Source organism: Alteromonas sp. LOR, assembly GCF_000753865.1.
Taxonomy (GTDB): domain Bacteria; phylum Pseudomonadota; class Gammaproteobacteria; order Enterobacterales; family Alteromonadaceae; genus Alteromonas.
The window spans coordinates 1-217,514 of the sequence record NZ_JQFW01000031.1; the positions used below are offsets into that span (position 1 = coordinate 1).

A 217,514-nucleotide genomic window follows, 5' to 3' on the forward strand; every position below is an offset into this window, starting at 1 on the left:
TGCTAAGAGCTGGGTAAGTCGTTTTGCTTTTCCCCCGAAGCGGATGCGCATTTTAGGGATCTGAGCGCTCACGTCAACAAGTATTTTAAAAAAACTGTCATATTTCGTCTGTTCGCTCAAATATCCCACACAACGCGCAATATTCGCTCTATTTTTACTGTTATTCTCTTATTGAGGTAAACCAATTAGCGTGCTGGGGGGAATATTTGTATAACGGCAATAAGACTTATAACGTATAAATGACGTGAGATAACTATTATTCTATATCTTTAGTTCGCATAATTTGTTTACTACTACCCCCTACGTTTTAAGAAAGGATAAGTATTGTGGCACTACGTACATATAAGTCAGTTGCGCCTAATATAGGAGAGCGCTGTTATATTGATGACTCTTCAGTATTGGTTGGTGATGTAACGCTTGGTGATGATAGCAGTATCTGGCCGCTAGTTGCCGCTAGAGGAGACGTAAACAAAATACAGATTGGCGAGAGAACTAATGTCCAAGATGGTTCGGTACTTCATGTTACTCGCCGAACGACGCAATTTCCTGAGGGGTTTCCCCTTATTATTGGAGATGACGTCACCGTGGGACATAAATGTATGCTGCATGGCTGTCAGTTGGGAAATCGAATTCTCGTTGGTATGGGTGCGATTATTATGGACGGAGCAATTGTCGAAGACGATGTGTTTATCGGCGCAGGGACTTTAGTGCCCCCTAATAAGCGATTAGAAAGTGGTTATCTTTATGTCGGCAACCCTATGCAAAAGAAACGCCCATTAAAAGACAGTGAGTCAGCCTTCCTAAAACAGTCTGCGATTAATTACGTTATGTTAAAAGACGAGTATATAGAGGATAGCCTCTAGGTAGTTACAGCACAGACAAGTATCTACCTTGTAAGCGAGATGCTTCTTAACAAGAGCCCGCAACAAAAATAAATAACAAGCATCTATATAGAGGGGCGTTCAGCAAACGCCCTTTTATAAATACACTTTGCAACGGTATTAGCTTAGAAAGAGTGAACCATATTAGTGAGTCGCTATTTTGTATCACAGCGTTTAAATTAAACGTTTAGTTGAAACGCGTTAGTAAAGCGATGTATAGAAACGTCGCATTAATGCTAGGTACTTCACTCCTTCAAGACTTTTTACGTATTCTCTATAAGTTCTCGCAACTTCTTCACCACAGTACTGGTGTCTGGTTGCTTTGAAGTCCAAATAGTAAAAGCAGCAGCTGCCTGCTCTACTAGCATACCTAACCCGTCTAAACTTTTTGGTACGCCATGAGACCTTGCCTCTTGCATGAACACTGTTGGAGAGTTCTTATAAACCATATCATAGACCACATCGCATTCTTCCAACAACGCCGCAGACATCGCACAAGGTAACTCGCCATCTAGACTAGCCGCAGTAGAGTTAATAATAATATGGGGTCTTACATTGTTAACATCTTCTAATGCGACTACCTCTATATTGGAGTGCCCGGTTTCATCTGCCACCTGCTGTGCTTTCTCCTTGGTTCTATTGGCAATAGTTAATTGCGCAATAGAGGCTTCTAACAAAGGTGATATCACGCCTCGCGCCGCACCACCGGCCCCAATTAACAGCACCCTTTTATTTTTAAGCTCGATGTGATTATTTAAAAGGTCGTTTACCAGCCCAATTCCATCGGTGTTAAAGCCTTTTATATTATTTTTTGCATTGGTCTCATTACTGCCATTAGACACCTTCATCAGTGTGTTTACTGCTTTGGCATCTTTCGCAGCCTGATCGTCGACCACCGCCATATTGAATGCATCTAGCTTAAACGGCATGGTGACATTACAACCTACTGCGTCTGGCTGTGACAAAAAAGACCTCGCCTTTGCGATAAAGCCACCCTCTGGTGCCAATATTTTTTCATATGAAATGGCTTCATCACATTGCTGAGCAAACATTTGATGAATGGTTGGTGATAAACTCTGCTCAATAGGGTTTCCAAATACGGCGAATTTTTTCATGGGAATACGTGACTTCTTTAATACAAAACGAAAAGGCGACAATAAGGTCAATGAGACTACACCATATTATCGCTTAGGTGGAGAAGATAAGGTTCGAGAATTAGCCAACCGGTTTTACGATATCATGGAGACCGATCCGATAGCATCAGAGTTATTGGCTATGCACCCCATGCCTTTAGATAAAATTAGGCATGTCTTCTTTCTTTATTTAAGTTTATGGATGGGAGGGCCTGATGATTATCAACAGCAATTCGGTCATCCTAGATTAAGAGCTCGCCACTTACCGTTTTCTGTCACGCCAAATTTAAAAGCACAGTGGATGTACTGTATGAGGAAGGCAATGTTTGCCACCACCGATGATATTTTGCTCGGCAATCAGCTGCTTCAGTCGCTAGACCAATTAGCAGAACATATGATCAATTCAAAATAAAAAAGCGCGTTATCGTTAGGCTGTGTTGACCTAATGATAACGCGCAAGTCTTCTTTTGACGATGAGGCTCTTATCGGCTTTGTCGTAGTGCAATACTTCGCTTTAAAAATCTGCGCTTTTACTTGGAATGCTACTGCAAGGTACGTTACTACAAGAGTTGCAATTACAAGCTAAGCTACCACTAGAGTTACTATTATATAAAACTACCTAAAAGGTATAGCCCACAGATATAGTGTAAACCCAAGGGTCAATTTCAATATCTTCAACCGCACCTCTTGCATCGCCCACGTTAAAAGTTGCTTCAGTATCAATATCAATAAAGCGCACCGATGCATTCACATGCCAACTGTCATCAACGATATAATCCATACCCACCTGTGCTGATAACCCAAAAGAATTATCAAGAGATAAGTCGTTCAATCCAGCTTCGCTATTAGCCGATGTAAATTCTTCATCAAAGATAAAGGTATAGTTGATTCCCGCTCCTACGTAGGGCTGAAACGCTGAGCTAGCATCATTGAAGTAATAGTTTGCGGTAAGAGTAGGAGGTAGGTGCGTGACTTCACCAAGTTGGTTACCTGTACCTAGTGGGTCTGCTACCGAAAATTCGACGTCGTGTTTAAAGGGCGTGGCCGCTAGTAATTCAATATTAATATTGTCAGTAATAAAATACGCGATATTGAGACCCAGCTGAGTATCGTTACCGATATTTAGGGCAACACCTAAGTCTGCGCCACCCGCTAAAATATTTGAAGTAGACTCGTCAGGTGCGACTGTCGTTAAACCACCGCGAACGAGTAAATCACCCTGCTGATGAGCATTAGCAAAAGGGGCAATAGCTGCCAGAGTAAGACAAAGTGCTGAAAGAGTATGTGTACGCATTGTGTGTCTCTTGTGTGTTTAAATAAGATGACGCCACTTTACCCACTTTGGTACACAAGGAATTGATCTAGCGCAATATACCTAGTTCGCTGGACGAACATAGCAGCGCAGGTTGATGTAGATCAAACACCGTCGATAGACTCTTTATTTGTACTGCCCCCAAGATAACCAATGACTCGGTTATTTTCACCTGTAACGCTTGTCGCATTGAGTGGGCTGCGCTATGTCGCATTTTAATTAGCCCTACACTCACCCCCCCATCAGCCCCGCACCCAGCCCTCCAACTAACCTCACGTCGTGGATGCTCACCAATTTGTTGGCTTTAACCAATCGGTAAGTTTTGATTCTGCGCTACCTGGTGACGGTGAATAACAGTATTCCCAGCGAGCTAATGGGGGCATCGACATCAAAATTGATTCAGTCCTTCCTCCTGTCTGCAAACCGAACAGCGTGCCACGGTCGAATACTAAGTTGAATTCAACGTAGCGCCCTCGTCGGTATAGCTGAAATTCACGCTCTCTTTCACTGTATGCAGTATTTTTACGTCGTTCAATAATGGGCACATACGCATCAATATAACCATTACCCACTGCTTGCATAAAGGCAAAAGACTGGTCAAAACCCCATGCATTAAGGTCATCGAAAAAGAGCCCGCCTACACCACGAGTCTCATTGCGATGCTTCAAATAAAAGTAATCATCGCACCACTCTTTGTACTTTGGATAGACGTCTTCACCAAAGGGTGCGCAGAGTTTTTTAGCAGTATCGTGCCAGTGTTGAACGTCTTCTTTAAACGGGTAAAAAGGCGTTAGGTCGAATCCACCACCAAACCACCATATTGGAGATTCACCCTCTTTCTCGGCTATAAAGAATCGTACATTGGCATGAGAAGTAGGGATGTAAGGGTTATGTGGATGAATGACAAGTGATACGCCCATTGCTTGAAAATTTCTGCCGGCTAGCTCTGGTCGATTAGCGGTTGCAGACGCAGGCATTTGACTACCAAAAACGTGTGAAAAATTCACACCGCCCTGCTCCACTACAGCCCCATTTTTCATCACGCGAGATCGGCCACCGCCGCCTTCTTCTCGCACCCAGCTATCTTCGGTAAATTGCCCTTTTCCATCGGCCAACTCTATGGTTTGGCAAATTGTGTCTTGAAGATTTAATAAATACGCTTTAACTGTTTCAATAACATCGGCTGCCTTTTTACCATCAAGTAATTGTGCTGGCTTCATGATCTTATTATTTCTCCCGTATCACCGTCTCTAATTGTACTTGGTTTTTTATTGCCACCAACTTCACCATTTACGTAAGTAACACTGTCTTCAAATACGCTTCTCGCCTCTTCAATAGAAAGTGTAGGTGATTGTCCTGCTAAGTTTGCACTTGTAGATACAATGGGCTTACCAATCTTGTTGCATAAGTCCGCAACCAATGGATGATTAGTCACACGCACTGCTATTTTATCGTGCGAGCCTGTAATCCAATACGGTGCTGTCTTCGACTTTGGCAGCAGCCACGTTATAGGACCTGGCCAACTTGAAAAGATGTCAGTACGCCTGTGCTGTAATACCGCTTCGTCATTTACGTAAGGCAGTAGCTGACTATAGTTGGCCGCTATAAGAATAACGCCTTTCTCAATAGAACGTTGCTTAGTTTGAAGCAGTAACTCCACAGCTTCTTTATTATCGGGGTCGCATCCAATGCCCATAACGGCTTCAGTTGGGTAAACCAATAACTTACCAGCGTGAAATGCTTCTACAACAGGATCAGCCGAGGTCTGCTCGACCTCAACTGGATTGTATATATCCACTTGCCCTTTTTGGGTATCAGACATTTATAGTTATCTCTAGGTGGTGATTATTGTTTAAAGCCGCACGATGGTTGAGGGCAAACATATTGACCTTTCTTATCAATCAATACGCCCCAACCACACTCTGGACATTGCTCATTGACTGGCTCGAAATTTAGCACATATCGGCATTTAGGATAATGATTGCACGCAAAAAATTGCTTTCCAAACTTGCTGGTGCGAGAAATTAGTTCGCCTGACTGACACTTAGGGCAGCGAACTTGGGTTTCTTCCTGCTGCTTCAACGGGGCGATAAAGTGACACGAAGGAAAGTTAGTGCAACCGATAAACATGCCATAGCGGCCTTTTTTGATCCCGAGTTCTGATTGACAGTCGGGACACGCTACGCCGTCTAACGTTTTAAGGAGAGCGGTTTGATTGTCATGTAACGGTTTACTGAAGTGACACTCAGGATATGCGGTACACCCTATGAAAGGGCCGGTTTTACTATTTTTTATATGAAGTGGCTTACCGCATTCAGGGCAGTCACCAAAGCTTTCTTCTAATGCGTGCTCATGAGCAGAAAATAACGAGTGGTCAATTTTAGACATGATGGTTTATAACACACACTTTGGAGCGTTCTCTTTGCTAAGCAGGCATTGTAAGCACAGTACCTGCAAAGAGAGCCCTAGGAATAATAAGGCATGTAGATTAATGTAAAACACCATCTGGCTCTTCGAAGAGTAAATCTTCCATTTGCGCATAAGCCTTTTCTTTACCCGGCACATTGAACAGAACCATCAATACTACCCACTTTAAGTCTTCTAAACAGAACTCGTTAGAATCTATTTCCATAACGCGGTCTATTACCATTTCACGGGTAGATGCATCGAGCACATTTACTTGCTCGAGAAACATCAGAAATCCTCTACATTCCACGTCCAAGCGCATTTGCTCTTCATGGGTATAGATTCGACTTAAGCTTGTATTAATCCCTTTGCAAAAGTAAGGCTTGATGTCTGTCTCTTGCAGGGCGGCTAACTTTTCTAGCCATGCAAGCGCTTTGTATATTTCATCGTGATGAAAACCTGCGCGCACGAGCTCGTCGGTCAATTCGTCTTGATCGACACGAATTTCAGTCTCACTATGGATGAAATTTTCAAACAGATACATGAGGATATCGAACATTTTATTTGCCCCTCAATTTAATGTAACCGCCAGGGACAGCAGTTACTAAACCGCACAACTCGTATTCTAATAATAATGCCATTGCCTGCTGTACAGGCATGGAGCCGCGCTGCGCTATAACATCTATTGCGGTAACGTCGTAATCCACACTAGCTAATAATTTGTCAGTTGCCAAGCTATTCACTTCACTTTTTTCATTCTCAACATTCAGGATATTCCTCGTACACAAGGGCTCTATAGCAAGTTCGTCAAAGATATCATCGACGTTAGTCACTAATTTAGCGCCCTGCTGGATTAACCAATGGCAACCCTCAGAATAAGAATGATATACGCTTCCGGGAATGGCAAAAACATCTCGCCCTAGATCTGCGGCCAAATTCGCCGTAATCAAGGTGCCACTTTTAATTTTTGCCTCAACCACCAGCGTTCCGAGCGATATTGCAGCAATTAATCTATTTCTTCTTGGGAAATGCCAGGCTTTAGCGGGTACACCGGGGAAGAACTCTGTGATAACAGCGCCTTCAGCATTAATTATATCAGCATGTAATGGCCTGTGTTTATAGGGGTAAATTGTATCTGGGCCTGTTCCCATTACGGCGATTGTTTTGCCTACCCCTTTAAGCGCACCTTTATGGGCTGCGGCATCAATTCCTAACGCCATGCCGCTGGTCACCGTTATTCCTGCATCAGCAAGTGCTGTTGCCATATCTTCAGCGATGCTTCTTCCCTGATGGCTAGCACGGCGGCTTCCCACCATTGCGACTTGAGGCTGTTGCAAAAGCAGCGGATTTCCAATGACAAAAAGAACAAGCGGAGGGCTATCTAACGTTTTGAGCATCTCTGGATACTCACAACACCCAAACGTTATTATATGTCGCTCTGTTTCTGCATCTAACCACATCAGTGCTTTTTTAACTGATTGTTCAGAAATTTTGTCAAATAAGAGGGTTGCAGTTTTTGGCGCGCTTTTTAGAAAAGAGGCTTTGCTTGTAGATGTAAGAAGCGCTTCTGGATTGCAGTTAAGCTCACTTAGTAATGTCAGCCATTTTTTTGTAGCAACGCTGTATGCCGAGGCCAGACGTATCCACGCCATTGATTGTGCTGTGATAGATGCAGAATTGTGATGCATTGCCGCTCCAAGTCGGTGCGGCAATGTTTACAGCATAACGTTAGGGGTGAGCAACAATAAAGCCGCGTTGAATTCCCGTGTTCGCCCGCGTGATCAAACCATAGCTTGCCGCATTAAAGGTTTTGTAAATGATGATCTCTCCCACCTTGAGTGCGGGTTGTTCAACGGTGTTAGCAAACCAGTCTCTACTTTTTTGCATGTCTGATTTGTTTGTATATTTTGGCAATTCATCGTTAATAATTGATGGCCCTTTCGCGTATACACCCATTACGGTGCCCGGCTCTACCTCAGTGTTACCTAAATCTAGAATAACCACGTCGTATTTACCGAGTAAATCATGGTCGTGCAGGTCGCCAACAACAAAGCCCCGTTGCGCTTTTGCGGGCTTAAGCACCAGGCTTTTCTCGTGAGAAAAGTCGCCGTCAAAAATCTTATCACCCAAGTTTGCCTCTTGTGTCGAGGCAGTTAACGACAACAGCATTGAGTCATCGCTTATCGATTCTTTAAACACTGACGCATCTGCAACGTGTGAGATTTGAACGCCCAGCTCGCGGCCATCGAGGTTTTTTATAATAGATTGCTTTCTTACGATACGTAACTGGTCTGGGGTATTGTATTGAGGCTCGCTGACCACGAGATTATTGGCGGCAAAACGAACATTTGCGTCCTTATTGCCAAGCACTCGCGGTAGAACCTCATAACTGTCTTTATCAACTATGGTGTGCTGATTTATAAATGGTGCTATCTCGCTCCAAGCCAATGTATTAATGGGCGAGGGTTTCACCCGTTTTTCTGTTTGAGGAGAAAGTGAAACTAAGGGTTTCTCTCTGGCGATGGAAAGCACTGGCTCCCCGTTTATCATACCTACCACAATGACATCACCAGGATAAATTAAGTGGGGATTATCGATTTGCGTATTGGTTCGCCATAGTTCAGGCCATAGCCAAGGCTCGTTAAGAAAGATGTTAGCGATATCCCACAGCGTGTCGCCGCGCTCTACGGTATAAGTTTGCGGTGCACTGTCTTTTAGCTGCAGCGCGAGTACAGGTAGCGCAAAAATTGCCAGAGCTGCAGCTAACATTACTCGCCCGTATTTGTATAATCGCTTTTTCAAATTAACCACCTGCAAAAGATTCACTGTCACTTATTGTTGCTTTTTAAGACAATACCACTATATCGACAGTTACACGTATTCTTAAAGGACTTGAGCAAAAAACTGCACCATAGTCTGTGTTATACGTTAGAATAGTTAGTAAATCTGCACTGTAAAGTGCATTGGTAAATAGATCGTATATGAATTTATACAGCGAAAAGGCAAAGTAAGCGACAAATGGCAATATTAGATGTATTAAGTTTTCCAGATGAGCGTCTTCGCACGGTAGCTAAGCCGGTAGATGACGTTAACGATGAAATTAAGCAACTCGTTGCTGATATGTTCGAAACGATGAAAGACGAAAAGGGTATTGGCCTTGCGGCTACTCAGGTCGACCGTCACGTTCGAGTAGTGGTTATGGATGTATCGGAAGAGCAAGATGAGCCACGAGTTTTCATTAACCCTGAAATTACACGCAAAGAAGGCGAAACCATAAGCGAAGAAGGCTGTCTTTCTGTGCCGGGCAACTATGCAAAAGTTGAACGTGCAGAAGCTATCACAGTGAAGGCGCTTGACGAAAATGGTGACGCATTTGAATTAGAGGCTGAGGGTCTGTTAGCAATTTGCATACAGCATGAACTCGATCACTTGAAAGGCACTCTTTTCATCGATTATCTCTCGCCGCTAAAGCGTCAGCGTATTCGCAAAAAGCTTGAAAAAGAAGCCAGATTAGCAGCGAAAGCTTAAGGAAAATCGTGACAGCGCCACTTAACGTTATTTTTGCCGGTACACCGGATTTTGCAGCTAAACACTTGTCGGCATTGATTGACAGTGAGCACAATATTATCGCCGCTTATACGCAACCAGACCGCCCTGCCGGTCGAGGAAAAAAACTTACTGCAAGCCCGGTAAAGCAATTAGCCCAAGAGCACAACATACCCGTTTACCAACCAGCCTCCTTAAAAGATGACGAAGCGCAGCAAACGCTTTGCGCACTTGATGCCGATATTATGGTGGTTGTCGCTTACGGACTATTGCTGCCAAAAGTAATCTTAGATGCGCCTAGGCAAGGTTGTATTAACGTTCACGGGTCTATCTTACCTAAATGGCGCGGTGCCGCACCAATCCAGCGGGCAATTTGGGCAGGCGACGCTGAAACAGGCGTTACCATTATGCAAATGGACGAAGGGTTAGATACCGGAGACATGCTGCATATAGCCACGTTACCCATTACACCGCTTGACACCAGCGCGACCATGTACGACAAACTTGCCGAACTTGGTCCTAAAGCCCTTGTTGATGTATTAGATCGCATTGAAACGCTAATTCCTCAAAAGCAAGATGATGCGCTTGCGACCCACGCGAAAAAGCTGTCTAAAGAAGGAGCCTTGATTAAATGGGAAGACAGCGCAGAGCAAATTGAAAGAAATATCCGAGCGTTTAATCCTTGGCCCGTGGCGTGGATGAAGGTAGAAGAACAAAATATTAAAGTGTGGGCGGCGCATGTCGAACCGCTTATCAATGACGCCCCTCCCGGCACTATTGTTAATTCCAGCAAAGAGGGAATAACCGTAGCGACAGGGAAAGACGCGCTCACAATTACGCTTCTGCAAATCCCAGGTAAAAAACCCTTGCCCGCGGCTGATGTCATTAACGCACGCAAAGCGTGGTTCGAAACAGGCCGCTCATTGCGTCAAGAGAGCGATAAGTGAAGCCCCTTCCGCTACCTAAACAAAAGAACCTGCGTGCAGATTGCGCATGGGTTATCTATCAAATACTAGAGCAAGGCAAGTCTTCTCGAGACTGCTTAGAGCGTGTGCAGCGGCGACATAACGCTAGAGACAATGCTTGGCTTCAAGAGATGTCACTGGGTGTAATGCGAAAACTTCCCGTACTGCAATACTGGCTAAGAACATTGCTCGACCGCCCTCTAAAGGGTAACAAAAAGGTGATAGAGCACCTTATTATGCTGGGGTTATACCAACTCGCCTTTTCAAGAGTCAGTAAGCATGCCGCTGTTGGGGAAACCGTCGCAGCAGCATCGTACTTGGGAGGCACTGGCTTAAAAGGGTTGGTAAACGCAGTATTACGAAACTTTCAACGTGAAGAACTCATCGATAAGGCTATCGACGATCCTATTATCAATAGCGGTATGCCTAAATGGCTTTATAAAGCCATAGAAAGCGCATACAAAGATGGTGCCGATACAATACGCCAGTCAACTAATGAAATGGCGCCTATATGGCTTAGGGTAAACACCCAGCAAATCGAACGTGATGAATTTGCAACGCTGTTAACTCAGGCCGGTATTGAGTTTTCGTTAAGTGAATCCCACCCTGATGGCGTTATACTGAAGTCTCGTGAAGATATAACTGCACTGCCTGGTTTCGACAAAGGTTTTTTTGCTGTTCAAGATGGCGCCGCACAGTTAGCCGCTCGCTATTTAGACCCGCAAAATGGGGAAAGAATTCTAGATTGTTGTGCCGCTCCAGGTGGAAAAACAGGTCATATAGCAGAACGAGCGCCGAAACTGTCCTACTGTTTAGCATTAGATGCTGATGAAAAGCGTTTGCAACGAGTGCATGAAAATATGACTCGTTTAAAACATACCGTTGACGTAAAGCAAGGTGACGCAACCAATCCTTCACAGTGGTGGGATGGAATACCGTTCGATCGTATTTTGTTAGATGCTCCCTGCTCTGCTACCGGCGTTATTCGTCGTCATCCTGATATTCGATGGCTTAGGAAGTCCAGTGACATAGACAACTTAGCGGCATTACAGCGAGAGATACTGGAAGCACTTTGGACAACATTAAAACCTGGTGGAACCATGCTTTATGCCACCTGCTCCATTTTGCCAAAAGAAAACAAAGATCAAATTAAACGCTTTGTTGCAGAAACAGATGACGCAACATTAGTGCCTCTTATTAAAACAGAAACCAGTGAAAATCCGGGTCGCCAAATTCTACCAGGCGAACAACAAATGGATGGTTTCTATTATGCGAGGCTGGTAAAGTCGTCTGGCGAATCGGTGTAATAAGGCAAAGTAATAACGATGAAAATCATCATTTTGGGTGCGGGTCAGGTCGGTGGAACACTAGCCGAAAATTTGGTGGGTGAAAATAACGAGATTACGGTTATTGACTCTGACCCCAGTATTCTTCGCTCGCTCCAAGATAGACTTGATTTGCAGGTAGTCACTGGCGTAGGCTCTCATCCAGACGTGTTGCGCAGTGCGGGTGCAGAAGATGCCGATATGCTCATTGCTGTAACGAACAGTGATGAAAGTAACATGCTAGCGTGTCAGGTTGCTTACAGCCTGTTTAAAACCCCCACAAAAATTGCTCGGGTACGCTCTGAGCAATACATCATTTATCAAGCACAACTTTACAAGCAACAAGACATTCCCGTTGATCACATCATTGCCCCCGAACAACTCGTCACCAAAGCCATTAAACGATTAATTGACTACCCTGGAGCGCTTCAGGTTGTAGAATTTGCTGAAGGCAAAGCAAGTCTTGTTGCAGTAAAAGCCTATTATGGCGGCTTGTTGGTGGGACATGCCCTGTCAGCCCTTAAAGACCACATGCCTAATGTGGAAACGAGAGTAGCGGCTATATACCGCCGTGGACGACCCATACGCCCATTAGGTACAACGGTAATAGAAGCAGATGATGAAGTATTCTTTATTGCTGCAACGAAGCACATACGCGCCGTAATGAGTGAACTGCAAAAGTTAGAGTCTAGCTACAAGCGCATCATGATTGCCGGTGGCGGGCTTATTGGCGCAGGGCTGGCGAAAAAGCTTGAGCATAACCACAACGTTAAGCTCATCGAATTTAGTCCAGAAAGAGCCAAATACCTCGCAGCGCACCTAGATAAAACCATCGTATTTAGCGGTGATGCATCAGATCCAGAGTTACTCGGCGAAGAGAACATTGAGCAGGTTGACGCCTTCATTGCCGTTACCAACGACGATGAAGCCAATATTATGTCAGCCATGCTCGCCAAGCGCATGGGTGCTAAAAAGGCAATGGTGCTGATACAGCGCGGCGCCTATGTAGATTTGGTACAAGGTGGTGAAATCGACATTGCCTTTTCTCCCCAGCAAGCCACGATTTCAGCTCTGCTTACCCACGTAAGGCGTGGCGACATAGTGAACGTTTACTCACTACGCAGAGGCGCTGCCGAAGCAATAGAGGCAATTGCCCATGGTGATGAAAATACGTCTAAGGTCGTAGGCAAGCAAATTGGTGATATTAAATTACCGCCAGGCACAACTATTGGTGCGGTAGTAAGAGACGAGCAAGTGATTATTGCCCACAGCGATACAAAAATTGAGGCTAACGATCACATCATTTTGTTCTTAGTTGATAAGAAGTATATCGGCGATGTGGAAAAGCTGTTTCAGCCCAGCGCGTTTTTCTTTGGCTAAGGCATATTAAACTTCTTATACAGACTTAGCTTCGCCAAAAGGTAGGTGAAAACAGTACAAGAAGCGAGAATACTTCTAAACGACCAAATACCATCGCCAACACAAGTAGCCACTTGCCGCCATCCGTCACATCTGCATAGTTTGCCGCAACGCTACCTAAGCCTGGTCCAAGGTTATTAAGCATTGCTGCTGTTGCTGTAAACGCACTTAAATTATCTAAGCCCGTGGCTATCAACCCTATCATGATAAGTACAAACACAATGGCATAGGCAGAGAAGAATCCCCACACCGCTTCCACTACCTTATCTGGCATGGCTCTGTCACCAAACTTAACTGCATACACTGCCTTGGGGTGGATAAGCCTGTCGACTTCACGCCTGCCTTGTAAGAACAGTAAACAAACACGTACTACTTTTAGTCCGCCACCGGTTGAGCTAGCGCAACCTCCTATAAAGCTTGAAAAAATCAGCATTATAGGTAGGAACGTAGGCCATACCGAGAAATCTGTGGTTGCGAAACCTGCTGTAGTACTGATTGAAACGGCCTGAATCATTGCCTGATCAAGGGCCGTTTCCGCCGAACTGTAATATCCAGAAAGCGTGAGAACTAAAAAGCAGATGGAGATAAGCGAAGCCTGTATGATAAAAAAGGCTTTGAACTCAGGGTCTTTGAAGTAGCCTCGCATGGAGCGAGAGCTTACCGCGGCGTAGTGAAGTGAAAAGTTAAGCGCTGCAATAAGTAGGAATACGGTACACACCACATTAACCATTGGGCTTGAAAAATAGCCTAAACTGGCATCGTGGTTTGAAAACCCGCCAATGGCGACCGTAGAAAACGCATGGCATATGGCATCAAACACATTCATTCCAGCAAGCCAATATGCACCGGCACACGCAATAGTAATTGATAGATAGATGTACCAAAGATGCTTTGCAGTATCAGCAATACGCGGGGTCATTTTGTTGTCTTTTACCGGACCAGGTGTTTCAGCACGGTATAGCTGCATGCCACCAACACCTAAAATAGGCAGTATCGCAACAGCCAGTACAATGATCCCCATCCCACCAAGCCATTGAAGCTGCTGACGATAGAACTGAACGGAATGCGGCAGAAAGTCTATACCCTCTATTACCGTAGCGCCCGTTGTGGTTAATCCAGAAAACGACTCGAAAAACGCGTCGGTCACCGTCATGCTCGGCTGTTCGAGCAATATTAGAGGTATAGCACCAACACTCGCCAGCACCGACCAAAACAGTGCCACAATCAAAAAGCCCTCTCTTGCTCGTAGGTCATTCTTCTGTTGTCTATTGGGGTACCAAAACGCCATACCACCCACTACGCATAGGATAAACGCAAGCGTAAATGGAAGCCCGCTGCCGTCTTGGTAAATAAGAGACACAATACCGGGGGGTATCATTGTGACGCTGAATAACGCAATGAGTAACCCTAAAATACGAACGATGGCACGGTAGTGCATTTTATTATGCCTTTCTTTTTATGATGGCTTACGATGTTAAGTCGCGAATAAATAACAGAAAACGAAATACGCTATATCGCCGATTATAGGGCTATATGACTTAGGGAGAAACGATTTGTTTTCTCCCTGTTTCTAATTTTTCTCGGTTACTTCATTCCAAGTACCGTTTTTACCATTTTTGAAATACTGCGGTGAGCTTGGGACACATTTTCTGCAAGCATGTAAGCTGGCGTAGTCACCAGTTTTACATCATTGTCGATTACAACGTCATCTACATCACAGTCAACGTGGGAAGCACCAAGTGCATTTAGCCCTTCTGCCGTTCCTTTGTCATTGCCGATAGTCAGTTTTACGCCGTTACCGTAGACTTTTGCAGCAAGTGCAGGTGCAATACATGCATATGCGGCTGGCTTTCTGGCTTTTGCAAATGCCTGACATACCGTCAACACATCTTCATTAAATGAACAATCGGCACCATCTACAGCAAACGTACATAGATTTTTTGCAGCACCAAACCCACCGGGTAAGACTAACACATCAAATTCATCAACATTGCATTCAGTTAACGGCTTTATGTCGCCCCGAGTAATGCGCGCGGACTCAATCAATACGTTTCGGGTCTCGCCCTCAACCACATCGCCGGTTAAGTGATTGATTACATGTAGCTGGTCTACATTCGGCGCAAAGCACTGATATGACGCTCCTTCTAATTCAATAGCAAGCAAAGTGAGGACGGCTTCTTGTAACTCTGCGCCGTCATAGACACCACTTCCACTTAGAATCACAGCAACTTGCTTCATATTTTTCCTCCAGACTAGGTCGTTCATGACTTATGCAATTTTTGGCTATAAAACAACCAAACTTTTTAAAAAAGTTCTTAACATTACGTATATGTTTTGTAAATTCTTATGCTACATTATTGCGCTGATTTGGTTAAACGAAATATCACGTACACCAAGTTATCCACATAAAATGGAATGTTCTGTAGCAGGTATGCTGTGTTCTCATCATTGCTTCATTCCCTTATTTTTCTTGCATTCAGCCTTGATCTTTTATTTTTATATGATCAATTGGATCAGTGTGTCTGAATATTTAGATCACAAAGTTATCCACAGCCCACTGTCCTAGTTATCTGTCAGCCCTATATGGCGATCTTTCCCTTCCTGTGGCATCCTTGCGATCATTATCTATGTTGGAAAGTTATCCTCTATGCCTGAATCTAAAAAGTCTCCTTTTATCCTCGTTGACGGTTCTTCTTATCTCTTTCGAGCCTTCCATGGGCTGCCGCCGCTAACAAACTCTAAAGGGCAAGATACCGGCGCCATTTACGGCGTGGTAAATATGCTCAAAAGCCTTATCAAACAATATAACCCAACCCATATGGCGGTAATATTTGATGCAAAGGGTAAAACATTTAGAGACGATATTTACGCTGAATATAAAGCTAATCGCCCTCCTATGCCAGACGAGCTAAGAAGTCAGATAGCACCTCTGCACACTATTATTAAAGCAATGGGGCTACCGGTAATTGTTGAATCGGGTGTTGAGGCCGATGACGTTATCGGCACTCTGGCTAAACACGCAACCGAGAAAGGCATAGATACGGTTATCAGTACTGGTGACAAAGACATGGCGCAGTTGGTCAATCAACATGTCACGCTTATTAATACCATGACAAATCAGGCAATGGATATTGAGGGCGTTAATACCAAGTTTGGTATTCCTCCCGAGCTGGTTATTGATTTCTTAGCATTGAAGGGCGACAAAGTAGATAATATTCCAGGCGTGCCGGGCGTTGGTGACAAAAGCGCTCAAGCGCTGCTTAACGGCATCGGTGGTATCGATGAGATATACAAGAACTTGGATAAGATTGCTGATCTGTCTTTTCGAGGCAGCAAAACCATGGCTGCTAAAATGTCGGAATATGAAGAGCAAGCTAGGCTGTCATATACGTTAGCAACTATCAGTATAGATTTAGACCTCGATTACGATGTAGAAGCGTTAATGCCAACGTCGGCAGATAATGAAACTCTGCGCGATCTATTTGCAGAATATGAATTTAAACGATGGCATTCAGAGGTTAGCGCGCTTCTAAGCACGGGCGATGCCAAGCCATCCGATGCATCTAAAAAGGACGCGTCTGACTCTTCTGTTGATGCATCAGAAAGCGCTTTCGCAGACGATGCGCAAATCGATCGCTCTCAATATGAGGTTGTTTTTAAAGAAGAACAATTTACCGCATGGGTGGAAAAGCTAAAACAAGCAAAGCTGTTTGCATTTGATACTGAAACCACGAGCCTCAGCTATATGGATGCTGAAATTGTTGGTGTTTCTTTTTGTATAGAGCCGGGCAAAGCTGCCTATGTGCCTGTGGCTCATGACTACCCAGATGCACCAGATCAGCTATCTAGAGATTATGTCCTTGAAACGCTCAAGCCTATCCTAGAGTCTCCATCTTCTATCAAAGTTGGCCAGCATATTAAATACGATAAGAATGTACTGGCCAATTATGACATTACGCTTAATGGAATTGGCTTTGACACCATGCTAGAAAGTTACATGCTCAATAGCACGGCGCAGCGACATGATATGGACTCGTTAGCACTCGCCTACTTAGGCCATAAAACGATTCATTTTGAAGACATTGCCGGTAAAGGTGCTAAGCAACTTACGTTCAATCAAATTAACTTAGACGAAGCTGGACCATACGCGGCAGAAGATGCCGATATTACCCTTCGTCTTCACCATGCAATTTGGGAAAAGCTTGAGCCAATTGATTCGTTAAAGCGTCTACTTATTGATGTTGAAGTGCCCTTAGCATGTGTACTTTCCCGCATGGAACAACAGGGCGTGTTAATTGATAGCCAACAGTTGAGTCAACAAAGCCAAGACCTGGCAACTCGCATTGCAGAATTAGAAAAAGAAGTTCACGAAGAAGCGGGCGAAACATTTAACTTGGGGTCTACAAAACAGCTGCAGCATATTCTTTTTGAGAAGATGTCGTTGCCTATTGTTAAGAAAACGCCAAAAGGTGCGCCTTCAACTTCTGAGGATGTGTTACAAGAACTAGCATTAGAATATCCCTTGCCTCAGAAAATTATGGAGTATAGAGGGTTAACTAAGCTCAAAAATACGTATACCGATAAGCTTCCGAAAATGATTAACCATCGTACTGGCAGAGTTCACACGTCGTATCATCAAGCAGTGACAGCGACAGGTCGCCTATCCTCTACCGATCCCAATTTACAAAATATTCCTATTCGAAATGAAGCCGGTCGCCGCGTTAGACAAGCCTTTGTGCCAAGAAAAGGCAACAAGATAGTCGCAGCCGATTACTCACAAATAGAGCTTCGTATTATGGCGCACCTGTCGAAAGACAAAGGCTTACTTGATGCGTTTGCGAATGGGAAGGATATACATAAAGCAACCGCTGCCGAAGTATTCGGCATTGCCCTTGACGATGTTACCATCGAGCAGCGTAGAAGCGCCAAAGCCATTAACTTTGGTTTGATTTACGGCATGAGCGCATTCGGGTTAGCCAAACAGCTTAATATTCCACGTAACGAAGCACAGAAATACATGGATCTGTATTTTGAACGCTACCCTGGTGTCCTCGATTATATGGACAGCACCCGAGAGAGCGCAAAAGACAAAGGTTACGTTGAAACTGTGTTTGGCCGACGTTTGTATCTACCAGATATTAAAGCAAGCAATGGAGCGCGAAGAAAAGGGGCTGAGAGAGCGGCTATCAATGCACCAATGCAAGGTACAGCGGCTGACGTCATAAAGATGGCCATGATAAAAGTGGACGATTGGATTGCGAAAAACGCCAGTGACGACGTTACTATGATGATGCAGGTGCACGATGAACTGGTATTTGAAATAAAAGAAGACAAAATTGATGATTATGTCAGCACCATAAAAACTCTTATGGAAAGTGCTGCCACGCTAAATGTGCCGCTGGATGTTGAGGTAGGTATTGGTGAAAACTGGGATGAAGCTCATTAATTGGGTATAGACGCTTTGATCAATTCAGTAATTTGATTACAGCTTAATTAATTAAGTCGTATGTAATTTATCCATATTTGGTAATTAAATTACAATTTATACTTGCCTTTTTGTGCTCTTGTTGTAACATTACCAATGTAGGGTACAGAGGTGAGAAAGCTGTTTTCAAACCTTTGCTTTAACCCCGGTCATTTACCGGGGTTTTTTTATGCCTGTTGAAAAGTGCCATAAATGAAAGGCGCCACTAATGAAAGGTGCCACAAAGAAATTCTGGTAGTAACGGAAGCGCAGACAGAATTAGCATTTTCATTTATTTTCTACTTATTTTGAACTTTTCGTTTTTCACCCACTCTATATCTTCGGTTTTTATGTGTTTTCTCTCATTCAATGCCTCGTTTTTTAGCGAGGCATTTTTTTTGCTTTTTATTCAGCAGCCAAAGCTTCATCATCGTCAGAAGTAGTGCGACCAAGCCACTTATCAAGCATCTGCTCAAGTTCAGGCAAACCGTGACGATTTAAGGAAGAAAACGTATTAACGGTAACATCGCCCATGAACGCTAATGCCGCCTCTTGTGCCATCAGTAACTGAGCCTTGCGCTTACCAGATTTAAGTTTGTCAGCCTTTGTCAGTAGCGCAAGCACTGGAATACCAGCGTCTACAGCCCAATGAATTAGGTCTTGGTCTAAATCTTTAAACGGATGACGAATATCCATTAAAACAACCAGTCCTTTCAATGATTTGCGTTTTTGCAAATATTCACCAAGTGACTTCTGCCACTTAAGCTTGGTCGCCATAGGTACTTTTGCAAAGCCATAGCCGGGCAAATCTACTAAACGTAAATTGTCATCCAACTCGAACACGTTGATTAACTGTGTTCTTCCTGGCGTTTTACTTGTTCTTGCCAAGTTTTTTTGGCGGGTTAACGTGTTTAGCGCGCTGGACTTACCGGCATTTGAGCGACCGGCAAATGCAACCTCTATCCCAGAATCATCTTTCAAATGACGAATGTCAGGTGCACTGGTAAAGAACTTTGCTTTGGTGTAATACGACATCTAGACTTACCTCCACATGCGTCATAACGTCTGGTTTACAGCTTTTTAATGTTAAAACAGACCAAAACCCTTAGATTTATCATGGAATAGGTTTTTCTGACGCGTTAAATGTGTAAAATACGGATTATATCACGTATCTAACGTGAGCCGTTGGAACCATTAAGAGATTATTTATGAAAAAACTGTGTTTGTTGGTTTGTATGTCACTGGGTCTTAGCGCTACAGCTGTAGCAAAAGGCGATGCGGAAGCGGGCAAAGCGAAGTCAGCGGTCTGTGCTGCCTGCCACGGCCCTGATGGCAATAGTATGATTGACATGAACCCTAAGCTAGCTGGGCAACATGAAAAATACCTCGTTAAACAACTTACCGAGTTTAAGCTTGCGTCCCAAACAGGTGGCGAAGAAGGCCGTAACAATGCGGTAATGAACGGTATGGCCGCTCCTCTTTCTACACAAGATATGGAAGACTTAGCTGCGTACTTCTCTAGTCAAGAAGCGACGCCAGGCGAAACGCCAGAGCAATACATCGAAGCTGGAAAAGCATTGTACCAAGGTGGTGACGAAGAACGTGGCATTACTGCCTGTATCGCGTGTCACGGACCGCAAGGTAATGGTTCATCACTATCAGGCTTCCCCGATATCAGTGGCCAACACGCAACCTATACCGCGTCTCAATTAAAATCATTTAGGTCAGGTCAGCGTCATAACAGTATGAATGGCATGATGCGCGACATCTCCATGAAATTAACTGATGAAGATATCGAGATATTGTCGAACTATATCTCTGGTTTACATTAAGTTTTTAAAAAACCTCTTTTGTTGTTAAAATTTTGTTACTTAAAAAGTTGTATTTTAGAATTATTAGTGTAATCTAACGGCGTAGTTTGTTGTTGCCCTTGTAGGCTTACAAACTAAATAACAAGAATAATAATAAAATACCCCATGGAAGATTGGATAAAGCGCCAAGAAGGCCAAAAACAAAAATAGCGCTCTGCTAAAAAAAATAATAAGGGGAGCACAGCTAGGGAAGCATAAAGCACAAAGATGTGTAAATAACGGGAGAGGTGTCATCTGACACTCATTCAAAATAAGGTGATGGTGCAAACCATCGCCTTTTTTTCTTTTTATTACCTGAGTTTTTATTTGGTAGTATCTCTTACAGCATTAATAACAGCGTTTCATCAACATCATATGCAATGTCCTCTGTGCTCTACTTCCGCCATAACTCCTTACTTTACAGACAAGAAAAGACCTTATCTGCAATGCAGTGAATGTGACCTTGTATTTGTACATCCCGACTTTCTACCTAGTGCACATAGCGAGAAAAGTGAATACGACAAACACGAAAACAGCTTTGACGATGAAGGTTATAAACAGTTTTTACGTAAACTTATAAATCCTCTTCTATCACTTATTAACACTGGCGAAAAAGCATTGGATTTTGGATGTGGGCCAGCTGCTGTTCTTGCGAAAATGTTAGAAGATGTAGGATTAGATGTCGACATCTACGATCCTTTCTATGCCCCTTTTGAGAAGGTGTTAAACCGCAAATTTGACGTCATTACATGTACCGAAGCAATAGAACACTTCCACCATCCCGCAAAAGAATGGGCCATATTAACGGGCATGCTAAATCCTAATGGTATTCTGGCCATAATGACAAAAAGAGTGATTGATAAAGAACGTTTTTCAACGTGGCACTATAAGAACGATCCAACGCATGTGAGCTTTTTCAGTGAACGTACCTTTTCTTATCTTGCTCGACGTGATGGTTTTGATATCAAATTCCCCGGTAGTGATGTCGTTTTGATGAGGAAGCTTTAAGCAATTCACGCTATAATGGAAAAGTCTTTTACACATTCTCTTATTTGGAATATATGTCACGTTCAAAAAAATCTCGCAAAGTTGGTCTTATCGGTGTTCGTAAGGATCCAGACTTTAAGCCTAGCGAAAATCGAAAATCTGAAACTCCACGTCCTAAAAAGCATAAAGGTAAGCCAGCTGGCAGTCGCCATAATGTAGAGCAAGGCAAAGCGGGTGGCGGAAAAAGTAGCGAAAAGAAAGATCCGCGTTTAGGCAGTAAAAAGCCTATTGCGTTAGTTAAGGCCAAAGGTGTTGCACCAACGCCTACTGAAAAGAAAAAGTATGCTACGCCTGCCCAAGAGCTTGCCGCCTTAGAAGCGGATCAACGTCTCGCCGATTTGTTAGATAACCTAGATGCAGATAAAAAGCTTACTAGAGAACAGCAGCGTTATGTTGATGAGAAGATGGCTCGACATCGCGTACTGTGCGACCTACTTGGTATTGTCGATGAAGACGATGAAGAAGAGAGCGATCCGTTTGATGAGTTAGACGCTATTAAGATTGACGACTTTAAGAACTAGAACGGGATATTTCAATGCTGTGGGTAGTACTAACTGGTGTAGCACTAGTAGTTATTTTGGGCCTTGGTGTTTACGCAGGTAAATTGCTATTTTTGCTTAAACAGCAAGGTATTCGACAGGATAAGGCCAAGAATTCACGTATAAGCAGCATAACTGAAAGCGTGATACTTATCGCAAAGGCGATGGAGCAGCAGCAGTGCGACTTATCTGAGGGCGTTATACGTATTGTTAACTTACTTAACGCGTTACCGCTCAACGAGCCGCCAGATTTTAAATCAACCTATCCACATACGTATGCTTTGTTTGTAGAGATAAGTGGTTTTGCCGTGTTAGAAGCTAGACAAAAGCTATCAAAACAAGAACGTAGAAAGCAAGACCAGGCGAGAGAGCAGATAGAATCTGAATACGAGTCGAAAGTGTTAGATGAGTTACCTAGACTCAAACAATACTGTGAGTCAATTGCATGAGTATTCTTTATATAGGCACTTAGTTATAGCTACTAAGTTATAGCTATTTAGCTATACAATTACCTAGCTGGCTGTTCACCAACTAACAAAAGCGCGACTTATAAAAAAGCAGTATTGGTTTACTGCTTTTTTTTGTGTCCGAGAATACATTTGTAGTTTTAGCGGCTTGCTTGAACTGCTCAACTAAAAAGCCTTTGTATCTATTACTTGATGGATATTCCTTACTGCAGCCCCCTTACTGTAGAAGCCTTACTTACGTCACACTCTTTATGGCAAGCTTTGTGGTTGCTTCATAGCAATGACAGCCTTTCTCATGATCGTTCACCATTCCAACTGCCTGCATAAATGCATAACAAATAGTTTCACCAACAAAGTTAAAGCCCACCTTTTTCAGTGCTTTTGACATTGCTTTAGACTCTTCTGTCGATGTTGGAATATCATCATGAGACTGCCAATTATTCACCAGTGTCTTTCCATCTGTAAATTGCCAAATATACTGATTAAAAGGCTTTGATTTTTCTATCTCCAAAAAGGCTTTTGCATTTCGAATGATAGACTTAATTTTTAGTCTGTTTCTCACAATACCGGTATCGTGCATTAACCTTTCTACGTCGTCTTCAGTCATTTGGGCAATAGCGCATGGCTCAAAATTATAAAAAGCGCGCTCGTAGTTTTTTTGCTTCTTGAGAATGGTAAGCCAAGATAAGCCCGCTTGCTGGCCGTCGAGGCACAATTTAGCAAATAACGCCTGACTATTGGTTTCTGGAACGCCCCATTCATTGTCGTGATATGCCTGGTAAATAGGATCATCACTCACCCACGCACACCGCTTTACTGCGTTACTTACCATTAAATATTAAATCCTTGTTGTAATACCGGCTTTCTAGGCTTTTTTTCACCCGTTACACCTACATACTCCGCGTCACAAATTGTATACTAAGCCATCTTTTTTTATGACAGCTAACTAATAAGCAGCGGATGTATGCAGAAATACGATATTAAAACCTTTCAAGGGTTAATTCTAGCGCTTCAAGACTACTGGGCGCGTCAAGGCTGCGTAATAATTCAGCCTTTAGATATGGAAGTGGGTGCCGGCACATTTCACCCTATGACCTTCCTACGATCGTTAGGCCCTGAGCCAATGAGCAGCGCTTATGTTCAGCCATGTCGCCGACCTACAGACGGTCGCTATGGTGAGAACCCGAATCGCCTACAGCATTACTATCAGTTCCAGGTAATGCTAAAGCCCTCACCTGATAATATTCAAGAATTGTATCTGGGCTCTTTGAAAGAATTAGGTTTCGATCCACTTGTACATGATATTCGTTTTGTTGAAGACAACTGGGAATCACCAACACTTGGCGCATGGGGCTTAGGCTGGGAAGTGTGGCTAAATGGTATGGAAGTCACTCAGTTTACCTACTTCCAACAAGTTGGCGGTATCGAGTGCAAGCCTGTTACCGGTGAGATCACCTACGGCTTAGAACGTTTAGCCATGTATGTGCAGGGCGTAGACAGTATTTACGACCTCGTATGGACAGATGGTCCTCTTGGTAAAGTTACCTACAGAGATGTGTTCCATCAAAACGAAGTTGAGCAATCAACGTATAATTTTGAACATGCCAATGTAGAAGCGTTGTTTAGAACGTTTGATGAATGTGAGGCGCAGAGCGAAATTTTGATTGAAAACAATCTTCCTCTTCCGGCTTACGAACAGGTTATGAAAGCGTCTCAAGCGTTTAATCTATTAGACGCTCGTCACGCTATATCGGTAACTGAAAGGCAGCGTTACATTTTACGAGTACGTGCGTTGGCTAAGGCGTGTGCAGAAAGTTATTACCAAGCTCGCGAAGCATTAGGCTTTCCGCTTTGCAACAAGGAGGCATAGGCGTGCGTACGGAAAATTGTTTAGTTGAATTAGGAACTGAAGAGCTACCACCAAAGGCACTTAAATCACTTGGTGAAGCATTTGCTCAACAGTTTGAATTAGCACTTACCAGTGCCAACCTTCCTTTTGGTTCAGTAAGCTGGTTCGCCGCGCCTAGGCGTTTAGCGGTTTATGTTTCTGACTTGGCAGAAGGTCAAGAAGATAAAGTCGTTGAAAAAAGAGGCCCTGCGGTAAGCGCTGCATTCGATGCAGATGGCAACCCCACTAAAGCGGCACAAGGCTGGGCACGTGGCAACGGAATTGACGTTGCTGATGCAGAGCGTCTAGTTACAGACAAAGGCGAATGGTTGCTGCATAAGGCACACGTTCCAGGTCAAGGTGTAAGCACCCTCCTTGAGGGCTTAGTCAATCAGGCGGTGAGCAAACTGCCTATTCCAAAGCCTATGCGCTGGGGTAGTCATAGCACGCAATTCATTCGCCCTGTCCATACGCTGTGCGTACTTTATGGCAGCGAAGTCATCAATATCAACACCCTTGGTTTAGCAAGCAGCAGAACGGTACAGGGCCACCGTTTCCACGGCGAAGCTCGATTTGAACTTGATCATGCTGATAATTATGCGACGGCACTTGAGTCGCAATATGTCATTGCAGACTTTGAAGCGCGTAAAGCGAAGACTCGTCAACAGTTAGAAGATGCTGCTGCAGCCTTATCCCTAAAGCCTGACTATGATGAAGCTTTATTAGAAGAGATTGCTTCACTTGTTGAATGGCCAGTGGTCATGCAGGCAGGATTTGATGAAGGCTTCCTTGCGGTACCAAAAGAAGCGCTCATCTATACGATGAAGGACGATCAGAAATATGTTCCTCTTCTTAACGCCAATGGCGACTTGGTGAATACCTTCCTATTTGTGAGTAATATTGAAAGTACCGATCCTATTCAGGTCATTTCAGGCAATGAAAAGGTTATCCGCCCTCGCCTTGCTGATGCTGAGTTCTTCTATAACAGCGATAGAAAAGTATCCTTAGAGAGCCGTCTCGATAGCCTAAGCACCGTGCTATTTCAAAAGCAGCTTGGCACGCTTAAAGAAAAATCAGAGCGCATCTCTGTGCTGTCTGGCTTTATTGCGGCACAAATAGATGCAGACGAAGCACATGCGACTCGAGCCGGACTGCTAGCTAAAGCCGACCTCATGTCTAACATGGTTATGGAATTTCCAGACGTACAAGGCGTAATGGGTAAATACTATGCCCTAAACGACAATGAGCACTCTGACGTTGCACAAGCCCTGTATGAACAGTATATGCCTCGTTTCGCCGGTGATACTCTTCCGAGTAACGGCGTGAGCGCGTCGGTAGCGCTTGCTGATAAGCTAGATACGCTAGTTGGTATATTTGGTATTGGTCAGCTACCTAAAGGTGACAAAGACCCATTTGCCCTTCGTCGCGCGGCCATTGGTGTACTGCGTATTATCACTGAATTATCACTTCCACTTGATTTAACTACCCTAGTAACAAAATCAATTGAAGTTTATGGCAAAAAACTTTCAAATGACAAAACACAATCACAGGTTGTAGATTTTGTTCTTGGACGTTTTACAGCGTTACTTCAGGATAAACAGATAGCGATTGATGTTATTCAGTCGGTCGCTGCAAGACGCCCTACTAAGCCAGCTGACTATCTTGCGCGAATTAATGCCGTGGCTCTATTTAAATCGTTAGATGAGTCTGAAGCTCTAGCGGCAGCAAATAAACGCGTAGCGAATATTCTAGCAAAGCAACATGTCGATATTGACGCTACAGTACAGATTAATGATGCCCTTCTTTCAGAAGCATCAGAAAAAGCGTTATTTGAAGCATTGACTGAGTCAGAAAAGAAAGTGAGTGAAGCGCTTGGTTCGCAAGATTACACGGCTATCCTTACAACTCTTGCAACGCTACGTGTCGCTATTGATGATTTCTTCGATAACGTTATGGTTATGGCAGAAGATGAAGCGGTTAAGAAAAACAGACTTGCGTTGTTGACGCTTTTAAGGCAACTTTTCCTTACTACCGCAGATATTTCTATACTTGCGAAGTCTTAGGCTAAATTTATGAGATAACAATATCTCGTAAAGTGAAATTAAAAGCCCGACTCTGTTGGGCTTTTTTATATCTGGAGTATTAGTGAAAAAGTTATTGTCAGTTTTATTGTGTTGTCTTTCACTCTCAGCGTGTTCAAGCAAAGGTGGATTTAGCATTCCAGAGCTCCCATCTTCATCACCTGCTATAGAGTTTGAGAATATGTATCTCAGAGGGGTTTTTAATTGGTGGGAAGCCGACCCTAGCTATAAATTTACCCGTAAAGGCGTTGAAAACAATGAAGCAGCATGGTCAGTTGATGTTGAGTTAATTGCAGATGGGCAACCTTACGACTTTAGATTGTCTGATGCTAACTGGACGCCTTCACAAAGCTGTGGAGGCAAGTACAAAGGTCAACCTGTTATGTTAGGCACAACAGTTTACTTAGCCTGTGAGCAAGGTTCAGAGAACCTTCAGTTCACTCCCTCATCTACCGGTATGTATCGCTTTGTTATTCGTCGCGCTGGCTCAAAAGAAGTGGCGCTTAAAGTGACTAAAATGTAGCATTAGCATTTCTTTTCACCGGCTTATCTATTTCTTTCTTCCACAAAAAAAGGCGATTTTTATAAATCGCCTTTTTCATTTTAACGCCATCTAAAGCTGAATTACTTTGCTTTAGCAAACAGCGTTACTTTTTGACTAGGGTTAATTCAACAGCCTATACGTCAAGGTTTGCAACTTTCAGTGCATTCGCTTCAATGAACTCTCTACGAGGTTCAACCTGGTCGCCCATTAGCGTTGTGAACAATTGATCACAGCTAATAGCATCCTCAATGGTAACTTGAAGCATGCGACGGCTGTCTGGGTCCATTGTAGTTTCCCATAATTGACTCGGATTCATTTCACCAAGACCTTTATAGCGCTGAATGTATTGACCGCGTTTTGCTTCATTCATCAACCAATCAAGGGCTGCTTTAAATGAGTCTACAGGTTGCTTACGCTCCCCACGCTGAATATAAGCCTCAGGTCCCATCATATCGTTGATAGCGAGGTTCAAGTCACGTAAACGTGCATACTCGTTAGAATCGATAAACTCTCTATCAATAATATACTCGTAGTCGATACCGTGCATACGCATGATAATAGTAATGTAATATTCGCTTAACTCTTGATCGCGTCTAATTTCATAACTGTACGTCGCACCATCATTCTCGCGTTCAGTAAGCTGTGCAACAAAATGCTTAGCGACATTTTCTAGCGCGTCCTCATTTTTCAAATCTTGGACGTCAAGTGTTGGCGTATATAGCATTCTATAAAGCATAGACTGTGGCATTAACCGCTTCATACGATTAATCATTTTTTCCACGGCTTGATATTGCTTAACAAGATTTTCAAGACCAACACCTGAAATGCCTGGGTCATCAGAACTAGTGTGTAATGAAGAACCATCTACCGCTATGGACGTTAGGTAATTCGTTAATGAATCATCATCTTTCAAATACTGTTCTTGCTTACCCTTTTTCACTTTATAAAGTGGTGGCTGAGCAATATACACGTACCCACGCTCAATAATTTCTGGCATTTGACGATAGAAGAAAGTCAGTAGCAATGTACGAATATGAGAACCGTCCACATCCGCATCCGTCATGATAATGATACTGTGGTAGCGCAACTTTTCAGGGTTGTATTCATCACGTCCGATGCCACAACCAAGGGCGGTAATCAGCGTTGCCACTTCTTGAGAAGATAGCATTTTATCAAAGCGCGCTTTTTCTACGTTTAGAATCTTACCTTTAAGCGGAAGAATAGCTTGGTTTTTTCTGTTTCTGCCCTGCTTGGCTGAACCGCCAGCAGAGTCACCTTCCACGATATAAAGCTCACTCAGTGCTGGGTCTTTTTCCTGGCAATCAGCAAGCTTACCTGGCAGACCTGCTAAATCTAGTGCGCCCTTTCGACGAGTCATATCACGGGCTTTTCGAGCGGCTTCACGAGCGCGAGCAGCATCGATTATCTTGTTCGCGATAATTTTACTTTCAGAAGGGTTTTCTAAAAGAAACTCTGCAAGCTTTTCATTCATTGCTGATTCAACCACAGGACGAACCTCTGAAGAAACCAGTTTGTCTTTTGTTTGCGAGCTAAACTTAGGATCAGGCACTTTTACAGAAATAACAGCGGTTAGGCCTTCACGAGCATCATCGCCACTGGCATTAGTCTTTGCTTTCTTGTTTAACCCTTCCTTTTCCATGTAGTTATTTAACGTACGTGTTAAGGCGCCACGAAAACCGGCTAAATGGCTTCCGCCATCGCGTTGAGGAATATTATTGGTGAAACAAAATACATTTTCTTGGAAGCTATCGTTCCACTGCATAGCAACTTCAACGCTAATACCGTCTTCTCGTTCAGCACTAAAATGGAACACTTTTTGGTGAATAGCTGTCTTTTTGTCATTGAGATATTCAACAAATGCTTTGATACCACCTTCGTATTTGAAGTGGTCCTCTTTACCGTCTCTTTCGTCTTTCAGCTTAATCGATACACCAGAATTCAAGAATGAAAGTTCGCGTAAACGTTTAGCAAGAATATCGTAATGATAAAGGGTATTTGTGAATGTTTCTTCGCTTGGCCAGAAGCGGATCATAGTTCCACTTTTATCTGTATCGCCAGTTACTGCTAATGGTTCTTGTGGAACACCATGCTTATATTCTTGCTCATGGGCTTTACCGCCGCGACGGATGCGTAACTTGAGTCGGCTTGAAAGTGCATTTACAACAGAAACACCAACACCGTGAAGGCCACCAGAAACTTTATAAGAGTTATCATCAAACTTACCGCCAGCATGCAGAACCGTCATGATAACTTCGGCTGCAGAAACACCCTCTTCTTCATGAAGCTCTGTTGGTATACCGCGACCATCATCAGATACGGAAACAGAACCGTCGCTATGGATGAGTACGACAATTTCAGAACAGTGACCAGCAAGTGCTTCGTCAATTGAATTGTCGACCACCTCAAAAACCATGTGATGCAAACCGGTGCCGTCATCGGTATCACCAATGTACATACCCGGACGTTTTCTTACAGCGTCTAATCCTTTAAGTACCTTAATACTGGACGAGTCGTAGTTGTTCTCTTCTGACATACTAGCTTTTACTCCTCTTTCACGTTTCCATGTTCCACGTGAAACATTTTCTTTTCGTTGTATTTTTGTATAAATTCGAGTTGAGTGGACTCAATAGCAGTAACGAAAACCTGCGTGTCCATCCTTAATAACCCGTCAATAAATTGTTCCCTTTTGTCGGCGTCCAATTCAGCACCGACGTCATCTAACAGAAAAATACTTTTTCTATTTGTAGTGGTATTAAATAATTCTGTTTGTGACATTTGTAACGCAGCGACAGCCATTCTAAGCTGACCTCGGGATAACAGCTCTTGGGCATTCACACCATTCACTTTAAGCTTAACATCAGCTTTGTGCGGCCCAGAAGAAGTATGTCCTATTTTACCATCATACTCTTTCTTTTTAACTAGGCTTTCTGATAAAGACGCATCTTTTTCCCATCCTTTATAGTAACTCAGTTTGACTTCAAAGGTTGGTAAGAATTCTTTGGCGTATTTTTCAAATATTGGTGTCAATGCCTGAAGGTACTCTTCTCTGATCTCAGTGAGTTTTTCACCTAACAACGCGAACTGACTTTCCCAATACTGGTTTTCTGGAGCAGATAGATTAGCCTGCTGTTTTAGCAAGGCATTCCTATGCTTCAAGAATTTGGCGTATTGATTCGCAACCGACTGAAACTCATGTTTCACGTGAAACAATCCCCAGTCACAAAACCGACGTCTTTCGGAAGGAGAACCTATAATGAGGTCTGTACTCTGCGGCGTGAATAATTGAATAGGAACCAAGCTAACTAAATCTGAAAGCTTTTTAGAATGTTCACCATCGATACTACAGGTAAACTGGTCTCCCCTAGTTCGCTGAAATCCTATCTTTTGCTTATCACCATTTTCGTTATGACACGATGCAAATACACTAAACTCATTCTTATCGTGTTGAATGACAGCACTGTGTTTGTTGGTGCGAAAAGAACGGCCAAACCCAAGATAATAAAGCGCCTCTATGAGAGACGATTTACCGCTACCGTTAATACCTTGGATAATAGTTAAAGAAGGAGACGGGGAGAAACTTATAGATGACAAATTACGGAAGTTCGCAATTTGGACCTGGTCCAATTTCATAATAGAACTCTAAAGGGAATAAAAGCGATACATTGATAAACAATGCACCGCTCTATCGATAGCAATTAAAATAATGCTGTAGGCCTTAAATTGATGTTTTTACTTTCTTCAGTGCTACAAACGCATAGGCATAATGACATAAAGCGCAGCATCATCAGCGTTATCTTCAATTAACGCACTCGCATTTGAATCAGACAGGCTAACCTTAACCATATCCGAATTTAACGAGTTCAATACATCAATGAGGTACGCAACGTTAAAGCCAATTTCAAGGTCATCGCCTTCGTACTGCACGTCTACGTTTTCCTCAGCCTCTTCTTGCTCTGGGTTGTTGGCCGTAATTTTAAGCTCGCCAGTAGCAAGATTTAAACGAACGCCTCTGAATTTTTCATTCGATAAAATCGCTGCACGTGAAAAAGCTTCTTTTAACACCGCTTTGCTAGCAAGAATTTCTTTATCGCCATTTTGAGGAAGTACCCTACGATAATCAGGGAAACGCCCGTCTACTAATTTTGACGTAAAGATAAAGTCATTTGAGAATATACGAAGATGATTGGCACCAATCTGCACCTTTAACGATTTATCATCGTCAGAGATTAACCGAGAAATTTCTAATACGCCCTTTCTAGGAATAATGACTTGGCGTGCCGGTAATGCAGTTTCATAGTTAAGACGACAAAGCGCTAATCTATGGCCATCTGTGGCCACTGTGCGAATAACATTTTCCTCGGTCTCTAGCGACATTCCATTCAAATAATAACGCACGTCTTGCTGCGCCATTGAAAAACTAGTGGAATCGATTAGACGTTTAAGGTCACTGCAAGACAGTTCGAACTCAACCTCACCTTCCCAGTCTTCCAAATTTGGATAATCACTGGCAGACAAAGTGGATAAAGTGTAACGACCGCGGCCAGCTCTAATGAGTGCTTTACTGCCATCGATGGAGAAGTGAATATCAGTACCTTCAGAAATGCCACGAATAATATCAAAAAGCTTTTTGGCAGGTACGGTAATTTCCCCTTCGGTAAATTCAGATTCAAGCTTAATGCTTGAAATAAGCTCAACCTCTAAATCTGTACCGGTTAACCACAATGCGCCTTCACTAACTTTAATGAGTACGTTAGATAAAATAGGCAACGTGTGTCTACGCTCAACAGCACCAGACACGAGTTGGAGGGGTTGTAAAAACTGTTCGCGGCTTATAGTAAATTTCATCGCAGTGCTATCTCGCCTCTAAGGTCGTATTATTTAGGAAGACAATGTCCTAATGAGGTTTTTATAGTCTTCTTTTATATCATGACTTTCTTCTCTTAGCTGCTCTATTTTTCTACACGCATGGAGTACCGTAGTATGGTCCCTTCCACCAAACGCATTACCGAGTTCTGGTAAGCTGTGGTTGGTTAACTCTTTGGCCAGCGCCATTGCAACTTGACGAGGACGAGCAACACTTCTACTTCTTCGCTTAGATAAAATATCAGCTACCTTTATCTTATAATAATCTGCCACGGTTTTCTGAATATTATCAACAGTTACAAGCTTTTCTTGTAAAGCGAGGAGATCGCGCAATGCCTCTCTAACAAAATCAATAGTAATGGGGCGTCCAGTAAAATTAGCATTGGCAATAACCCGATTTAATGCCCCTTCTAATTCCCTAACATTAGAGCGCAATCGTTTCGCAATAAAGAATGCCACTTCATTAGGAAGGTGGATGCGATTCTCTGCAGCTTTACGCATTAAGATCGCTACACGTGTTTCAAGCTCTGGCGGTTCGATCGCAATGGTCAATCCCCATCCAAACCGAGATTTTAAGCGATCCTCAACGCCATCGATCTCTTTTGGATAACGATCCGATGTCAAAATGATCTGCTGATTTCCTTCCAACAACGCATTAAAGGTATGAAAGAACTCTTCTTGCGATCGCTCTTTATTGGCAAAAAACTGAATGTCATCAATAAGCAGAGCATCAACAGAGCGGTAAAAACGCTTAAAATCTTCGATAGCGTTATTCTGCAATGCCTTCACCATGTCTTGCACGAATCGTTCAGAATGCATGTACACAATCTTTGCATCACCATTATTTGCAACAATACCGTTACCTACTGCATGCAATAAGTGAGTTTTACCTAAGCCGGTGCCACCATATATAAACAGTGGGTTATATGAACCACCAGGATTATTAGCAACTTGCGTAGCGGCCGCACGAGCAAGTTGGTTTGATTTACCCTCAACAAAATTATCAAATTGATAGGTTGGGTTGATATTGCTCTTATGCTTCATTGCCTCGGGAATAGGTACTACCCTGGGCGAGGGCTGAGTACGAGGCGCGGACGCTTGATTAGCTGCTCTGTTTTGCTCATGGTAACTACGGCTGCTGTTTGCATTTATACTGCTGTTCCTATCCCCAGAACTGCTACCTCCAGAGCTTCTATCACCAAAGCTTTGATCACCAAAGTTTTTATCACCAGCCTTATTATCGCCAAAATCATTGCCACTAGAGAAACCACTATTATTCTGCTGGGAATGATGTTGGTTAGTATTACTGTGATTATAAGAGTTATGACTAGACGGACTCTGATTAGCTGACGATTGCTGCGATTGCGACGCAGACTGAGAATGCCCTTGTTGTATAGAACCTGATTGATTAGAACCGGCATGAGATTGCGCGCTGTGCTGATAAGCGTTCTGACGTGGTGCAGACTGTGACATCCCTGATGAAGAAGCTTGTGAGGGTGCTGAATTTTGTTGCGACGAGTTATTAACTCGTTGTCGGTTCATTACTTCAAGGTGTAATTGTGGCGCACTTTCACCTGCAAACTCACGGAGAAGACCCATAATATTATCTAAATATTTATCTCTCACCCAATCTAAAACAAAGCGGTTAGGCGCAAAAAGAGCTACATATCCCTCTTGTTCTTCACAAACAAGCGGTCTAATCCACATACTGAATTGTTGCGTCGGTAGTTCTTGACGCAGGCGTTCAAGACATTGATTCCATAAGGACATGGTACGTTGTTAGCTCCCGTTGCTCGCGAAAAACCAAACAGAGTAGTATCGACATCGCGTAAGAGGAAGCCGTGAACGTTCTTAGAAGGTATGCTGAATAATCGCGAGAAAATAAATTATCGTTCTAGTCTGTGGATTATCTTATTTTATCAACAAAAAGTAAATCCCGATCTCAGCAGATCGCTACGATCAAAATGATAACTCATTGTAATTTATTGTCTTTTCTTTTAGATCAAAACAAACTTACTTTAGACTTTCTTACACCTAAAAATAAGGTAAAAGCCCTTGATCTGATCCCCATATTCATGATTGTACACACCCTATTGTGGATAACCTTTGCTAAAAAATTGGGTTATTCACAGCCTTAATGGATTTAAATAACTCATTACAATAAAAAATAGTAAAAATTGTTCAATTATTCTCCCCAAAAGCTACATTATGCATTGACACAAGCCCCCGAGATCTCTAGAATTCAGCGTCCTTTTTCGATGGGCTTTTCTGGTGAGAACTCCACATTGTTTTAATAATGAAATAATGTGTTACCAAAAAACGCCTATGTTTGTAACTAAATATAAGTGAGACTTTGGTCATGAAAAGAACATTTCAACCGAGCAATCTTAAGCGCAAGCGTTCTCACGGTTTTCGTGCTCGTATGGCGACTAAAAATGGTCGTAAAGTACTAGCAGCTCGCCGTGCAAAAGGCCGCGCTCGTCTTTCAGCTTAATTAGAAAGACGCCAAAAGTGGGCGAAAATAATTTTTCAAGGGAGTTGCGTCTGTTGACTCCCTCCCACTTTACTTATGTGTTTGATAACGCAACCCCAGCTGTATCTCCCTCTTTTACTATTCTAGCTAGAAAAAACTCTCATAATAATTCGCGACTCGGTATTACCATAGCGAAAAAACGCGTCCGTAAAGCCCATGATAGAAATAGGCTCAAACGACTTGTACGTGAAAGTTTTAGACACAAACAACATCACTTACCGAATGTAGATATTATCGTTATAGGTAAGTCAGGTGCCGATAATCTTAGCAACCAAGAAGTTTTTGCAACTTTAGAAAAGCTATGGAAAAAATTAAACAAGCGTTGCGGAAACTCTTAATTGCAGTTCCCCTAGCATTGATAAAATTTTATCAATGGTTTATTTCGCCTGTTTTAGGCCAACGATGTCGTTTCCATCCGTCCTGTTCTTGGTATGCTATAGACGCACTAAAAACACACGGATTAGTAAAAGGCGGTTGGTTATCGTTTAAACGCATATTAAAATGTCAGCCTTTGCATGCCGGGGGTTACGATCCGGTACCAGAAAAACAACAAGATAAACACTCAAAATAAAGAGACCTATATGGAATCGCAACGCAGTTTTCTGATAATTGGCCTAGCGCTAGTTACCTTTTTGCTATGGCAAGCTTGGCAAAAAGATTATGGGCCACAGCCTATAAATCCTGTTCAACAAGAACAGACGCAACAAGCAAATCAAGGTGTACCTTCTTTTGACGAAGCACAAAGCGAAGATGTTCCTACTAGTGATAGTGTACCTGCTGCACAAGCCATAGCTCAGACGCAAAACACAAATCGCATTATCGAGGTAAAAACCGACACGCTAGATGTGCGTATTGATTTATTAGGCGGCGATGTTATCTCTGCAAATCTAATAAAATTTCCCGTGACTCAAGGTTCTGATGAGCCTTACAGTTTATTGCGTTCGGGCATGGGGTTATACGTTGCGCAAAGTGGATTAATTGGAAAACAAGGCCCAGATGCTAGCGCAACTGGCAGACCCGTTTATACCGCACAGCAATCTGCTTATCAGCTTAATGGCGATACCTTAGTAGTGCCATTAACATGGAAGAATAGTCAGGGTCTTTCAATTACTAAAACCTTTACGTTTACCCAAGGCCACTACGATGTGAACGTAAGTTATGATGTACAAAACGCAACGAGCACCGCTGCAAACGTACAGCCTTATGCCCAGCTAAAGCAGGTTATGGACTTTGAAGACGACGGTAATATGTTTATGCCAACCTATCGCGGTGCGGCATTCTCAACAGAAGATGATAGATACGATAAGTATTCTTTTGATGAAATAGAGGACGAAAACCTTCGCAAAACCACTAAAGCTGGTTGGGTGGGCATGTTAGAGCACTACTTCGTGTCGGCATGGGTTCCTTCTCAAGAACAAACCAACACTCTTTATTCTCGCAATATTAATAATCAGTTTGCAGTTATTGGTGTGCTTTCACCTGCCGAGACCATCAACGCCGGTGAGTCTAAAACAATTGCCTCAACGCTCTATATGGGTCCTAAAGACCAAGATAGCCTTGCAAAAATAGCGCGAGGTCTAGACCTTACTGTTGATTACGGCATTCTATTTTGGATTTCTCAGCCGTTGTTTTCACTGCTTACCTTCTTACATAGCCTTGTGAATAACTGGGGTGTTGCAATCATCCTTATCACTATTGTAGTTAAAGGCGCTATGTACTGGCTAACTAAGAAACAATACGAGTCAATGGCCCGTATGCGTAACTTAGCCCCTAAGATGCAGCAGCTTAAAGACCGCTTTGGCGACGATAGACAAAAAATGTCTCAAGCGATGATGGAGTTGTACCGCAAAGAAAAAGTAAACCCTATGGGTGGCTGTCTGCCTTTGCTTTTACAAATGCCTATTTTCCTAGCCCTGTATTGGGTATTAATGGAAAGTGTTGAACTTCGCCATGCAGACTTTGTGCTATGGATAACCGATTTATCGACTAAAGACCCCTACTTTGTGTTGCCAGTATTAACTGGTGCAAGCATGTATTTACTACAAAAATTGCAACCCACTACCATTACCGACCCTATGCAGCAAAAAATAATGCAGTGGATGCCGGTGATGATGAGTGTGTTCTTCTTATGGTTCCCTGCAGGTCTGGTACTATACTGGTTGGTGAGTAATGTCATCACACTGGTTCAAGCCAAAATGATCTATGCTTCCATGGAGAAGCGGGGCATAAGCAATAAATAACATATTGTTTGTTTAATTATACAGCCCGCCTACGCGGGCTGTTTTGTCTAACGAGGAATTTACTGTGCCATCATTCGATATTGTTTCAGAAATAAATATGGAAGAAGTGCGAAACGCTACGGAAAACGCAAGCAGAGAGCTTTCTACGCGTTTCGATTTTCGCGGAATTGAAGCTAGCTTTGATTACAAAGAAAAAACCGTTGTTATGAAAGCAGAAGCTGAATTTCAACTTCAGCAAATGGAAAGCATGTTTAGAACGGCTTGTTCAAAACGAAATGTGGATACGTCTTCCATAGACGTAAAACCTTTTGATGCCCATGGCAAAACCTATCGCCAAACCATTGCGTTTAAAGAAGGTATTGAGCAGCCTATGGCGAAGAAAATCGTTAAGCTGATTAAAGATGCCAAAATGAAGGTTCAAACTGCGATTCAGGGTGAAGAGCTGCGCGTGACGGGTAAAAAACGTGACGACCTTCAACAAGTAATGGCATTGGTTAAATCGTCTGACCTAGGTCAACCGTTTCAATTTAAGAATTTTCGCGATTAATTATGGATTCACTCACCTTCTCAACGGACACTATTACTGCTCAGGCAACGGCTCCAGGACGAGGCGGTGTGGGAATTATTCGCGTGTCAGGCCCAAAGGCAAAGGAAGTCGCACAAGCGTTAGTGCCCTGTGAACTCACTCCTAGACAAGCTGCCTATACTTCGTTTATTGATAGTAAAAAAACCGTCATAGACCAAGGCATCGCGCTTTTCTTTAAGGGCCCTAACTCATTTACTGGTGAAGATGTACTTGAGCTTCAAGGGCACGGCGGTCAAGTTGTTATGGACATGCTTATTAACGCTGTACTCGCTACAGGCAGCGCTCGATTAGCCAATCCTGGCGAATTTAGCGAGCAAGCATTTCTCAATGATAAGCTCGATTTAGCTCAGGCAGAGGCCATTGCTGACTTAATAGACGCAAGTTCACAACAAGCGGCTCGCAGTGCGTTACGCTCCCTTCAAGGTGAGTTTTCAACACAAATCCAAACCCTATCCGACCAAATTATTCATCTTCGCATGTATGTTGAAGCAGCTATTGATTTTCCTGAAGAAGAAATAGACTTTCTTTCTGATGGCAAAGTGTCTGGGGACCTCTCAGCCATTGTTCAAAGCTTAGCTTCAGTGCGAGAGCAAGCAAAGCAAGGCTCTCTTTTACGCGAAGGTATGCAGGTGGTTATCGCCGGAAGACCCAATGCGGGTAAATCAAGCTTACTGAATGCACTGGCTGGTAGAGAAAGTGCCATAGTCACCGACATTGCCGGTACAACCCGAGATGTATTAAAAGAGCATATTCATATTGATGGTATGCCCGTTCACATAATCGATACCGCAGGTCTAAGAGAAAGCCCCGACAAGGTTGAGCAGATTGGTATTGAACGTGCCTGGCAAGCGATAAGCGATGCCGATCACGTTCTCTTTGTCGTGGATTCCACAGCCACATCTATCATCGACCCGTTCGAGATTTGGCCAGAATTTATGCAGCGTTTACCCCTTGGTATTCCGGTTACTGTAGTAAGAAATAAAGCCGATTTAAGCACTTTAGATGTAGGCCACAGTACCGTTGCCACTCAGCAAGGCGATATTTCTGTTATCAATTTGTCTGCGAAGCAAGGAGACGGCGTTGATACGTTAAAGTCTCATTTAGCAACCACCATGGGGTTCGATACGACGACAGAAGGTCAATTTATTGCTCGCCGTAGACACATTGACGCACTCGACCAAGCAAATAATCACGTGACAACGGGAGAGCAACAGCTGCATGATGCAATGGCGGGTGAACTTTTAGCTGAAGAATTGCGATTAGCTCATCAGGCACTTTGCGAAATCACGGGTGAATTTACCTCTGATGATCTTCTTGGAAAGATATTTTCTTCTTTTTGTATTGGTAAATAGTTAATGACTAAGCACTTTGAAATTATAGTTGGCACAATGTTAGGTGCTGCGGAATACGTTGCAGACGCTCTTGCAGAAACGTTAAAGCAAAAGGGTTTTACCTACACTATTCACCTTGAGCCTAACCTTGACAATATATCTACATCGGCGCACTGGTTAGTGTGCACCTCTACCCACGGCGCTGGCGAACTACCCGACAATATACAGCCCTTTGCAGGGCAGTTAAAAACTACTGACCTGTCCTCAGTCAGTGCCTATATTGTGGGATTAGGCGATACAAGCTATGACACATTCTGTTATGGCGCTAAAACCATGGAGTCACTCATCACAGAGCGTGGCGGTACCCTTAATACTCCAGCGCTTCATGTTGATGTGCTTGAGCATCCAATCCCAGAAGATATCGCCAGTGAATGGTTTGAAGGCGTACTAGAACCCGCATGAGTAAACCTCTTACCCAAGCTGAACTAACGGTTCTGCAGTCTCCCATTTCCAATGACTGTCGCGTGCTGTACATGCTGGGCCTGCGCACAAATGCCAACACCGCTACCACGTCTTCATCGGCTATTGATTATAAGTCATTGCTAGCACTACTTAACGGTGACAGCAAAGAGCCTCACTATTTACGAGGGAGACAAATCAATAGCCTGCTAAAACAGCTAGAACAAGTGGGCCTAATTACCCTCCCTCTTGATATCGACTTAGAGCGCAGTATTAACGGTAAAACATTACTGCTGCCGTTACTGAGTGAACCTGTTTCAGATTTTGATGTGCTGCACAAACAGCACACCGCTATGACCCAGGACTGGAAACCAAACAGCGCCCTGTTTAAAGAAATGGCGAACTTACTTGGCATTATTGACAAAACCTTTGACGATAATGATATCGGAGAATTCGTAGCGTACTGGTTAGGCCGGCCTAGTTCTATATTTAGTGAGTTTCAGTGGACGCAAAAATTTGCTAACAATATTAAGCGTAAGAGACTGGCATCAGGCTACTCTGCAACAAAAGTTGTGGGTAGTCAGCAAGTGAAAGTTGCAGCAGGCATAGAAGCGGATGATAATGCAAAGAAGTTGGTCGCCAAGTACGCCTCATCAAAAAAGAGTTAATTCAATATGGATCGCATTACAGATAAAATCGCAAATTTAGCCAAGGCGTTGAATAAGCCCGTCGATCCGGATAACGAATACATCGACTACAAAACGCTGCGTAAGCAATATGAAGCACAGGCTAATGAAGAGATATCGCAACTACAGCAGCGCAGCAAGAAAGCGCGTGTGGAGGCCATACACGGGCGTTCCGATCTCAATCCTAAGTGGACCTTCTCTAACCTCGTTGAAGATAGCGATGATGTAATAGAAGCGGTATCAATTGCTCAGTCATTTATCGCGGCACATGATGACCCTGCGTGGCGTCAAAGCGGCTCTCACATGATGATTTTCTACGGCGATTATGGGCGCGGTAAATCACATATTGCAGGTGCAATAGCCCATCAGCTTATCGACCAATACGAAATATCTGTGTTGTACAGGCAGCTTTCTACTATTTTGGAGATGCGAAATTTCTCTTTCGATTTTTCAGCCTCAGATAATGCAGGCCAACGATTTAGAGAGATACACCACGAACTACTTAACGTTGACTTGCTGATCCTAGATGAAGTATGCGTTAACGAAAGCATCTTAAAAAAGAACGCACAAAGCTGGTTTGGTAATCTTTTACGTCAAAGACTGGTGAATAAGAAAAACTGTATTCTTATTACCAACCATAACCTTGCAGAACTAGAGAATGCGCTAGGACGCTATTGCTACGAGTCTATACGAGAATACGATACCTACAAAGTGCGTTTTCAAGGTCCTAGCAGGCGCGATGAATTAACGGCTGATCATGAAGAAGAAAGCTCTTCAGCCACACCGAGGTACCAACCAAACCAGGTGCGTTAATCGTATTAAGGTAACGCCGTTACAATCAAAATACTTCAAATTAAAGACAACAGAGTGCTCATCTCTGTTGTCTTTTTTTTGTTTTTATCCCTTAAAATTATAAAAAAGGATAAATATTTTTTGAGGACGCAATTATTTTTATAATAATGGGATCAAGCGATCAGATGATCCACAAGGAAATTGTGGAAAGATCTCCTCCACAGGAAGATCCCTTTGAACACCTTGTATTTGCTCGATCCTGCGATCCCAATGTAGAATTCGCAAACATTTTATCCCCAGCTGGATCACATCTTGATCAGGCCTGTGGATAGGATCCTACAACGCCCTGTGTATAAGCTCTGATCGTAAAAAGAATAACTTTTTTGAAATTAGCTTGTGTGGATAAGTAGGCTGTTTATACACAAGATCAATAGGGGGTTATATGACTGTGTTTCCCAAAGTTATTGATCGCGTAAGACGATGATCTAAATGCGTTTTGATCGGTTACCCACAGATCTTGCCGATCCTAATAAAAGTAAATATAAAACATATCTAAAAGAGATCTTAAGATCACTAAAGCCGATCACACTTTTTCAAACCTCTAGTTTGAGGAAAATTTAATCATTTTCTTTAGGTAATAAGTCAGCTAAAATACGCGCCCTTTTTTCAGCAAATGCTGACTAAAAGATTTTGGTTTATCGATAGTTTTCAGTGAGGTTTACTCCATGTTTTATGCTCAAGCATTTGATGTCATCGTTGTAGGTGGTGGTCATGCAGGCACAGAAGCCGCTCTTGCCGCTGCACGCATGGGTGCAAATACACTTTTGCTTACTCACAATATCGAGACGATTGGCCAAATGTCGTGCAACCCTGCGATCGGTGGAATTGGTAAGGGTCACTTGGTTAAAGAGATCGACGCTTTAGGCGGTGCAATGGCACTGGCTACCGATCACGGTGGTATTCAATTTAGAACGTTGAACTCAAGCAAAGGTCCTGCCGTTCGAGCAACACGCGCTCAGGCGGATCGGACGCTTTACAAAAACGCGATCCGCAGCATTGTCGAAAATCAACCTAACCTCACGTTATTTCAGCAAAGCGTAGACGACTTGGTTGTCGAAAACGATCGCGTTTGCGGCGTTGTTACCCAAATGGGCTTAAAGTTCAAAGCGCAAACTGTTGTTCTAACGGTAGGTACGTTCTTAGGTGGTACTATCCACATTGGGTTAGAAAATTACCGCGGAGGCCGAGCAGGCGATCCCCCGTCTATCGCATTGGCTGACCGACTACGAGCACTGCCATTTCGCGTAGATCGCTTAAAGACAGGTACACCTGCAAGACTTGATGCACGCTCACTGGATTTTTCAGTTATGCAAGCTCAACCAGGCGACAACCCTACTCCGGTTGTTTCGTTTATGGGTAATCGTGATATGCATCCAACACAAATTCCGTGTTATATCACTCACACTAACGAAAAAACCCATGACATTATCCGCGGCGGATTAGACCGTTCTCCAATGTTCACTGGAAATATCGAGGGAATAGGTCCTCGCTACTGCCCTAGCATTGAAGATAAAATTACGCGATTTGCAGATAAAAACTCTCATCAGATTTTTGTTGAGCCTGAAGGACTGAACAGCATTGAAGTTTATCCAAACGGGATCTCAACCAGTTTACCTTTCGATATTCAAATGAACCTTGTTCGCTCCATCAAAGGTTTTGAAAATGCGCATATCGTTAGACCCGGTTACGCTATTGAATATGATTTCTTTGATCCGCGTGATCTCAAGCAAACGCTAGAAACCAAATTTATCGATGGACTATTTTTTGCCGGCCAAATCAATGGCACTACTGGCTACGAAGAAGCTGGGGCTCAAGGTCTAGTGGCTGGCGCTAACGCTGCGCTTCAAGTTCAGCAAAAAGACCCGCTCATTTTGCGTCGGGATCAGGCTTATATGGGTGTGCTTATCGATGATCTGGCTACGATGGGGACGAAAGAGCCTTATCGCATGTTTACCAGCCGTGCTGAATACAGACTATTACTGCGAGAAGACAATGCAGATAGTCGCCTGACGGCCCGTGGAAGAGAAATTGGTTTAGTTGATGATGCGCGTTGGGCTAAGTTTAACGAAAAGATGGAAGCCGTTGAAACTGAGACTCAGCGTATGCGCAGCCAGTGGATACACAAAGATCACGTTGCAACACCTCAACTTAACACCATGCTAAAAACACCGGTGAGTCGTGAACATTCTCTAGAGGAAATAATTCGTCGCCCAGAGATGACCTATGCTCAGTTAATGGAAATTGAAAGCGTTGGACCTGGACTCACCGATCCGATAGCCGCTGAGCAGGTAGAAATCCAAATTAAATACGCAGGTTATATTGCGCGTCAGATGGATGAAATAGCCAAAGCACAGCGCCACGAGAATACGTTGCTTCCACGTGATATGGATTTCAGTAAAATTTCTGGTCTTAGCAATGAAGTTGTTACTAAACTTACCGAGGCTCGACCTGAAACAATAGGCAAAGCGTCGCGAATATCAGGTATTACACCAGCGGCGATATCGCTGCTTCTGGTTTACCTAAAAAAACATGGCATGCTAAGAAAACACGAAAAAATCAGCGCCTAACCGCGCTCAATATCAAGACAGAATCCTTTTGATGACTACACAGCAAGACTTGCATTGTATATTGGCCTCTGGACTCGAGGCCCTTTCACTCAATTTAACCGAAAAGCAGCAACACCAACTTGTTGAATTTGTTTTACTTATTGATAAATGGAACAAAGCCTATAACCTCACTTCCGTGAGGTGCCCAAGGCAAATGATGGTGAAACACATTCTAGATTCACTCGCCATTGTGCCGCACTTGACCGGTGAGAATATTATTGATGTGGGAACCGGGCCCGGATTACCGGGAATGCCCTTGGCCATAGCGTTTCCAGATAAAACCTTTACGCTGTTAGATAGTTTGGGTAAACGGGTTCGCTTTATGACACAATGCGTGCATACGCTCAAACTCACCAATGTAACGCCCGTCAACAGCCGTGTAGAAAATCATGTCGGCGACAAGCCATACGATATTGTACTTAGTCGCGCTTTCGCATCGCTAAAAGATATGTTGCACTGGTGCGAACATCTGGTAGATTCAGATGGGCAGTTTTTAGCACTAAAAGGTCAATTTCCACAAAGCGAGATAGATGAAGTAAGTGATCACTTTCAAGTTGTGAACACTGAAAACATCACAGTACCGAATTTGGATGGAGAAAGACATTTAGTTTGGCTGAGAAAGACACAGCAACGTTAAAACAGGATTTAGTGTGGCAAAGGTAATCGCAATCGCGAATCAAAAAGGCGGTGTGGGTAAAACAACCACAGCGGTAAATGTTGCAGCTTCCATGGCGGCGACTAAGCGAAAAGTCTTGCTTATTGACCTTGATCCTCAAGGAAATGCGACAATGGGAAGCGGCGTTGACAAATATGAAGTCGATGCAACGGCATTCGAGCTACTTATCGAAGAGAAGCCCATTGATGAGGTCATCGTTAAGAATACGTCTGGTAAATACGATCTCATTGCAGCAAACGGCGACGTGACTGCTGCTGAAATTAAACTCATGGAAATGTTTGCCAGAGAAGTTCGCCTGCGCAACTCGCTAAAACCCGTTATCGATTATTACGACTTTATCTTTATCGATTGCCCGCCGTCGCTTAACCAACTCACTGTTAACGCATTAGCGGCATCAGATTCTGTGATGGTTCCTATGCAGTGCGAATATTATGCCCTTGAGGGATTAACTGCATTGATGGATACCATCCAAAAATTGGCATCTGTTGTGAATCCTGAATTGAAGATCGAAGGCGTTTTGCGTACTATGTACGACCCTCGAAATCGCCTTGCTAACGATGTTTCAGAGCAATTAAAGCGTCATTTTGGTGAGCAGGTATATCGCACGGTGATACCAAGAAACGTTCGTCTTGCTGAAGCCCCAAGTTTTGGAACGCCAGCAATGTACTACGATAAGTCGTCGACCGGTGCTAAAGCCTATTTAGCACTTGCTGGTGAAATTCTGCGACGCAGGGACAAAACTTCGCCTTCTCAGGCAAAAGCGAGTTAAACAAAAATAAGCTGCTACCTATCAGCACATGCCATAGAGGACACTATGTCAGCACGTAAAAGAGGCCTTGGCCGAGGGTTAGATGCGCTTCTTGCTACTAGCCAATCATCGTCTCAAAGAGAACAGGATGCCGCAGAGGTTGTATCAACGAACGGTGAGTTAAGTAAAATTCCCATCGAATTTTTGGTACCTGGAAAATATCAGCCTCGTAAAGACATGTCGCCAGATGCGCTAGAAGAATTAGCATCATCGATTCGTGCCCAGGGTATTATTCAACCTATCGTTGTGCGTAAAGTAGATGAAAATCGCTTTGAAATTATAGCCGGCGAACGTCGTTGGCGTGCATCCCAACTAGCGCAGCTTGATGAAGTACCATGCCTAATTAAAAATGTGCCTGATGAGGCAGCTGTTGCCATTGCGCTGATTGAAAATATTCAGCGTGAAGATTTAAACGCAATGGAAGAAGCGCAGGCGTTAGACCGTTTAATGAGTGAGTTTTCACTGACTCACCAAGAAGTGGCTGAAGCGGTTGGAAAATCTCGTACAACGGTATCTAACTTATTGCGTTTGAATAATCTTAACGACGATGTAAAAACATTGGTTGAGCACGGCGATATTGAAATGGGCCATGCACGGGCATTACTTGCCTTAGATGGCGACACTCAATCTGACACCGCACAAATTGTATCGGGCAAAGGACTAACGGTAAGAGACACTGAAAAGCTAGTGAAAAAGCTTTTAGAGCCCGCAAAACCCAAGCCGGAAAAGAAAATTGATCCCGATGTTCAAAACCTTATGACGCGACTTTCAGAAAATTTAGGCGCACAGGTGAATATAGACCACAATGCGAAGGGCAAAGGAAAACTGACAATTAGCTTTAGTGATTTAGAGCAATTAGATGGAATTATTTCTAAAATTCAATAGGTTATTGGGTCTTTGTATTATTGTTTACCGTGGCATTTTTGCCCTAGAGATAAGGTTTGTTAACAACAACGGACACTCTCCTTTCCGGTTATAGCAATAGGAAATTTTCAGAATAACTTTCAAAAAGCGTTGTACTGTTGAAAATTGTCGGTAAAACAGTATACTTCTGACGCTTTTTGTAAGACGTGAACAAGCAGCGAGATAGTGTGACAAACAAGTTAGCGAAACGCGGGTTGACCCTCGCCAAAAAAGGGCTACTTTTTCAAATTGTCACGGCCGCCGTAATGGTTGCATTAGCAGCGCTTGTTGGCGGATTAATAACGGCTAGTTCAGCCGCGACAGGTGCCTTAATCAGTATCTTGCCGAAAATAGTTTTTACTGCATTTGCGTTTCGTTACGCTGGCGCGAGTAAAAATGAACTTGTTGCACGCAGTTTTAGCCAAGGTTCAAAAATGAAATTGGCGCTGACAATTATTTTATTTGTAATTGCATTTAGATTTTTACACGTTGTGCCACTTGTTTTGTTTATGGCATTTGTGATTACAACCGTTAGCCACGCGCTAGCAATGTTTCATTACGGTTCGAAAGAATAACAACGACATTAGCGAAACCGTTAGAAACACGATAACCAGTTACTAAATTTTTACACTTTACAACTTGGGTTAAACAATGGCATCTGAATACACTACCTCAGAATACATCAAGCACCACTTGACCAATGCCACCATGTGCTCAACTGACAATGGAATCGCTTTTAACAAAGCGTGTTCTGATGCTGGTTTTTGGGCATGGCATGTCGATACACTGGCATGGTCAATTGGACTTGGTTTACTTTTTCTAATTATCTTTAGAAGTGTTGCGTCAAAAGCAACCACTGGCGTACCTGGCAAAATGCAGGCTTTCGTTGAGTTGGTTGTCGAGTTTGTTGATGACAACGTGAAAAGCACCTTCCATGGACGCAGTGCACTTATTGCACCCCTTGCGCTGACTATTTTCGTCTGGGTTTTATTGATGAACCTAATGGACTTAGTCCCTGTTGACCTTATCCCTTGGGTGTCTGGGTTAATTGGCCAAGCCGCATTTGGTATGGATCCGCACGACGTTTACAACAAAGCAGTACCAACCACTGACTTGAACCTAACCTTTGCCTTGGCAACAGGTGTATTCATTTTAATCTTGTTCTATTCAATCAAGATGAAAGGGATTGGCGGTTTCATGAAAGAGCTGACAATGCAGCCTTTCGGACACCCTGCGTTTATCCCGATAAACTTTATTCTTGAGACAGTAACACTGTTAGCGCGTCCGTTATCACTTGCGCTACGTTTGTTTGGTAACCTTTATGCCAGTGAGCTTATCTTTATTCTGATAGCCACTATCGGTTACTTCCAGCTTCCACTACATTTCATGTGGGCTGTGTTCCATATTTTGGTACTTCCACTTCAAGCGTTTATTTTCATGATGTTGACCATCGTGTACTTAAGCTTGGCGTGTGAAGAACATTAAGCATTAACGAGCGCTGATTAAACCTGGAAAATTGGCGCCGTTTTTACAGAGTTTTACTTTTAACTTTAAATTTAACTTAAAATCGGAGACGTAAATGTTATACATCGCTGCTGCACTACTGATTGGTCTTGGTGCCCTAGGTACCGCTATTGGTTTCGGTCTACTTGGTGGCAAATTCCTAGAATCTGCTGCTCGTCAACCTGAACTAGCACCTCAACTACAAGTTAAGATGTTCATCGTAGCGGGTCTTATCGATGCCATCGCAATGATCGGTGTTGGTATCGCTCTATACCTATTGTTCGCTGTTGGTGCCTAATTCTACTAACCACTTTTTTAGCGAACTTTAAGAGGAGGGGCGATTTTGAATTTTAACGCCACTTTTATAGGTCAATTAATCGCCTTCGCTGTGTTCGTGGTGTTCTGCATGAAATATGTGTGGCCACCGCTGATTGCAGCGATTGAAGAGCGTCAAAAGAAGATAGCCGATGGGCTTGAAGCTTCTGAACGCGCAGAGAAAGACTTAGAACTTGCTCAAGCGAAAGCCACTGAGCAAATGAAAGACGCGAAAGCGCAAGCAGCTGAAATTATCGAGCAGGCCAAAAAGCGCGCCAACCAATTGGTTGACGAAGAAACGCAGAAAGGTCATGCAGAACGCGAAAAAATTATCGCGTCTGGTTATGCCGAAGTTGAAGCTGAACGCAATCGTGCCAAAGAAGATTTGCGCAAGCAGGTATCTGCATTAGCAGTTGCTGGCGCGCAGCAAATCTTACAACGTGAAATCGATGCTAACGCACAAAACGACATTGTTGAAAAACTTGTCGCTGAGCTTTGAGAAGGAGATGAGCCATGTCTGAATTGACAACCGTTGCTCGTCCTTACGCTAAAGCCGCTTTCGATTTTGCCGTCGAGAAAAGTGCTGTTGCAAAATGGCAAGAAATGCTCACCTTCGCCGGTGCAGTTGCTGCTAACGATGAAATGCACGAGTTATTAACTGGTGCCGTTGCCGCTGACACGCTGTCGGACATTTTTGTGAATGTTTGTGGTGAGCAACTCGATGAATACGGTCAAAACCTGATGAAGGTGCTGGCCGAAAATAAACGTTTAGCCGCGTTGCCTGAAATATCTGCGTTATTTGATGCTTTTAAAGCAGATTATGACAAAGAAATAGAAGTTGACGTAACGTCAGCCTCAGCGCTGACTGACGCACAACAATCTGAACTGATTGCGTCGTTGGAAAAACGTTTGGCACGTAAAGTGAAGCTTAATTGTAACGTGGACCCTGCCCTGATCGCTGGAATGGTAATAAATGCCGGTGATACAGTAATTGATGGTTCCGTAAAGTCGAAATTGAACCGTCTAGCAGACGCGTTGCAAGCATAACGGGGATAAGAGCATGCAACTTAATTCCACTGAAATTGCTGAACTGATCAAGAAAAGAATTGAACAGTTCAATGTAAGCAGTGAAGCACGCAATGAAGGTACTATCGTCGCAGTAACCGACGGTATTATCCGTATTCATGGCCTTGCCGATGTAATGCAAGGTGAAATGATCGAGCTTCCAGGAAGCCGCTACGCAATGGCACTAAACCTTGAGCGTGACTCAGTAGGTGCTGTTGTTATGGGTCCATATGCGGACCTGAAAGAAGGCGATAAAGTACAATCTTCAGGTCGTATTCTTGAAGTTCCGGTAGGCTACGCTCTACTTGGTCGTGTTGTTAACACACTAGGTGAGCCAATCGATGGAAAAGGCGCAATTGAAGCTGCAGGTTTTGAACCTGTTGAAAAAATTGCACCAGGCGTAATTGAACGTCAGCCAGTCGACCAGCCAATCCAAACAGGTTATAAATCTGTTGATGCGATGGTGCCAGTAGGCCGTGGACAGCGTGAGCTGATCATCGGTGACCGTCAGTGCGGTAAAACTGCAATGGCGATTGACGCTATCATCAATCAAAAAGGTACAGGCGTTAAGTGCGTGTACGTGGCGATTGGTCAAAAAGCATCAACTATTGCAAACGTTGTACGTAAACTAGAAGAACACGGAGCGTTAGAGCACACAATTATTGTTGCTGCTTCTGCTTCTGAATCTGCTGCGCTTCAATACTTAGCGCCGTATTCTGGTTGTACAATGGGTGAGTTTTTCCGTGACCACGGTGAAGATGCATTAATCGTATATGATGATTTGTCTAAGCAAGCTGTTGCTTATCGTCAAATTTCATTGCTACTTAAGCGTCCACCAGGTCGTGAAGCCTATCCAGGTGATGTTTTCTATCTTCACTCGCGTCTACTAGAGCGCGCTGCACGTGTAAACGATCAATACGTTGAACGTTTCACCAAAGGCGAAGTGAAAGGTAAAACAGGTTCATTAACTGCGCTTCCAATTATCGAAACGCAAGCTGGTGACGTATCTGCATTCGTACCTACTAACGTAATCTCGATTACTGATGGTCAGATCTTCTTAGAAACTGACTTGTTCAACTCAGGTATCCGTCCAGCCGTGAACGCGGGTGTATCGGTATCTCGTGTTGGTGGTGCTGCACAGACTAAAATCATCAAGAAACTAGGTGGTGGTATTCGTTTAGCACTTGCACAGTATCGTGAACTTGCTGCGTTCTCGCAGTTTGCTTCAGACCTTGATGATGCGACTCGTGAGCAACTTGAGCACGGTGAGCGCGTTACAGAACTGATGAAGCAAAAGCAATATGCTCCACTTTCAATTGCTGATATGGGTGCATCCCTGTTCGCGGTAGAAAAAGGGTTTCTAAAGAGCGTCGAGCTGGACAAAATCCTAGATTTTGAAGCCTCTCTTCACTCGTATTTGAACAGCGAGCACGCTGACCTTATGAAGACTATCAACGAAACAGGTAACTACAACGACGAGATTGCCTCTAAGTTGAATGACGCATTAACTAGTTTTAAAGCGACACAAACTTGGTAATCAATGCAGCCGGTAATGTGTAATAGCATCGCCGGCAACACGTTGAGTAATCGGAGAGATAGTCATGGCCAGCGGTAAAGAGATAAAAGGTAAGATTGGGAGTATCAAAAATACTCAAAAAATTACCAGTGCAATGGAAATGGTTGCTGCGTCTAAAATGAAAAAGGCGCAGGAACGTATGGCCACCGGCCGTCCGTACGCACAAAACATGCTAAAAGTGATTGGTCACATTGCTAACGGTAACCTTGAGTATCGCCATCCTTACTTGGAAGAGCGTGAAGTCAAGCGTGTTGGTTATATTGTGGTTTCCACTGACCGAGGCTTATGTGGTGGTTTAAACACCAACGAATTTAAGCTTGTCGCTCAGAACGTTAAACAATGGCGTGATCAGGGTGTTGAAGTGGATTTCGCTGCATTAGGCGCGAAGGCTTGTGGTTTCTTCAATCGATTTGGCGGTAGCTTGCTAGCAGCCGAGTCAGGATTGGGTGACAAGCCATCAGTGAGTGATGTAGTGGGTGTTGTGCGCGTTATGCTTAAGGCGTACGACGAAGGCAAAATAGACCGAGTATTCTTGGTATTCAATGACTTCGTTAACACCATGACACAGAAACCTGTGAGCAATCAGTTATTGCCTTTGCCAAAGTCACAAGACGAAGAATATCAACATCGTTGGGATTACATATACGAGCCGGATCCAAAAGAAATTTTGGAATCACTAATGGTTCGGTACATTGAATCTCAGGTGTACCAGGGTGTTGTAGAAAACGCAGCGTCAGAACAAGCTGCGCGAATGGTTGCCATGAAGGCAGCAACCGACAATGCCGGCGATCTTATTGATGATCTGCAACTGGTATATAACAAAGCGCGTCAAGCAGCAATCACACAAGAAATTAGTGAGATTGTTAGCGGTGCCGCAGCGGTGTAGGCAAAGGTTTAAAAGAGATAACGAGGACAAATTATGAGTCAAGGTAAGGTCGTCCAAATCATTGGCGCCGTTGTGGACATTGAGTTTCCACAAGATGCGGTTCCAAGAGTTTATGACGCACTACGAGTTACCGAAGGTGACTTATCAGGTTTAACCCTGGAAGTGCAACAGCAGTTAGGTGGTGGTGTTGTTCGTACCATCGCACTAGGTACAACAGATGGACTACGTCGTGGTCTTTCAGTAGAAAACTCTGGTGGCCCAATTATGGTTCCAGTTGGTACGTCCACACTCGGTCGTATCATGGACGTATTGGGTAACCCAATCGACGAAGCAGGCCCAATTGGTGAAGAAGAGCGTATGTCTATTCACCGTGAAGCGCCTAGCTACGAAGATCAGTCTAGCTCAGTAGAAATACTAGAGACAGGTATTAAAGTAATCGACTTGGTTTGTCCATTCGCCAAGGGTGGTAAAGTTGGTTTGTTCGGTGGTGCCGGTGTTGGTAAAACCGTTAACATGATGGAGCTTATCCGTAACATCGCAATCGAGCACAGTGGTTTCTCTGTATTCGCCGGTGTTGGTGAGCGTACTCGTGAAGGTAACGATTTCTATCATGAAATGAACGACTCTAACGTACTTGATAAAGTATCGTTGGTGTACGGTCAGATGAACGAGCCTCCAGGTAACCGTCTTCGCGTAGCACTTACTGGTCTTACAATGGCCGAGAAGTTCCGTGACGAAGGTCGTGATGTACTATTCTTCGTAGATAACATCTATCGTTACACACTAGCAGGTACTGAAGTATCAGCACTTCTAGGTCGTATGCCTTCTGCGGTAGGTTATCAGCCTACGCTAGCGGAAGAGATGGGTGTACTTCAAGAACGTATTACGTCAACGAAGACTGGTTCAATCACTTCAATCCAAGCGGTATACGTACCTGCGGATGACTTGACGGATCCGTCACCTGCGACAACCTTTGCTCACTTAGACGCAACGGTAGTACTTTCACGTGACATTGCATCTTTAGGTATTTACCCAGCGGTAGACCCTCTAGATTCAACATCTCGTCAGCTTGACCCACTAGTAATCGGTCAAGAGCACTACGATATCGCACGTGGCGTACAGACGGTTCTTCAGCGCTATAAAGAGCTGAAAGACATCATCGCGATTCTAGGTATGGACGAACTGTCTGAAGAAGACAAGCAAGTGGTATCACGTGCTCGTAAAATTCAGCGTTTCCTATCTCAGCCTTTCTTCGTAGCAGAAGTATTTACAGGTTCTCCAGGTAAGTATGTATCTCTTAAAGACACAATCAGTGGCTTTAAAGGTATCCTGGAAGGTGAATACGACGATCTTCCAGAGCAAGCATTCTACATGGTTGGCTCTATCGAAGAAGCGCGAGAGAAAGCCAATAAAGCATAATTAGGTGGCTAGCTAACGCTAGCCCTTATAATGCTTACGTACCTAATCAGGAGGTTCACATGGCAATGACAGTACATTTGGACGTAGTAAGCGCAGAAAAACAAATTTTTTCTGGTCTTGTAGAAACGATTCAAGTGACAGGTAGCGAAGGTGAATTGGGTATACACCCAGGTCACGCGCCACTTATCTCTGCTATAAAACCTGGTATGGTGCGTTTGGTTAAACAGTTCGGTGAAGAAGAAGTAATTTATGTTGCTGGTGGTGTACTTGAAGTACAGCCTGGTAACGTTACCGTACTGGCTGATACCGCGGTTCGAGCTGAAGATCTTGACGAGCAGGCAGCAGAAGAAGCCAAACGACGTGCTGAAGAGCACATCGCCAACCCAGGCGCTGACTTCGATTATGCAGAGGCAGCTCACCAGCTAGCTGAAGCAATCGCGCAACTTCGTCTTATTCAGAAGTTACGCAAATAAGCGAGCAGTTATATGAAAAAACCCGCCGATAGGCGGGTTTTTTGTTTCTTGATGCGCAAAGTATTGATATAAAGGGTATTGATATATTGAGCATTTTTATAAAGAACAGTACGTTAATATACTACACTTATCATATTCGGGCATGTGTCTTAATACTTTGCACTTACCAATACAACTTATCAGCTTTTACTCTAAAGCTTTCAACTGATGCATATAAACACCATGAAGTTCGCCCTCTATTCAAATAAAGATAGCGGAACGCCAATAGGCTTGATGCCTTTGGTCACTACACTAATTCTGTTGTCTGTACACTTCATATCTGGGGCATTGGATTGGCCTGCAAGCGGAGACCTTCGTGCACAACGAGATTTTAACTCTGCAATTGGAATGTCAGTACTGACGGGCTACTTTTGGTTTGCACTGCGTCTTATGCATCAAAACGTTGCCAGCACAGTAATATCTCTACTGGTGAAGACCAATCAGTTAAGCCAATTTGGTGCCCATAGAAAGAGATTAGCGGTAACTTTTAACCATCACCTATTTAATGCAATGATTATCTCAATCATGATTACGGTTATCTACTGCGTAATGGAGGGGTTGATCGCGACTCAACAAGAAGTCCATGTGTTGTTACTTACCGCAACTGCAGTTCCATTTTGGTTTCTTGCACTGCTATTTCTGTTTCAGATATTTTCCAAAACCAGTTACCTCATCAACAATATCCTTTCAGAAACGATGAAAGACTATGACAGGTTAAATTCTATAATCACAATTTTGAAATTAAGTACAACCAACAGTATTTTCGCGATGGGAGCGTTAGCCATATTTCCAGTGTTTTGGCTTAATAAAGAAATACCCTCTCTTGATATAATGGGGGTCACCTTTTTTACTGGCTTTATAGCACTCTATTTGTTTTTGCCAGTGATTAAATTAAAAAAGAAGTTGACCCATGAGAAGCAAACAATTTTAAGTAACATTGAATCAGACATAAACGCACGTATTAAGTGTTACGCGGCTAACGACGATAAAAAAACGGGTGCGTCAATTGAAGTGTTAGAGAGCGAAAAAGAAAATATTGTAAAGTTAACTCGTTATGAGTTGTCACCAAAAGACAAATTTAGAGTGTTCGCTTGTATTGCTCTCATTCCAATATCATGGTGTATTTTACTCGTGACTGAATGGGTTATTAATATCTCTTAAAGCACGTTGTAGCCCTATAAAGCAACTTTATTGGCTTTTACATTCATAGACTATTCATTACCACGACGATGAGACTTCGGACCTTGCCAATGCTGCTGCATCGCTTGCTGTGCGTTATGTAGTGGTTCAACATCGGTGTTAAACGCATATGATAAGGTGTATGCCACGGCCTCTAGGGTTGATAACGCGTTACTCACGCGGGTATGTCGAATGGCGTAGTTAGTGTTAGGTGCTTCACTGAAATGATAGGCGGGTAATGTTTGAAGCCAACTATGATTTTGCATCATACCAAAAGCCTGTTTCCAGCTTCCATCTATAAAAATAAAGGTATCTGTATCCTTAAGTGGTGTTACTAAATCACTTTCTATCGCTATACTTTCTTCACTAGGGTAAATAACCGCCGAATTCGTTGCATTGCATTGTTCATGCAGCATATTAACGGCCTCAGAGTCCTCTGTACTGATAACTTTTGCTGTTGGTATACATAATGACACTAGACGTGCTGTATTCTTTGCGTGCTCTCGCTCTTTTGCATGCTGTAAAATGACCACATTCACAGGTACGCTAATGTTATCTATATCGCTACATACACAGGTGGTTTGCGGATAGTTGCATGAGGAGCAGTAGAGTCGAAGCGAGTTTTTTGACATGATATTGATAGGCAACTAAAAGATAGAAATATAAGCTTGTATAGTTTATCGGCAAATACAGCAGTTAGGAAGATTGTTTAATATACATGACAGAGATAAACGCGGTAAAATTACGAGTTGAAAAGACGCTGTCACTGGTCCCTACTGGAAACGTCGTTAGCTACGGTCAACTCGCTGATTTGTGCGGTTTACCAGGAAGAGCGAGACTCATGGGAAAGTGCTTGAGGTCATTAGATGGTCAACACAATTGGCATCGAGTGCTAAGAGCCGATGGTAAAATCGCGTTTCCTCAAGGTTCAGAGTTAGCGCAAGAGCAAAGTACACGTCTTTTAGATGAGGGAGTGTTGGTAAAAAATGGTCGAGTCAGTATGAAAGATTACGGCTGGCAACCAGACTTGTATACCGTACTTTCTAAATTAGAGTATTAGTTAGCTTAGCCACACCTTTGTAGTTATCGAGAGCGCAGTACAACGAATGCTAAAAAAAATCAGTATTGATGAATTAAAGCCGGGCATGTTTGTTCATAAGATTCTTGAGCAGAAGGGTTCGTTAGCGGTAAAAAACCAGGGCAAGGTGACTTCGCAAGACGTAATAAAGCTGCTTAAAAAGCAAGGCGTTAAATTACTGGCTATTGATACCGACAAAGCATTCACACCAATTTCAGAAAAAGGCGAACAGGAGGCTTCCTCTGTCGCACCTCGTTCGACAGAAAAAAGCGCGGCAAAGAAATCGAGTGTTTCATTAGAGAGTGAGCTTACTAGGGCAGAAAAGCTACATGCTCAAGGTAAAGCAATACAAAAGCTTTTACTCAATAATGTTAAAAAAGAAACTCCTTTCGATGCCAGTATCCCTAAGGCGTTTTCCAATAAACTCGTAGAGTCGGTAGATAGAAACCCCGATGCACTGCTGTGTTTGACAAAAATTCGCGAAAAAGACGACTACCTTCTCGAGCATTCATTAAACGTTGCTATTCTGCTCGCTAATTTCGCAACATTTATGGGGATGTCTGAAGAAGAAGTACAGGACCTATCTTACGCAGGCTTTCTTCATGACTTAGGAAAAATAAACATTCCCGACGAAATTCTACACAAGCCGGGAAGGCTTACCGATGCAGAAATGGACGTGATGAAAAGTCATGTGAATCACGGCGTTGATTACTTGCAGAATACTGATGTGGCAAAGCCCTTAATTCAAGCAATAAGCGAACACCACGAGCGTTTAGACGGACTCGGATACCCTGCAGGTAAGAAAGGTGACGAAATAAGTAAAGCGGGTCGGATGTTGGCGATTGCTGATATGTATGATGCCTTAACTGCTGATCGGGTCTATAAGAGTGGAATGTCCAGTCAGAAAGCGTTTTCTATATTGATGAACGATGCCCCAACAAGGCTAGATGTTGCGCTAGTACAGCAATTTATAAAATGCTTAGGTGTTTATCCCGTGGGAAGTCTGGTGTTGTTGTCAAACGACCGATTGGCTATGGTGCTAAAACAAAACGACTCTCCGCTTTCCCCTATTGTTAAAGTATTTTATTCAGTGAAAAGCAGTCATTATTTAACGCCCAAGGATATTGACCTCTCAAGCGATAACTCATTAAAGATTCAAAAAGCGGTTATTGCGTCAGACTACAAGATAGATGTGAATAGCTTCTTTGAGCGCTCAGTGTCTATCGGCTAAGCACGCTCTAATTCACTTCCCCCACTTTTTTACTTAACACGCCCTAGTAAGGTGTTGTTAATGAGCAACAGTTATTAGTGAGTATGTAGAGATTACAAACGGTTTAGCTGATTGTGCGTTGAAAATGCAGATATATTTACTTCTTACATAAATCCAGCAACACCTCCATATGACAATGCAGTGTTAATCGTGTGTTCAGTTTCATTCATTTAATCTAACCCTATAAGCCGTCAAGCCCTTAACTATAGAGGGACGGCGCAAACTTAGGGAAACCGATAAGCGCCAGGTATACGCCCGCAGTAATTGAAAGTGGATCAGTTATTGCTGCTAACTGTAAATAAGTAAGTTTATAAACAAGTCAATTTATTACCGTCGGACGTGAACAAAAAGTTTCATACAACGACTAATAGTGATGAATCAACATAACGCTGGGCAGGTAAATTTATCGTTATTTAAATAAACGATTACAGCGCCAAGCGAAAAAGAGGACGTTATGAAAAAAACATTAGCTGTAAGTTTGATTGCTGCTTCACTCACCGTTGCAGGCTGTGCAACCGATCCGAATAATACACAAAAAGGTGCCGCAATTGGCGCTGTGTTAGGCGCTGTGCTAGGTAAGGCAACGGGCGATAACGATAAAAGTCGATATGCGTGGGGCGCTGCGGTAGGCGCCATTGCAGGTGGTGCAATTGGTAACTACATGGATAAGCAGGAAGAAGAGCTGCGTAGCGAGCTATCTGACACAGGTGTTCAGGTTGTCCGAGAAGGTGACAATCTTCGCCTTATACTGCCTGGCGACATTACCTTCGCTACTGACAGCTCAAGTATTAGTACAAGCTTTAATCCGGTTTTACAAGACGTCGCAAAGGTAGTGAACAACTACGAAAAAACCGTGTTAATGATTAAAGGCCATACAGACGACGTTGGTGCTGAACAATACAATCAGTCTTTGTCTGAACGAAGAGCCGGTGCGGTGAAAAATCAGCTTATCAACTTTTCAGTGAATTCAACGCGTATTACGACAGTCGGTATGGGTGAGTATTCACCGAAAGTGCCAAACAACAGTGCGGCCAACCGTTCGATGAACCGTCGTGTTGAAATGGAAATTCAACCACTGACACAATCTAATACCTAATTACAGAGTATAATTGGCGAAAAATAGAGTCACATAGATGACTCTATTTTTTTGTCTGCTGTTTTATCCAGCGGGTTAATTTTTCTGCTTTTTAATCTGTAGTGCAACAGAAGAAGCCAGGCTATTGGGGATTGGTATAGCGAGGTGATATTGGCTTACCTTCCAGGTACCGTCGGTCTTTATCAACACGCCAGTGCCTCGTGTTTCGCCTAATTTTTTGTTATCCAGTAATTCATCAAACCACGCTACCTGAGCATCGGACGAAAAGTAAATATGCCTATCGCGAGGCAAATAGGTCCAGCCTGTTCCCTTATCAAAATGGGGTTTTGCGTAGGCTTTAAAATCATCAATACTCCACACCTCATGGGCATCGGTACCAATAAATACAGCATTGGTAGCATATAACGCAAAGTAACCTTCATAGTTAGCTACGGATGCTTTTTCATGCAGGGCATCAAGTACCCGTGAAACCTCGGTTTCATCAGATTTACTACTTTTATCATTTTCAATCCATTTTGCGCCAAATACCGCGGTGCTTACTAACAAAAGAAGTACAGCTAAAACTCTATTCATATTAATGCCCTTGTTTGAGAGTGTTATACACAGCATAACGCGTTACTTTGCGTAAATCTTTATCGCTTTGTTGCGAAACGATACAGGGGGCATTCAAAAAGTCCTTAGAGCACGCTTTAAGTGAAAGGCGCCGTGCTTCCATAGTCAAGAAAGATAGGCACTGTGGAAGTAGGTAGCAATGAGTGTGATGTGCTTTCATCTGTGGCTTGTTCGTAAAAGCTTGATAAGCAGTAGCTTGCAGCAACCTTAGCAATATCTAGTGTTGAATAAGCCACTGTTGATACACGGTATGTCAATGGGCTTCCCGCGGGTTTCAAAGGCGAATCTGGTGCTTGTGCTGCAATAATTGACAAATCATTTGGCAATTCCATACCTAGCTCTTTTGCACTGGTTACAATGAGCTTTACCAGCGCGTCGCTAGTACAAATAACCGCTGAAAAAGCGGTTTCTTTAGCAAGTAGTTCTAGCAAAGGATCGTCTGTATCTTCACTGCCCACATAAATGGAAAGCTCGGGCCGAAACGATGTGGAACCGGACACAGATAGGCGAGAAACAGCGGCGTTGAGTGCTACCGATATTTCATTAGTGTGACTTACTAATTCAGAATTATCGCTGATTAGCGCAATATCGTTATGACCCAAGTCTCTGAGTTGTTTAAACGCGTATGCTGCCACCTCAAAAATAGACGCAGAAAACCCCGTTACACCACCTTTGAGTTCGCTTTGACTTAGAGTGACAACACTTTGCTTTTTATCCTGCAGGTGTTTTGTAGTAGACGCAATGGGAGGCGAGGCAATGGTATTAACAAATACTCCATCGCACCCTTGGGATAACAAAAACTCAATTGCCTCATTTTCCGACTCAAGGGTATCGTGAGAGAACGCGACCACACAATGTTTTTGGTATTGTCGCAAAATATGTTCAAAAGAAAAAAGTAAGTGGGAAGAAAACAACATATGCTTGTTTGGCAATACAACACCTACCGCATGGCTATGTTTAGATGCCAGTGAACGGGCTTTCTGACTCGGTGTATAGTGTAATTCGCTTGCCGCCTGTTTTACCTTATCAGCCATCGCGGCATTCACCGACGCCTTACCATTTAATACGCGAGATACCGTTGATAAGGATACTCCAGCCCGCGCTGCTACCTCATAGATGGTTGTCATTTAGCTCTTTCTTTTCACTAAGATATCGATCGTTTTACTGTAAGTAAGCGTTCACTTAAGCCCAGCGCGGGTATACAGTTCTGGGCTTTTATTGCTTGAGACAACCACTATTCGATGTTTTGAATTTGCTCGCGCATTTGTTCAATCAGCACTTTTAGCTCTACGGCCGACTGCGTAATGTCGGTGCTTATTGATTTTGAGCCCAAGGTGTTTGATTCACGATTAAACTCTTGCATCATAAAATCCAAACGGCGACCTATGGCGCCCCCCTTTTTCATGATATTTCGCGTTTCGTTTACATGCGTATTCAAACGGTCAAGCTCTTCAGCTACATCTACTTTTTGGGCCAGCATGATCATTTCTTGTTCGAAGCGTCCGGCGTCTAGCTCTACTTTTGCTTCTTCAAAGCGTGCCTGCACTTTTTCTCGTTGCCATACCATAATTTCAGGCATGCGAGCGGCCACTTTTTCTACTTCGGCCTCTATAGCGTCTAAGCGCTGCGCTATCATGGCTTTAAGTGCATCGCCCTCTGAGGCACGTGCATCAATAAAATCTTTTAGGCCTTGGTCGAAAGCGGCCATAACGTCTGCGTGAATGCTGTCCATATCGGCTTCTTCTGCCGCAATTACTCCAGGCCAGCGCAATACGTCTAAGGGGTTCACACCTGATGACTGTCCGTGAGACTGCACCCAATCAGCGGCTTGCATAACCTGTTTAGCTAAGTCTTCGTTTAAGCTTAACGTTGTTGTAGCTGCATCGTTTGCCGTAAAGCGCAATGCGCATTCTACTTTGCCTCGAGCCAGCTTTTTACGAAAACGTTCGCGCAGCATGGGCTCAAGTGAGCGAAATTGTTCCGGCAAGCGAAAGTAGGTCTCTAAAAAACGCTGATTAACAGAGCGTATTTCCCATACTGCAGAGCCCCACTCTTTTTTCGTCTCTACGCGGGCGAATGCTGTCATGCTATAAATCATAATTTTCCTTGGAATTTTACTGAAAGCCTGCAAAAACAACGCGACCAACGTGTTGTATCGATAAATAAACGGGCAGTCTTTCTCGTTAGCTATATATTATATCAGTCCGCATAGATAATTACCCACTCAGCGAGACTTAAAATGTTCGTAATCGCGGCGTGTTACCGCATGTGCAGTGGCTCTACGTCAATGTGACACAGCAAAGAGTACGCACATTTAACCATTTCTATAAGGAATACAAGAATACGAGCAAAGTTCGTTTTCATAGGATGGGCCCATTGCGCTATACTTAGACTCATTCATATTTCCAGTGAATGTGGTTTTAGCGTTCAACCACGTTTGGCCTTAAAAACATAAGCTGGAAATGACATTTAAGCACTTACGTTGTGGAGAACTCTATGCGTCCAAGCGGCAGAACCGCCAGTCAAATTCGTCCAGTTACTATTACTCGTCAATACACCTGCCATGCTGAGGGCTCGGTATTAGTTGAGTTCGGCAATACAAAGGTGCTGTGTAACGCAACGGTAGAGGAAGGCGTGCCTCGCTTTATGAAAGGGCAAGGAAAAGGATGGATAACTGCTGAATACAGCATGTTACCGCGCGCAACGCATACCCGAAGTGGCCGAGAAGCGGCTCGCGGAAAGCAAGGTGGCCGCACGCTAGAAATTCAACGCTTAATTGCTCGCTCGCTTCGCGCCGCAGTAGATTTAAAACTACTTGGTGAAAACACCATTACTTTAGATTGCGATGTTATTCAAGCCGATGGCGGAACGCGCACAGCATCGATAACTGGCGCCTGTGTAGCACTTGTCGACGCATTAACCTATATGCGTGCTAAAGGTATTTTAAAGGCAAACCCGCTCAAGCACATGATAGCTGCGCTGTCGGTTGGTATTTTTGAAGGCACACCGATTGCTGACCTTGAATACACAGAAGATTCAGAAGCTGAGACTGACATGAACGTTGTTATGACAGAAACCGGTAAGCTAATTGAAGTACAGGGCACGGCAGAAGGCGAACCTTTCTCGTTTGAAGAGTTAGAAGAAATGCTGAAGATAGCGAAACACGGTCTTCGCGAATTGTTTGATATCCAAAAAGCGGCACTAGCGTAAGAGGTCTACATGAAAGCGTTTCAGCGTGATTTTATTGAGTTCGCCATTGCGCGTGGTGTACTAAAGTTTGGTGAATTTACGTTAAAGTCGGGCCGCACTAGTCCTTACTTTTTTAATGCTGGTTTGTTTAATCGCGGCGGTGACCTTGCAAAACTAGGTCGCTTTTATGCTGATGCATTAGTCGATGCAGGCGTGGAGTTTGACGTATTATTCGGGCCTGCCTACAAAGGTATTCCTATCGCTACCACCACTGCGGTAGCGTTAGCCGATAGCCATCAACGTGACGTGCCTTACTGCTTTAATCGCAAAGAGGCTAAAACTCACGGTGAAGGTGGAAACCTGGTAGGGAGTCCTCTAGATGGACGGGTGATGCTGGTGGACGATGTGATCACCGCTGGAACGGCTATTCGTGAGTCTATGGCGCTTATTGAGCAACAGCAGGCTAGTTTGTCTGGTGTTCTCATTGCCCTAGACAGACAAGAGCGAGGCAAAGGTGAATTGTCAGCGATTCAGGAAGTTGAGCGCGATTTTAATACCACAGTGATTTCCATCGTTGCTCTTGCTGATGTGGTTGCCTATTTGCAAGAAAAAGGCGGTCATAGCGCCGAGATTGATGCCATAAACACCTACCGTGAGAATTATGGCATCTGATTTTGATACTGCTTTTAATGAGGCAAACACCCATTTAGACGCGTTGGGGCTTCGCTGCCCTGAGCCGGTTATGATGGTGCGTTTAAACATTCGTAAATTAGCGGATGGGGAAACCTTGTCAGTGTCGGCAGACGACCCGTCAACAGCGAGGGATATCCCAAGCTTTTGTCGGTTTATGGGACACACGCTGGTAGCGTCTCAAACTGATACAATGCCATATCAATTTGTCATACAGAAAGGGTGCTTGTAAGCGCCCTTTTTATTCACCTTCGCTAAGCGCTTGCAAAAGCAGCTTTTGAACAGCTAATTTGCTTTTTTTGTTTGAGCAATGAATATCGCTCAAATGCAGGTTTTCTCCGCTCAACATTCTTTTCAGTACAGACGCTCTGACACTTAACGAGATATAGCCCTCATTGGCTGTACGCTGTTTGGCGTTCATCGTGTTTTCCTCATTAAATAAATCAGTGGACGAGAGAAAGGCGGTTATTGGCGCGATGGATACTTTTACTTACGGAGTGATTGTTAACAAAATGGCTGCCAACAGAATGACCGCCATCGGCATTGCTATTAGCTGCATCGTTATTAGCTAACGTGTTGTTAACTAACAGCAGACTGCTTTGTTCAAAAGCATGCATCGCAGTTTTGATTAACGCTAAGATAGTATGGTTGGTAGCATGAAGAGGCAGAACTGCAATTAGCTGCTGTTGGCACTGCTGCAATACATTATGAGCTTCTTGCGTATTGTCACTACAGTGCAAAAGAGAAGACAGATACATACCTGCGGCCGAGTAGGAAATTATATCCTCCCTTACGCCATTGTCTTTGTGATTTGAAACGTTTTGATTGGACACATTTTGTAATGCCGTGAGGACAAGCTTTGCAGTTTCTAGCGTCTGATACGCCAGCGTGCACGCTTTATCAAGTTGCCCCTGAAGGCGGGCCTTTTGCATGCTATCTTGCAAGAAATGCCGATGTTTACGCGCGTCAATTGGGTTTAATTGAAGCCACTTTGTATAAACGGGGCATAAATGTTGTGTATTCACTGTTGCACCTCTTAGATAGGACTCGTTATTACACTAATGTAAATAGGAATCATTATCAATAAAGAAGTTCAACAAGATTGGTAAAAGCTTTTACAAATGTTTTTTGCGCAGCGGTAAAATACCAAAAAGCCTTATTATAAGAGTGTGTTAGCGCCCCACCAGAGTAGAAGCACGATAAGTGTTGCGCCAATAATCGCCTTCATTTTATAGCGCCTAATTATTTGCTCTGCCTTGTCGCCAGCATAATACACGGCTGCCGCAAGGCCGAAATAGCGAAGTGAGCGCGCTATAATCGTGGCCAGTAAAAACAAGGGGAGCGAATATTTTGTGGCACCTGCTGCAAGCATAGCTACCTGAAAAGGAATAGGGGCAATGCCCAAGGTCATAACAAACCAAAAGCCCTGCTGCTGCATTTGGTCTTTTACATTTTCAAATTGGTCCTGACTGAAGAAAGTGGAAATTACCCACTCTCCAATCAAATCAAAAAGATAATACCCTAAGGCATAGCCGAAAATAGCCCCTATCACACAGCCAAGGGTTGCCATTGCAGCGATGTGCCACAGCGATTCTCTTCTTGCCTGCATCAATGGCAACATCACGGCTTCCAAAGGAATCGGCACTATGGTCGATTCTAAAAACGAAGAAAGCGTAATACCTTTCAACATATGTTTCGAATCGACCAATTGCTTGGTCTTTTGCGCCATCTTTTTACTGAGCTTTTTACCAGGTGTCATGAAATCCTTTCTCGTACTGCTTCTTTTTTACTGTTTGTGAACAACGCCGTCTTTCATTACAAACGACACATTTTCCATTATGGTTATATCGTCAAACGGGTTACCTTTTACCGCAACAATATCTGCTAATTTACTCGGCTCTAACGTACCTAGTATGTCGCTTACACCGAGTAAATCTGCGGCATTCACCGTGGCGCTTGTTAACGCGTCAGCAGGAGTCATTCCCGCTTCAACCATTAGGGCAAACTCTTGTGCATTATCGCCATGGGCTGATACGCCACTGTCAGTTCCAAAAGCAATTTTCACGCCCGCTTTATGAGCGGTAGCAAATGTTTGCTGAATTAGGGGGCCAATTGCCGCTGCTTTTGGGCGAACTAATTCTGGAAAGAAGCCATCGATTTTTGCTTTTTCTGCAACAAACTTGCCGGCAAGAATGGTGGGCACATAATACGTGCCGTTTGCTTTCATCAACTCGTGAATCTCTTCATCCATGTAGGTGCCGTGTTCTATTGAGTCCACACCTGCTGTAATAGCTCGCTTCATGCCTTCTTTTCCGTGTGCATGAACGGCTACGGTCATTTCGTAGTCTTTCGCCGTATCGACAATTGCTTCTAATTCATCGGTCATAAATTGTGGGTTTTGACCACTTTTAGCCACACTGAGTACACCGCCAGTGGCGGTAATCTTTATCAGGTTAGCGCCGTCTTGATAGCGCGTTCTTACTGCTTCTCGAGCTTGCGCTTCTCCATTGACTACGCCTTGCTCAGGACCTACATCCGGGCGAAGTAAATGAGACATACCATTAGATGGGTCGGCATGGCCGCCCGTGGTGGCAATAGATTTTCCTACGGTGTAAATGCGCGGGCCAACAGCATAGCCCTTATCGATAGCGGTTCTTAGGGCAATGGTTTCATTGTGCGAGTCACCGAGGTTTCGTACTGTTGTAAAGCCTGCGTCTAGGGTGATCTTTGCGTAATTTGCTGCACGCAATGCATAGTCTGCTTCATTAAGCGTGAATCGCTCTAGGTAGCTCTTTGGTCCGCCTTGTTGAGAGGACAGGTGTACATGCATATCCATCAAGCCAGGCATCACCGTGCTATCTTTTAAATCAATAACAGTATCGCCCTTCTCAGCGCTTAAATATCCTGATTTCACACTTTCGATTTTGTTATCTTCAATAACGATAGTCACCTTGTTGCGTAATTCGCTAGAGGTTCCGGTAAAGGCTTTGCCAGCATGAATGAGCGTGGCCGCTTGGGCGCTAAACGTAAGCGGTAAAAGTGAGCAAGATACAGCTAATGCGGTCAGTGTTTTTTTCATAATATAGTTCTTCTTTTGATGGATAATTACACAGTAATTTAATGTAAAGCACTCATTAAAGTAACGCAAAGTATTACGCTATTAGTGGCGGGTTTTACGGGTTTATATGAGGTATTTACGAAGCGTTATTTTATGGTGTACGAATTTTGGGCTAATTAAACGGGATGTATTGAAAGAAAGCGAAAGAGTAGAAAAGCAAGGAGCGGACGCAGATAGTGGAAAGCGATGAATCAAAAGGTAAGCGGAGATTAACCTACCTTTCCAATAACAAAGTCGATGTTAGCTGAGTGAACAACGAAGTGAGTTTCATCACCGCCTTTTATTTCTTTCGATTTTTCAAGTAGCTGGTAATACACATTTTGATGTAGGCGAGCCCAAAGGTTTCTGCGAACACATACATAGGGTATTGCGGTAGCCTCTTTATCTCGAATTGCTTTTGGTGGAACGCGTAGTTCCATTTGATCAACGCTATCTAAAACAACTTCATCGCCAGTCTGTGTAATCAGCACAAGCGCAGTGTTCTTGTCGCCGTTAGCGTCTGCTTCAATCTCTTTCCATTGAGTGATTAAAAAAGGCGTGTCTTCAACGGTAATCCCCACTTTTTCTACCGGCGTAACAAGAAAGTACTTATCGTCTTCTCGTTTAAGTACCGAAGAAAACAGTTTTACCAAGCTAGCGCGACCTACTGGGGTGCCTTCATAAAACCAGCGACCGTCTAGCGTCACTGTCATATTAATATCGCCGCAAAAATCGGGGTTCCATTTTTCGACAGGCGGAAGGGGGCGCGTCTTATCAGACGAGCCCTCTATTTGCTTTTGAAACTTAGTTAAGTCCATTTTGCTCAATCAACGCTTTGATTTCGCGAAGCTTCGCTTTAATACGGCGCATGTTGTCAGGCCCCGTTCTTAACAGTTGCTTTTGCGGCCCATCAAGGTTTTCTAAGCGTTCGTCTGTGTATTTGTACATCACAGAATCTGAATAGACTTCTACCGGCACCGGTACCTCTGGCGTATCAAGCAATTCGTCTATTGCGCTTAGCAACACACTATTAAAATCTTTGTCAGGGTCACCAATTTCAGCGTATTTAGCTTGAATTTCGTCTTTGTAAGACTGATAAACCGTTAACAGCGCCTCATTATCAAATGACTCTAAAACATTCACATATGGCGTGTAGCGCTTATAGCTAGCTGCATCAATCCACTGCTTATCAGCTTGAGAATACACTCTGAAATTCTGTTCTGGTGGAGTAAGCAATTGATGATTGGGCGCCATTTTGTTGCCCGCCAAATTTGTCACAGAAACCACAAAGCGTTGAAGTAGGCCTTCGTTAACCAGTAGTCTATTCACCGTGTCTTGATCGGCGGCTGCGCTATCTACTAGCGCTTCTTTCACTGCTGGATCGCTAACATCAAGTGGTTCGGGCTCACTTTCCTCAACTTCAGGGAGTGGTTCCACTTCGTCTTTCTCTTCAAGTTCAACAGGTGGTGGTGCAGGTTTTGTTTCAAATACTTCCGGTTCATCAGACTCGGTAAGTACGGGTTCATTAATTTCGGGCTTAGGTGCCTCTACTGGCTCAGGCGTTTCATCGCTTGGCCAAAAAACTATCGCAAGGATGACGACAAGGATTATTCCCGCTATCAGAAAGTGTGGGCCTAACGACTGTTTCTCTGTTGTTTCGCTCATAATGACTCCGCTGCTGAGATTTCCTTTAGGTAATACTACCAGACATAACACTCAATGTTAGAAAATCAAACAAGAGAAATGTTCCTTTTCTGCTTAAATTTTCAATCGTGATAGCCTTTTAACGTTGAAAACACCGATTTCGATTGGTCTTACCTACAACAAAATAAATGCTCTCTCCTAATGGTGCATGGGTTAATCAGTCTGTGTCGTTGTAAATAAGTGTCAATACTGCGATTCGATTACATGAATAGCGCGTGCTCGTAACGAATAGGCTATAACACGGAGTAAAATCACCCCTTGCTAGAAATATACACCGCTCAAATACCCATTATTACAAGTACACATTGTTACAAACACACGTCGTTACAAATACACGTGTCATTATTTGCGTCAATCATTGTAAATAACTTGGGTTATTTTAAACATTTGTTTAACATGTAGAGACTGTTATCTTGGTTGCTCACTATGACCGTTATATTATTTGCTATTCCTTTGTTTTTCCTACTTATTGGTATTGAGCTTTATGCCGATCGCAAAAGGAAAACGGGGTACTATCGAACTAATGACGCTATCACAAGCTTAAGTGCGGGTGTGCTTTCTCGCATTGTGGCAATTGGTCATCAACTTATCCCCTTTACTATTTATGTGCTTTTCTTTGATGCGGTCGCTATGTTTGAGCTACCGCAAGCGTGGTGGGTGTGGGTCATTGCATTTGTAGCTTATGACTTCTTTTACTACTGGAATCATCGGCTTGGACATGAAATGAGCATACTCTGGGCCGCCCATGTAGTGCATCATTCAAGTGAAGATTACAATCTGACTACGGCATTGAGGCAAACAAGTGGTGCTGTGTTTAGCTGGATTTTTTATCTGCCGCTGGCGTTGGTTGGCTTTACGCCACAGATGATAATAACGGTGGGAGCACTTAATTTGGTGTATCAGTTTTGGGTTCACACTCAACACATCACCACGTTGGGGTGGATGGAAAAGGTGTTTGTCACCCCTTCAAACCACCGGGTTCACCACGCCCAAAATCGCATCTATATCGATAAAAATTACGGAGGTGTTTTTATTCTTTGGGATCGGTTGTTTTCAACCTACATGCCCGAGAAAAAAGAAGAGCCCGTAGTTTTCGGTATTCGCGGTGCGCTCAAAAGCTTTAATCCGCTTTGGGCTAACTTACAAATTTACAGTCAACTCGCTAAGGATAGCTATTATACCCGTTCATGGACTGACAAATTTCGCGTCTGGTTTGGCCGTACGGGTTGGCGACCGGCCGACGTATCAGAGCGCTTTCCCAAGGAAAAACTACCTTTGAGTAATTTTAGAAAATACCATCCACATATCCATAAGTCAGTGACGCGCTATAGTCTTTTACAGCACGTAATTATGCTTGGCGCTGCGCTTTATTTTTTGCTCAATTTAGACACGCTCTCAGGTATGCAGCAAATGGCTATTGTTCTCACCGTTGTGGTTATGAGTATTCAAAATGGCTTTATTCTGTCTCAATCTAAGTTGGCGCTTGCGTTAGAGGGGCCGCGGTTACTCATGTTTCCACTACTGTGGATTGCTTCGGGGATTGGCATTGCGGCGTGGTGTTTCGCACTGTCTTCTGTCGTTGGCCTCGTTATGCTGTTATTTGCAGTGCGCTACAGTAATTATCGCCGCCCTATCGAAGAAGTCAGGCTATCAACTGAACCTGAAAACTTAGCGTAACGTAATAAAGACGTTTTGTTAGCGCCGGCGTTGTGTATAGCGTCAGCTGCTACCCGTATTAGGGCGTTTTTTGAGGTAGGTATGCATAAGTTTCTTTTTAGCGATTTAGAAGATACACCAACAGTAATAGACTACTTAGAAGTGCAGTCATATGAGATGAATGTGTATCTCGTTTATTTAATGGTTGGTGATAAAAGCGGGATGGTTTACGACAAAAAGGGTAAGCCAATGCGATTTTTTAGCACGGGTCATATTCGCGAATCATTTGCTCACTGCAGCGTCGAAAAGTCGGTGATGAAGCACGACACGCCTTATGACGAAATGATAGGTAATCCGCCTAAAAGTGCAGAGCAAATGGCGCTGCCTTTCAGTATGGATTTGCCTTACTAAACACATTTCAGCTTTATAGTTGTGTGTTCTGTTTGCGGAGCACGCAAACTAGGTGTTTTCTAGCCAGGGAGCCGCCAACGCTCGCATATTAACTTGCGCACCTAATCGCCTGGCCAATAAAAACAGTCCCCCTAGCTTTCTGTGAATAAATAACGCATCAGCCGGTGGCGTATGCCAGAAGTCATGTTCCGTCGTGAGCGTCATGCCCTTATCGTGCAGGCGCTGAATAAGGTCGCTAGTGCCAAAATCATAGGGCTCGTTATGTATAAGCGACTCGCACGCTTCCATGCCAATACCAATGACAGCATCAACCTGTTCGGGAGTGTGCGATTTATCTATTAGTCCGATATCAAGGGCTGCCTCTGCCATTAACTGCTCATCTTGCAAAGCGGCACTATTAAGCAGTGCTTTGTAGCCTATTGAAATACTTTCTGGGATCTCACGGGTTGCGCCAAAATCAAGAAGTACTATCTGCTTTGTCTCTTTATTAAACTTGTAATTGGCAAGGTTCGGATCGCTTTGTAGCAGCTTAAAGTTAAATACCTCATTGAAAAATAGTCCCATCAAGTCAGTCATAACAGCATTGCGTACTTCCTGTGATTCATCAAGCAGCGTATCTAGGTTCGAAGCCTCAATAAAGTCCATCGCGAGTACCGTTTCACTGGTAAGGGGCTTGTAAGTTTGAGGAATGATAAAGCGTTCTATCTCTGTAAGCTGCTGGCCATAACGAGTTAGCATAGCCGCTTCGCGGTTGTAGTCAGCCTCTTGATGAAGCTGTGTTTTTGCTTCACTAAGAAGAGGATTAATATCTAAAGATTTCGGTATCAGCCCCGTGAGCTTTATTAAGGTCGCGACATTATCCACATCGCTATCGATACTTTTTCTCACCCCAGGGTATTGCACCTTTATCGCCAGCATTTTTCCATCCATGGTGATGGCCTTATGCACCTGACCAATAGATGCCGCTGCCACTGGCGCAAAAGAAAAATACAGTAGGCTGTCCTGCCAATTCTCACCCCACGCCTTATTCAAGGTTTCGATAAGCTGCGATTTAGGCATTGGATCTGCGTCTTCTCTTAAACGAGATAAGATAGTAGCAAGCTCAGGGGGCAAAAAGTCTCCTGCATCCATAGAGATAAGCTGACCGAGTTTCATGGCCGCGCCGCGCATGCTAGCTAGCTGATTGGCCACATTCGTCATATTCTTTGGTGTTAATAGCAATGAGGCAAGGGCAGGTCTCTCGCCCTTCAACAGTTGTCCTGCGCCCTGAGTAACGACATTTCCGGCAATTTTACCCGCCAGTGCGCCCAGGCGACTTACCCGGGATAATCGAGAAGAGGGAATAGCTTTTGACTTTCTTTTAGGGGAGTCTTCGGACATGTCACCTACTCTATTTCGCTACGTTGGAAACGTAGCAGGGTCGCCTCAAAAAGAGGCTATTAAATAATATAGGTATGTACGAGATAGAGGTCGGTTTTGATTAACGAATACGTTTAAAAGCAACTTATTTAAAAGCAATTCGTTCGCCTATGCGCACTGGTATTAGATAATTTGCGACACCACCTGCAAAACAAAACCAACGACACTGCCAATGGCAAAACCTGTCCAGCCGTTTGCGCCGCGATAACGCCAAAGGGCCGCACCAAAGAAACCACACCACAACATGGATGAATAGGTGGCAATCATTCCATCACCCATACCGGTATTGGGCAAAAACAGCATGATGATAAACGTCATGGCCATTCCCCCACTTAAGAGCACCCACATGATGTTCTTTTTATCAGCAAAGGCACTGTTAGCAGCCGAGCCTTTTGGGCCTGTCGAGTCTTCAGAGTGCCCCAGCGCCGCGCGCTCTTCGAGATTGCCAGTGTCGGCTACTTCTTTTTTCTTTCTGTCTTTTCGAGCGTTGTGCGCAAATGCACTAGAAGCGCTGTTACTCATGATAATACCTTCATAGAATGACGTTCTCACGCAAACGTTAATGTATTGTTAAAAGAAACGCTATAAGACTTCGGTGGTAGATGTGCTCTGGTCAGTTTTTTTAAAGACATAAAAAAAGCCCGCGGATTTAATGCTAAATGAAGCATCCGCGGGCTTAGTATTGCAAACACTGGGTTTAGTGATGGTCGCTGTTAAAGCCCACCTCAAGCAGCGTTACATTGTCGGTGAAAGTAAGGGTTTTTAGTGGCCCGTTACCTTCAACGTTAATGGTGTTCACTTGGCTAGGCCATAAATCTCGAAGTGCATCGTGACGTATTTTCAAGCCCTCAAGTGCCGGTGGTTGAGCCGTTTCTTGGTAAACCCAAAAGTGCTTACCATCCACTTCAAAACCTACTTGGCCAAGCGCTAGCGAAGTATCTTCACTGTTTAACAACGCAAAGTGGTGACCAACATAATCAGCAAATGCTTGCTGCGTCTTTTCGTCATCCATAATGTCGGCGTTCTTATCAAACAGAACCTTTACCGCATGCTCAGCATCGTGCAAATTAAAACGATGCATTACTTCGATATTTTCGGTTCTTGGATTGAACAATACCGTGGTAATAGCCGCCTTAATTTGATGGGCCTTCACCGCAGTGCTGTATGCAAAGCTACCTGCTACCAATAACAGTGCAAGCAGGGCAACCGTGCCCTGCTTGATAGAAGACAATTTACTCGTCATCGTTGCCTTCATCATTCTCATCGTCTTCGTCATCAGTTTTTAACTCAGTTTTTGAGTCTTGCATAAGGTCGCGGTACTCGTATGAGTTGCGAGACTTACCTTTATACGCTTCGATACGCGACGGAATGATGCGACGTGGATAGTGGTTGTTTTCAACATTCACATCGGCTGTTTCCCAATGTGGGTCAACGGTAACACTCACTAACTCTTTGTCTTTTTCCGTTACGATTAGCTTGCTAACCGCTTTTGGCGTTCTGCGCCAAATTTCAGCAGGTATACGCATCTCTTCTGTCGAACCATCTTCATAAGCAAGTTCTAGAATGATAGGCATAACCAAGCCACCATGGTTACTGAAGTTAAGTACGTAATAGTTTTTATCTTCTCTTACTGCACGTTCAAATGCAGTGCGTTCCCAAGGCTCTAAACCTTTCAAGAATTTTTGATAGCTATTACGCTCTTTGTTAGTCACGGTATAGCGATCGTTTTCGTCGTAAAAATCGCTGATGTCATCGAAGCGATCAACCCACAACTCTTTACCTTCTTCTTTGTTGCGAATAACGGTAAGCGACTGTGGTTTTTCCATTTCTGTCTGGCGTTCGCGGCCAAAATCGATATCTGGATCTTCGGTGTTCAAGCGAAGCTTATAAACGCTGTCTAAGCTAATGTCTACGTGATCTGTTGAGTAGAACCAGCCACGCCAGAACCAATCTAAGTCAACACCTGATGCTTCTTCCATTGTACGGAAAAAATCAGACGGAGTCGGGCGTTTAAACATCCAACGCTGTGCATATTCTTTAAACGCAAAATCGAAAAGCTCGCGACCAAGAATAGTTTCACGCAAAATGTTAAGTGCTGCTGCAGGCTTAGTATACGCATTAGGACCTAAACGAAGTACCGAGTCTGACTGAGTCATAATAGGCACCTGAGTTTGAGACTTCATGTAGCCTGTAATATCACGTGGCTCAACACCCCATGGAATCGTTGGATCCCATTCACGACCTGCTACACCATCAAGAAAGCTGTTTAACCCTTCATCCATCCACGTCCATTGGCGCTCGTCAGAGTTTACCGTCATCGGGAAATAAATGTGCCCCACTTCGTGAATAACAACGCCGATAAGAAAGCGTTTTTCAGCAAGTGAATACGTGCGAGAACCGTCGTCTTGTAACTCGGTACGCGGGCCGTTAAACGTAATCATAGGGTATTCCATACCACCCACAGGGCCATTAACCGACTGGGCTACTGGGTATGGATAGTCGAAACTAAAGCGGCTGTACACGTCCATAGTGTGGATAATGGATTCAGTTGAATACTTCTGCCATAGCTCACCACCTTCTTTAGGATAAAACGACATCGCCATTACAAGAGGCTGTGTGTCGCCGCCTTGTTGGTAACCGCGCGCATCCCAGGCAAATTTCCGTGATGAAGCCCATGCAAAGTCACGTACATTCTCTGCTTTAAACGTCCACGTTTTTAGCTTTGATGTACCTTCTTTCTCATTCTCGATAGCTTCTTCAGGCGTTACAACAAAAACAATACGATCTGCCTTCTCTGCCTTTTTCAAACGATCGCGCTGAGTTTTGGTCAGCACATCTTTTGGGTTTTGAAGCTCACCTGTCGATGACACAATGTGGTCGGCAGGAACGGTAATGTCTACTTCGTAGTTACCAAACTCTAGTGTGAATTCGCCGCGGCCGATAAACTCTTTGTTAGTCCACGCTTCGTAATCTGTGTACGCGGCCAAACGAGGGAACCACTGGGCAAGCAAGAAGATGTCATTGCCGCCTTCACGTTCATCATCAGGGAAGTGCTCGTAACCTGCGCGAGCAGATACCGCATCTTCTTCTACAATGTTAAATGCAAAGTCGATATCGAAAGTGACTTTCTTACCCGGCTTCAATGGCGTTGCCAAATCCACACGCATTAATGTACCAACCGTAGTATGGCGAAGGTCATTACCTGATTTATCTTCAACGCGAGAAATGGTGTAGCCTAGCTCATTGTCTTCAACAAATTGCTGGCGACGAAGTGCGCCCATGCTCAGTTTTGCTGGCTTGCTACCGCTGGCTGCTTCTGTAGCCGGACCACGGTTTCCAATACCACCAAATGTGGTAGTAAGCGCTGACATAGAGTCATCGCGGAATTTGTTTTGGTCTAATTGAATCCACAGATACTTCAGCGTATCTGGTGAATTGTTGTGATAAGTAATGGTTTCTTTTGCTTCAATACGACGCTCGCCTTCAAGCAATTTCACGTCGATATCGTAGTCAACTTGTTGCTGCCAATACTGATGGCCAGGTTCGCCAGCAGCATTTCGATATACATTTGGAGTAGGTAAAACTTCGTCTAGCTGACGGAATTTATCTTCAAAGTCGCCCTTTGTTTGCTTTATTGAGGCGTGTGCACTGGGAAGAGAAATCAGCATTGACAATACTGGCGCTAGCCAGAAAAAATGTCGTTTTGCGGTGCTCATGGTGTTTCCTTGCAACGTGTTAAGTTGGAATTATTATATGTTATCGCCTTTAGTATATAAGTCTGGCTCTGCGAATCCTAGTTCCCGACCGTAAACTACCCTCGGTTTAACGCAAAGTTTATGTAACAGAACGTTTTGTGATACGACTTTAACTGTCGTATTCTTATCTCCTTGTCCTTTTTTCATTTCCTTCCTCTATGAATAGTTTTTCTTGGCAGCGAGCTGTCGTTAAAGTGGGTAGTGCCTTAATTGCACCTGATGGCAGAGAATGCAGCGGCCGATACTTATTAGCATTAGCTCGATTTATTACCGTTAGCCGTGAACAGGGTAAAGAAGTCATTTTAGTGTCTTCAGGCAGCGTCGCTGCGGGTCGCAATAAGGTCTCTTCTGGTGCTAATGGAGTTGTATTACGCAACACACCATCAATTGCTGAAAAGCAGGCTTTGGCTGCCATTGGGCAGAATTTAATGATGGCAAACTGGCAACGTTTTTTCGATTTCCCCTGCGCGCAAGTGCTGCTTACCGCTGACGACCTTCGCGATCGCACTCGCTATGTAAATATAAAAAATACGCTGCGAGAAATTCTCAATCACCATGCTTTGCCCATTATCAATGAAAATGACACGGTGGCAGTAAATGAACTTAAGGTGGGTGATAACGACAATCTCGGCGCTTACACCGCACTGGTTGCGCAAGCAGACACCCTTATTATTTGTTCTGATATTGATGGGCTTTATACCGGCGATCCGCGCAAAAACAAGTCTGCCACGCTCATTCCTTTTCTCGAGAATATTGATAATAGTATTTACGAATTAGCTGGCGGAGCCGGCACCGCTGTAGGAACCGGAGGTATGCGCACGAAAATAGAAGCGGCAGATAAGTGTATTAATAGCGGTATTCAAACATTGATTGTAAATGGCCGTAAGGGTGAGACATTTGACGCCCTGCTCGCCGGTAAGGTACCAGGTACCCTTTTTAAACCAACTCGCACACCTTCAAACGCCCGAAGACTTTGGCTTACTCATACACTCAAAACCGCTGGACGCATTGTTGTTGATAGTGGCGCAAAGTTAGCGCTCGTTGAAAATGGCGCTTCACTGTTACCGTCGGGTATTGTTGATGTTGACGGAGAATTTGCTCAGGGAGAAGCGGTTGAGGTTATCTGTGATGGTCGCGCCATAGCGAAAGGCTTAAGTGTGTATAACGCAAAAGACTTATTGCTCATAAAAGGGAAAAAGTCGAAAGATATTGCCAGTGTGCTAGGTTATGAAACAACAGATGTTGCCGTACACAGAGACGATATGGTGCTGCTGTAGCGGCACCGTTTTACTAATGCCGTTATATTAGCTTCGTAATACTAATATCATTTAAAAAGCCCCGTTATATTAGCCCTGTTCAATAAGTGCTTACAAGGCTAATGGCATTGTTCGGCGCAGCCAGCAGTGCTAATGCTCAATGAGAATAACTGACTAAACAGCAACAAAGAGGATGCCCATGACAGAAATAACACCAACGCTCTCGGACTACCCCTTTTCAGTCACAATTGCTACTCGGTGGCAAGACAATGATGCGTATGGGCACATCAACAATGTAATGTACTACAGCTTTTTTGATACAGCGGTTAATCGTTATTTGATTGAACGTGGTGGGTTAGATATTCACAACGGTAAAACCGTAGCATACGTGGTAAGCAGTCAATGTCAGTATGTCGCACCTGCGGCTTATCCAGAGGATATCTATGTGGGTGTGTGCGTGAATAAAGTGGGCAGAAGTTCAGTTACCTATGGTTTGTCTGTGTTTGCTGGGGAAAGTAAACGCCGGGTTGCTCACGGTCAGTTTGTTCACGTTTTTGTTGATAGAGCCTCGGATAAATCTATTCCCATTCCGGTAAATATTAAAGCAGCGCTTGAAGATATTTGCGACCCGTCATGAGTAGTGTTGATAGCGGTAGTTTAAAAAAATCTTTGCAAGGCGTTTTTCTGGATGCTGAAACGCTGGGCACAGGCCATTTAGATACCTCAACGCTTGATGCCTTACCGTGCAGGCTCACTCAATATGACAATTCCACAGGCGAAGAAATCGTCACGCGAATAAAATCGGCCCACGTGGTGCTTGTGAACAAAGTGGTACTGGATGCATCAGTATTACAGCAGGCTGAAAATTTACTCTACATTGGCGTAACCGCCACGGGTATGAACAATATCGACTTGGATTACTGTCAGTCTCACAACATCCGTGTTCAAAATGTAGAAGGGTATGGCACAGATAGCGTGGCGCAACACACCCTAACCTTATTGCTCAACTTAGCGACAAATTTTGCTCGCTACCAGCGAGATGTGGCAAACGGAGAATGGTCGGCGTCACCTCATTTTTGCCTCTCCACTTATCAGGTAACTGAATTGGCTGGAAAGCATGCGGTGATTGTCGGTCACGGAGCGTTAGGACAGCGGGTGGAGGCTTTACTTACGGCCTTAGGAATGAAGGTGTCTATAGCGGCTAGACCTGGTAAAAAGGATGATAGCCGCCCATCGCTGGTATCGCTTTTGCCAAGCGCGGATGTGGTGACCTTACATTGCCCGCTTACAGCTGAAAATGAGAAACTAATTAACGGGCACACGCTGTCGCTAATGAAACCCAGCTGCTTGTTAATTAATACCGCCCGTGGTGGTTTAATTGACGAAGAGGCTTTGTTAAAAGCGCTCAATAACAACCAAATTGGTGGTGCCGGGCTGGATGTTTTAAGTAAAGAACCTCCGCCTGAGGATCATCCACTGCTTAATGCCAATCATCCCAATTTATTAATAACGCCACATAATGCATGGATTGCCACTGCTTCACGGCAGCGGCTGCTTGATTTAACCGTTAATCATTTATCTCATTTTCTGCATGCGCATAGCGGCGTAAACACCTAGCGGCTTGCTTTTAATGTTCAATGCCTAATGAAACGCCTAATGAAGAACGTCTAGTTAAGAATACCAAATGAACAATATCCAATGACTAATACCTTATGACCATTAACAATGAATAACGCCACCCTATTTTCACTTTGCTGCTTAATATGGGGTTCTACGTGGATTGCTATAACCTATCAGGTGGGGCACACCTCAGAAACCTTCGCCGTAGCGTTACGCTATTTACTCGCCTCTGCTTGTTTGGGCTTATATTGTTTGTATCGAGGTTTGCCGTTTAAGCTGCCCCTACATATTCATGTGAAAATGGCCGCTGTGGGATTCTTCCTGTACAGCCTTAACTACACGCTGCTCTACATGGCCCAGGCGCATATTATTAGCGCACTTCTGGCGCTAATGAGCTCGTGTATTATCTACATTAACGTGGTACTGCGTCGCTGGTGGTTAAAAGAGCCCATTAGAAAAGAGGTTGTGATTGGTGCTACGTTCGGGCTTACAGGCATTGTGTGCTTATTTGTGCCCGAATTTTCAAAAGTGTCACTGGATCTTGCGTTGGCTACAGGCCTTGGTATCGCGTTTGTTAGCTTTCTTTGCGCGTCTATCGGCAATGTTATTTCAGAGCGTATACTCACCTCTGGCACTCCCGTCATTCAAATGAACTTCTACGCCATGAGTTATGCCATGGTATTGCTGTTTACTACTTCATTACTATTGCCTGAAAAACTTGTTATCCCCACGAGTAGCGAGTTCTATTTCTCGCTGTTATATCTGGCAATTTTTGGTTCGGTTTTCGCATTTGGTGCCTACATGAAATTACTGCAGCAGATGGGCGCTGATAAAGCCGCTTACGTGGTGCTGGTTTACCCTATGGTAGCACTCGTTATATCCACCTTTTTTGAGGGATATACGTGGAGCGCCCTATCCGTACTTGGCGTGTTTATAGTGTTAACGGGCAACGCTATAGCCATGGGAAAGGTACCGCAATTTATGCGCAGGCCTTCCACGCCAACGTAATTGCTTTTTAAAAAATTTGGCTGCCGCAGTTCTTGGTCTAAGCTGCCGCAGCTCTTGGTATAATTTACACCCTTTCGCTACAGCATCTGCAGCTATAGCGCATTAATTTTTTTATTTAGCTCGTAGGCGGGCTCTGTAACAATGGCTTCCAGAGTTTCAATACGCTGCTCGAGCATTTCAATGTGCTTATCTTTTTTCTGTATAGCTCTTTTGTGATGCTCTGCGTTGTTGGCGACAAATGGATTACTGCATTTACCGTTTATCCAATCGTTTAAACGCCACTGAAACCTTGCGTCTAAATAGCAAGCGCCCAAAGCAATCGTAGTTATACCGCTAAGTAGTAATAAAAGGCTTAATGTCGACATAGTGTTGTCCTCACAGTAATTAGTCATAGTTTACGAGGCAAATTAGGTAGCGCATCGCACGCTTTTGCCAGCGACTTACCCATGTAGTCTGCGAGTTGACAAATAAATTACACATTATTTTTAAAAGCGGTGTAATAAAAAAATAGTGATGTGGACTATACGAATAACAGCATGGGCTAACAAAACCGTATTTGTTGACAAAGCGGCATGCGCAAATAAAACGGCTGGACGTTTTTGATGGTTGAGGAATAGACACGTTGGGACAAGGATTTGAAGACGTCTTTGCGCAATACGGCGCATTGCTTGGCCGTGTAGCGAATAGCTACGAGGCAAATGATGCGTTGCAGCAAGAGCTGTTGCAAGACATTGCTATTGCAGTGTGGCAAGGGCTTGCTCGCTTTAAAGGCGATAGCAGCGTGAAAACGTACATTCTTAAAATTGCCCATAATCGCGCAGTAACCCACGTGGCAAGCCAAGTAAAGCGCATTGATACTCACCATTACGACCAAGACGATATTGGCTCAGATGGCTATGTTAGTCACGCACGCTCACCTGAAGTAGAAACCAGCCAGCACCAATCGCTAACCCGACTATTAAAAGCAGTAAGAGCTTTGCCGGTACAATCTCGACAAGTGCTTACATTGTCACTTGAGGGGTTGAGCTATGACGAAATAGCAGAAGTGTGCGGTATGACTAAAAACCATGTGGGCGTTGTATTAAAGCGGGCCAAACAAAGTATTAAGCAGGAGGAATCTCGTGCATAGCTATCAAGATAAAGAAAGCAATGAAAATACCGAAATCAGCGACCTATCGACTATGTGGCAAGCGCAGCCGGTAAACGAAATCGATATGTCGGCAATGAAAAAAAACCTATCAAGTGAACGCAAAAAGCAGCGTCTATTTATCATTATCGATTCTCTTGCCCTCTTTCCCGCTCTTTTCATGCTTTATTATTTTTGGGGTGAGTTGACGACGGCGGCGAAGATAATACACGTGGTGATGGTTGTGACTGCAGTGCCGCTACTGCTTTATCAACTTTGGCTAAGGCGTATTGCGGCATTTTATCGCGACAGTGACACCGCTGATCATCTACAAAAATTCACTAAGCAGGTGAAAAACAATATACGTATAGCGTTTATAACCAAACACTCTGCGTGGGTGGCTCTCGCTATTTTGCTGGCGTTTATCGCCGAGCGGCTACTATTTGGTGAGCTTTCACCGGAGAGGGTAACTCGGCTTTACGTTATTTTGGGGCCAACCAGTATTGTTATGACCTTATGGTATATCTGGGCGAACAAGCGTCAAAAGCGATTTGAAAAGCAGTTTACTGCCCTTACTAAAATGGCGGGGGACGCGTAATTTTGCGCGTCCGCCGTGCTCACCAAAGTCAGTTTATTCATTGTCTGAGTTATCACTAGCGCTTTCGTCACCAGTGCTTTCGTCGCTAGTGCTTTCGTCGCTAGCGGCATCGCTAACAGGCGCCTTCTCTTCAGAGCCGTCAGAGTCATCAGAGTCTGAACTGTTATCTTTCTGGCGATTTTCACCTAAGAAAAACTCATAGTAGAGGTCGAGAGCAAATTCAGACTGATCCTCTAACGTGGTTTGAATCGCTTCTAAATAGAGATTGGGTAGAAGCTGGTATTTTAACGCAAGATCTGGGGGAAGCTGTCTGCGTCGAAGCGTACTGTTTACGTCGTTATTTCCAAGACCAACATCGACATTATACTCAACCGATAGCCTATCGTTTATCTGCCCTGTGAGGGAAAGCTTGTCCTCATTGGTGCTCAAGCTAAAGTCATCTATGCCAAGGGCACTTCCCACCTGTCCGGTCAGCGTTTCTGTGTTAGATAGCCCGAAGCCGAGCAATAGCGCCGCATAGTTCGGGTCAGATGAACCTGAATTGGGCCCAGAACCGGTCAGTAAATAGGATAAAACGCCCTGCTGATCCATTGCCGGCTGAGAAAATAGATTAATACTTGGCGAGTCAGCAGACCCGTCTATTCTAATGCCAGCAATCACATCGTCATCGGTTTTCGCTGGGTTTCGAATTGCCTCCACTAATAATGACGGTTGGCCTATTGGGCCATTAAACTGTATTTCGCCCGTTTTGATAATAAGATTTTGACCGTACGCATTGTAGCGCCCGTTAAGTATTTGCAAGTCGCCAAAGCCCACCAGTGCTGGCTGAGTACTGATGCGTATTCCGCCATAAAGACTTGCCGTTAGGCCAAAAGCTTCAATTTTCACTTCTTCTTTTTTAGCTTGGTCGATATGCACCATGACATTAGCATGCACAATATCCAGCGGATCTTCGCTGCGAGGCTCTCCGCGCAAATGCACATCTTTTGACGGTGATACGGCGTTGTCAGGTAATGATGCAATTTCGATTCTGGCCCAAGGGATATTCACATCACCAGTGACATCAATTTTTTCTTTTGTAGCAGCAATATCAATGTTTGGTGATACCTTAAGTCGTGTATTGGGCTGTCTAATTTCAAAAGAATCTCCCTGCAGTGTAAAATTAGCACTGGGGGTAGACGACCAGTTTATATCGCCTTTTAGCGAGCCTTTGCCACCGCCCAGTATAAACGAGCCATCAAGATTAGCCTGTTGACCATCAAGTACAATTGACTGATTCCAATCAGACAGTGATACGGGGGTGTCTTGTATATCAATTGCCCCATTTTCAATGGTGAGTTCGCCGTTTAAAGCGGGGTCGTCAATATAGCCGCCTAAAGTGATTTTGCCGTTCAGTAAACCTGTCAGCGTGCGAATTGCCGGTGACAAGGGTTTAAGTGGCGACACATCTAGCCCCTCCATCAAAAGCGTGCCTTCAAGAGGCTTTTTATCATCTAAGGGGCGAGTATTAAGGGTAAGTGTTGCATTACCAATATCTTCACTTGAAATTAACGAGGTAGACGTTAATTTTCCTTGCTTAATTTTACCTGAGGTCTCCATTGAGTTTATGGTCAGCTCAATGGGCCTAGATTCGCCTAGCTGCCATTTGGCAGGACTTAACGAGGCTGTAAAGGTTGCGTCAATGGGGTCTGCCGCAGAGTAACTGCCCTGAGATTTCACTGTTAGTGCTGCGTCTGACGCCTTTGAAACAGTGAGCGGTGCGAGCTCGTGAGCCCATAAGCCAACAGGCAACGATGAGGCTGTTACATCCCAACTGGCCTTGTTTTCTAGATAGTTAACATTTTCAATGCACAGTTCTCCTTCACCTCTTGAGGACCAACAGTGGCTACTTATTTTTGCAGTAATGGGTGATGTTTGAGTGGGCATGCCAATATCGAGGTTAAACGGGGATGATAATAGCCAACGCATATTAGCAATTTCTAGCTTAGAGTCAGATATGGTGCCCTTCCAGTGCTGCGCTTTCCACGAGCCAGACATAGCAAGATCAACGGCATTGTTAGGCAAGCTTAACGCTATTTCGGCATTATGATTTTCATAGGTACCGGAGATAGACACGTCACCATTCAAAGCTCCTTGCTGCGCAGCCTGAGCGTTCAAACTTGGCGAAACGTTAATATTAGATAGGTTAATTTTGCTGGTTGTTGATGGGTTCTGCCAAGGACCATTAGCTTTAATCGCACCTTTTAATGAGCCCGACACATCGCCATACAGCATGCTAATCTCTGCAATATCCACATCAATATCGGCGTTTATGTAGCGTTTATTGAGCACTTGAGCCACCGCTTTTATGCGGTTTTCGTTTTGCTCAACGTTGAGGTTTGCCACTAATAAATCGCTAGGGCCGGCGTATACAGCTTCGCCTACTACTCGTATAGGTGAGCCTCGTAGATCGCCAGTAATATCCATATCACGTAAGCTCACATGCAAACCTCCAGTCTCGGAGTATTGCAATATGCTGTCGATATTTCCTTGCAGCTTCGCTGGGGCAAATTCACTAAACTGTTGAGCCGACACATTCGTCAGCGTTGTTTTGCCTTGCCATGCAATGGTGTCATTGAGGTATAAGGTACCCGTATTCTTAATACTGCCTTCTAAAGCCGATATATCAGCCTCATTCACATAAATATTGTTCTTTTTAAGTACTACATCTAATGCAACTGGAACGTCACCCATATCAGGTACATTCGCCGAGCCATTGCCTTTAAGTTTGTAGTCGCCCATGGTACCGCTAATGGTTAGCTGGCCCGCATCTAAGCTTGCGTTTTCAACGCTAGGAATAGGCTGAGCCTGCCAACTAGCGTCGAAATTTATTGGCAGCGACTCAGATAGAAAATTGGCAGACAAAGTGGTGTTGGCAGTAATCATTCCAGTGGCTGCAATCGTCACATCAATATCATCAAGGGCTCCTGATGCATCTAAAGTAATGTTTTGTCGCTGTCCGTCTATTGTTGCAAAGCCATCTAACTCAATATCAAGGGGATAAGTATCTCTAAGGTTAGCTTCTATAAACCCCGCTATCTGACCTTGTTCATGCTTAACGTTCACATTCTCTATGCGAACTGCAGAGCGTTGAAATGACATATCGGTTACTGATAGCAGCGATAATCGCTGGGTGCCTTCATTTTGAGAAGAGCCAGTACCCAGAGAAGCAATTTCACCTTGAGTGAAGCTAATATTTTCTATATTAAGCGCGCTAAATTTAATGGGAATGGGAGTGGCTATTACCGGCAATGATGGCACGTCGTAATTGAGCGAGTATGAAGTGGGTAGCGATGAACCGGATTTTGTATCTGGGCCAGAGCCTGGGCTGGAGCCAGAGCCTTGGCCTGATGGCTTGCTTGCCGGTGTAACTGCGCTGTTTGTACTCTTACTGCTATTTTGGTCTGTGCTATTACTATTAAGAGCAATAGCTAAGCCGCTTGCCTCTAAATTTTCAAACTCAATACGATTGGACCCAGAGAAATCCTCTAGCAATAAAGATTCAATTGCGATATTTGCATTGAGTAAGGCCACCGTCACATTCTTCAACGTAAGCTGCGCCACATCAACTGGAAGAGGGAGGGCAAAGGTGTCGCTCTGTTCACTTGCTGTATCGTTTTCTGCTGCAGCGGAAACTTGTTCAACCGTGGCGTTTTCCACCTCAAGATTGTTTATACAAACGCGAGGCTCAAAGGCGCAGCGCCAGGTTATATCTGCATAAACTCGGCCTACGTCAACCCGCCACTGTGGATTGGTGTATGTCAATTTATGTATTGTTAGGGGGCCAGCAAATCCACCTTCAATATTCTCAATCTCTAGTTTATCAACAAAGGTATTGGCCAGTATCTTTACCGTAGGTCCGCCAAGAGGGCTGATAAGCAAAGCATATACTGCAACAACAAAGAATACTGGTGATAGTAATAGAGCGGAAATAGTACGCTTTTTCATATTTCAGGCCCTATCAATAAGTGAAAATTCCATTTGGCTTCATCTGGAGCAAAACCTCGCGCAATATAAATTCTCACAGGGCCTATAGGAGAAAGCCAATGTAGCCCTGGACCTACACTATAGGTTAGCTCGGCATCGGTGGAATTTGACGCGGTTCCTGCATCAACGAAAGCGGCCACCCGCCAATTATCGGCAAAACGATAGGCATATTCCACGCTGCTTGTTAGTAGGTACTTACCACCAATGGACTCTATGTCAAAGTCGCCTTTACTAGGATTAAAGAGTTCAGCCTTTGGTGAAATGTCTCTAAAATCGAAACCTCTAATGCTTTGATCGCCGCCGGCATAAAAACGCAGCGAGGTAGGAACGTCGGAAAAACTACTTGCCTTAATGGCGCCTAACTCACCGCGAATGGTCAATCTGTGTACATCGTTAAAAGTGGTAATAAACATTCCCTCAACCACCGCTTTGGCAAAGTCGATATCTGACCCCGCATCTTCTCGGCCTACTTGACCAAGAACTTGAAAATACAGTCCGTTGTTAAAGTCTAACTCTCCATCTTTGTTGCGATAGGTAATAGAGTATCCCGGCAGAACTAGCGAGGTGGTATTGGTATCCAACGCACCTTGGTCGAAGGTTTCCCGCAAGTAGGTAATAGAGCCGTCTTGTTGCCAAGGAGAATTGTCCTCTTGCCAATAGCGATGTGCAGACAGCGATAGCGTCTCACTTTCAAAGGAAGTATTGCTGTATTCAATAAATTGATAACCCGTCTCAAAACTAATGTAGTCACGAGTAATGTTTTTCATGGGGATGCGGTAATCAGCAGAAACAGATTGTTCTGGCTTGGACACAAAAATATCCGCGTTTATTGAATGCCCGCGACTATTCACCCAGGGGCGTTCCCAGCCCAGGCTTATACGAGGGCCAGTATCGGTCGCGGCACCAAGCGCTACATTGAACGAGTCTGAGGGGCGATGCAGCAGCGATACTTCAATGGGAACTTGCAGTCCTTCGGCATCGCTCACTACCGGGCGCGCGATAACGCGGCTAAAATAGCCAGCCTGATTTAAACTGCGATTAAAATCGTTGAGGACAGAAGAAGAGTACGGGTCGCCTGGTTTAAACGGTCTGAGGCGAGAAATAATCGCTTCTGCCTTATCGTCACCAATAATTTTTAGTTCACCAAAATGATACTGAGGACCGCTTTGCGCTATCAATAGTATGTTGGCCTGCTTCTCTTCTCTTACTAAATCTAAACGTGTTGCCTGCCAAAAGAAATCAAAGTATCCATGAGAGAGCGCATAATTGAACATTGAAGATTTAAAGCTTTCGTAAACCGGTTGGTTTAACACGTCGCCCTGCTTTAATTTGAAGGCGTTAAAGCGTCTACGGAATTCTTCGTCAATTCGACCCGCTCCAATAATTTCACGAGTCACCTTATTTACAGTTAACGGTGCGTTCAGCAATACCGACACCTTAACGGCACTCTCACCATTAACCGTTATAGACGTTTCGCTGTTGTAATAACCAAAAGGTTGCACGGCTGTAGCTACTGTTTCTGAAACTTCGTCTTGCCAATAAGGATCGCTCAGTAAAGACTTTTCAACATCCAAATTGTTCAGGTGAATTCGGATATTTTCTTTTAGCTTACTGTTTTCGACTCCGGATATTGAATAGGATATGTCGCTTTCGGCGCTCACTGAAAAAGGTGAGATAACCAAAATCAGAGCTAAAAATGGGACAGCCACAAAAAATCCACGCAATATAGCCTGGCTGCGGCATAAATTCATGCGGCACCACGTTGTACAGGTGTGTGTAAGAAGCAGTAGAAGTTTATTTTCTACGGATATTGAGGGCATGTAAATGCAGGATCCTTTAAGCATTGATTCGGTGCACGAGTCACGAACACTCGTCGTAATATTATAACGTTTGGCGCTTGTGATTTCCTTGTATTTCTGTTGCTGTACCGGAATATATTGCCGCACCGGAAGAAGTGAGCAGCATACCACATTCACATTTTTACACTGAAAAGCGCGATGAGAGAGAAGAATTCTGCGTTAACTACACTGAAGCAGTAGGCTGTGCATTTATTTCCTTCTTATTTTGCTATTCAATACGAGCAGGGCAAACAAATAGAACGATTCACGTTGCGGTTTTTATTTAGCAGCGCCTTCACGTTCACAGCATTAACCGACTAAGCCGCCAGTAATTGCGATAGGTGCTATCAATGCTGGCGGCTTTTTAATCAGCTTTACGGTATAATTGCCCCACGCGCGCATCGGTGCGCTTTTTTCACTCCCCACTACTTTCATATAAGAGAAATTATGCCCCAAAATGCTCATGGCGCATCGCACGATGCAGCCGTTGTTCGAAAGCCTGTTCTAGGCATTGTTGAGTTTGTCGCATTAATGGCCACAATGACGTCCTTAGTTGCCCTTAGTATCGACGCAATGCTGCCAGCCTTATTGCAAATTGGAGAGTCCTTAAATGTAGAGCAAGCCCATCATACTCACCTGATTGTTACGGTTTTCTTTGTGGGCATGGCTTTTGGACAGATGTTTTTTGGCCCTTTTTCGGATAGCCGAGGACGCAGACTGACTATTCTTGTGGGCCTTTGTATATTCGCGCTTGGTACGTTTGTGTGTATGTCGGCCACCACACTTGAAACTATGCTGGTGGGAAGAGTTATTCAAGCGTTTGGGGTATCAGGGCCACGCATTGCTTCAATGGCAATTATCCGTGACCTATACGTGGGTGACTCGATGGCGCGGGTGATGTCTTTCATCATGATGGTGTTTATTCTTGTGCCCATGTTAGCGCCTATTATTGGCCAAACAGTGATGGATTTATTTTCTTGGTTCCATATTTTTACGCTATTTCTTGTTGTCGCTACGATGGCCGGTATTTGGTTTTTCTCTAGGCAAGGGGAAACCTTGCCGAGACATCGCCGGAAAGCGTTTTCTTGGAAGCAGCTCTTTGTATCTTCAAAATTAATTCTTACTAATCCATCGGTGATGGGATACACCTTTGCGATGGGCTGCATCTTTGGTTCTTTTCTTGCCTATTTAAGTGCTTCGCAAACTATTTTTCAGGTGTATTACAACGTGGGTGATATGTTTCCCTATATCTTCGCTACCCTTGCCTTTTCTATTGGTTTAGCAAGCTATTTTAACGGCAAAATGGTGATGCGGTTTGGCATGAGAAAGCTGTGCCGGTTTGCGCTTAAAGGTGCGAATGGTTTTGCCATCGTGTATCTAGCTTTGTTGATAGCCTACGATGGCCTGCCACCCTTAGCACTCACTGTATCGGTTATGTTTATTGGTTTTTTCTTTGTGGGTATTTTGTTTGGCAATCTAAATGCTATGGCCATGCAGCCATTAGGTGATGTGGCAGGGTTAGGAGCAGCTATTATTGGCTCGTTCTCTAGCCTCTTCTCAGTGCCAGTCGCCCTGTTTGTTGATAGCTTTTTAAACGGTAACCTTATGCCAATTGGCATCGGCTTTTTCGTGTTTTTTGCGTTGTCTTATGTGGCAGTGCGGTTTGCTGAACGCGTTAGAGAGTGCGGCGCGTAGGCATAAAAAAGCCCGACCAAAATGGTCGGGCAAAAGGGCTTATTAAAAGCACCTAACGACAGAAACTGTCCTAACCACTGTCTTACACTACTATGGCTTTCATATCAGTCATGTAGCCACGCAGGGTTGTTCCTACTGATTCCACACCGTGTGAGCGGATGGCATCGTTAACTTCAACAAGGCGTTTGTTCTCTACTTGATTAGAAGTAGCAGGCAAACCTTTACCTATCACTGAAGTATCGATAGTAGGCATAAAGCTTTCACGCAAAATTGGAATGGCTGCGTTTGCAAACAAGTAGTTTCCATATTCTGCAGTATCTGAGATAACCACGTTCATTTCGTACAAACGCTTACGTGCGATGGTATTTGAAATAAGTGGGGTTTCATGCAGTGATTCGTAATAAGCCGACTCAGGTAAAATGCCTGCTTCAACCATGACGTCGAAGGCAACTTCAACACCGCATTTGATCATCGCAACAAGTAGAATGCCGTGGTCGAAAAACTCTTGTTCACTAATTTTACCTTCGTAAGTTGGCGCGTTCTCAAAAGCCGTTTCACCGGTTTCTTCGCGCCACTTAAGTAGGTTTGCATCACCGTTTGCCCAATCTTCCATCATCGTGCGAGAGAATTCGCCGCTAATGATGTCGTCTTGGTGTTTTTCAAACAAAGGACGCAGTAATTCGGTTAGCTGGTCTGAAAGCTCTGCGGCTTTCAACTTCGCTGGGTTCGACAGACGGTCCATCATGTTAGTAACGCCGCCAATCTTCAGTGCTTCAGTAATGGCTTCTAGCCCATACTGAATAAGTGCACCGGCGTAGCCTGCATCAATACCGTCATCAACCATTTTCTCAAAAGCGAGTACTGCTGCAACTTGCTGCATACCGCACAAAATAGTTTGCTCACCCATCAGGTCAGACTTAACTTCAGCAACAAACGATGACTCTAATACACCTGCTCTGTCGCCGCCGGTGGCACTAGCCAGTGCCTTTGCAGTATCCCAACCTTTACCTTGCGGATCGTTTTCAGGGTGAACCGCAATGAGTGTTGGAACACCAAAGCCACGCTTATATTCTTCGCGTACTTCAGAGCCAGGGCTTTTCGGAGCGCACATGACAACAGTAATATCGTCACGAATTTGCTGGCCTTCTTCAACGATATTAAAACCGTGAGAATAGCTTAGTGTGGCGCCTTCTTTCATTAACGGCATGACCGCTTCTACAACGCTAGCATGCTGCTTATCAGGTGTTAGGTTATAAACTAAGTCGGCATCAGGAATTAAGTCTTGGTAAGTACCAACAGTGAAATCGTTACCCGATGCGCGTTTGTAAGAGTCACGCTGCTCATCGATGGCTGCTTGACGCAGTGCATAAGACACGTCTAAACCTGAATCACGCATGTTTAAGCCTTGGTTAAGACCTTGCGCACCGCAACCCACGATCACAATTTTCTTGCCTTTAAGGAACTGACAACCGTCAGCGAATTCATCGCGTGCCATGAAGCGACAGCGGCCAAGCTGATCTAACTGCTGGCGAAGTGATAGGGTATTGAAATAATTAGCCATAAAAATTTCCGAACAACATTCATTTTTGTCAATATCAAACACCACCTTGGTGCTGACAGACCTCGTCTATGACGACTTGCTGTGAAGACTAAAAGATTTCTTTTGTTTTGGAAAATGATATATTTGCAAGATAATATTGCAAATAATGAAACGTTATGGATTTTCGCAGTTTACAACTCTTTAATCATTTGGCCACCAGCTTACATTTTGGTGATACAGCCGAGGCTATGTATGTCTCTCCGTCTACGCTGAGTCGCGTTATTCAAAGGTTGGAAGACGACTTAGGCTGCACCTTGTTTAAGCGCGATAACAGAAAAGTAGCCCTAACCCACAGTGGCCACAAGTTGCTGTCATTTTCAAAACAAGCCTTAAAAGAATGGCAGCAGTTGAAGATAGATTTAAAGGCAGACAGCGACGCACTGCAGGGTGAGATAAGTGTTTTTTGCTCGGTAACCGCCAGTCAAAGCCACTTGCCAAGCATGTTACGGCAGTTTAGAGAGCAGCACCCAGGCGTTGATATTCGACTTATTACGGGCGACCCTGCATTGGCAATTGAGAAGGTAAAAAGCAAGCAGTGTGACCTGTCTATCGCTATTTATACGCCTGACATGCCTACCGACCTTCACTTTTCAGCCCTTGACGATGTTCCCCTGGTGCTCATTGCACCTCGTGAATGGCGATTAACCCAATTGAGCCAGTTAGATTGGACAAAGCATAAGGTGATCATGCCTGAAACCGGGCCTACCCGACGAACCGCGTATCACTGGTTTGCAGAGCATGGCATTCGCCCTAACGTTTACGCCTATGTAGGCGGTAATGAAGCCATTGTGAGTATGGTGGCATTGGAATGCGGAGTAGGCTTTGTGCCTAAAGTTGTGCTAGATCATTCCAGTATGGCCAGCGCAGTAACGCAAATTCAGGTAGATGATATAGAGCCTTACGCTCTTGGATTATGCTGTCTTCAAAATAAGCAGCATGAGCCATTAGTCGACGCTTTCTTAAAATTAGATGTGCGCAACTAATGCTTTAGTTAGTACCTACTTACTACCTATTGATGTGACAAAAAAAGAAGCTAACTTTCTAGCTTTTTAACAGCTACTTAGTTGTTTAATTAAGTTATCGAGGGCGCGATACCCTAAAGCTTCACTAATATGCGCCCGGCTTACGGCCTCTTCGCGGTGCAAATCAGCAATGGTTCTCGCTACTTTTAACGTGCGATGAAACACCCGCATCGATAAGTTGAGTTGTTTTGCTGCCGCCTTTAAAAAGCGGAGATCGCCCTCGCTTACCTTACATATAGCCGCTAACTCACCTGCGCTTAAGGCTGCGTTTGGCTTTCCCTGCCTAATTAGCTGAATATGGCGCGTGTCGGCGACTTCTTGTCTAATCCTGTGCATTGAATCGTCAGCGCTGGGCTTTGCGATAGGTAAGTCATAATCAGGAAGCCGGGGAACTTCAACTTGAATATCTATTCTATCGAGTAACGGGCCAGACAACCTGTTTAAGTAATTAAGCTGCTGCTGAGGAGAAAGGCGGTTGTCGTCGATATCCCCCGTTGGGCTGGGATTCATTGCGGCAATCAGCTGAAAGTTTGCTGGGTACGTAGCACTGCCAGACGCCCTAGAAATATGCACGTCGCCTGTTTCCAATGGTTCTCGCAATACGTCTAATGCTTTTCTGCCAAATTCAGGTAATTCATCCAAAAACAATATGCCGTTATGGGCTAGGGATATTTCCCCGGGTACCGGGTTTGAACCGCCCCCAGTAAGGGCAATGGCAGAGCTTGTGTGATGGGGTGAGCGTAAATGGCGATGCATAAATTTTTCAGCATTAAGCGTTTCGCCTTTTACCGAATAGACAGAGGCAACCTCTAAGGCCTCTTCTTCAGTGAGCGGAGGCAGCAGGGCAAGCATACGACTGGCCAGCAAGCTTTTTCCTGTACCCGGAGGCCCAACCATCAGTAAATTATGTGCGCCACTTGCCGCAATAATCAGTGCGCGTTTTGCCTGTTCTTGCCCAATGATATCGTCCCACCCTACGTCACTGTTACACGCAGAAGTAGGCGTGAATGGTTGGCCAGAGGAGAGCTTTTTATGGCCACTTAGGTGCTCAAAAACAGAGAGTAAGTCAAAAGCCGGCAGTCGAGCAGCGTGGGAGACCAGCGCCGCTTCAATATCATTATCGCCCGGGTAAATAAGCGGTATATCTTCGTTTGCGGCGGCTATAACCACGGGTATCAGGCCGCCAACAGGCTTTATGTCGCCATTAAGCGCAAGTTCGCCTACAAAGGCAATATTAAGTAAGCTCGTGTCAGGTAAGTAACCGGCTGCAACCAATATACCCATTGCAATGGGCAGGTCGAACCGCCCTCCAAACTTGGGAATGTCTGCGGGGGCTAAATTAACGGTGATCCGTTTAGCAGGAAAATCGAAGCCACTATTGATGAGCGCGCTTCTTACTCGCTCCCGTGCCTCTTTTACGCTTGTTTCTGCCATGCCTACCAGCTGAAAGGCAGGAAGGCCGTTTGCCAAGTGAACTTCAACGGAGATTTCAGGTGCAGAAAGCCCCTGTCCTGCGAAGGTTTTAACAACGGCCATACTCATATATTTACCCCAGCACTGTCTTACTGTCTCTTGCTGGGTAAACAATGTAAATGAGGGAGCAGCCTTACGTAACTGTACAAGGGGCGTGTTGATCTAGCTCTGTTCGCTGTAAAATACCGGCAACTGCCAATGCCACCGCAAGCTGCCTAGGCGCAATAGTACTGTGGTTATCAGTGCAGCAATACCGCACCACTGTGTTGCAAGGTCGAAATACAGACCAACCCCATAGGCAAAACCACCGGCAATACATGTCATCGCGTACAGTTCACCGTTTAACACTAGCGGTACTTCTCGGCAGATAACATCTCGCAGTAGGCCACCAAAAACACCGGTTATCGTTCCCATGGCAACGGCAACCGCAATGCCAGTATCATTTGCTAAGGCTTTCTCAATACCTACTACGTTAAATAGCGCCAAACCGAAGGCATCGGCAATTAATAGGTAATGAAAAGGAAATCGGGGGCTTATGCGCAGCCACAAAATGGGAATAAAAGCGGCAACAAGGGTGGTATATAGGTAATCTGTATCAGCAATCCAAAACACGGGCACGTCTAGCATCACATCGCGCAGTGTGCCGCCACCAATGGCTGTTGCGCTAGCCAACACGATGACGCCAAATCCATCCATGCGCTTTTGATAGGCCATTAAGGTACCAGAAATCGCACATACCGCTACACCAGCAAGGTTTAGCCAATGAAACCAATCAAACATCTATACCCGCCCTGTATCTGAAAGTTACTATTTGTGAAAATGACTATTAATAGCTGTTTAAACCGCAAAATACTTGATTCAATATTGGGTTTTATGATATTTCTTTGCGCACACTGTACGTACATAAATTCAGCGAGACAAAATCTCGATCTGCAGCGGCCACTGCGAGTGAATGTATAAAGCACGTTACAGTGTAGGACAAGGGTCGCCATAACCCTAACCGAACAACTTTTCATTTTGTGCGCGTGTCATGCAGACGCATTTACTTAGAAAGAGCACCTGCAGCTAGACACACAGCATGTCAATTATACCATTAAAAACAACACCACAATGGTAAGTTTTGAACAGCCTTTTCTGTCGCAACGGCGAAGAGTATTGCGCTACATTCATGCTGATTCAGCACATGATGTTTTAGCGCCACTGGATTCTTTCGCTAACTAATTTCTGATGTTGCTGGTATTTACGCATGGGTTGACTATGGTCGACTAGGTGTCCCTCAAAATGGGTGCCTTAGCCTAGATGCGAGACCAGCAACAGCAATAAAACACATTTAGCAGGTAACGGTATCTGCTAACTTTTATTTATTCGTTTGACTATATCAACGGGAGGGATTTATGCCCAAGTTACGTTCTGCAACCACCACGCAAGGCAGAAATATGGCTGGAGCTCGCGCGCTCTGGCGTGCCACAGGTATGAAAGACTCTGACTTTGGAAAGCCTATTGTTGCTATCGCCAACTCATTTACCCAATTTGTTCCAGGGCATGTACACCTTAAAGATATGGGGCAGTTGGTTGCTCGCAGTGTTGAGGCCGCAGGTGGTGTAGCCAAAGAATTTAACACCATCGCAGTAGATGACGGTATTGCCATGGGCCACAGCGGTATGCTTTACAGCCTTCCATCGCGAGAAATTATCGCCGACGGTGTGGAATACATGGTTAACGCACACTGTGCAGACGCTATTGTTTGTATCTCAAACTGCGACAAAATTACGCCGGGAATGCTAATGGCGTCAATGCGCCTAAATGTACCTGTTGTGTTTGTATCGGGCGGGCCTATGGAAGCCGGCAAAACCAAACTGTCTGATCAACTTATTAAACTTGATTTGGTCGATGCCATGGTGGCCGCCGCTGACGACAAAATAAGCGATGCGGACTCAGATGAAATAGAGCGTTCAGCATGCCCTACCTGTGGTTCTTGCTCGGGTATGTTTACGGCAAACTCAATGAACTGCCTAACGGAAGCGCTAGGACTGTCGTTGCCGGGTAATGGCTCTATGCTGGCAACCCATGCCGATCGTGAAGGGTTGTTTAAAAAAGCGGGTGAGCAAATAGTCGAGTTGTGTAAGCGTTACTACGGCGATAACGATGAGAGCGTATTGCCGCGTAATATTGCTAATTTCAGCGCCTTCGAAAATGCCATGAGTCTCGATATCGCCATGGGCGGTTCGACGAACACAATATTGCACCTTCTTGCGGCTGCAATGGAAGGCGAAGTGCCATTTACGATGGATGATATAGACAGGCTGTCTCGCAAAGTACCTCATTTATGCAAGGTAGCGCCTGCTACCCCGCAATATCATATGGAAGACGTGCACCGCGCTGGTGGTGTTATCGGCATTCTCAACGAATTAAATAAAGCCGGCTTACTGAACAAAGATACTAACCACGTTCTGGGTAAGCCGCTTACCGATGTTATTAGCGACTGGGATATTACTAACCCTGAGAATAAAAAAGCCATCGAGTTTTTCCGTGCCGGGCCGGCAGGTATTCGTACCACTAAAGCATTCAGTCAAAGCTGCCGCTGGGACGAAGCTGATGCAGACAGGGAAAATGGCTGCATTCGTTCAATTGAAAATGCGTTTAGCCAAGAGGGTGGCCTTGCGGTGCTTTACGGTAATGTGGCTGAAAACGGCTGTATTGTAAAAACCGCTGGCGTGGATGAATCTATACTGACGTTTGACGGCACTGCACGTATTTACGAAAGCCAAGATGACGCGGTTGCGGGCATTTTAGGCGATGAAGTCAAAGCGGGCGACGTGGTATTCATACGTTACGAAGGCCCTCGTGGCGGACCGGGTATGCAAGAAATGTTGTATCCAACGTCTTACCTCAAATCTAAAGGGCTTGGCAAGCAGTGCGCATTGGTTACCGACGGTCGATTCAGTGGCGGTACTAGCGGCTTGTCTATCGGTCACTGTTCGCCTGAAGCCGCTAGCGGTGGTGGTATTGCTTTGGTTGAGCATGGCGACAAAATCAAAATTGATATTCCTAATCGCACCATCAATATTGAGATAAGCGATGAAGCCTTAGCTGAGCGTCGCGCGAAAATGGAAGCAAGCGATAAACCGTGGCGTCCAAAAGATCGCGTTCGCGAAGTATCCACATCGCTTAAAACATTTGCGGCCCTTGCCACAAGCGCAGACAAAGGTGCTGTTCGAGACGTGACGAAATTGGAAGGGTTATGAGTGTAAGCGACCACGAGTATCTAAAGAAAATTCTGTTGGCGCCGGTGTATGATGTTGCCGTTGCCAGCGAGTTATCTTATATGTCTTTGCTATCGGCTGAGTTGGGCAACAACATCTTTTTAAAGCGCGAAGATCAGCAGCCAGTAAAAAGCTTCAAGCTTCGCGGTGCGTACAACCGAATTCACTCCCTTTCTCAAGCGCAGCTTGAGGCGGGCGTAATTGGCGCATCGGCGGGTAATCATGCGCAAGGCCTTGCATATAGCGCTAAAATGAAAGGTATCAAGGCCACTATCGTCATGCCTGAAACCACGCCTGACATTAAAATAGACGCTGTGCGTCGCTTTGGTAGTGAGAATGTAGAGGTTGTGCTGCACGGCACGAGTTTTGACCAAGCCAGTGGTCATGCAAAATCCCTATGTCAGGAGTTTGGCTATACATTTGTTCCTCCTTTTGACGATCCTGATGTAATTGCAGGTCAAGGCACGGTAGCTCGTGAATTACTAGAGCAAAACCCGAACCTCGATATCTTATTTGTAGCCGTTGGTGGCGGAGGGTTGGCCGCGGGTATTTCTGTGTATCTGAAGCAGCTTAAACCCAGCATTAAAATTGTTGCCGTAGAATCGGAAGAGTCAGCCTGCTTTATTAAAGCTAAAGCGGCGGGTGAGCCAACTGAACTGGATAGCGTAGGCATTTTTGCTGATGGTGTGGCGGTAAAAGTCATGGGTCAGGAGACCTTCAGACTGTGTAATCGCCTAATCGATGAAACTATTACGGTATCAAACGACGAAATATGCGGCGCTATTAAGGATATTTTTGACGATACCCGCGTTATTGCTGAACCAGCTGGAGCGTTATCGGTTGCTGCTATTCGAAAATATGCCAAAGAGCACAAGCTACAAGGAAAATCCTTAGGCGGCATTTTGTGTGGCGCTAACATCAATTTCCACACGTTGCGCTATGTGTCTGAACGCTGTGAATTAGGCGAGCAGAAAGAAGCCGTGTTTGCGGTAAAAATTCCAGAGACAAAAGGTGCGTTTAAGCAGTTCTGTGAGTGCGTTGGCGCTAAAGCGATAACCGAATTCAACTATCGCTATGCCAGTGAAAATGAAGCGCATATTTTTGTAGGCGTAAAGCTCAAGGGAGGACAGCAAGAATTTGCTGCGCTTCAATCGGACTTAGAAAATAGAGGTTACGATTGCTTTAACCTAACGGATAACGAGTTAGCGAAGCTGCATGTTCGTCATATGGTAGGGGGAAGACCGCCTAGCATACTTAACGAACAGGTATTTAGTTTTGAATTTCCAGAACGTCCCGGGGCCTTGTTAAACTTCCTAAACACACTAGGTGAGCAGTGGAACATTACCTTGTTCCACTACCGTAACCACGGGGCTGCTGAAGGGCTTGTGTTAGTTGGCTTTGACATATTGCCAGAAAGCCGTGAAGCCTTTAATCAACACGTGGTAGAGCTTGGTTATAAATTTGAAGAGGTCACGGACAACCCTGCATACCGGTTCTTTTTATCTCAACCTGCTCGCTAACGATTTGCACGCTAGCAATTATTAGCGATACCAGCCAGTTTTTCCTTATACTGCTTCTACGTAAGCTTTAGCTTACCTTGGAGCAGTATAAGGGCCCTCTTTTGTTTTTTATAAAACAGATTGCTGCAAGAATGTGTAGCAAAATCAACTCGCCCTAGTCTTTGTCTGAGTTAAGCGCAACATTTTCAAGGTGCTGCATCATCTCAGGCCAAATGAGCGCCATTACGTCTTCACGAAGGGCTTCGCATTCTTCAGAGTACTTCAAGCTGCCGTCTTTTTCTGAGTCTAACCAGTGGTTTTCTTTTAAGGCACTAATAAAGCTTGATAATACGTTCTTATCATAAAACTCTGGCGAGCTTAGGCCATAAAGAACAGAAAGACGTTCTGCTACTTTTTTACTTTCTCTCTCGAGTGCGCCTCTGCTGATAGACTTTTCTTTATCCAAAATGGTCAGCACAACAGCGTAGCGCTGCAGGGTTTCTTGCATACACCGGCTTAACAGCCATGCAGAATGGAATTGCTTACAGTGTGCGTCAGGAGGAAGTAATTCGTTATCAACCTCGCGCAACAGCCCGCTGCCAATCAATGTTGTGATAAGCGCGTCGGTATGAGCGAGGGCTTCATCTTGAGAAAGGTGAAGGAAAAGCTCTTTTTGCAGCAGTGGATAAAGTGACGCAATAAGCTCAAACACCTTATTCTTGCTGATCCCTTTTTTAGCAAAAACCGATGCCATTATTAGCCCAGGAATGGCAAACAAGTGCAAAATGTTATTGCGGTAGTAAGTTAAGTAAACAGCCGATTTAGGTTGCGGGCTTATTAGTCTGCCGTAATCGTCATCTTGTATGTCAAACCGGCCAAGTTTCAGCGTGTCTTTCAGCAGTTCGTCGGCAGACGCCTCGGGAATTGTTGCATCATTACTAAACGGGGCCTGTTTGAACAAGTCGATAAAGTCGCCCATCGCCTGCTTAAGTTCTGCTTCGCTCATGGTTTGCGTTTTTGAAGACAACAGGCACAGCGAGATAAGCGCCATACCGTTAAGCGCCGCTGCTCTATTAATGCGGGTCATCACATCGTTAGCCAGTTCGTTAACTGCCGGCGTTAACCATGCTGGCTTTTTCTCTGGCTCGGCGTCACGGCACTCTCGCCAATTTGGAACGTGAGACTCTAAAAACTGATTAAGTTGAATTGGCTCGCCAAAATTTACGTAGCCATGGCCATAATTTTTAAGCTTTTTGATGGCGGTAAAAACTTGAAGGTTCGATTCCTTTTTCTTTTTAGAGCCTTTGAGCTCATTCAAATAGCTTTTCACTTCCATCACGTTTTCGTAGCCAATGTAAACGGGTACAAGGCTAACCGGGCGGTTTACACCTTTCAGCATCGCCTGAATGGTCATTGCCAGCATGCCCGTTTTAGGTGGAATAAGCCTTCCCGTGCGGCTTCGGCCACCCTCAGGATAGTATTTCACCGAATAACCTTTATTAAACAATAGCTCTAAGTATTCTCTGAATACGGCAGTGTAAAGTTTATTTCCAGCAAAACTACGTCTTAAGAAAAACGCACCGCAGCGGCGAAATATTTTACCTACTGGCCAGAAGTTTAAGTTAATGCCGGCGGCGATATGCGGTGTCACCATGCCTTCGTGATAAATGACATAGGTAAGCAAAAGGTAGTCCATATGGCTTCGATGGCAGGGCACATAGATAATTTCGTGTCCATTAGCCGCAAGCTCGCGGATGCGCTCTGCGTGACCCACGCTGATGCCGTTATAAATCTTGTTCCAAATTCGGGTAAGGATTCTGTCACCAAAGCGAATTAAGCCTTCACGATAATCCGCAGCCACTTCGGTGATGTAAGACTGCGCCCGCTCTTTGGCTTTCTCGTGTGAGACCTTCTTCGCTCGAGACTCTTCAGCCATTGCACGACGCACGGCATCAGAGCCCAATACGCTATTGTTGAGCTCTTGTCGTTCTAGCAATGTGGGACCAGTCATACTTTGGCGTTTGCGGTGAAAGTGAGTGCTCGCTACTCTTACAAGTTTTTGCGCAATGCTTTGGTCACTACCGTGCTGATTGGCCATTGTGCGAGCCGAGACGGCTTTTGAATAATTGACAAAGTTATCGCGCCCTAAAAACAAGACAATGAATAACTTTTGGAGCCAGCTTGGTGCCGCTTTGTAAGTGATTAAGTCTCCTAAGCCTGGCTTGCCTTTACCCGGTGTTCTTCCCCAGGTGATAAATACGGGCACTACCTGAAGGTCTAGATTTTCGTGGTCGCGATGTAAATGAAATAAATCAGTAAAGACATCTTCAATGCCAGTACTGTCGCCACCTGAGCGAAAAAGCGGCTGAGTTTTTCTCAAGAATAAGGTGGAAGGGTATTCTCTGCCCGCAAGAGTCAGCGTGTCTGTAGGGCTAGGCAGCCCTAATGCTTGCGTTGACATTCTCAGCGCTAATTGGTCGGTGACCGAGTTAGTCGGTAATAAATAAACAATGGGCTTTTCTTTATCGATCCCTAGCTCGGAGTCGACGTTCACTGGAATACTGTGTGCTTTAACAAGCAACTTAACAGGATAATGAAATACCGATAAAAAGGCTTTTCGCATCCACGACATGAATTCTGTCATCCTATGAAATAAAAACGCAGTTAGTGTATCACAAAACCGGTAATGTCTTCTTTTATGCTGAATTTATGCAGGCGAATCAGAGCGACACTGCGCATTAACGTAAGTGACTGATTAGTAGCATAAGCGATGGTAGCCAATCCTATATAAAGGCTTAAACTTTCATAATGTGCGGTATTGCTCACTATCAAAACTATACACTGCACGCAGAAAAAACGTCCTGGTTAATAACGCTAAACGTCGCGTTATGTTTTAACGGGTATAACGCATGGCCACATTGCAGCGCTCGTAGGCACTTCCGTACTTATCCATTGTTTCTTTGCAGTGCTCAAATCCATTTTTTAAATAAAGGTGAATGGCCGCCTCGCAGCGCTTATTGGTGAGTAAAAATAGGGTGTTGTGAGCGATAGAGGGCGCTAAGGTTAATACATATTGCAATAGCTGCTCGCCTACTTTAAGGCCTCGAACAGTAGAAACTACTCCCATTTTAGTGAGCTCAAAAACGCCTTCCGATTTTTTTGCTAATGCGCAGGCTCCCACCACACCTAGGGTTGGGTGTTTGGCAAACCAGATGTGGCCGCCTTTATTAATAATAAACTCTCTTGGGCGAGAAATAACATCTTCATCAACGGGTTCAAGAACAAACATAGACTCTATCCATTCTCTATTTATCGAATCAAAATAAGGCGATAACTCATCGCTAAAAGGTAAAAATTCCAGAGGTAAAGATTGTTCCATCGGTAAAAATTAACTTAATTATGAATAACGCTATGCTAGATAAAAAACGCCATAATGAATAGCATTGTTAGCATCTTTATCACTAGGGCAATTTTTCATTAGGTCATTTTATGATTAGAGCCTTGTCATCAGGAAACGGGGACCTTTACAGTGCCGTCAAAGAGATAGGGTTTGAAAAAATAAGACTTTTGGCTAAAAAACTGTTTTGTAATCATTTTTAAGTTGGCGTTTCATGCATAACTTACTATTTTTATATTAGATTTTACCTACGAGCAAAACACCTTGGACAATAGGCTCTCAACAACCATCGACGCATCGATGCTCAATAGCGAACTTCCGCTCGATTTAGACGATTTAATGACATTATTGGCAGAAGCTTACGATGTGCCCATTGCGTTAATTGGTATTGTTGGTAAGCAAGACGAAGTGATAAAAGCGAGCCATGGCACTGATATCGAGTATATTCCTCGTGAGAATGCGTTTTGTAGTTATGTTGTGGAGTCCGGCGAGCCCCTACTTATTCCCGATGCTACGAAAGATGAGCGCTTTCAACATTCACAAAATGTAATCGACGACAACCATGTCGTATTTTACGCCGGGACACCTATTCATATTGAAGGCGAATCTGTTGGCGCAGTATGCCTTATTGACTCACAGCCAAGGAATATTGGCGAAAAGCACCTCACATTATTAAAGCGAATAGGCTTACTGGTGAGTAAGCATATTGGTCTTTCACGAGAGCATGAAATGCTCAAACGAGAGCACGGCCTAATCGAGAAGTCGCCTATCGTACTTGCGACATGGAATTTCGATACCTCCCTTAAATTAGCGTACATCTCCAAAAACGCACACACAGTCATTGGTGCTGATGCGGCAGATTTATTAGATGGCAAAATTGAGTTCACCGATTTGATGTGCGATGAGTCAGACGCTGACTTTACCTTTGCCATGCAGGCACACATGGAAGGGGTCGAAATCCATGTTTGTAGGCTAAAAATGTCTGTGCCTACTCGCACTATTTGGGTGAGCATGATTTCTACTGCTAGTTTCAACGACAGTGGAAGCCTTTTTTCGGTGCAGGCGTTCTTATTTGATACCAGCGATCAAAAATATGTGGAGGACAAACTCAACGAAACCAATCAGCGAATGCGTCTGCTCTTAGAGGCTTCAGAGCTAGGAACATGGGATTGGAATTTAAAAGCCGATGTGAACCAGGTAAACAGGCGATGGTGTGAAATTGTAGGTATTGATTATGAGTACTACGATACAAGCTATCGATATTCCAGACAGCTTATTCATCCAGCTGACCTCGTGCAATTTGAACAACACCTCGATGAACATTTGCGAGGTGAAACAAGCGTATTTAACACTACGTTTAGAATGAAGCACGCTAATGGTAACTGGGTGTGGGTTGAGTCTTACGGTAAAATTGTTGAAAATGACGTCATGGGAAAACCGCTAAGAGTCGCCGGTATTCACCGTGATATTACGGGAAGAATGGAGAGCGAAATCCATGAAAAGAAAAAAACGCAGCTGCTGCAGTTTATCAATAAAACGCGGGCATCTTATCTAGAAAGCAATGATCTTACACTGGCCTGTCAAACCGTACTCCCCGAGTTAATTGAGCTATCAGACAGTCAGTTTGCTTTTATTGCACAAATGCAGGATAAAGACAGTGAGCCAAAACTCTTTATTCATGCCATTTCAGACATTGTGTGGGACAGTTCTAGCTTTACGCAATACGCAGAGTATAAAAAGCGAAACCTGTACTTCACAAGTTTTGATAACTTGTTTGGCAAAGTTATTACAACCGGTGATGTGATTATTAGCAACACCCCCAAAACTCATCCCGCCTCAAGAGGCACCCCTAAAGGCCACCCTCGTATTAACCGCTTCCTTGGGCTTCCTATTAAGATAAAAGATGAAGTTGTGGGTATGATTGGCTTAGCTAACAAGTTTGAATTTTACAAAGCGTCAGATGCAGCGTTTTTCCAGCCGTTTTTAGATGCATTAGCAGGTTTATTTTATGCAGTTGATTTGGAAACCGCACGGGCAGAAGCTGAAGAAAAACTGCGTATGCTTGCGATGACCGACCCCCTCACCGGCTTGTTAAATAGACGAGCTTTCTTAGACGAATGTAATCTCATCTCCCAAACTCACCAGCAAGTCGCCATAGCTATTATCGACATAGATTACTTTAAGAGTGTCAACGATACCTACGGGCACGATGCTGGCGACTATGCATTAAAGGAGGTTGCATCACTCACTCGCTCTTTTTGCAGCGAGCACGGTGTTGTGGCTAGGTTAGGCGGTGAAGAATTCGCCATTGTGTTAGTGAACAAATCCCCTAATGAAGTAAACAGCACCTTTGAGAGTCTTCGGGAGGCTATAAACGCTGCGCAACTTGCTTACAAAGACGATCGAATCAATATTACTATCAGCACGGGGGTTAGCTATACGTCAGACTGCTTCGATATCGATTTTAGTACCTACTTGTCGGTGGCCGATCAGGCTCTGTACGAGGCTAAGTCAAGTGGTAGAAACCGCACCTGCTGGCAGCCTGGTATACTTTAACTTCATATTTGATAGCGATAGTCGCTTTTTTTGTTTGTGACAGCGTGTCTGCGCTTGTCATTTATGTTTAGGTGTATATACTTACAGGAACTGTATAGACAGACAGGTCTTTTATGCGCCCACTCACAGCTCGACAAACTGAAGTTTTAGAACTTATAAAATCAAACATGCAAGAAACGGGAATGCCACCTACGCGTGCAGAAATAGCCCGTCACCTAGGTTTTAGGTCTGCTAATGCTGCTGAAGAACATCTTAAGGCACTTGCGCGTAAAGGCGTTATTGAAATTTTGCCAGGAACGTCTCGCGGTATCAAACTGACTGTTCCTATTGAAGAAGAAGTGGTTGAAGAGGAAGGATTACCGTTAATTGGTAGAGTCGCCGCTGGTGAACCTATTCTTGCTCAAGAACACGTAGAGTCGCACTATAAAGTGGATCCTGCCCTATTCCAGCCTCACGCAGACTTTTTGCTTCGCGTAAACGGTATGAGTATGAAAGACATTGGTATACTCGATGGCGACTTACTAGCAGTACATCGCACTACCGATGTACATAACGGCCAAGTTGTAGTAGCAAGAGTTGACGAAGACGTGACGGTGAAGCGCTTAGAAAGACGCGGCAGAGAAGTATTACTTCATGCTGAAAACGATGAGTTTTCGCCTATTAAAGTCGACTTGGCAAACGAGCCGTTTGCCATTGAGGGTATTGCCGTTGGCGTTATTCGAAACGCCGACTGGATGTAGCCTTTTATGACGTTATTATGAAAGCGGCTCAATAGCCGCTTTTTTTTGCACTTAAGTTTGTTGATATGCTTAATAAAACCACTATTAGCTAAGACTTTCAGTGCTTATAAATATCATTAATACATTTCTATATCTGATAAAAATCCACGCACGTTTTCTATCTAATGTTAGTAAGACATTACATACTATATTGCCTTGGGTTTGTGTGAAATTTGTTCAATTTTTCGCGGTTAACGATTGATTTATAGAAACTAAATGTTGTTTTCCGTTACAAGAGAATCGGTGTAGTTTTCACTGCAAATAACCTGACTATCCCCTGATTTACCTCGCTTTACACTGCATCATAAAACCCACTGCTCAAACAGCGTTAGATTAAATTTTAACCGTCTCATTAAATTTTTAACAGAAAAGACTAGACGGAACGCCATTATTGCGCAATTCTTATACAAGCTTTAACAAAATAATAACAATGACTTTGAATTCAATTTACAAATCGATGTATTGAGTTAATCGTTCACAAACCACTTGGTAGAGACTGCGCATAACAACATTTGGCGTTAATGGTTCTACCATTACGGAGGTGCTGAGTGAAATCACTAAAGACCGCGACTGCAAAATGGTGTGCAAGTGTACCATTTTTGTTTTTTTCTCAATTCCTTTTTGCGCAAGAGGCGGCTGAAGAATTGTCTTCGCTTAACCTTAGACGGGGCGCTACCGATATAAGTGGCCAGGTGTACGACCTGCACATGCTTATGTTCTTTATTTGTGTAGCCATCGCTGTAGTTGTGTTTGGCGTCATGTTTGCCTCCATGTACCTGCACAGAAAATCCCGTGGCGCAAAGCCTGCGAATTTCCACGAAAATGTGAAAGTGGAAATTGCATGGACAGTGGTTCCTTTCCTCATCCTAATCTTTATGGCCGTGCCTGCAGCTAATACGCTTATTGCCATGGAAGATACATCTGAAGCTGACATGACCGTGCTAGTCACAGGGTCGCAGTGGAAATGGCACTACAAGTATATGGACAGCGACGTTGAGTATTACTCCTTACTTGCTACTCAGCGCGAACAAATTCAAAACAAATTCACAAAAACCGACAATTATTTATTAGAAGTCGATCGTCCTCTGGTTATACCCACAGGGCAGAAGGTGCGGTTTTTGATCACGTCAGATGATGTTATTCACTCGTGGTGGGTACCTGATTTTGCCGTTAAAAAAGATGCTAACCCTGGCTTCATCAACGAAGCATGGGCAAAGGTGAATGAGCCTGGCGTATATCGAGGCCAGTGTGCAGAGCTGTGCGGTAAAGATCATGGGTATATGCCAATAGTGGTTATTGCAAAAGAGCCAGCGGAATTTGACGCATGGATGGGCGGGCAAGAAGAGCGCGTCCGCCAAGCAAAAGAAGAAGAACAACGTCTATTATCAATGAATATGTCGATGGATGAACTGATGACAGAGGGCGAGCGTGTATACAACGCAACATGCGCGGCGTGTCATATGCCAAATGGCGAAGGTTTACCGGGCGTTTTCCCTGCGCTTAAAGGCAGTAAGATGGCATTGGAAGATCAGCAAGGGCACATTGAAATAGTGCTTCATGGTAAGGCCGGAACGGCGATGCAGTCGTTCAGCAAAATGCTAAGCCTAAAAGAAATTGCAGCGGTTGTTACTTATGAGCGAAATGCATGGGGTAATAACACCGGCGACATGGTTCAGGCTAAAGATGTCAACGCCGCAGCATCAGGAAACTAGGAGCGAGTTATGAGTAAAGCAACTGAAGTAATTTCGCCAGATACCTCTGTGCATCACGATGAGCATGAGCACCACGACCATATACCTAAGGGCATTACGCGGTGGCTGTTTACAACGAATCACAAAGATATAGGTACATTGTACCTATGGTTTGCCTTCATCATGTTTTTGGTGGGCGGCGCCATGGCAATGGTTATCCGTGCGGAGCTTTTCCAACCCGGACTGCAAATTGTCGAACCAAACTTCTTTAACCAGATGACCACGGTTCACGGACTAATCATGGTATTTGGTGCCGTAATGCCGGCGTTCACAGGTTTGGCTAACTGGCTAATACCAATGATGATAGGCGCGCCAGACATGGCGCTCCCCAGAATGAACAACTGGAGTTTTTGGATCCTGCCTGGGGCGTTCTTAATTCTACTTAGCTCGTTATTCATGGAAGGTGGCGGTCCGGCATTTGGTTGGACTTTCTATGCTCCGCTATCAACAACGTACAGTGGTGATTCTACCGCGCTGTTTGTGTTCTCTGTTCATATCATGGGTATCTCTTCAATAATGGGAGCGATAAACGTTATCGTCACCATATTTAATATGCGTGCCCCAGGTATGACGTGGATGAAAATGCCTTTGTTCGTATGGACATGGTTGATTACTGCGTTCTTGCTTATCGCCGTTATGCCTGTACTAGCCGGTGCGGTGACAATGGTTCTGACGGACAAGTTTTTTGGTACGAGCTTCTTCGATGCCGCCGGTGGCGGAGACCCGGTCATGTTCCAGCATATTTTCTGGTTCTTCGGTCATCCGGAAGTGTACATAATGATATTGCCCGCATTTGGTATTATTTCTCAAATTGTGCCAACGTTTTCTCGAAAACCGCTGTTTGGTTACGCCTCTATGGTATACGCAACGGCTTCGATTGCGCTACTGTCTTTCGTAGTGTGGGCTCACCATATGTTTACTACGGGTATGCCGGTGTACATGGAAATGTTCTTTATGTTCGCCACCATGCTTATCTCTGTGCCGACGGGGGTGAAAGTATTCAACTGGGTAGCTACGATGTGGCGAGGCTCGCTGACATTTGAAATGCCAATGATGTTCGCCATAGCGTTTATTGTGCTATTCACTATTGGCGGCTTATCGGGACTCATGCTGGCGATAACACCTGTTGATTTCCAATACCATGACACTTACTTCGTGGTTGCGCATTTCCATTATGTCTTGGTTACTGGCGCGGTCTTTTCCATTATGGCGGCGGTGTACTACTGGCTGCCGAAGTGGACGGGCAAGATGTACAACACCACGTTGGCGAAATGGCATTTCTGGTGCTCGTTAGTATCGGTAAATGTGCTGTTTTTCCCCATGCATTTTGTTGGATTGGCAGGTATGCCACGCCGAATCCCAGACTATGCACTTCAGTTTGCAGACTTTAATAAGTGGATCAGTCTAGGCGGTTTTGCCTTCGGTTTATCACAACTTATTTTCTTAGCACTATTGATTAAAGCATGTAAGAAGCAAGGTGAACCAGTATCGGCCCAGGTGTGGGACGGTGCAGAAGGACTCGAGTGGGAAATACCTTCTCCAGCCCCTTACCACACATTTGAAACACCCCCACTAGTGAAGTAAGTGAGTATTGGGCTTAGTGGTGCAAGGGGCGACATGTTTTACTCCCCTTGCCCACCAAGTGATTCAGGTCTCAAACGGAGGCAAAGTGTATGACGCAGGCAAGTGCAAACAATAAAATGGTCGTGAAATTAATCGCCATTGTTATTGGTATGTTTGGATTCGGCTTTGCTCTAGTACCACTTTACGATGTGTTTTGTGATATTGCAGGCATCAACGGGAAAACAGAGGGAACCGCGGCGGTTTATCAATCGGTAGAGATTGATGAAAGCAGAGAAATTACCGTTGAGTTTATCACTCGCACGAACACCGGAATGCCGTGGGAGTTTCGAGCAGAAACTAAGCGAATCAAAGTACACCCAGGCGAATTGAACACAGTGTCTTTTTACGTTCGCAATCCAGCGTCAAGCAATATCATTGCTCAGGCAATACCGTCGGTATCGCCTGGCACTGCCGCTATTTATCTTAACAAAACAGAATGCTTTTGCTTTAACCAACAGCCTTTGCAGGCTGGAGCAGAAGCCTATATGCCTATGCAGTTTTACGTAGATCCACAGCTTCCAGAAGAAATAACGTTTTTTACATTGCAGTACACACTCTATGACGTCACCGCGAGAGCAAGTGACCTAACAACTAAACCGAATCCTTTTATGGAACCGTCCGCACAAAGCGGCGAATAGCCCGTTAAGGATAAGGAGATAATGATGCAGCAAGAATATCAAAAATATTATGTACCCGCGCAAAGTCCGTGGCCCATTGTAGGAGCGATTGCACTGTTTTTAATTGCAGTCGGGGCCGGTAACTTTGTGGTTGAAGCAACGAAGGGCGAAAGCGGTTACGGCAGCTATATACTGCTTGCCGGTATTGTCGTTTTACTTGTCATGCTGGTGGGATGGTTTAAGAACCAAATTGACGAATCGATGGCGGGCTTGTACAGCGACCAGTTAGGTCGTTCATATCGACAGGGAATGAGTTGGTTCATCTTCTCTGAAGTGATGTTTTTTGGCGCATTTTTTGGTGCGTTGTATTACGCCCGATTTATTGCAGTACCTTGGCTTGGCGGTGATTCTAACAACGCCATGACCAATGAAGTACTGTGGCCTGGGTTTGAAGCTATGTGGCCATTGGTAAGCACACCTGGCGGCATATCTACCCAAGAAATGAGCCCAGGTGGCCTGCCTACCATTAATACCATTATTCTGCTTATCTCATCGGTAACGCTGCACTTTGCACACGTGGGGCTAGAGCAGAACAAGCGCAAGCAACTTACCGTTATGCTGGGTATTACCATTTTGCTTGGCTGCGGGTTCTTGTTTCTACAGGTTGAAGAATATATCCATGCCTACCGCGACCTAGGGTTAACCCTGCAATCGGGCATTTACGGCAACACCTTCTTTATGCTCACCGGGTTTCACGGCATGCACGTTACCCTTGGCACCATTATTCTTATTGTGATGTTTTTTAGAGTATTGAAAGGTCATTTTACGCCTAAAGAGCACTTTGCCTTCCAAGCGGGAAGTTGGTATTGGCACTTCGTTGATGTGGTGTGGGTAATGTTGTTCATTTTCGTTTACGTGCTGTAGGAGGGATTGAGCGCTGCAGCGCCTTAACGTGTATGCCTATGGAAATGGCAACGATAATGAAAACGAAAGAAAGCGCCAAACCTCAGTAAGGCCGGGGGTTTGGCGAAATGACTCCGGTACTAATGGCAATTAGTATTAGCACAACAATGATGACAGAGGTGAAAACCCGTCGACCTATATATTTGCTCATTGGCCCGTCTTTCGGATCGTTTTTCATCATCACGCGCATGGCCATGAAAAGATTAACAATCATAAACAGTACCAGAGCGACAAGAATTATTTTTATTAACATAACCATCTCTTCTTTTATTATTTGTTTTGGTTGGAGCTGTTAAACATGTCACAACGTTCACAGTTTTTAATTCCCTGGTTACTCACCGCACTTAGTGTTGCGGCGATGTGCGGCCTTGGATTTTGGCAACTGGAACGCATGGTGGAAAAACAGCAACGTTTAGCTAGCATAGCGCAAAAGCAAAGCAATGAAAGCCTCTCGTTAATTGATGCCCTATCACAAGAAGACCCTAGAGATATCTCCATTAACTTTGTGGGAACGCCAGACAGTACGCGCCCCCTATTGCTTGATAATCAAATTCACGAACAGCAGGTTGGCTTCGATGTATTCGCCCCTGTGTCAACGAATGCGGGTTGGATTTTGGTGAATTATGGTTGGGTAGCAGCCCCTGACCTTCAGCGCACTATTCCTGAAGTAAACTTGCCTAACGGTAACAAGGAATTTGAGGGGGTCATCACCGTACCCGGCAGTAACCCCCTTATCACAGAAACGAATGTTAATTTTTCTCAGTTTCCCGCACTTATTCAACAGGTAGCATTTGCGTCGTTAAGTCAGAGTTTAAACATCAAACTTCTTCCTTACGTTGTAGAGCTTACTTCACAAGACTCGGCTTTTGTTCGCGATTATAAGCCGGTAGTTATGCCTCCAGAAAAACACTTAGGGTATGCGGTGCAATGGTTCGGTTTAGCCATTGCAGCAGCTGCAATAGGTGGGTTTGCAATCAGTAAAAAAGGACGTATTCATGAGTAATACTACATCCAAAAAAACACTAATAATTATGGTCGCTGTATTTGTGCTCCCCGTGGTGTTAGCAAAGCTCGCCCTAGAAAACGATTGGTTTAACAAAGCCTCAACGAATAAGGGCGCACTTCTTGAACCCACTATCAATTTAACGACCTTGCTAGAAGACAGTTCACCCACGTGGCGTCTTTTGTACGTCATGCCCGCGCAGTGCGATTCGCGCTGTGAAAATGCACTTTTCAGTATTAATCAAGTGTGGCTAGCGCTCGGCAAAGAGTCTGACCGCGCCCAAGCATTAGTGTTGGCTACACCAACGAGTGACGCTAACGCACTGGCTTCTCTTGTGGATTATCCCAACGTTGCCACACTGTCGGTAGATGATACCGCGCAACTCGCGTCTCAAAGTGTGTACGTGGTAGATACGCTTAATAACGCCATGCTTTTTTATCAAATTAGCGACGACAAAGAAGAAGCGGTGATGGAAAGTCGCAATATGTTAGCCGATATCAAAAAACTGCTTAAATTGTCTCGCATAGGGTGATAGTTATGAAAAAGCTCACGTTATTCAGTCTCTTTTTAGCCGCAGTCGTCATTATTCTTGGGGCATACACTCGCCTTACCGACGCTGGTTTGGGCTGTCCAGATTGGCCCGGCTGTTACGGCAACCTAACGGTGCCCCTGAGTGATGATAAAGTGAATGCGGCGAATGCCGCTTACCCAGAAAGGCCGGTAGAAGCCTTCAAGGCATGGAACGAAATGATACACCGTTATTTTGCCGGCACCTTAGGTTTGTGCATTGCCGCCATTGCGTTTATCGCTTTTAGGCAGCGCAAGCAAGGCACCCCTTTTAAACTGCCTTTACTGCTGTTGGGGCTTGTTACCTTTCAAGCTGCACTCGGTATGTGGACAGTCACTCTTAATTTGTTGCCAGTGGTTGTTATGGGCCACTTATTAGGCGGTTTCAGCGTTCTTTCCTGTTTGTTTCTTTTGTATTTACGACTGCGAGAAGCCGACACTAGCACCAACTCAGTTTCACAAAACTCAGTTTCACAAAACTCAGTTTCACAAGAGCCAGTTTCTAAGGACTCAGCTGGGCCGGTCGCATCGCCTTCAGTGGCCGGTCTTTCACGGATGAAAACTTTCGCATTGTTTGGTGTGGGTGTGCTTGTGATTCAAATTGCACTTGGAGGTTGGACATCAGCGAACTACGCCGCGTTGGCGTGCACTGATATGCCTATTTGTGAAGAAGGCTGGCAAAGTCGACTTGATTTTGCAGGCGCATTTAGTGTTCCAGAAGCAGAGAACTATGAGTTTGGCGCACATGATTACGGTGAGCGAGCGACGATGCATATAGTGCATCGGGCCGGAGCACTGATTACCTTTTCATATCTACTGGCCTTAGGGCTCACACTCTTTTTCAAACAGGGTGCTTCTCTGCAGCTAAAGCGCGTTAGCGCGATAATGATTGGCTGCCTGTTTGCGCAAGTTGCTTTAGGGGTTAGCAATGTGGTGTTCGCTTTGCCATTAGCCGTGGCGGTATTACACAACGCGTTTGCCGCTATATTGCTTTTGTCCCTACTGTGGATAGTTTTTTCACTGATTAAACACACGTCAACTGCACCTACTTATGATTCGTCAGTGAATGCAGCTCGTCATACAACGTTATCGTCTCACGCTTTACCACAAGCCCTATCTAAGGCCACAGGAGGTCTTCATGGCTAAATCAGCCTCTCTTCAATCTCGAGTCACCCGCCCACACAATGCTGTATCGTGGAAAGATTATTATGAAATGACAAAACCGAATGTGGTGATGTTACTGCTACTTACTGCGCTAGTGGGAATGTGCTTAGCAACGCCTACGTGGGTAGATGCGCTTACCCTAGTCAGTGGTTTAGCCGGCATTGGAATGCTGTCTGCTTCGGCAGCGGTAATTAACCATGTCGTCGACCATAAAATAGATAGCGTAATGGCGCGCACCTTTAATCGGCCGGTGGCAAAAGGAAAGGTAAGTATCAACAATGCCCTGTGGTTTGCCGGTACGTTAGGGGCGGTAGGCTTTGTGGTATTGGCGGTTTTTGTCAACATGTTGACGGCGTGGCTAACCCTCGCCAGTTTAGTGGGTTATGCCTTCGTGTATACCATGTACTTAAAGCGGGCAACGCCGCAAAATATTGTTATTGGTGGGCTGGCTGGAGCTGCACCACCACTTCTTGGCTGGACCGCAGTAACGGGTGAAATTCATGCACACGCACTGCTCTTAGTGCTTATTATCTTCACATGGACACCGCCGCACTTTTGGGCGCTAGCTATTCATCGAGAAAAGGACTATGCCAAAGCAAAAGTGCCTATGCTACCCGTAACCCACGGTGTAGATTTCACTAAAACGTCAGTGTTGCTGTATACCGTTTTACTGGGATTGGTGTGCCTACTGCCCTACTTAACTGGCATGAGCGATATGATTTATCTTGTTGGTTCTAGTGCATTAAATCTAGGCTTTTTGCTTTACGCGATTAAGTTAAAGTTTGCCGCTGATGATCAAACGGCGATGAAAACTTTTAGGTTCTCAATCATTCATCTCATGGTATTGTTTGTGGTATTGCTACTTGACCATTACATACCAGTGAGTTTATGAATCAAAAGTTTATTGTTGGTGTTGTTGCATTTGTTGCTCTTATAGGTGGTGTTATTGGTGCGCTTTATATAGCACCGCCTAGTACTGACAATGGTGAAACACCGTCTTATTTCCAGGCATATCCGCAACCACGAGCGGTTGCACCCTTTACGCTTTTACATCACACCGGCGAGGCGTTCACTGAGCAATCATTAAAAGAGCAGTGGAGCTTAGTTTTTGTGGGCTATACCTTTTGCCCCGATATTTGCCCTACGACCATGGCTGAGCTAAACGGAATTTACTCGCAGCTGCAGCAGATAGAAAGCACCTATCCTGTGCGTGTGGTGTTTGTCTCAATTGACCCTAAAAGAGACTCTTTAGATAGACTTTCTGAGTATGTAGGCTATTTTAATAAAGAGTTCATTGCGGTTACAGGTGAGCATAAGTCGTTATTTCCGTTAGTCAGAAACCTTGGCATGATGTACGCCATTTCTGAAAGTACAGATAACCCCAATTACCTCGTAGACCACAGCGCTTCAATTGTACTTATCGATCCTAAAGGGCGTGCTGTAGGACGGTTTAAACCCACAAGAGAGCCGGGCAAACTATCGATAAGCGATCCTCAGCAAATTCTGGCTGATATGCCAATTATTATTGCGAAGTAGTCATATGGAAATCAATATAAGACCGGGCGTGGCATCTGACGCTCCATTTGCAACACCGTTAATTTTAAGTGCCGCGGAGTCACTGTTAAACGCTATTTTTGGACATGCTAAAAACAAAACGGCGTTGGGTTATTTAGCCCATGCATGGCAACTCGGTGGCGGGCAGTACGGATTTGAAAACCATTGGGTGGCAGAAAAAGGCAATCAAATTTTAGGCTTAGTCACGGCGTGGCATAGTAAGCTTGGCACTGCATTTGATAGAGCTACCCTAGACAGTATAACGTCGTACTTTACCCTAGATGAAGCGATTACCGTTGTAATGCGAAATCAAACAGTGGCAGTGAATCTAACCCCTCCTAGCAATACCGAATTAATGATTGGTCACTTGGCTGTGTCAGATGGCGGCAAGCGCCAAGGTATTGGCCGTTCATTAGTTAACGCTATGCAAGCAAAAGCAACTGAACTACAAAAACGTCACATTGTGTTAGACGTAGAAGTATCGAATATCGCTGCTATCCGGTTTTATCAATCTTTAGGCTTTAGTGAAGAAGCGATTAACAAAGGGTTCATTCGGTTTTATCGAAGCGTATAACACGCGCTTTTATAAGCGAGATATTAATTACACTAGTTGATGCAAAGAGAGCCTTTTTAAAGGCTCTCACTGTTTTAAGCAATTGCAATCCAGTGCGCTTTTTATCAGTGTGCTTATTAATCAGGGTAGCGGCCATTATCATCTGCCAAGAAAAACGGCATAGAATACCAATAGAAACGACCTGCCATGCTTTTCGACGGTGCGGTGCAGTTTACTCTTGAGCGGCCAACGGGCAGCGTGCTCTCTATGGCAAAGCTTACCTTTTCTCCATCCACATGCGTTTTTATATTCTTACCAGAGTAGAAGCAGTTCACTTGGTTTAGGCTAACATCTTCTTCATCTACGGTGAGTGTTATCGTGTCAGATAGGGTATTGCTGCGCACTCGTGGCTCAGCATGGGTAGTGTGTACCACCGGCATAGCAAGACTGTTTAACTTGGTTTTTAAGGTTTTGAGGTTAGCGTAAGGGCCCGCAGCTGGGAAGCGAGGTAAGGCAAGAAGATTACTGGTTTCACCTACGGCACCAGAGTGTTGGCCAAAGCCCACATAGCCGTTTTCTTCAAGCTTTGCTGCCAGCGCTAAATTATATTCTCCAAATGGATAGGCAAGGTATTTAAGGCTGACCCCCAGCTCACTGTCTATTTTCTTTTCTGCAGCTTCAACATTCTCAAACACACGCTCAAGCCAGTTCTCATCGGTAAACTCATAATTAAGCATGTGCAGGTGATCTAGGGTGTGATTTGCAAAAATAACGCCTTCATCCTGCATCCTCTTAACTTCTTCCCAAGTAAGCTGTTGCGGTGCTACGCCAATTTCATTTGGATTAATAAATACCGTGTAGGAGAAGCCTAATTTCTTCAGAATTGGGTGAGCATTTTCTAAAATATTGGCATAACCATCGTCAAAGGTAATAGCCACAGCATCTTTTGGCAGTGGCTTACCTTCTACAATGGCATTAACAATGTCGGTAAGGGGCAACACCGTGTGATTGTTGGCTATGTACTCCATGTGCGACGTGAAAGTATCCGGTGTCACACTGGTGCTCGAGGGCGTTTGTGTGGAAACATGATGATAGAGCAATATGGCCGCATTGGTCATTTGAGTTGACGAGGCTGCTTTCTCAGGCGTTTTGTCTTTTATGAAGCTGCCCTTTGAGAAACTGTCTTTTATAGCGCTAGTGCTTTGCTCTGTCTTAGTTTCAGATGCTGTAGAGTCAGTGGGTAAATGGGCAGATGCAAAGACGCAGTGAAATGACAGCAGCGTGAAAAGTGCAATGCAGGCACGCAGACCACCGAGTGCTGTGAATGAGGATTTACGCTCTCTGTTCAGCGTTATTAGCATGGTACACTTCTCCTTATTGAACCTAATTTCAGTCTATGTTTGAGAGCCTTGATGTCAATTGCCACCAAACAGCCAAAACCGTTATGGTTTGATCATACACGTTTGCTTGCGCTTGCGCTGCCCATGATCTTGGCCAATATTACCACACCGCTTCTTGGTTTAGTCGATACCGCGGTACTCGGTCATATGCAAATACCTGCAATGCTAGCAGGGGCATCTATCGGTGCACTTATTCTTACTCAAATTTACTGGGTTTGTGGCTTTTTACGTATGTCTTCCACAGGCTTAAGTGCACAAGCGAAAGGAAGCGAAGCCCCTAAAGTGGAGTCTGCCAAAGTACTGTGGCAGACCATTGCTTTTTCTTGCATCCTCGGTCTTATTATTTTGCTACTACAGCAGCCCATACTGCATGCTGGCTTAGCGTTAACTCAGCCAAATGACAGCGTGGCTAGCTACCTAAATGCGTATTTTAGTACTCGGGTTTGGGGCGCTCCTGCAGCCATGCTTAATTTAGTGTTAATAGGCTGGCTGGTGGGGCAGCAAAAAACCAAGCAGGTAATGATTATTCAAATAATCGGTAATTTGCTTAATGCTGGATTAGATATCGCTTTTGTTTACGGGCTTGGCTTTTCTGTGGCCGGTGTCGCCCTTGCAAGTGTCATTGCTGAGTACAGCATGATGGCGATGGCACTTTATCTTGCCCTTAATCAAGTGAAGGGCGTGCATATCGCGCGAGCGTGGTTCAACCGCGCGGCGCGCAGAGTGTTAATGAAGCTCAATGGGGATATGTTAATTCGCAATTTGGCATTACAAGGCTGCTTAGCATTTTTAACTATTCAAGGGGCGCGGTATGGCGAAACATCAGCCGCCGTTAACGCTATTTTAATGCAGTTCTTCGTACTGATTGCGTTAGGGCTAGATGGCATCGCCTACGGTGTTGAAGCTCTTATCGGCGAGGCAAAAGGGGCGAAAGACGCTGATGAAATTAAGCGAAGAACCTATCAAGGGCTATTTTGGTCTTCCTTGTTTGCCATTGCCTATAGCGTGGTTTTCTATGCTTTTGGCGACGGGATTATCCGTTTGCTGACGGAACATATCGACATCGTTGACGCTGCGCTACCCTACCTCCCTCTAATGGTGCTACTGCCCATATTGGCTCACTGGTGCTTTTTATTTGACGGCGTATTTGTGGGGCTAACAAGAGCATCGTCCATGCGCAATACTATGGTCATTAGTGCACTTGGCGTGTATTTTCCAATATGGTTTTTTACTCAGCAAGCGGGCAATACAAGTTTGTGGTACGCACTTATTGCCTTTCTGTTTGCAAGAGGCATAACGTTAGGGGCAAGCTTTTATCGATTAGCAGCTAACGACACATTGTGTGAAAGTAATTTACGCCCTAACAACAAATGAGATGTGCGCAGTAAGCGCATGCTCACTGCGCCTAAGTCATTAGCGCGCTACTTTTTAATGATATGGGTGGCGCAAAGTTTGTTACCCGTCGGATCACGCAAGTAAGCAAGATATAGCTGGCGGTCGTCATTACCACGTATGCCCGGTGGGTCTTCACACACCACGCCACCGTTTTCGCTACCTACCTTAAACCATTCATCAACTAATTCTGGCGAGCTCGCTGCTAAGCCTATTGTAGAGCCGTTGCCGTGAGTCGCTTCTTCGCCATTAATGGGCTTTGTCAGTGCTAATATCCCTTTTGGCGTGAAATAGAATAAGCGACCGTGCTCATCATAAACGCCGGCGTCATAACCAAAAACGGCTAACGTGGCATCGTAAAACTTTTTAGATGCGTCTAGGTCGTTTGCACCTATCATTAAATGGCTAAACATGGTGTATCCTTTTTTATTATCAAAAATTAAGCGATGAGCAGCTAAGCTATCTGAAAGCCGTTTATCGAAATAAATTTATCGAAACTAAGCTATCAGAAACCAAGCTATCAGAAACTAATCTATCAAAGCTAAGGCTGTTAAAACTAAAAGCCCCCAATAACAGGGTTATTACAGTATTATTCTAGAGCACGTCTATACATCAACGGCAAAGTCGACGGCTGCCTCAGCGTGTATTGCAGTTGTATCGTAAAGGCGAATTGCTGTGTGATTTTGTTGTACTAGCAATGCAATTTCAGTGCAGCCAAGAATTACGCCCTCTGCGCCTTCAGACGCAAGTCCGTCGATAATGTTAATATACGCTTTACGAGATTCAGTGCAAATCACGCCCTTGCATAATTGTGCATAAATGACGTTGTGAATAATGTCTCGCTCATGTGGCGGTGGAACAACCACATCAATACCAAAATTCGTTCTTAAGCGTTCGGTATAAAAAGTCTGTTCCATGGTGAATTTTGTGCCAAGCAAACCTACCTTTTTCACGCTATCGTTAACGAGCACTTCGCCAGTTGCGTCTACAATATGTAATAAAGGAATGGATAGGTTGCTTGCCACTTCATCAGCGACTTTGTGCATTGTATTGGTACAAATGACAATGGCGTCTGCGCCAGCAGTAGTTAGCGCCTTAGCTTCAGCGTGCAGCAATGTCGCCATTTCAGGCCATGCCTGAGCGCGTTGCAAACGCTCTATCTCAGCAAAGTCTACACTGCTAAGCAGAATTTTAGCACTGTGAAAGCCGCCTAGTTTTTCGTTTACAGCGCGGTTTATCATCTGATAATAGCTCACTGTCGATTCCCAGCTCATGCCGCCAATAAGGCCTAACTTTTTCATTGTTTAATATTTAAATGTGAACGGGTAGTTATTAAGTACATTGCAACGTACTGCAAAGCAATGCAAGTGCCAAGAATGCAAGCGCGAAGCCCCTATGATAAGGAAAGTAAGAGAGAAGAGGTAGACAAAGGAAATGAGAAAGATGAGGGGAAGTTCGATACTTAAGTCTGCAAAGCCCTAACCCTCAGGTGGCCGTTTTGCATTTTTTAAAGAAGCAAAGCGCTGCAAAAAAATGCCCATATAACCCCACATAGAATAAGCAAAGCCACATAGCAATACCACTAGAGAAACATAGTGAAGGACAATATGGATATCACTGATGGAAAAAAGAAGCACAACGCCAGCAACGAAAATAGCGAGACCTATTTTAAATCGCTGCCAGCTTGTGTGAATATCTGGTGTGGGTATCAAGTGTTACACCTGCGCCAGATTTAGTAGTAAGAGTGCTCGCCAGCTTCGTGCTCTGTGGCATCGCGTACGCCATTTAACTCACCAGCGAATTGTTCAAGCATTTGCTTTTCAATGCCGTCTTTCAACGTAACATCTACCATTGAGCAACCGTTGCATCCACCGCCAAATTGAAGAATAGCGAAGCCATCATCAGTAATTTCTGTCAGTACAACCTGTCCGCCGTGATTGGCTAACTGAGGATTGATTTCTGACTCAATCATGTAATTAATACGCTCAACAAGAGGCGCGTCATCGGCCACTTTTCTCGCCTTGGCGTTAGGTGCCTTCAACGTAAGCTGTGAGCCCATTTGATCGGTTACATAATCAATTTCAGCTTCTTCAAGATACGGCGCACTGTCTTCGTCAACAACGGCGTCAAAACCATTAAACTCTAGCTTAGTGTCAGTGTCCTCTACGGCATCTGGCGGGCAATAAGACACGCCACATTCAGCCGACGAGGTGCCTGGGTTTACGACGAATACACGAATATTCGTGCCAGACTCTTGTTTACTCAGCAGTTTTGCGAAGTGAGACTGGGCTTCTTCTGATATAGTTATCATCGGCAAGTCCTATAGTATTCAAAAAGTGTTCAAAATTTGGTGCATTGTACCAAATTTACCTGACTAAAACAGTCAAGTATTAATTAAAAATTTAGAACATGTTGATATTTAAAACCTTACTTTCAACATGCCATTATGAAACAACAAGACGGGGAAGCGCTATGCTAGCGAATCTGTATAACACCGCCAAAAAAACACACCTTCGACGGATAACCGCGCTATTGATAGGCTCGCTTGTGTGCATGTCTGCAAGCGCATCAACAATTACCATCGAGCCTGATAAAGGCGGAATGCCTGTACAGGCCTATTTACCTAAAACGGTAACTTACGACCCCGCCATTCCTACACCTGAGTCGGTTTTAGGGGCTCATCTTGGCGAGTGGCATGTACGTCATGATCAGTTGGTCAATTACATGTACATGCTGGCACAAAAATCTGACCGTATAACCATTGAGGAAACCGGACGTACCCACGAAAACCGCCCTCTTTTGCTTCTCACCATTACTGCGCCGTCAAATCGCGACAACCTTGATGCCATGCGAGATGCACACATCAAAGTGTTAGATAAAGGAAATTCTCCCTCAAGCGATGCCCCCCTTGTTTTCTACATGGGCTACAGCATTCATGGAAACGAGCCATCAGGTGCGAATGCATCTCTTGCCCTCGCTTATTATCTTGCAGCGGGTCAAGGTGAAGAAATCGACGAGTTGTTAAATAACAATATTGTGCTGCTCGACCCGTCTTTCAACCCCGACGGACTGTCTCGTTTTGCTCAGTGGGCAAATATGCATAAGGGCAAACAGCTAGTTGCCGACAGTAATCATAGAGAGCACGACGAGGGCTGGCCTTCAGGCAGGACAAATCACTATTGGTTCGACTTAAACCGCGATTGGTTACTTTTGGCGCATCCGGAATCTCAAGCGCGAATTAAGCAATTTCACAAGTGGCGTCCCCACGTATTAACCGACTTCCATGAAATGGGAACCGACAGTACCTATTTCTTCCAACCCGGTGTACGCTCGCGCAAAAATCCGCTTACTCCTGACGAAAACGTGACGCTTACTGAAGCCATTGCAGAACATCATGCGGCGGCATTTGATGCCAAAGGACAGCTTTATTTTACCGAAGAAGCATTCGATGATTTTTATGCGGGGAAAGGCTCTACGTACCCAGACTTACATGGCAGCATTGGGATCCTTTTTGAGCAAGCGAGTTCGCGCGGTCACCTGCAGTCTTCTATTAACGGCGATCTGGCCTTCAGCGATACTATCGAAAATCAAATTACTACGTCGCTAAGTACGTTTAGAGGCGCAATCGCCAATAAAGCGGCCATACTTGATTACCAAGCGGGCTTTGTAAATAGCACAAAGGCGTTGGCAAAAGATGATGACACTTTCGGTTTTGTTGTAAGTGCATCAAACGATAGTGCGCGCTTTTTAGCGTTTACTAACCTACTGAACCAGCACGGTATCACCTATGATGTGATGACCAAAAACGCCACTATTAACGATGTGAGTTATAAAGCCAACAACGCTATTTTCGTACCGACGGCGCAGTCTCAATACCGCTTAGTAAAATCGATTTTTTCAACACAAACATCCTTTGAGAACAATACGTTTTACGATGTGTCTACATGGAACTTAGCGCTTGCGTTTAACCTTGATTATTCCCCAGTAGGAAAGAGTGATATGCGCGGGACAAAGCGCACAACTGCTGCACAATACGACGGAAGCTTAGCGGCATTAGCGCTTCCTGAGATAAACGGCGACGCCTATGCTTACGCATTTTCATGGCAGCCGTATTTTTCCCCAGCGTTACTACAATCGCTTTTAGAAGCAGGCGTTCAGGTGAGAAGCTCGGAGAAGAGTTTTGCAGCCGTGAAGTTTGACAACAGCGTGGTAGAGTTTCCGGCGGGCAGTATTGTTGTACCTACAGGCCTTGAGCAGCCTGCCAATATCGCAGCGATTATCGAGAGAGTATCGCAGCAAATGCAGGTGCCGGTGCATAGCTTAAAAAGCGGTTTAACACCTACAGGTAGTGACTTAGGCAGCCGCAGTATGGCGCCCATTAAAGAGCCGCGGGTTATTATTGTGGGCGGTGAAGGCACTCGTGAATACGATGTGGGTGAAATTTGGCATTATTTCGACACCAAAATTGGACTGTCAGCGAGTATTGTAGAGCAACAAAACTTGCTAAACGCATTGCGCGATAACAGCGTTACCTATACGCACATTATCTTCCCTAACGGTCGCTACGACTTTTCTGAAACACAAGGTCTAGAATTGAAGCGTTGGGTAGAGGCCGGTGGTGTTGCCATAGGTCAAAAGTCTGCGTTACGTTACTTTGCTGATAACAACTGGTTAGATATTGACGTTGTAAACCGCGATGTTGTGGATAATGCATATGATGAAAGCAGCCTTGCATACGGTGATGGTTCGGCGCTTTATGCTAAAAAGCTGATTGCCGGCGCAATTTACGAGGCCGATATTGATACCACTCATCCACTGTTTTACGGATACAGCAACGACACGCTGCCGCTATTTAAAACGAGCAACATGATAGTGAAAAATGAGTATTCACCGTTTACCACTCCGGCGCGTTACACCAAAGGCCCGCTAATGGCAGGGTTCAGTGATACAGCCATGGTTGCGCTATTAGCCGAAACGCCAGCGGTTATTGCAGAGAAGCTAGGACGCGGTGTTGTCATAGGGTTTACCGATAACACTCAGTTTAGAGGCTATTGGTATGGCACTAACAAGATGTTAGCAAATGCCATTTATCAGTCTCACTTCATCCGCTAATAGCGCTTAAGTGAGCAGTTAAATAAGCCGTTAAAATAAGCGGTTAAAAGAGCAATTTAAGACGTGGCGGGGTTAGCTTTTGTTAACGCCGTCATGTCTTTACAAATACCAGTCCTATGCGAACTGGTATAAGGTGCTTTTGGGCGGAGGGGTAAATGTCATCGCCCACACCTGAATCTTTACGTCAGGGAAGCGCTGTAGCAATAATTTGCTAAGTACGTCTACCGTTACGCCGGTTGTTACCACATCATCTACTATCGCAACAACAAACTCACTACTTTTGCTTGGTACAAACGTATTAATAGCACGTTGCGTTAATGCAAAAGCGTGTTCAGCATTCTTTTTCCTTTGTAATTTTGATAGCTGGTGCTGAGTGCTTGAACCTGTTCTTATGGCCCACTGATGCAGGCACGGAATACCTAAGCCCTTACCTATAAAATCGGCCATAACGCCGGCTTGATTGTAATGACGCTTAGCCAGTCGCCAAGCACTTATAGGTACTGGAAGGAGCAAATCAGGCACTGAAAGTGTGCAGTGTTGCTTTTTATCGACAAACCACTGACTTAACATCTTGCCTGCGACGAGAGAATGCATAAACTTAAACTGGTGAATTAAGGATGACATAGGCCACGTGTAAAGACCGAGAATGGACAATGAATGGTAGTGTCTATGGGTTACGTGGCGTCCCACTGGGCCAAATTCTAAAAGGTTGTTTCCGTGTATTTCCTCGTTGAAAAAAAAGAGGTCAGATTCACACCATTGACACACTGGCGTAGGACTTGCCTGATAACATAGTAGGCATGAAAGGTTCATCGAAGACTCCGCCAGTTTTTAAACGTATTTTGTTCAATGTGCTTTTTACTAAAGCGCTATTTATTAAAGTGCTATTCACCGTAAAAGGTTGGCCTTTTTCTATATTGTCTTTTTTCGCTCACGACACGACTCACGAACAAGAGGTGTAAAATGGAAAGTTTGCAGACAAACGACGCGCTTGTCACCCGTACTCATGGTACTGATCTCAACGATTCGAGAGTGGACCTAGTACTTCTTCACGGCTGGGGAATGAACAGCGGTGCTTTTTCTTCCTTTATTCCTTATTTGCAAGATCACTTTCGTGTTACCACCATCGACTTACCTGGCTTTGGTGAAAATGCACATCATCTTCCTGAGCCTTACACCGTAGAGGCCTTGGCGAATATGATTAGCGCACAACTGCCTAAGCATTGCGTACTCGCAGGCTGGTCTTTAGGTGGCTTGGTCGCGCAAAAAATAGCCATTGATGCACCGCAAAAATTATCTGGTCTTATTACAATAGCGTCGACGCCCCGCTTCAGTGCCGGACCTTGTTGGCCAGGCATTGCAGAAGACTTACTCACCATGTTTGAAGCCCAATTGGAAAAGAACTACAGGAAAACGTTAGAGCGTTTTCTTGCTATTCAGGCGATGGGAAGTGCGACGGCTAAAAACGATATTAAGACAATAAGAGAGCATGTTACCGAGTATCCTGAGCCAGCAGAAGAAGCATTGAAGCGCGGGCTTGGCATTCTTGCAAAAGAGGATTTGCGACAGATTGTTGGTCGTATATCGGTTCCAACACTGCGATTATATGGCCGGTTAGATAGCCTTGTTCCCACTGCGGGAATAGACCGGATTTGTGAGCTGCACCCTCAGGCCGATACTGTGGTGTTGCCCCATGCCTCCCATGCGCCGTTTATCTCACATCCACAGCAAACTGCTGACATATTAACGAGCTTCGCGGCCAATTTACAGCAGCAGAGGGCGTCGTAGTCGTTATCAAATTCGCGCTTGAGCCGCTTTAGGTAAAAGCGGCCGTACAAAAATTTACTACAGGTACAGAGACTTAGTGCGAAAGCCCCCGTGAGTACTTTATCTTTTCCTCTTATTGGTTAATAATTGCGCATGAGAGGTTAGGAGAAGTATATGTCTGATGTAAGTGGCGTCACACTCAATTCTGCGTTTTTTGCAGGACAATCCGGTTTGCAGCGTGCCAGCGATGGTATGACTCAGGCTGCGTCCAATATCGCCCAACAGACTGCAGGTCGCCAGCAAGAAGTAGGCGGTACATCACAGAGCGGCTCTTTAGCGAATTCATCACAAAAAGCGCCCGCTAATATTACCTCCGACCTTATCTCGCTCAACGTCAACAGTCTCAATGCACAAGCATCGGCAAAAGTACTTGATGTGGCAAATGATACGCTTGGCACCATTATCGATACATTAGCGTAGGGACACACCAGTGAATTTTGTAGCGCCTATTCTTACCGCTATAGCGTATCCCACTGCGAATACGAACACTGAGTCTGCCCGTCGAGATAACGTTCAGCGCGAAACCATTCCAAAAACCGGCGATGCAGAGCAAGGTGCGTCGCAAAAAGGCTTGGGTTCAGAGGCTGATAAGGCACGTAGCCCAGGTTTACCTCAACCTCCTGTCACCTACGACCGTCCACAAATTCAGACAGACCTTCAAGCTGCGTTTCAAAATGTGTTTGGTCAAGAAAAAGACAACGCGCAAGATGAAAGTGCGGGCAAAGAAGGCGCTGAGCAAGAACAAAGAAACCAGCAACAATCTGCACAGCCTGTACTAACGGAAGAAGACAAGCAGGAAATTGAGGATCTCAAAGCCAGAGACCAAGAAGTGCGTACCCACGAGCAAGCGCACGCTGCTACTGGCGGACAATATGCGGGTTCACCTCAGTACGAATATACGACCGGCCCAGACAATAAGCGTTATGTTACCGGCGGAGAGGTATCAATAGATATCTCAGAAGAGCCATCTGCCGAACAAACGTTGCGTAAAATGCAGCAAGTACGAGCAGCAGCATTAGCGCCAGCACAGCCTTCTTCTCAAGACTTGAAAGTCGCGGCGGAAGCTGCGCAAAAAGCGTTTGATGCCCGCAACGACATAGCAAAAGAAAACCGAGACACGTTACAGTCTAGTGGCGACGTTAGCGCTGCAGAGGGTGTTAATTCTGTCACAGGTTTTAGTGCCAATGGCGGTGTGAGTGAATCAGAGCCTAGCTCTCAAGGTATTAGCGCTCAAGGTATTGGCGCGTTAAACCCTAGCGAAATCACTATTCCCGCTATAGATGTGGCTCCACCGAGTATTGACGAAATTACAGATAGCGCAGGGGTGGATACCCCTACCAGACGTTTAGATGAAGCTTATTTTGCGTCTCAAGCACAGGCGTCTCAAGCACAGGCGTCAGAAGTTAAGTCGTTAGAGTCAGAAGAGAGCAGCGCCATGCAGGCACGCATAGGTCGCATTCAAAATCTCTACACTCAAGCTTACACACCATCCCGTGAAGGTCTTTCACTGCAAGCTTAATAGTTATCATAAAAAAAAGGGGCTTAGCGTTTTCGCTAAGCCCCTTTTTTACGTTACAGAATGTGCTTACTTACTTTTTCGCTTTCGCAAGTGCATCAGCAAAGGCGTTGCCCATTGCACTATTTTGCTGAGGCTTAGCATTGCGGTTTTGTCCGCCTCGCTGATTGCCCTTATGCGCATTTTGATTTGAACGTGGCCCTTTATCCTGCTTTGAGCGGCTGTCTCTGGCGTTATTAGCATCGCCGCGAGACTGGTTGGGTGTATCTTCAAGACGCATGGTAAAGGAAATGCGTTTGCGCGCTACGTCCACTTCCATCACCTTCACTTTTACAATGTCACCTGCTTTAACCACCTCGCGAGGGTCTGAGATAAACTTGTTGGTCAGCGCCGAAATATGCACTAGACCATCTTGGTGAACACCCACATCCACAAAAGCGCCAAAATTGGCTACATTACTCACCACGCCTTCAAGGATCATTCCCGGCTCTAAGTCGGTAATTTTTTCTACGCCTTCTTTAAATGAAGCCGTTTTAAATTCTGGACGAGGGTCGCGGCCTGGTTTTTCAAGCTCTTTAAATATGTCTTTAACGGTAGGAATACCAAAATCGTCATTAGTGAACGTCTCGGGCGATAAGCTTTTCAGCAATTCAGTATTGCCAATAATATCGTTTACCGCCACTGCTGCCGTATCCACAATTTTGTCTACCACAGGATACGCTTCAGGGTGCACTGAAGAAGCATCTAGCGGGTTACTTCCGTTGACAATGCGCAAAAAACCAGCGGCTTGTTCATAGGCTTTAGGGCCTAGGCGTTCAACGTCTAACAAGGCTTTACGGTTTGAAAATGCGCCCTTGCTGTCCCTAAGCTTCACAATATTGTGAGCCAGTGTCTTATTTAACCCCGACACATAACTAAGCAAGGCGGGTGATGCTGTATTTAAATCAACACCAACTGCATTCACACAATCTTCTATAACACGGTCTAGTGACTTTCCAAGCTGACTTTGACTGACATCATGCTGGTATTGGCCTACACCAATCGCTTTAGGCTCAATTTTTACCAGCTCGGCTAACGGGTCTTGTAACCGGCGAGCAATAGAGACCGCACCGCGTATAGAAACATCGAGGGTGGGCAGTTCTTTTGAAGCCAGTTCTGATGCTGAGTACACAGATGCACCGGCTTCGCTAACCATGATTTTTTGTGCGCTAAGGTCTGGGTTGTTTTTTAACACCTCACCAACCAGCTTGTCTGTCTCTCGCGAACCGGTTCCGTTGCCAATACTGATCAAGTCCACTTTGTACTGTTTGCACAAGGTGGTTAGCGTGCGGCTTGATTTATCCCACTGATTTTGCGGCGCATGAGGGAATATCGTATTCGACGCTAATACTTTTCCGGTGCTATCTACAATAGCGACCTTTACCCCAGTGCGTAAGCCTGGATCTAACCCCATTGTGGTTTTAGCACCCGCAGGGGCAGCCATTAACAGGTCGTTGAGGTTTTTGGCAAATACATCAATCGCCTCTTTTTCAGCGCGCTCTCTAAGGGCACTGAAAAGTTCGGTTTCCATATGAAGACCAATCTTTATCTTCCACGTCCACTGCACCACTTGCGCAAGAAAATCGTCGGCGGAACGTCCGCGATGGGTAATGGCGTAGTGTGAAGCAATAATATGCTCGCAATGAGACGGCCCTTTTTCATCTTGCTGTGGGTCTGCATCTATCTGAATGTGCAGTAAGCCTTCGTTACGGCCCCTGAACATAGCAAGCGCACGGTGTGAGGGCACCCCTTTGTATTTTTCGCTATGAGAAAAATAATCTTTATATTTTGCGGCATCTTTTTCTTTACCCGGCGCAAGAGTGCTTTTAAGGTGCGCGTTTTCGGTTAGGTAAAGACGGATTTTGCCAAGTAGCGCGGCGTCTTCAGCAAAGCGCTCCATCAGGATAAAGCGAGCGCCTTCTAAAGCAGCTTTGGTGTCGGCAACGCCTTTTTCTCCATCCACATACTGGTTTGCTGCTTCTTCGATGTTGGTGTCGGGCTTGTTAAATAACAAATCAGCTAATGGCGATAAGCCTGCTTCAATCGCAATCTGTCCTTTGGTGCGACGGCGAGGTTTAAACGGCAGGTATAAGTCTTCAAGGGTGGTTTTGCTATCGGCATTGCCAATATTGGCTTTTAACTCGTCGGTAAGTTTACCTTGCTCATCTATCGAGCGAAGGATCACGTCGCGGCGCTCTTCAAGTTCGCGCAAATAGGTGAGTCGCTGTTCTAAATTTCTCAATTGCGTATCGTCGAGCCCTTCTGTGGCCTCTTTTCTGTAACGAGCAATAAAAGGAACAGTCGCTCCTCCATCGAGAAGTTTTACCGCTGCGTTGACTTGCGACGCTTGTACTGAAAGTTCTTCAGCAATTTTATTGATAATCATATATGGCCCAAAATACTATTGATGCGCTTTTGACAAAAGCGAGAAACCTGCACGAACCTGATGTTCGTGGTGCAGTGTTTGTACTGGAAATAATAACGGCGAGTATAGCATCGCCATTTGGCAAAAGTCGTCTGATCATCCGCTAGTTAACGGTGTGTGCTTGACGTAACACTATATTTTATCTGTGGGGTCGTACCAAATTCTGTTTATCCACCATTCCTTTATATCGGTTTCGGTTTTTACTACGAACTCATCGTCCTCTTCTTTTCCTACAAGTGCTCTTGCCATAGGGGAATCAATAGAAATGTAGTCTTTTCGACCGAAAATTTCGTCGTAACCAGCGAGTCTTAGCTCTAGTACTTCGCCGGCTTCGTTCTCTATCTCTACCCAGGCCCCAAAGAACACTTTACCTTCTTGCTGTGGGTCATAATCCACCACTTTTAGGTTTTCTAAGCATTTTCGTAAGTAACGAACACGGCGATCTATCTCGCGCAGCTTCTTCTTGTTGTACTGATAATCAGCATTTTCACTGCGATCGCCAAGGCTAGCCGCCCACGTGACTTTGCGGGTTATTTCAGGCCTTTCCTCACGCCATAAAACTTCAAGCTCGTTCCTGAGTTTTGTGTAGCCTTTTCGAGTGATAAGTGGAGTCTTCACAATATCCTATAAATGAATGGTCAGTGTTTCTTTACTGTATGTGGGTAATAACAAAAAACGCAATCCCTTATTTTTATGAAAGAGCCATAACAAATAAGCCGTAGCCAAAAAGCCATAGCAAAAGAGGTATTGCAAAAGTTGGCAGTAAAAATACAGCAATGGATACTCGGGCACGCTCTAGGTCAACACGCCTTCAACAGCGCTTAAAAAAAGGAGTAACGGATATAGAGAGGATAATTTACGGTGAAATAATGAACATAAACTTTTACCCGCGTGTCACAGTATAAATAGTGAACAATTTAAGGATGGTGTTATGCAAAACAAATTATCCGTATTTTATCGTCAAAAGACCCACAATGATTCGCTCAATGTGAGCGGTACCATTCTTGGCTTTATGGTGCTGCTAACTGGCGGGTTATTACTATTTTACGCTTTTTTAGATGTGGTTGTTCGTTTAGAGAGTATTCAAACCGTTCTCTTTATATTTGCAGGAATAACAATGTATAGAATAGGCCAGTCTCTGCTTAAGCACTTTGCTAGCTTTAAGCTGCACACCGAACGCCGCCGCAGCCCTGAGCGGTAAAACAGCCTTGAGCGATAAAAACAGCCCTGAGCGATAAAAACAGCCTTGAGCGGTAAAACAGCCCTGAGCGGTAAAACATCCCTGAGCCTTAAATCAAAACAGTCTAACCACGGCAATTTAAGTCGAAAATGTTACAAGAAAAGTCGGTTACAAAGGTGAAAAATCAACGCACTGTACTATAGTTATAGAGTGATTCGAGGCACCTAGCACATTGAAATATCCACTTTACTAATTGGATACAGACGTGGTTGAACACCACTCGCTCATAGGGAAAGGTAGGCATGGAATTAGCTGACTCACTAAAACAACAAAGCCGACGTAATTAGCGTCGGCTTTCTCTTTTCTGCACTCGTGCTATTTTGTGAGGCGAAGAAAACGCCACCATAAATAGCAGATGTTACTCAGTTGGTGCTTCTGTTGCTGGTGCTTTTACTTCAAGTAGCTCAACATCAAAAATAAGTGTTGAGTTTGGCGTAATCGCTCCAGTAGCACGCTCACCGTAGGCAAGTTCTGATGGGATGTGGAAGCGGTATTTAGCGCCTTCCTTCATTAATTGAACACCCTCAGTCCAGCCAGGAATAACGCGGTTTAGTGGAAATTCAGCTGGCTCGCCTCTGTCATATGATGAGTCGAAAACAGTGCCATCTAGCAAGGTGCCACGGTAATGTACTTTAACCATGTCAGTAGCATCAGGGCTGTTGCCTTCACCTTCTTCAAGCACTTCGTATTGTAGGCCTGATTCGGTCGTGGTTACGCCATCGCGCTCTGCATTTTCTGCAAGGTACGCAACACCGGCTTCAATATTCTTTTCTGCCGCTTGTGCCGCCATTTCTTGTTGCTTAGTACGCAACATTTCTTCGCCTTGTTGAGCAATTTGTTGGATCTGCTCTGGCGTAAATTTAAGCGTGTCGTTTAAACCGTCAGTAAAGCCTTGCTTAAGTGCGTCTTGATCAAGTGCTAAACCAAGTTGTTCTTGCTGCTCAGCTCGATTAGTCACAAATAAGCCCATGCTTGCACCCATTGCGTATGCCTGCTTTTGCGTATCTGTCATTTCTTCTGCTGCAACAGAAGATGCGTTGGCATTGTCTGCGCTGGTAGTTGTAGCCTCATCTGAAGTATTAGGCTGGCAAGCGAATAGTCCAAGCGCAGCTAGTGTTGATAAGGCAACGAGCGACTTCTGCATAAAAACGTCTCCATTAATTTTTATCATCATGCTTCAATGTCTATACTGCTGCATCTAAGGCAGTGCGCACGATAGTTAAAGATGCGATATCCGTGCTATGTTAAACGTAGCGTTTACAAAGCGAAACCCATTTGATTATGTTTAGGTCCAAAATGTTCCTGAGATTATTATTACTCATCACAGCTATTTGCGGATCCGTAGGGTGTACGGTTCCTGATACTACGCCATTAAAGCAGTGGCGTCATGTTGAAGAAGGTGCATATGCGGCAGACATTTCCGCAGACGGGACCATTGCCGTTGTCTCTGGCGTTGATAACGGCATCAACGTGTGGCGTATTGGTGATAGCGAACCTCTGTACCGTTGGGGGCATCAAAGCGAAGGTAATAATCTTGTAGTGTCGGTGCATATCAGCGCAGACAAGCGATTTGTTGTTACCGCAGACAGAGTTGCGTTTGCTTTGTGGGATATGGAAACTGGCGAGCCTGTAGGGTTCTGGCGAATAGATGAATCAAACATAAGAGATGTAGCCGTTACTAATAATGGCAGAGGAATACTCGTGGCTCGCTCAAGCGGCAAAGTCATGTTTTTCGAACCCAGTACCCAGCGGCGTCTTGAGTTTTTGGGACATCAGGAAAAAGTGAACTCTATTGATATTTCGCCAAATGGCAAGTATGCGCTCACCGGTGGTAATGACTACCTTGCGTATTTATGGAGCACTGAAACTGGACAAATTTTGCATACCTTTACCCATCCCACCCGGGTCACCAAGGTAGCGTTGGACGATGAAGGGCGATTCGCCTTTACCGCCGATAGTCAAAGCAAGTCGCAAGTTTGGAATGTGCAAACCGGGCAACCTGTGAGCAGCCTAAATTACATTGCGCGGCAAAAGATATTCACCGATGTGGAGTTTTCAAAAGACGGTAAGTATTTACTTACTGGTTCGCCATCACGAAAAGCTTATCTGTGGGATATTGAAACAGGCGATCAAATTCAGTCTATTCAAGTAGCGGTGCGTGACACAATATCGCCACCTACGTCAGTTGTGTATGGCGTTGGGTTCTTGCCAAATGGTAACATAGTCACAGAAAGCAGCAGTGGCTTAGCCGAAGTGTGGCAGCGAGAGCGATAGCCAGTAGTAGCAACACCATTTGCAGGACGCGAAATAAAACGCGTGCTAAGCAGCAAAAAACCATAGAGAGCGCGATGACTCACAAACACAATGACGAAGAAAAGCGAATGGCAACGCTACAGGCGCAGTTAGACAGCGCCCATGAAAGTATTGAAGAACTGCAAACCAAAGTAGCTTTTCAAGAGTACACCATTGATTCATTAAACGACGCACTGTCCTCTCAGCAAAAGCAGTTGGATGACTTGTTGTTTAAGGTTCGTCATGTTGTGGACAGAGTAAAGTCTATCGAGCCATCAAATATGGCGAAAGAGTCTGAGGAAACACCGCCTCCTCACTTTTAATTTATAAGTAGCAAGCAGTGATGCGCTTGTGCAGCAATAGAAGGTTTAAAAAATGAGCGATTTTGATATGGATGCATTTGACATAGATGCACTTGATAATATTGACTTTGATTCAGTGGAAAAGTCGATGGCTGAAAATCAGGCCAAAAAAGATGAAAAAGACAATCAAGCTATTGAGGGCATGCGAGATGGTGCCAACGATTGTGGTGACAGCTGCACGATCTGAGAAGACCGTAATAAGAATAGCGCGACAAGAACTGCGTAATAAGAAATACGCAGTTCACTCGTTCATTTACTCAGCCACTTAGAAAGCACATTGTCTAGGCGTTCTAAGTAGCTGTGAATGTTTTTATTAGTTATAACCTCACATCCACGACTTAAAATCCCCACCTTAGTGACCACGTATTTTTTTGAAATTCGATGCCTGTAAAGCTGCAGTTTTTTTATCTGTTTTGTATCATTTTAGTTCTAGTGTTCAGGTTTAACGATGGCGTTTTTATGTCACTCTCTTTGAGGTAGCAATAAAGCTACCTCAATTTTCTATGGAGAGAAAAATGCAAACTTTAAGTAAAACAGATCTAATGGCAGTGAGTGGCGGGTGTGAGGAATACTGCTGGGGAGACTTCGAAATGGGCGACTTTGCAGCGCAGACTATAGGCGGCGGTGTTGCTGGGCTTGCTGGTGGTCCACTAGGTGCCATGGGCGGAGCCGCGGGGGCTGCTGTAGCTTACCTTTTCGGCGTTGCTTGGACTGATTAAAATGCTAACGACATTTTATTCATTTTTAGGTGCTGTAGTTGTGGGTGTCGCTATCTTGTTGGTAACCGATATCGCAACTACGTCGATAAGCGCAATTGCTGGGCTATTTATTCACTTTTTTATAGGTATTGGCTCAGGCCTTACTTTTGTAAAAGTGTATAACTACTTTGAATTGCGTGAACACCGACGGGCCTAGCGTTTGAATGAGCCCTTAAGTTAGCCCTTTAATTAACTCTTAAACTAGCGCTTTTATTAAGCGCTAGTTTAGATTCACGATTTGTGGGTTTTTGACTGAAGAGCTTGATTTAGATGTTCGATGCAAGCGCGTCGTGCGAGCTCTAAGATGAGCCCTAGCAATACACGTGCACTATTCATATAACTGGCGCATGGCATATAGCAGGCGCATGAAAACGTTCTCTTAGTGTCAGGGCAATAGGCTAGGTTTACCTAGTGAGGCTTGAATATGCCGATAACGTTCTCGCTTTCTCTTGTTACCGCGCTCACCTTTTCATCGGTTTGTGCTTCATTGTAACCACACGCCACACACTCTAACTTCTCCACATTATTTTCATAATATAAAGAAATCGTATCTAACTCTTTGCACTCAGGGCACGTTGCGCCAGCGACAAAGCGGCGTCTCACTGATTTTGACATATCTATACCTTTTGATGCGATGCCCTTATTATACCGCCAAACACGTTGCGTTGATCAGCTTTTACCTTAAGTTTTTGCTATTATACGCGCCCGAAGTTGTCCCAGCGTAGGTAAGTCATGATAAAGCTCTCAAATGTATCGCTATTGCGCGGCAGAAAAATGCTGCTAGAAGACGCATCTGCCCAGGTATTTCCTGGTCATAAAGTGGCGTTGATAGGCAGCAACGGGTGTGGAAAATCGACTTTATTTGCCCTGTTGCGCAGCGAGCTAACGGTTGATGCTGGTGATTGCAGCGTACCTGGCGACTGGCGAATAGTCAGCGTGGCTCAGGAAACGCCGGCAACAGACAGGCGAGCCATTGATTATGTGGTAGACGGCGATAAACACTTACGCACGCTTCAGGCGCAGCTTGCGTTAGCCGAACAGAAAGAAGACGGCGTACAGATTGGCCAAATTCACGGTCAGTTAGAACAGGCAGGTGCTTATGATGTTGAGTCTCGTGCGGCCACTATTCTCTCAGGTTTAGGCTTTACCAACTCACAGCTTACCGCCCCCGTTACCGACTTCTCTGGTGGGTGGCGTATGCGTTTAAACCTGGCGCAGGCCTTGTTATGTCCCTCAGACTTACTATTACTTGATGAGCCAACCAACCACTTAGATTTAGATGCGGTTATTTGGCTTGAAAAATGGCTACAGCGATTCGCTGGAACATTGCTACTTATTTCTCACGATAAGGCATTTATCGATAATACGGTTGCTCAAATCATCAGTGTAGAGCAACAAAAACTAGTGACTTATACGGGGAACTATTCTGCCTTTGAAACGCAGCGTGCCGAACGTATTCGCTTGCAAAATCTTGAGTATGATAAGCAGCAGCAAAAAGTTGCTCATCTGAACTCATTTATTACCCGTTTTAAAGCCAAAGCGAGTAAAGCAAAGCAAGCACAAAGCCGTATTAAACAGCTTGAGAAGATGGAGACTCTGCTTCCTGCGCACATGGCTAGCCCTTTTAGCTTTTCATTTGCGCCTCCATCAGCGTTGCCGAACCCGCTAGTGCAAATGGAAAAAGTGCAGCTAGGCTATGGCGAACATACCGTGCTAGAGCAGGTGAAACTCAATTTGGTTCCGGGCAGCCGTATTGGCCTTCTTGGTCGAAATGGCCAAGGTAAGTCAACGCTGATAAAGCTGCTGGCAGGCGTGCATTCGCCCAAGCAAGGCATATTCAATACAGCGAAAGGGCTTAAAATTGGGTATTTCGCTCAGCATCAGCTAGAAACCTTAGACCCCAATGCCACCCCTATACTTCACTTACAGCGACTAGATGCAAAAGCCACCGAACAGCAGTTGCGAGATTATTTGGGCGGATTTGGATTTAATGGCGACGAAGCACTCGCGCCTGTTGCCCCCATGTCTGGTGGTGAAAAAGCTCGCTTGGTGCTCGCGTTAATTGTGTATCAAAAGCCAAATTTACTGCTTTTAGATGAACCGACGAACCACCTTGATTTAGAAATGCGTCATGCCCTTAATATTGCCTTGCAAGGCTTTGAAGGCGCTATGGTGCTGGTATCGCACGATAGGTTTCTACTGAGCTCGGTGTGCGAAGACTTCTATCTTGTGGACAGTGGTCATGTGGCCTCTTTCACCGGCGACTTAGATGATTATCGAGATTGGATCTTAAAACAGCAGGCTGCTGAAAAGGCAAAAGCGAATCAAGATGCAAAAGACGAAGCGCAAGGGGAGCAAACCAGTAAGCCTGAGCGGAAACTCGATCGCAAAGAAGAAAAGCGCAAAGAAGCTGAGTTTAGAAAACAGATCGCTCCTTTAAAGCGCGCCGTAGAAAAGCATGAAAAGAATATGGAAGCCTATTCAGCCTCCCTCGCCAATGTAGAGGAGTCATTGGCAGATACCAGCCTTTACGGTGAGGACAAAAAATCTGAGCTTATGGCGTTACTCGATAAGCAGACTTCACTGAAGCAGCGTATTGAAGAAGAGGAAATGGCATGGCTGGATGCCCAAGAGCAAATAGAACAACACCGGGAAGCTTATGACATCGCAAATGGTTAGTATTGATGGTGAGATGTTTTGGCAATATAGCCTTAGCCGCTATGCCACAGGTGATGTAGCACCTTTAGCGTTGCTGCTTCAAGATCAGCATGGGGTAAACGTGAATGTGCTTTTACTGGTTTGCTGGTGTTTAGAAAACAATATCATTATTAATTTGCCCCAGTTAAAAGAGGTTATTGAGGCGGCAGCGAAAAGTGAAAGTGAGTTAAAAATACACAGAGATAAACGCAAGCTGGCCAACCCGAAGCACCGGTCAACGGTGCAAAGCTCGACTAACGCTAATGATGAAAGTAGTGCAAGCTGTGAAAAAAACGCTGAGACTTACGAGCTGCTAAAAACCCAAGAGCTAGCGCTTGAGAGGCAGCAGCAAGAAGTCATTATCGAAGCTTTTAATCAGTTAGACGTACACCGCATGTCTGCGCAGCCTTCAGGTGATGGTGCACGCATTTTAAATGCGTCTATTGCAGCGTTTATCAATGTTTATTCGCTTAGGGAAAACAGCGAGGCCCGAAGCCTTGTGAGTCAGCTTGTTAGCCAGCTCCCTTAAGCTGTTTTTGTTGTGAAGAAATGATTAAGACGAAAATTGAAATAAGAAGCCTAAAATAAGAAGCATTAAAATAAGAAGCCATAATGAGTAAGTTAGCGAGAGCACACGGAAAAATAATTAAAAGTAGCTTCACCGTTCCTGGGTGGGCTAAAAATCGTCACGTGCAGACAATATGGCCACGGTTTATTCAAAAACGGTTGCCATTAGCCTATCAAATGGAGCGATTAACCCTTCCTGATGATGACTTTGTTGATGTAGCGTGGGGCCCGAAACCACAGGAAACAGCAGGCATCGTTGTTCTTTTTCACGGGTTAGAGGGAAGCATTAAGTCTCACTATGCCAACGATATGATGGCACAGCTGTCGGTAAACGGCTGGCAGGTGGTGATGATGCACTATCGCGGTTGCAGTGGTGTACCTAACTTAAATGCCCGAGCCTATCACAGCGGTGAAACCGGCGATCCTAGCTTTTTCTTAGAGTGGCTTAGCGATAAGTTTCCGCGTATTCCCAAAGTGGCTATTGGCTTTTCTTTAGGCGGTAATATGCTGCTTAAGTTGTTAGGCGAAAATCCAGCACAGAAGTGGCTTCAAGCCGCTGTTGCCATTTCATCGCCACTGAAACTGGCGGAGTGTGCAAAGTCGATTAACCACGGTTTTTCTCGGGTGTATCAAAAGTACTTACTAAACAGTATGAAAAGCACGCTGCGCCAGAAAATGGAATATATCGACTATCGAAAGCTTATTCAGCTTACAAAAGAAGACGTTGACGATATGACCAGTTTTACGCAGTTTGACGAAAAAATAACGGCGCCACTTCATGGTTTTGAAGATGCGCAAGATTATTATGAGAAGTGCAGTGCGTATCACTTTTTGAGCGCTATACACTGTCGCACGCTAGTACTGCATAGCATTGACGATCCTTTCATGAATCACCTCATTGTGCCGAAAGAAGAAGAGCTAGCTAGAAACGTAACCGTTGAATTAAGCGAACGGGGTGGGCATGTAGGTTTTATGCAAGGCTCTGTATTCAATCCCCGAGTATGGCTACATGAAAGAGTGAAGCAGTTTGTCAGCGAAGTGCTGCCAATAGACAGTACATGCAGCTATTCAAGCCGTAGCTACTGAGGTCTTTGTGGGTGAGTGCTGTGAAATTTATAAATTGGAGCAAATATGATAATTCCTATCGAAGCACTAGAGGCCGATACGGTTTATAGCTTGGCCGAATCGTTTGTGCTGCGGGAAGGTACAGATTACGGCGAGCAAGAAACTGAATTTAACACTAAGGTACAGCAGGTACTCGATGGCTTAAAGTCGGGAGAAGCGGTACTGGTGTATTCAGAATTACACGAAAGTGTGGATATAAAGCGTAAAGAGGATTTATTGCCCGAAGACAAAGCGGGTGAATAGAAAGCGCTGAATAAAAAAGCCGGGTCGAGCAACCCGGCTAACCTTCCTGAGGAGAGGGAGGCTTAAAACGCGTAACGAGCCGTTACTTGCATAATATCTAGCTCATCAATTAATTCATAGCTGGCGCCAACTGCCCACTGAGGCGTAATGTAGTAATTCGCTCCTACCTTAATCGTTGCTTCACCACCGTCTACATCGTAATAGCCAACTTCACCGGCTAATTCTATTTGCTCTGTGACCATAGAGCGAAGCCCAGCGTTCACGCTGTAGCCATTATCATCGTCTATGTCGCCGTCTACTCGCTCAAGGTTCGCGCCGAAGTAAGCATCTGTAGTGGCATTTACTGGAAGTCGATAGCCAGCACCAACGGTTATCATATCAAAATCGAAATTGCCTTCTTCAAAAAAGCTGTATTCACCGTTTAAGTACCAATTGCTATTAAGAAGGTATTTGCCACTAGCGGTAAACCCATCAGGCTCAAACGATTCGTTGTTATCAAAATCTAGCTTTGTATAGCCTCCTTCTACATAGCGCCAATCTGGCTTATCGGCTAAAGCAGTAGCAGGGGCAAAAGCGGCGGTAAATGCGACAAGCGCAGACGTTGAAGCGAGAAGTGAGATTGCTTTGTTCATGTAATAACTCCTTAGTATGTTCAGTACCTATTTCATAAAACAAGCGTGATTATGAAGGTGTGCTTAAGCTCGGTTTATCCTTAGGCTGCATCAGCTATAAGGGGGGAACCGCCGATATACGACGCTTAAACAGAATGCCTAATAGTGAACTGAATAAAAAATGACGATGACATGCAAAATATGAAAATTTTACGTTTTACCGTGTCATCCTCGTCCTACTGACAATTTACCTATTCTAAGAGCAAGGTCTTTGCCAACTCGCTTCTTAAATCCAAGTTAATATACTTTTTATATTTAACGTGATGAAAAACAAAGGAAATATATAAGTATTTAATGTGGCTAGTCGATATTTAGATAAAAGAACAGCGATATGCTGTGAATGGTAGATGCAAAAACTGTCTCTAAAAAACAACAGTTTTCATGTGAAATAGTAGATGGCTAAGGTCTTTCAATTAGAAAATATTAGCGCGGCGAGTGTGTTGATATCTTTTTTACCCTTTTAAATAATTGAAAATATTGAGTATTATTATATTTAGTTGTCTTTTTGAACGCGTTGGAACGTGTCTTGCTCATCCCCTGTGAGAGTTATTGCATTTGAGAGTAGACGCAGAGTTTTAGTTTTCCCTTTACTGCGTTAATCCAAAGGAAAGGAATAGAGCACCTTTCTACTGCTTAGATAATTAAGCAGCTGCGATAGCCCATTACCCAAAGGAGAGGAAAATGGCCGAGCCACGTTTATCAATTATCATGCGAAATATAGTTAAGCAACACGTATCTATAAGCTGTGCAATGCCCCGTGCATTGGTTTACGTTTCAAGCATTTTAGCGTTTATTGTTTTACCAAGTGCAATGGCGACAACTGTTAACGATAATAATCAGCCGCAGAAAGCGTCACCGGTTCTACAATCTGTTATTGATGCAGCCAAAGTTTCTGCAAGTGAAAGTTATGAACAAGACGATCATAACTTGGACAGTAAGCTCAAGGAAATTGACTACCAAACATACCGTTCTATTCGTTTTCAACCTGAGCAAAGTCTTTGGCATCAAGAAAACGACTACGAGCTTCAATTTTTTCACCCAGGCTTTCTTTACGAATATCCCGTTACTATTCATACCATCGGGAGCAGTAATACCCCCGAGCGTTTAGCCTTTGACAGCGAGATGTTCAGCTACGATGGACAATCATCAGCACTTAAAGGGTTAACTGATGAGAACTCAGGGTTTGCGGGTTTCCGCGTTCACTACCCTATTAAAAGTGATGAGTATAAAGATGAATTTGCCGTTTTTTTGGGCGCTTCTTATTTTCGCTTAGTGGGGAAAAACCAAGTATACGGAATTTCTGCACGAGGCCTCGCCATTGATACGGCATTAACCAAGGGTGAAGAGTTTCCTCACTTTACCGAATTTTGGATAGTGGAGCCTAGCAAAAAAGGAACAGAGACGGGCCAGCCAATTACCATTTATGCCCGTTTGGAAAGTCCATCTGTCGCTGGCGCTTATAAATTTGTTATCGAGCCAGGTGAAGACACTTCCGTTGAGGTTGAGAGCTGGTTGTTTGCTCGCGAAGACGTAGAAAAGCTTGGCGTTGCTCCGTTTACTAGTATGTTTTTGTACGGCGAAAATACACAACAGCGTCATGACGACTACCGTCCTGAAGTGCACGATAGCGATGGTGTATTAATGGTAACTCATGCCGATGAAGAAATTTTCAGACCGTTAACAAACCCGTCTCGCCTGCAAATTACTTCACTAAGCGACAGTAAGCCTAAGGGCTTCGGTATGTTACAGCGCGATGGGCAATGGGATAACTACCTAGACGCAGAGGCAAACTACCATATTCGCCCTGGACTTTGGGTTACGCCTCGAGAAGGTTTTGATAAAGGCCGTTTAGAGGTTGTTGAAATTCCGACTACCTCTGAAATTCACGATAATATTGTTGCGTTTTGGACACCAGGAGAGCCGTTTAACGAAGGCGATTCAATGTATTTCTCCTACGAACTTAAAACGGTAGAGCAACACCCCTTTGAAAGTGCCTTAGCCACTGTAGAGCGCACTAGACAAGGTAGCGCAGTATTGCCTGGTGATGAGTTTAAAGATGAGTCTTTGGCAACCACACGTCAGTTTACCGTTGACTTCTTAGCGCCAAAGGCAAAAGCGTTTGATGATAAAACCACAAAACTCGTAGTGCAAAGCGCAAACGGCACGGTATCTCAACAGCGTTTATACCCCGTAGCAGATGGTGCAGAGTGGCGGGCTACCTTCTTTATGCAGCCAACGGAAAATCAAACCACTGATATGCGTGCTTATATTGAGCAGGACGGCAAGCGAGTGAGCGAGGTATGGAATTATGTCTACCAACCTAAATAAATCGATGGAAGCTAATCAGCAGTCAGGGCCGTCATCAGAAATCAGATCGTCACGTAACCAGATCATCAAAGGAGCACATATGCGTTTATTTATAATGGCAATGCTCGTTATTCCGAGCACGGCGCTGGCCGGTTGGAGTTTGTATGAGATATTTTTACCTAATGGATTAACAAACTTAGAAATTGCACAACTTGGACTTGGCTTAACCCTTTTCGCTTGGCTGTGTATGGCATTTTGGACAGGAATAATTGGATTCGTTTTACAGCTGTTCAATATCGACCCGCTGAGTTTGAAAAAGAAATTGGCGGCACCCGAAGCAAGCGTTGCTTTAACGCAGCGCCACGCCGTAGTTATGCCAGTTTATAACGAAGATACCAAGCGCATTATGGTTGGTTTCGAGACGTGTATCCGCGAGCTTATGGACGGTGACAGCAAAGAAAACTTTGACTTTTACATGCTAAGCGACACGCGAGATAGCGATAAAGCCGAAGCAGAGCTGCATGCATTTGCACGTTTGCAAAAACGTTTAGGTGAATACGCTGGGCAGGTTTTCTATCGCCGCCGTGAAAATAACACCCATAGAAAAGTGGGTAATCTTAAAGAGTTCTGTGAGCGCTGGGGCGGTAATTACGAATCTATGATTGTGCTAGATGCCGATAGTGTAATGACTGGCGAACGCATGGAAGATTTAGCAAAGCGTATTGAACAAGCACCTGATACCGCGTTAATTCAAACCATTCCTATGCCGGTGCGCCAAGATACGTTTTTCGGGCGTTTCGTGCAATTTGCAGCACACTTATATAGCCCTATGCTGGCTACAGGTCTCTCTTTTTGGCAAACCGACAGCGCCAACTATTGGGGCCACAACGCTATTATCCGTATAGCGCCGTTTATGCAGCACTGTGGTCTTCCTACCCTTGAGGGACGTGCACCGTTTGGCGGTGAAGTATTGAGTCATGACTTCGTTGAAGCGGCGTTACTGTCACGTGCTGGATGGCAGGCGTATTTGCTAACCGATACAACGGGAAGCTATGAAGAAGTACCTAGCAATATCGTCGATTATGCCATTCGCGATCGTCGTTGGGTTCAAGGCAACATTCAGCATCTTGGCTTGCTTAACGTGAAAGGCCTCAAAACGGCTAACCGTTTGCATTTCCTATTTGGCGCGTTTGCCTATATTTCATCGCTTATTCTGTTTTGCATGCTGGCACTAGGTACAGCCGATGCGCTAATTCGCGCAACAACAGTGCCTGACTTCTTCATGTCTGAATATCAGTTATTTCCAAGTTGGCAGGTGGCTAGACAAGATATGATGATGGTGACCATGTGGGGCACAGCAGCACTGTTGTTTTTACCTAAGTTACTTGGTATTACACTTGCCTTAATTAAGCGCAGAAGTGAGTTTGGCGGCGCGTGGTCGTTGATTAAAGGTGCATCCCTTGAACTTGTTATGGCTGTGCTTATTGCACCACTTATGATGTTTTACCATAGTTACTTTGTTATCAGTGTGTTCGTCGGGTTTTCAGTAAAATGGGAAGCTCAGGAGCGTGAAGGGCGCAAAGTACCTTGGTCTGTCGCCATTAAGCACACGCAAATTATGAGTGCACTAGCCATAGCTTGGGGTGTAACAACGTTTTATTTCACACCATCGCTGTTTATGTGGTTGCTTCCTGTGCTAACAGGCATGGTGCTAGCGGCCCCTGTTATTCGCCTTACAAGTAGTGACGTGCTGGGTAAAACAATGCGTAAGTGGGGTGTGTTTGTTATTGGTGAAGAGGTGAGCGAGTGTAAGGCGCTTAAACGTCTTGATGTAGCAATGAAACATTTTACCATTTCTCACTTCGCTACCCCTAAGCATAATGTTTCTGCACCTGCTTTACCTGAGAGCTTATGGCTAACCATGCCTGAGCAGGCGTTAAATCAACAACCGACTCCTAGAAAGCCTGTGCTTGTTGCACAAGGTTAGGGTTTTAAACGTTGATCCCTTTAAGGGGGTCTAAGAGCCCTAGCCCTTAACAGAATCTCTACAAAGAGCCCTAGAAGGACAGCCACAAACAAAAAAGCCGCTTTTCTAAGCGGCTTTTTTTATTTGTGCTGTGAGCTTTCAGTCTATGGGAACTAGCGTGTAAGAGCTAGCGGTTAAGCGTCACTGAAAACGTAATCGGCACCGTGGTTGTTATGCTCTTCAAACCAGCAATTTTTTGCAAAGCAGCAACGCCCTGGGCTAGTCCAAATGATTCAGCTTTAATGAGCGTAGGTGCGCTAGTTGAAACAGTCAGCGTATCAGCATCAACTTGGCTAATAGTCACTGCAAATGCAGTGGGTACTGCCTTACCGTGTAGCGTTAGTATGCCGTCTACCTTACCTTTCATCACTTCACCCGATTTAAGCTGCATCATAGGTTTGGTTAAGGTTGCTTCAAAGTTTGCCGTTGCGAACTCACTCACGTTAAACAGCATTTCTTGCATGCGTTTGTTGCGAATGTCTATTGCCGTATTAACCGATGAAAGGTCTACCTCAACGTTAAGCTTACCCTTGTCTGATAGGGTGCCTTTGAAACTATCGAATTGATGCACTTCAGTGACTTGCGCGTTTTTAGTCGAAATGAAATGTAATGCGCTAGTATCTTTGTTAATTGTCCAATCTGCAGACGCGTTAAACGAGAGTCCACATGCCAGTAAAGCGGTTGATAATGTGCGAACGTACTTTGCCATCGTTTGATTACTCCTGTTGATGCATTAATTTCGTTTGGCATTGACTACATGAAAAAGCCAACGAAATCTATTGGGTAGCAATACGGCTAAATTGCACGGTCTACTGTGGGTAAACCGTGAGGATATTTATGCGATATTCAAAAACTCATACGTCTTATTTTGTGTATGGGTTTTCAAAGTCATCATACTTCACAATGTCCTGCCATGGCACGCGTTGATCGCCCATTACCACAAAATCTGGGTTCTCTAGCGAATGTCGCTTGTTATACGTCAGCGGTTCAAAGTTTGCCGTAGTAATACTGCCTCCAGCTTCAGATACAATGCACTGAGAAGCGCCGGTATCCCATTCGCCTGTAATGCCAATACGCATAAATACATCTGCTTTACCTTCAGCGATAAAACACGCTTTCAGCGAGCAGCTTCCAAGAGGCAGCATGTTGTAGATACGTTTAGCACACATTCGGTTGAGCACTTTCTCACGGGACTGACGTCGGCTAATTGCAATCATAACAACGCTACTTTTAGGGTCGCTCAACTTGCGTACCGAAATAGGCTTATCGCCTTCTGGCGTAGACTTAAATGCCCCTTTACCCTTTTGCGCGTAATAAATTGATTGCCCTGGGGGCCAAAAAATAACGCCAATAGTAGGTTCGTTGTTTTCAATTAATGCAATGTTCACGGCAAAGTCACCGCTGCGAGCAATAAATTCTTGCGTCCCGTCTATGGGGTCAATAAGCCAGTAGCGAGTCCAGTGTTTTCGCTCGTCTAAACTCGCGTGCTTATTTTCTTCAGAAAGAATAGGAATGTCTGGGGTCGCTTCTGACAATCGTTTATTAATGATGTCGTTCGCAAGGTAGTCGGCACTGGTAACCGGTGAGTCATCGTCTTTCTGATACGCGTCAAAGTCGCGATTTTCATATACTTCTAAGACTGCTTTGCCGGCTTCTATTGCAACTTCTTTTGCCAATTCTAGTAGGTCGGGGTGGGCATCGTCGGGCATAGTTTATTGTTCCTTTAACCACTTCTGAGCTAAAAATAGAGCAGCAATACAACGGGCTTCAACAAAATCTTCTCGTGCAAGTAAAGCATCTGACTCAGCAATCGGCCAGTTTATTACCTCTAAAGGTTCAGGCTCGTCGCCTTCAAGTGTTTTCGGATAAAGATCTCGTGCCATCACAATTGTCATGCTGGCATTAAAGAAGGTAGGCGCCATACTTACTTGATGTAGCTCGGTAAGCTCCTTGGCGGCAAAACCTGCTTCCTCTTGAAGCTCTCTGTTCGCGGCTTCAAGCGCAGTTTCACCAGGGTCAATAAGGCCTTTTGGAAAACCGAGTTGGTAGGAATGTGTGCCGGCTGCATACTCTCTGATAAGTACCATGGTATCGGCATCTAGCATCGGGACAATCATTACGGCACCGCGATTTCCGCCAGCCATACGCTCAAATTGACGGGTTTCACCGTTAGAAAATTCTAAATCTAAACTTTCTACCCTGAAGAGATTGCTTTGTGCCACAATCTTACGAGAATGAATTTGTGGTAATGCTTTATTTGGGTCAATTTTTCGCATGTCTCTCGCTACATCTTTGTTATCATGTTCATTGAATTGCTCATATTCTAGCTTACTTCATTATAAGGAAAATCGCTTGCCCTTTCTGCCCTGGAATGAAATAGACACCGTACTGCTTGATATGGACGGTACACTACTGGATTTACATTACGATAATCAGTTCTGGTTGTATCACCTTCCCAAACGATTAGCTGAAATTCGCGGTATTTCAGAAGCGCAAAGCCAAGCCGAAATGAAAAAGCGCTACGACAGCGTTTTTGGTCAAATTCAATGGTATTGTCTTGATTACTGGGCTGAGTCTCTATCCCTAGATTTAGACTCTGAGTTTATGCCGCTAAAACGCGAGTTGTCTCACTTGCTCTCTATTCGCGAAGATACGGTCCCATTTTTAAACGCACTGCACACTTCTGGTCGCCAAGTGGTACTTGTAACTAATGCCCACCCGAATAGCTTGGCCTTAAAGTTAGAGCATACCCAGTTAGACGAGCATATAGATAATCTTATCTCCACTCATGAATTTGGGGTAACGAAAGAATCTCAATTGCTATGGCAACGTTTACAGGAGCGGGTTCAGTTTACTAATGAGCGAACGCTGTTTGTCGATGATTCTTTGCCTATACTGAACGCGGCTAAAACGTTTGGTATTAAACATTTACTGGCGGTGGACAATCCTGACCGCACCTTGCCAGACAGAAATATAACCGAGTTTCCCGCGGTGCGTGACTATCGTTTGATGGTTGATGACATTGTTAATAACCCGGTTACAAGGAGCTAGGCATGATTCCTGACACCATTTACGTAGGGTCTAAAAACCCGGTAAAGATCAACGCTGCGCTTAATACCTTATCTGACACGTTAGAGCATGATTTTGATGCTGAGGGTATATCGGTAGAAAGTGGCGTGGCTGAGCAGCCCATGTCTGAAGCAGAAACCCGTGAGGGTGCTATCAACAGAGTGAAAGCCATGCTGAGCCTGCATGAAGGTGGCTTTCCAGATTCATGGTATGTCGCCATAGAGGGCGGTGTGGATGTGTTTGAAGATGGCCCCGCAACCTTTGCGTATGTGGCTATTTACCACGAGGGGCATTGGTCGGTTACGCGAAGTGCAAGTTTGCCCCTTCCTGTAGCGGTGTTTCAAGCACTACAGCGCGGGGAAGAGCTCGGCCCGGTAATGGATGCCTTGTTTGATACTGTAAATGTAAAGCAAAAAGGCGGTGCCATTGGTCTGCTTACGCTGAATCACGCTACCCGCCAAAGTGTTTATGAAGTGGCGCTTACCCTGGCAATGGCAAAATTTCACTTTCCCGACCTCTACACCGATTAGCCATTTAGTGGTTCCCTTTGTTTTTTGGCGCCTTTTGCCCTCTTTGTTCTCTTTGAGTTAGCCACAAAAAAAGCTTATGCATCCCTAATTTTCACCTTGATGTAAAAGGCCTTTGCAAAAACGCAGCGCAAAGGTCCGCACGCTAAGATAACTAAAAGGCAGTTTCCCCTTCTATGTATGCTTAATCGTAAGCGTATTTACATCAATTTTCTGAAATCTTTACCTTTACTCGTAATCTTTTCCCAATATTTATTCTTATTGCTTTATAGGCTGGAGCGTAATTTATGAATTTAAGTTATTGAATTTAAAAGTTTATTTTTATTTTATACTTGTTGGCGTTGTAGTTGCACTACCTAGTTCATCAACAGAACAAGGAGTTTGACAATGAGCGAGACAATTAAGACGTATAACCCGACTACTGGTGAGCAACTTGATCATTATCAATTGATATCAGTGGAAGATGCCGAACAAGCGGTAACACGCTCTCATGAAGCTTATCTAAATTGGAAGAAAACTTCCTTTGGTGCGCGAGCCGAAATTTTTAATAACTTAGCGGATTTGATGGAAGAACGCATCGACGACCTTGCTAACTTAATGACGCTTGAAATGGGTAAAGTAGCGGAACAGGGCAAGCAAGAAGTACAGCTTTGTGCCGAGATTTGTCGATATACCGCCGAACATGGCGCATCATTTTTAGAAGATGAAGCGCGTGTATATGAAGGCGGTAAAGCTATTATTACGTATCAGCCCACGGGCGTTATCTTAGGTATTCAGCCTTGGAACTTCCCGCTATATCAAGTGATACGTTATAGCGCATCGAACATTATGGCCGGTAACACAACCGTGCTTAAACATGCGCAAAACGTGTTTGGTATGGCACAAGCTATTCAGCAACTTTACGAAGATGCAGGCTTTCCAAAAAATGTGTACCAATCGCTGATGATCGACGGCAGCACAGCAAGTGGACTGATAAAACATAAGCATGTTCGTGGTGTGACCTTTACCGGAAGTGACAGCGTTGGTAAGCAGGTGGCGAAAGAAGCTGCAGGCGAATCGAAAAAGACGGTAATGGAATTAGGCAGTAATGACGCCTTCATCGTATTGGCTGATGCCGATATCGATAATGCAGTGGAAATGTGCATTAAAGGCCGAGTGATTAATAACGGTGAAACCTGTGTGGCAGCAAAACGTTTTGTCATTTCAGATAGTGTATACGATGAATTTAGAGATAAATTTGTTGCGCAGTGTAAAAAGCTAACGGTAGGTGACCCTTCAAAAGAAGGGACAGACTTAGGGCCCATGGCTCGTGAAGATTTACGTGACGAATTGCATGACCAAGTTAAAGAGTCTTTAGATGCGGGTGCAACCCTATCTTTAGGTGGCGAAGTGCCTGATGCAGCTGGCTACTTTTACCCAGTGACGGTATTAGAAAACGTATCGCCTGGTATGCCAGCCTATGATGACGAATTGTTTGGCCCAGTAGCCTCACTAATTCGTGCCCGTGACGATAAGCAAGCCATGGAAATTGCGAACGATTCGCGCTATGGACTTGGCGGCGGTATTTTTAGTACCGATACAGATAACGCCATTGCGCTTGCTAAAAATGAGTTTGATACCGGTATGGTAAATATCAACGGCTATTCACTCGCACAGCCTAACTTACCCTTCGGTGGTGTAAAAGACAGTGGTTATGGTCGAGAGCACGGCGGTTATGGTATTCGTGAGTTTGTGAATATCAAAACGATTATGGTAGCGAGTAACTAGGCCTCGTCGAATATGTAGAATCCACTTCACCGGCGCTTAACGCAGTGAATATAGTTGAAGGCAGAGTGTAAAACTCTGCCTTTTTTTATGGGTTAAGCACTTCTCAGTATATGCATTGGTTTCTCAGTGTACTCGTGCTATACCTATGATATTCCTATAAGTAGTACTAGGCGACTCCGCTTACTGTCTATAAATGCTGCATTTTGAAAAGCACACTGCATATGACAATCACTAGATTTACGCTATTTTGCTCGCTCATTATCGCGTTGCTAGTCGTTGCTCAGCACCTATCAAATCCTTTGCATATAGAATTTTCGACGTTCGAGCAGGAAGTCAAAAATAAGTTTGGTGATGAAAGAGCGTTTGTTGTCGATGCGTTAGCAGAAACACTTTTATTGCTAAAAAATAAAAGCGACGAAGAAAAACTAATCGGCGTAAATACATTTTTTGATAAACATATTGAATATGCGCTCGATGCTGACATATTCAACGAACAAGACTACTGGGCTACCCCTGCCGAGCTTATCGGTCATTCAAAGGGTGACTGTGAAGATTTCGCAATTGCAAAGTACGTTGCTCTGCTACACTTGGGCATAGATAGAGACAAGCTTAGGCTCATATACGTCAAAGCCAAAATTGGCAGGAGTCGGATTACTCAGGCGCACATGGTACTGGGCTATTACGATATGCCATCTTCAGACCCATTGGTTTTAGATAGCCTTATCTCAAGTGTATTACCTGGATCTCAACGAACAGATCTTGTCCCTGTTTTTAGTTTTAATGACTCAGGCATATGGCAACCGGGTCAGGTAAGTCAGGTGTCAAGTTCAACCAGTCGTCTATCAAAATGGCGCGATGTTATTGAGCGAATGAAGCAAGAAGGTATTAGCAGAAGGTCATAAAGCCTATGTCGATTATTAAAGAGTTATGGCTCGCAATCGTCGCAATTTTTTTCATAACAATTGTCGCCAGCGTAAGTATTTACGGTGCAACAACAAAGCAGTATGTTGAAGAGCAGCTTTACGCGAAAAACATCGATAACGCGACTATGCTTGCGCTTACATTGAGTCGATTAGATAAGGATCCCACATCTCTCGATTTATTTGTCATGTCGCAGTTCGACCTTGGGCATTACGCAAGAATTACACTTAAAGATGCCAATGGCGACACAATATCCGACTACCGCCAACCTATTCAGAATACTACAGATACACCGCGCTGGTTTGCGACATTTTTCTCACCCAATGTTAGCCCTGGTGTCGCGCAAATAAGTGAAGGTTGGGGGCAATATGGCACTGTTTTTGTTGAATCTGATATTAGCTTCACCCTTGCGTCAATGTGGAGAGCGACATACCGATTGGCCATTGGTATTTTACTTATAGCACTGCTGGCAGGCTCTACAGGAGGCTGGCTTTTACGCATGATATTGCGACCCCTTGATAATGTTGTGTATCAAGCAGAAGCATTTCAAGATTTGCGATTTATTAAACTAAAGGTGCCGAGAACCCTTGAGCTTAAACGGGTTGTGAACGCTATGAACTTTTTAGCAGAAAAGTCAAAAAAGGTAATGGAAGAGGAAAATAATCGACTAGACCTAATGCGTTATAAAACTCAGTTTGACGATGAAAGTGGTCTTGCGAATAGAGACTATTTTATCTCAACTCTTAAAGGACAATTGGCATTTAGAGACATTCAAGGCACAAATTGTATTTTTCTAATCCGGTTTACAGAAGAGCAGGGCTTTTTGCGTATACCGGCTACAGAGAGGAAAAGGCGACTGAGGCAACTGGCGAGTGCTATTGATAAAACCCTTCAAGTTAATCACCATAGCTTTTCCGACAGCCGCGTTGCAAGGCTGCAAAAAAATGAGTTCGTAGTTTTACTCACTGAAACTCATGATGCGAGTATTATTGCTTATGCCCTTTATAATGTCTGCACAGAAATATTTTGTAATCAAAATGACCCTGAAATATTTCAGTCTGTGGTAAAGCTGCGCGCTGACGATACTTTTTCAAGCGTGCTTATGCGGGCCGACACTATGTTAAACGAAGCGCAATCCACAGAATTGGCATTTCCTTACATCGATAGCGCTGTAATGCGTAACGAGTCGTCGGAAGAAGAAAAAGCATGGGTAGAGGTGCTGACCTCGGCAATAACTCACTCAAAGGTTGAGACGTTTAACTACCCAGTTTTAAATATGGACAGGAAAGTAATTCATTTTCAAAGTTGGGCCGGGGTCAATATAGATGGAGAGCTTCGCCAAAGTGGATACTACACTCATTGGGCGCGCTACCTTGGATTACTCCCACAGCTCGAGCTGACAACGATTACTTTTTTGATTAAGTATATAAATTCTACTAACTCCCAATCAAAATACGCTTTTTTGTGTTCAGAACAGTTTTTATTAGATAACGAAATTTTAGCGCAGCTGTACTATCAATTAAATGCTAATCCAAACGCAGCTAAGCAACTGTGTTTCGAGGTTAGGGAGTCTACTGCTACGCGCTTCCCCGACGCGTTCAAACTTTTTTGCAATACGCTAAAAGTGAAGGAATGTGGCGTAGGGTTGAAGCGCGTCGGCGAGTCTTTTTCTCAGCTCATTAACGTTCAAGAGTTGGGTTTAGACTACGTAAAAATTGATTCTGGTTTCATGGCTGATATAGAGAACAACCTAGCCAATCATGCTTTCTTACGCGGCTTCTGTTCACTGGCTCATACATTTGGTATCAAGGTTTATGCAGATGGCGTGAAACGCTCGGATCAGCAACAGCTGTTTACAGAACTCGGGATCGATGGAATAGTGTCTCATATAGAAGTTATAGAGCACCTTTTAGATGACTAAACTCCCCTAAATGAAGCAATAAATTAATCCTGTCTTTAGAATCGAATTTGTTGAGGATTGAGCCTACGTGCTCTTTCACAGTTCTTTCGGTAATTCCAAATTCTCTAGCTATTTCTTTATTACTAAGCCCATTTAAAATACCGCTCAAAACATCTTTTTCTCTGTTGGTAATTCCGTTTAAAGCGGGCTTTGGGTTCATTCTAACGGCAACGTCAGACGTAAGCGCTGCTAACAATTCGTTCGGCAGCCAAATCCCACCAGCGTTGACTACACGCGCCACTGATGAAAGAAGCGATTGCGTTGCAAGAGCATGGCAATAGGCTTTGGCCCCTAAACGCAACGCAGTTTGCATTTCTATACGATCGTACTTATAAGTGAGCAGTACTACTGAACCTACTTTTTGCTTTGCTTCCGCCAGCTTTTTAGACCAGTTTTCATCTGTCGTTAAAAGCCAAATAAAGTCGCTTTCAGTACATTCAAGCTGCGAAATGTCGCGATAACTCTGCCACGAAAATTGAGTGGCAGCACTTTGCATATTTTCTTCAGCTATATAGTGTCTCATCTAACGTTCTCGCAGTGCCGATGAGGTAACATTGAACAGCGGTGACAAAATAAAATTTAGAACGGTTTTCTTTCCCGTCAGTATGTCTACCTGAACGACCATTCCTGGTAGGATTGTCCATGATTCATCAGCGACGCTCTTTTTTGTTTCTAGTCTGATAAGGTAGTAGGTTTCGTCTTTGTCATTAGTAATTGCATCTGCGCTAATGTGCTGAACTTCAGCTGACATCCCACCATAAATAGAAAAGTCGTATGCGCTGAACTTCAAGATTGCCGGTAGGCCCTCTCTAATAAATGCAATGTCTTTGGGTGATACTTTTGCCTCAACAATTAACTTATCATCTTGCGGTATAAGCTCAACGACCTCACTACCCGGGGTGATAACACCACCCACAGTATTAATAAGCAGTCGTTGCACCGTTCCGTTTATTGGTGATTTAATATCAGCCTGGGATACTACGTCTTCCAACCCGGTTTGAGACTGTTGCAACGTAGCCATTTCAGCCGTTGCATCGGTTAATTCTTGATTCCAGCGGTTAATAAGTTTTAAGCGGCTTTCTTCTTTAGCAATTATGACCTCCTCTATAGCGTTGAGGCCGCGTTCAATGGCTACTTTAGATTTGGTGATATTACCTTCTAGCTCTACAATCTGACGCTCTAAACGAAGGATTTCAATTTCTGACACCGCGCCTGATGCAAGCAATGGTTTTGTAACGGTAAGCTCTTTTTTAGATAATAACAGCATGCTTTTATACTGAGATAGACTGGCACGTTCTTCCTCAACGTCTTGTCGCCGCTGTGTTATTCGCGAATCTGAACCTGCAGCGACTTCATCAAGCTCAGCAAGATTTGAGTTATATAGTCTTCGCTCGTTTTTCGCAATTTCAGGGGCTTTTTCAAGCAGTTCGCGATTGAAGCGCAGAGCGCTCCCTTGCGTGAGAGCCGATAATCGCTGTACTTTTGCAGCTAGCGCTGCAAATTGCGTGGTATTCTCTTCAAGACTTGATAGAAATCGCGTAGGGTCAACTCTCAAAAGAACTTGCCCTGCTTCTACAGTTTCCCCTTCAGTTACTAATATGTTTTGGACAATTCCGCCATCGTACGACTGCAATACTTGCAGTTGTTGAGACGGTATCACTTTGCCATCCCCTTTAGCGACTTCATCAATTTCAGCAAAGTAAGCCCATACAATAAGCAAAAAGAGAACGATAGAAACAAGGTAAAGAAGCCCTCGCGCCTTTACTGGCGTTTGCATGATGCGAGACCACTCTGCTTCCAATACCCAGTCTTGCCCGGGAGGTGGCGCGAGCCAGCCGCGCATTAGCCTTTGTAGCCAATCTTTTTTCTCACCAACACTTTTCAAGATCATTGCCCCCTTTTAAGCGGTTGGGATGGCTTTTTAAACTGCACAAGTACGTCTTCTTTTTTGCCATCGGCAATGATTCTTCCATTCTCAACAACAATTACACGCTCTACCAAATCGAGTAAGGTTGTACGATGAGTATTGATGATCAGTGTTTTACCTGCGGTCGCAGCTTTGATGGTTTCCTTCATTTGCGCTTCGTTGGTAGAATCCATGGCCGATGTAGGTTCATCCATAATGTATATAGATGGATTACGCACAAGGGCTCTAGCCAACGCAACGGCTTGGCGTTGGCCGCCTGAAAGTAAGCAGCCACGTTCGCCAACGATTTGCTCAACCCCACTAGCACTGCTGTTGACTAAACTTGTTAAGCCACACCGGGTTAATATGTCCCAAAAGTCACAATCTTCTATGTGTAAATTGTCTGGCATTATGTTGTCTTTTAATGTTCCATAAAAAAGACTCACCTCTTGAGGAACATAACCAATTTGTTTGCGAAGCAGCGTTGGATGGTACTGTTGTAAATCAATACCATCCATTAAAAGCTGACCAGATTCGGGTCGATAAAATCCCATAATAAGCTTATTAAGCGTGGATTTTCCGCAGCCATTTTTTCCCAAAATAGCAACGTGCTCTCCTTGCTTAAGCGAAAAGTTGATATCTTTGAGTGCAAGTACACTTTCGTCTGGGTATTTAAAACATAGTTGGTTTGCTTCTATATTTCCTTTCAGAATCACATTGCTATTTATTTGATTATTGCTACCGAGTTCGCTAGGCATTGCCATTATTTCGTCTAACGCATTTTTGGCAGTTTCAGCGTGGTAAAACTGAGCTAATAGAGCAGCAGCTTGCGACACTGGGCCCATGGCGCGACTTGATAGAAGATAAGCTGCAATTAATCCACCTTGGGTGATAACTCCTTCAATAATGAGATAAACGCCAGTTAAAATAATGGTTACACCCACCGATTGCTGGATCCAAAGCGCTGCGTTATTTACCGACATAGAAACTAGGCGAAGTTTTGCGTTCACTTTGGCAAGAAAGATGGTTTGCTTCTCCCAGGCACTTTGGTAGCGACTCTGGTACCCAAACGCTTTAACGTCCTCTAACGAGGTTACGCTTTCAGTCACAAGCGAGCTTTTACGAGAGCTAATTTCCATCGATTCTTCGGAAAGGGAACGCATTACCTTCTGCGCCTTCATCGCATAAAGAAAAAGCACGGTGGCGCCAATAAGTATTGGAATAATCAGATAGAAATCGATCATGGCGATAATGACCACAAACAGTAATCCGAAAGGTAAATCAACCAGTGCCACTAAAGTGACAGAACCAAAGAACTGCCTAATACTCTCAAAAGACTGAAGGCTGTTAATGAAAGAGCCGCTTTTAGCGGGTTTGTTAGCGAGGTTTATCGACAGGACTTTTTCCATGATTTTTGCCGAGAGCGTCACATCTAATCGACTTGCTGCTAGCTCTACAAAATACTGACGAAGTACGCGCAATAGGAAATCGGCAGCTAAAACAATTAACACGCCAACTGCCAGAGCCCACAGTGTTTCAAGGGCAGCGTTTGGGACAACTCTGTCGTACACATTCATAACGAATAAAGGTAAAGCAATAGAAAGCAGGCTGATAAAAACAGAGGCTAGAAGCACATCTCGATATAGGCCTTTTGCTGTTTTTATAGAAGACCATAACCAGTGCCCTACCGATGACTTGTCTATTTGGGCATTTGTGTCTCGCGACTGCATCTCGGGCCGAGCGAAGATAATGTAGCCAGTGTACCTTTCGTTCAATTCTTCTCTAGGCACTTCAACAACAGCGCTATCGAGTTCAGGATAAGAGACCTTTGCATGAGTTTGGCTTAACCCATGTAAAACGCAGGCTTGTTTTTCATCGAGCACTAAGACGGCAGGAAGAATCGCTGTATTAATTTGGTTTATGTTTCGTTTAACTGTTCTACTAGCAAGCCCTGCTCGTTTTGCGGCACGTTCAAAGCCGGTAGGAGAGAGTTCTCCATGGTCTAGCGGAAGTCCACTAAGCAGGCTGACACGGGATACATCCAAATGGTGGGCACGGCAGATTGTCATTAAACAATTCATCAAGGCACCGCCCTGGTGCTCTAAATAAGTTACATCATCTACGTCCTTTTTATCTGCCATACAGGTCTGTCGCCTAACTATTCGATAGGAGGAAGCTGGATGATCGCCGCCTCGATTCTGCGATTACGCGCATTGGCTGTTACCGATTCTTCATCTATAAGCGGGCGCTCTTCACCATAGCCAACTGCGGTAATTCTGCGGGGGGGAATGTGACCGTTTGACATCAAAAGCGATGCAACAGCCTTGGCTCTTCGTTCGGATAAACGCTGGTTATATGTTGAATCGCCATCTAAAGAGGCATGACCATGAATGATTACCCCTGAATCTGGGTTCGCATTTAGTGCGTTAATGACCTCTTTAAGTGCGTTTTTATATTCTGGTAATACGTCTGTGGAGTTAGATGAAAACTCTATATTTATTTTAAAGGAGTCGATGACCTTAGCATTGTCCAGTGTAAAGTCTGCGGCGCTAGGCTTAGGTTCTATTTCTTTACAGCCAACCGCATTAACTTTCCCAGTGTGCGAAGAGTCAACACAGTCATCCCATAAATCAACAATGCCATCACCGTCGGCGTCGCGTTTTAGAATATTTAGCTCGTCCGTAAAGTCAGTACGTACCACAGGGCAGGCAAATTTAGGGTCGTAGCTAATTTTCTCTTCGGCTTTACTTAACATATCAGGAACCTGTTCTTTCGTTATACCAAGCGTTTTTGCCAAACTACCTGAAGCCGCAAGCAATCTTACCCGTGCTTTATCGAGAGAGTATCGCGCCTCAATATATGCTCTGCTAGATTCGTAATATTCGTTTTCAGAGTCAAGGAGGTCTAGCAGAGAGCGCTCGCCTATAGTGAATTGGTCCATATAAGCCGTCCTTACTCTGTCTGAGGAAATACGATGCGCATTTAGCGACGGTAGTTGCTCAGTGATATTGATTATATCATTGTAGGCTATTTGTACAGTTTGTCTCATGTCGATGCAGGCTTTGTCGCGCAAATCCTTAGCTAAGTCGACTTGAGATAGTGCTTGACGGATAGCGGCTCTATCGGAACCACCGTTGTACAAATTATAAGAAAAGTTTATGCCCACTCTTGCTTCAGTGATTGTATTGTTCAATGCCGCTAAGTCTCGAGTTTGCGCGCCATAACTCGCGGATAAATCAATCTGCGGATGATAAAGGCTTTTTGCACTGTCTACCGCGTAGCGCTGAGCGTCTATATTGTAAATTGCAGCATTAAACTGAGGGTTGGTGTCATACGCGCTGGTGAGAAGTGTATCTATGTTGGTTGTTTTTGCATCGACATAAGCAGAATTTAAAGTGACAACTTTTAAGTTATCTGCTGGTTTTTCTCCAACAAGTCTGAGAAAACGAGCGGTGACATCATGTAAATTAGATAGCTCTGTCAAAACGTTGGACTCAGCGAGTGAAAGTCGACCGCTTATCTGTTCTAAATCAGCGCGACGTCCTACGCCAGCCTCTACGCTTTCTTCAATTTGTTTAAATACCGTTACGTGAGTAATTAGATTTTCTTCAGATAATGAAAGAAGCTTCCTGAACAACTGTACGTCCATGTAAGCAAGCGAAGTATCTAAAGATTTTTGCTCAATTTCGCTTAATAATTCAAAAAAGCGAACGACTTGTGCTTGTTTGAAGCGTTTTACTTCACTGCTCGTTAGGAATCCGTCATAGAGCATTTGAGTAAGTGCTATTTCAGCAGAATGCCCCATAAACTCACGGTCTAAGCCGTAGTTTCTGTCGTTATAGGCACTTGTTGCTAAAACGTCGACTCTAGGTCGAAACCCTCCACGAGCAATGTCTACGTCTGACATTGCAACTTGAAGTTGTCGCCAAGTCGCTTGCACCTCGGGGTTTTCATTAACTACTTTGTGTACGTAATGCTCTAAACTAGCGTCTACGTTTTTAGCGCTGCTATTTTGAGCGCTATTATTTTGAGCAATGGCCACGTGAGGTAAGCAAGCGCTTAGAGTCCCGAATATCGTTGCGAATAAAATGTAGTTTTGTAATTTCACGATAGCTCACCTTTTACGACATTAGCGACTTTAGTGTCAGTTGATTGGTCAAAAGATAGCGCGAAATGACGTTGAAGCAAGTCAGTTTGGTGCAAATTAGCCTAATTGCTAATAAATCAAAGCTGTTTTAAGCGGTTCGCAACAATTCCTTATACCAATGTATAGACGTTACCCGTACTACAGTCCAGTAACGAAATGAAAAAGCCCTGCTACCTTTATGACAAAGCAAAAAACTAGTGTCTGGAGAGATGTATGGCAGAAGTGAGCATTGCAAAGGTAGACGGAAAAGCGACGTTAGTTCGCAGTGAAACTGGTGAAAAAATAACAGCAACACCGGGGTTAACAATAGCTGAAGGCGATATGTTAACCATATCGCCTGATACGCTAGTGACTGTAAGTATTGATGGTGAGCTACATCCGCTTCCTGCGGGCCAAAGTATTACCTTCCCTTTGCAACTCGACTTCAGCGACGCCAACTCAGACGACGAATTTGCGGTCTATGAAGAGAATATAGATACGCTGTCTGCGTTGCTTGATGGTGTCACAGGCGTTGATAATAGCTCGCAAGGTGACACCGACTTTTTGGAATTACTTGCCGGTGAAGGCGACATTTTAGAGTCGTTAGAAGCTACAGCCACAGGGCTTGAAGGCGGGACTGGTGGAGGTAGCAACTTTGTGCGCGTAGAGCGCATCAATGAAGACGTCGATCCTGTAAGCTTTCAATTTGATCAGAATGCGAACAGTAATGATGAAGCCATTCCAACTGAGTTCTCAGGAGTAGGCGAACAGGCTCAGGATATATCCGTTTCATTAAATCCAATTGGATTAACCAGCGACACCACACCCACTATTTCCGGAATTACTTCTGCCATTCCTGGCAGCACGGTGACAATGATTGTTACTGATAGCGCTGGAAACGTTCAAACAGTTACCGCAGTTGTGCAACGTGACGGTACTTTTAGCGTTGAAGTGACCGACGCTTTAGCGGACGGCGACTTCATCGTTGATGCAACGGTACTCGAGCCAACTGGTAATACGGCAACCGCCGATACCACAGGCGAAATTGATACTACCGCGCCCACAATCACCATCAACGCCATAGCTACCGACAATGACACCACGCCGACCCTTTCAGGTACCACCGATGCTGCCCCTGGCAGCACGGTTACGCTAACTATTATCGATAGCGCGGGCAACACGCAAACCATCACGGCTATTGTGCAGGCAGACGGCACGTATAGCGCAGACGTACCGGCTGAATTAGCAGAAGGCGAATTCACGGTTAACGCAAGCGTTACGGATGAAGCAGGCAATACCGCCACCGCCGATACCACTGGCGAGATTGATACCACCGCACCGTTGATCACTATCGACACCATAGCTACCGACAATGACACTACGCCGACCCTTTCAGGTACCACTGATGCCGCCCCTGGCAGCACGGTTACGTTAACTATTACCGATAGCGCGGGCATTACGCAAACGGTTACGGCTATTGTGCAGGCAGACGGTACCTACAGCGCAGACGTACCGACTGAATTAGCCGAAGGCGAATTCACGGTTAACGCAAGCGTTACGGATGAAGCGGGCAATACGGCAACCACAGACACTACCGGCGAAATTGATACCACAGCTCCGTCGATCACTATCGACACCATAGCTACCGACAACGACACCACGCCGACCCTTTCAGGTACTACCGATGCTGCCCCTGGCAGCACGGTTACGTTAACTATTATCGATAGCGCGGGCAACACGCAAACTGTGACCGCGATTGTGCAGGCGGATGGTACCTATAGCGCAGACGTACCGGCTGAATTAGCCGAGGGCGAATTTACGGTTAATGCCAGTGTGACTGACGACGCGGGCAATACCGCCACCACAGACACTACCGGCGAAATTGATACCACAGCGCCCACAATCACCATCAACGCAATAGCTACCGACAACGACACTACGCCGACCCTGTCAGGTACCACCGATGCCGCCCCTGGCAGCACAGTTACGCTAACCATTACTGACAGCGCGGGCATTACGCAAACGGTTACTGCTGTTGTGCAGGCAGACGGTACCTACAGCGCAGACGTGCCGGCTGAATTAGCAGAAGGAGAATTCACCGTTAACGCAAGCGTTAAGGATGAAGCAGGCAATACGGCAACCACAGACACTACCGGCGAAATTGATACCACAGCGCCGTCGATCACTATCGACACCATAGCTACCGACAATGACACCACGCCGACCCTTTCAGGTACCACCGATGCCGCCCCTGGCAGCACAGTTACGCTAACCATTACTGACAGCGCAGGTAATACCCAAACGATCACGGCTATTGTGCAGGCGGATGGTACCTATAGCGCAGACGTACCTGCTGAATTAGCCGAGGGCGAATTTACGGTTAATGCCAGTGTGACTGACGACGCGGGGAATACCGCCACCGCCGATACCACAGGCGAAATTGATACCACAGCGCCGTCAATTACTATTGACGCAATAGCTACCGACAATGACACCACGCCGACACTTTCAGGTACCACTGATGTCGCCCCTGGCAGCACGGTTACGCTAACCATTACCGATAGCGCGGGCAACACGCAAACGGTTACCGCCATTGCGCAAGCTGACGGCACTTATAGCGCAGATGTACCGGCTGAATTAGCAGAAGGCGAATTTACGGTTAATGCCAGTGTGACTGACGACGCGGGGAATACCGCCACCGCCAATACCACAGGCGAAATTGATACCACAGCACCGTCGATCACTATCGACGCCATAGCTACCGACAACGACACTACGCCGACCCTTTCAGGTACCACCGATGCCGCCCCTGGCAGCACAGTTACGCTAACCATTACCGATAGCGCGGGCAACACGCAAACGATCACGGCTATTGTGCAGGCGGATGGTACCTATAGCGCAGACGTACCTGCTGAATTAGCCGAGGGCGAATTTACGGTTAATGCCAGTGTGACTGACGACGCGGGGAATACCGCCACCGCCGATACCACAGGTGAAATTGATACCACAGCGCCAGCGCTAACCCTTGAGAATCCTGGCAGCACCGGTGACACCACGCCGACGCTTTCAGGCACTACTGACCTTCCTGAAGGAAGCACAGTAACGCTTGTGGTTACAGATAGCGCTGGAAACACGCAACTTATCAATGCCTTGGTCGATGCAAATGGTCGCTTTAGTGTAGATGTGCCAAACGCACTAGCTGACGGCGACTTTACTGTAACCGCCAGTGCAACTGACAGTGCGAGCAATACCGCAAATGCCAATACAACAGGCAATGTAAATAGCCAAGCGCCACTGTTAACTCTTGATCCACAAGGCGCTACCAGTGATGTTACTCCAACTATTACAGGTACTACCGACGTAGCTCCTGGCACACTGGTTACCATTACTGTGGTAGATGCCAACGGTAACTCGCAAAATTTCCAAGCAGCCGTGCAAGGCGACGGAACATTCAGTGCCGATGTGCCTAACGCATTGGCCGAGGGCGACTTTACCGTTACGGCCACAGTAAGCGATGGGCAAGGCAACACCGCGACGGCGAATGAAACAAGTGGAAGTATTGATACACAAGCGCCTGTTGTTACGGTCAATCCATTAGATTCAGGTAATGACACCACGCCGATTATTTCAGGTAGCACAGATTTACCTGAAGGCGCTGTTGTTGTGATCACCGTGACTGACAGCAATGGCGACACGCAAACCATTAACGCATTGGTTGATGCAGACGGCAATTTTGCAACAGAGGTATTGTCTCCACTGCCAGAGGGCGATTATAGCGTCGAGGTTACTGCAACAGATGATGCAGGTAATTCAACAACCGTATCTGAAGGCGGTGGCAATATTGACACCACCGCCCCTGTGCTTACGCTAAATCCGCAAGGCACAGGCAACGATGAAACGCCTAACATATCGGGCAGCACTGATTTAGCGCCGGGAAGCACAGTAACGTTAACCGTCACAGATAGCGCAGGCAATACACAAACCTTTGACGTCGTGGTGGACGCGAATGGTGACTTCAGCGCGGATGTTCCAAACGCTCTACCGGATGGAAGCTACACGGTAACAGCAAGTGCCTCAGATGATGCGGGTAATACAATCACCACCTCTGATACCGGTACGCTAGATACAAGCGCACCTGCGCTAACGCTAGATGTGCAGGTCACAGTTAGCGATGCTACACCAACTATATCGGGTACGACTGACCTACCAGCGGGTTCAACCGTGACGCTTTTTGTCACTGACAGTGCCGGCAATACGCAAACCTTTACTGCACTTGTTGATGTAAGCGGCAATTTCAGCGCTGATGTGCCCGCACCTCTTGCCGAGGGCGATTACTCAGTAACAGCTACCGCGACTGACAGCAACGGCGATAGTGCTTCAGCCACCGACAATAACGGTATAGTCGATACCGTCGCCCCCGTTATCTCGCTAGATGCGCTGGGTTCAAATAACGATACTACGCCTACCATTTCGGGCGCTACTGACCTGGCAGCAGGCGAGAGCGTTACGCTTTCAATTACTGACAACGCTGGCAATACCCAAACTGTTACAGCAACAGTTGATGCAAATGGCAACTTTACTGTGGATGTGCCAGTTGCACTGGCCGAAGGGGACTATACGGTTACCGCAACGGCCACAGACGATGCTGGCAACAGTGCGTCAGACAATGCAATAGGCACCATAGACACCACAGCGCCTACCTTAACCTTAGACCCTCAAGGATTAGGCAATGATACAGCGCCAACCATTTCGGGAAGTACAGATCTAGCCGAAGGTAGCGTGGTCTCCTTGGTTATCACAGATAGCGCAGGCAACATTCAAACAGTTACGGCGACGGTTGATGCAGCCGGAAACTTTACGGTTGATGTGCCCGCGGCCCTTGCTGAAGGCGTGTACAGTGTTGAAGCTACCGCCACTGATGAAGCAGGCAACAGCACGTCGGTTCTCGATAATTCAGGCGTTATCGACATCACGCCACCTGAGCTAAACCTTGACGAATTAACGCCAGAGAATAACGCTACGCCAACTATTTCTGGCACCACAAACCTTCCAGCTGGCGCCATTGTCATACTAACGGTGGTCGACAGTGCGGGTAACACGCAAACCTTTGCCGCAACGGTACAAACCGACGGCAGTTTTACAGCCAATGTACCTTCGCCACTAGCTGAAGGTGACTATACAGTTACCGCAACCGCTCAAGACGCGGCTGGCAACCAAGGTTCTGATTCTGAAACGGGCGGTAGCGTAGATACCACAGCGCCTGTTATCACTTTGGATCCGCTTGGTACGGGTAACAATAACACACCTACCATTAGCGGAAATACCGACCTAGCCGCAGGAAGCACAGTAACTATCACAGTAATTGACAGTGTTGGCACGGTTCAGTCGTTTACTGCAACTGTTGATGCTAATGGCGACTTCAGCGCAGATGTGCCTAGTCCTATGGCAGACGGAAACTTCGACGTTACTGCAACGGCCACTGATGCTGCAGGCAATACTGCAACAGATACAGTGAGCGGCGACATAAACTCTGCCGCGCCTTCCCTATCCCTTGATCCTCTTGGGTCGGGCAATGACACGACGCCGACTGTTTCAGGTAATACCGACTTAGCGCCAGGTAGCACTGTAACGCTAACTGTGACTGACAGCGCTGGAAACACACAGACATTCAGTGCCATAGTGCAAGGTGATGGAAGCTTTACGGCTGATGTTCCTGCAAGCTTACCTGAAGGTGACTATTCTGTTACTGCCACCGCCACAGACGGTGCTGGCAACAGTGCATCGGTAACCGAAAATGGCGGTAACATCGATACCACAGCCCCATCGATAACCATCGATACACAAGGACTTGGCAATGATGCAACCCCGTCTATCTCTGGCACCACAGACCTCAATGCTGGCGACACAGTTAGCATAAGCGTGACAGACAACGCTGGAAATACCCAAACATTCACAGCAACCGTTCAAAACGATGGTACTTACAGTGCTGATGTTCCTGCCGATTTAGCTGAGGGCAGTTTCAGTGTGACCGTCACTGCGACTGACGATGCGGGTAATTCAGCAACGGCAATAGATAACAACGGTGTCATAGATACAGCAGCCCCCACCGTAACGTTGGACGCACAAGGCCTGACCAACGACGCTACACCGACTATATCGGGAACCACCGACTTGGCTGCGGGCAACACAGTGAGCATTAGCGTGACTGACAGTCAAGGCAACACGCAAACTTTCACTGCCACCGTTCAAGTGAACGGTAGCTTTAGCGCTGACGTGCCGGTTGACCTTGCAGAAGGCAATTACACAGTAGAAGTTGCGGCAACTGATGATGCGGGTAATCAAAACACAGCGGTTGATAACAACGGAACAGTTGACACCACCCCACCTGTTATCAACTTAGATCCAGTGGCTAGCGGCAATGACGCAACGCCAATTTTGAGCGGTACTACCGACTTGCCAGAGGGAGCAACAATTACACTGGTTGTCACCGATGCAGGCGGTAATGTACAGAACCTTAATGCTACGGTAAACGCGGATGGCACTTTCTCAGTTGAAGTACCCAGCGCGCTTGTTGATGGCGATTACGATGTAACAGCCAGTGTGAGCGATGCTGCGGGCAATAGCACGATTGTGTCAGATAGCGGCAATATTAATGCAAGCGCCCCGGATATTACCCTAGATGCCCTTGGCCAGACAAACGACGCTACGCCTCTTATTTCTGGCACTACTAATGCGCCAGATGGTGCCATTGTCACCTTAACAGTGACAGATAGTGCTGGAGCAATTCAAACCTTTACTGCAACAGTACAAGGAGATGGCACCTTCAGCGCTAACGTACCCTCAGACCTGGCAGAAGGTAGCTACACAGTTGTCGCAGAAGTGACTGACGGTGCCGGAAATACAGGCTCTGACTCTGAAACTGGCGGTGTGGTAGATACCACATCACCGGCTATTGATGTGGCAGAGCAAGGTGTTGGCAATGATGCAACACCAACCATTAGCGGAACGACAGACCAGCCAGCCGGAAGCACGGTTTCAATTACCGTCACCGATAACGCTGGCAATATTCAAACCTTTTCAGCCACCGTACAAGATGATGGCTCCTTTAGTGTAAATGTACCTGCCGCTTTGGCTGAAGGTAGCTACACAGTTCAGGCTACGGTGGTTGATGAAGCAGGCAATACAGCGTCCGACGCTGAAACCGGCCTAATCGACACCATTTCACCTGTTATTACGCTGGACGAGCCGGGCACAGTTAGCGACTCAACCCCAACCATAAGCGGTACTGTAGATTTACCGCAAGGTTCTACAGTGCAAATAACTGTTGTTGATAGTGCAGGTAATACCCAGGTGTTCTCTGCACTGGTTGCCGCGGGCGGCGTATTCTCTGCCGACGTACCAGCGGCGATGGCTGAAGGAAACTTCACTGTTTCAGCAAACGCCACTGATACAGCAGGCAACAGTACAACCGATAACGAGGCAGGCGTAGTTGATACACTTGTACCTACACTTACTATAGATGTTGCCGATACCACTAACGACGTGACGCCACTCATTACAGGTACATCCGATGAACCTGCGGGCGCTGTGGTTACTATTCTGGTCACGGATAGCGCTGGTGCGACCCAGATCTTAAGTGCAGTGGTACAGGCCGATGGGTCTTTCTCTATCTCCCCAGGTACCGATTTAACGGAAGGCGACTTCACGGTAAGCGCTACCATCAGTGATGAAGCAGGCAATACAGCGACTGCCGATGATACAGGAAGCGTAGACACTACAGCACCATCACTAACCTTAACGCCACTTGAGGAAGGCAATGACACAACGCCTACCCTATCTGGTAGCACAAATCTTGCGCAGGGTAGTGAAGTTACTCTTGTAGTAACTGACAGCGCAGGAAATGTTCAAACCATCACAGCTACAGTTGATGTAAATGGAAACTTTACTGTGAATGTGTCTGCGCCTTTAGCTGAAGGGGCATACAATGTTGAAGCCACGGCGAGTGATGAAGCGGGTAATAGCACTACCGTCGTAGACAACACAGGCATTATTGATACAACAGCCCCTACTCTATCGTTAGATACACTGGCCTCTGACAGCGACACAACGCCTACAATATTAGGGAATACGGATCTGCCTGCCGGCGCGACAGTAACGATTACGGTTACGGATAACGCAGGTGTAAGCCAGACGTTCGATGCAACCGTTCAGGGAGACGGCAGTTTCTCCGCCGATGTGCCAAGCCCCATGGCTGAAGGAGGGTATACCGTCACCGCCGTTGCCCAAGACCCAGCAGGTAATGAGACTAGTGCCACTGAAACAAATGGTAGCGTAGACACTACCGCGCCGACTATCAACTTAGATGCACAAGGCACAGGTAACGATACTACGCCAACGATCACCGGCAGCACCGATTTAAGTCCAGGTAGTTCAGTGACAATAACCATCACCGACAGCGCAGGAGCAGAACAGACATTTACGGCTATTGTCGATAGCGTTGGTAATTTCAGCGCCGACGTGCCCAATACAATGGCAGATGGAAACTTCGATGTTACTGCCACCGCCACTGATGCTGCTGGAAACTCGGCGTCTGATACTACCAGCGGAAACATCAATACGGCCGCACCAGACTTAACCTTGGACTCGCTTGGTACAGGAAACGACACGACACCTACCATTTCCGGTACTACAGATATTGCGCCAGGCAGCACTGTATCTATCAGCGTTACCGATAATGCTGGTAATACGCAAACCTTCGACGCCATTGTTCAAGCCAATGGGACCTTCTCTGTAGATGTGCCAGCAGCCTTATCTGAAGGAAATTATTCTGTCACCGCAACTGCGACAGATGGCGCGGGTAACACGGCAACCGCAAACGAAAATGGCGGTGTTATCGATACTACTGCGCCTGCTGCGCCTACTGTCGATGCAGGCAATGGTACTGAAATTACCGGTACCGCCGAAGCAGGCGCTGTCGTAAACGTAGACGTTGACGGTGATGGCACACCTGATTTCATGGTTATTGCTGATGGCGATGGTAACTGGTCAGTAACACCCACCACACCGCTAGCAGATGGTGTAGTTGTAACGGCAACAGCGACTGATGAAGCTGGCAATACGAGTAGCCCGGCGTCTGATACGGTAGACGCTGTTGCGCCAATCGTTGCCTTTAACGACCTAACGACAAATGACACCACACCTGCACTTACCGGTTCGGTAGACGATCCAACCGCCATCGTGGTCGTTACCATTAACGGTACAGACTATACCGCGACAAACAATGGTGATGGCAGCTGGACACTGGCTGACGATATCGTTTCCGCGCTGGCTGAAGGTAGCTATGCCGCTACGGTTACTGCTACTGATGCCGACGGCAACACCGGAACTAACTCTGGTACTGTGGTGATTGACACCACCGCTCCAGCAGCGCCTACCGTCGATGCAGGTAATGGCACTGAAATTACGGGTACTGCGGAAGCAGGCGCAACCGTAAATGTGGACGTGGATGGCGACGGCACGCCAGACTTCATCGTCATCGCAGATGGCGATGGAAATTGGTCAGTAACACCCACTACACCACTGGCCGATGGTGTGGAAGTTACGGCTACCGCCACTGATGAAGCAGGCAATGTCAGTGCACCAGCGTCTGATACGGTAGACGCTATTGCACCAGTCGTTACAATCAACGACTTAACTACTAATGACGCTACACCAGAGCTAACCGGTACGGTTGACGACCCAAGCGCTATCGTAATCGTGACTATTGATGGTGTGGACTACACCGCAACTAACAATGGTGATGGAAGTTGGACGCTGGCTGACGATGCAGTGGCTGCACTTGCAGATGGTAGCTATACCGCTACCGTTACTGCCACGGATGCCGATGGCAATGTGGGTTCAAATTCAGGAACGGTAGTTATTGATACTACACCACCTGCAATCCCTACTGTGGATGCCGGCGACGGCACAGAAATTACCGGTACCGCTGAAGCAGGCGCAACCGTCAATGTGGACGTGGATGGCGACGGCACGCCTGATTTCACCGTCACTGCAGATGGCGACGGCAATTGGAGTATTACGCCTGATACACCGCTTGCCGATGGCGTAATCGTGACCGTAACAGCAACGGACGCAGCGGGTAACATTAGCAACCCAGCCTCAGACATGGTTGATGCGGTCGCGCCAGTGGTTGACTTCAACGACTTAACAACCAATGACACCACACCAGCGCTTACTGGTTCGGTTGACGACCCAACAGCCACGGTGGTCGTTAACATTAACGGTATTGACTACCCCGCCACCAACAACGGTAATGGCACGTGGACACTGGCTGATGATGCTGTGGCAGCTCTTGCTGAAGGTAGCTATACCGCAACCGTTACTGCAACCGACCCTGACGGTAACGTCAGCACAAATACTGGTACAGTGGTAATTGATACCACAGCACCAGCAGCACCTACTGTGGATGCAGGCAACGGCACCGAAATTACTGGTACCGCCGAAGCGGGCGCTACTGTGAATGTAGACATAGATGGCGACGGCACGCCTGATTTCACGGTCATCGCTGATGGCGACGGCAACTGGAGCGTTACGCCTGATACTCCATTGGCTGATGGCGTTGTGGTTACCGCAACAGCCACAGATGAAGCGGGCAATACCAGCGGACCTGCGTCTGATACCGTAGATGCTATAGCACCAGTAGTGGCAATTAATGACTTAACCACCAACGACACAACACCAGCGCTGACAGGTACGGTTGATGATGCGACAGCGACCGTTGTGGTTACCATTGACGGAAATGACTACACCGCCACTAATAACGGTAACGGCACGTGGACGCTGGCCGATGATGTAGTTGCCACACTTGCTGAAGGCAGCTATACCGCAACCGTTATTGCAACCGACCCTGACGGTAACGTCAGCACCAATACAGGCACAGTAGTGATTGATACCACTGCGCCTACGGTTGCAATAAACGATCTAACCACCAACGACACCACGCCAGAACTAACGGGTACAGTGAACGACCCCAATGCAGTTGTCGTGGTCACTATCGACGGGAATGACTACAACGCTACCAACAACGGGGACGGCACATGGACGTTAGCCGATGATGTAGTCGCAACCCTTGCAGAAGGTAGCTATCCAACGTCAGTGACTGCAACAGACGCCGCAGGTAACACGGTAACCAACACGGGCACGGTGGTAATTGATACTACCGCGCCCACGGTTGCAATAAACGATCTAACCACCAACGACACCACGCCAGAACTCACCGGTACGGTAAACGACCCTAATGCGGTTGTGGTAGTCACCATTGACGGGAACGACTATACCGCTACCAATAATGGTAACGGCACATGGACATTAGCTGATGACGTAGTCGCAACCCTTGCAGAAGGTAGTTACCCAACGTCAGTGACTGCAACAGATGCCGCAGGCAACACGGTAACTAATACAGGCACAGTAGTGATTGATACCACTGCGCCCACGGTGGTCATTAACGATCTAACCACCAACGACACCACGCCAGAACTTACCGGTACGGTAAACGACCCGAACGCGGTTGTGGTGGTGACGATTGACGGCAACGACTATACCGCCACTAATAACGGGGACGGCACATGGACGTTAGCCGATGATGTAGTTGCCACGTTAGCTGAAGGTAGTTACCCAACGTCAGTGACTGCAACAGATGCCGCAGGCAACACGGTAACCAATACAGGTACAGTGATAATTGATACTACCGCACCTACGGTTGCAATAAACGATCTCACCACCAACGACACCACGCCTGAACTTACCGGTACGGTAAACGACCCTAATGCGGTTGTGGTGGTGACGATTGACGGCAACGACTATACCGCCACGAATAACGGGGACGGCACATGGACGTTAGCCGATGATGTAGTTGCCACGTTAGCTGAAGGTAGTTACCCAACATCGGTAAGTGCAACAGACGCCGCGGGTAACACGGTAACCAACACGGGCACAGTAGTAATCGATACCACCGCGCCCACGGTTGCAATAAACGATCTAACCACCAACGACACCACGCCAGAGTTAACCGGTACAGTGAACGACCCCAATGCAGTTGTCGTGGTCACTATCGACGGGAATGACTACACCGCTACCAATAACGGTAACGGTACCTGGACATTAGCTGACAATATTGTCGCCTTACTTGCTGAAGGTAATTACACGGCTACAGTTACCGCTACAGATGCTGTAGGTAATTCTGACTCTGCTACAGGTACACTTGTCATCGATACCAGTATTGATGAAAACAATAACGGTCAGACGGTAACGTTCGATAGTATTTCAAACGACTCTGGAGTTGCTGGAGACTTTATTACTAGCGATAGCACGCTTATCTTCAATGGTACGGTGGACCTTGGTGACAATACTACCCTAACCGTTACCGTTGATGGCACTTCCTTTACCTTTGGTACTGACCCTGAACTGACTATTGATGGCAGCGGTAACTGGAGCCTTGATTTAACGGGCACAACGCTACCGGCAGGCACCTACGCAGTGGTAGCAACAGTCACAGACGAAGCAGGTAACTCGGCAAGCACAGCAAGCCAAAATGTTGTTGTACAGGCTCTCGATGCTATAAACGACGGTAACACCGTTGATATGGGCGAACCTGTGGTTACTGTAAACCCACCGGAAACCACCAGCGACGTACAGGTGATTGGCTTAGCAGAGTCTACAGGTGGCGTGGATGCAAGCGCCTCCTTTACCGTTTCCCCTAACCATGTAGGTGAAGTGTTAGTAGAGGTTGACCAAATAGCACTGGTTGCTGTTGCCGATGCCTACATTGTTGAGGTGTATGACGAGAGCGGTCAGCTTGTTTACCAAGGAGTAAGCGCAGATTCACAACTTGCAGATGTCGGTGGATTAGACATTTTTGATGTTACCGGCGACGAGACCATTTCGTTCACGTTATCAGGCCTTGATGCTGGTAACTACAGTGTGGTGGTCCGCAATGATGAGAATTTACTTGAAGACTTGTTAGACAACGACAACAGTAACGATGTTGACCTTGATGAGCTTGGTACAGCTGGCGTTGTACTTGGGCCAGACAATCAGGCGGTAGTTCTTGATACTATTGAAGCAACGTTAAATACCGGCGTTTTAGGTATTCCACTTGGTACGGTTGGCACCCAGGTAAGGGGAGTACTAGAGACACTTCTGGATACGACTACAGTCATCGGCGCAGGTCAGCTTGTTAATTTACTTACCGCCCCTCTTGATGCAATTGGCTTAACTGGCTTCCTTGATGACATTTTAAGTGTTATTGCCGATGCATTGCTCAGCAATACGCTAACCCTATTGCAAGACACAGACATTACCACAACGTTAACAGAATACACCTACACGGGAGATTTAGTGGCGCAAGGTAACCTGCTTGATGGTGATTTAAGTGGTGTAGGCGCGGACACTATCTTAGACGGTGCTCAAGTTACTGTTGTTACTAATTCGGTAGGTGATAGCGTCAATGTGCCTGCAACAGGTACTATAACCATCCAAGGTCAGTACGGTGTGTTAGAAATAGCTGCAGACGGTACGTACACATATACCGCCGACGGCGACCGCAGCGCCATTGGGCAAGATGAAGTGTTTAACTATACCTTATCAGATGGTGAAACCTCGGATATCGCGTCGCTTACCATCACTATATCTGGCAGCGACTTCCCGCCAGTAGTAGCCCAAACCGATAACAATGACATGGAACTGGGCGCACAAACTGCCATTGTGAATGCGCCAGTTACCGACAGCGACTTGCAAGTTATAGGCTTAGCAGAAGGCTCACCAGCGGCAGGTTCGCCAGAGGCTAGCACAACGCTTACCGTTGATGCTGGTTTCTTTGGCGAAGTGGTAGTCGAGGTCAGTCAAACAGCGTTAGTCGCAGTCGCTGATGCGTATCGTGTTGATCTTATTGATGCAGATGGCAACGTGGTCGCCACAGCGATGACGCCAGATAACCCGTTAATAGGTGATGTGGCAGGTGTAAACCTCATTGGAGTAACTGGCGACGATACGCTAGTGGCGAAATTCTCTGGGCTACCTGCCGGTGAATACACTGTGGTTGTTCGCAATGATGAAAGTGCCCTTGAGACACTGTTCGATCAAGATAGCGACGGCTCGATTACGTTAACAGAATTAGGTGATGGCGGCGTCGTTCTTGGCGAGGAGAACCAAGACGTTGTTTTGACTGCTGTAGAAGATGCATTAAACGGCACTAATGCAAGTGTACTCAGCGGGCTTGGTTTGGGTACGGTTGTACGCAACTTCATTCTGGAACCAGCTTTAGGCGGCGCGGACACCATAGGCGCAGGCGACTTGATCAGCACTATAACTAATGGTCTAAACGCTCTTGGGTTGGGTCTTCTAGCAGATAATGTGTTAGATGCTGTCGCAGCGGCACTGCTAAGCAATACACTTACATTACTACAGTCTACCGATATAACTTCAACGCTAACTGAATATCAGTTTGAAGGTAGCACTACAACATCGGGTAATGTAATTGATGCCGCTAATTCAGGCGATGTGGCCGATAGCATTGCTGAGGGCGGCGTAGTTACGCAAGTTACTCACACCAATGGGGAGTCGGTAACCGTATTGGGTACTGGGCTGTCGGGCATTACCATTGAAGGCGACTATGGCGACCTCACCATCTTTGAAGACGGCAGCTACACCTATGTAGCTAACGGCGTACGTGACGGCTTGGGTAGTACGGATAGCTTCAGCTACACCATTTCAGATGGGACTAACACCTCTACGGCTAACCTCAATTTTAACCTTTCAGGGCAAGGGGTATCTGCGGACTCAGCGCGGGCAGAGTTGACCTATGATTTTGCTAGCAGCACAGGTTATGCTGAAGCAGATGCGCTTGAATACTCATGGCTGATTGGCGCCCTTGGTATTGTTATTCCTACCTCTGTAGATACTCAAAGCAACTCATTTACTGTAGCAACTGATACTACGATGGATCTTACTTTAACCGTGGATGGCGGAGACCTATTATCATTGGGCTCAGGACTGGATCTATTCATTGAGCGAGACAATAACGGTACATGGGAAGTTGTTGAAACCTTCTCCAGTGACCAGTTGATAGGCCTGCTCGGCCTTGATGGAAATGGTAGCTTTACTTCATTTGGTCTTACAGCAGGTGAATACCGAGTTACCATGGACGTGGATACAGGCTTAGCCAGTGCGCTTGGAGGTGTCAGTGTCGATTTGAGCTCTACCGTTCATTTCCTAGACCAATTTGTGGTTGACGAAGTACAAACCGCCACCGGCAATCTTTTCGAAAATGATGTGCTGTTTGGTCCAAGTTACGACGTAACAGTCTCTACTGATGGGGCTATTTTCCAAGACCCAACGGGCGGTATCACATTAACCGGTGAATTTGGTACGTTACAAATAGACGAAACTGGTGCTTACACCTATACCCCGGACAACACGCAAGTCGTATTTGGTGGGACCTTAACTGATACCTTTACTTACCGTATTGAATATCCAGACGGTACTGTCGAACAAGCAGAATTTAATGTATTTGTGACGGCATCCGGAGAAGGTGTTTCAACAGCACAAGCTATTAATACATCCGAGACTGTAAGTAGTTCGGGAATTATAGAGGCTGCGTCGGTGGAGGCTGCGTGGGGGGGAAACACAGTGACTACCGAGCCTTTCCCTATTAACGATATGCTTTTCATTGCAATAACCCCTGAAATGCTCATACCGGAATATACAATTACACTTCCTGAGGATGAGCATCTAACAGCAGTGGGGCCTGTAACAGAAGTCAAAGACGACGTGGTCAATATTGATTTGCCGAAGGATACTGTCGTTTCACTATCGACTATTCCGACGTTGGAAGATAAGGCTGATATTTTAGCTAATGTAAACGAGTCCCTAACTCCACTTAGTTCAAAAGCATTGAGCCCTGAGATACTCATACCGGAAGATACAATTACACTTCCGGAGGATGAGCATCTAACAGCAGTGGGGCCTGTAACAGAAGTCAAAGACGACGTGGTAAACATTGATTTGCCCAGGGATAGTGTCGTTTCACTATCGGCTATTCCGACGTTGGAAGATAAGGCTGATATTTTAGCTGATGTAAACGAGTCCCTATCTCCGCTTAGTTCAAAAGCATTAAGCCCCGAGATACTTATACCGGAAGATACAATTACACTTCCTGAGGAAAAGTATCTAACAGCAGCGGGGCCTGTAACAGAAGTTGAAAGCGACGTGGTCAATATTGATTTGCCGAAGGATAATGTCGTTTCACTATCGACTATTCCGACGTTGGAAGATAAGGCTGATATTTTAGCTAATGTAAACGAGTCCCTATCTCCGCTTAGTTCAAAAGCATTAAGCCCTGAGATACTTATACCGGAAGATACAATTACACTTCCTGAGGAAGAGCATCTAACAGCAGTGGGGCGTGTAACAGAAGTCAAAGACGACGTGGTCAATATTGATTTGCCGAAGGATAATGTCGTTTCACTTACGGCTATTCCTACGTTGGAAGATAAGACTGATATTTTAGCTAATGTAAACGAGTCCCTATCTCCGCTTAGTTCAAAAGTATTAAGCCCTGAGATACTTTTACCGGAAGATACAATTACACTTCCTGAGGAAGAGCATCTAACAGCAGCGGGGCCCGTTACAGAAGTTGAAAGCGACGTGGTAAACATTGATTTGCCGCAGGATGACTTAATATTACCGTCAACTTCGTCCAAATCAGAAGAAATGGACAGCGATAGTGAATCCACGGTTATATCAGGTGAACCTGTTCACACTGTGTCTAGTGAGAGTACTAGCGACATTGGAGTCGCCTCTCAAGTAGAGTCTGAAATATTAAGGACGGCAGTTGATAAATTTCCGCCTACCGATATTTAGAGAAGAAGTCATAAAAAGGCGCTTATTAACAACCAGTAGTATTGCTCTCAATATGGTTAAGCACTGCTTTTACCCAGTGACAGTATTAGAAAACGTATCGCCTGGTATGCCAGCCTATGATGACGAATTGTTTGGCCCAGTAGCCTCACTAATTCGTGCCCGTGACGATAAGCAAGCCATGGAAATTGCGAACGATTCGCGCTATGGACTTGGCGGCGGTATTTTTAGTACCGATACAGATAACGCCATTGCACTTGCTAAAAATGAGTTTGATACCGGTATGGTAAATATCAACGGCTATTCACTCGCCCAGCCTAACTTACCCTTCGGTGGTGTAAAAGACAGTGGTTATGGTCGAGAGCACGGCGGTTATGGTATTCGTGAGTTTGTGAATATCAAAACGATTATGGTAGCGAGTAACTAGGCAAGAGTTTTACCGAAGCAATCGACAAGCGAACGCGTTAGAGAGCTCAGCTAACATTCAAATCTCAAATACACATCCTAGATAAAAGGGGCATCGTGATAACGAGGCCCCTTACTTTATTTATCTTTTAACCCTTTGTTGCTGAAGGACTCGTGTTAAATCGCACAGTGCTGAACCCCAAAGATTAACTACTCACACGCCACAGAAAAGAAGTCCTTGGTATCTGAAACTTTTATCTGAGGAAATAATGCCACTAGCTTATCGAAGTAATGTTTTTGTGAAATCTTTTTTTCTAGCATTTGCCGCTGATGGTGGGGTAAGAATTCATAACCATTTTCAATAAAATAGTCTGCAAAAAGCTTATTCTCTGTATCATCATCAGTAAAGCTGCTGACTCCGTTGACTTCAGTTAATTTCAGGTCACTATAGCCTTGTAAGAAAAAGAAAAGTGGGTCAAACAATTCTTCATCGCTAATCTCTATCTTGCTTATCAGAGTGGAAAATAAATCGAACTTGCCTTGAAAAGCGAGTTGATTCAGTAAAATGTAGCTCTTTGAACTATCGTTAAAATCTAAGGTTTCGAGCCAGAGTGGGGCGCTACGCATTGATAATAGCGCTTGCTTGGCTTCCATACTCACCGGTTTCGGGAACAACCCGGCATTGCTCATCAACCGTCTCACTGTCTGTTTATCATTGCCTCTGTTTTCTAGATAGCCATCGGCGATCAATCCAATTAATACAGCTCTTTCATCATCGGTAAGTTCGGGAATAGTCAGCTCGCTTGGAGATACGTCACGAAGCGTTAGTCCTTCTGAAAAAATACGCATAGTTATATCTCTTAAGGCTTCTTTAACCGCACTCGTTGTGCCAACAAAGTCAGAAAAATTTCTTTCTACGTCACACAATTTAAACTCGATTGAATTTACCGCCTCTCGAGTCAAAGAGGTGGGCTCAAATAATTGCCACTCACCTTTTTTATACCGTCGTGATTCAATCCAATCAGAGGGTGCGTTGCATTGTTGGCTCTTTTTTCGTAATGCTTCTTGTGTTGGTGTCGATGCGAGTAAATCAATAGGTACATTGTTGGGCTCTAGTGTCTCGAGCACCGTATAATCGATGAATATTCCTAATTCGATAAGCTTGGATGCCGCTGCTGTCGCATTTGATGGTCCAAAAAAAGCGGGCATATCTTTCACTACAATGGTGGCATTTTCTTGCTGAATTAGTGCAATTATTTGCTTTAGTATGTTTCTATTTGGTTCATCTGAAATAGATTGATATAACGCATTCAACAAACTTGAAATAAACTGGTTCTGATACTTGCTTTCTTGAACTAGAAGTGAAGGGTAACGCTCCATTAACGCAAGAGATAACTCATAATAATCATACTCTAAACTCGATTTTATTAATCCTTTTATAGGTGAGATTTGCGGATCTTGCAATAGTTCGACTGGAATATGAGCTAGTGCGTTATCTATAGTAGAGATAACATCGTCGAGCGAGCGTTTTTCCACAATGGCCCGATTGATAGGCTTCACGTCAACATTAGCAAAAAGCTGCTCTGCACGAGTTTGAACCCGTTGATAACGGCCTGACTCAATCGTGCTTTGAAATTCTTTTAGTTGTGAAGCAACATGAGATGAAGAGCCTAACGTTGTAGTAGCTAACGGATATTGCTTTATAACCTCGTAAAAGGTGATAACGTTAAACCACTCCTCTGCGGGAAACGCGCCTACCTCCATCCAAATTGCGTCAGCGACAATTTCTTTGGGCTCTCCCGCCAAATAGGCTTGCATAGCTGCCTCTAGCGCCAACTTTCTACGCTTTTCTAAATCAGCACTACTCTCTTCAATTACTGAGTCGCACTCTTTATCGGAGAGCGTTTTTTCGGGAAATGGCAGAAGTACTAGCTTTGTGCCTTCTGGTGTCAGAGCATCATCTGTTCTATTTGTGACAGTTGCGTCTCTTGGAGCGGATTTTTTTTCGATAACGGGGCTTTCGGTGGTATTTTGTATATTGAGGTAGACTGCCGCAACCAGACAAGCCACAACGCCAATTACTATGATCAATTTCAAACTAACATCCTTATTCTTTTCTTACTTGAATTCAACAGCATTGTCAGTGCTAACTATTGAAGTCAAGTTATGTGCTTTTTGTGCTTTCTTCAATATGTTCAAGCACTGACGCTAAAACCTGTTGAGGGCTTTCTATTTGTGGGTAATGACCAATGTTTTCCAATTCTACAATATTGGGGTTAGGCATTAGTTCCCTATATCGGGCTGCCATATGAGCACCTGAAATAGGGTCCGCTGCGCCAATCGTTAAACGAATAGGAACTGTGGCATTTTGAAGTGCCGTCACCCAGCGCTCTCTGTGCTTTTTGCGTTGCTTCATGTAATCCAGCAGCAGGTGCATATATTTATGACCGTTGTTGGTGCTGATCAACGTCCAAAAATCATCAATGTCTTGTTTTGTTGGCGGTGTATTTTCGCCAAAAATACCCCGCATACTTTTTCTCACCGCGTTTTTATTTAAGAGGTGAATTAGCAGCCCACCTAAAGGTGATAGAAGAAGCTTTTGAATAGGCAGTGCTCGATGTGTTTCGGGAAAGAGGCCGCCATTTAAAAGGTGTAGGGTGTCAATGTGAAACGACAGCGTACCGTCTGCCTGCTGGGCCATAAGTTCTTGGGCAACAGTGTCGCCATAGTCGTGTGAAACCACATGGGCATTGGATACGTTTAGGTGTTTCAGTAGTGCGCAAATAGCACTTACTTGTTCAGTGATTTGATATTTAGTGGGCGCCTTACTACTGAATCCGAACCCCAACATGTCCAAGGTGATACAGCGAAAGTGTTGAGTTAGCGTGGGCCATAGCTTAACCCAGTCGTAACTTGCTGTTGGGTAACCGTGGATAAGCAGCAAAACAGGGCCTTCGCCATCAGTTCGGTAAAATAGCGCTTGCTGGTGATAAGTAAAATACTCGCCGCCGCTCTGCCATTTTGTTAACTGCATGTTTGAATACCCTGTTCAGTTATTGGTTTGCTTCCTCACTACTGAGCAAATGGTAACGGGATCTCGGCGCCGTTAAGGTTAGCCTTTCCGTCTTTTAATACAAATTCTGCGTCGTAGCCATTTTCAGTTTGCTGGATAAAACCTTGTTCTACAAAGGTGTTTAACACCATGGGAACCTGTTGCGCTGCAAGGCTTTGCAGCTCTTCTGCTGTCATGCCTTGAGTTTGCGGATTAGCAGCAAGTTCAGCAACCATATACCCTGAAGCCATGCTTTCAACGAATGCTTTGTCGGCTTTAATTTCTGCATTAGCGAGTAAGTGGGACACCCAGTAGCTTGGATCTTCAAGGGTGTCTGGAAGCGCAGTAACACCCACGAGCTTTGAATTAGCCTTACCGGTAAAACTGCCTTCAGGTAAGGTCATGGCAAGCTTGGTAATATTAATTTCAGGCTCAGTTTGTAGCTGTTGTAATAAATTATCTTTGATAAACGCCTGAAGCTTTTCTGGCAATTCGTCGGCAGGCGTTGATAGCGTAGAATTGCTAAAATCTTGATAGGCTTTGATGAAATCTACATCAAGGTTGTTGATGGCAATGCCGATCACCATATCAGAGGCATCTTGTGCAGCACCTTCAACTTTGTCAACCGCATACTCAACATACACACTGGCCGTATTGGTGTCTTCATCAATATCCGTATTGGTAATGACACGTAGCGCTTCAACGAGAATGTTCGTTCCCGTTTCATCTGAAAATACCATTTCTTCAATGGCAATAGCCGCATCACCCTCAAACAGTTCACCGTTCATAGCCGCAAGCATATCGACGTCGTCGTTGTAGGTAATATCAGCGGTGGTGTTCAACATTTCAAATGAGAAAGCACCATCGTTCATAGTAAGTGACTCAGCCTGTCCCTGATAGCGAATGCCATCACCTTCATGTTTCGCTTCACCATTAAAGCCTGAAAAGTTTAGGGTTAGCTCGTCATCTACACCTTGTAGTGCTGGAATCGCATCGGAGTAATTTAGACCATTGAAAAGGCCTAACGTACCTTCGTTAAAATACAGAGGCACGTCTTCGGGCCAGGCTACATACTCGCGAAGCGCTTCACCTTGAACTGCGATATTGTATTTTACTTTTGCAATACCCACACCGTCACCAAAATAGATGGGGCCATGATAGGCGTTTACATTAGCGATTATGGTGGGGTTCTCCATGCTAACGTCTTGAGTGTTGTCCACTTGCTGCGCGGCTAATATACCGTTGATATCTAGCGCGATCTCTATTTGTGCACTGCTGCTAAACCAACCTTTGTCGTAAGACACTATTGATGCAGAATACAGCGGCTGTTCGTTTAACGCAGCAAGGGTGCTGCGTGTTTTTGTTTCAATGTTATTGCCGATAAAAGTGGGGGCAATTAAAAGCGCAGCAAGGGTAACTCCGCCGCCTAAAATGAATGCTTTATTCAAAGTACAGTCCTTTGTTTGTGTAATTAAAAATCAAAATTTAAAGCTTAATTTGCGTGTAGCCATTGGCGTCAGGCGTGCCGAAAAGCCGTGCCGCTTGGTGCACCTCATTGGGCAAACTGTCGTCGGGCTTAAATTTTCCAGCGACTTGGAATTTTTGCATGTCGGCTTGAATGGTTGCATCGATAGACAGCCCAAGCATATTTGGCTCGTTTACGGTAATGCCAATATCGTCACCTTCGCAGCGAAGCTTAGCCGAATAGGTCCCAAAATCGATAGGGCCTTTGGTGCCAGCCACTGTCGCGTTTAGCCAGTCACCCGTGCCAGAGAGTGCGCGGCATGTTGGCCCGTAGTGCAACTCGTCTAACTTTACTTTAAAGCGGCCGCCTGCGTTAACTGGCAGCGGTAGCTGAACTTGAGCTAGCACTCTATCGACAGGCAAATACAGCGTAAATGCCTCTGTGCTTACCGATGTTTGACTAAACAGCCCTGTTGAAATTGGGCCTTCAAAAGCAATGTCGTTTTTATCGCGAATATTGCCTGCTTTTACATCAAGATTAATGCTGCCAATGAGCATGTAAAGCGGGTTTAATTCCCATTTTACATTGTTAATAGGAAGACCGTTTACCACCACAGTTTGAGCTTTTCCGCTAAACAGCGTTCCGCTCACGCCTTCAATAGAGACATTTTGCGGCAGTGTTATGCGGCCAATAACTTGAACCGCGGGCATGTAAGCAATGGCAAATAATAAAAACGCGATTATTCCGCCTACAATCCAGCTTATTTTTGACTTCATGCTTTACCTAATCGTAATCGACGAATTTTGATAAACCCTTCGGCATCGGCCGATGTTATATCTGCTTGTAAAATCACCACGCCCATACTTTCCATGGTTTTAAGCCACTCTAGCACATTGTTAAACGGCGCTTGGTCAACCCAAATTTGAAGCTCATCGTTTTGTGGCTGCATGCGCGAAATAGCGATGTCGTGCTTTGCTACCGTGCGATTGACTGCCTGCGGCAGCGAACCAGAAAAGCCTTGGCTAGTGCCAGAGACACGGCGCAGTTGTTTTGCTCTTGCGGCACTGTCTTTTACCCACACCAACAGTGACTGCTGATTATCGAGTAACTTTTGCTGCTGCGAAAGCGCATTGTTAAGGGGAGACCAAATAGCAAAATAAAATATGGCGATCACAACGAATACGCCAGATATCAGTACAAGCTTTTGCTCGCGCTCAGTCAGTGCTTTATATTTTTCTAATAGCGCGTTCATGACGTACTCCTAATAGACACTGTGCCAACCACACCGCTATCGCGATTATTTATCGCACCTTGCTCAACCAAAAAACCAGCCTGCTCGGCGGTTTTCTTAAATTGCTCAAGTGCTTCAAAACTTTTGCCTTCGGCCTGAATGCGTATTTCAGTGCGACTGGCGTCAAAGCGAAGGGTTTGCGGTTTGACGTCAGTGGCAGCAAATGCGGGAGAAAGCTGGTCTAGCATAATTAGCATGGACGCATTGCCGCCACCTTGTTCTAATTTGGCCATCTCACTTTGCAGCTTGCGGCGCACATCTCGGTAGGTGCCAATATTGGGAAACCCGCTTTTCACAGTGTTGCTAATTTCACTGCGCAATGTGTCGTTTTGCGACTGTAATTGATACAGCGTGGCCGTTTTATCAATTAAGGCTGTGCATAGCACAAGCACCGCTAGCACAGCTGCTACGCGCCATTGAGACAGGGCACTGCTGCGTTTGCGTTTAACTTTGTATTCGCCTTGGCATAAGTTAAAACTAGTAGCCGTTGCCTCTTTAGCAAGCACCTGCATGGGAAGCTCTAAAGGCGTTTCGGTTTCTTCTATATTGGGTAAACCCGATAGGTCGATACCGGCATAGTTGGTCACGCTCACCGGCGCTGAATGCTGTGAAGTAAAGTGAGCGAGTGTTGGCAGTAGCCACTGCTGCTCGCCTTGAATGCCTTTGAAATTATCCTGGCGAACTAAGAGCTGATCACCGAGGGTCAAAATAGACCAACCGTCAGCTGTGTGAGGCACTGCGAGCACATCTGGAATAATGGTGTCACACGCCAAATTAGCGTCTTGCAGCCATAGTTGCCATTGCTGCATTTTTTCATGACTCACGATAGCAACTGCTTGCTCGTTACCCACTTTTGGACCTAACGCAAAAAACTGCTGACTAATATCTGTGGCAAGCTCTTCTTCAAGCATATAGGGCAGTGCGGCAATCACTTTTCTGCCAGCTCGCGGTGGTAGTGTTACCCATTTGAGTAAAATGTCGCTGCTTGGCGCTAATGCAATAACGCTTCGCTGGCCAGTGCGCTCTGTAAGCGTACCTAATGCGTCGGCGTTCTCTAACTCGCCCGATGCCATTATTTCATCATCGGCAGTTGAGTAAACCAACCAGCTGACGGCGTCGCTTTTATTCGCGCCCAGCCTTACCAGTAGTTGTTCCATTATTGTGTTCCTCCGAACTCGCGCCTCAGTATGTTCACGCCGTTGTCTGTGCTTACTTGAAACACGGTGGAAAGCTTAAACGTTGCTTTATTATATTTAGTTTTTGTATGCAAAATAAAATACTCGGTTTTAACCGTAAACCAGTCTCTGCGCGAATTAGACAGGGTAAGAGCTTGTATCGCCGGCTCGTTTAAAAAGTCGTCCACCTTGTCCCAACCTTCTTGCGGTCTATTGGCTAAAAGGCTGGTGGCTTGCTGCAAATCTAATCCGGTGAGCCCCGCTAAAAGCGGCGCTTCTTCTTCGTCTAATGTGTTGACGTTTATTTTTAACTCGTCGTTATCCGGAATAACGCACACTAATGGTAGAACGTTGCCCAGCCACTGTGGTGATGCGCCATTTATAATACGCAATTCACTGGTAGATGCCAGTGGGCCATTAGCCGCTAAATAAGGAAACTCTCGAGATTCATATTCACTGTCCTCAGCGCCCAAGGAGCGTTGGTTATCGTCCTCATCCACCCAATCGGCTAAACCGTCTCGAAACGTATCTGCGGTATAGCTATCAAGGCCGTCTATCCCAAGTGTCAACAGCATATTGCTAAACGCGTCCATGGCTTCGGTGGTATCTCTTGAGCTGTTGGGGTTTGTGCCAACGTCACCAGAGTTGATTGCATTAAGGTTAAAGCAGGCTCGCAAGTCTTTTAAGTTGGCGGTAAGTCCACCACCTTCTAAGGGGTAAGCAAATTCTTGAGCCCAAGGTTGATCAAGGGATATCTTGTCTGGCGTCTCTTCAATCAGTGTTCTAATCGACTTTCTAGCAAAAGCTTCTGCGCCCAAGGCATACCAATACGCCTGATTATTGTCTTTTAAGTTCATAGTGCGCTGCACTTGAAGTTGCAGCCGAGTGCCCATTTCAGTGGCTAAAACCGCCACTAGCGCAACGATCATAAGCACTATCATCAGTGCCACACCTTGCTGCTTTGCTGGCGACTGAAGGCGAGGTACTTTTCTTTGAGAGGACTTTGCTCGAGACGATCTGATACGACCCGACCTTACACTGGCCGATTTTTCAACACTCGCTTTTAAATAAGAGCTATGCTTCACTGCGAGTCACCACTAACAAGGGTGAATTCACGACGAAGCATACCAAAGTCTTTGCTTACGAACTCGATAGCGACGGCTCGTGGAAGCACCGTGTCTTGGTATTTTTCGCTCCACTTAATATCGTCATCGTCTTTTATCGTCGACGAGGCATTGTTGCCAGATAAAAACTCAACCTTAAAGCTCTCAATATTTTCAAGCAGCACACGAACCTTGGGCTCGTAGCCAATCACGTTATCGACGTAATTGCTGTATAGGCGCTCTAATTTATTATCCCGTAATCGATAGGCCACGTATTGCAGAGTACTTCTGGGCAGCATGAGTTGAGGGTTATGCCAACCGCCGCGAACAAAGCCGATGCCGCCGTCATCACTGCCGTCTACATCGCCGCCGGCCATCACAATTTCTTGTTTTTCACCGTTCGCGCGAACTGGCCTTGATACTGCCTGCTGTATATCGCGTTCTATGGTCACCATGGCCCGCTGTAGAAGCTGCAGTTTTTCAAAACGCTCTTGTGACAAGCTGTTGCTGTCTATCACCGTGGTGAGTAAGCCCGTGGACGCTAAGCCAATAAGCGTAAAAATGGCCATGGCCACTAAAATTTCAATGAGTGTAAAACCGCGCTGCATCAATTTAGCTCTTCAAAGGCTTGGCGACGAACGTAGTTACTGAGGTTACAGTACTCACGTAATTTTTATCTTCACCAACAGAAATGGTAACCGCGCGTAAGTCACCGTCGTTAGTTTTGGTGACTTGTTGTTGCCAAAACCATGTGCGGTCTGCCATTTCCATGCTGCCTTTTAAGTTGTTTTTTGGCGGCCATGTGGTTTCAAGCTGAAGCTGGTTTAATCGATTACTCGCCACCCAGTTAGCAAAGGTCACGGATTCAATTTGTCCAACGCTGGACAAGTGATCGCCAGCGGCTTTTAAAATAGCGGTACCTGTTAATGCAAAAATGAGCAGCGCCACCATCACTTCAAGTAGCGTTAGCCCTTTTTGTTTATCTTTATTAAGAGTTGCGCGCTGGTGCATACTCATAGCGGACTCTCCAGCGGCCCTTCAAGCGCAAGGGGAGGAAGGTCTTTATTTTGCAGGCTGAAGTAAACGGGCTCGTCGCCCTCATCGCCATTGTAATTGAACGACAAGGTAAACGGGGTCACATCGCCGCTCGACATAATAAGTATTTGGGGGGGAGGCAGCTTTTTATCTTCGTCACTGCCTATTTCAACACCGTCTTCTGAGACACTAAGGTTTTCATCAAACAACTCTCGGTCGAAAAGCTGATCTTCAACCACCCAAGGTAAGTCATCTAAATTTAGAGTAAGCGTGAAAGGCTCGGGCAGGGTGTGCACTGCGTATACGTCCTCACCCTCAATGCGCTGCCACTCGTCGTCGTCATCAAGATAAACAAAGTAATACTCGTTATCTTTTTGCTCAACGCGCACGCCAAGCTGCTGCTGGTTAAGCACGGCAAAATCGCTGGCCATATCCACAATAACCTGCAGCCGCTGAGCTTGGCTTTTAAGCAGGTCTGTTTTGCTGGCACCAAAGGCATTAAACATAACATAGCCAGCAGCTAAGCCCATAAGCAGCAGCACTAACATGACTTCTAATAAGGTGAAGCCGTTTGATGTTGTTGGAGTACTGCCACGCTTGTACATAGTGTGCTTGAGTTACGCCTAGTTGAGGTATTCGTTAATATTCCAGTTGCCGATATCGTCATCGGTACCGGGTTCGCGGTCTGGGCCGTTAGAGAAAATATCAACTACGCTAAGTTCTCCTGGGCTAATAAGCGCGTAAGGATTTCCCCATGGATCTTCTGGTAGGCGCTTAATAAAACCGCCTTCTGGATAGTTGCGCGGAATAGGGTCTAAGGTTGGCGCTGTCACTAAGGCATCAAGGCCTTGCTCGGTAGTAGGAAAGCGATTGTTGCGCAGCTTATACATTTCAAGTGCACTTTCTAGCTGCTGAATATCTACCGCCGCTTTTTTAAGCTGGGCTTCTTCTTGGTTTCCCAAAATTTGAGGTGCCACCATTGATGCCATAATGCCGATGATTAACAGCACCACCATTACTTCAATCAAACTAAATCCAGAACTACGTTTTAAAGATTTCATTACATATTCACCATGTTATTCAATGCTAAAATTGGCTGCAGAATTGCCATTACGATAAACAATACAATCCCTGCCATTGTGACTATCAATAAAGGTTCAAACACTTTTAGTGAGACACCAATAAGCGACTCGAATTCCCTATCTTGATTATCTGCGGCCCGGGCGAGCATTTGTTGCAATTCACCCGACTTCTCACCCGATGCAATCATATGCATCATCATAGGTGGAAATATTTTTGTATTATCCAATGCTGCTCTCAGGCTGCTACCTTCTTTAACGTTTATAGCGGCATCGGCAACTTGGTTCTTAATATGCTGGTTCTCAAGCACATCACCAGAGATTCGCATTGCCTCTAATAGCGGCACTGCACTGGCACTAAGAATACTGAGAGTACGGGCGAATCGCGCCGTATTGAGGCCGCGGGTTACCTTTCCAATGAGCGGTACTTTTAATAGTGCCTTGTGATAGCGCAGCTTCATTAGCTTTTGTTGCAACACACGCTGCATAATGACAACGAGTACCGCGATAGCTATCAATAAAAACAGGCCGTAGTTTTGTAGCCATGTACTCAATGAAATAAGAAATTGGGTAATGCCGGGAAGGTCCTGACCCATGTGGTCGAATTGCCCCACAATTTTGGGTACCACCACGGTAAGCAATAGCAGCACAATGCCCATGGCAAAAAACAGCATGAGTGAGGGATAGACTAGCGCTTGGGTTATTTGACTGCGGGTTTGCTGACGTCGTTCGGTGTAATCAGCCAACCGATTTAATACGGTGTCTAAGTGACCTGATTTTTCACCTGCCGCCACCATAGAGCGATAGAGGTCGTCAAAAACACTGGGAAATTCACCTAGTGCGTCGGCAAGGCCATGGCCTTCAACTACCTTACTGCGCACCGCCATCATCATATTTTTCTGACGTGGTTTTTCACACTGCTCGGCAACGGCCAGTAGCGCTTCTTCAACGGGTAACGCAGATTCTACTAATGTGGCCATTTGGCGAGTAAGTAGCGCTAAGTCAGAGGCAGATATGCGCGGTTTGAACAGCGAGAAGCTAAACCCCGAGCCATTATTTTGTGCACGCTCAGCCACCTGTTCTACATCGAGTGGAATTAAGCCTTTCTCGCGAAGCTGTTGGCGCACTTGCCGAGCATTATCGCCCTCAAGTACACCACTTTCATTTTTACCGCGGGCATTGACCGCTTTATAAGCGAACGCTGCCATACTAGTCTTCCCTCGTTACTCGTAATACTTCTTCAAGTGAGGTTACCCCAGACAGCACTTTTCGACAGCCATCTTCTCGTATGCTTGGCGTAGTGGCTCTTATGTAACGCTCGATTGCCTGTTCGCCCACACCCTCATGCATCATTTCTCTCACGCGCTCATCAACAAGCAGCAATTCATGAATACCGGTTCTACCGCGATACCCAGTTTGATTACATGCAGCGCATCCTCGAGGGGTATAAATAATGGTGCTAGCATCAGCATCAGTGCCTAATACTTCAAGCTGTGATGCATCGGGTGTGTGAGGTTGTTTGCACTCTTTGCACAAGGTTCTCACCAAGCGCTGAGAGAGCACAGCCAGTAAACTCGACGATAACAAGAACGGCTCAATACCCATATCTTCTAATCGCGTTATTGCACCGGCGGCCGTATTAGTATGCAGCGTAGAGAGTACCAAGTGACCGGTTAAACTGGCTTGAACCGCTATTTGGGCGGTTTCAATGTCTCGAATCTCACCAACCATCACCACGTCTGGATCTTGACGTAATATGGCTCGTAAGCCTCTTGCAAAGGTCATATCTACACGAGGGTTAACCTGAGTTTGTCCAATGCCGGGTAAATCAAATTCAATAGGGTCTTCAACGGTAAGAATATTTCTATCGCGAGAGTTAATCTCACTTAGCCCTGCGTACAAGGTGGTACTTTTACCTGAGCCGGTAGGGCCTGTAACCAAAATAATGCCGTGAGGCTTTCTAATAAGCGAAGAGAAAAAGTCTCTATTTCCCTGAGTCATGCCTAAATCTTCAAGATTAAGGCGTGCATTATTTTTATCAAGTAAACGCAACACCACTCGCTCGCCGTGACTTGAAGGCATAGTAGATACACGTACGTCTACCGCTCTACCTGCTATGCGCAAGGTGATACGACCGTCTTGTGGCACTCGTTTTTCAGCAATGTCCAACTTGGCCATTACTTTGATACGCGACACCAACATAGAGGATAGCTTGCGATTGGGGCGCAGTATTTCACGCAATACGCCGTCTACACGAAAGCGCACAACCAGTTGATTCTCGAAGGTCTCGATATGAATATCAGATGCCCCTTCTTTGATTGCCTCACCAAGCATCGCATTGATCAACTTGATGATAGGTGCATCATCTTCACTGTCTAGCAAGTCTTCTGTGTCGGGTAAATCTTCGGCAAGAGCAAACAAGTCACTCTCATTACCTAAATCTTCCATGAGCTGTTTAGCAGCCGAACTATCCCGCTGGAAAGCCGTCGTTAAGAAGCTTTCAAACTCATCTGCCGGAATGGATTTAGGAACAAAAGGCTCACCGTAAAAACGACGCACTTCAGCAAATACGTCAAAAGGCGTGTTCTCAGTAAAATACAAAACAGCCGGTGTTTCATTCACTTCTAACAGCACTTGATTGCGCTTCGCGAAACTAAATGAAAGCTGTTTGGGCCCACCTTCTTGTTCAGGAAGACCCTCTTCGGCCATGGCTTCAAGCACTTCTTCTTGTGCTTCAAGTGCCTGAGTAAGTTGTTCGTCTTGCCCTGACATACTAGTCATTATCCTCTAGCGCTTCTTTTTCAGTTAGATACTCTTCAAAAGAAGGCGGTAGCGACAGCTCATCGTCCCAATTAGGCATTGTGGGTGTGCTTGAATTAGGCATTAACGAAACACCGTCTTGCTGGCGTTTAAGCTGGAGCGCGCGGATGTAATTGTACTTTCTATGGCTGATAGAATTCATGGTTGCTGCATCACGCACAATGGTAGGCTTCAAAAATACCATGAGGTTACGCTTACGCTTGCTGGTAGAGGTAGATTTAAACAAGTTACCAAGAATAGGAATATCGCCAAGTAGAGGTACTTTTGACACACTTTCTTGAATATCTTCGTCAATGAGCCCGCCCAGCACAATAGTGCCGCCATCATCTACAATTACAGTGGTCTTTATTTCACGCTTGTTAATAGAGATGTCCACCGAGGTTGCGCCGCTTACGCTTGATACTTCTTGTTCAATGAGAAGCTGAACCGCATCACCTTCATTTATTTGAGGCGTTACCTTTAACTTTATACCCACTTCTTGGCGGTCTACCGTTGTGAAAGGGTTTGAATTATTCGCACCTGTTGTTGTACCGGTAATAATGGGAACTTCCTGACCTACGATGAAAAACGCTTCCTCGTTGTCCATGGTAGTAAGGTGAGGAGTGGCAAGAATATTTGAATTGGTGTCGGTGCTTACTGCCTGCACAACCGCGCCCCAGCCATCTTCGATAATTCCTGCAATCATGCCGTTGGCACCTCCAAGTAGCTGCGCAAGCGGCTGAAAGTCGCCTTCTATGGTATCGGTGGTTTCAACAATATCACCATTTGCTGACGTTTGAGAACGAGGCACTTGTCGATCTTCAGCTTGGCGCAACGCCACACCTAATGCGCCAACAGGCACAATGCCATTATTAAACTGTGTACCACCGCCTTGCTCAGATACCCACTGAACGCCTAGGGTAGTGCCGTCACCTTCAAATACTTCAACAATGATGGCTTCAACCTGCACTTGAGCACGACGAATATCGAGTTGACGCACCACTTCTTCCAGTGAGCGCATCATGTCGGGTTCTGCGGTAATGACAATGGCGTTGGAATCTTCATGGGCGTCAATGCTGATGTCGCGATTCGATGAAGAACGACGGGTAGAGGTGGTAGCACTGCCTTGTGTGTCTGCCTGAATACTGGCTGAAACACCCTGCAATACTTTCACCATGTCTTCTGCTTTTGCGTAGTTTAAAAACAGCACGCGAGTGTTGCCGTTAGACTCAAGCTCTTGGTCCATACGTTGGATAAGCGTGATGAGTCGTTGGCGGGCTTTAACGTCGCCGCTCACAATCACGGAGTTAGTCCTATCATCTGCCACAACACGGGGGTCAGACTTGGCGCCTGTATTTGCTTTGCCTTGAGATTTGTTAATGCTTTCAATAATGCGCACCATTTCAGACGCTGAAGCATATCGTAACTTCACAATTTCTACTTCTTCGTCACCGGCGCGGTCAACACGTTCGATAATTTCCACTAAACGGTTAACTACCGCTGCTCTGCCGGTTAGCATCATCACGTTTGAAGGGTCGTGGCTCACTACATTTCCGCCACCGGCTTGGTCGTTTAGCTGGCGAAGAATAGGGGCTAGCTCGCGAACAGGTACATTGTAAACCGGGACAACTCGGGTAATAAATTCATCACCGTCTTGTTCTGCGCCTTCAACCACCGGAATATTTGAGGTTTTTGCATCTTTAGAGCGTACGACTTTTAAAATGCCGCTTGGCATTTCAACCACAGCAAAGTCGTATACCTGCAGCACGTTTAAGAAAAATTGATAGTACTGCTCTTCGCTGAGCATATCGTAACTGCGCACGCTAATTTTTCCGCGAACGTTAGGGTCGACGATAATGGTTCGCTCTAAGTTTTTACCCACAATATTAATGAATTCGTTAATGTCGGTATCTTTAAAATTAGGCATGTACTCGGCAGCGGTCACAGAGAAACACAGCAGCGCTGTACACACAGTGGTGGCTAAGCGAGATAACAATTTGTGGCTTGTGCGCCTTTTCATTCTAACTTCCTTTATTTCTTAATCTGTAAACGGCCGTTTAAGCTGTATTTCTTGCCTAACTGAAACTTTCCCTAGCGGGAAAGAATGCCAGTTTTTTGTTAGCGTTTTATGACTCAGGCAAGTCGAGGTACAGCGTGGTGAAACTACCATCACGAATAATTGTTAATTCTATCGATTGCGCAGAACGAAGCTCTGATAATGCCTCTTGCGACTGCTGTAGGTCAGTTAAATCCAACCCGTTAATTTGTGAAATCACATCACCGGCTTTAAGACCTGCAGAAGCAAAGAGAGCAGGTTCACGGCCTGGGCTTACTTGATAGCCAATCAGCTGACCGCCCTCAGTTTTTGGTGATATTGAAATAAAATCAGTAAAGTTTGCAGGTCGCTCACGTAAAGCTGCTGTGGCCTCAAGGGCCTCTTCGCTGAGCTCTTGCGCTTGAGCTTCGTCGTTACGTGCTGGCGATGGACCCATACGCTCCTGCTGCTCACGTCTGCGATTCGCCTCTTCATAATCGATACCATCGAGCATGAGCGTTTCTTTGCGGATCCCATTTTTGATGATTACGCGATCGTTATACACCGTTTGCAGAGTAGCATTGGTCCCTTCAATTTTTTCACCCAAACCATACACGGCTTGGCTGTTACTATTTTCTATAATGGCTGTGCCGGATTCTTGCTCCGAACTTGCCACGACACCGGTTAGCGTTAAGTTTAAACGGGTTTCGGGTGCGTCGGTGACTTCTTCAGTTTGGGCTGACTGAGGTACGGCTGCGGCATCTCCGAAAAGATTTAGCTGTTGTATTTTGCCAAGATTGACCCCACTTTTCCCATTAGGCGTACTTATGGGAGCAATGCGTGATGCTGTTGGTGTCGCAGACAGCGATGGTTCAGGTATAATCTGCCACACAAGTTTGGCTGTGAATGCAATTAAATACAGACTTAGCAGAACCACTACAAGGGTGTGTAGCTGTTTTTGATGCTGGTTCACAAAAACAACCAGAGATTGTGGATTGGGTTTATTGAATGTCATGCTGCCACTGATGGTACTGCTTTAAAATAAAGTGAATTTTTGGTTAACCGCGCTTTAGCGAATCCATAATAGCCTAGTAAAGGTTAGGGTCACAACACTAAAGCAACACCGTTACGAAATTATTATATGAACCAATCGAATAGCAACAATACAACACAAAATGTCAGGCTGGACAAGTGGCTGTGGGCTGCAAGATTTTTCAAAACCCGCGCAATAGCTCGAGATATGGTTCAGTCAGGCAAAGTTCACTACAACGGTCAACGTGCTAAACCAAGCAGGAACGTAGAGCTTGGCGCTAGGGTAAAAGTTCCCTCAGGCTTCGATTCTCGTGACATTGAGGTGCTCGGGCTTAGTGATAAACGGTTAAGCGCGCCTCTGGCACAGGAGCTTTACGCGGAAACCGCTGAAAGTGTAACAAAACGTGAAGAAAACCAAGCTGCGCGTAAATTAAACGCTTTTCATAGTCCTAAGCCTGATAACAGACCAGACAAAAAGCAGCGACGACAGATTATTAAATTTAAACAGCAATAATTGCTGTAAACAGGATTAGTTATGAGCGATTTCGATAATTTACACCGCTTTTTATTTACCCAAGCCAATGTGCGCGGTGAGCTAGTGCGTTTAAACGACAGCTTAAAAAACATTGTGCATAGCTACGAGTACCCCGTTCAAATTCAGCAATTGCTGTGCGAGATGGCAGCAGCAACGTCGTTACTGACCGCAACGCTTAAGTTTGAAGGCGAAATTGGCCTGCAGGTACAAAGCAAAGGGCCAGTGAGTTATGCGGTTGTCAATGCCACGCACAATCAAACCCTTAGAGGCGTTGCCCGTTGGGATGAAAGCCTAACCACGTTACCGGAGAGCTTTTCCGAGCTGCTTACCGACGCTGTGCTTGTGATTACCATTACCCCTGATGAAGGTGAGCGTTACCAAGGGGTAGTTGCGCTAGACAAGCCTAGCCTTGCCGAATGCATCGAGGGATATTTTCAACAGTCTGAACAGCTGGCCACCAAGGTTCAGTTAATGACTGACTTACAAGATGCAGAAAGTGCGAAGGCCGCTGGTGTACTACTTCAAGTGCTGCCTGCCCAAGCAAGCGCGACGGATTTGGCTTCAGCAAATGATTTTGAACACATTACTAAGCTTACGGAAACATTAAAGCAAGAAGAGATGTTTTCGCTGTCGGTAGAAGAAATACTGTATCGCTTGTATCACCAAGAAGAGGTAGAGGTGTTCCCGCCTAAGACAGTATCGTTTGCCTGCACGTGTTCAAAAGAGCGCAGTGCTGAAGCGCTTCGACATGTAGAGAAGGCAGAGCTTAACTCTATTATTGAAGAAGAAGGCGCAGTAAAAATGAATTGCCAGTACTGTCATGTGGAATATCGCTTTGACAGTATCGACGTGGAAGCGATTCATAACGGCAACTATGGCGGACCGGCTACAAACCAGTAGTCAAGGTCCTTACGCAGTTGGCAAGGGCAACACGCTCTAGCCATTTAAACGCCATTCACTACGCCCATCAAGAAATGACCGCAAGTCAGGTGGGCGCAATTTACTATTGATTAAAAAATCAACACTGGTCAATGTGTTGATCTTACCCACTTCTTCCCTTTCGTTCTAAATATCAATTTTTGCATGTTTTTTCAGCATCGTTTATTGGCGAAAATGAATATAAACAACGAATGCACGACGCATATTTGCCCTTTTTCAAGAGGGGAAACGCTTTCATGTAATAAAATTACATTATTTTTGAAAGTTGAGCCTGTTTCAGTCTTGTCTCTATTTATAAATGCTCTCTATATACTTGTTTACTTGCCTTTCTTGATGGTGTTACTTTTTTGAAAGGCAATTTGTAATATTACATAAAGGGTAACAACTATGACTGCTGCTGAATCAATTCAGACGGACTTGAAAGTAACACCGCTCACCAATCTCACCTCTGCCGAGCTTATTCAGCGTGCCCTTGAGCGCGGTGAAGGCATCTTAGATAAAAACGGTGCGCTTGTTGTACAAACAGGTAAAAGAACAGGGCGTTCTCCCAACGATAGATTTATCGTAAAAGAACCATCGAGTGAGAATGATATCGACTGGGGTAAAGTGAATAAACCCTTCGATTCAGAGAAGTTTGATGCATTGTGGGAACGCGTTGACGCTTACTTATCGACTAAAGAGCACTTTTTGTCACACCTTCAAGTGGGTTCAGATCCAGAACATGCACTGCCATTAGAAGTACGCACTCAAACTGCATGGCAGCATGTGTTTGCTCGCAACCTATTTATTAGACCCGAGCAGTGGAACACGAAAGATGAGCAGCCTTGGCAGATACTTAACGTACCTGGGTTTGAATGTGTTCCAGAGCGCGACGGTACAAACAGTGACGGCACGGTGATTATTAATTTCGCTAAAAAACGCGTACTTTTAGCGGGTATGCGTTATGCCGGCGAAATGAAAAAGGCCATGTTTTCAGTACAAAACTTCCTGTTGCCTGCTAAAGATGTGCTGCCAATGCATTGCTCTGCAAACGTGGGCGAAGAAGGCGATGTTACCCTTTTCTTCGGCCTGTCAGGCACAGGAAAAACAACCTTGTCTGCCGATCCTAAGCGCTTCTTAATTGGCGATGACGAACACGGCTGGGCACCGGAGAGCGTGTTTAATATTGAAGGCGGTTGCTATGCAAAATGTATCGACCTATCTCAAAAGAATGAGCCTGTTATTTGGAACGCGATTAAATTCGGCACCATTTTAGAAAATGTGGTGCTTGATGATACGCGTACACCTGATTACAAAGACACGTCGCTCACTCAAAACTCTCGTGCCGCTTATCCTCTTGAGCATATTGAAAAGCGCGTAGCAGAAAATAGAGGCGGTGAGCCCCGCTCGGTGGTGTTTTTAACCTGTGATGTGAGCGGTGTTTTACCGCCAGTGTCGGTGTTAAGCGAAGAGGCCGCGGCATATCATTTCTTAAGTGGCTACACTGCAAAAGTGGGCTCTACAGAAATTGGCTCAACCAGCGACATAGAATCAACGTTCTCTACTTGCTTTGGTGCGCCATTTTTCCCTCGTCCCGCAGGCGTTTACGCAGAGCTTTTAATTAAACGAGTAAAAGCGTTTGGCGCAAAAGTGTATTTAGTGAATACAGGTTGGACAGGCGGACCTTACGGAACCGGCAGTCGCTTTGATATTCCAACGACTCGCGCGGTGATCGACGCCATTGTTTCAGGTGAATTGGCCGACGTTGAAACCCAGTACATAGAAGGGTTAAATCTTGATGTACCTGTGGCGGTTCCAGGCGTAGACAGCAACCTATTGGTACCTAAAAACACCTGGGCAGATAAGGCTAGCTATGAAGCATTTGCTGCTAACCTTGTTAGCGATTTCCAGCAAAACTTTGAAAAATACGATGTTAACGACGCTATCGTAAAAGCAGGCCCAGGTAACTAGTCACTGACTAACCCGATAAAAAAAGAAAAATAAAAAATACGCTCTGCTTACCCTCAAAGGCCCACACTCTGTTGTGGGCTTTTTTTTAACATTTTTAACACTATGAATACGTATGTTTATTTTGTTCCCTTACAGGGCTGGGTATTATGAATACTATCAATGTAATGTGGCTATAACGCTACCTTTCTTGCTCGCTTTGCAAACAAGCTGGCGGTGTTGTTGAGAGGCGAGTGAGTGTAGTCTATAAGGAAATGCGCTTATGTTAGCTCGCTTGTCGACCCTGTTTGTCCCTGCTCTTGTTACCGTTTCAACCTTCGTTTGCGTGCCTGCTTTTGCTCACGTAGAAAGTGTTACGTTGAAAGACAGCACCTTGATAGTTGACACCAATACCTATGATTTTTCGGTGTCTGCGGTGGCAGATAACAGCTTTGCTATCACTCTACTCACCGACGAGAATGGCGAGGCATACGACAACCTTCCCAGCATGGCCCTTGCAGATCAGCGCACATTCTCACCTACCCTTGAAGAAAACAGCACTGAGGTGTCGTTAAGCATTGGTAAGAGCTCGGTGGTCATCGACAAAGACAGTCACGTGTTGTCCTATTTCTATGATGGCGAGCTTCGAGTAGCTGAGCGTGACGGTTTAACCGCAAGTGCTGAGAAAGTGTCGCTATCTCTCGCTCTTGATGAGAGCGAAATGCTGTATGGCGGCGGACAGCGAGTGCTTGGTATGGACCGTCGAGGTCATACTATGCCGCTTTATAACAAAGCGCATTACGGGTATACCACGTCATCCAATCAAATGTATTTCGGCCTATCTGCGGTGATGTCATCGAAGCATTACAGTGTATTGTTTGACAACTCAGCGTCGGGCGAGCTCGATATGGGAAATACTAATCCTGATGAACTGCGCTTTTCTGCAAAGGGCGGTCGGGCAAGCTACATTGTGGTGCTCGGTGAAAGTTTAAAAGATACTGCCACTTCAACCGTAGCCGTTACCGGCAAGCAGCCCCTTGTGCCGCGCTGGCTCTTTGGTAATTTTGCATCGCGTTTTGGCTACAAATCTCAACAAGAGGTGGCCGACGTTGTATCAGCATTTAATGCCCAAGATATTCCCCTAGACGCAGTGGTGCTAGATCTTTACTGGTTTGGTAAAGATGTTAAAGGTCATATGGGTAATTTGAACTGGGATAAAGAAGCCTTCCCACACCCTGAAAAGATGATTTCATCCCTAAAGCAGCAAGATATTAAAACGGTTTTGATCACCGAGCCTTTCATACTGACCTCTTCTTCACAGTGGGAAAGCGCCGTCGCTAACAACGCGCTAGCGCAAAAAGGTGATGGCAGCCCTTATACCTTCGATTTTTACTTTGGAAACACCGGGCTTGTTGATGTATTTAGCGAAGAGGGGCAGCAGTGGTTCTGGCAGTATTATAAAAAATTAGCTGCGCAAGGTGTTGCTGGTTGGTGGGGCGACTTAGGCGAGCCAGAAGTGCATCCCGATGATTCTATTCATTTGTGGCATTCTAAAAAGGTAAAAGGACAGGTACTTCACAACGGTTACGGGCATCAATGGGCTAAAATGGTGTACAGCAACCTCCGTGAATTGCAGCCTGATACTCGCCCTTTTGTACTCATGCGCTCAGGCTTCTTGGGAAGTCAGCGTTTTGGAATGGTGCCCTGGACTGGTGATGTAAGCAGAAGTTGGGGAGGCCTCAAGCCTCAAGTGGAACTCGCCCTTCAAATGAGCGTGTTTGGCCTGGCGTATACTCACTCTGATTTAGGTGGGTTTGCTGGAGGTGAGGCGTTTGACCCTGAACTTTACACCCGCTGGCTGCAGTTTGGCGCGTTTTCACCAGTATTCCGTCCTCACGCCCAAGATGCTATTGCCCCGGAACCCGTCTTTCACGACGACCCCGTTAAATCCATAGCCCGTGAATTTATTAAACTACGCTACGCCATGCTTCCCTATAACTATTCGTTGGCCTTCGAAAATGCCTTACACGGCACCCCCTTGATGCGCCCACTCGCTTTTGATTACAACCAGAAAACGTGGTTTGAGAATGCACAGAGTTACATGTGGGGCGATGCATTGTTAGTGTCTGTTGTTACTGAGCCTAACCAATCGAGCTGGGATGTTGCGCTACCTAAGGGGGTTTGGTTTGACTTCTTTTCCGATACCCGTTTTGAAGGTGGCAACGTTGTGCAATACCCGTTGCAAGACAACACTTTTCCGGTATGGGTGAAGGCGGGTAGTTTTATGCCCATGTCAGATGAGCTAGCGCGCACCGAAGATTACAACCCTGCTGAGCTGACGGTGCATTACTGGGCCGACGACTCGGTTTCCCACGCTTCCTACACCTTATATGAAGATGACGGGGCAAGCCCAGATTCCGTAAAGTACGGTTTTTATACAGCAATGACATTTACTGCCGAGCATGCTGAGCAACTTAGCTTACATATCGATAGTGCGGGAAGCTACATAGGTATGCCTCAGCGACGTAAGCTTACGATGGTGGTACACGGTCAAGGTACTCGTCCTAAGCAAGTACAGGTAAACGGCGCGTCGAGTGATTTCACGTGGGATGAAAAAGGGAAAACGCTTTCACTTGCAATTTCGTGCGATTATCAGCAGTCTGTAGAGATTAAAATCATGTAATCTAGCGTGCCGTTTTCACGCCTTACGCAAGCACTTTTACTAAAGGGCTTTTACGTAAGCTCGGCTCAATATTTGTCTTTATATACTGGTTTTCATTAGGTGGTTTTCATTAGATGGCTTTTATAAGTTTGCTGTCATGCAATAGCCTTACTTTATGAAAGCCAAATAATGCGTTCTTGAGCCGTTCCACATACCTTGGAGCACGAATGAGCCGCGCACCTGCCACCATCGTTATATTCTCTGGATTCTTTTTAATTGGTAAACTGTTTTTGCTTTGGGGAATTCTGCTTCCCGACATTGCCGAAAACTTAAACATGACTGAATTGGTGAGCGGCGCATTATTTTCGCTGTTCTCCGTTGGCATGATGCTAGGTGCAATTTTAGGCGGAAAGTACGCCAGTAGGTTTGAATATATGCCCTTACTGGCTAGCCTGTTCAGTGTGAATACTCTGCTACTTGTTTTGGTTTCACTGTTATCTTGCTGGCAATGGTTTTTAGTTTTAGCGGTAGCTATTGGTGTGGTGAGTTCCACCATATTTACAATAGGTCATACCCTCATTGCCCGAATGTACGCTGAAAAACGCTTTACCATGATGGGGCTAATGGACTTTATGTTCAGCCTAGGTACGTTTGCCGCGTCCTTTTTTGTTACCCTGTTGTATCTTGTAGAGCACAACTGGCGCTTGCCCATTCAAGTGTTGGCAGGTGTGATGGCTGTCCTTTCTTGTTACACCTATATCGCTGCCCGCTCTCAAGCAAAAATAGTCTCTGACGCGCCAAAGGCCGAGAAGAAAACCCTCACTTTCGGCGTTATTATTAAGCAGCCCGTGTTTATGTTTATGGCCTTGTTAGCCTTTGGGTACGGTGCAGTAGAATTTGGCAATGCAAATTGGTTTGTCAGTTATGCGCAAAATGGCATTGGTTTTACCGGTGAGCAGTCGCGAAACCTGCTAGCCTGTTTTACCGCTGGAATGGTAATAAGCCGTCTTGTATTTCCTTTCTTATTGCGCTTTCTATCTGTGCACCGCCTTATCATGTTTATGGCAACCACCTCACTGATAGGCGTATTTGTGCTAAAAATTATGCCGTCGTTTTATGGCATAGGCGCAGGTAACTTATTGCTTGGTTTGGGGTTAGGCGGGTTGTTTCCTTTAATGCTATCGGCAGCGATGAATATAGATAGCGATAACGGTCCTGTGCTTTCTGGTATTGCTATTATTGGTAACTCTACGGGAGTGCAGGTAGCGTCATTTTCAACCGGGCTTTGGGCAAATTTTGCGCCCCTTACCACTGCGTTTTGGGTAATACCTATTGGAGGCTGCGTGCTGTGGTTTGCATCCTACGGGTACAGCAGAATGTTGAAGCAGCGAAGGTAGCAGCCTTTTGCGGTGTGTTTAACTTTTTACTGAAGAATAAGGCATAGAGAACTCAGCCACTAAGCCTTGCTGTGGGTGATTACGCAAACTCACTTCGCCATTATGCGCTTCGACAATACGCCTTATTATGGCAAGTCCTAGGCCGGAACCAGAGGAGTTTCTGGCCTTATCCCCTTGAGCAAACGCCATAAACACATTATCCAGTTCGTTTTGAGGAATGCCCGGGCCAAAGTCACGTACTTTGCAGTACACGCGTTTCTCGTGTCGGTTATAAAAGCTGCTAATGGCAATATCATCAGAGCCATATTTAAACGCATTTTCAATGAGGTTATCTATTACCCGCTTCATGGCAATACGGCGAAGGGGAAGCACTGGAATAGGGTTTAGCTTTAACTCTATATGGTGCTTTTCGTCTAAATGCCTAGCCTGAACTAAATCTGCGATAATAGAGTTTAAATCGGTTTCTTGTGTTACTTCTTCGGTGTCGTAGCGGGCGTAGTCGATGAACTGATCGATAATAGCGTTCATATCCTCAATATCATTCACAATCCCGTCTTTTATCCAGTCTTGATCTTCTGGCAGCATTTCTGAGGCCAAGCGAATGCGGGTTAAAGGCGTTCGTAAGTCGTGAGATATGCCGGCTGTCATTACGTTTCGGTCGGTTTCGAGCTGTTTTATACCCTGATTCATGCGATTAAATGCCCGCGTTACCTGGATCATTTCAGTACTGCCCTGCTCGCGAAGTGGGACAGGGTGCTCACCTTTGCCTACCGAAATCGCCGCTTTTTGAAGTGCCGATAATGGCCTAGTCATGCGTCTTACAAACAGCCAGCCTCCAGCGACACTGAGAATGCCGATTACCATAAGGTACATAGTGAGCGGAGAGATATTCGCTTCGTTTAGCCCAGAAATTGGAATGGATATCCACGTGTCGGGGTAGCGATTTAGCGAGATCCATACGGTGTAAGGAGCATTTTCATCATTCGCTTGAGATTCGGTACTAATGCGAACGTCGGCAAGCTGATTAATATTGTCACTGACTTGAGAGGACATAAAACCATAATACACTGCCGTTTCTAATCCGTTTTGTCGCGCCACACTTTCATCCAACACCCGAACCTGTGTTTCGTTGAAATAGGCCGTTCGGCTTTCCTGATTACTGACCAGTAAGTCATTGGCCAATACTGACTTTACTTGAGTGGCGAGCAAACTATTGATTTGTTGGTAGCTAGGCTGAATAAAATAATAAGTAACAGAAATGTACGACACAATTTGGTTAATAAGCAGCAATACGCCTATCAGCATAACGGTTTGCCCGAAGGCACTTTTAGGAGTTAGGCGCACGTGGAATACACCTGCGCGGATTGCTGCTGGGGCGTCATGGTTTATACTTGTTCGCCATCGGGTACAAAGACATAGCCAAGACCCCACACGGTTTGAATGTATCTCGGGTTTGCTGGGTCTTCTTCGAGCATTCTACGTAAGCGAGACACTTGAACATCAATACTGCGCTCTAATGCGCTGTAATCGCGACCGCGGGCTAGGTTCATAAGCTTATCACGAGACAGCGGCTCTCTTGGATGAGTCACTAAAGATTTTAAAACAGCAAATTCGCCGCTCGTCAGGGTTAGCGGGGTATTGCCTGCTGTCATTTCTCGTGTGGCTAAATTAAGCGTATAGTCACCAAATTCGATAATTTGAACGTCTTTTGACGGTGCGCCTGGCGCTTCGCTGCTGCGCCTGCGTAAAACCGCTTTGGCTCGTGCGAGTAACTCTCTAGGGTTAAACGGCTTGGGTAGGTAGTCATCAGCACCCATTTCAAGGCCTATAATGCGGTCTACCTCGTCACCTTTCGCAGTTAACATAATAATGGGCATGTCATTTCCGGTTTGGCGTAGGCGACGACAAATAGAAAGTCCGTCCTCTCCAGGTAACATCAAATCTAGCACCATAAGGTGAAAGTTTTCCCGTTCTAATAGTCTGTCCATCTGTTCAGCGTTAGCCGCGCTTCGAACCTGATAGCCTTGCTCTAATAAATAGCGCTCAAGCAGACTGCGAAGGCGCATGTCATCATCGACAACGAGAATTTTTGAGGTTTCCTGACCCATAACCATACCCTTGAAAATACGTATGATTCACTATAACCACATGACGAGAAATACAAAAGCAAGAAAGTGTAAAATGAGAGGGCGGTTTGTTACAAATAGTGTCAACAAAGGTCGAGTCAATTGTTGCTGTGCAAAAATTACTCGGTATCCCTTAGCAAATAAGGCATTCACCAAAGCATCAAAAAAGGCAGCAAAAAACGAATTGCTGCCTAAAAGGCTGAGGCTGAACAAACAGCGAGCGCTATTTAAATGAGACCACGTTCAAGGCCTTAGTATCGGCGTTGCCGTTAAGGGTTTCTTTGTAAAGCGCAACAATGTCTTTCGTTCCTTTATGGCTCTGCTTAAAAAAGGTGTTGTCCACTTTGCTAGCAAAGCCTTTCCATGCTTTAGCATATTTTTTCAAAAAGACGTCGTGTCCCCACTCTTTTTGACGCAATTTTACCCGCGAGGGCGCGAAAAATATTTCAGCATCTAGCAGTTTTGGATTTGGCTTTTCTTGGGCCTCCCAGTCGGTGGCGCCAATAAGGGATACCTTACTCAACTTATCGCCTATGGCCTGAGTAATATTGTTAATCAAGGTACCGTTGGCAGCAAAATCGAGTAACCAGAAGATATCATTTTTATCCAGTTTATCTAGTTCGCTGTAGCTTATAACATCGTCATAACAGCCGGTGGCTTTCACCATATCTACATTTGCCGGTGAGGTAAGCCCAATCACTTTGTAGCTTGCACCTCTTTGCGCTTTTTGGTCTTTTAACAGCTGTGCGGTACCTAGTGCTGTTTTGCTTGATGCACTTGAAAGTAGTAACGACTCGCCCTTTGAAAGCTCTGCCACGTAATCGTCTAATACAAAAGAGGTCATATACAGGGGACGAAAGTTAAGCTGCCACGCTTCACGGTTAGCATCGTAACCAGGGTCGGCGCTGCAGCGAAGGTATTGGTCGTAAACTGGGCTAATACTTTTGCGATTTTCATGAATATCAAAGAAGCCATGAGCTGCTACTTTGCCTGCCTTAATGACCCAGTGACTCGCCATTGGCAGATAGCCAAATACCTTTTCACCTTCATTAATATCAGGGTGACGAGATACTTTTACTGTGGCAAAACCCCACACCGGAACGATGCCATAACCTTCTTCAGCGGGAAAGAATCCCCAATAGCCCATTTTAAAACCCAGCGCAGCATAGGTAATGTTATTCGCCGAAAAGCCAAAACTGTCAGTTTCTAGAATGAGTTCGCCCTCGCTGAGGTGCTCGCTATCAAGCTGCACATCCACCACTTTTGTCTCATTGAGGTTGTTTTGGTTTAACCATATTTGGGTTGAAGTAACAGGTGAGTTTGCATCTGGTGCAGATGACGGTGTAGACGAGGCCATGGTGATATCCTTAATAAATTCTTATAGCATCACCATGGCGCAAATGAGTGAGTATTGCGACTAGTTGTTGTTAATATATTGTTATAGGAAACAGATATAGACGGCGCTTTTTACTCTTCGTCTGAATTCAACCAATCCATTTGGTGCCCTGCGCGGCGCTTTTTATTTAAAATATCTTCAAGTAATGGAGACAGAATAAGCTCCATGGCTAATCCCATTTTTCCGCCAGGCACCACCAGAGTGTTGATACGGGACATAAATGCGCCATCAATCATCTTGAGAAGATAGGGATAATCCACATTTTTCATTTCACGCCTAAACCGCACTACTACAAAACTTTCGTCTTGAGTGGGTATTTCACGAGCGCTAAATGGGTTTGATGTATCTACCGTAGGCACTCGCTGGAAATTAACATGGGTACGGGAAAATTGAGGGGTAATATAGTGAAAGTAATCGTCTAACCCACGCACAATGCTGCTCATTACTGCTTCTCGAGAATGGCCTCTGTCTGTGGTGTCGCGAACGATTTTTTGGATCCATTCCAAATTTACAATAGGCACCATGCCTACGAGTAAATCCACGTGCTTTGCTACATCGTTTTCTTCGGTTTTTACACCGCCGTGAAGTCCTTCGTAAAACAGCAAATCGGTATTTTTCGGTAAGTCTTGCCAAGGTGTAAAGGTACCGGGCATTTGATTAAACGGAACCGCTTCATCAAAGGTGTGCAGGTATTGTCTGAATTGTCCGGTGCCCGAACTGCCATATTCTCTAAAAATCGACTCAAGGAGTTCGAAATCGTTGGCCTTTGGGCCAAAGTAGCTAATGTGCCGACCTTGTTCCTGTGCCTTGCGAATCTCTACTTCCATTTCAGGTCGTGTAAAGCGGTGAAAGCTGTCACCACCCACCACGGCCGCATTCACATTTAGGTTTCTAAAAATGTGACGTATGGCGTTCGTGGTTGTGGTTGTACCCGCACCTGATGAACCTGTTATAGCAATAATAGGGTGTTTGACAGACATAGGACTTCTTGTTGGAAATGACAGTGACTAGTTATAAGCTGATGTGGATGAAGAATCAAGGGTACTGCGGGATAGCAAGTTGACATTTTAACGCGCTTGAAGCAACTTAGCACACTGTCGATTTACGACACATTACTACAGGGACCTTGGTTATGTTGTTTTTATTCGGTGTTCTTTTCGCCATCGTTATTTGCGCTGGAGCTATTTTATCATTTGCCCAGCAAAGCCAAATAACGGCATTAGTGAAAGAAGTTCGACTGCTTAAAAAGCAGATGTCACAACGAGACTCCTTATCTGAAAGAAATGGCACAGATACTCAAAGCTCTGTAGATGTAGGCTCTTTAGGTGCAGGCTCCTCAGGTGAAACCTCGTTAGACTCAAGTTCCGCAAATTCGGACTCAGAAGATCCAGGCTACGTAGATTTAAGCCTTCCTGACTCAAGCCCCTTAGATTTAAGCTCCGCAGACCCATCAGATATTCCAAGCACTTCTTCTAGCGCATTCAGTGCTACATCCGAATCTTTAGAGAGTGTCGATCACCAATCAGAAGCGAAAGAAAACGCAGGTACACCTTCGTTTTTCAAACGCTTCTTTTCCAGCGACTCCAGTTTAATGACATCCATAAAAAGCAACGCATTACTGTGGCTAGGAGCGGCAGTGCTTGCTGTTGGCGGTGTCTTTTTAGCGGTTTACTCTATTGAAGCAGGGCTGGTATCTGCCAAGGTCCGCATTGTATTCGGGGCCGCTTTTGGTCTTTGTCTTGTTGGGTTGGCCGAGTATCTTGCACGCCATCGAGAAAAATTCAGCATTTACTCACCTACCATTTGCGCGGCACTGGCTAGTGGCGGGGTAATAACCTGTTATGCCATCATTCTAGTGGCCTACGACTTTTATCAGTTTTTTCCGCCACTATTTGCATTTTCGTTGTTGGCTGCCGTGGCATTTGGCGCTATCTCCCTGGCGCTTCGCTACGGTCCGCTACTTGCGTTAATTGGCATTGCAGGCGCTTATGCCATTCCAGCGTTAATTCAGTCAGACTCTAACAGTATTACCACTTTGCTTGTTTTTGTGTCCTTAGTGTCGCTTTCTGGGGTGTGGGTGTCTCAAAAGGTCGGGCAAATATGGCCCTGGCGGCTAAGTATGATTGGGCACTTTGTGTGGGCGTTTGTCGCTGTAAATCATACCGGTCCTCTTGATATTTGGGTGTGGCTTGGCTTTACTACTTTTTCTGTATATTTGTTTTCTTTTACCCATACGCTGGGCTGGTCACTGCAAGAGCAGTGCAGCGATGTTAAGTCAGTTAAGGCGATGCTAACACCCTCTTGTGAATTATTTGGCATACTGCTGCCTTTTACGTTGCTGCATGTCTATTTGATGGCCCACGGCAGTGATATGCATATTTGGGTAAGCAGTGCTGTCTTAGGCGCTTTATTGTTATTGCCGTCTTACCGACACAGCACCTTCGACAGTTGGCCATGTCTACTGGTTGTTGCCTCAATCATTCATATTCTACTGTTAAAAGATATCATGCCTTTCGCTTACGCCAACGCTGGTAACGCGGGAGGTCTTTCTCCAAATGCGCTTAATTCGCAAGACTTGGCAACGCTATTTACAGGGTATTATTTATATGTGCAGATTGCCGTGGTTGCCTTTACGTCCTATGTGGCGTTTATGGCCCATAGAACAGGTCGTCCAGCATTTTGGTTTTACATCGTTGTGTTTCCAATTGCTTTATATGGTGTGAGCTATGTTGTAAGTACGGCATCGGCGCAGGACGCTTTATATCGTGTTTGGGCATTCGAATTAGCGCTATTAGCAATAGTCAGTACAACAGTGGCCTTAAAGTCTCGTGGTTTAGGTCAGCTCACTTATGCTGTACTGGCTAATGCGTGCCTTACCTTATGCCTTACCATGCTGTTAGAGGCGGCTGTTTTATCGTTTGCCTTGGCCTTGCAGGTAGCAAGTATCAGTGTATTAAGTGCTCGCTATAAAGTGACACTACCTGATTGGTTATACAAAATATTGCTAACTGCCGTATTAGTGCGAATTACGGCCGCACCGTGGTTGGCAGATTATGCTAACGAGAGCATTTGGGGGATTCACTGGACCGCCATTATTTATCCTCTCATTTTTGCAGCGTTAATTATTGCCAAAAAATACAACCCATCCACAACGTTAAAAGTGTGGTTGGAAGGTGCACTCATTCACGTAGCAGCCCTTTTTATTACAACGGAACCAAGCTATTACCTCACCGGAAGTTATCCTGATTTACTGGCAGGTGATTATCAAGAACGAGTGCTGGTAGCCTTAGGGTGGTGTGCACTCGCTGCGGCCTACTGTTATAGAGCGTTTATTGCTCAGTCTATGACAGTGTTGTACCGCGTTGCTGCATTGGTGCTGTTAATCGGGGTAGGTATTACTCATATGGATATTAGTGTTGCCAATAACCCCTTTATTCACTCTCAACCTACTGGCGAGGGAACCGTGTTTAACTGGTTACTATTGCAATGGCTACTACCAGCACTACTCGTCACAAGCGTGTTGTCCAGTGCATTACAGCGTATGATTTTGGGCGCTCCTGATGCGCTGAATACTATTTTAAGCAAAAAAGTCCGCATTAATTTAGGTGTAATTGCAGGTGGATTCGCCTTTTTATACATTAACAGCATCATTCGCGGTGCCTTTCACAATGCAAACCTATTATTGGAGAATGGCTTCACTCAGCCTGAGCTTTATACGTATTCTGTGTGCTGGTTAGTAATCGCTACGGCCACCATATTTATTGGCCAATTTAAGCAACACCAGCTTGCGGTAAAACTGGGTTTTGGTTTACTCGCATTAGTTATTTTAAAAGCATTCGTTGTTGATATGGCAAACCTTGAAGGTTTATACCGTGCGCTGTCCTTCATTGGGCTGGGACTTAGCCTTGTAGGCATTGGTTGGCTGTTCCAAAAGCTTCGTGGCGACGCTGAATTACTTGACGCATGACTTTTTATTTTCTTTATATATTTTAATGGTTTACCTATACGACACAGGGGTGTCGTATGACAAAAACAGATGATTTACTGTCCTGTCGCATTAGTGCCGTTTCACTTACTCGCTATTTCCGATGAAATACGCTGGCATTGAGACAAAGGAGAACAATCATGCAATCAAATGAAGTTATAACACAATCGCAGGTATCAAGAAGAGAACATATGAGTCAAGTATCGCTAAACAATGGGTATTGGTTTTATTTCGACCACGAAGGTAATGATATCTCTATGTGGGGCTCGGTGTTTAGTGGTAAGGAAAAGGTGTCTTTCAATAACGAAGTGGTATCGTCGTTTAGAAATTTAAGCAGCACAAAAAGTGAACATACGTTTACTAAAAATGGTCATGAGTATCTAGTAAAAACACACATGACACATGTTTTACGGGGTGAATTAAACGTCACGCTGTTTTGTGATGGTAAAGAAGTGGCCAGCGAGACGTTATCGCAATTGGAAAAAGGGAATTTATTGAAATCCTTTTTCAGTATGGATAGGTTTTTATTCGTAGGATTAATTGTGGGCTTTCTTTGTGGTTATTTAGGCTTTATGAGCTTCTCCGGATAACATTATGACTCAAATAACAATGAGGGAGGGGCTTTGGTGTCACTTACAACACGAAGGCCACAATATAGCAGTGCACTGCAGTTTGTGGTCGGGCAAAGAGGTTGTGTATGTGGACGATCACCCTGTATCAGAACATCGCAATTTGTTTCGGTTTACGGGGCGACATGCACTTAGACTAAACAACCAAGATTATACTCTTGAAGTGGAAGTGGAGAACCCTTTTACTTACCGTACAGAGGTGCGCCTAAAAAAAGGTGCACGTACTGTGCAGCGAGAGTCCATATCTATGCTGTCTCGCAACAACTCGCTCTTTAAAAACATCGCTGTGATTGCCTGTATTGCCGCTTTGGGGGCGGTGTTTGGTTATTTTGCAGTTATGCACTTTGCAGGGTGACATAACAAATGGAAGTGAGAGGCGACATTGTTAAAGGAATGCGCATAGAGCGAGCGTGGACCCAAGCGCAGCTGGCAGAGTTATGCGACGTAAACTTGCGCACCATTCAGCGGGTGGAAAACAAAGGAAATGCATCACTAGAGACTATCATGGCCTTATGCGTTGCCTTTGATGTAAAGCGTCAGACACTATTTAAAGTACCGGAAGTAACAGAAGTAGAGCCTGCACGACAAAACCCAGTAAAAGCTTACCTATTTATTTTTATATGCGGTCTTGTGGTTGGTGGTGGAGCCAGTACAACGATTTTGGCGCTGCTATAAAGTCGCTTGGTAATCACACTAGTACAGATAAGCAGCTTTGCCGCTTATCACTGTAATTAGATTATTATTTCTTATTTAGAATGGGTTAAGAGAGCAATGCTCCGAAGAGCAAAATATATTCGACGTATTATATACTCTAAAACGGTCAGCATACCAAGATTGGCTCCCATAATAATTTCCATTCGGCGTTCGATATTCGACCGTAAAACTCACACCCTTACCACCGTCAAGAGAAAGGCCAAAGTCCCAGATTTGAGTGGTATGCATATTGTATATACCTGAGCTTGTCTCAACTAATTTATCTTCTTTAGCAGTTACAACAATGACTTCAATTTCATCATTACTATTACTTAAAGAGAACGAAGAGCCTAACCTTTCTTTTTGATTATTTCGTTGTAACTGATTGGTAACTCTCGTTAGCTCATCAAATCTTGTCTGAAGATCCTCTATTTCATCTACTGACATTCCCATATGCTCGGCCAATAGTTCTTGATTCTTTGCAAATAGTGATTGAACCTCCACAATAAGGGATCCAGGTGCATCCTCTTCCAACGCAATATAACGCTGAACTTCGATAAATGAGGGGTGGTTTTGAATATCTATGAAACTTGGTTGTAATGGGGATGCGTTGTCCAACGCATATGTTTGGGTAAACTTGTGGAAATCCTCAACAGTCAATCCCAAGTAACTTGCGAAATCTTCATAAGTGTATGCTTCAACGCTTTGTTTATTAACATTTTCATGAGCAATTGAAACGTTTGCTTGTGAGAAAAAAGTGCTTGTAAGCAGTATTATTGAAACAACGAATTTAGTTAAATTCATTTTATTCCTTAAGTATTTAGTAAAATTTATTTTATCCCTTAAATAAAAGCAATTCTGGCACAACTCAGTTTAGTCTTTTAATAAACAAATTTAAGCTAGCATTTCTTTTTTACGGCGTCAATTCTGTGACCTCTCCCTTGAAAATCGACACGATATAGAGTGAAGTTAAAACTGTCCGTCCGCTCCTTGTTTTCAGCAGACCACCACCTGCGCGGTGGTGAAAGTCTAGTAATCACTCAAAAAAGTCTGACAGCTTAAATTTGCTAATGTCGGCTTTAGGTCCAGCCTGTGTGAAAACTATTGATCACCTTTTGGTCTAAGTTCTGGCTGTTTATGATTAATCAATCTTAATGTTGTCGCCTATTAAATTACCACTTTTAGTATAATTATATGGTCACCTAAACCACAGAGAAAACGTGATGGCAGATCATATTTTAGGCCAATCCAGAACTCAAACCACCTTACTTCCTGAAGTGCTTGATGACTTTGTTACTGAAGACAATCCTGTTCGAGTTGTAGATGGATTAGACCTTTAAACACTTGGATTTGAGCGGGTGATTGCCACAGGCAAAGGTCGCCCAGGTTATCATCCAGCCGTCATGCTCAAACTCTACATTTATGGCTACCTCAACCGCATCCAATCTTCTCGTCGTATAGAAAAAGAAAGTCACCGTAACGTTGAATTGATGTGTTTGTTGACGCGATTATCACCCGACTTTAAAACCATTGCTGACTTCAGAAAGAATAATGGTAAAGGTATAAAAGCCGTATGCCGGCAATTTGTTCAGATGTGTCGCAAGATGAATATGTTCGCAGATTCACTCTTTGTCATCGACGGCAGTAAATTTGAGGCAGTCAATAGCAAGGACAACAACTATATACCAAGCAATGTGAAGTACCGAATTAATAGGATTGAGGAAAATATTGCAGAATATCTTAGTGATATGGATACCCAAGATAAGACTGAAAAAAGTGATAACAAGGCCACGCCATCCAAACTAGAGTGGTTGCAAAAACGGTTAGCAGAGCTACGAGTCATTGAAGAATAAGTCAATGCGCACCCAGACAAACAAGTCTCGAAGAACGACCCAGATGCGCGTTTGTTACTGACTCGGCACATGGATAGGCAGGTGTGCTACAACGTACAAACGGCGGTCGATACAAAGCATCATCTTATCATCAGCCACGATATTGATAAGTCCGCTGATAGAGGGCAATTAACCTCTGTGGCGAAACTAGTCCAGCAAGCGGTGAAGAAGAAAGACATCACCGTCCTTGCAGATAAAGGTTACTTCTGCCGCCTTGATATTAAGGCGGCATACGATATTGGCATTACCGTTAATGTGCCTCAAACTGATACTTCTGGCTCGGCCAAAAAAGGGATATTTAACAAATCGCTGTTTTTCTATGACAAGGACAAAGATATCTATACTTGCCCTGCGGGCGAGGAATTACCGCATAAACTTAACGTAATAGAAGCAGGTCTTGAGCAAAAAGGGTATGTTAATTCTTATGCATGCCGAGATTGTAACATCAGAGATAAATGCACGAGGTCATTAAAAGAGCCAAGGAAAATGAGACGCTGGATACACGAACCGATTATAGACGCCATGCAAAAACGTCTTGATAACAATCGCGACATTCCGGTGCTCAGGAAACAAACTGTCGAACATCCATTCGGCACCATCAAAATGTGGATGGGTGCGCAACACTTCTTAATGACACGCAAGCATAATGTGTTAACCGAAATGAGCATCCATGTGCTGGCCTATAAACTGAAAAGAATGATGTCGATAATGGGCGTAACTGGATTGATAGCGGCCATGACAGTCTAAGAGTTCTTATCCCCTTAAAATCAAGTGCTAAGCCTTATAAACAGCCAATATCACTACTCAAAAGTCTATCAACGCATTAATTTTACAACTCACATAAAATATCTAACGCATCTACTCCTACACTAAGAACGTGGCTGAAGCCGCCATAGATTGGCATTCAAAATAGTTTTAACACGGGCTGTACGTGAAGCAGCCGTTGGCTTGCTGCGAGCTTTTAGGTAGTTACGTTCAATTAGCGGATTACTGCATCTAGTGATATTTGTAATAAGTCCCATAGTTAAAACACACTTTAACTTCCCATTTTAAAGTTTGTGAATTATAGGGATTTACTGCTTTTAGCAATATGAACGTGTTGGAAAGTTTGACTCATACCTGAGCGTTACCATATTGTGGTGCAAACAGGTTCGAATCAAAAATACCTACACAGTGTTCCTATCCATAACAATGATGAAATTGCGATAGCCACGAAAACACCCGCTGAGCCTAAATCTTTCGCTAAGCCTGACAGTGGGTGAATCTCTTTTCCAATACGGTCAATAGTGACCTCAATTGCAGTATTAACAATTTCAGCGAACAGAATGAAGAGTACGGAGGAAAGCAAAATCGCCTTTTCCATATAAGAAATTGACCAAAGAGCAAGCACTACCGCTGCTAAGACAAGTAAGATAAATTCTTGCCGGAACGCTGACTCGTTTTTAACAAGCCATGTTATAGCTCTTACTGAGTTTTTCATTGCTAATACAATACGCAACATGCCCTTTGGTTTAGCTTTGGGGTCGAAATACATTTCTGATGTGGTTTCGTCTATGATTCGCATTTTTGTAAAATATCCTGAGTGGGTTGGTAGGTGCTACTCTGTACATTAGAAAGACCAAGCAATGTGTCAAAAAGGTTGTCCTGCGAATAAGGATGACTGGATAACGAATTTACGCAATCACTGTATTGAGGCTGGCTAAACTTGGAGGCCCAATAAACCATTGGCACATGCGTTTGCTCAACAGGCGCTAAATTATAAGGGAAACCGTGCAAATAAAGCCCTTTCTCTCCCAATGACTCACCATGATCCGATAAATAAAACATCGACGAATTAGGAATAGTGGAGAGTTGTTCAATAATCTGGCCTAGCACGTAGTCTGTGTATGCAATAGTATTATCGTACGTATTTGTCAGTTCTGCCTCTTCACAATTTTGAATATCACTTCTAGGGCAATCAGGCACGAACTTAGTAAATTTCTTTGGGTATCTCCGGTAATATGTAGGCCCGTGTGAGCCAATCATATGCAAGACTATCACTCTATTTTCTTTAGATGGCGTTGAAAGAGTTTCTCTTAAAAGGTCAACAAGTACCTCATCATAACAATAATCTCCATCGCACAACTTTTGATCTCTGGACGGGTTGAAGTCTATGGTATTTACCCTCTTGCATACGCCTTTACAGCTACTGTTATTGTCAATCCAGGTAACGTTAACACCTGCACGATGAATGATGTCTAAAACATTGTCCTGACTGTCTGCAATACGCGAATTATAATTTTCTCGTGTGAGCCTTGAGAACATACATGGCACGGAAACGGCGGTAGCAGTACCGCAAGATGTTACCTTGCTAAAACTGATTGCACCTGCATTCTGGATATTAGGCGTAGTACGCCTCGAATAGCCGTTGCTTGAAAACTTGTCCGCTCTGGCCGTTTCGCCAACCACTAATACAGTAGTAGATGGATCTATATCAGCATTCCCTTTTACGTAGGGATGCTTGTCTAACACTTTGTAGGGTAAAGGCGGATAAAAGTAAGTGTCCCTAAGGTATTTGTACCCTGAATCATAAAAGGCGTAGGGAATAATATACTTCGTTAGGTCTTTGTTATTTCTGCCGACAGCTGCATAACTCTTGAAAAGGAACGTGGCTAAAATTGCAATACCCAGTAAAGCTAATAAGTTCAGTATTAGAAGGTGCTTAATTCGCGCCTTGAGCTTCCCATTTATTTCTAGGTTGAAAATCGCAAATACAGGGATTAACCCCAACAAAGAGAAGAATACAACAAGTGTTGAATTTAGATAAGAAAAGGCTTCACCAGAATTTGTTTCGATTACATTCTGTATCATGCTCTTATCGAAAATTACACCATAAGCCAAGGTGCCGTAAAGTAGAAGAGAACTGACAAGGAAGGTAATTGCAACTGTGATGCGAGGCAAAAATAAAGCACCAAAAAAACTTAAAAAAATAACATTCATAAAGGTTAGCAAGAGCGGTACAGAGAGAAAAAATACCCACTCATTCAATGTTACAGGGGCTACAACTTCATAAATAGCAGACAAAAATGGTGCGTTGAATATTGCTGCGATAAATAATGAAGAAAGTAAAATGAACTGAGCTGATGTAGGATTAAAATTTAGTGTTCTTGGAAATTTCACAATAAGGTTCTCGTATACTTCTTAGCACACAAGTTACCTGTCAAAACTTAAATAACGCTTAAGAAAAACTGTGGAATGAAAATTTTCGCATTATTTTTTAATTGTATGAAAATATTCATTCCTCACGTAACGGGCCTGTCTGGGATATAACTAAAGATCTCAGTCGTCGTTTTCGTAAGTGGACACTTTTCGGTTAATGCCTCGTGCGATAATAGTACCCAGTGGACGCGATGTGCATATCCTACAGACGTTGCCATTTCTTTTTTAAAACAATCGTTGCGTACGTGTTTTTCATCGACGAGGATATACCTTCCCTTGTCAGTCTTCTCCAGCCACTGGTAGGCGGCAGACAATTGCTGATCAACAGGGGTATGATAACCAAAGTGAATGATGGGATAAGGCGAGAAGAGAATAAACTGTTCAGACAAATCAACAAGTGCAATAGTTGCATCATGTTTACCAATTTCTGTTTCAATATTTTCAAATACGCTTTTAGGGGTTTTTACATCTTCAAGTAAAGCGTAACCCCAAGTAGCGTACATGCCCCAAAGAGTACACAAGAAATAGGGCCACGCTTTCCAGTGCTTCCCTCTAGAAGTAATCACAGTAACCAGACACGTCAGTACCCCCGTTACTAGAAAAAACATCCACGGAGAAAGCCCGAACTTTTCTTCTAATTTTAGGGCGAATGATGCTTCTACTATGCCGGAAAAACCAGACCCCAGTAAGCCTACTGATAGTAAAAATACAACACCCCACAAAAGCCAGGAAAAAACTTTTTTATTAACAACTGAATCAAAGTAGGGCGCAGAGATCAGTGCCAGCATCGGCAATGCGGGTAATATGTACACTCCCCGTTTGCCAGGACTTACACTGAAGAAAAGCAGGACAAGTACAATCCAACCCAACGGTAAGAGTATGCGGGCATCACCTTTTTTAATTGCGCGATACCAAAATGGGATGAGCCATGGAAGAGCGATGCTAATTGGCAGCCAGAATAATGGAATAACCTCAACGAGGTAATACCAGAACGGCTTTATGTGATGCCAGGAATCAGCATATCGAGTGACCGTTTGTCTGAAAAGAATGTTATCTCTGTATAGAGCAAGTGATGGATCGTGGCTATTTTCGACCAATATCAACATAGGTACAAACCATAGTGATATAGCCAGTAACATCACCACTGCACCCATTATCCACGGTAATACGGAGTTTTTGGTTTGCTTCTTAGTTATGTCCCGCTGAGGCCAAACGCGTCGATGTATCAAGTATGGTATCAGCATCAGGACTGGTAAAAATCCGACCCCTTTTGTGATGACGCCAATTCCCATGAAGAAAAAGGCGAGGTAATACCAACGCCATTGCCTGTCAACTAAGAAAAAGCGCAGAAGACCATAGCATCCGATTGTTATCCAGCAGCAGACCATTGCGTCTATCTGTGCAGACTTGGCTTGAAGCAAAAATTGAAAACTCAATAAAAGAAGTGACGTTGCGATCAGCGCCTCTTTTGTACTCCACAGTCGTTTTGAGATGTCATACACCAAAAAAAGTGTGAGTAGGCTGCATAAAGCAGATGGGAGCAGAAAGGCAATCTTAATTGACCCGAATAGCGCAAAGAAAAAAGCGATAGACCACATAAACACAGGTGGTTTATCAGGATAAAACTCTTCCGCTCTGGCTGGAAAGAACCACTGACCTGTTTCAACCATTTCCTTTGCAACTTGTGCAAAACGAGGTTCGTCAGCAGGCCAGGGATCTCTTAACCCAAGCCCGATAAATATCAACACGCTAGCCAGTACAAAAAGCCAGAAAGTATAATTTGGGTGCTTGTTCTTATGTTTAATGGCTAAGCTCGTCTGATTCATTGCTACATTTGCTGCTTTTTGTGAGTGAACGAAGAGTTTTACCGTCATTATGTTGACGACGATAAACCTTAAAAAGATATGCGCTTAGCAAGCTGGAAATCCCAAATAATAGGGCGCTTATGATTATTTTAAGTTCAGAGTTGACTAATACACCCTTACCCATCAATGCAAAAACCGCCATTTGAGGGATGTAGCCAATAGTAGACCCAAGAATAAAAGAGCGTCGTGGAATTTTTGAAACGCCAGCAAAAATGTTTGTGAGTAGATTATTCCCTACTGGCAACAGTCTAATGATAACGGACTTAAGAAAGGGAGAGCGAAGTAGAAAGTGGTCTAACTTGCGCACCCGCATTTCAAAGTGTTGAATAATAATCGGTCTAGCGAAATACCGGGACACTGCCATAACTGTTGCACAGCTGAGCGTAGCTGCTAATGTTGAATAGATGACACCTTCAGCAAATCCAAAGGCATACCCCCCCATAAATGCGACTAACTGGCGTGGAAGTCCGATAGTAAGTAAAAATACTGAGACGGCTAAAAATTTGGCTATCCCTGTCACTCCATTATCACGGGTATGATTGTCTATCCACTCCTGATTAAATGCGTCAAATGAGGGAGAGAGTGAAATCAAATGACTAAAAAACAGAATGGTAAGTACCAGAATGAAGAAACGAAGGAGACTGGAATTCAATTAATTACTCTCTTCATTTTTTAAGATAACATCATTAAGTTTATTACGTTTCTGAAGCCAATAAACTCCTGCCATATCAATTAGTCCGACCCCAAGTCGCCCTAACATGTTATATTTAGATTTTCCGAATTGCCTGTCTCTGTGATTCACTTCAACAATTTTAATGATCCCACCTTGTCGCCGGATCAGTGCTGGCAGAAAACGATGCATATGATCAAAATAGGGTAAGTCGAGGAATGTTTGTTTTGGAAAGACCTTCAACCCACATCCGGTGTCAGGTGTATCATCATTAAGAAATTTACTTCTTACCGAATTTGCTAGTTTTGACTGAAATCTCTTCCAAGCTGTATCCTTTCTGCTTTTTCGGTGACCAGCAATGCAAAAGTGACTCCCTAACGGAAATTGAGAGGCTATAGTCAGGAGGTTTGGTATATCAGAGGGATCATTCTGCCCATCCGCATCAAGTGTTACTACAAGTTCTCCATCAGCATGGCTCACCCCTGTCCAAATAGCTGTACTTTGTCCCACCGAGTGCTTATGCCGTAATACGTTGACTCTGTCAAAGCCACTCGCTTTCAGATAAAGCAAATTCTCAAATGTCTTATCCGTACTTCCATCATCGACATAGATGACTTCGAAGTTTGCTACATCTGTTAACGCTCTATAAATTTCCTCAATTAAGGGTTTTAAATTTTCTTCTTCGTTTTTCGCTGGTATTACAACTGAAATTCGCACGTAGCCCTCTGCCAAAGCCCTAAGATCAAGCAAATTCTATTTTCGACAGGAAAACTCTAACAAACGAAACTTAAGATACGCTTATGAAGAGTCATTTAATTGAGGTAATAATGTTCTAATCGCTCAGCCATCGAATTCGCTACCTGAATATCTCCATCTGGGAAATGGTAACGGGATAAAAAAATGGAATGTTGAACTGGAAGTATACATTTCGCGCAGTCAGATAGATAATTTTGAAGCCGCTATCAGCGTATGCTAGAACAAGTCCAGACGCATTTTTTATTGCAAAAAACACAATTTTTACAATGGGTTATTATTCCATTGATGTCAAAAATGTCTGCTTTATCACTCTTACCATTGGAAGGGAATTTCTGTAGAGGTTATTGAGCATCAACTACGTAGCAGCGCTAATATAAAATAAACCTTCATCGTTAGTCACAAGACAGTTATTAATATGAATATAATGACGAGATAAGCTTAAGAGCTAATTAAGGAAGCAAATCGATTTCTGTTAATAGAGCCACTTGTACGTAGATTAACTATATGTACCTGTTCAATACCATCTTCAGCAAATCCTAAGGTTGAGAAGGTATACTCAAATGACTTTAAAGTTGACCTTCAAATTATGAGAATACTACTGATAGAAGACTCCTTATCATTGAGAGACAGTTTGAGCTTAGGCTTAGAAAAGTTGGGCTACTCAGTTGATACTGCTGGCACTGGCTCTGAGGGATTAAGCATGGCGTTGCTTGGTAGCTATGAAATTATTATCCTTGATATGATGTTACCTGAGCTGGACGGAATGACTATTCTTAAAACGTTACGAAAAAGACATTTAGAAACAAAGGTGATAATCCTATCTGCACGATCTGAGCCCGAAGACAAAGTTACGGGGCTATTAGCAGGTGCAGACGACTACCTTTCTAAGCCATTTTCGTTTGACGAACTGTCTGCTCGGCTTCTTAGCCTGATTAGGAGAGGAGCCGCGAATTGTCTCAATGACCAAGTTGCCATCAACGGTTTGACACTGAATATCCAGTTCAAAACACTTACATACAATAATAACGCTATTAACTTGACCCCAAATGAATACAAAATTGTTGAATGTATTTTCCTCAATAGACACAAGATAGTTACATCAGAAATGCTGAGTGAATTTATCTCTGGAAGTTATGATTATATCTCAAAAAATGCGATTGAAGCTCACCTTTCCTCAGCAAGGAGAAAAGTAAGGGAAAGCGGCGCGTCTCTGCCCATTAGAAGTAAACGTGGTTTTGGCTACACAGTTTTAGAAGCTAATGAAATCAATACGTAAAACATTAACACGAAGACTCTCTATTATTATTTCACTGTTAGTGATCGCCGTTCTACTTGCAGCAGATATTGGCGTTGATTCTTGGGTCGAACAAGAATTTAATCAGGCTATGAAGGCAAAGATTGGTATGCTTCAGAGCTTGGTAAATGAAGATGTCGAGGGTGTGGAGTTCGAATTTTCAGGAGAGTATTTGCCTGAGTTTGAAGGGACGTCCTCCCCCGAGTATTTTCAACTTTGGTACAAAGACTCAACGTTTGAAAAATCAGACACTCTGGGGCTTTACACCATCAATGAATTGCCTTACAGCAGCATTGGCTTGGAAGAATATTCTTTCCAGGATATTACTCTGCCCGATGGCCGTACAGGTCGGGTAATTTACACTCGATATATACCTCAGATTGATTCAGAAGACAGAGCTGAATTTTATCGTGTCATGGGTAACGATACTCGCCCTTCAATGGTTATCGCGTACGCAACATCTACAGAATTGTTAAATTTCACATTGTGGTTTATCGATGGTGCTTTTCTATTTGCATTAATTATCGTGCCCTTAGTTGTTCGATTTACCGTGCGCAACACTGTGGCTTATGCTCTGGCACCCTTGGATGCCTTAAATGCCAAGATAAAAGGACTACGATTTACTACCCGACAAAAACATGAAGCTTTTCAAAATGATGTTGAGGAGTTAGAACCAATCACCCAAAGCTTGAATCACTTTATTGAAGATAATTATTCGCTTTACCTGCGCGAGAAGAGATTGACTTCGGACATCGCTCACGAGCTAAAAACGCCTGTCACTGAGCTGATAAATATGACCGAAGTAGCGATTAAGTTTCCAGGAGAAATAAGATTAGAAAAAGATTTTAAGCCACGTGTGTTGCAAATAGGCACAAGAATGAAAAATATTATTTCTGGCCTTATGTTAATTCAAAAGTATAGTTTTAAGAGCCTTGAGCTTACTGATGAGATAGATATCCACAAATTAGTAACTCAACTTATTCAGATCAAAGAAGCAAGAAATGTTAAGGTGCAGGTTTGCTCCAATTTTCAATTGAGCGTCAAGAGCAATCACGTCGCAGTAGAATCGATAATAAGTAATCTGATAGATAACGCTATCGAACACGGAAAAACTGATACAGAAATACTTGTGAGCTTAGGTGTAAATAATTCTAGTAATATTTACCTCAGAGTGACAAATAAGGTGGGGACAGAGGTTAATAAGGATGATCTAAAGCACATGTTTGAACCGCTTTGGCAAAAAGATGCCTCTAGAACATCTGAAGATAACTTTGGGCTAGGCCTTTCCATAGTAAGTGCACTGTGCGACGCCGTATATGCAGAAGTTTCTGTAACCAAAACCGACGAAGAATATATATCGTTTCTGGTGACTTTTAAAAATGGAAATATTAGTCCTTAATCGTTGGCAGATTTGAGTTGATATCATCCTTGAGAAGAGAGCTAGCGACTTATTAAGAGAATAAAAATAGCTTATATAAATGTAATCTAACGTTCGAATTTGGTACACGGCGGAAGTTTAAATAAAGTTTTCGGCCGTCCGCTTCTTGTCTGAAGACAAACTGTCAATACACTACGGCTCTAAAACAGACTGCACCGTACGAAAACGGACCTTCGAACTTTCGGTTCTGTCTATTGCCTTCATTCATCTCATGGCTTACTAAATGCACATTATGTCTTGGCATTTATTTTTGCTAAAACGATTTGGTTCTGTTCCGATATTGGCATTGATTTAAATGCGCTGATATTGCTGCCGCCAGTATTACCATGAGGTAAAAGTCCTACTACCGTTTTAGTTATAGCTCCCAATAAGCGCCAGATTGCCCAATGACTTCGTTGAGAATCTTGTAACGAACGCCAAATACCAACATCTACCAATGAACTAGCGTATGCAGATACGTTGAACGTTGGCCGATGACATGAGCGTCCTCAAGATGTTTAAACTCAGCTTTAACATCGCCTTTTTCGCGAGCTGTGTTTGCTTGATTTAGTTTTGTTTGTACAAATGGCTTTGCTCTTTCGCAGTAGCCTTTTTTGTGCTTAGAACCAGAATTTCTAACGTTACGCTCACGATAACTAAAAGCTATCAATGAGAGGCTGGCTAGAAGCACGATAGGGTGTAAAACTAAGCTATGAACTACGCTTTGCCCTGTGAAAAAACCATGCACTAAACATATACAAATGGAAATTACACCAATCCATACTCCAACTGATTTCATTTCGAACGCCTCGCTCGCTTTTGCTTGCCGTTTAAAAACAAAACTATAATGTCTATACTCGGTATAGGGTCAAATAAGAATTGAAAGTTATGCAAATAGGCGAACTGGCTAGAAAAACAAGCTGCACTGTTCAAACGATTCGACTCTATGAGCGAAGCGGATTGTTAAAACTCCCTTCGCGCAGTGCAAGAAACTATAGAGTTTATGATAGCGTAGCGTTAGAAAGGCTGGTCTTTATTCGACAATGCCGCACACTGGGAATATCAATTAAAGAGATTGCGACATTGTTACACCGGAAGGAGACGCCCGATGAAAGCTGTAATGAGGTAAATCAGCTTATCGCAAAGCATCTTTTAAAAGTTCAGGAAAAGATATGTGAACTGCAAGGACTGCAAATCACATTAGAGCAACTATCAACCGAATGCTCAGGTAGGAGTACAATTCAAACTTGCGGTATTTTCAGTAAACTCGAATCCACTTAAACCTTGACCAGTTGATAGATGAGAAACTTACTCTCTTTAGAGACTGGTAAGGTCCGCTCTTTGTCTTCAACAGACCACCGCCTGCGCGGTGGTGACAATCTGGTAATCGCCCAAAAAAGTCTGAAAGCTTACATTTGCTAATGTCAGCTTTAGGTCGGCAGTCGCCATTTTTAAAACGGCAAAAACTCCGACAAAGCGGACATAAGGATTTGCTTGGTGTCGGTCTTTTCGGTGCCAATACCTGTCGTTGAGTTTGCAAGATTTCAATGGCAGCTGCGTACGTGAAGCAGAACTTCGCTACTATTTGAAGAGATCTCAAGAAACAGAACCAACACTGTTATTCATAGCGTGAAAGATATGTATGGGTTGAATGTAATTTAGCTGCGCGGTGGCATTAAAACTTACACTGTTAAGTATTTTATACTCAGCTTTAGAATCACAATTTGGAACTTAAGCAAATGGAAAAAAGCAAATTAGCGGCAATTCGCATTGCCGCTGCTATTGTCACCTTTACTAGTATCTACGTGTTTGCGCCATGGGAATTCGGACTTTACTATCTAAAGCCACTTCCGAATACCGTAGAGCAGGAACTGGCGAATGCCGTAGAGGAACGACTCGATGGCATAATCGTATATGTCGATAGAAACGGCAAAGCGGGTGAATTATATGCTGAAGGCTTTCACGAGCGGGATACTAAAACCCCCGCTTCCCCTCAAGCCTTATTTAAAATAGCCAGTATTGGTAAGCTTTATGATGCGTCCGCTCTCGTCAAACTTGTC

General features: G+C 44.8%; 186 protein-coding genes and 3 pseudogenes. 106 read left to right on the forward strand and 83 right to left on the reverse strand.

Features of this window, described 5'->3' with window-relative positions; all coding sequences use genetic code 11:
- Positions 1 to 326: 326 nt before the first annotated feature.
- Positions 327 to 863: a gamma carbonic anhydrase family protein gene (locus tag JV36_RS0111415; RefSeq protein WP_032095205.1), complete on the forward strand. Its 537-nt coding sequence runs from the start codon at positions 327 to 329 to the stop codon at positions 861 to 863.
- Between the two features lie 281 nt (positions 864 to 1,144).
- Here JV36_RS0111415 and aroE read toward each other — a convergent pair whose 3' ends face one another.
- Complete coding sequence (aroE, locus tag JV36_RS0111420; protein WP_032095206.1) at positions 1,145 to 1,996, reverse strand: shikimate dehydrogenase; 852 nt, start codon at positions 1,994 to 1,996, stop codon at positions 1,145 to 1,147.
- On the opposite strand from aroE, the gene JV36_RS0111425 reads away from it, so the two are divergent.
- Positions 1,995 to 2,426, forward strand: coding sequence for a group II truncated hemoglobin (locus JV36_RS0111425; RefSeq protein WP_032095207.1), 432 nt, complete (start codon positions 1,995 to 1,997; stop codon positions 2,424 to 2,426). The two genes, aroE and JV36_RS0111425, sit on opposite strands and share 2 nt — an antisense overlap.
- A gap of 207 nt (positions 2,427 to 2,633) precedes the next feature.
- Here JV36_RS0111425 and JV36_RS0111430 read toward each other — a convergent pair whose 3' ends face one another.
- The 7 genes from JV36_RS0111430 to JV36_RS0111460 form a co-directional block, all read right to left on the reverse strand.
- Positions 2,634 to 3,308 carry an OmpW family outer membrane protein gene (locus JV36_RS0111430; RefSeq protein WP_032095208.1) on the reverse strand — a complete coding sequence of 225 codons (675 nt, stop codon included), beginning with the start codon at positions 3,306 to 3,308 and terminating at the stop codon, positions 2,634 to 2,636.
- A 305-nt stretch (positions 3,309 to 3,613) separates the two neighbouring features.
- On the reverse strand, positions 3,614 to 4,546 hold the full coding sequence (gene hemF, locus JV36_RS0111435) for an oxygen-dependent coproporphyrinogen oxidase (RefSeq protein ID WP_032095209.1): 933 nt from the start codon (positions 4,544 to 4,546) through the stop codon (positions 3,614 to 3,616).
- Positions 4,543 to 5,148: a Sua5/YciO/YrdC/YwlC family protein gene (locus JV36_RS0111440; protein ID WP_032095210.1), complete on the reverse strand. Its 606-nt coding sequence runs from the start codon at positions 5,146 to 5,148 to the stop codon at positions 4,543 to 4,545. Before JV36_RS0111440 ends, hemF begins: the two co-directional genes overlap by 4 nt.
- 23 nt (positions 5,149 to 5,171) lie before the next feature.
- On the reverse strand, positions 5,172 to 5,714 hold the full coding sequence (locus JV36_RS0111445; RefSeq protein WP_032095211.1) for a DNA topoisomerase family protein: 543 nt from the start codon (positions 5,712 to 5,714) through the stop codon (positions 5,172 to 5,174).
- A 100-nt stretch (positions 5,715 to 5,814) separates the two neighbouring features.
- The gene (locus tag JV36_RS0111450; protein ID WP_032095212.1) at positions 5,815 to 6,291 is read right to left on the reverse strand and encodes a DUF494 family protein; all 477 of its coding nucleotides are present in this window, start codon (positions 6,289 to 6,291) and stop codon (positions 5,815 to 5,817) included.
- Between the two features lies 1 nt (position 6,292).
- Positions 6,293 to 7,420, reverse strand: coding sequence for a DNA-processing protein DprA (gene dprA / locus JV36_RS0111455; RefSeq protein ID WP_032095213.1), 1,128 nt, complete (start codon positions 7,418 to 7,420; stop codon positions 6,293 to 6,295).
- Positions 7,421 to 7,460: 40 nt separating this feature from the next.
- Entirely contained in the window at positions 7,461 to 8,543 is a 1,083-nt protein-coding gene (locus JV36_RS0111460) for a LysM peptidoglycan-binding domain-containing protein (protein ID WP_235207835.1), read from the reverse strand.
- Between the two features lie 207 nt (positions 8,544 to 8,750).
- Here JV36_RS0111460 and def point away from each other — a divergent pair, with 207 nt between their 5' ends.
- The 4 genes from def to trkA are packed head-to-tail and all read left to right on the forward strand — an operon-like array spanning position 8,751 to position 12,948.
- Positions 8,751 to 9,260 (forward strand): peptide deformylase, encoded by a 510-nt coding sequence (def, locus tag JV36_RS0111465; protein ID WP_032095215.1) that lies wholly within the window; start codon positions 8,751 to 8,753, stop codon positions 9,258 to 9,260.
- A gap of 8 nt (positions 9,261 to 9,268) precedes the next feature.
- A complete protein-coding gene (gene fmt, locus JV36_RS0111470; protein ID WP_032095216.1) occupies positions 9,269 to 10,225 on the forward strand; it encodes a methionyl-tRNA formyltransferase in 957 nt (318 codons plus the stop codon).
- Complete coding sequence (gene rsmB / locus JV36_RS0111475; protein WP_032095217.1) at positions 10,222 to 11,550, forward strand: 16S rRNA (cytosine(967)-C(5))-methyltransferase RsmB; 1,329 nt, start codon at positions 10,222 to 10,224, stop codon at positions 11,548 to 11,550. Before fmt ends, rsmB begins: the two co-directional genes overlap by 4 nt.
- An 18-nt stretch (positions 11,551 to 11,568) precedes the next feature.
- Entirely contained in the window at positions 11,569 to 12,948 is a 1,380-nt protein-coding gene (trkA, locus tag JV36_RS0111480) for a Trk system potassium transporter TrkA (RefSeq protein WP_032095218.1), read from the forward strand.
- A gap of 25 nt (positions 12,949 to 12,973) precedes the next feature.
- On the opposite strand, the gene JV36_RS0111485 is transcribed toward trkA, so the two are convergent.
- Positions 12,974 to 14,425 carry a TrkH family potassium uptake protein gene (locus tag JV36_RS0111485; protein WP_032095219.1) on the reverse strand — a complete coding sequence of 484 codons (1,452 nt, stop codon included), beginning with the start codon at positions 14,423 to 14,425 and terminating at the stop codon, positions 12,974 to 12,976.
- Between the two features lie 146 nt (positions 14,426 to 14,571).
- Positions 14,572 to 15,225, reverse strand: a complete 654-nt coding sequence (elbB, locus tag JV36_RS0111490; RefSeq protein ID WP_032095220.1) for an isoprenoid biosynthesis glyoxalase ElbB — start codon at positions 15,223 to 15,225, stop codon at positions 14,572 to 14,574.
- A gap of 409 nt (positions 15,226 to 15,634) precedes the next feature.
- On the opposite strand from elbB, the gene polA reads away from it, so the two are divergent.
- Positions 15,635 to 18,433, forward strand: a complete 2,799-nt coding sequence (gene polA, locus JV36_RS0111495) for a DNA polymerase I (RefSeq protein WP_032095221.1) — start codon at positions 15,635 to 15,637, stop codon at positions 18,431 to 18,433.
- Positions 18,434 to 18,856: 423 nt separating this feature from the next.
- On the opposite strand, the gene yihA is transcribed toward polA, so the two are convergent.
- Positions 18,857 to 19,486, reverse strand: a complete 630-nt coding sequence (gene yihA, locus JV36_RS0111500; RefSeq protein ID WP_032095222.1) for a ribosome biogenesis GTP-binding protein YihA/YsxC — start codon at positions 19,484 to 19,486, stop codon at positions 18,857 to 18,859.
- A 173-nt stretch (positions 19,487 to 19,659) separates the two neighbouring features.
- Here yihA and JV36_RS0111505 point away from each other — a divergent pair, with 173 nt between their 5' ends.
- The 4 genes from JV36_RS0111505 (at position 19,660) to JV36_RS0111520 (ending at position 22,336) form a co-directional block, all read left to right on the forward strand.
- Positions 19,660 to 20,283, forward strand: a complete 624-nt coding sequence (locus tag JV36_RS0111505; protein ID WP_032095223.1) for a c-type cytochrome — start codon at positions 19,660 to 19,662, stop codon at positions 20,281 to 20,283.
- A 297-nt stretch (positions 20,284 to 20,580) separates the two neighbouring features.
- Positions 20,581 to 21,309 carry a class I SAM-dependent methyltransferase gene (locus JV36_RS0111510; protein WP_326938223.1) on the forward strand — a complete coding sequence of 243 codons (729 nt, stop codon included), beginning with the start codon at positions 20,581 to 20,583 and terminating at the stop codon, positions 21,307 to 21,309.
- Positions 21,310 to 21,362: 53 nt separating this feature from the next.
- Positions 21,363 to 21,869, forward strand: coding sequence for a Der GTPase-activating protein YihI (gene yihI / locus JV36_RS0111515; protein ID WP_032095224.1), 507 nt, complete (start codon positions 21,363 to 21,365; stop codon positions 21,867 to 21,869).
- A gap of 14 nt (positions 21,870 to 21,883) precedes the next feature.
- On the forward strand, positions 21,884 to 22,336 hold the full coding sequence (locus tag JV36_RS0111520; protein ID WP_032095225.1) for a DUF2489 domain-containing protein: 453 nt from the start codon (positions 21,884 to 21,886) through the stop codon (positions 22,334 to 22,336).
- Between the two features lie 253 nt (positions 22,337 to 22,589).
- On the opposite strand, the gene JV36_RS0111525 is transcribed toward JV36_RS0111520, so the two are convergent.
- Positions 22,590 to 23,186, reverse strand: a complete 597-nt coding sequence (locus tag JV36_RS0111525) for a DNA-3-methyladenine glycosylase I (protein WP_032095226.1) — start codon at positions 23,184 to 23,186, stop codon at positions 22,590 to 22,592.
- A gap of 132 nt (positions 23,187 to 23,318) precedes the next feature.
- On the opposite strand from JV36_RS0111525, the gene glyQ reads away from it, so the two are divergent.
- From glyQ to JV36_RS0111540, 3 genes are all read left to right on the forward strand, one after another.
- On the forward strand, positions 23,319 to 24,224 hold the full coding sequence (gene glyQ, locus JV36_RS0111530) for a glycine--tRNA ligase subunit alpha (protein ID WP_032095227.1): 906 nt from the start codon (positions 23,319 to 23,321) through the stop codon (positions 24,222 to 24,224).
- Between the two features lie 2 nt (positions 24,225 to 24,226).
- On the forward strand, positions 24,227 to 26,305 hold the full coding sequence (gene glyS, locus JV36_RS0111535) for a glycine--tRNA ligase subunit beta (RefSeq protein WP_032095228.1): 2,079 nt from the start codon (positions 24,227 to 24,229) through the stop codon (positions 26,303 to 26,305).
- A gap of 82 nt (positions 26,306 to 26,387) precedes the next feature.
- A complete protein-coding gene (locus JV36_RS0111540; protein WP_032095229.1) occupies positions 26,388 to 26,846 on the forward strand; it encodes a hypothetical protein in 459 nt (152 codons plus the stop codon).
- 154 nt (positions 26,847 to 27,000) lie between these two features.
- Here the strand turns inward: JV36_RS0111540 and gyrB are convergent, their stop codons facing one another.
- The 4 genes from gyrB to dnaA form a co-directional block, all read right to left on the reverse strand.
- A complete protein-coding gene (gyrB, locus tag JV36_RS0111545; RefSeq protein ID WP_032095230.1) occupies positions 27,001 to 29,421 on the reverse strand; it encodes a DNA topoisomerase (ATP-hydrolyzing) subunit B in 2,421 nt (806 codons plus the stop codon).
- 8 nt (positions 29,422 to 29,429) lie between these two features.
- Positions 29,430 to 30,518, reverse strand: coding sequence for a DNA replication/repair protein RecF (gene recF, locus JV36_RS0111550; protein WP_032095231.1), 1,089 nt, complete (start codon positions 30,516 to 30,518; stop codon positions 29,430 to 29,432).
- A 114-nt stretch (positions 30,519 to 30,632) separates the two neighbouring features.
- The gene (gene dnaN, locus JV36_RS0111555) at positions 30,633 to 31,733 is read right to left on the reverse strand and encodes a DNA polymerase III subunit beta (protein ID WP_032095232.1); all 1,101 of its coding nucleotides are present in this window, start codon (positions 31,731 to 31,733) and stop codon (positions 30,633 to 30,635) included.
- 33 nt (positions 31,734 to 31,766) lie between these two features.
- The gene (gene dnaA / locus JV36_RS0111560; protein ID WP_032095233.1) at positions 31,767 to 33,521 is read right to left on the reverse strand and encodes a chromosomal replication initiator protein DnaA; all 1,755 of its coding nucleotides are present in this window, start codon (positions 33,519 to 33,521) and stop codon (positions 31,767 to 31,769) included.
- 589 nt (positions 33,522 to 34,110) lie between these two features.
- Here dnaA and rpmH point away from each other — a divergent pair.
- The 23 genes from rpmH to JV36_RS0111670 all read left to right on the forward strand — a co-directional run bounded on the left by rpmH (position 34,111) and on the right by JV36_RS0111670 (position 53,868).
- Positions 34,111 to 34,245, forward strand: coding sequence for a 50S ribosomal protein L34 (rpmH, locus tag JV36_RS0111565; protein WP_014290886.1), 135 nt, complete (start codon positions 34,111 to 34,113; stop codon positions 34,243 to 34,245).
- A gap of 17 nt (positions 34,246 to 34,262) precedes the next feature.
- Positions 34,263 to 34,622 carry a ribonuclease P protein component gene (gene rnpA, locus JV36_RS0111570; RefSeq protein ID WP_032095234.1) on the forward strand — a complete coding sequence of 120 codons (360 nt, stop codon included), beginning with the start codon at positions 34,263 to 34,265 and terminating at the stop codon, positions 34,620 to 34,622.
- Positions 34,586 to 34,855: a membrane protein insertion efficiency factor YidD gene (gene yidD / locus JV36_RS19430; RefSeq protein WP_081926608.1), complete on the forward strand. Its 270-nt coding sequence runs from the start codon at positions 34,586 to 34,588 to the stop codon at positions 34,853 to 34,855. Before rnpA ends, yidD begins: the two co-directional genes overlap by 37 nt.
- A 10-nt stretch (positions 34,856 to 34,865) precedes the next feature.
- Positions 34,866 to 36,524: a membrane protein insertase YidC gene (yidC, locus tag JV36_RS0111575; RefSeq protein ID WP_032095235.1), complete on the forward strand. Its 1,659-nt coding sequence runs from the start codon at positions 34,866 to 34,868 to the stop codon at positions 36,522 to 36,524.
- Between the two features lie 64 nt (positions 36,525 to 36,588).
- Positions 36,589 to 37,071 (forward strand): YajQ family cyclic di-GMP-binding protein, encoded by a 483-nt coding sequence (locus JV36_RS0111580; RefSeq protein WP_032095236.1) that lies wholly within the window; start codon positions 36,589 to 36,591, stop codon positions 37,069 to 37,071.
- A 2-nt stretch (positions 37,072 to 37,073) separates the two neighbouring features.
- A complete protein-coding gene (gene mnmE, locus JV36_RS0111585) occupies positions 37,074 to 38,462 on the forward strand; it encodes a tRNA uridine-5-carboxymethylaminomethyl(34) synthesis GTPase MnmE (RefSeq protein ID WP_032095237.1) in 1,389 nt (462 codons plus the stop codon).
- Positions 38,463 to 38,465: 3 nt separating this feature from the next.
- Positions 38,466 to 38,903: an FMN-binding protein MioC gene (gene mioC, locus JV36_RS0111590; RefSeq protein WP_032095238.1), complete on the forward strand. Its 438-nt coding sequence runs from the start codon at positions 38,466 to 38,468 to the stop codon at positions 38,901 to 38,903.
- Positions 38,900 to 39,568 (forward strand): DnaT-like ssDNA-binding domain-containing protein, encoded by a 669-nt coding sequence (locus JV36_RS0111595; protein WP_032095239.1) that lies wholly within the window; start codon positions 38,900 to 38,902, stop codon positions 39,566 to 39,568. The genes mioC and JV36_RS0111595 overlap by 4 nt, the downstream gene beginning before the upstream one ends.
- Before the next feature lie 6 nt (positions 39,569 to 39,574).
- Entirely contained in the window at positions 39,575 to 40,399 is an 825-nt protein-coding gene (locus tag JV36_RS0111600; RefSeq protein ID WP_032095240.1) for an ATP-binding protein, read from the forward strand.
- A gap of 704 nt (positions 40,400 to 41,103) precedes the next feature.
- The gene (gene mnmG / locus JV36_RS0111605) at positions 41,104 to 43,005 is read left to right on the forward strand and encodes a tRNA uridine-5-carboxymethylaminomethyl(34) synthesis enzyme MnmG (protein ID WP_032095241.1); all 1,902 of its coding nucleotides are present in this window, start codon (positions 41,104 to 41,106) and stop codon (positions 43,003 to 43,005) included.
- Between the two features lie 31 nt (positions 43,006 to 43,036).
- Positions 43,037 to 43,681: a 16S rRNA (guanine(527)-N(7))-methyltransferase RsmG gene (rsmG, locus tag JV36_RS0111610; RefSeq protein WP_032095242.1), complete on the forward strand. Its 645-nt coding sequence runs from the start codon at positions 43,037 to 43,039 to the stop codon at positions 43,679 to 43,681.
- A 13-nt stretch (positions 43,682 to 43,694) separates the two neighbouring features.
- On the forward strand, positions 43,695 to 44,489 hold the full coding sequence (locus tag JV36_RS0111615) for a ParA family protein (RefSeq protein ID WP_032095243.1): 795 nt from the start codon (positions 43,695 to 43,697) through the stop codon (positions 44,487 to 44,489).
- A 45-nt stretch (positions 44,490 to 44,534) separates the two neighbouring features.
- A complete protein-coding gene (locus JV36_RS0111620; RefSeq protein WP_032095244.1) occupies positions 44,535 to 45,413 on the forward strand; it encodes a ParB/RepB/Spo0J family partition protein in 879 nt (292 codons plus the stop codon).
- Positions 45,414 to 45,619: 206 nt separating this feature from the next.
- Complete coding sequence (locus tag JV36_RS0111625; protein ID WP_032095245.1) at positions 45,620 to 46,006, forward strand: ATP synthase subunit I; 387 nt, start codon at positions 45,620 to 45,622, stop codon at positions 46,004 to 46,006.
- A gap of 76 nt (positions 46,007 to 46,082) precedes the next feature.
- Entirely contained in the window at positions 46,083 to 46,916 is an 834-nt protein-coding gene (gene atpB, locus JV36_RS0111630; protein WP_032095246.1) for a F0F1 ATP synthase subunit A, read from the forward strand.
- Between the two features lie 94 nt (positions 46,917 to 47,010).
- Complete coding sequence (atpE, locus tag JV36_RS0111635) at positions 47,011 to 47,232, forward strand: F0F1 ATP synthase subunit C (RefSeq protein ID WP_032095247.1); 222 nt, start codon at positions 47,011 to 47,013, stop codon at positions 47,230 to 47,232.
- Between the two features lie 45 nt (positions 47,233 to 47,277).
- Entirely contained in the window at positions 47,278 to 47,748 is a 471-nt protein-coding gene (atpF, locus tag JV36_RS0111640) for a F0F1 ATP synthase subunit B (RefSeq protein WP_032095248.1), read from the forward strand.
- 14 nt (positions 47,749 to 47,762) lie between these two features.
- Positions 47,763 to 48,296 (forward strand): F0F1 ATP synthase subunit delta, encoded by a 534-nt coding sequence (gene atpH, locus JV36_RS0111645; protein WP_032095249.1) that lies wholly within the window; start codon positions 47,763 to 47,765, stop codon positions 48,294 to 48,296.
- A 13-nt stretch (positions 48,297 to 48,309) separates the two neighbouring features.
- Positions 48,310 to 49,851 carry a F0F1 ATP synthase subunit alpha gene (atpA, locus tag JV36_RS0111650; RefSeq protein WP_032095250.1) on the forward strand — a complete coding sequence of 514 codons (1,542 nt, stop codon included), beginning with the start codon at positions 48,310 to 48,312 and terminating at the stop codon, positions 49,849 to 49,851.
- Between the two features lie 64 nt (positions 49,852 to 49,915).
- Entirely contained in the window at positions 49,916 to 50,776 is an 861-nt protein-coding gene (atpG, locus tag JV36_RS0111655; protein WP_032095251.1) for a F0F1 ATP synthase subunit gamma, read from the forward strand.
- Between the two features lie 33 nt (positions 50,777 to 50,809).
- A complete protein-coding gene (atpD, locus tag JV36_RS0111660; RefSeq protein WP_032095252.1) occupies positions 50,810 to 52,195 on the forward strand; it encodes a F0F1 ATP synthase subunit beta in 1,386 nt (461 codons plus the stop codon).
- Positions 52,196 to 52,254: 59 nt separating this feature from the next.
- Positions 52,255 to 52,668 (forward strand): F0F1 ATP synthase subunit epsilon, encoded by a 414-nt coding sequence (locus tag JV36_RS0111665; RefSeq protein WP_032095253.1) that lies wholly within the window; start codon positions 52,255 to 52,257, stop codon positions 52,666 to 52,668.
- Between the two features lie 207 nt (positions 52,669 to 52,875).
- On the forward strand, positions 52,876 to 53,868 hold the full coding sequence (locus JV36_RS0111670) for a hypothetical protein (RefSeq protein WP_235207828.1): 993 nt from the start codon (positions 52,876 to 52,878) through the stop codon (positions 53,866 to 53,868).
- 50 nt (positions 53,869 to 53,918) lie between these two features.
- On the opposite strand, the gene JV36_RS0111675 is transcribed toward JV36_RS0111670, so the two are convergent.
- Entirely contained in the window at positions 53,919 to 54,518 is a 600-nt protein-coding gene (locus JV36_RS0111675; RefSeq protein ID WP_032095254.1) for a tRNA-uridine aminocarboxypropyltransferase, read from the reverse strand.
- Positions 54,519 to 54,604: 86 nt separating this feature from the next.
- On the opposite strand from JV36_RS0111675, the gene JV36_RS0111680 reads away from it, so the two are divergent.
- The 3 genes from JV36_RS0111680 to JV36_RS0111690 all read left to right on the forward strand — a co-directional run bounded on the left by JV36_RS0111680 (position 54,605) and on the right by JV36_RS0111690 (position 57,330).
- Positions 54,605 to 54,946, forward strand: a complete 342-nt coding sequence (locus JV36_RS0111680; protein WP_032095255.1) for an MGMT family protein — start codon at positions 54,605 to 54,607, stop codon at positions 54,944 to 54,946.
- Between the two features lie 46 nt (positions 54,947 to 54,992).
- Positions 54,993 to 56,195: an HD-GYP domain-containing protein gene (locus JV36_RS0111685; protein WP_032095256.1), complete on the forward strand. Its 1,203-nt coding sequence runs from the start codon at positions 54,993 to 54,995 to the stop codon at positions 56,193 to 56,195.
- A 493-nt stretch (positions 56,196 to 56,688) separates the two neighbouring features.
- On the forward strand, positions 56,689 to 57,330 hold the full coding sequence (locus tag JV36_RS0111690; RefSeq protein WP_032095257.1) for an OmpA family protein: 642 nt from the start codon (positions 56,689 to 56,691) through the stop codon (positions 57,328 to 57,330).
- A gap of 75 nt (positions 57,331 to 57,405) precedes the next feature.
- On the opposite strand, the gene JV36_RS0111695 is transcribed toward JV36_RS0111690, so the two are convergent.
- The 3 genes from JV36_RS0111695 to JV36_RS0111705 form a co-directional block, all read right to left on the reverse strand.
- Positions 57,406 to 57,903 (reverse strand): nuclear transport factor 2 family protein, encoded by a 498-nt coding sequence (locus JV36_RS0111695; RefSeq protein ID WP_032095258.1) that lies wholly within the window; start codon positions 57,901 to 57,903, stop codon positions 57,406 to 57,408.
- 116 nt (positions 57,904 to 58,019) lie between these two features.
- Positions 58,020 to 59,069 carry a LacI family DNA-binding transcriptional regulator gene (locus JV36_RS0111700; RefSeq protein WP_032095259.1) on the reverse strand — a complete coding sequence of 350 codons (1,050 nt, stop codon included), beginning with the start codon at positions 59,067 to 59,069 and terminating at the stop codon, positions 58,020 to 58,022.
- A 107-nt stretch (positions 59,070 to 59,176) separates the two neighbouring features.
- On the reverse strand, positions 59,177 to 60,040 hold the full coding sequence (locus JV36_RS0111705) for a YicC/YloC family endoribonuclease (protein WP_032095260.1): 864 nt from the start codon (positions 60,038 to 60,040) through the stop codon (positions 59,177 to 59,179).
- A 398-nt stretch (positions 60,041 to 60,438) separates the two neighbouring features.
- Between JV36_RS0111705 and rph the strand changes: the two genes are divergently transcribed.
- From rph to tusA, 3 genes are read left to right on the forward strand one after another with little or no spacing between them, the layout of a single operon-like run.
- On the forward strand, positions 60,439 to 61,152 hold the full coding sequence (gene rph, locus JV36_RS0111710; protein ID WP_032095261.1) for a ribonuclease PH: 714 nt from the start codon (positions 60,439 to 60,441) through the stop codon (positions 61,150 to 61,152).
- A 9-nt stretch (positions 61,153 to 61,161) separates the two neighbouring features.
- On the forward strand, positions 61,162 to 61,803 hold the full coding sequence (pyrE, locus tag JV36_RS0111715; protein ID WP_032095262.1) for an orotate phosphoribosyltransferase: 642 nt from the start codon (positions 61,162 to 61,164) through the stop codon (positions 61,801 to 61,803).
- Entirely contained in the window at positions 61,793 to 62,053 is a 261-nt protein-coding gene (tusA, locus tag JV36_RS0111720) for a sulfurtransferase TusA (protein ID WP_032095263.1), read from the forward strand. The genes pyrE and tusA overlap by 11 nt, the downstream gene beginning before the upstream one ends.
- Before the next feature lie 9 nt (positions 62,054 to 62,062).
- On the opposite strand, the gene JV36_RS0111725 is transcribed toward tusA, so the two are convergent.
- From JV36_RS0111725 to JV36_RS0111750, 6 genes are all read right to left on the reverse strand, one after another.
- The gene (locus JV36_RS0111725; protein WP_032095264.1) at positions 62,063 to 62,242 is read right to left on the reverse strand and encodes a hypothetical protein; all 180 of its coding nucleotides are present in this window, start codon (positions 62,240 to 62,242) and stop codon (positions 62,063 to 62,065) included.
- Positions 62,243 to 62,264: 22 nt separating this feature from the next.
- Positions 62,265 to 62,846: a hypothetical protein gene (locus tag JV36_RS0111730; protein ID WP_152561511.1), complete on the reverse strand. Its 582-nt coding sequence runs from the start codon at positions 62,844 to 62,846 to the stop codon at positions 62,265 to 62,267.
- Positions 62,847 to 62,980: 134 nt separating this feature from the next.
- Positions 62,981 to 63,580, reverse strand: a complete 600-nt coding sequence (locus tag JV36_RS0111735) for a YqaA family protein (protein WP_032095265.1) — start codon at positions 63,578 to 63,580, stop codon at positions 62,981 to 62,983.
- Between the two features lie 27 nt (positions 63,581 to 63,607).
- Entirely contained in the window at positions 63,608 to 64,900 is a 1,293-nt protein-coding gene (locus JV36_RS0111740; protein WP_032095266.1) for a metal-dependent hydrolase family protein, read from the reverse strand.
- A gap of 248 nt (positions 64,901 to 65,148) precedes the next feature.
- Positions 65,149 to 65,736 (reverse strand): DUF1285 domain-containing protein, encoded by a 588-nt coding sequence (locus tag JV36_RS0111745; RefSeq protein ID WP_032095267.1) that lies wholly within the window; start codon positions 65,734 to 65,736, stop codon positions 65,149 to 65,151.
- A complete protein-coding gene (locus JV36_RS0111750; RefSeq protein ID WP_032095268.1) occupies positions 65,723 to 66,583 on the reverse strand; it encodes a DUF3014 domain-containing protein in 861 nt (286 codons plus the stop codon). The genes JV36_RS0111745 and JV36_RS0111750 overlap by 14 nt, the downstream gene beginning before the upstream one ends.
- Before the next feature lie 465 nt (positions 66,584 to 67,048).
- On the opposite strand from JV36_RS0111750, the gene JV36_RS0111755 reads away from it, so the two are divergent.
- Together JV36_RS0111755 and JV36_RS0111760 are read left to right on the forward strand one after the other, a co-directional pair.
- The gene (locus JV36_RS0111755; RefSeq protein WP_032095269.1) at positions 67,049 to 68,299 is read left to right on the forward strand and encodes a sterol desaturase family protein; all 1,251 of its coding nucleotides are present in this window, start codon (positions 67,049 to 67,051) and stop codon (positions 68,297 to 68,299) included.
- A gap of 81 nt (positions 68,300 to 68,380) precedes the next feature.
- Positions 68,381 to 68,689 (forward strand): DUF6482 family protein, encoded by a 309-nt coding sequence (locus tag JV36_RS0111760; RefSeq protein WP_032095366.1) that lies wholly within the window; start codon positions 68,381 to 68,383, stop codon positions 68,687 to 68,689.
- A 48-nt stretch (positions 68,690 to 68,737) separates the two neighbouring features.
- Here JV36_RS0111760 and JV36_RS0111765 read toward each other — a convergent pair whose 3' ends face one another.
- The 4 genes from JV36_RS0111765 to JV36_RS0111780 all read right to left on the reverse strand — a co-directional run bounded on the left by JV36_RS0111765 (position 68,738) and on the right by JV36_RS0111780 (position 73,824).
- Positions 68,738 to 70,069 carry an ABC1 kinase family protein gene (locus JV36_RS0111765; RefSeq protein ID WP_032095270.1) on the reverse strand — a complete coding sequence of 444 codons (1,332 nt, stop codon included), beginning with the start codon at positions 70,067 to 70,069 and terminating at the stop codon, positions 68,738 to 68,740.
- Positions 70,070 to 70,231: 162 nt separating this feature from the next.
- Complete coding sequence (locus tag JV36_RS19885; RefSeq protein ID WP_032095271.1) at positions 70,232 to 70,630, reverse strand: hypothetical protein; 399 nt, start codon at positions 70,628 to 70,630, stop codon at positions 70,232 to 70,234.
- 175 nt (positions 70,631 to 70,805) lie between these two features.
- Positions 70,806 to 71,351, reverse strand: a complete 546-nt coding sequence (locus tag JV36_RS0111775) for a DUF6702 family protein (RefSeq protein ID WP_052010085.1) — start codon at positions 71,349 to 71,351, stop codon at positions 70,806 to 70,808.
- Positions 71,341 to 73,824, reverse strand: coding sequence for a M1 family metallopeptidase (locus tag JV36_RS0111780; RefSeq protein ID WP_081926609.1), 2,484 nt, complete (start codon positions 73,822 to 73,824; stop codon positions 71,341 to 71,343). The genes JV36_RS0111775 and JV36_RS0111780 overlap by 11 nt, the downstream gene beginning before the upstream one ends.
- A gap of 197 nt (positions 73,825 to 74,021) precedes the next feature.
- On the opposite strand from JV36_RS0111780, the gene proB reads away from it, so the two are divergent.
- From proB to JV36_RS0111800, 4 genes are all read left to right on the forward strand, one after another.
- On the forward strand, positions 74,022 to 75,140 hold the full coding sequence (gene proB, locus JV36_RS0111785) for a glutamate 5-kinase (RefSeq protein ID WP_032095272.1): 1,119 nt from the start codon (positions 74,022 to 74,024) through the stop codon (positions 75,138 to 75,140).
- Positions 75,141 to 75,318: 178 nt separating this feature from the next.
- Positions 75,319 to 75,756 (forward strand): acyl-CoA thioesterase, encoded by a 438-nt coding sequence (locus JV36_RS0111790; protein WP_032095273.1) that lies wholly within the window; start codon positions 75,319 to 75,321, stop codon positions 75,754 to 75,756.
- Positions 75,753 to 76,736 carry a D-2-hydroxyacid dehydrogenase gene (locus tag JV36_RS0111795; RefSeq protein WP_081926610.1) on the forward strand — a complete coding sequence of 328 codons (984 nt, stop codon included), beginning with the start codon at positions 75,753 to 75,755 and terminating at the stop codon, positions 76,734 to 76,736. The genes JV36_RS0111790 and JV36_RS0111795 overlap by 4 nt, the downstream gene beginning before the upstream one ends.
- A 108-nt stretch (positions 76,737 to 76,844) precedes the next feature.
- Positions 76,845 to 77,747: a DMT family transporter gene (locus JV36_RS0111800; RefSeq protein WP_032095274.1), complete on the forward strand. Its 903-nt coding sequence runs from the start codon at positions 76,845 to 76,847 to the stop codon at positions 77,745 to 77,747.
- A gap of 92 nt (positions 77,748 to 77,839) precedes the next feature.
- On the opposite strand, the gene JV36_RS0111805 is transcribed toward JV36_RS0111800, so the two are convergent.
- On the reverse strand, positions 77,840 to 78,112 hold the full coding sequence (locus tag JV36_RS0111805; RefSeq protein WP_032095275.1) for a hypothetical protein: 273 nt from the start codon (positions 78,110 to 78,112) through the stop codon (positions 77,840 to 77,842).
- Between the two features lie 257 nt (positions 78,113 to 78,369).
- Between JV36_RS0111805 and JV36_RS0111810 the strand changes: the two genes are divergently transcribed.
- Both JV36_RS0111810 and JV36_RS0111815 read left to right on the forward strand, forming a co-directional pair.
- Positions 78,370 to 78,876 carry an RNA polymerase sigma factor gene (locus tag JV36_RS0111810; protein WP_032095276.1) on the forward strand — a complete coding sequence of 169 codons (507 nt, stop codon included), beginning with the start codon at positions 78,370 to 78,372 and terminating at the stop codon, positions 78,874 to 78,876.
- Positions 78,869 to 79,471, forward strand: a complete 603-nt coding sequence (locus JV36_RS0111815) for a hypothetical protein (RefSeq protein ID WP_052010086.1) — start codon at positions 78,869 to 78,871, stop codon at positions 79,469 to 79,471. The genes JV36_RS0111810 and JV36_RS0111815 overlap by 8 nt, the downstream gene beginning before the upstream one ends.
- Before the next feature lie 33 nt (positions 79,472 to 79,504).
- On the opposite strand, the gene JV36_RS0111820 is transcribed toward JV36_RS0111815, so the two are convergent.
- Both JV36_RS0111820 and JV36_RS0111825 read right to left on the reverse strand, forming a co-directional pair.
- A complete protein-coding gene (locus JV36_RS0111820) occupies positions 79,505 to 83,458 on the reverse strand; it encodes a translocation/assembly module TamB domain-containing protein (RefSeq protein WP_032095277.1) in 3,954 nt (1,317 codons plus the stop codon).
- Positions 83,455 to 85,206 (reverse strand): autotransporter assembly complex protein TamA, encoded by a 1,752-nt coding sequence (locus tag JV36_RS0111825; protein WP_235207829.1) that lies wholly within the window; start codon positions 85,204 to 85,206, stop codon positions 83,455 to 83,457. Before JV36_RS0111825 ends, JV36_RS0111820 begins: the two co-directional genes overlap by 4 nt.
- A 576-nt stretch (positions 85,207 to 85,782) precedes the next feature.
- Here JV36_RS0111825 and JV36_RS0111830 point away from each other — a divergent pair.
- Positions 85,783 to 87,030 (forward strand): multidrug effflux MFS transporter, encoded by a 1,248-nt coding sequence (locus tag JV36_RS0111830; protein ID WP_032095278.1) that lies wholly within the window; start codon positions 85,783 to 85,785, stop codon positions 87,028 to 87,030.
- A gap of 82 nt (positions 87,031 to 87,112) precedes the next feature.
- On the opposite strand, the gene ilvC is transcribed toward JV36_RS0111830, so the two are convergent.
- On the reverse strand, positions 87,113 to 88,591 hold the full coding sequence (gene ilvC / locus JV36_RS0111835) for a ketol-acid reductoisomerase (RefSeq protein WP_032095279.1): 1,479 nt from the start codon (positions 88,589 to 88,591) through the stop codon (positions 87,113 to 87,115).
- 155 nt (positions 88,592 to 88,746) lie between these two features.
- On the opposite strand from ilvC, the gene ilvY reads away from it, so the two are divergent.
- Positions 88,747 to 89,613 carry an HTH-type transcriptional activator IlvY gene (gene ilvY / locus JV36_RS0111840; protein ID WP_032095280.1) on the forward strand — a complete coding sequence of 289 codons (867 nt, stop codon included), beginning with the start codon at positions 88,747 to 88,749 and terminating at the stop codon, positions 89,611 to 89,613.
- 66 nt (positions 89,614 to 89,679) lie between these two features.
- Here ilvY and JV36_RS0111845 read toward each other — a convergent pair whose 3' ends face one another.
- Together JV36_RS0111845 and JV36_RS0111850 are read right to left on the reverse strand one after the other, a co-directional pair.
- Positions 89,680 to 91,194, reverse strand: a complete 1,515-nt coding sequence (locus JV36_RS0111845; RefSeq protein ID WP_032095281.1) for a YifB family Mg chelatase-like AAA ATPase — start codon at positions 91,192 to 91,194, stop codon at positions 89,680 to 89,682.
- Between the two features lie 93 nt (positions 91,195 to 91,287).
- Complete coding sequence (locus tag JV36_RS0111850) at positions 91,288 to 91,905, reverse strand: trimeric intracellular cation channel family protein (RefSeq protein ID WP_032095282.1); 618 nt, start codon at positions 91,903 to 91,905, stop codon at positions 91,288 to 91,290.
- 614 nt (positions 91,906 to 92,519) lie between these two features.
- Here JV36_RS0111850 and ilvD point away from each other — a divergent pair.
- Positions 92,520 to 94,370 carry a dihydroxy-acid dehydratase gene (ilvD, locus tag JV36_RS0111855; RefSeq protein WP_032095283.1) on the forward strand — a complete coding sequence of 617 codons (1,851 nt, stop codon included), beginning with the start codon at positions 92,520 to 92,522 and terminating at the stop codon, positions 94,368 to 94,370.
- Positions 94,367 to 95,908 (forward strand): threonine ammonia-lyase, biosynthetic, encoded by a 1,542-nt coding sequence (gene ilvA / locus JV36_RS0111860; protein ID WP_032095284.1) that lies wholly within the window; start codon positions 94,367 to 94,369, stop codon positions 95,906 to 95,908. Before ilvD ends, ilvA begins: the two co-directional genes overlap by 4 nt.
- A 154-nt stretch (positions 95,909 to 96,062) precedes the next feature.
- On the opposite strand, the gene plsB is transcribed toward ilvA, so the two are convergent.
- The gene (plsB, locus tag JV36_RS0111865; RefSeq protein ID WP_032095285.1) at positions 96,063 to 98,519 is read right to left on the reverse strand and encodes a glycerol-3-phosphate 1-O-acyltransferase PlsB; all 2,457 of its coding nucleotides are present in this window, start codon (positions 98,517 to 98,519) and stop codon (positions 96,063 to 96,065) included.
- Between the two features lie 261 nt (positions 98,520 to 98,780).
- Positions 98,781 to 99,266, reverse strand: coding sequence for a GNAT family N-acetyltransferase (locus JV36_RS0111870; RefSeq protein WP_032095286.1), 486 nt, complete (start codon positions 99,264 to 99,266; stop codon positions 98,781 to 98,783).
- A gap of 282 nt (positions 99,267 to 99,548) precedes the next feature.
- Here JV36_RS0111870 and JV36_RS0111875 point away from each other — a divergent pair, with 282 nt between their 5' ends.
- The 6 genes from JV36_RS0111875 to JV36_RS0111900 all read left to right on the forward strand — a co-directional run bounded on the left by JV36_RS0111875 (position 99,549) and on the right by JV36_RS0111900 (position 107,534).
- Entirely contained in the window at positions 99,549 to 101,840 is a 2,292-nt protein-coding gene (locus JV36_RS0111875; protein WP_235207830.1) for a sensor domain-containing diguanylate cyclase, read from the forward strand.
- A 113-nt stretch (positions 101,841 to 101,953) separates the two neighbouring features.
- Positions 101,954 to 102,580 carry a transcriptional repressor LexA gene (lexA, locus tag JV36_RS0111880; protein ID WP_032095287.1) on the forward strand — a complete coding sequence of 209 codons (627 nt, stop codon included), beginning with the start codon at positions 101,954 to 101,956 and terminating at the stop codon, positions 102,578 to 102,580.
- A gap of 587 nt (positions 102,581 to 103,167) precedes the next feature.
- Positions 103,168 to 104,331, forward strand: coding sequence for a cytochrome c oxidase subunit II (coxB, locus tag JV36_RS0111885; protein WP_032095288.1), 1,164 nt, complete (start codon positions 103,168 to 103,170; stop codon positions 104,329 to 104,331).
- A gap of 9 nt (positions 104,332 to 104,340) precedes the next feature.
- Positions 104,341 to 105,954 (forward strand): cytochrome c oxidase subunit I, encoded by a 1,614-nt coding sequence (gene ctaD, locus JV36_RS0111890; RefSeq protein ID WP_032095289.1) that lies wholly within the window; start codon positions 104,341 to 104,343, stop codon positions 105,952 to 105,954.
- A gap of 89 nt (positions 105,955 to 106,043) precedes the next feature.
- Positions 106,044 to 106,631 (forward strand): cytochrome c oxidase assembly protein, encoded by a 588-nt coding sequence (locus JV36_RS0111895; protein WP_032095290.1) that lies wholly within the window; start codon positions 106,044 to 106,046, stop codon positions 106,629 to 106,631.
- A 21-nt stretch (positions 106,632 to 106,652) separates the two neighbouring features.
- Positions 106,653 to 107,534: a cytochrome c oxidase subunit 3 gene (locus JV36_RS0111900; protein WP_032095291.1), complete on the forward strand. Its 882-nt coding sequence runs from the start codon at positions 106,653 to 106,655 to the stop codon at positions 107,532 to 107,534.
- Between the two features lie 82 nt (positions 107,535 to 107,616).
- Here JV36_RS0111900 and JV36_RS0111905 read toward each other — a convergent pair whose 3' ends face one another.
- On the reverse strand, positions 107,617 to 107,826 hold the full coding sequence (locus JV36_RS0111905) for a DUF2909 domain-containing protein (protein WP_032095373.1): 210 nt from the start codon (positions 107,824 to 107,826) through the stop codon (positions 107,617 to 107,619).
- Positions 107,827 to 107,871: 45 nt separating this feature from the next.
- Here JV36_RS0111905 and JV36_RS0111910 point away from each other — a divergent pair, with 45 nt between their 5' ends.
- From JV36_RS0111910 to JV36_RS0111935, 6 genes are read left to right on the forward strand one after another with little or no spacing between them, the layout of a single operon-like run.
- The gene (locus tag JV36_RS0111910; RefSeq protein ID WP_081926611.1) at positions 107,872 to 108,576 is read left to right on the forward strand and encodes an SURF1 family protein; all 705 of its coding nucleotides are present in this window, start codon (positions 107,872 to 107,874) and stop codon (positions 108,574 to 108,576) included.
- Positions 108,569 to 109,108 carry a hypothetical protein gene (locus tag JV36_RS0111915; protein ID WP_032095292.1) on the forward strand — a complete coding sequence of 180 codons (540 nt, stop codon included), beginning with the start codon at positions 108,569 to 108,571 and terminating at the stop codon, positions 109,106 to 109,108. Before JV36_RS0111910 ends, JV36_RS0111915 begins: the two co-directional genes overlap by 8 nt.
- A 5-nt stretch (positions 109,109 to 109,113) precedes the next feature.
- A complete protein-coding gene (locus JV36_RS0111920; protein ID WP_032095293.1) occupies positions 109,114 to 110,289 on the forward strand; it encodes a COX15/CtaA family protein in 1,176 nt (391 codons plus the stop codon).
- Positions 110,282 to 111,199 (forward strand): heme o synthase, encoded by a 918-nt coding sequence (gene cyoE / locus JV36_RS0111925; protein ID WP_032095294.1) that lies wholly within the window; start codon positions 110,282 to 110,284, stop codon positions 111,197 to 111,199. Before JV36_RS0111920 ends, cyoE begins: the two co-directional genes overlap by 8 nt.
- Positions 111,196 to 111,843 carry an SCO family protein gene (locus JV36_RS0111930; protein WP_032095295.1) on the forward strand — a complete coding sequence of 216 codons (648 nt, stop codon included), beginning with the start codon at positions 111,196 to 111,198 and terminating at the stop codon, positions 111,841 to 111,843. The genes cyoE and JV36_RS0111930 overlap by 4 nt, the downstream gene beginning before the upstream one ends.
- A 4-nt stretch (positions 111,844 to 111,847) precedes the next feature.
- Positions 111,848 to 112,435: a GNAT family N-acetyltransferase gene (locus JV36_RS0111935; protein ID WP_032095296.1), complete on the forward strand. Its 588-nt coding sequence runs from the start codon at positions 111,848 to 111,850 to the stop codon at positions 112,433 to 112,435.
- Between the two features lie 116 nt (positions 112,436 to 112,551).
- Here the strand turns inward: JV36_RS0111935 and JV36_RS0111940 are convergent, their stop codons facing one another.
- Positions 112,552 to 113,775: a polysaccharide deacetylase family protein gene (locus JV36_RS0111940; protein ID WP_052010089.1), complete on the reverse strand. Its 1,224-nt coding sequence runs from the start codon at positions 113,773 to 113,775 to the stop codon at positions 112,552 to 112,554.
- A gap of 51 nt (positions 113,776 to 113,826) precedes the next feature.
- Between JV36_RS0111940 and JV36_RS0111945 the strand changes: the two genes are divergently transcribed.
- On the forward strand, positions 113,827 to 115,188 hold the full coding sequence (locus JV36_RS0111945) for an MATE family efflux transporter (protein WP_032095297.1): 1,362 nt from the start codon (positions 113,827 to 113,829) through the stop codon (positions 115,186 to 115,188).
- A 47-nt stretch (positions 115,189 to 115,235) separates the two neighbouring features.
- Here the strand turns inward: JV36_RS0111945 and JV36_RS0111950 are convergent, their stop codons facing one another.
- From JV36_RS0111950 to nfuA, 3 genes are all read right to left on the reverse strand, one after another.
- Positions 115,236 to 115,619, reverse strand: coding sequence for a VOC family protein (locus JV36_RS0111950; protein ID WP_032095298.1), 384 nt, complete (start codon positions 115,617 to 115,619; stop codon positions 115,236 to 115,238).
- Between the two features lie 192 nt (positions 115,620 to 115,811).
- Positions 115,812 to 116,507, reverse strand: coding sequence for an aspartate/glutamate racemase family protein (locus tag JV36_RS0111955; RefSeq protein ID WP_032095299.1), 696 nt, complete (start codon positions 116,505 to 116,507; stop codon positions 115,812 to 115,814).
- Between the two features lie 431 nt (positions 116,508 to 116,938).
- Positions 116,939 to 117,517: a Fe-S biogenesis protein NfuA gene (gene nfuA / locus JV36_RS0111965; RefSeq protein ID WP_032095300.1), complete on the reverse strand. Its 579-nt coding sequence runs from the start codon at positions 117,515 to 117,517 to the stop codon at positions 116,939 to 116,941.
- 161 nt (positions 117,518 to 117,678) lie between these two features.
- On the opposite strand from nfuA, the gene JV36_RS0111970 reads away from it, so the two are divergent.
- Complete coding sequence (locus tag JV36_RS0111970; protein ID WP_032095301.1) at positions 117,679 to 120,318, forward strand: M14 metallopeptidase family protein; 2,640 nt, start codon at positions 117,679 to 117,681, stop codon at positions 120,316 to 120,318.
- A 114-nt stretch (positions 120,319 to 120,432) separates the two neighbouring features.
- Here JV36_RS0111970 and JV36_RS0111975 read toward each other — a convergent pair whose 3' ends face one another.
- Complete coding sequence (locus JV36_RS0111975) at positions 120,433 to 120,942, reverse strand: ComF family protein (protein WP_235207831.1); 510 nt, start codon at positions 120,940 to 120,942, stop codon at positions 120,433 to 120,435.
- A gap of 339 nt (positions 120,943 to 121,281) precedes the next feature.
- Here JV36_RS0111975 and bioH point away from each other — a divergent pair, with 339 nt between their 5' ends.
- From bioH to JV36_RS0111990, 3 genes are all read left to right on the forward strand, one after another.
- Positions 121,282 to 122,106: a pimeloyl-ACP methyl ester esterase BioH gene (gene bioH / locus JV36_RS0111980; RefSeq protein WP_032095303.1), complete on the forward strand. Its 825-nt coding sequence runs from the start codon at positions 121,282 to 121,284 to the stop codon at positions 122,104 to 122,106.
- A gap of 153 nt (positions 122,107 to 122,259) precedes the next feature.
- Positions 122,260 to 122,565: a hypothetical protein gene (locus tag JV36_RS0111985; RefSeq protein ID WP_032095304.1), complete on the forward strand. Its 306-nt coding sequence runs from the start codon at positions 122,260 to 122,262 to the stop codon at positions 122,563 to 122,565.
- A gap of 10 nt (positions 122,566 to 122,575) precedes the next feature.
- Positions 122,576 to 123,664, forward strand: a complete 1,089-nt coding sequence (locus JV36_RS0111990; protein ID WP_032095305.1) for a putative metalloprotease CJM1_0395 family protein — start codon at positions 122,576 to 122,578, stop codon at positions 123,662 to 123,664.
- A 70-nt stretch (positions 123,665 to 123,734) separates the two neighbouring features.
- On the opposite strand, the gene JV36_RS0111995 is transcribed toward JV36_RS0111990, so the two are convergent.
- Positions 123,735 to 126,086, reverse strand: a complete 2,352-nt coding sequence (locus JV36_RS0111995; protein ID WP_032095306.1) for a Tex family protein — start codon at positions 126,084 to 126,086, stop codon at positions 123,735 to 123,737.
- 2 nt (positions 126,087 to 126,088) lie between these two features.
- On the opposite strand from JV36_RS0111995, the gene JV36_RS19710 reads away from it, so the two are divergent.
- Positions 126,089 to 126,232, forward strand: coding sequence for a hypothetical protein (locus JV36_RS19710; protein ID WP_160173348.1), 144 nt, complete (start codon positions 126,089 to 126,091; stop codon positions 126,230 to 126,232).
- 25 nt (positions 126,233 to 126,257) lie between these two features.
- Here JV36_RS19710 and greB read toward each other — a convergent pair whose 3' ends face one another.
- Positions 126,258 to 126,743 carry a transcription elongation factor GreB gene (gene greB / locus JV36_RS0112000; RefSeq protein WP_032095307.1) on the reverse strand — a complete coding sequence of 162 codons (486 nt, stop codon included), beginning with the start codon at positions 126,741 to 126,743 and terminating at the stop codon, positions 126,258 to 126,260.
- 313 nt (positions 126,744 to 127,056) lie between these two features.
- Here greB and JV36_RS0112005 point away from each other — a divergent pair, with 313 nt between their 5' ends.
- A complete protein-coding gene (locus JV36_RS0112005; RefSeq protein ID WP_032095308.1) occupies positions 127,057 to 127,326 on the forward strand; it encodes a hypothetical protein in 270 nt (89 codons plus the stop codon).
- Between the two features lie 397 nt (positions 127,327 to 127,723).
- Here the strand turns inward: JV36_RS0112005 and fkpA are convergent, their stop codons facing one another.
- On the reverse strand, positions 127,724 to 128,509 hold the full coding sequence (gene fkpA, locus JV36_RS0112010; protein WP_032095309.1) for an FKBP-type peptidyl-prolyl cis-trans isomerase: 786 nt from the start codon (positions 128,507 to 128,509) through the stop codon (positions 127,724 to 127,726).
- A gap of 152 nt (positions 128,510 to 128,661) precedes the next feature.
- On the opposite strand from fkpA, the gene JV36_RS0112015 reads away from it, so the two are divergent.
- The 5 genes from JV36_RS0112015 to JV36_RS0112030 all read left to right on the forward strand — a co-directional run bounded on the left by JV36_RS0112015 (position 128,662) and on the right by JV36_RS0112030 (position 130,934).
- On the forward strand, positions 128,662 to 129,639 hold the full coding sequence (locus JV36_RS0112015) for a WD40 repeat domain-containing protein (RefSeq protein WP_052010090.1): 978 nt from the start codon (positions 128,662 to 128,664) through the stop codon (positions 129,637 to 129,639).
- Between the two features lie 107 nt (positions 129,640 to 129,746).
- The gene (locus JV36_RS0112020; protein ID WP_052010099.1) at positions 129,747 to 129,980 is read left to right on the forward strand and encodes a SlyX family protein; all 234 of its coding nucleotides are present in this window, start codon (positions 129,747 to 129,749) and stop codon (positions 129,978 to 129,980) included.
- A 52-nt stretch (positions 129,981 to 130,032) separates the two neighbouring features.
- Entirely contained in the window at positions 130,033 to 130,206 is a 174-nt protein-coding gene (locus tag JV36_RS19785; RefSeq protein WP_200883155.1) for a hypothetical protein, read from the forward strand.
- Between the two features lie 328 nt (positions 130,207 to 130,534).
- Positions 130,535 to 130,738: a hypothetical protein gene (locus JV36_RS0112025; RefSeq protein ID WP_052010091.1), complete on the forward strand. Its 204-nt coding sequence runs from the start codon at positions 130,535 to 130,537 to the stop codon at positions 130,736 to 130,738.
- A 1-nt stretch (position 130,739) separates the two neighbouring features.
- A complete protein-coding gene (locus JV36_RS0112030; RefSeq protein WP_032095311.1) occupies positions 130,740 to 130,934 on the forward strand; it encodes a hypothetical protein in 195 nt (64 codons plus the stop codon).
- A 251-nt stretch (positions 130,935 to 131,185) separates the two neighbouring features.
- Here the strand turns inward: JV36_RS0112030 and JV36_RS0112035 are convergent, their stop codons facing one another.
- Positions 131,186 to 131,392, reverse strand: coding sequence for a YheV family putative zinc ribbon protein (locus tag JV36_RS0112035; RefSeq protein WP_032095312.1), 207 nt, complete (start codon positions 131,390 to 131,392; stop codon positions 131,186 to 131,188).
- 117 nt (positions 131,393 to 131,509) lie between these two features.
- Between JV36_RS0112035 and JV36_RS0112040 the strand changes: the two genes are divergently transcribed.
- From JV36_RS0112040 to JV36_RS0112055, 4 genes are all read left to right on the forward strand, one after another.
- Positions 131,510 to 133,456: an ATP-binding cassette domain-containing protein gene (locus tag JV36_RS0112040; RefSeq protein WP_032095313.1), complete on the forward strand. Its 1,947-nt coding sequence runs from the start codon at positions 131,510 to 131,512 to the stop codon at positions 133,454 to 133,456.
- Positions 133,437 to 134,003, forward strand: coding sequence for a TIGR02444 family protein (locus JV36_RS0112045; protein WP_032095314.1), 567 nt, complete (start codon positions 133,437 to 133,439; stop codon positions 134,001 to 134,003). Before JV36_RS0112040 ends, JV36_RS0112045 begins: the two co-directional genes overlap by 20 nt.
- 83 nt (positions 134,004 to 134,086) lie before the next feature.
- The gene (locus tag JV36_RS0112050; RefSeq protein WP_032095315.1) at positions 134,087 to 135,127 is read left to right on the forward strand and encodes a hydrolase; all 1,041 of its coding nucleotides are present in this window, start codon (positions 134,087 to 134,089) and stop codon (positions 135,125 to 135,127) included.
- A 45-nt stretch (positions 135,128 to 135,172) separates the two neighbouring features.
- Positions 135,173 to 135,409 carry a YheU family protein gene (locus JV36_RS0112055; protein ID WP_032095316.1) on the forward strand — a complete coding sequence of 79 codons (237 nt, stop codon included), beginning with the start codon at positions 135,173 to 135,175 and terminating at the stop codon, positions 135,407 to 135,409.
- Between the two features lie 62 nt (positions 135,410 to 135,471).
- Here JV36_RS0112055 and JV36_RS0112060 read toward each other — a convergent pair whose 3' ends face one another.
- Complete coding sequence (locus tag JV36_RS0112060; RefSeq protein ID WP_032095317.1) at positions 135,472 to 136,041, reverse strand: outer membrane beta-barrel protein; 570 nt, start codon at positions 136,039 to 136,041, stop codon at positions 135,472 to 135,474.
- Positions 136,042 to 136,761: 720 nt separating this feature from the next.
- On the opposite strand from JV36_RS0112060, the gene JV36_RS0112065 reads away from it, so the two are divergent.
- Positions 136,762 to 138,408 carry a glucan biosynthesis protein G gene (locus JV36_RS0112065; protein ID WP_032095318.1) on the forward strand — a complete coding sequence of 549 codons (1,647 nt, stop codon included), beginning with the start codon at positions 136,762 to 136,764 and terminating at the stop codon, positions 138,406 to 138,408.
- Between the two features lie 4 nt (positions 138,409 to 138,412).
- The gene (mdoH, locus tag JV36_RS0112070; RefSeq protein WP_268746585.1) at positions 138,413 to 140,374 is read left to right on the forward strand and encodes a glucans biosynthesis glucosyltransferase MdoH; all 1,962 of its coding nucleotides are present in this window, start codon (positions 138,413 to 138,415) and stop codon (positions 140,372 to 140,374) included.
- 166 nt (positions 140,375 to 140,540) lie between these two features.
- On the opposite strand, the gene JV36_RS0112075 is transcribed toward mdoH, so the two are convergent.
- The 3 genes from JV36_RS0112075 to nudE form a co-directional block, all read right to left on the reverse strand.
- Positions 140,541 to 141,122, reverse strand: a complete 582-nt coding sequence (locus JV36_RS0112075; protein WP_052010092.1) for a YceI family protein — start codon at positions 141,120 to 141,122, stop codon at positions 140,541 to 140,543.
- 154 nt (positions 141,123 to 141,276) lie between these two features.
- The gene (gene cysQ, locus JV36_RS0112080; protein WP_032095320.1) at positions 141,277 to 142,122 is read right to left on the reverse strand and encodes a 3'(2'),5'-bisphosphate nucleotidase CysQ; all 846 of its coding nucleotides are present in this window, start codon (positions 142,120 to 142,122) and stop codon (positions 141,277 to 141,279) included.
- 3 nt (positions 142,123 to 142,125) lie between these two features.
- A complete protein-coding gene (gene nudE / locus JV36_RS0112085; RefSeq protein ID WP_032095321.1) occupies positions 142,126 to 142,689 on the reverse strand; it encodes an ADP compounds hydrolase NudE in 564 nt (187 codons plus the stop codon).
- A 76-nt stretch (positions 142,690 to 142,765) separates the two neighbouring features.
- Between nudE and yrfG the strand changes: the two genes are divergently transcribed.
- The 5 genes from yrfG to JV36_RS0112110 all read left to right on the forward strand — a co-directional run bounded on the left by yrfG (position 142,766) and on the right by JV36_RS0112110 (position 148,618).
- Positions 142,766 to 143,464: a GMP/IMP nucleotidase gene (gene yrfG / locus JV36_RS0112090; RefSeq protein WP_032095322.1), complete on the forward strand. Its 699-nt coding sequence runs from the start codon at positions 142,766 to 142,768 to the stop codon at positions 143,462 to 143,464.
- A gap of 2 nt (positions 143,465 to 143,466) precedes the next feature.
- Positions 143,467 to 144,012: an inosine/xanthosine triphosphatase gene (yjjX, locus tag JV36_RS0112095; RefSeq protein ID WP_032095323.1), complete on the forward strand. Its 546-nt coding sequence runs from the start codon at positions 143,467 to 143,469 to the stop codon at positions 144,010 to 144,012.
- Between the two features lie 384 nt (positions 144,013 to 144,396).
- The gene (locus JV36_RS0112100) at positions 144,397 to 145,776 is read left to right on the forward strand and encodes an NAD-dependent succinate-semialdehyde dehydrogenase (protein ID WP_032095324.1); all 1,380 of its coding nucleotides are present in this window, start codon (positions 144,397 to 144,399) and stop codon (positions 145,774 to 145,776) included.
- Between the two features lie 221 nt (positions 145,777 to 145,997).
- Positions 145,998 to 146,678: a transglutaminase-like cysteine peptidase gene (locus JV36_RS0112105; RefSeq protein ID WP_032095325.1), complete on the forward strand. Its 681-nt coding sequence runs from the start codon at positions 145,998 to 146,000 to the stop codon at positions 146,676 to 146,678.
- Positions 146,679 to 146,683: 5 nt separating this feature from the next.
- Positions 146,684 to 148,618, forward strand: a complete 1,935-nt coding sequence (locus tag JV36_RS0112110; RefSeq protein WP_032095326.1) for a bifunctional diguanylate cyclase/phosphodiesterase — start codon at positions 146,684 to 146,686, stop codon at positions 148,616 to 148,618.
- On the opposite strand, the gene JV36_RS0112115 is transcribed toward JV36_RS0112110, so the two are convergent.
- The 4 genes from JV36_RS0112115 to JV36_RS0112130 form a co-directional block, all read right to left on the reverse strand.
- Entirely contained in the window at positions 148,593 to 149,180 is a 588-nt protein-coding gene (locus JV36_RS0112115) for a response regulator transcription factor (RefSeq protein WP_032095327.1), read from the reverse strand. The genes JV36_RS0112110 and JV36_RS0112115 overlap by 26 nt on opposite strands.
- A complete protein-coding gene (locus tag JV36_RS0112120) occupies positions 149,181 to 150,548 on the reverse strand; it encodes an HlyD family type I secretion periplasmic adaptor subunit (protein ID WP_032095328.1) in 1,368 nt (455 codons plus the stop codon).
- Positions 150,545 to 152,644 carry a type I secretion system permease/ATPase gene (locus JV36_RS0112125; protein WP_032095380.1) on the reverse strand — a complete coding sequence of 700 codons (2,100 nt, stop codon included), beginning with the start codon at positions 152,642 to 152,644 and terminating at the stop codon, positions 150,545 to 150,547. The genes JV36_RS0112120 and JV36_RS0112125 overlap by 4 nt, the downstream gene beginning before the upstream one ends.
- Positions 152,645 to 152,721: 77 nt before the next feature.
- Complete coding sequence (locus JV36_RS0112130) at positions 152,722 to 154,671, reverse strand: TolC family outer membrane protein (protein WP_032095329.1); 1,950 nt, start codon at positions 154,669 to 154,671, stop codon at positions 152,722 to 152,724.
- A 252-nt stretch (positions 154,672 to 154,923) separates the two neighbouring features.
- Between JV36_RS0112130 and JV36_RS0112135 the strand changes: the two genes are divergently transcribed.
- Positions 154,924 to 171,606, forward strand: a complete 16,683-nt coding sequence (locus JV36_RS0112135) for a BapA/Bap/LapF family large adhesin (RefSeq protein ID WP_235207834.1) — start codon at positions 154,924 to 154,926, stop codon at positions 171,604 to 171,606.
- 67 nt (positions 171,607 to 171,673) lie between these two features.
- A pseudogene (locus JV36_RS0112140) lies at positions 171,674 to 172,030 on the forward strand (aldehyde dehydrogenase family protein); the annotation flags it as partial.
- 188 nt (positions 172,031 to 172,218) lie between these two features.
- On the opposite strand, the gene JV36_RS0112145 reads toward JV36_RS0112140, so the two are convergent.
- The 15 genes from JV36_RS0112145 to gspC all read right to left on the reverse strand — a co-directional run bounded on the left by JV36_RS0112145 (position 172,219) and on the right by gspC (position 188,057).
- Entirely contained in the window at positions 172,219 to 174,105 is a 1,887-nt protein-coding gene (locus tag JV36_RS0112145; RefSeq protein ID WP_032095331.1) for a hypothetical protein, read from the reverse strand.
- 67 nt (positions 174,106 to 174,172) lie between these two features.
- A complete protein-coding gene (locus JV36_RS0112150) occupies positions 174,173 to 175,042 on the reverse strand; it encodes an alpha/beta fold hydrolase (RefSeq protein WP_032095332.1) in 870 nt (289 codons plus the stop codon).
- A 38-nt stretch (positions 175,043 to 175,080) separates the two neighbouring features.
- The gene (locus tag JV36_RS0112155; protein ID WP_032095333.1) at positions 175,081 to 176,508 is read right to left on the reverse strand and encodes a YdgA family protein; all 1,428 of its coding nucleotides are present in this window, start codon (positions 176,506 to 176,508) and stop codon (positions 175,081 to 175,083) included.
- 37 nt (positions 176,509 to 176,545) lie between these two features.
- Positions 176,546 to 177,301, reverse strand: a complete 756-nt coding sequence (locus tag JV36_RS0112160; protein WP_032095334.1) for a type II secretion system protein N — start codon at positions 177,299 to 177,301, stop codon at positions 176,546 to 176,548.
- Entirely contained in the window at positions 177,298 to 177,777 is a 480-nt protein-coding gene (gspM, locus tag JV36_RS0112165; protein ID WP_032095335.1) for a type II secretion system protein GspM, read from the reverse strand. Before gspM ends, JV36_RS0112160 begins: the two co-directional genes overlap by 4 nt.
- Positions 177,774 to 178,973 (reverse strand): type II secretion system protein GspL, encoded by a 1,200-nt coding sequence (gene gspL / locus JV36_RS0112170; RefSeq protein WP_032095336.1) that lies wholly within the window; start codon positions 178,971 to 178,973, stop codon positions 177,774 to 177,776. Before gspL ends, gspM begins: the two co-directional genes overlap by 4 nt.
- The gene (gene gspK / locus JV36_RS0112175) at positions 178,973 to 180,013 is read right to left on the reverse strand and encodes a type II secretion system minor pseudopilin GspK (RefSeq protein WP_032095382.1); all 1,041 of its coding nucleotides are present in this window, start codon (positions 180,011 to 180,013) and stop codon (positions 178,973 to 178,975) included. Before gspK ends, gspL begins: the two co-directional genes overlap by 1 nt.
- 59 nt (positions 180,014 to 180,072) lie before the next feature.
- Positions 180,073 to 180,702, reverse strand: a complete 630-nt coding sequence (gspJ, locus tag JV36_RS0112180; RefSeq protein ID WP_032095337.1) for a type II secretion system minor pseudopilin GspJ — start codon at positions 180,700 to 180,702, stop codon at positions 180,073 to 180,075.
- A 4-nt stretch (positions 180,703 to 180,706) separates the two neighbouring features.
- Entirely contained in the window at positions 180,707 to 181,111 is a 405-nt protein-coding gene (gspI, locus tag JV36_RS0112185) for a type II secretion system minor pseudopilin GspI (protein ID WP_152561512.1), read from the reverse strand.
- Entirely contained in the window at positions 181,108 to 181,734 is a 627-nt protein-coding gene (gspH, locus tag JV36_RS0112190; protein WP_032095338.1) for a type II secretion system minor pseudopilin GspH, read from the reverse strand. The genes gspI and gspH overlap by 4 nt, the downstream gene beginning before the upstream one ends.
- 18 nt (positions 181,735 to 181,752) lie before the next feature.
- The gene (gspG, locus tag JV36_RS0112195) at positions 181,753 to 182,190 is read right to left on the reverse strand and encodes a type II secretion system major pseudopilin GspG (protein WP_032095339.1); all 438 of its coding nucleotides are present in this window, start codon (positions 182,188 to 182,190) and stop codon (positions 181,753 to 181,755) included.
- Positions 182,190 to 183,416 (reverse strand): type II secretion system inner membrane protein GspF, encoded by a 1,227-nt coding sequence (gene gspF, locus JV36_RS0112200; RefSeq protein WP_032095340.1) that lies wholly within the window; start codon positions 183,414 to 183,416, stop codon positions 182,190 to 182,192. Before gspF ends, gspG begins: the two co-directional genes overlap by 1 nt.
- Before the next feature lies 1 nt (position 183,417).
- On the reverse strand, positions 183,418 to 184,980 hold the full coding sequence (gspE, locus tag JV36_RS0112205; protein ID WP_032095341.1) for a type II secretion system ATPase GspE: 1,563 nt from the start codon (positions 184,978 to 184,980) through the stop codon (positions 183,418 to 183,420).
- A gap of 1 nt (position 184,981) precedes the next feature.
- On the reverse strand, positions 184,982 to 187,027 hold the full coding sequence (gspD, locus tag JV36_RS0112210; RefSeq protein WP_032095342.1) for a type II secretion system secretin GspD: 2,046 nt from the start codon (positions 187,025 to 187,027) through the stop codon (positions 184,982 to 184,984).
- Between the two features lie 106 nt (positions 187,028 to 187,133).
- Positions 187,134 to 188,057, reverse strand: a complete 924-nt coding sequence (gene gspC / locus JV36_RS0112215; RefSeq protein WP_032095343.1) for a type II secretion system protein GspC — start codon at positions 188,055 to 188,057, stop codon at positions 187,134 to 187,136.
- A 126-nt stretch (positions 188,058 to 188,183) separates the two neighbouring features.
- Here gspC and hslR point away from each other — a divergent pair, with 126 nt between their 5' ends.
- The 5 genes from hslR to JV36_RS0112240 all read left to right on the forward strand — a co-directional run bounded on the left by hslR (position 188,184) and on the right by JV36_RS0112240 (position 195,533).
- Positions 188,184 to 188,588 carry a ribosome-associated heat shock protein Hsp15 gene (gene hslR, locus JV36_RS0112220; protein WP_032095344.1) on the forward strand — a complete coding sequence of 135 codons (405 nt, stop codon included), beginning with the start codon at positions 188,184 to 188,186 and terminating at the stop codon, positions 188,586 to 188,588.
- A gap of 21 nt (positions 188,589 to 188,609) precedes the next feature.
- Entirely contained in the window at positions 188,610 to 189,509 is a 900-nt protein-coding gene (hslO, locus tag JV36_RS0112225; RefSeq protein ID WP_032095345.1) for an Hsp33 family molecular chaperone HslO, read from the forward strand.
- A 426-nt stretch (positions 189,510 to 189,935) separates the two neighbouring features.
- Entirely contained in the window at positions 189,936 to 191,498 is a 1,563-nt protein-coding gene (locus JV36_RS0112230; RefSeq protein ID WP_052010094.1) for a phosphoenolpyruvate carboxykinase, read from the forward strand.
- A gap of 259 nt (positions 191,499 to 191,757) precedes the next feature.
- Positions 191,758 to 194,157, forward strand: coding sequence for a TIM-barrel domain-containing protein (locus tag JV36_RS0112235; RefSeq protein WP_032095346.1), 2,400 nt, complete (start codon positions 191,758 to 191,760; stop codon positions 194,155 to 194,157).
- Positions 194,158 to 194,363: 206 nt separating this feature from the next.
- A complete protein-coding gene (locus tag JV36_RS0112240) occupies positions 194,364 to 195,533 on the forward strand; it encodes an MFS transporter (protein ID WP_032095347.1) in 1,170 nt (389 codons plus the stop codon).
- Between the two features lie 18 nt (positions 195,534 to 195,551).
- Here JV36_RS0112240 and envZ read toward each other — a convergent pair whose 3' ends face one another.
- The 4 genes from envZ to JV36_RS0112265 form a co-directional block, all read right to left on the reverse strand.
- Entirely contained in the window at positions 195,552 to 196,877 is a 1,326-nt protein-coding gene (gene envZ, locus JV36_RS0112245) for a two-component system sensor histidine kinase EnvZ (protein ID WP_032095348.1), read from the reverse strand.
- 41 nt (positions 196,878 to 196,918) lie between these two features.
- A complete protein-coding gene (gene ompR, locus JV36_RS0112250; protein ID WP_032095349.1) occupies positions 196,919 to 197,641 on the reverse strand; it encodes an osmolarity response regulator transcription factor OmpR in 723 nt (240 codons plus the stop codon).
- Between the two features lie 241 nt (positions 197,642 to 197,882).
- Entirely contained in the window at positions 197,883 to 199,016 is a 1,134-nt protein-coding gene (locus tag JV36_RS0112260; protein WP_052010095.1) for a DUF2855 family protein, read from the reverse strand.
- Between the two features lie 110 nt (positions 199,017 to 199,126).
- Entirely contained in the window at positions 199,127 to 200,035 is a 909-nt protein-coding gene (locus tag JV36_RS0112265; RefSeq protein ID WP_032095351.1) for a phosphoribulokinase, read from the reverse strand.
- A 152-nt stretch (positions 200,036 to 200,187) separates the two neighbouring features.
- On the opposite strand from JV36_RS0112265, the gene JV36_RS0112270 reads away from it, so the two are divergent.
- The 4 genes from JV36_RS0112270 to JV36_RS0112285 all read left to right on the forward strand — a co-directional run bounded on the left by JV36_RS0112270 (position 200,188) and on the right by JV36_RS0112285 (position 204,344).
- Positions 200,188 to 203,022 (forward strand): DUF2339 domain-containing protein, encoded by a 2,835-nt coding sequence (locus JV36_RS0112270; RefSeq protein WP_052010096.1) that lies wholly within the window; start codon positions 200,188 to 200,190, stop codon positions 203,020 to 203,022.
- A 158-nt stretch (positions 203,023 to 203,180) separates the two neighbouring features.
- Positions 203,181 to 203,630, forward strand: coding sequence for a hypothetical protein (locus JV36_RS19260; RefSeq protein ID WP_052010097.1), 450 nt, complete (start codon positions 203,181 to 203,183; stop codon positions 203,628 to 203,630).
- A 4-nt stretch (positions 203,631 to 203,634) separates the two neighbouring features.
- A complete protein-coding gene (locus JV36_RS0112280; protein ID WP_081926612.1) occupies positions 203,635 to 204,024 on the forward strand; it encodes an immunoglobulin domain-containing protein in 390 nt (129 codons plus the stop codon).
- 8 nt (positions 204,025 to 204,032) lie between these two features.
- Positions 204,033 to 204,344, forward strand: coding sequence for a helix-turn-helix transcriptional regulator (locus tag JV36_RS0112285; RefSeq protein WP_032095353.1), 312 nt, complete (start codon positions 204,033 to 204,035; stop codon positions 204,342 to 204,344).
- 75 nt (positions 204,345 to 204,419) lie between these two features.
- Here the strand turns inward: JV36_RS0112285 and JV36_RS0112290 are convergent, their stop codons facing one another.
- Positions 204,420 to 205,166, reverse strand: a complete 747-nt coding sequence (locus tag JV36_RS0112290; RefSeq protein WP_032095354.1) for a hypothetical protein — start codon at positions 205,164 to 205,166, stop codon at positions 204,420 to 204,422.
- 419 nt (positions 205,167 to 205,585) lie between these two features.
- Between JV36_RS0112290 and JV36_RS19105 the strand changes: the two are divergent.
- Positions 205,586 to 207,001, forward strand: a pseudogene (locus tag JV36_RS19105) (IS1182 family transposase).
- Positions 207,002 to 207,410: 409 nt separating this feature from the next.
- Here the strand turns inward: JV36_RS19105 and JV36_RS0112300 are convergent.
- The 5 genes from JV36_RS0112300 to JV36_RS0112320 form a co-directional block, all read right to left on the reverse strand.
- Complete coding sequence (locus JV36_RS0112300) at positions 207,411 to 207,818, reverse strand: diacylglycerol kinase (RefSeq protein WP_032095355.1); 408 nt, start codon at positions 207,816 to 207,818, stop codon at positions 207,411 to 207,413.
- A complete protein-coding gene (locus JV36_RS0112305) occupies positions 207,806 to 209,413 on the reverse strand; it encodes a phosphoethanolamine transferase (RefSeq protein WP_032095356.1) in 1,608 nt (535 codons plus the stop codon). Before JV36_RS0112305 ends, JV36_RS0112300 begins: the two co-directional genes overlap by 13 nt.
- Before the next feature lie 122 nt (positions 209,414 to 209,535).
- Positions 209,536 to 211,278 carry an ArnT family glycosyltransferase gene (locus JV36_RS0112310; RefSeq protein ID WP_032095357.1) on the reverse strand — a complete coding sequence of 581 codons (1,743 nt, stop codon included), beginning with the start codon at positions 211,276 to 211,278 and terminating at the stop codon, positions 209,536 to 209,538.
- The gene (locus JV36_RS0112315) at positions 211,253 to 211,969 is read right to left on the reverse strand and encodes a TVP38/TMEM64 family protein (protein ID WP_032095358.1); all 717 of its coding nucleotides are present in this window, start codon (positions 211,967 to 211,969) and stop codon (positions 211,253 to 211,255) included. Before JV36_RS0112315 ends, JV36_RS0112310 begins: the two co-directional genes overlap by 26 nt.
- The gene (locus JV36_RS0112320) at positions 211,970 to 212,704 is read right to left on the reverse strand and encodes a glycosyltransferase family 2 protein (RefSeq protein WP_032095388.1); all 735 of its coding nucleotides are present in this window, start codon (positions 212,702 to 212,704) and stop codon (positions 211,970 to 211,972) included.
- Positions 212,705 to 213,329: 625 nt separating this feature from the next.
- Between JV36_RS0112320 and JV36_RS0112325 the strand changes: the two genes are divergently transcribed.
- Both JV36_RS0112325 and JV36_RS0112330 read left to right on the forward strand, forming a co-directional pair.
- Positions 213,330 to 214,019, forward strand: a complete 690-nt coding sequence (locus JV36_RS0112325) for a response regulator transcription factor (RefSeq protein ID WP_032095359.1) — start codon at positions 213,330 to 213,332, stop codon at positions 214,017 to 214,019.
- Positions 214,003 to 215,436, forward strand: a complete 1,434-nt coding sequence (locus JV36_RS0112330; RefSeq protein ID WP_032095360.1) for a sensor histidine kinase — start codon at positions 214,003 to 214,005, stop codon at positions 215,434 to 215,436. Before JV36_RS0112325 ends, JV36_RS0112330 begins: the two co-directional genes overlap by 17 nt.
- Positions 215,437 to 215,705: 269 nt before the next feature.
- Here the strand turns inward: JV36_RS0112330 and JV36_RS20050 are convergent, their stop codons facing one another.
- Complete coding sequence (locus JV36_RS20050; protein ID WP_442853191.1) at positions 215,706 to 215,912, reverse strand: DUF3703 domain-containing protein; 207 nt, start codon at positions 215,910 to 215,912, stop codon at positions 215,706 to 215,708.
- The gene (locus JV36_RS20020) at positions 215,906 to 216,253 is read right to left on the reverse strand and encodes a DUF3703 domain-containing protein (protein ID WP_326938228.1); all 348 of its coding nucleotides are present in this window, start codon (positions 216,251 to 216,253) and stop codon (positions 215,906 to 215,908) included. The genes JV36_RS20050 and JV36_RS20020 overlap by 7 nt, the downstream gene beginning before the upstream one ends.
- A gap of 89 nt (positions 216,254 to 216,342) precedes the next feature.
- Here JV36_RS20020 and JV36_RS0112340 point away from each other — a divergent pair, with 89 nt between their 5' ends.
- Together JV36_RS0112340 and JV36_RS0112345 are read left to right on the forward strand one after the other, a co-directional pair.
- On the forward strand, positions 216,343 to 216,735 hold the full coding sequence (locus JV36_RS0112340) for a MerR family transcriptional regulator (protein WP_032095361.1): 393 nt from the start codon (positions 216,343 to 216,345) through the stop codon (positions 216,733 to 216,735).
- 458 nt (positions 216,736 to 217,193) lie between these two features.
- Positions 217,194 to 217,514: pseudogene (locus tag JV36_RS0112345) on the forward strand (serine hydrolase); the annotation flags it as partial.

Bases quoted from the DNA above. Each gene is read 5' to 3' on its own strand.
- JV36_RS0111425 (WP_032095207.1), top strand. From the start codon at position 1,995: ATGGGAATACGTGACTTCTTTAATACAAAACGAAAAGGCGACAATAAG.
- aroE (WP_032095206.1), bottom strand. From the start codon at position 1,996: ATGAAAAAATTCGCCGTATTTGGAAACCCTATTGAGCAGAGTTTATCA.
- JV36_RS0111430 (WP_032095208.1), bottom strand. From the start codon at position 3,308: ATGCGTACACATACTCTTTCAGCACTTTGTCTTACTCTGGCAGCTATT.
- hemF (WP_032095209.1), bottom strand. From the start codon at position 4,546: ATGAAGCCAGCACAATTACTTGATGGTAAAAAGGCAGCCGATGTTATT.
- JV36_RS0111440 (WP_032095210.1), bottom strand. From the start codon at position 5,148: ATGTCTGATACCCAAAAAGGGCAAGTGGATATATACAATCCAGTTGAG.
- JV36_RS0111445 (WP_032095211.1), bottom strand. From the start codon at position 5,714: ATGTCTAAAATTGACCACTCGTTATTTTCTGCTCATGAGCACGCATTA.
- JV36_RS0111450 (WP_032095212.1), bottom strand. From the start codon at position 6,291: ATGTTCGATATCCTCATGTATCTGTTTGAAAATTTCATCCATAGTGAG.
- dprA (WP_032095213.1), bottom strand. From the start codon at position 7,420: ATGCATCACAATTCTGCATCTATCACAGCACAATCAATGGCGTGGATA.
- def (WP_032095215.1), top strand. From the start codon at position 8,751: ATGGCAATATTAGATGTATTAAGTTTTCCAGATGAGCGTCTTCGCACG.
- trkA (WP_032095218.1), top strand. From the start codon at position 11,569: ATGAAAATCATCATTTTGGGTGCGGGTCAGGTCGGTGGAACACTAGCC.
- JV36_RS0111485 (WP_032095219.1), bottom strand. From the start codon at position 14,425: ATGCACTACCGTGCCATCGTTCGTATTTTAGGGTTACTCATTGCGTTA.
- elbB (WP_032095220.1), bottom strand. From the start codon at position 15,225: ATGAAGCAAGTTGCTGTGATTCTAAGTGGAAGTGGTGTCTATGACGGC.
- polA (WP_032095221.1), top strand. From the start codon at position 15,635: ATGCCTGAATCTAAAAAGTCTCCTTTTATCCTCGTTGACGGTTCTTCT.
- yihA (WP_032095222.1), bottom strand. From the start codon at position 19,486: ATGTCGTATTACACCAAAGCAAAGTTCTTTACCAGTGCACCTGACATT.
- JV36_RS0111505 (WP_032095223.1), top strand. From the start codon at position 19,660: ATGAAAAAACTGTGTTTGTTGGTTTGTATGTCACTGGGTCTTAGCGCT.
- JV36_RS0111510 (WP_326938223.1), top strand. From the start codon at position 20,581: ATGGTGCAAACCATCGCCTTTTTTTCTTTTTATTACCTGAGTTTTTAT.
- yihI (WP_032095224.1), top strand. From the start codon at position 21,363: ATGTCACGTTCAAAAAAATCTCGCAAAGTTGGTCTTATCGGTGTTCGT.
- JV36_RS0111520 (WP_032095225.1), top strand. From the start codon at position 21,884: ATGCTGTGGGTAGTACTAACTGGTGTAGCACTAGTAGTTATTTTGGGC.
- JV36_RS0111525 (WP_032095226.1), bottom strand. From the start codon at position 23,186: ATGGTAAGTAACGCAGTAAAGCGGTGTGCGTGGGTGAGTGATGATCCT.
- glyQ (WP_032095227.1), top strand. From the start codon at position 23,319: ATGCAGAAATACGATATTAAAACCTTTCAAGGGTTAATTCTAGCGCTT.
- gyrB (WP_032095230.1), bottom strand. From the start codon at position 29,421: ATGTCAGAAGAGAACAACTACGACTCGTCCAGTATTAAGGTACTTAAA.
- recF (WP_032095231.1), bottom strand. From the start codon at position 30,518: ATGAAATTGGACCAGGTCCAAATTGCGAACTTCCGTAATTTGTCATCT.
- dnaN (WP_032095232.1), bottom strand. From the start codon at position 31,733: ATGAAATTTACTATAAGCCGCGAACAGTTTTTACAACCCCTCCAACTC.
- dnaA (WP_032095233.1), bottom strand. From the start codon at position 33,521: ATGTCCTTATGGAATCAATGTCTTGAACGCCTGCGTCAAGAACTACCG.
- rpmH (WP_014290886.1), top strand. From the start codon at position 34,111: ATGAAAAGAACATTTCAACCGAGCAATCTTAAGCGCAAGCGTTCTCAC.
- yidD (WP_081926608.1), top strand. From the start codon at position 34,586: ATGGAAAAAATTAAACAAGCGTTGCGGAAACTCTTAATTGCAGTTCCC.
- yidC (WP_032095235.1), top strand. From the start codon at position 34,866: ATGGAATCGCAACGCAGTTTTCTGATAATTGGCCTAGCGCTAGTTACC.
- mnmE (WP_032095237.1), top strand. From the start codon at position 37,074: ATGGATTCACTCACCTTCTCAACGGACACTATTACTGCTCAGGCAACG.
- mioC (WP_032095238.1), top strand. From the start codon at position 38,466: ATGACTAAGCACTTTGAAATTATAGTTGGCACAATGTTAGGTGCTGCG.
- JV36_RS0111595 (WP_032095239.1), top strand. From the start codon at position 38,900: ATGAGTAAACCTCTTACCCAAGCTGAACTAACGGTTCTGCAGTCTCCC.
- JV36_RS0111600 (WP_032095240.1), top strand. From the start codon at position 39,575: ATGGATCGCATTACAGATAAAATCGCAAATTTAGCCAAGGCGTTGAAT.
- mnmG (WP_032095241.1), top strand. From the start codon at position 41,104: ATGTTTTATGCTCAAGCATTTGATGTCATCGTTGTAGGTGGTGGTCAT.
- rsmG (WP_032095242.1), top strand. From the start codon at position 43,037: ATGACTACACAGCAAGACTTGCATTGTATATTGGCCTCTGGACTCGAG.
- JV36_RS0111620 (WP_032095244.1), top strand. From the start codon at position 44,535: ATGTCAGCACGTAAAAGAGGCCTTGGCCGAGGGTTAGATGCGCTTCTT.
- atpB (WP_032095246.1), top strand. From the start codon at position 46,083: ATGGCATCTGAATACACTACCTCAGAATACATCAAGCACCACTTGACC.
- atpE (WP_032095247.1), top strand. From the start codon at position 47,011: ATGTTATACATCGCTGCTGCACTACTGATTGGTCTTGGTGCCCTAGGT.
- atpH (WP_032095249.1), top strand. From the start codon at position 47,763: ATGTCTGAATTGACAACCGTTGCTCGTCCTTACGCTAAAGCCGCTTTC.
- atpA (WP_032095250.1), top strand. From the start codon at position 48,310: ATGCAACTTAATTCCACTGAAATTGCTGAACTGATCAAGAAAAGAATT.
- atpG (WP_032095251.1), top strand. From the start codon at position 49,916: ATGGCCAGCGGTAAAGAGATAAAAGGTAAGATTGGGAGTATCAAAAAT.
- atpD (WP_032095252.1), top strand. From the start codon at position 50,810: ATGAGTCAAGGTAAGGTCGTCCAAATCATTGGCGCCGTTGTGGACATT.
- JV36_RS0111665 (WP_032095253.1), top strand. From the start codon at position 52,255: ATGGCAATGACAGTACATTTGGACGTAGTAAGCGCAGAAAAACAAATT.
- JV36_RS0111670 (WP_235207828.1), top strand. From the start codon at position 52,876: ATGCATATAAACACCATGAAGTTCGCCCTCTATTCAAATAAAGATAGC.
- JV36_RS0111675 (WP_032095254.1), bottom strand. From the start codon at position 54,518: ATGTCAAAAAACTCGCTTCGACTCTACTGCTCCTCATGCAACTATCCG.
- JV36_RS0111680 (WP_032095255.1), top strand. From the start codon at position 54,605: ATGACAGAGATAAACGCGGTAAAATTACGAGTTGAAAAGACGCTGTCA.
- JV36_RS0111685 (WP_032095256.1), top strand. From the start codon at position 54,993: ATGCTAAAAAAAATCAGTATTGATGAATTAAAGCCGGGCATGTTTGTT.
- JV36_RS0111690 (WP_032095257.1), top strand. From the start codon at position 56,689: ATGAAAAAAACATTAGCTGTAAGTTTGATTGCTGCTTCACTCACCGTT.
- JV36_RS0111695 (WP_032095258.1), bottom strand. From the start codon at position 57,903: ATGAATAGAGTTTTAGCTGTACTTCTTTTGTTAGTAAGCACCGCGGTA.
- JV36_RS0111700 (WP_032095259.1), bottom strand. From the start codon at position 59,069: ATGACAACCATCTATGAGGTAGCAGCGCGGGCTGGAGTATCCTTATCA.
- JV36_RS0111705 (WP_032095260.1), bottom strand. From the start codon at position 60,040: ATGATTTATAGCATGACAGCATTCGCCCGCGTAGAGACGAAAAAAGAG.
- rph (WP_032095261.1), top strand. From the start codon at position 60,439: ATGCGTCCAAGCGGCAGAACCGCCAGTCAAATTCGTCCAGTTACTATT.
- pyrE (WP_032095262.1), top strand. From the start codon at position 61,162: ATGAAAGCGTTTCAGCGTGATTTTATTGAGTTCGCCATTGCGCGTGGT.
- tusA (WP_032095263.1), top strand. From the start codon at position 61,793: ATGGCATCTGATTTTGATACTGCTTTTAATGAGGCAAACACCCATTTA.
- JV36_RS0111725 (WP_032095264.1), bottom strand. From the start codon at position 62,242: ATGAACGCCAAACAGCGTACAGCCAATGAGGGCTATATCTCGTTAAGT.
- JV36_RS0111735 (WP_032095265.1), bottom strand. From the start codon at position 63,580: ATGACACCTGGTAAAAAGCTCAGTAAAAAGATGGCGCAAAAGACCAAG.
- JV36_RS0111740 (WP_032095266.1), bottom strand. From the start codon at position 64,900: ATGAAAAAAACACTGACCGCATTAGCTGTATCTTGCTCACTTTTACCG.
- JV36_RS0111745 (WP_032095267.1), bottom strand. From the start codon at position 65,736: ATGGACTTAACTAAGTTTCAAAAGCAAATAGAGGGCTCGTCTGATAAG.
- JV36_RS0111750 (WP_032095268.1), bottom strand. From the start codon at position 66,583: ATGAGCGAAACAACAGAGAAACAGTCGTTAGGCCCACACTTTCTGATA.
- JV36_RS0111755 (WP_032095269.1), top strand. From the start codon at position 67,049: ATGACCGTTATATTATTTGCTATTCCTTTGTTTTTCCTACTTATTGGT.
- JV36_RS0111760 (WP_032095366.1), top strand. From the start codon at position 68,381: ATGCATAAGTTTCTTTTTAGCGATTTAGAAGATACACCAACAGTAATA.
- JV36_RS0111765 (WP_032095270.1), bottom strand. From the start codon at position 70,069: ATGTCCGAAGACTCCCCTAAAAGAAAGTCAAAAGCTATTCCCTCTTCT.
- JV36_RS19885 (WP_032095271.1), bottom strand. From the start codon at position 70,630: ATGAGTAACAGCGCTTCTAGTGCATTTGCGCACAACGCTCGAAAAGAC.
- JV36_RS0111775 (WP_052010085.1), bottom strand. From the start codon at position 71,351: ATGACGAGTAAATTGTCTTCTATCAAGCAGGGCACGGTTGCCCTGCTT.
- JV36_RS0111780 (WP_081926609.1), bottom strand. From the start codon at position 73,824: ATGAGCACCGCAAAACGACATTTTTTCTGGCTAGCGCCAGTATTGTCA.
- proB (WP_032095272.1), top strand. From the start codon at position 74,022: ATGAATAGTTTTTCTTGGCAGCGAGCTGTCGTTAAAGTGGGTAGTGCC.
- JV36_RS0111790 (WP_032095273.1), top strand. From the start codon at position 75,319: ATGACAGAAATAACACCAACGCTCTCGGACTACCCCTTTTCAGTCACA.
- JV36_RS0111795 (WP_081926610.1), top strand. From the start codon at position 75,753: ATGAGTAGTGTTGATAGCGGTAGTTTAAAAAAATCTTTGCAAGGCGTT.
- JV36_RS0111800 (WP_032095274.1), top strand. From the start codon at position 76,845: ATGAATAACGCCACCCTATTTTCACTTTGCTGCTTAATATGGGGTTCT.
- JV36_RS0111805 (WP_032095275.1), bottom strand. From the start codon at position 78,112: ATGTCGACATTAAGCCTTTTATTACTACTTAGCGGTATAACTACGATT.
- JV36_RS0111820 (WP_032095277.1), bottom strand. From the start codon at position 83,458: ATGAAAAAGCGTACTATTTCCGCTCTATTACTATCACCAGTATTCTTT.
- JV36_RS0111830 (WP_032095278.1), top strand. From the start codon at position 85,783: ATGCCCCAAAATGCTCATGGCGCATCGCACGATGCAGCCGTTGTTCGA.
- ilvC (WP_032095279.1), bottom strand. From the start codon at position 88,591: ATGGCTAATTATTTCAATACCCTATCACTTCGCCAGCAGTTAGATCAG.
- ilvY (WP_032095280.1), top strand. From the start codon at position 88,747: ATGGATTTTCGCAGTTTACAACTCTTTAATCATTTGGCCACCAGCTTA.
- JV36_RS0111845 (WP_032095281.1), bottom strand. From the start codon at position 91,194: ATGAGTATGGCCGTTGTTAAAACCTTCGCAGGACAGGGGCTTTCTGCA.
- JV36_RS0111850 (WP_032095282.1), bottom strand. From the start codon at position 91,905: ATGTTTGATTGGTTTCATTGGCTAAACCTTGCTGGTGTAGCGGTATGT.
- ilvD (WP_032095283.1), top strand. From the start codon at position 92,520: ATGCCCAAGTTACGTTCTGCAACCACCACGCAAGGCAGAAATATGGCT.
- ilvA (WP_032095284.1), top strand. From the start codon at position 94,367: ATGAGTGTAAGCGACCACGAGTATCTAAAGAAAATTCTGTTGGCGCCG.
- plsB (WP_032095285.1), bottom strand. From the start codon at position 98,519: ATGTCGTGGATGCGAAAAGCCTTTTTATCGGTATTTCATTATCCTGTT.
- JV36_RS0111870 (WP_032095286.1), bottom strand. From the start codon at position 99,266: ATGGAACAATCTTTACCTCTGGAATTTTTACCTTTTAGCGATGAGTTA.
- lexA (WP_032095287.1), top strand. From the start codon at position 101,954: ATGCGCCCACTCACAGCTCGACAAACTGAAGTTTTAGAACTTATAAAA.
- ctaD (WP_032095289.1), top strand. From the start codon at position 104,341: ATGAGTAAAGCAACTGAAGTAATTTCGCCAGATACCTCTGTGCATCAC.
- JV36_RS0111895 (WP_032095290.1), top strand. From the start codon at position 106,044: ATGACGCAGGCAAGTGCAAACAATAAAATGGTCGTGAAATTAATCGCC.
- JV36_RS0111900 (WP_032095291.1), top strand. From the start codon at position 106,653: ATGATGCAGCAAGAATATCAAAAATATTATGTACCCGCGCAAAGTCCG.
- JV36_RS0111905 (WP_032095373.1), bottom strand. From the start codon at position 107,826: ATGTTAATAAAAATAATTCTTGTCGCTCTGGTACTGTTTATGATTGTT.
- JV36_RS0111910 (WP_081926611.1), top strand. From the start codon at position 107,872: ATGTCACAACGTTCACAGTTTTTAATTCCCTGGTTACTCACCGCACTT.
- JV36_RS0111915 (WP_032095292.1), top strand. From the start codon at position 108,569: ATGAGTAATACTACATCCAAAAAAACACTAATAATTATGGTCGCTGTA.
- JV36_RS0111920 (WP_032095293.1), top strand. From the start codon at position 109,114: ATGAAAAAGCTCACGTTATTCAGTCTCTTTTTAGCCGCAGTCGTCATT.
- cyoE (WP_032095294.1), top strand. From the start codon at position 110,282: ATGGCTAAATCAGCCTCTCTTCAATCTCGAGTCACCCGCCCACACAAT.
- JV36_RS0111930 (WP_032095295.1), top strand. From the start codon at position 111,196: ATGAATCAAAAGTTTATTGTTGGTGTTGTTGCATTTGTTGCTCTTATA.
- JV36_RS0111935 (WP_032095296.1), top strand. From the start codon at position 111,848: ATGGAAATCAATATAAGACCGGGCGTGGCATCTGACGCTCCATTTGCA.
- JV36_RS0111940 (WP_052010089.1), bottom strand. From the start codon at position 113,775: ATGCTAATAACGCTGAACAGAGAGCGTAAATCCTCATTCACAGCACTC.
- JV36_RS0111945 (WP_032095297.1), top strand. From the start codon at position 113,827: ATGTCAATTGCCACCAAACAGCCAAAACCGTTATGGTTTGATCATACA.
- JV36_RS0111950 (WP_032095298.1), bottom strand. From the start codon at position 115,619: ATGTTTAGCCATTTAATGATAGGTGCAAACGACCTAGACGCATCTAAA.
- JV36_RS0111955 (WP_032095299.1), bottom strand. From the start codon at position 116,507: ATGAAAAAGTTAGGCCTTATTGGCGGCATGAGCTGGGAATCGACAGTG.
- nfuA (WP_032095300.1), bottom strand. From the start codon at position 117,517: ATGATAACTATATCAGAAGAAGCCCAGTCTCACTTCGCAAAACTGCTG.
- JV36_RS0111970 (WP_032095301.1), top strand. From the start codon at position 117,679: ATGCTAGCGAATCTGTATAACACCGCCAAAAAAACACACCTTCGACGG.
- JV36_RS0111975 (WP_235207831.1), bottom strand. From the start codon at position 120,942: ATGTCATCCTTAATTCACCAGTTTAAGTTTATGCATTCTCTCGTCGCA.
- bioH (WP_032095303.1), top strand. From the start codon at position 121,282: ATGGAAAGTTTGCAGACAAACGACGCGCTTGTCACCCGTACTCATGGT.
- JV36_RS0111985 (WP_032095304.1), top strand. From the start codon at position 122,260: ATGTCTGATGTAAGTGGCGTCACACTCAATTCTGCGTTTTTTGCAGGA.
- JV36_RS0111995 (WP_032095306.1), bottom strand. From the start codon at position 126,086: ATGATTATCAATAAAATTGCTGAAGAACTTTCAGTACAAGCGTCGCAA.
- JV36_RS19710 (WP_160173348.1), top strand. From the start codon at position 126,089: ATGGCCCAAAATACTATTGATGCGCTTTTGACAAAAGCGAGAAACCTG.
- JV36_RS0112005 (WP_032095308.1), top strand. From the start codon at position 127,057: ATGCAAAACAAATTATCCGTATTTTATCGTCAAAAGACCCACAATGAT.
- fkpA (WP_032095309.1), bottom strand. From the start codon at position 128,509: ATGCAGAAGTCGCTCGTTGCCTTATCAACACTAGCTGCGCTTGGACTA.
- JV36_RS0112015 (WP_052010090.1), top strand. From the start codon at position 128,662: ATGTTCCTGAGATTATTATTACTCATCACAGCTATTTGCGGATCCGTA.
- JV36_RS0112020 (WP_052010099.1), top strand. From the start codon at position 129,747: ATGGCAACGCTACAGGCGCAGTTAGACAGCGCCCATGAAAGTATTGAA.
- JV36_RS19785 (WP_200883155.1), top strand. From the start codon at position 130,033: ATGAGCGATTTTGATATGGATGCATTTGACATAGATGCACTTGATAAT.
- JV36_RS0112025 (WP_052010091.1), top strand. From the start codon at position 130,535: ATGCAAACTTTAAGTAAAACAGATCTAATGGCAGTGAGTGGCGGGTGT.
- JV36_RS0112030 (WP_032095311.1), top strand. From the start codon at position 130,740: ATGCTAACGACATTTTATTCATTTTTAGGTGCTGTAGTTGTGGGTGTC.
- JV36_RS0112035 (WP_032095312.1), bottom strand. From the start codon at position 131,392: ATGTCAAAATCAGTGAGACGCCGCTTTGTCGCTGGCGCAACGTGCCCT.
- JV36_RS0112040 (WP_032095313.1), top strand. From the start codon at position 131,510: ATGATAAAGCTCTCAAATGTATCGCTATTGCGCGGCAGAAAAATGCTG.
- JV36_RS0112045 (WP_032095314.1), top strand. From the start codon at position 133,437: ATGACATCGCAAATGGTTAGTATTGATGGTGAGATGTTTTGGCAATAT.
- JV36_RS0112050 (WP_032095315.1), top strand. From the start codon at position 134,087: ATGAGTAAGTTAGCGAGAGCACACGGAAAAATAATTAAAAGTAGCTTC.
- JV36_RS0112055 (WP_032095316.1), top strand. From the start codon at position 135,173: ATGATAATTCCTATCGAAGCACTAGAGGCCGATACGGTTTATAGCTTG.
- JV36_RS0112060 (WP_032095317.1), bottom strand. From the start codon at position 136,041: ATGAACAAAGCAATCTCACTTCTCGCTTCAACGTCTGCGCTTGTCGCA.
- JV36_RS0112065 (WP_032095318.1), top strand. From the start codon at position 136,762: ATGGCCGAGCCACGTTTATCAATTATCATGCGAAATATAGTTAAGCAA.
- mdoH (WP_268746585.1), top strand. From the start codon at position 138,413: ATGGAAGCTAATCAGCAGTCAGGGCCGTCATCAGAAATCAGATCGTCA.
- JV36_RS0112075 (WP_052010092.1), bottom strand. From the start codon at position 141,122: ATGGCAAAGTACGTTCGCACATTATCAACCGCTTTACTGGCATGTGGA.
- cysQ (WP_032095320.1), bottom strand. From the start codon at position 142,122: ATGCCCGACGATGCCCACCCCGACCTACTAGAATTGGCAAAAGAAGTT.
- nudE (WP_032095321.1), bottom strand. From the start codon at position 142,689: ATGCGAAAAATTGACCCAAATAAAGCATTACCACAAATTCATTCTCGT.
- yjjX (WP_032095323.1), top strand. From the start codon at position 143,467: ATGATTCCTGACACCATTTACGTAGGGTCTAAAAACCCGGTAAAGATC.
- JV36_RS0112100 (WP_032095324.1), top strand. From the start codon at position 144,397: ATGAGCGAGACAATTAAGACGTATAACCCGACTACTGGTGAGCAACTT.
- JV36_RS0112105 (WP_032095325.1), top strand. From the start codon at position 145,998: ATGACAATCACTAGATTTACGCTATTTTGCTCGCTCATTATCGCGTTG.
- JV36_RS0112110 (WP_032095326.1), top strand. From the start codon at position 146,684: ATGTCGATTATTAAAGAGTTATGGCTCGCAATCGTCGCAATTTTTTTC.
- JV36_RS0112115 (WP_032095327.1), bottom strand. From the start codon at position 149,180: ATGAGACACTATATAGCTGAAGAAAATATGCAAAGTGCTGCCACTCAA.
- JV36_RS0112120 (WP_032095328.1), bottom strand. From the start codon at position 150,548: ATGATCTTGAAAAGTGTTGGTGAGAAAAAAGATTGGCTACAAAGGCTA.
- JV36_RS0112125 (WP_032095380.1), bottom strand. From the start codon at position 152,644: ATGAATTGTTTAATGACAATCTGCCGTGCCCACCATTTGGATGTATCC.
- JV36_RS0112135 (WP_235207834.1), top strand. From the start codon at position 154,924: ATGGCAGAAGTGAGCATTGCAAAGGTAGACGGAAAAGCGACGTTAGTT.
- JV36_RS0112150 (WP_032095332.1), bottom strand. From the start codon at position 175,042: ATGCAGTTAACAAAATGGCAGAGCGGCGGCGAGTATTTTACTTATCAC.
- JV36_RS0112160 (WP_032095334.1), bottom strand. From the start codon at position 177,301: ATGAAGTCAAAAATAAGCTGGATTGTAGGCGGAATAATCGCGTTTTTA.
- gspM (WP_032095335.1), bottom strand. From the start codon at position 177,777: ATGAACGCGCTATTAGAAAAATATAAAGCACTGACTGAGCGCGAGCAA.
- gspL (WP_032095336.1), bottom strand. From the start codon at position 178,973: ATGGAACAACTACTGGTAAGGCTGGGCGCGAATAAAAGCGACGCCGTC.
- gspJ (WP_032095337.1), bottom strand. From the start codon at position 180,702: ATGCAGCGCGGTTTTACACTCATTGAAATTTTAGTGGCCATGGCCATT.
- gspI (WP_152561512.1), bottom strand. From the start codon at position 181,111: ATGAGTATGCACCAGCGCGCAACTCTTAATAAAGATAAACAAAAAGGG.
- gspH (WP_032095338.1), bottom strand. From the start codon at position 181,734: ATGTACAAGCGTGGCAGTACTCCAACAACATCAAACGGCTTCACCTTA.
- gspG (WP_032095339.1), bottom strand. From the start codon at position 182,190: ATGAAATCTTTAAAACGTAGTTCTGGATTTAGTTTGATTGAAGTAATG.
- gspF (WP_032095340.1), bottom strand. From the start codon at position 183,416: ATGGCAGCGTTCGCTTATAAAGCGGTCAATGCCCGCGGTAAAAATGAA.
- gspE (WP_032095341.1), bottom strand. From the start codon at position 184,980: ATGTCAGGGCAAGACGAACAACTTACTCAGGCACTTGAAGCACAAGAA.
- gspD (WP_032095342.1), bottom strand. From the start codon at position 187,027: ATGAAAAGGCGCACAAGCCACAAATTGTTATCTCGCTTAGCCACCACT.
- gspC (WP_032095343.1), bottom strand. From the start codon at position 188,057: ATGACATTCAATAAACCCAATCCACAATCTCTGGTTGTTTTTGTGAAC.
- hslR (WP_032095344.1), top strand. From the start codon at position 188,184: ATGAACCAATCGAATAGCAACAATACAACACAAAATGTCAGGCTGGAC.
- hslO (WP_032095345.1), top strand. From the start codon at position 188,610: ATGAGCGATTTCGATAATTTACACCGCTTTTTATTTACCCAAGCCAAT.
- JV36_RS0112230 (WP_052010094.1), top strand. From the start codon at position 189,936: ATGACTGCTGCTGAATCAATTCAGACGGACTTGAAAGTAACACCGCTC.
- JV36_RS0112235 (WP_032095346.1), top strand. From the start codon at position 191,758: ATGTTAGCTCGCTTGTCGACCCTGTTTGTCCCTGCTCTTGTTACCGTT.
- JV36_RS0112240 (WP_032095347.1), top strand. From the start codon at position 194,364: ATGAGCCGCGCACCTGCCACCATCGTTATATTCTCTGGATTCTTTTTA.
- ompR (WP_032095349.1), bottom strand. From the start codon at position 197,641: ATGGGTCAGGAAACCTCAAAAATTCTCGTTGTCGATGATGACATGCGC.
- JV36_RS0112260 (WP_052010095.1), bottom strand. From the start codon at position 199,016: ATGGCCTCGTCTACACCGTCATCTGCACCAGATGCAAACTCACCTGTT.
- JV36_RS0112265 (WP_032095351.1), bottom strand. From the start codon at position 200,035: ATGTCTGTCAAACACCCTATTATTGCTATAACAGGTTCATCAGGTGCG.
- JV36_RS0112270 (WP_052010096.1), top strand. From the start codon at position 200,188: ATGTTGTTTTTATTCGGTGTTCTTTTCGCCATCGTTATTTGCGCTGGA.
- JV36_RS19260 (WP_052010097.1), top strand. From the start codon at position 203,181: ATGCAATCAAATGAAGTTATAACACAATCGCAGGTATCAAGAAGAGAA.
- JV36_RS0112280 (WP_081926612.1), top strand. From the start codon at position 203,635: ATGACTCAAATAACAATGAGGGAGGGGCTTTGGTGTCACTTACAACAC.
- JV36_RS0112285 (WP_032095353.1), top strand. From the start codon at position 204,033: ATGGAAGTGAGAGGCGACATTGTTAAAGGAATGCGCATAGAGCGAGCG.
- JV36_RS0112290 (WP_032095354.1), bottom strand. From the start codon at position 205,166: ATGAATTTAACTAAATTCGTTGTTTCAATAATACTGCTTACAAGCACT.
- JV36_RS0112300 (WP_032095355.1), bottom strand. From the start codon at position 207,818: ATGCGAATCATAGACGAAACCACATCAGAAATGTATTTCGACCCCAAA.
- JV36_RS0112310 (WP_032095357.1), bottom strand. From the start codon at position 211,278: ATGAATCAGACGAGCTTAGCCATTAAACATAAGAACAAGCACCCAAAT.
- JV36_RS0112325 (WP_032095359.1), top strand. From the start codon at position 213,330: ATGAGAATACTACTGATAGAAGACTCCTTATCATTGAGAGACAGTTTG.
- JV36_RS0112330 (WP_032095360.1), top strand. From the start codon at position 214,003: ATGAAATCAATACGTAAAACATTAACACGAAGACTCTCTATTATTATT.
- JV36_RS20020 (WP_326938228.1), bottom strand. From the start codon at position 216,253: ATGAAATCAGTTGGAGTATGGATTGGTGTAATTTCCATTTGTATATGT.
- JV36_RS0112340 (WP_032095361.1), top strand. From the start codon at position 216,343: ATGCAAATAGGCGAACTGGCTAGAAAAACAAGCTGCACTGTTCAAACG.